This is a genomic window from Saccharothrix sp. BKS2, assembly GCF_047689505.1.
Lineage (GTDB): Bacteria > Actinomycetota > Actinomycetes > Mycobacteriales > Pseudonocardiaceae > Actinosynnema > Actinosynnema lopnurensis.
In genome coordinates this window covers 1-228,202 of sequence record NZ_JAUQOL010000002.1, presented here as the reverse complement: position 1 = coordinate 228,202, position 228,202 = coordinate 1, and the positions used below count along the sequence as shown (strand labels likewise).

222 protein-coding genes, 1 tRNA gene and 2 pseudogenes (1 of these 225 cut by a window edge) are annotated in these 228,202 nt (G+C 72.4%); 139 read left to right on the top strand and 86 right to left on the bottom strand.

The window, feature by feature from the left end:
* From Q5530_RS03700 to Q5530_RS03690, 3 genes are all read left to right on the top strand, one after another.
* Positions 1-1,488, top strand: partial view of a PhoX family protein gene (locus tag Q5530_RS03700; RefSeq protein WP_415360725.1) — the 3' portion only. The gene continues 522 nt to the left of window position 1, outside the view; only the last 1,488 of its 2,010 coding nucleotides appear in the window; the start codon falls outside the window, past its left edge; the stop codon is at positions 1,486-1,488.
* Between the two features lie 135 nt (positions 1,489-1,623).
* Entirely contained in the window at positions 1,624-3,717 is a 2,094-nt protein-coding gene (locus Q5530_RS03695) for a PhoX family protein (RefSeq protein ID WP_415360724.1), read from the top strand.
* A 103-nt stretch (positions 3,718-3,820) separates the two neighbouring features.
* Entirely contained in the window at positions 3,821-4,507 is a 687-nt protein-coding gene (locus tag Q5530_RS03690; RefSeq protein WP_415360722.1) for an SDR family oxidoreductase, read from the top strand.
* 138 nt (positions 4,508-4,645) lie between these two features.
* Here the strand turns inward: Q5530_RS03690 and Q5530_RS03685 are convergent, their stop codons facing one another.
* Positions 4,646-5,947, bottom strand: coding sequence for an amidohydrolase family protein (locus Q5530_RS03685; protein ID WP_415360721.1), 1,302 nt, complete (start codon positions 5,945-5,947; stop codon positions 4,646-4,648).
* 180 nt (positions 5,948-6,127) lie between these two features.
* On the opposite strand from Q5530_RS03685, the gene Q5530_RS03680 reads away from it, so the two are divergent.
* Entirely contained in the window at positions 6,128-7,117 is a 990-nt protein-coding gene (locus tag Q5530_RS03680) for a hypothetical protein (protein WP_415360720.1), read from the top strand.
* A gap of 36 nt (positions 7,118-7,153) precedes the next feature.
* Here the strand turns inward: Q5530_RS03680 and Q5530_RS03675 are convergent, their stop codons facing one another.
* From Q5530_RS03675 to Q5530_RS03660, 4 genes are all read right to left on the bottom strand, one after another.
* The gene (locus tag Q5530_RS03675) at positions 7,154-8,317 is read right to left on the bottom strand and encodes a sensor histidine kinase (RefSeq protein ID WP_415360719.1); all 1,164 of its coding nucleotides are present in this window, start codon (positions 8,315-8,317) and stop codon (positions 7,154-7,156) included.
* 273 nt (positions 8,318-8,590) lie between these two features.
* On the bottom strand, positions 8,591-9,724 hold the full coding sequence (locus tag Q5530_RS03670; protein ID WP_415360718.1) for a nitric oxide synthase oxygenase: 1,134 nt from the start codon (positions 9,722-9,724) through the stop codon (positions 8,591-8,593).
* A gap of 145 nt (positions 9,725-9,869) precedes the next feature.
* A complete protein-coding gene (gene trmB, locus Q5530_RS03665) occupies positions 9,870-10,511 on the bottom strand; it encodes a tRNA (guanosine(46)-N7)-methyltransferase TrmB (RefSeq protein WP_415361167.1) in 642 nt (213 codons plus the stop codon).
* 93 nt (positions 10,512-10,604) lie between these two features.
* The gene (locus Q5530_RS03660; protein WP_380643468.1) at positions 10,605-11,186 is read right to left on the bottom strand and encodes a hypothetical protein; all 582 of its coding nucleotides are present in this window, start codon (positions 11,184-11,186) and stop codon (positions 10,605-10,607) included.
* A 254-nt stretch (positions 11,187-11,440) separates the two neighbouring features.
* Here Q5530_RS03660 and Q5530_RS03655 point away from each other — a divergent pair, with 254 nt between their 5' ends.
* The gene (locus Q5530_RS03655) at positions 11,441-12,649 is read left to right on the top strand and encodes a S8 family serine peptidase (protein WP_415360716.1); all 1,209 of its coding nucleotides are present in this window, start codon (positions 11,441-11,443) and stop codon (positions 12,647-12,649) included.
* A 30-nt stretch (positions 12,650-12,679) separates the two neighbouring features.
* Here Q5530_RS03655 and Q5530_RS03650 read toward each other — a convergent pair whose 3' ends face one another.
* From Q5530_RS03650 to Q5530_RS03635, 4 genes are all read right to left on the bottom strand, one after another.
* Positions 12,680-13,579 carry an ABC transporter ATP-binding protein gene (locus Q5530_RS03650; RefSeq protein ID WP_415360715.1) on the bottom strand — a complete coding sequence of 300 codons (900 nt, stop codon included), beginning with the start codon at positions 13,577-13,579 and terminating at the stop codon, positions 12,680-12,682.
* A gap of 130 nt (positions 13,580-13,709) precedes the next feature.
* On the bottom strand, positions 13,710-14,471 hold the full coding sequence (locus tag Q5530_RS03645) for a hypothetical protein (protein WP_415360713.1): 762 nt from the start codon (positions 14,469-14,471) through the stop codon (positions 13,710-13,712).
* Positions 14,468-15,400, bottom strand: a complete 933-nt coding sequence (locus Q5530_RS03640) for an ABC transporter ATP-binding protein (RefSeq protein ID WP_415360712.1) — start codon at positions 15,398-15,400, stop codon at positions 14,468-14,470. Before Q5530_RS03640 ends, Q5530_RS03645 begins: the two co-directional genes overlap by 4 nt.
* Positions 15,401-15,814: 414 nt before the next feature.
* Positions 15,815-16,606: an HAD family hydrolase gene (locus Q5530_RS03635; protein ID WP_415360710.1), complete on the bottom strand. Its 792-nt coding sequence runs from the start codon at positions 16,604-16,606 to the stop codon at positions 15,815-15,817.
* Between the two features lie 49 nt (positions 16,607-16,655).
* Between Q5530_RS03635 and Q5530_RS03630 the strand changes: the two genes are divergently transcribed.
* The gene (locus Q5530_RS03630) at positions 16,656-17,225 is read left to right on the top strand and encodes a TetR/AcrR family transcriptional regulator (RefSeq protein ID WP_415360708.1); all 570 of its coding nucleotides are present in this window, start codon (positions 16,656-16,658) and stop codon (positions 17,223-17,225) included.
* On the top strand, positions 17,222-18,139 hold the full coding sequence (locus tag Q5530_RS03625) for an SDR family oxidoreductase (protein ID WP_415360706.1): 918 nt from the start codon (positions 17,222-17,224) through the stop codon (positions 18,137-18,139). The genes Q5530_RS03630 and Q5530_RS03625 overlap by 4 nt, the downstream gene beginning before the upstream one ends.
* 22 nt (positions 18,140-18,161) lie before the next feature.
* On the opposite strand, the gene Q5530_RS03620 is transcribed toward Q5530_RS03625, so the two are convergent.
* From Q5530_RS03620 to Q5530_RS03610, 3 genes are all read right to left on the bottom strand, one after another.
* On the bottom strand, positions 18,162-18,818 hold the full coding sequence (locus Q5530_RS03620; RefSeq protein WP_380642373.1) for a response regulator: 657 nt from the start codon (positions 18,816-18,818) through the stop codon (positions 18,162-18,164).
* Between the two features lie 9 nt (positions 18,819-18,827).
* The gene (locus Q5530_RS03615) at positions 18,828-19,991 is read right to left on the bottom strand and encodes a sensor histidine kinase (RefSeq protein ID WP_415361166.1); all 1,164 of its coding nucleotides are present in this window, start codon (positions 19,989-19,991) and stop codon (positions 18,828-18,830) included.
* 120 nt (positions 19,992-20,111) lie between these two features.
* Complete coding sequence (locus tag Q5530_RS03610) at positions 20,112-20,663, bottom strand: hypothetical protein (RefSeq protein WP_415360704.1); 552 nt, start codon at positions 20,661-20,663, stop codon at positions 20,112-20,114.
* Between the two features lie 86 nt (positions 20,664-20,749).
* Here Q5530_RS03610 and Q5530_RS03605 point away from each other — a divergent pair, with 86 nt between their 5' ends.
* The 6 genes from Q5530_RS03605 (at position 20,750) to Q5530_RS03580 (ending at position 28,246) form a co-directional block, all read left to right on the top strand.
* Positions 20,750-22,267 (top strand): dynamin family protein, encoded by a 1,518-nt coding sequence (locus tag Q5530_RS03605; RefSeq protein WP_415360702.1) that lies wholly within the window; start codon positions 20,750-20,752, stop codon positions 22,265-22,267.
* Entirely contained in the window at positions 22,240-22,647 is a 408-nt protein-coding gene (locus Q5530_RS03600) for a nucleotide exchange factor GrpE (protein WP_380642450.1), read from the top strand. The genes Q5530_RS03605 and Q5530_RS03600 overlap by 28 nt, the downstream gene beginning before the upstream one ends.
* Positions 22,644-24,461, top strand: coding sequence for a dynamin family protein (locus Q5530_RS03595; RefSeq protein ID WP_415360700.1), 1,818 nt, complete (start codon positions 22,644-22,646; stop codon positions 24,459-24,461). Before Q5530_RS03600 ends, Q5530_RS03595 begins: the two co-directional genes overlap by 4 nt.
* Before the next feature lie 96 nt (positions 24,462-24,557).
* Positions 24,558-25,235, top strand: a complete 678-nt coding sequence (locus Q5530_RS03590; protein ID WP_415360699.1) for a hypothetical protein — start codon at positions 24,558-24,560, stop codon at positions 25,233-25,235.
* Positions 25,236-25,844: 609 nt separating this feature from the next.
* Positions 25,845-27,656: a phosphoenolpyruvate carboxykinase (GTP) gene (locus tag Q5530_RS03585; protein ID WP_415360698.1), complete on the top strand. Its 1,812-nt coding sequence runs from the start codon at positions 25,845-25,847 to the stop codon at positions 27,654-27,656.
* Positions 27,657-27,793: 137 nt separating this feature from the next.
* Entirely contained in the window at positions 27,794-28,246 is a 453-nt protein-coding gene (locus tag Q5530_RS03580) for a hypothetical protein (RefSeq protein ID WP_415360696.1), read from the top strand.
* A gap of 83 nt (positions 28,247-28,329) precedes the next feature.
* On the opposite strand, the gene Q5530_RS03575 is transcribed toward Q5530_RS03580, so the two are convergent.
* From Q5530_RS03575 to Q5530_RS03565, 3 genes are all read right to left on the bottom strand, one after another.
* Positions 28,330-29,160, bottom strand: coding sequence for a septum formation family protein (locus tag Q5530_RS03575; protein WP_415360695.1), 831 nt, complete (start codon positions 29,158-29,160; stop codon positions 28,330-28,332).
* Between the two features lie 4 nt (positions 29,161-29,164).
* Positions 29,165-30,424, bottom strand: a complete 1,260-nt coding sequence (locus tag Q5530_RS03570) for a hypothetical protein (protein ID WP_415360693.1) — start codon at positions 30,422-30,424, stop codon at positions 29,165-29,167.
* A gap of 136 nt (positions 30,425-30,560) precedes the next feature.
* The gene (locus tag Q5530_RS03565; protein ID WP_415360691.1) at positions 30,561-31,334 is read right to left on the bottom strand and encodes a LamB/YcsF family protein; all 774 of its coding nucleotides are present in this window, start codon (positions 31,332-31,334) and stop codon (positions 30,561-30,563) included.
* Positions 31,335-31,446: 112 nt separating this feature from the next.
* On the opposite strand from Q5530_RS03565, the gene Q5530_RS03560 reads away from it, so the two are divergent.
* From Q5530_RS03560 to mctP, 3 genes are all read left to right on the top strand, one after another.
* Positions 31,447-32,145, top strand: coding sequence for a GntR family transcriptional regulator (locus Q5530_RS03560; RefSeq protein WP_415360690.1), 699 nt, complete (start codon positions 31,447-31,449; stop codon positions 32,143-32,145).
* Between the two features lie 124 nt (positions 32,146-32,269).
* Entirely contained in the window at positions 32,270-32,536 is a 267-nt protein-coding gene (locus tag Q5530_RS03555) for a DUF3311 domain-containing protein (RefSeq protein WP_415360689.1), read from the top strand.
* 2 nt (positions 32,537-32,538) lie between these two features.
* On the top strand, positions 32,539-34,173 hold the full coding sequence (mctP, locus tag Q5530_RS03550) for a monocarboxylate uptake permease MctP (RefSeq protein ID WP_415360687.1): 1,635 nt from the start codon (positions 32,539-32,541) through the stop codon (positions 34,171-34,173).
* A 120-nt stretch (positions 34,174-34,293) separates the two neighbouring features.
* Here the strand turns inward: mctP and Q5530_RS03545 are convergent, their stop codons facing one another.
* From Q5530_RS03545 to Q5530_RS03520, 6 genes are all read right to left on the bottom strand, one after another.
* Positions 34,294-35,199 (bottom strand): ROK family protein, encoded by a 906-nt coding sequence (locus Q5530_RS03545; RefSeq protein WP_415360686.1) that lies wholly within the window; start codon positions 35,197-35,199, stop codon positions 34,294-34,296.
* Between the two features lie 65 nt (positions 35,200-35,264).
* Entirely contained in the window at positions 35,265-37,454 is a 2,190-nt protein-coding gene (locus tag Q5530_RS03540; protein ID WP_415360684.1) for a hypothetical protein, read from the bottom strand.
* Between the two features lie 39 nt (positions 37,455-37,493).
* On the bottom strand, positions 37,494-38,261 hold the full coding sequence (locus Q5530_RS03535; RefSeq protein ID WP_415360683.1) for an amino acid ABC transporter ATP-binding protein: 768 nt from the start codon (positions 38,259-38,261) through the stop codon (positions 37,494-37,496).
* A gap of 4 nt (positions 38,262-38,265) precedes the next feature.
* Complete coding sequence (locus Q5530_RS03530) at positions 38,266-39,078, bottom strand: amino acid ABC transporter permease (protein WP_415360681.1); 813 nt, start codon at positions 39,076-39,078, stop codon at positions 38,266-38,268.
* Positions 39,079-39,152: 74 nt separating this feature from the next.
* Positions 39,153-39,971: a transporter substrate-binding domain-containing protein gene (locus tag Q5530_RS03525; protein ID WP_415360679.1), complete on the bottom strand. Its 819-nt coding sequence runs from the start codon at positions 39,969-39,971 to the stop codon at positions 39,153-39,155.
* A 156-nt stretch (positions 39,972-40,127) separates the two neighbouring features.
* Positions 40,128-42,809, bottom strand: a complete 2,682-nt coding sequence (locus Q5530_RS03520) for an MGH1-like glycoside hydrolase domain-containing protein (protein ID WP_415360677.1) — start codon at positions 42,807-42,809, stop codon at positions 40,128-40,130.
* A 225-nt stretch (positions 42,810-43,034) separates the two neighbouring features.
* Here Q5530_RS03520 and Q5530_RS03515 point away from each other — a divergent pair, with 225 nt between their 5' ends.
* Positions 43,035-43,520 (top strand): HIT family protein, encoded by a 486-nt coding sequence (locus Q5530_RS03515; RefSeq protein ID WP_415360676.1) that lies wholly within the window; start codon positions 43,035-43,037, stop codon positions 43,518-43,520.
* Between the two features lie 20 nt (positions 43,521-43,540).
* Here the strand turns inward: Q5530_RS03515 and Q5530_RS03510 are convergent, their stop codons facing one another.
* The gene (locus tag Q5530_RS03510) at positions 43,541-44,983 is read right to left on the bottom strand and encodes a M20/M25/M40 family metallo-hydrolase (protein WP_415360674.1); all 1,443 of its coding nucleotides are present in this window, start codon (positions 44,981-44,983) and stop codon (positions 43,541-43,543) included.
* 434 nt (positions 44,984-45,417) lie between these two features.
* On the opposite strand from Q5530_RS03510, the gene pdhA reads away from it, so the two are divergent.
* The 3 genes from pdhA to Q5530_RS03495 are packed head-to-tail and all read left to right on the top strand — an operon-like array spanning position 45,418 to position 49,077.
* Positions 45,418-46,611 carry a pyruvate dehydrogenase (acetyl-transferring) E1 component subunit alpha gene (gene pdhA, locus Q5530_RS03505; protein WP_415360672.1) on the top strand — a complete coding sequence of 398 codons (1,194 nt, stop codon included), beginning with the start codon at positions 45,418-45,420 and terminating at the stop codon, positions 46,609-46,611.
* A complete protein-coding gene (locus tag Q5530_RS03500; protein ID WP_415360671.1) occupies positions 46,611-47,639 on the top strand; it encodes an alpha-ketoacid dehydrogenase subunit beta in 1,029 nt (342 codons plus the stop codon). The genes pdhA and Q5530_RS03500 overlap by 1 nt, the downstream gene beginning before the upstream one ends.
* A 10-nt stretch (positions 47,640-47,649) precedes the next feature.
* Positions 47,650-49,077 carry a dihydrolipoamide acetyltransferase family protein gene (locus Q5530_RS03495; protein ID WP_415360670.1) on the top strand — a complete coding sequence of 476 codons (1,428 nt, stop codon included), beginning with the start codon at positions 47,650-47,652 and terminating at the stop codon, positions 49,075-49,077.
* Between the two features lie 42 nt (positions 49,078-49,119).
* Here Q5530_RS03495 and Q5530_RS03490 read toward each other — a convergent pair whose 3' ends face one another.
* Positions 49,120-49,743: a hypothetical protein gene (locus tag Q5530_RS03490; protein ID WP_415360668.1), complete on the bottom strand. Its 624-nt coding sequence runs from the start codon at positions 49,741-49,743 to the stop codon at positions 49,120-49,122.
* Between the two features lie 146 nt (positions 49,744-49,889).
* On the opposite strand from Q5530_RS03490, the gene Q5530_RS03485 reads away from it, so the two are divergent.
* Positions 49,890-50,792: a MerR family transcriptional regulator gene (locus Q5530_RS03485; RefSeq protein ID WP_415360667.1), complete on the top strand. Its 903-nt coding sequence runs from the start codon at positions 49,890-49,892 to the stop codon at positions 50,790-50,792.
* Positions 50,793-50,880: 88 nt separating this feature from the next.
* Here the strand turns inward: Q5530_RS03485 and Q5530_RS03480 are convergent, their stop codons facing one another.
* A complete protein-coding gene (locus tag Q5530_RS03480) occupies positions 50,881-52,095 on the bottom strand; it encodes an acyl-CoA dehydrogenase family protein (RefSeq protein WP_415360665.1) in 1,215 nt (404 codons plus the stop codon).
* 6 nt (positions 52,096-52,101) lie between these two features.
* A complete protein-coding gene (locus Q5530_RS03475) occupies positions 52,102-52,743 on the bottom strand; it encodes an SCP2 sterol-binding domain-containing protein (protein WP_415360663.1) in 642 nt (213 codons plus the stop codon).
* A gap of 100 nt (positions 52,744-52,843) precedes the next feature.
* On the opposite strand from Q5530_RS03475, the gene Q5530_RS03470 reads away from it, so the two are divergent.
* The gene (locus tag Q5530_RS03470; RefSeq protein ID WP_380642426.1) at positions 52,844-53,518 is read left to right on the top strand and encodes a TetR/AcrR family transcriptional regulator; all 675 of its coding nucleotides are present in this window, start codon (positions 52,844-52,846) and stop codon (positions 53,516-53,518) included.
* Positions 53,519-53,553: 35 nt separating this feature from the next.
* On the opposite strand, the gene Q5530_RS03465 is transcribed toward Q5530_RS03470, so the two are convergent.
* The gene (locus Q5530_RS03465; RefSeq protein WP_415360661.1) at positions 53,554-54,480 is read right to left on the bottom strand and encodes an alpha/beta hydrolase; all 927 of its coding nucleotides are present in this window, start codon (positions 54,478-54,480) and stop codon (positions 53,554-53,556) included.
* Positions 54,481-54,609: 129 nt separating this feature from the next.
* Between Q5530_RS03465 and Q5530_RS03460 the strand changes: the two genes are divergently transcribed.
* A complete protein-coding gene (locus Q5530_RS03460) occupies positions 54,610-55,041 on the top strand; it encodes a MarR family winged helix-turn-helix transcriptional regulator (protein ID WP_415360660.1) in 432 nt (143 codons plus the stop codon).
* Here the strand turns inward: Q5530_RS03460 and Q5530_RS03455 are convergent.
* Both Q5530_RS03455 and Q5530_RS03450 read right to left on the bottom strand, forming a co-directional pair.
* A complete protein-coding gene (locus Q5530_RS03455) occupies positions 55,031-55,876 on the bottom strand; it encodes a MaoC family dehydratase (protein WP_415361165.1) in 846 nt (281 codons plus the stop codon). The two genes, Q5530_RS03460 and Q5530_RS03455, sit on opposite strands and share 11 nt — an antisense overlap.
* Positions 55,876-57,210, bottom strand: a complete 1,335-nt coding sequence (locus Q5530_RS03450; RefSeq protein WP_415360658.1) for a 3-oxoacyl-ACP reductase — start codon at positions 57,208-57,210, stop codon at positions 55,876-55,878. Before Q5530_RS03450 ends, Q5530_RS03455 begins: the two co-directional genes overlap by 1 nt.
* An 88-nt stretch (positions 57,211-57,298) precedes the next feature.
* Between Q5530_RS03450 and Q5530_RS03445 the strand changes: the two genes are divergently transcribed.
* On the top strand, positions 57,299-58,567 hold the full coding sequence (locus tag Q5530_RS03445; RefSeq protein WP_415360656.1) for an acetyl-CoA C-acetyltransferase: 1,269 nt from the start codon (positions 57,299-57,301) through the stop codon (positions 58,565-58,567).
* A gap of 64 nt (positions 58,568-58,631) precedes the next feature.
* Positions 58,632-59,735 carry an OmpA family protein gene (locus Q5530_RS03440; RefSeq protein WP_415360655.1) on the top strand — a complete coding sequence of 368 codons (1,104 nt, stop codon included), beginning with the start codon at positions 58,632-58,634 and terminating at the stop codon, positions 59,733-59,735.
* A gap of 13 nt (positions 59,736-59,748) precedes the next feature.
* Here the strand turns inward: Q5530_RS03440 and Q5530_RS03435 are convergent, their stop codons facing one another.
* Entirely contained in the window at positions 59,749-60,372 is a 624-nt protein-coding gene (locus Q5530_RS03435; RefSeq protein ID WP_415360654.1) for an SIMPL domain-containing protein, read from the bottom strand.
* A gap of 364 nt (positions 60,373-60,736) precedes the next feature.
* Between Q5530_RS03435 and Q5530_RS03430 the strand changes: the two genes are divergently transcribed.
* Together Q5530_RS03430 and Q5530_RS03425 are read left to right on the top strand one after the other, a co-directional pair.
* Complete coding sequence (locus tag Q5530_RS03430; RefSeq protein ID WP_380642440.1) at positions 60,737-60,883, top strand: hypothetical protein; 147 nt, start codon at positions 60,737-60,739, stop codon at positions 60,881-60,883.
* A gap of 430 nt (positions 60,884-61,313) precedes the next feature.
* Entirely contained in the window at positions 61,314-61,685 is a 372-nt protein-coding gene (locus Q5530_RS03425) for an NTP pyrophosphohydrolase (protein ID WP_415360652.1), read from the top strand.
* A 173-nt stretch (positions 61,686-61,858) separates the two neighbouring features.
* Here the strand turns inward: Q5530_RS03425 and Q5530_RS03420 are convergent, their stop codons facing one another.
* The gene (locus tag Q5530_RS03420; RefSeq protein ID WP_415360650.1) at positions 61,859-62,125 is read right to left on the bottom strand and encodes a type II toxin-antitoxin system RelE family toxin; all 267 of its coding nucleotides are present in this window, start codon (positions 62,123-62,125) and stop codon (positions 61,859-61,861) included.
* Positions 62,126-62,128: 3 nt separating this feature from the next.
* Positions 62,129-62,380, bottom strand: a complete 252-nt coding sequence (locus Q5530_RS03415; protein WP_415360648.1) for a type II toxin-antitoxin system Phd/YefM family antitoxin — start codon at positions 62,378-62,380, stop codon at positions 62,129-62,131.
* A gap of 114 nt (positions 62,381-62,494) precedes the next feature.
* On the opposite strand from Q5530_RS03415, the gene Q5530_RS03410 reads away from it, so the two are divergent.
* From Q5530_RS03410 to Q5530_RS03395, 4 genes are all read left to right on the top strand, one after another.
* Positions 62,495-64,333, top strand: a complete 1,839-nt coding sequence (locus Q5530_RS03410; protein WP_415360646.1) for an NHL domain-containing thioredoxin family protein — start codon at positions 62,495-62,497, stop codon at positions 64,331-64,333.
* 9 nt (positions 64,334-64,342) lie between these two features.
* Positions 64,343-64,663 carry a GroES family chaperonin gene (locus Q5530_RS03405; protein WP_380642446.1) on the top strand — a complete coding sequence of 107 codons (321 nt, stop codon included), beginning with the start codon at positions 64,343-64,345 and terminating at the stop codon, positions 64,661-64,663.
* 820 nt (positions 64,664-65,483) lie between these two features.
* Positions 65,484-67,205 (top strand): VanW family protein, encoded by a 1,722-nt coding sequence (locus tag Q5530_RS03400; RefSeq protein ID WP_415361164.1) that lies wholly within the window; start codon positions 65,484-65,486, stop codon positions 67,203-67,205.
* A gap of 106 nt (positions 67,206-67,311) precedes the next feature.
* Positions 67,312-68,058: a DUF1206 domain-containing protein gene (locus tag Q5530_RS03395; protein ID WP_415360644.1), complete on the top strand. Its 747-nt coding sequence runs from the start codon at positions 67,312-67,314 to the stop codon at positions 68,056-68,058.
* Between the two features lie 190 nt (positions 68,059-68,248).
* Here the strand turns inward: Q5530_RS03395 and Q5530_RS03390 are convergent, their stop codons facing one another.
* Complete coding sequence (locus Q5530_RS03390) at positions 68,249-70,087, bottom strand: acyl-CoA dehydrogenase (protein WP_415360643.1); 1,839 nt, start codon at positions 70,085-70,087, stop codon at positions 68,249-68,251.
* A 117-nt stretch (positions 70,088-70,204) separates the two neighbouring features.
* Positions 70,205-70,855 carry a response regulator transcription factor gene (locus Q5530_RS03385; RefSeq protein WP_380637682.1) on the bottom strand — a complete coding sequence of 217 codons (651 nt, stop codon included), beginning with the start codon at positions 70,853-70,855 and terminating at the stop codon, positions 70,205-70,207.
* A gap of 293 nt (positions 70,856-71,148) precedes the next feature.
* Between Q5530_RS03385 and Q5530_RS03380 the strand changes: the two genes are divergently transcribed.
* The 4 genes from Q5530_RS03380 (at position 71,149) to Q5530_RS03365 (ending at position 74,552) form a co-directional block, all read left to right on the top strand.
* Positions 71,149-72,663, top strand: a complete 1,515-nt coding sequence (locus Q5530_RS03380) for a sodium:solute symporter family protein (protein WP_380637681.1) — start codon at positions 71,149-71,151, stop codon at positions 72,661-72,663.
* 99 nt (positions 72,664-72,762) lie between these two features.
* On the top strand, positions 72,763-73,215 hold the full coding sequence (locus Q5530_RS03375) for a MarR family winged helix-turn-helix transcriptional regulator (RefSeq protein ID WP_415360640.1): 453 nt from the start codon (positions 72,763-72,765) through the stop codon (positions 73,213-73,215).
* Positions 73,212-73,601: a DUF5313 family protein gene (locus Q5530_RS03370; RefSeq protein ID WP_415360639.1), complete on the top strand. Its 390-nt coding sequence runs from the start codon at positions 73,212-73,214 to the stop codon at positions 73,599-73,601. The genes Q5530_RS03375 and Q5530_RS03370 overlap by 4 nt, the downstream gene beginning before the upstream one ends.
* A 21-nt stretch (positions 73,602-73,622) precedes the next feature.
* Positions 73,623-74,552: a phosphotransferase enzyme family protein gene (locus tag Q5530_RS03365; protein WP_415360638.1), complete on the top strand. Its 930-nt coding sequence runs from the start codon at positions 73,623-73,625 to the stop codon at positions 74,550-74,552.
* Here Q5530_RS03365 and Q5530_RS03360 read toward each other — a convergent pair.
* Complete coding sequence (locus Q5530_RS03360; protein ID WP_415360636.1) at positions 74,546-74,926, bottom strand: hypothetical protein; 381 nt, start codon at positions 74,924-74,926, stop codon at positions 74,546-74,548. The genes Q5530_RS03365 and Q5530_RS03360 overlap by 7 nt on opposite strands.
* Before the next feature lie 477 nt (positions 74,927-75,403).
* Between Q5530_RS03360 and Q5530_RS03355 the strand changes: the two genes are divergently transcribed.
* Positions 75,404-75,787 (top strand): hypothetical protein, encoded by a 384-nt coding sequence (locus Q5530_RS03355; RefSeq protein WP_415360634.1) that lies wholly within the window; start codon positions 75,404-75,406, stop codon positions 75,785-75,787.
* A 293-nt stretch (positions 75,788-76,080) separates the two neighbouring features.
* Here Q5530_RS03355 and Q5530_RS03350 read toward each other — a convergent pair whose 3' ends face one another.
* A complete protein-coding gene (locus tag Q5530_RS03350; protein WP_415360633.1) occupies positions 76,081-76,461 on the bottom strand; it encodes a hypothetical protein in 381 nt (126 codons plus the stop codon).
* Positions 76,462-76,471: 10 nt separating this feature from the next.
* The gene (locus Q5530_RS03345) at positions 76,472-77,257 is read right to left on the bottom strand and encodes an EndoU domain-containing protein (protein ID WP_415360632.1); all 786 of its coding nucleotides are present in this window, start codon (positions 77,255-77,257) and stop codon (positions 76,472-76,474) included.
* 1,219 nt (positions 77,258-78,476) lie between these two features.
* Between Q5530_RS03345 and fxsT the strand changes: the two genes are divergently transcribed.
* The gene (gene fxsT, locus Q5530_RS03340; RefSeq protein WP_415360631.1) at positions 78,477-80,987 is read left to right on the top strand and encodes an FxSxx-COOH system tetratricopeptide repeat protein; all 2,511 of its coding nucleotides are present in this window, start codon (positions 78,477-78,479) and stop codon (positions 80,985-80,987) included.
* A 684-nt stretch (positions 80,988-81,671) separates the two neighbouring features.
* On the opposite strand, the gene Q5530_RS03335 is transcribed toward fxsT, so the two are convergent.
* Positions 81,672-83,201 carry a hypothetical protein gene (locus Q5530_RS03335; RefSeq protein ID WP_415360630.1) on the bottom strand — a complete coding sequence of 510 codons (1,530 nt, stop codon included), beginning with the start codon at positions 83,199-83,201 and terminating at the stop codon, positions 81,672-81,674.
* A gap of 808 nt (positions 83,202-84,009) precedes the next feature.
* A complete protein-coding gene (locus Q5530_RS03330) occupies positions 84,010-84,177 on the bottom strand; it encodes a YegP family protein (protein ID WP_415360629.1) in 168 nt (55 codons plus the stop codon).
* 785 nt (positions 84,178-84,962) lie between these two features.
* Between Q5530_RS03330 and Q5530_RS03325 the strand changes: the two genes are divergently transcribed.
* Positions 84,963-85,610, top strand: coding sequence for an HAD family hydrolase (locus tag Q5530_RS03325; protein WP_415360628.1), 648 nt, complete (start codon positions 84,963-84,965; stop codon positions 85,608-85,610).
* A 25-nt stretch (positions 85,611-85,635) separates the two neighbouring features.
* Here Q5530_RS03325 and Q5530_RS03320 read toward each other — a convergent pair whose 3' ends face one another.
* Positions 85,636-86,946, bottom strand: coding sequence for a helix-turn-helix domain-containing protein (locus Q5530_RS03320; protein ID WP_415360627.1), 1,311 nt, complete (start codon positions 86,944-86,946; stop codon positions 85,636-85,638).
* Positions 86,947-87,264: 318 nt separating this feature from the next.
* Here Q5530_RS03320 and Q5530_RS03315 point away from each other — a divergent pair, with 318 nt between their 5' ends.
* Together Q5530_RS03315 and Q5530_RS03310 are read left to right on the top strand one after the other, a co-directional pair.
* Positions 87,265-87,564 carry a hypothetical protein gene (locus Q5530_RS03315; protein WP_415360626.1) on the top strand — a complete coding sequence of 100 codons (300 nt, stop codon included), beginning with the start codon at positions 87,265-87,267 and terminating at the stop codon, positions 87,562-87,564.
* Positions 87,561-87,923 carry a hypothetical protein gene (locus Q5530_RS03310; RefSeq protein WP_415360625.1) on the top strand — a complete coding sequence of 121 codons (363 nt, stop codon included), beginning with the start codon at positions 87,561-87,563 and terminating at the stop codon, positions 87,921-87,923. The genes Q5530_RS03315 and Q5530_RS03310 overlap by 4 nt, the downstream gene beginning before the upstream one ends.
* 123 nt (positions 87,924-88,046) lie before the next feature.
* Here the strand turns inward: Q5530_RS03310 and Q5530_RS03305 are convergent, their stop codons facing one another.
* Positions 88,047-88,445 (bottom strand): GntR family transcriptional regulator, encoded by a 399-nt coding sequence (locus Q5530_RS03305; RefSeq protein WP_415360624.1) that lies wholly within the window; start codon positions 88,443-88,445, stop codon positions 88,047-88,049.
* Between the two features lie 132 nt (positions 88,446-88,577).
* Here Q5530_RS03305 and Q5530_RS03300 point away from each other — a divergent pair, with 132 nt between their 5' ends.
* The 9 genes from Q5530_RS03300 (at position 88,578) to Q5530_RS03260 (ending at position 95,488) form a co-directional block, all read left to right on the top strand.
* Positions 88,578-88,970, top strand: coding sequence for a hypothetical protein (locus Q5530_RS03300; RefSeq protein WP_415360623.1), 393 nt, complete (start codon positions 88,578-88,580; stop codon positions 88,968-88,970).
* A gap of 264 nt (positions 88,971-89,234) precedes the next feature.
* Positions 89,235-89,432, top strand: coding sequence for a hypothetical protein (locus Q5530_RS03295; protein ID WP_415360622.1), 198 nt, complete (start codon positions 89,235-89,237; stop codon positions 89,430-89,432).
* Between the two features lie 292 nt (positions 89,433-89,724).
* Positions 89,725-91,107: an FtsK/SpoIIIE domain-containing protein gene (locus Q5530_RS03290; protein ID WP_415360621.1), complete on the top strand. Its 1,383-nt coding sequence runs from the start codon at positions 89,725-89,727 to the stop codon at positions 91,105-91,107.
* 46 nt (positions 91,108-91,153) lie between these two features.
* Positions 91,154-91,606 (top strand): hypothetical protein, encoded by a 453-nt coding sequence (locus Q5530_RS03285; protein WP_415360620.1) that lies wholly within the window; start codon positions 91,154-91,156, stop codon positions 91,604-91,606.
* Positions 91,607-91,612: 6 nt separating this feature from the next.
* Positions 91,613-91,843 carry a transcriptional regulator gene (locus Q5530_RS03280; RefSeq protein WP_415360619.1) on the top strand — a complete coding sequence of 77 codons (231 nt, stop codon included), beginning with the start codon at positions 91,613-91,615 and terminating at the stop codon, positions 91,841-91,843.
* A 13-nt stretch (positions 91,844-91,856) separates the two neighbouring features.
* Positions 91,857-92,624 (top strand): hypothetical protein, encoded by a 768-nt coding sequence (locus Q5530_RS03275; protein WP_415360618.1) that lies wholly within the window; start codon positions 91,857-91,859, stop codon positions 92,622-92,624.
* Positions 92,625-92,646: 22 nt separating this feature from the next.
* Entirely contained in the window at positions 92,647-93,990 is a 1,344-nt protein-coding gene (locus Q5530_RS03270) for a replication initiator (RefSeq protein ID WP_415360616.1), read from the top strand.
* Positions 93,987-94,208 (top strand): helix-turn-helix domain-containing protein, encoded by a 222-nt coding sequence (locus Q5530_RS03265; protein ID WP_415360614.1) that lies wholly within the window; start codon positions 93,987-93,989, stop codon positions 94,206-94,208. Before Q5530_RS03270 ends, Q5530_RS03265 begins: the two co-directional genes overlap by 4 nt.
* A complete protein-coding gene (locus Q5530_RS03260) occupies positions 94,208-95,488 on the top strand; it encodes a tyrosine-type recombinase/integrase (RefSeq protein ID WP_415360613.1) in 1,281 nt (426 codons plus the stop codon). Before Q5530_RS03265 ends, Q5530_RS03260 begins: the two co-directional genes overlap by 1 nt.
* A 94-nt stretch (positions 95,489-95,582) precedes the next feature.
* On the opposite strand, the gene Q5530_RS03255 is transcribed toward Q5530_RS03260, so the two are convergent.
* Positions 95,583-95,653, bottom strand: a tRNA-Gly gene (locus Q5530_RS03255).
* A gap of 72 nt (positions 95,654-95,725) precedes the next feature.
* Here Q5530_RS03255 and dcd point away from each other — a divergent pair.
* Positions 95,726-96,307: a dCTP deaminase gene (dcd, locus tag Q5530_RS03250; protein WP_415360612.1), complete on the top strand. Its 582-nt coding sequence runs from the start codon at positions 95,726-95,728 to the stop codon at positions 96,305-96,307.
* Positions 96,308-96,356: 49 nt separating this feature from the next.
* On the opposite strand, the gene Q5530_RS03245 is transcribed toward dcd, so the two are convergent.
* Positions 96,357-97,346 (bottom strand): cation diffusion facilitator family transporter, encoded by a 990-nt coding sequence (locus tag Q5530_RS03245; protein WP_415360610.1) that lies wholly within the window; start codon positions 97,344-97,346, stop codon positions 96,357-96,359.
* A 124-nt stretch (positions 97,347-97,470) separates the two neighbouring features.
* Here Q5530_RS03245 and Q5530_RS03240 point away from each other — a divergent pair, with 124 nt between their 5' ends.
* Both Q5530_RS03240 and Q5530_RS03235 read left to right on the top strand, forming a co-directional pair.
* The gene (locus tag Q5530_RS03240) at positions 97,471-98,739 is read left to right on the top strand and encodes an LPXTG cell wall anchor domain-containing protein (protein WP_415360609.1); all 1,269 of its coding nucleotides are present in this window, start codon (positions 97,471-97,473) and stop codon (positions 98,737-98,739) included.
* A gap of 37 nt (positions 98,740-98,776) precedes the next feature.
* Positions 98,777-99,160, top strand: a complete 384-nt coding sequence (locus Q5530_RS03235; RefSeq protein WP_415360608.1) for a phage holin family protein — start codon at positions 98,777-98,779, stop codon at positions 99,158-99,160.
* Between the two features lie 80 nt (positions 99,161-99,240).
* On the opposite strand, the gene Q5530_RS03230 is transcribed toward Q5530_RS03235, so the two are convergent.
* Entirely contained in the window at positions 99,241-101,523 is a 2,283-nt protein-coding gene (locus tag Q5530_RS03230; RefSeq protein WP_380637668.1) for a (Fe-S)-binding protein, read from the bottom strand.
* A 141-nt stretch (positions 101,524-101,664) separates the two neighbouring features.
* Between Q5530_RS03230 and Q5530_RS03225 the strand changes: the two genes are divergently transcribed.
* The 8 genes from Q5530_RS03225 (at position 101,665) to Q5530_RS03190 (ending at position 108,476) form a co-directional block, all read left to right on the top strand.
* The gene (locus Q5530_RS03225) at positions 101,665-102,000 is read left to right on the top strand and encodes a DMT family transporter (protein WP_415360606.1); all 336 of its coding nucleotides are present in this window, start codon (positions 101,665-101,667) and stop codon (positions 101,998-102,000) included.
* The gene (locus Q5530_RS03220) at positions 101,993-102,541 is read left to right on the top strand and encodes a TetR/AcrR family transcriptional regulator (RefSeq protein WP_415360604.1); all 549 of its coding nucleotides are present in this window, start codon (positions 101,993-101,995) and stop codon (positions 102,539-102,541) included. The genes Q5530_RS03225 and Q5530_RS03220 overlap by 8 nt, the downstream gene beginning before the upstream one ends.
* Before the next feature lie 23 nt (positions 102,542-102,564).
* Positions 102,565-103,146, top strand: a complete 582-nt coding sequence (locus Q5530_RS03215; RefSeq protein WP_415360602.1) for a hypothetical protein — start codon at positions 102,565-102,567, stop codon at positions 103,144-103,146.
* A 115-nt stretch (positions 103,147-103,261) separates the two neighbouring features.
* On the top strand, positions 103,262-104,047 hold the full coding sequence (locus Q5530_RS03210) for a DUF4097 family beta strand repeat-containing protein (protein WP_415360600.1): 786 nt from the start codon (positions 103,262-103,264) through the stop codon (positions 104,045-104,047).
* A gap of 244 nt (positions 104,048-104,291) precedes the next feature.
* Positions 104,292-106,145, top strand: coding sequence for a molecular chaperone DnaK (gene dnaK / locus Q5530_RS03205; RefSeq protein WP_380637663.1), 1,854 nt, complete (start codon positions 104,292-104,294; stop codon positions 106,143-106,145).
* A complete protein-coding gene (grpE, locus tag Q5530_RS03200; protein WP_415360599.1) occupies positions 106,142-106,861 on the top strand; it encodes a nucleotide exchange factor GrpE in 720 nt (239 codons plus the stop codon). Before dnaK ends, grpE begins: the two co-directional genes overlap by 4 nt.
* 20 nt (positions 106,862-106,881) lie before the next feature.
* The gene (dnaJ, locus tag Q5530_RS03195; RefSeq protein WP_415360597.1) at positions 106,882-108,045 is read left to right on the top strand and encodes a molecular chaperone DnaJ; all 1,164 of its coding nucleotides are present in this window, start codon (positions 106,882-106,884) and stop codon (positions 108,043-108,045) included.
* A 2-nt stretch (positions 108,046-108,047) separates the two neighbouring features.
* Entirely contained in the window at positions 108,048-108,476 is a 429-nt protein-coding gene (locus Q5530_RS03190; protein ID WP_380637660.1) for a heat shock protein transcriptional repressor HspR, read from the top strand.
* An 802-nt stretch (positions 108,477-109,278) separates the two neighbouring features.
* Here Q5530_RS03190 and Q5530_RS03185 read toward each other — a convergent pair.
* Positions 109,279-110,382 (bottom strand): FAD-binding oxidoreductase, encoded by a 1,104-nt coding sequence (locus tag Q5530_RS03185; RefSeq protein ID WP_415360595.1) that lies wholly within the window; start codon positions 110,380-110,382, stop codon positions 109,279-109,281.
* 910 nt (positions 110,383-111,292) lie between these two features.
* Positions 111,293-111,673, bottom strand: coding sequence for a VOC family protein (locus Q5530_RS03180; RefSeq protein ID WP_415360594.1), 381 nt, complete (start codon positions 111,671-111,673; stop codon positions 111,293-111,295).
* Between the two features lie 185 nt (positions 111,674-111,858).
* Between Q5530_RS03180 and clpB the strand changes: the two genes are divergently transcribed.
* The 7 genes from clpB (at position 111,859) to Q5530_RS03145 (ending at position 120,389) form a co-directional block, all read left to right on the top strand.
* Positions 111,859-114,441: an ATP-dependent chaperone ClpB gene (gene clpB, locus Q5530_RS03175; RefSeq protein ID WP_415360593.1), complete on the top strand. Its 2,583-nt coding sequence runs from the start codon at positions 111,859-111,861 to the stop codon at positions 114,439-114,441.
* 235 nt (positions 114,442-114,676) lie between these two features.
* The gene (locus Q5530_RS03170; RefSeq protein WP_380637656.1) at positions 114,677-115,372 is read left to right on the top strand and encodes a hypothetical protein; all 696 of its coding nucleotides are present in this window, start codon (positions 114,677-114,679) and stop codon (positions 115,370-115,372) included.
* Positions 115,369-116,148: an SDR family NAD(P)-dependent oxidoreductase gene (locus tag Q5530_RS03165; RefSeq protein WP_380637655.1), complete on the top strand. Its 780-nt coding sequence runs from the start codon at positions 115,369-115,371 to the stop codon at positions 116,146-116,148. The genes Q5530_RS03170 and Q5530_RS03165 overlap by 4 nt, the downstream gene beginning before the upstream one ends.
* Before the next feature lie 68 nt (positions 116,149-116,216).
* Positions 116,217-116,570: a hypothetical protein gene (locus Q5530_RS03160; protein ID WP_415360591.1), complete on the top strand. Its 354-nt coding sequence runs from the start codon at positions 116,217-116,219 to the stop codon at positions 116,568-116,570.
* On the top strand, positions 116,567-117,457 hold the full coding sequence (locus Q5530_RS03155; RefSeq protein ID WP_415360589.1) for a WXG100 family type VII secretion target: 891 nt from the start codon (positions 116,567-116,569) through the stop codon (positions 117,455-117,457). Before Q5530_RS03160 ends, Q5530_RS03155 begins: the two co-directional genes overlap by 4 nt.
* Positions 117,454-117,879: a hypothetical protein gene (locus Q5530_RS03150; RefSeq protein WP_415360588.1), complete on the top strand. Its 426-nt coding sequence runs from the start codon at positions 117,454-117,456 to the stop codon at positions 117,877-117,879. The genes Q5530_RS03155 and Q5530_RS03150 overlap by 4 nt, the downstream gene beginning before the upstream one ends.
* Positions 117,880-118,166: 287 nt before the next feature.
* On the top strand, positions 118,167-120,389 hold the full coding sequence (locus Q5530_RS03145; protein WP_415360587.1) for a restriction endonuclease: 2,223 nt from the start codon (positions 118,167-118,169) through the stop codon (positions 120,387-120,389).
* A gap of 41 nt (positions 120,390-120,430) precedes the next feature.
* Here the strand turns inward: Q5530_RS03145 and Q5530_RS03140 are convergent, their stop codons facing one another.
* Positions 120,431-121,000 (bottom strand): hypothetical protein, encoded by a 570-nt coding sequence (locus Q5530_RS03140; RefSeq protein ID WP_415360586.1) that lies wholly within the window; start codon positions 120,998-121,000, stop codon positions 120,431-120,433.
* Between the two features lie 77 nt (positions 121,001-121,077).
* Here Q5530_RS03140 and pyrE point away from each other — a divergent pair, with 77 nt between their 5' ends.
* The 5 genes from pyrE to Q5530_RS03115 all read left to right on the top strand — a co-directional run bounded on the left by pyrE (position 121,078) and on the right by Q5530_RS03115 (position 124,717).
* Positions 121,078-121,632, top strand: coding sequence for an orotate phosphoribosyltransferase (gene pyrE, locus Q5530_RS03135; RefSeq protein ID WP_380637688.1), 555 nt, complete (start codon positions 121,078-121,080; stop codon positions 121,630-121,632).
* A 1-nt stretch (position 121,633) separates the two neighbouring features.
* Complete coding sequence (locus Q5530_RS03130) at positions 121,634-122,323, top strand: hypothetical protein (protein WP_380637650.1); 690 nt, start codon at positions 121,634-121,636, stop codon at positions 122,321-122,323.
* 76 nt (positions 122,324-122,399) lie between these two features.
* Entirely contained in the window at positions 122,400-122,786 is a 387-nt protein-coding gene (locus tag Q5530_RS03125; RefSeq protein ID WP_380637649.1) for a DUF2784 domain-containing protein, read from the top strand.
* Positions 122,787-122,844: 58 nt separating this feature from the next.
* Complete coding sequence (locus tag Q5530_RS03120; protein ID WP_415360585.1) at positions 122,845-123,567, top strand: TrmH family RNA methyltransferase; 723 nt, start codon at positions 122,845-122,847, stop codon at positions 123,565-123,567.
* A gap of 13 nt (positions 123,568-123,580) precedes the next feature.
* Positions 123,581-124,717, top strand: coding sequence for a glycoside hydrolase family 76 protein (locus Q5530_RS03115; protein WP_415360584.1), 1,137 nt, complete (start codon positions 123,581-123,583; stop codon positions 124,715-124,717).
* A 220-nt stretch (positions 124,718-124,937) separates the two neighbouring features.
* Here the strand turns inward: Q5530_RS03115 and Q5530_RS03110 are convergent, their stop codons facing one another.
* Positions 124,938-125,897: a LacI family DNA-binding transcriptional regulator gene (locus tag Q5530_RS03110; RefSeq protein WP_415360583.1), complete on the bottom strand. Its 960-nt coding sequence runs from the start codon at positions 125,895-125,897 to the stop codon at positions 124,938-124,940.
* Between the two features lie 76 nt (positions 125,898-125,973).
* On the opposite strand from Q5530_RS03110, the gene Q5530_RS03105 reads away from it, so the two are divergent.
* Positions 125,974-126,804, top strand: coding sequence for a PfkB family carbohydrate kinase (locus Q5530_RS03105; RefSeq protein ID WP_415360582.1), 831 nt, complete (start codon positions 125,974-125,976; stop codon positions 126,802-126,804).
* Entirely contained in the window at positions 126,786-127,421 is a 636-nt protein-coding gene (locus Q5530_RS03100) for a nucleoside/nucleotide kinase family protein (protein WP_415360581.1), read from the top strand. The genes Q5530_RS03105 and Q5530_RS03100 overlap by 19 nt, the downstream gene beginning before the upstream one ends.
* Here the strand turns inward: Q5530_RS03100 and Q5530_RS03095 are convergent.
* Positions 127,418-128,083 carry a DedA family protein gene (locus tag Q5530_RS03095; protein ID WP_380637643.1) on the bottom strand — a complete coding sequence of 222 codons (666 nt, stop codon included), beginning with the start codon at positions 128,081-128,083 and terminating at the stop codon, positions 127,418-127,420. The genes Q5530_RS03100 and Q5530_RS03095 overlap by 4 nt on opposite strands.
* A gap of 265 nt (positions 128,084-128,348) precedes the next feature.
* Here Q5530_RS03095 and Q5530_RS03090 point away from each other — a divergent pair, with 265 nt between their 5' ends.
* Positions 128,349-129,725: an FAD-binding oxidoreductase gene (locus Q5530_RS03090; RefSeq protein WP_415360580.1), complete on the top strand. Its 1,377-nt coding sequence runs from the start codon at positions 128,349-128,351 to the stop codon at positions 129,723-129,725.
* Positions 129,726-129,744: 19 nt separating this feature from the next.
* Here Q5530_RS03090 and Q5530_RS03085 read toward each other — a convergent pair whose 3' ends face one another.
* The 5 genes from Q5530_RS03085 to Q5530_RS03065 form a co-directional block, all read right to left on the bottom strand.
* Positions 129,745-130,515, bottom strand: coding sequence for a DedA family protein (locus Q5530_RS03085; RefSeq protein ID WP_415360578.1), 771 nt, complete (start codon positions 130,513-130,515; stop codon positions 129,745-129,747).
* A gap of 48 nt (positions 130,516-130,563) precedes the next feature.
* The gene (locus Q5530_RS03080) at positions 130,564-130,989 is read right to left on the bottom strand and encodes a hypothetical protein (protein WP_415360577.1); all 426 of its coding nucleotides are present in this window, start codon (positions 130,987-130,989) and stop codon (positions 130,564-130,566) included.
* 4 nt (positions 130,990-130,993) lie between these two features.
* Complete coding sequence (nagA, locus tag Q5530_RS03075; protein WP_415360576.1) at positions 130,994-132,151, bottom strand: N-acetylglucosamine-6-phosphate deacetylase; 1,158 nt, start codon at positions 132,149-132,151, stop codon at positions 130,994-130,996.
* A complete protein-coding gene (locus Q5530_RS03070; RefSeq protein ID WP_415360574.1) occupies positions 132,148-133,041 on the bottom strand; it encodes an ROK family protein in 894 nt (297 codons plus the stop codon). The genes nagA and Q5530_RS03070 overlap by 4 nt, the downstream gene beginning before the upstream one ends.
* Before the next feature lie 275 nt (positions 133,042-133,316).
* A complete protein-coding gene (locus tag Q5530_RS03065; RefSeq protein ID WP_380637637.1) occupies positions 133,317-133,895 on the bottom strand; it encodes a SigE family RNA polymerase sigma factor in 579 nt (192 codons plus the stop codon).
* A 65-nt stretch (positions 133,896-133,960) separates the two neighbouring features.
* Between Q5530_RS03065 and Q5530_RS03060 the strand changes: the two genes are divergently transcribed.
* A complete protein-coding gene (locus Q5530_RS03060) occupies positions 133,961-134,239 on the top strand; it encodes a YciI family protein (RefSeq protein WP_415360572.1) in 279 nt (92 codons plus the stop codon).
* Here Q5530_RS03060 and Q5530_RS03055 read toward each other — a convergent pair.
* Positions 134,236-135,090 carry an SDR family oxidoreductase gene (locus Q5530_RS03055; protein ID WP_415360570.1) on the bottom strand — a complete coding sequence of 285 codons (855 nt, stop codon included), beginning with the start codon at positions 135,088-135,090 and terminating at the stop codon, positions 134,236-134,238. The two genes, Q5530_RS03060 and Q5530_RS03055, sit on opposite strands and share 4 nt — an antisense overlap.
* Positions 135,091-135,155: 65 nt before the next feature.
* Positions 135,156-136,079 carry an aldo/keto reductase gene (locus Q5530_RS03050; RefSeq protein ID WP_415360568.1) on the bottom strand — a complete coding sequence of 308 codons (924 nt, stop codon included), beginning with the start codon at positions 136,077-136,079 and terminating at the stop codon, positions 135,156-135,158.
* 92 nt (positions 136,080-136,171) lie between these two features.
* On the opposite strand from Q5530_RS03050, the gene Q5530_RS03045 reads away from it, so the two are divergent.
* Positions 136,172-136,993 (top strand): LLM class F420-dependent oxidoreductase, encoded by an 822-nt coding sequence (locus Q5530_RS03045; RefSeq protein WP_415360566.1) that lies wholly within the window; start codon positions 136,172-136,174, stop codon positions 136,991-136,993.
* Positions 136,994-137,041: 48 nt separating this feature from the next.
* Here Q5530_RS03045 and Q5530_RS03040 read toward each other — a convergent pair whose 3' ends face one another.
* Positions 137,042-137,326, bottom strand: a complete 285-nt coding sequence (locus tag Q5530_RS03040; protein WP_415360565.1) for a DUF427 domain-containing protein — start codon at positions 137,324-137,326, stop codon at positions 137,042-137,044.
* A gap of 93 nt (positions 137,327-137,419) precedes the next feature.
* Here Q5530_RS03040 and fbaA point away from each other — a divergent pair, with 93 nt between their 5' ends.
* Positions 137,420-138,454, top strand: coding sequence for a class II fructose-bisphosphate aldolase (gene fbaA, locus Q5530_RS03035; protein ID WP_380637631.1), 1,035 nt, complete (start codon positions 137,420-137,422; stop codon positions 138,452-138,454).
* A gap of 54 nt (positions 138,455-138,508) precedes the next feature.
* On the opposite strand, the gene Q5530_RS03030 is transcribed toward fbaA, so the two are convergent.
* Positions 138,509-139,675: a serine hydrolase domain-containing protein gene (locus Q5530_RS03030; protein ID WP_415360563.1), complete on the bottom strand. Its 1,167-nt coding sequence runs from the start codon at positions 139,673-139,675 to the stop codon at positions 138,509-138,511.
* Between the two features lie 68 nt (positions 139,676-139,743).
* A complete protein-coding gene (locus Q5530_RS03025; protein WP_415360561.1) occupies positions 139,744-140,862 on the bottom strand; it encodes a hypothetical protein in 1,119 nt (372 codons plus the stop codon).
* A 323-nt stretch (positions 140,863-141,185) separates the two neighbouring features.
* Between Q5530_RS03025 and Q5530_RS03020 the strand changes: the two genes are divergently transcribed.
* A complete protein-coding gene (locus Q5530_RS03020) occupies positions 141,186-141,596 on the top strand; it encodes a DUF3151 domain-containing protein (protein WP_380637628.1) in 411 nt (136 codons plus the stop codon).
* A 5-nt stretch (positions 141,597-141,601) separates the two neighbouring features.
* The gene (locus Q5530_RS03015) at positions 141,602-142,711 is read left to right on the top strand and encodes an FUSC family protein (protein ID WP_415360560.1); all 1,110 of its coding nucleotides are present in this window, start codon (positions 141,602-141,604) and stop codon (positions 142,709-142,711) included.
* Here the strand turns inward: Q5530_RS03015 and Q5530_RS03010 are convergent.
* The 3 genes from Q5530_RS03010 to Q5530_RS03000 form a co-directional block, all read right to left on the bottom strand.
* Positions 142,692-142,940 carry a hypothetical protein gene (locus Q5530_RS03010; protein ID WP_380637626.1) on the bottom strand — a complete coding sequence of 83 codons (249 nt, stop codon included), beginning with the start codon at positions 142,938-142,940 and terminating at the stop codon, positions 142,692-142,694. The genes Q5530_RS03015 and Q5530_RS03010 overlap by 20 nt on opposite strands.
* 6 nt (positions 142,941-142,946) lie before the next feature.
* Positions 142,947-143,588: an HNH endonuclease family protein gene (locus Q5530_RS03005; protein ID WP_415360559.1), complete on the bottom strand. Its 642-nt coding sequence runs from the start codon at positions 143,586-143,588 to the stop codon at positions 142,947-142,949.
* A 108-nt stretch (positions 143,589-143,696) separates the two neighbouring features.
* On the bottom strand, positions 143,697-144,374 hold the full coding sequence (locus Q5530_RS03000; RefSeq protein ID WP_415360558.1) for a hypothetical protein: 678 nt from the start codon (positions 144,372-144,374) through the stop codon (positions 143,697-143,699).
* 71 nt (positions 144,375-144,445) lie between these two features.
* Between Q5530_RS03000 and Q5530_RS02995 the strand changes: the two genes are divergently transcribed.
* The 5 genes from Q5530_RS02995 to Q5530_RS02975 all read left to right on the top strand — a co-directional run bounded on the left by Q5530_RS02995 (position 144,446) and on the right by Q5530_RS02975 (position 149,557).
* A complete protein-coding gene (locus Q5530_RS02995; RefSeq protein ID WP_415360556.1) occupies positions 144,446-145,738 on the top strand; it encodes an adenylosuccinate synthase in 1,293 nt (430 codons plus the stop codon).
* Between the two features lie 154 nt (positions 145,739-145,892).
* Positions 145,893-146,717, top strand: coding sequence for an ABC transporter permease (locus Q5530_RS02990; protein WP_380637622.1), 825 nt, complete (start codon positions 145,893-145,895; stop codon positions 146,715-146,717).
* An 11-nt stretch (positions 146,718-146,728) separates the two neighbouring features.
* Positions 146,729-147,463 (top strand): ABC transporter ATP-binding protein, encoded by a 735-nt coding sequence (locus tag Q5530_RS02985; RefSeq protein WP_415360555.1) that lies wholly within the window; start codon positions 146,729-146,731, stop codon positions 147,461-147,463.
* Positions 147,447-148,403, top strand: coding sequence for an ABC transporter substrate-binding protein (locus Q5530_RS02980; RefSeq protein WP_415360554.1), 957 nt, complete (start codon positions 147,447-147,449; stop codon positions 148,401-148,403). Before Q5530_RS02985 ends, Q5530_RS02980 begins: the two co-directional genes overlap by 17 nt.
* The gene (locus tag Q5530_RS02975) at positions 148,400-149,557 is read left to right on the top strand and encodes an LLM class flavin-dependent oxidoreductase (protein ID WP_415360553.1); all 1,158 of its coding nucleotides are present in this window, start codon (positions 148,400-148,402) and stop codon (positions 149,555-149,557) included. Before Q5530_RS02980 ends, Q5530_RS02975 begins: the two co-directional genes overlap by 4 nt.
* 55 nt (positions 149,558-149,612) lie before the next feature.
* Here the strand turns inward: Q5530_RS02975 and Q5530_RS02970 are convergent, their stop codons facing one another.
* Entirely contained in the window at positions 149,613-150,815 is a 1,203-nt protein-coding gene (locus tag Q5530_RS02970; protein WP_415360552.1) for a helix-turn-helix domain-containing protein, read from the bottom strand.
* Between the two features lie 175 nt (positions 150,816-150,990).
* Here Q5530_RS02970 and Q5530_RS02965 point away from each other — a divergent pair, with 175 nt between their 5' ends.
* Positions 150,991-151,896 carry a helix-turn-helix domain-containing protein gene (locus tag Q5530_RS02965; RefSeq protein WP_415360550.1) on the top strand — a complete coding sequence of 302 codons (906 nt, stop codon included), beginning with the start codon at positions 150,991-150,993 and terminating at the stop codon, positions 151,894-151,896.
* A gap of 63 nt (positions 151,897-151,959) precedes the next feature.
* Here Q5530_RS02965 and Q5530_RS02960 read toward each other — a convergent pair whose 3' ends face one another.
* Both Q5530_RS02960 and Q5530_RS02955 read right to left on the bottom strand, forming a co-directional pair.
* Positions 151,960-153,066: a glycerophosphodiester phosphodiesterase gene (locus Q5530_RS02960; RefSeq protein WP_415360549.1), complete on the bottom strand. Its 1,107-nt coding sequence runs from the start codon at positions 153,064-153,066 to the stop codon at positions 151,960-151,962.
* A 123-nt stretch (positions 153,067-153,189) separates the two neighbouring features.
* Complete coding sequence (locus Q5530_RS02955) at positions 153,190-154,743, bottom strand: Na+/H+ antiporter (protein ID WP_380637615.1); 1,554 nt, start codon at positions 154,741-154,743, stop codon at positions 153,190-153,192.
* A 28-nt stretch (positions 154,744-154,771) separates the two neighbouring features.
* Here Q5530_RS02955 and Q5530_RS02950 point away from each other — a divergent pair, with 28 nt between their 5' ends.
* From Q5530_RS02950 to Q5530_RS02910, 9 genes are all read left to right on the top strand, one after another.
* The gene (locus Q5530_RS02950; RefSeq protein WP_415360547.1) at positions 154,772-155,032 is read left to right on the top strand and encodes a UBP-type zinc finger domain-containing protein; all 261 of its coding nucleotides are present in this window, start codon (positions 154,772-154,774) and stop codon (positions 155,030-155,032) included.
* A gap of 96 nt (positions 155,033-155,128) precedes the next feature.
* Positions 155,129-157,129, top strand: a complete 2,001-nt coding sequence (locus tag Q5530_RS02945) for a TRAP transporter permease (protein ID WP_415360546.1) — start codon at positions 155,129-155,131, stop codon at positions 157,127-157,129.
* On the top strand, positions 157,122-158,114 hold the full coding sequence (locus Q5530_RS02940; RefSeq protein ID WP_415360544.1) for a TAXI family TRAP transporter solute-binding subunit: 993 nt from the start codon (positions 157,122-157,124) through the stop codon (positions 158,112-158,114). The genes Q5530_RS02945 and Q5530_RS02940 overlap by 8 nt, the downstream gene beginning before the upstream one ends.
* A 28-nt stretch (positions 158,115-158,142) precedes the next feature.
* Positions 158,143-159,399, top strand: coding sequence for a phosphoribosylamine--glycine ligase (gene purD, locus Q5530_RS02935; RefSeq protein WP_415360543.1), 1,257 nt, complete (start codon positions 158,143-158,145; stop codon positions 159,397-159,399).
* A gap of 224 nt (positions 159,400-159,623) precedes the next feature.
* Positions 159,624-160,076: a hypothetical protein gene (locus Q5530_RS02930; protein ID WP_415360541.1), complete on the top strand. Its 453-nt coding sequence runs from the start codon at positions 159,624-159,626 to the stop codon at positions 160,074-160,076.
* 13 nt (positions 160,077-160,089) lie between these two features.
* A complete protein-coding gene (locus Q5530_RS02925) occupies positions 160,090-160,668 on the top strand; it encodes a DUF3558 domain-containing protein (protein WP_415360540.1) in 579 nt (192 codons plus the stop codon).
* A 9-nt stretch (positions 160,669-160,677) separates the two neighbouring features.
* Positions 160,678-161,991, top strand: coding sequence for a PPE domain-containing protein (locus tag Q5530_RS02920; protein ID WP_415360539.1), 1,314 nt, complete (start codon positions 160,678-160,680; stop codon positions 161,989-161,991).
* A gap of 1 nt (position 161,992) precedes the next feature.
* Positions 161,993-162,757, top strand: a complete 765-nt coding sequence (locus tag Q5530_RS02915) for an ESX secretion-associated protein EspG (RefSeq protein WP_415360538.1) — start codon at positions 161,993-161,995, stop codon at positions 162,755-162,757.
* Between the two features lie 294 nt (positions 162,758-163,051).
* Positions 163,052-163,597 (top strand): ESX secretion-associated protein EspG, encoded by a 546-nt coding sequence (locus tag Q5530_RS02910; RefSeq protein ID WP_415360537.1) that lies wholly within the window; start codon positions 163,052-163,054, stop codon positions 163,595-163,597.
* Positions 163,598-163,955: 358 nt separating this feature from the next.
* Here Q5530_RS02910 and Q5530_RS02905 read toward each other — a convergent pair.
* A pseudogene (locus Q5530_RS02905) lies at positions 163,956-164,972 on the bottom strand (IS5 family transposase).
* Positions 164,973-165,364: 392 nt separating this feature from the next.
* Between Q5530_RS02905 and Q5530_RS02900 the strand changes: the two are divergent.
* From Q5530_RS02900 to Q5530_RS02890, 3 genes are all read left to right on the top strand, one after another.
* A complete protein-coding gene (locus Q5530_RS02900) occupies positions 165,365-166,519 on the top strand; it encodes a pyridoxal phosphate-dependent aminotransferase (protein ID WP_415360535.1) in 1,155 nt (384 codons plus the stop codon).
* An 80-nt stretch (positions 166,520-166,599) separates the two neighbouring features.
* Positions 166,600-166,779 (top strand): hypothetical protein, encoded by a 180-nt coding sequence (locus Q5530_RS02895; protein ID WP_415360534.1) that lies wholly within the window; start codon positions 166,600-166,602, stop codon positions 166,777-166,779.
* Positions 166,780-166,845: 66 nt separating this feature from the next.
* On the top strand, positions 166,846-167,589 hold the full coding sequence (locus Q5530_RS02890; protein ID WP_415360533.1) for a potassium channel family protein: 744 nt from the start codon (positions 166,846-166,848) through the stop codon (positions 167,587-167,589).
* On the opposite strand, the gene Q5530_RS02885 is transcribed toward Q5530_RS02890, so the two are convergent.
* Together Q5530_RS02885 and Q5530_RS02880 are read right to left on the bottom strand one after the other, a co-directional pair.
* Positions 167,566-168,141, bottom strand: coding sequence for an HAD family hydrolase (locus Q5530_RS02885; protein WP_415360532.1), 576 nt, complete (start codon positions 168,139-168,141; stop codon positions 167,566-167,568). The genes Q5530_RS02890 and Q5530_RS02885 overlap by 24 nt on opposite strands.
* A gap of 1 nt (position 168,142) precedes the next feature.
* Positions 168,143-169,162 carry a threonine aldolase family protein gene (locus tag Q5530_RS02880; RefSeq protein ID WP_415360530.1) on the bottom strand — a complete coding sequence of 340 codons (1,020 nt, stop codon included), beginning with the start codon at positions 169,160-169,162 and terminating at the stop codon, positions 168,143-168,145.
* A 153-nt stretch (positions 169,163-169,315) separates the two neighbouring features.
* Here Q5530_RS02880 and Q5530_RS02875 point away from each other — a divergent pair, with 153 nt between their 5' ends.
* The 7 genes from Q5530_RS02875 (at position 169,316) to purB (ending at position 174,459) form a co-directional block, all read left to right on the top strand.
* A complete protein-coding gene (locus Q5530_RS02875) occupies positions 169,316-169,834 on the top strand; it encodes a SigE family RNA polymerase sigma factor (RefSeq protein ID WP_415360529.1) in 519 nt (172 codons plus the stop codon).
* Between the two features lie 17 nt (positions 169,835-169,851).
* Entirely contained in the window at positions 169,852-170,598 is a 747-nt protein-coding gene (locus Q5530_RS02870) for a hypothetical protein (RefSeq protein ID WP_415360528.1), read from the top strand.
* A 40-nt stretch (positions 170,599-170,638) separates the two neighbouring features.
* Entirely contained in the window at positions 170,639-170,971 is a 333-nt protein-coding gene (locus Q5530_RS02865; protein ID WP_415360527.1) for a DMT family transporter, read from the top strand.
* Positions 170,972-170,984: 13 nt separating this feature from the next.
* Complete coding sequence (locus tag Q5530_RS02860) at positions 170,985-171,569, top strand: TetR/AcrR family transcriptional regulator (protein WP_380637596.1); 585 nt, start codon at positions 170,985-170,987, stop codon at positions 171,567-171,569.
* 45 nt (positions 171,570-171,614) lie between these two features.
* Positions 171,615-172,145, top strand: a complete 531-nt coding sequence (locus Q5530_RS02855; protein ID WP_415360526.1) for an RNA polymerase sigma factor — start codon at positions 171,615-171,617, stop codon at positions 172,143-172,145.
* Positions 172,142-172,948, top strand: coding sequence for a hypothetical protein (locus Q5530_RS02850; protein WP_415360524.1), 807 nt, complete (start codon positions 172,142-172,144; stop codon positions 172,946-172,948). Before Q5530_RS02855 ends, Q5530_RS02850 begins: the two co-directional genes overlap by 4 nt.
* A gap of 77 nt (positions 172,949-173,025) precedes the next feature.
* Entirely contained in the window at positions 173,026-174,459 is a 1,434-nt protein-coding gene (gene purB, locus Q5530_RS02845) for an adenylosuccinate lyase (RefSeq protein WP_415360522.1), read from the top strand.
* A gap of 37 nt (positions 174,460-174,496) precedes the next feature.
* On the opposite strand, the gene Q5530_RS02840 is transcribed toward purB, so the two are convergent.
* From Q5530_RS02840 to Q5530_RS02825, 4 genes are all read right to left on the bottom strand, one after another.
* On the bottom strand, positions 174,497-174,934 hold the full coding sequence (locus tag Q5530_RS02840) for a hypothetical protein (RefSeq protein WP_415360520.1): 438 nt from the start codon (positions 174,932-174,934) through the stop codon (positions 174,497-174,499).
* 230 nt (positions 174,935-175,164) lie between these two features.
* Positions 175,165-175,932: an amino acid ABC transporter ATP-binding protein gene (locus tag Q5530_RS02835; RefSeq protein ID WP_415360519.1), complete on the bottom strand. Its 768-nt coding sequence runs from the start codon at positions 175,930-175,932 to the stop codon at positions 175,165-175,167.
* Entirely contained in the window at positions 175,929-176,759 is an 831-nt protein-coding gene (locus tag Q5530_RS02830) for an amino acid ABC transporter permease (RefSeq protein WP_415360517.1), read from the bottom strand. The genes Q5530_RS02835 and Q5530_RS02830 overlap by 4 nt, the downstream gene beginning before the upstream one ends.
* Positions 176,756-177,607, bottom strand: a complete 852-nt coding sequence (locus Q5530_RS02825) for an ABC transporter substrate-binding protein (protein WP_415360516.1) — start codon at positions 177,605-177,607, stop codon at positions 176,756-176,758. The genes Q5530_RS02830 and Q5530_RS02825 overlap by 4 nt, the downstream gene beginning before the upstream one ends.
* A 62-nt stretch (positions 177,608-177,669) precedes the next feature.
* Here Q5530_RS02825 and Q5530_RS02820 point away from each other — a divergent pair, with 62 nt between their 5' ends.
* Together Q5530_RS02820 and Q5530_RS02815 are read left to right on the top strand one after the other, a co-directional pair.
* Positions 177,670-178,563 carry a phosphoribosylaminoimidazolesuccinocarboxamide synthase gene (locus Q5530_RS02820; RefSeq protein ID WP_415360515.1) on the top strand — a complete coding sequence of 298 codons (894 nt, stop codon included), beginning with the start codon at positions 177,670-177,672 and terminating at the stop codon, positions 178,561-178,563.
* Positions 178,564-178,669: 106 nt separating this feature from the next.
* On the top strand, positions 178,670-179,380 hold the full coding sequence (locus tag Q5530_RS02815; RefSeq protein WP_415360514.1) for a DUF2334 domain-containing protein: 711 nt from the start codon (positions 178,670-178,672) through the stop codon (positions 179,378-179,380).
* Here Q5530_RS02815 and Q5530_RS02810 read toward each other — a convergent pair.
* Both Q5530_RS02810 and Q5530_RS02805 read right to left on the bottom strand, forming a co-directional pair.
* Positions 179,302-179,913: an MBL fold metallo-hydrolase gene (locus tag Q5530_RS02810; protein WP_415360513.1), complete on the bottom strand. Its 612-nt coding sequence runs from the start codon at positions 179,911-179,913 to the stop codon at positions 179,302-179,304. The genes Q5530_RS02815 and Q5530_RS02810 overlap by 79 nt on opposite strands.
* A 37-nt stretch (positions 179,914-179,950) precedes the next feature.
* On the bottom strand, positions 179,951-180,919 hold the full coding sequence (locus Q5530_RS02805; protein WP_415360512.1) for an NAD-dependent epimerase/dehydratase family protein: 969 nt from the start codon (positions 180,917-180,919) through the stop codon (positions 179,951-179,953).
* A gap of 125 nt (positions 180,920-181,044) precedes the next feature.
* Here Q5530_RS02805 and Q5530_RS02800 point away from each other — a divergent pair, with 125 nt between their 5' ends.
* From Q5530_RS02800 to purL, 4 genes are all read left to right on the top strand, one after another.
* Positions 181,045-181,572, top strand: a complete 528-nt coding sequence (locus Q5530_RS02800) for a hypothetical protein (protein ID WP_415360511.1) — start codon at positions 181,045-181,047, stop codon at positions 181,570-181,572.
* A 235-nt stretch (positions 181,573-181,807) separates the two neighbouring features.
* Complete coding sequence (purS, locus tag Q5530_RS02795) at positions 181,808-182,047, top strand: phosphoribosylformylglycinamidine synthase subunit PurS (protein WP_033428368.1); 240 nt, start codon at positions 181,808-181,810, stop codon at positions 182,045-182,047.
* Positions 182,044-182,766 carry a phosphoribosylformylglycinamidine synthase subunit PurQ gene (purQ, locus tag Q5530_RS02790; protein WP_415360508.1) on the top strand — a complete coding sequence of 241 codons (723 nt, stop codon included), beginning with the start codon at positions 182,044-182,046 and terminating at the stop codon, positions 182,764-182,766. Before purS ends, purQ begins: the two co-directional genes overlap by 4 nt.
* The gene (purL, locus tag Q5530_RS02785; protein ID WP_415360505.1) at positions 182,766-185,027 is read left to right on the top strand and encodes a phosphoribosylformylglycinamidine synthase subunit PurL; all 2,262 of its coding nucleotides are present in this window, start codon (positions 182,766-182,768) and stop codon (positions 185,025-185,027) included. Before purQ ends, purL begins: the two co-directional genes overlap by 1 nt.
* A 47-nt stretch (positions 185,028-185,074) precedes the next feature.
* Here the strand turns inward: purL and Q5530_RS02780 are convergent, their stop codons facing one another.
* Both Q5530_RS02780 and Q5530_RS02775 read right to left on the bottom strand, forming a co-directional pair.
* Complete coding sequence (locus Q5530_RS02780; protein WP_415360504.1) at positions 185,075-185,881, bottom strand: lysozyme; 807 nt, start codon at positions 185,879-185,881, stop codon at positions 185,075-185,077.
* Between the two features lie 237 nt (positions 185,882-186,118).
* Positions 186,119-186,964, bottom strand: coding sequence for an aldo/keto reductase (locus Q5530_RS02775; RefSeq protein ID WP_415360503.1), 846 nt, complete (start codon positions 186,962-186,964; stop codon positions 186,119-186,121).
* A gap of 106 nt (positions 186,965-187,070) precedes the next feature.
* Here Q5530_RS02775 and Q5530_RS02770 point away from each other — a divergent pair, with 106 nt between their 5' ends.
* Complete coding sequence (locus tag Q5530_RS02770) at positions 187,071-187,952, top strand: LysR family transcriptional regulator (protein WP_415360502.1); 882 nt, start codon at positions 187,071-187,073, stop codon at positions 187,950-187,952.
* Here Q5530_RS02770 and Q5530_RS02765 read toward each other — a convergent pair.
* Both Q5530_RS02765 and Q5530_RS02760 read right to left on the bottom strand, forming a co-directional pair.
* Entirely contained in the window at positions 187,899-188,885 is a 987-nt protein-coding gene (locus Q5530_RS02765; protein WP_415360501.1) for a pentapeptide repeat-containing protein, read from the bottom strand. The genes Q5530_RS02770 and Q5530_RS02765 overlap by 54 nt on opposite strands.
* Entirely contained in the window at positions 188,885-189,982 is a 1,098-nt protein-coding gene (locus tag Q5530_RS02760; protein WP_415360499.1) for a pentapeptide repeat-containing protein, read from the bottom strand. Before Q5530_RS02760 ends, Q5530_RS02765 begins: the two co-directional genes overlap by 1 nt.
* Positions 189,983-190,127: 145 nt before the next feature.
* Here Q5530_RS02760 and Q5530_RS02755 point away from each other — a divergent pair, with 145 nt between their 5' ends.
* The 9 genes from Q5530_RS02755 to Q5530_RS02715 all read left to right on the top strand — a co-directional run bounded on the left by Q5530_RS02755 (position 190,128) and on the right by Q5530_RS02715 (position 199,349).
* Positions 190,128-190,949, top strand: coding sequence for an SAM-dependent methyltransferase (locus Q5530_RS02755; protein ID WP_415360498.1), 822 nt, complete (start codon positions 190,128-190,130; stop codon positions 190,947-190,949).
* Between the two features lie 106 nt (positions 190,950-191,055).
* Positions 191,056-193,218, top strand: a complete 2,163-nt coding sequence (locus Q5530_RS02750; RefSeq protein WP_415360496.1) for a putative bifunctional diguanylate cyclase/phosphodiesterase — start codon at positions 191,056-191,058, stop codon at positions 193,216-193,218.
* Between the two features lie 71 nt (positions 193,219-193,289).
* On the top strand, positions 193,290-195,203 hold the full coding sequence (locus Q5530_RS02745; protein WP_415360495.1) for a glycoside hydrolase family 15 protein: 1,914 nt from the start codon (positions 193,290-193,292) through the stop codon (positions 195,201-195,203).
* A gap of 51 nt (positions 195,204-195,254) precedes the next feature.
* Positions 195,255-195,848 carry a DUF3558 domain-containing protein gene (locus tag Q5530_RS02740; RefSeq protein WP_415360493.1) on the top strand — a complete coding sequence of 198 codons (594 nt, stop codon included), beginning with the start codon at positions 195,255-195,257 and terminating at the stop codon, positions 195,846-195,848.
* 106 nt (positions 195,849-195,954) lie between these two features.
* The gene (locus Q5530_RS02735) at positions 195,955-196,344 is read left to right on the top strand and encodes a transcriptional regulator (protein ID WP_415360492.1); all 390 of its coding nucleotides are present in this window, start codon (positions 195,955-195,957) and stop codon (positions 196,342-196,344) included.
* Between the two features lie 35 nt (positions 196,345-196,379).
* On the top strand, positions 196,380-197,726 hold the full coding sequence (locus Q5530_RS02730) for a PPE domain-containing protein (protein ID WP_415360491.1): 1,347 nt from the start codon (positions 196,380-196,382) through the stop codon (positions 197,724-197,726).
* A gap of 76 nt (positions 197,727-197,802) precedes the next feature.
* Complete coding sequence (locus Q5530_RS02725; RefSeq protein WP_415360490.1) at positions 197,803-198,621, top strand: ESX secretion-associated protein EspG; 819 nt, start codon at positions 197,803-197,805, stop codon at positions 198,619-198,621.
* 9 nt (positions 198,622-198,630) lie between these two features.
* Positions 198,631-199,011, top strand: a complete 381-nt coding sequence (locus Q5530_RS02720; RefSeq protein ID WP_415360489.1) for a sterol carrier family protein — start codon at positions 198,631-198,633, stop codon at positions 199,009-199,011.
* A gap of 14 nt (positions 199,012-199,025) precedes the next feature.
* Positions 199,026-199,349 (top strand): hypothetical protein, encoded by a 324-nt coding sequence (locus tag Q5530_RS02715; protein WP_415360487.1) that lies wholly within the window; start codon positions 199,026-199,028, stop codon positions 199,347-199,349.
* A gap of 12 nt (positions 199,350-199,361) precedes the next feature.
* Here Q5530_RS02715 and Q5530_RS02710 read toward each other — a convergent pair whose 3' ends face one another.
* Together Q5530_RS02710 and Q5530_RS02705 are read right to left on the bottom strand one after the other, a co-directional pair.
* A complete protein-coding gene (locus tag Q5530_RS02710) occupies positions 199,362-201,356 on the bottom strand; it encodes an alpha/beta hydrolase (protein ID WP_415360486.1) in 1,995 nt (664 codons plus the stop codon).
* Positions 201,353-201,658 (bottom strand): hypothetical protein, encoded by a 306-nt coding sequence (locus Q5530_RS02705; RefSeq protein ID WP_415360485.1) that lies wholly within the window; start codon positions 201,656-201,658, stop codon positions 201,353-201,355. The genes Q5530_RS02710 and Q5530_RS02705 overlap by 4 nt, the downstream gene beginning before the upstream one ends.
* A gap of 570 nt (positions 201,659-202,228) precedes the next feature.
* Here Q5530_RS02705 and Q5530_RS02700 point away from each other — a divergent pair.
* The 6 genes from Q5530_RS02700 to arfB all read left to right on the top strand — a co-directional run bounded on the left by Q5530_RS02700 (position 202,229) and on the right by arfB (position 207,757).
* Positions 202,229-202,960, top strand: coding sequence for a maleylpyruvate isomerase N-terminal domain-containing protein (locus Q5530_RS02700; protein ID WP_415360484.1), 732 nt, complete (start codon positions 202,229-202,231; stop codon positions 202,958-202,960).
* A gap of 116 nt (positions 202,961-203,076) precedes the next feature.
* Complete coding sequence (gene purF, locus Q5530_RS02695) at positions 203,077-204,609, top strand: amidophosphoribosyltransferase (RefSeq protein WP_380637564.1); 1,533 nt, start codon at positions 203,077-203,079, stop codon at positions 204,607-204,609.
* 65 nt (positions 204,610-204,674) lie between these two features.
* A complete protein-coding gene (gene purM, locus Q5530_RS02690; RefSeq protein ID WP_415360483.1) occupies positions 204,675-205,757 on the top strand; it encodes a phosphoribosylformylglycinamidine cyclo-ligase in 1,083 nt (360 codons plus the stop codon).
* Between the two features lie 165 nt (positions 205,758-205,922).
* The gene (locus tag Q5530_RS02685; RefSeq protein ID WP_415361163.1) at positions 205,923-206,453 is read left to right on the top strand and encodes a SigE family RNA polymerase sigma factor; all 531 of its coding nucleotides are present in this window, start codon (positions 205,923-205,925) and stop codon (positions 206,451-206,453) included.
* On the top strand, positions 206,450-207,316 hold the full coding sequence (locus Q5530_RS02680; protein ID WP_415360482.1) for a hypothetical protein: 867 nt from the start codon (positions 206,450-206,452) through the stop codon (positions 207,314-207,316). Before Q5530_RS02685 ends, Q5530_RS02680 begins: the two co-directional genes overlap by 4 nt.
* A gap of 9 nt (positions 207,317-207,325) precedes the next feature.
* Positions 207,326-207,757: an alternative ribosome rescue aminoacyl-tRNA hydrolase ArfB gene (arfB, locus tag Q5530_RS02675; protein ID WP_415360480.1), complete on the top strand. Its 432-nt coding sequence runs from the start codon at positions 207,326-207,328 to the stop codon at positions 207,755-207,757.
* A 232-nt stretch (positions 207,758-207,989) separates the two neighbouring features.
* On the opposite strand, the gene Q5530_RS02670 is transcribed toward arfB, so the two are convergent.
* On the bottom strand, positions 207,990-208,451 hold the full coding sequence (locus Q5530_RS02670; protein ID WP_415360479.1) for a hypothetical protein: 462 nt from the start codon (positions 208,449-208,451) through the stop codon (positions 207,990-207,992).
* Between the two features lie 473 nt (positions 208,452-208,924).
* Between Q5530_RS02670 and Q5530_RS02665 the strand changes: the two are divergent.
* A pseudogene (locus Q5530_RS02665) lies at positions 208,925-209,533 on the top strand (class I SAM-dependent methyltransferase); the annotation flags it as partial.
* A gap of 107 nt (positions 209,534-209,640) precedes the next feature.
* Here the strand turns inward: Q5530_RS02665 and Q5530_RS02660 are convergent.
* Together Q5530_RS02660 and Q5530_RS02655 are read right to left on the bottom strand one after the other, a co-directional pair.
* Positions 209,641-210,303 carry a response regulator gene (locus Q5530_RS02660; RefSeq protein WP_415360478.1) on the bottom strand — a complete coding sequence of 221 codons (663 nt, stop codon included), beginning with the start codon at positions 210,301-210,303 and terminating at the stop codon, positions 209,641-209,643.
* Between the two features lie 26 nt (positions 210,304-210,329).
* Complete coding sequence (locus Q5530_RS02655) at positions 210,330-211,892, bottom strand: ATP-binding protein (RefSeq protein ID WP_415360476.1); 1,563 nt, start codon at positions 211,890-211,892, stop codon at positions 210,330-210,332.
* A gap of 113 nt (positions 211,893-212,005) precedes the next feature.
* Here Q5530_RS02655 and Q5530_RS02650 point away from each other — a divergent pair, with 113 nt between their 5' ends.
* From Q5530_RS02650 to Q5530_RS02640, 3 genes are read left to right on the top strand one after another with little or no spacing between them, the layout of a single operon-like run.
* The gene (locus Q5530_RS02650; RefSeq protein ID WP_415360474.1) at positions 212,006-212,989 is read left to right on the top strand and encodes a Bug family tripartite tricarboxylate transporter substrate binding protein; all 984 of its coding nucleotides are present in this window, start codon (positions 212,006-212,008) and stop codon (positions 212,987-212,989) included.
* The gene (locus Q5530_RS02645) at positions 212,986-213,498 is read left to right on the top strand and encodes a tripartite tricarboxylate transporter TctB family protein (protein WP_380637557.1); all 513 of its coding nucleotides are present in this window, start codon (positions 212,986-212,988) and stop codon (positions 213,496-213,498) included. Before Q5530_RS02650 ends, Q5530_RS02645 begins: the two co-directional genes overlap by 4 nt.
* A gap of 23 nt (positions 213,499-213,521) precedes the next feature.
* Positions 213,522-215,033 (top strand): tripartite tricarboxylate transporter permease, encoded by a 1,512-nt coding sequence (locus tag Q5530_RS02640; RefSeq protein WP_415361162.1) that lies wholly within the window; start codon positions 213,522-213,524, stop codon positions 215,031-215,033.
* 180 nt (positions 215,034-215,213) lie between these two features.
* Here the strand turns inward: Q5530_RS02640 and Q5530_RS02635 are convergent, their stop codons facing one another.
* The gene (locus tag Q5530_RS02635) at positions 215,214-216,203 is read right to left on the bottom strand and encodes a LacI family DNA-binding transcriptional regulator (RefSeq protein ID WP_415360472.1); all 990 of its coding nucleotides are present in this window, start codon (positions 216,201-216,203) and stop codon (positions 215,214-215,216) included.
* A gap of 136 nt (positions 216,204-216,339) precedes the next feature.
* Here Q5530_RS02635 and Q5530_RS02630 point away from each other — a divergent pair, with 136 nt between their 5' ends.
* The 8 genes from Q5530_RS02630 to iolD are packed head-to-tail and all read left to right on the top strand — an operon-like array spanning position 216,340 to position 224,842.
* Positions 216,340-217,368 (top strand): Gfo/Idh/MocA family oxidoreductase, encoded by a 1,029-nt coding sequence (locus Q5530_RS02630; RefSeq protein WP_415360470.1) that lies wholly within the window; start codon positions 216,340-216,342, stop codon positions 217,366-217,368.
* Positions 217,365-218,345 carry a TIM barrel protein gene (locus tag Q5530_RS02625; RefSeq protein ID WP_415360469.1) on the top strand — a complete coding sequence of 327 codons (981 nt, stop codon included), beginning with the start codon at positions 217,365-217,367 and terminating at the stop codon, positions 218,343-218,345. Before Q5530_RS02630 ends, Q5530_RS02625 begins: the two co-directional genes overlap by 4 nt.
* Positions 218,342-219,340 (top strand): sugar ABC transporter substrate-binding protein, encoded by a 999-nt coding sequence (locus tag Q5530_RS02620; RefSeq protein ID WP_415360468.1) that lies wholly within the window; start codon positions 218,342-218,344, stop codon positions 219,338-219,340. The genes Q5530_RS02625 and Q5530_RS02620 overlap by 4 nt, the downstream gene beginning before the upstream one ends.
* Positions 219,340-220,377 carry an ABC transporter permease gene (locus Q5530_RS02615; RefSeq protein WP_415360467.1) on the top strand — a complete coding sequence of 346 codons (1,038 nt, stop codon included), beginning with the start codon at positions 219,340-219,342 and terminating at the stop codon, positions 220,375-220,377. Before Q5530_RS02620 ends, Q5530_RS02615 begins: the two co-directional genes overlap by 1 nt.
* Positions 220,374-221,153 (top strand): ATP-binding cassette domain-containing protein, encoded by a 780-nt coding sequence (locus tag Q5530_RS02610; RefSeq protein ID WP_415360466.1) that lies wholly within the window; start codon positions 220,374-220,376, stop codon positions 221,151-221,153. The genes Q5530_RS02615 and Q5530_RS02610 overlap by 4 nt, the downstream gene beginning before the upstream one ends.
* Complete coding sequence (gene iolC, locus Q5530_RS02605) at positions 221,150-222,079, top strand: 5-dehydro-2-deoxygluconokinase (protein ID WP_415360464.1); 930 nt, start codon at positions 221,150-221,152, stop codon at positions 222,077-222,079. Before Q5530_RS02610 ends, iolC begins: the two co-directional genes overlap by 4 nt.
* A 31-nt stretch (positions 222,080-222,110) precedes the next feature.
* Positions 222,111-223,001, top strand: coding sequence for a 5-deoxy-glucuronate isomerase (gene iolB, locus Q5530_RS02600; protein WP_415360463.1), 891 nt, complete (start codon positions 222,111-222,113; stop codon positions 222,999-223,001).
* Positions 222,998-224,842, top strand: coding sequence for a 3D-(3,5/4)-trihydroxycyclohexane-1,2-dione acylhydrolase (decyclizing) (iolD, locus tag Q5530_RS02595; RefSeq protein ID WP_415360462.1), 1,845 nt, complete (start codon positions 222,998-223,000; stop codon positions 224,840-224,842). The genes iolB and iolD overlap by 4 nt, the downstream gene beginning before the upstream one ends.
* On the opposite strand, the gene Q5530_RS02590 is transcribed toward iolD, so the two are convergent.
* From Q5530_RS02590 to Q5530_RS02580, 3 genes are read right to left on the bottom strand one after another with little or no spacing between them, the layout of a single operon-like run.
* The gene (locus Q5530_RS02590; protein WP_415360460.1) at positions 224,833-226,845 is read right to left on the bottom strand and encodes a tetratricopeptide repeat protein; all 2,013 of its coding nucleotides are present in this window, start codon (positions 226,843-226,845) and stop codon (positions 224,833-224,835) included. The two genes, iolD and Q5530_RS02590, sit on opposite strands and share 10 nt — an antisense overlap.
* On the bottom strand, positions 226,842-227,192 hold the full coding sequence (locus tag Q5530_RS02585; RefSeq protein WP_380637546.1) for a hypothetical protein: 351 nt from the start codon (positions 227,190-227,192) through the stop codon (positions 226,842-226,844). Before Q5530_RS02585 ends, Q5530_RS02590 begins: the two co-directional genes overlap by 4 nt.
* Positions 227,189-228,007 carry a hypothetical protein gene (locus Q5530_RS02580; protein WP_415360458.1) on the bottom strand — a complete coding sequence of 273 codons (819 nt, stop codon included), beginning with the start codon at positions 228,005-228,007 and terminating at the stop codon, positions 227,189-227,191. Before Q5530_RS02580 ends, Q5530_RS02585 begins: the two co-directional genes overlap by 4 nt.
* Positions 228,008-228,202 lie beyond the last annotated feature (195 nt).

Sequence of the window (228,202 nt, the reverse complement as noted above, 5' to 3'; positions counted from 1 at the left end):
GAGGACCCGACCCGCGAGCAGGTCGAGATCGCCTGGGCCGCGCACGGCCTGTCCGTGCTCCGGGTCGACCAGGACGGCGACGGCCGCCTCACCCCGGCCTTCTCCGACCGGAACCGCCGGATCACCGCCACCACGCCGTTCCTGCTCACCGGCCCGGCCGCGGGCTCCGACCTGCTCAAGACCTCCGCCGACCCGACCGGCACGCGCGTCCTGGGCACGCTGAACAACTGCGCGGGCGGCGTCACGCCGTGGGGCACGATCCTGTCCGGCGAGGAGAACTTCCACCAGTACTTCGCCAACGCCGACGAGCTGGACGACCCCCGCCTGGCCCGCTACGGCGTCACCGGCGCCGCCACCGCCCGCAAGTGGGAGCGGTTCGACCCGCGCTTCGACCTCGCCCGGGAGCCGAACGAGGCCAACCGGTTCGGCTACGTCGTCGAGCTCGACCCGCACGACCCCGACTCCACCCCGGTCAAGCACACCGCCCTCGGCCGCTTCAAGCACGAGTGCGCCAACGTCCGCGTGGCGCGCGACGGCCGCGTGGTCGCCTACTCGGGTGACGACGAGCGCTTCGAGTACATCTACAAGTTCGTCTCCACCGGCAAGCTCCGCAGGGGCGACAGCCGGTCCGCGCGCCGCCACAACATGACCCTGCTCGACGACGGCACGCTGTACGTGGCCCGCTTCACCGGCGACAGCCCGGCGAGCGAGGTCGACGGCTCCGGCGAGCTCCCGGCCGACGGCCGCTTCGACGGGCACGGCGAGTGGGTGCCGCTGGCCGCCGGCGACCGCTCCTTCGTGCCGGGCATGACCGCCGAGGAGGTCTACGTCTTCACGCGCCTGGCCGCGGACCGGGTCGGCGCGACCAAGATGGACCGCCCCGAGGACATCCAGACCCACCCGCACACCGGTGTCGTCTACTGCGCGCTGAGCAACAACGTCGACCGCGGCGAGGAGGGCAGAAAAGAGGGCGCCACCGAGCCGAACCCGCGCGTGCGGAACAAGCACGGCCAGGTCCTGGAGCTGACCGACCGGGGCGGCGACCCGCTGTCGGCGGTGTTCTCCTGGAACCTCATGCTGGTGTGCGGCGACCCGGACTCGCCCGACACGTACTTCGCGGGCTACGACAAGTCCCGCGTCTCCCCGATCTCCAGCCCCGACAACGTGGCGTTCGACCGGCACGGCCACCTGTGGATCTCCAGCGACTCCGACGGCGCGCTCAAGGGCTACAACGACGGCCTGTACGCGGTGCCGGTGTCCGGGAGCGAGCGCGGCCACCTCAAGGCGTTCCTCACCGTACCGCGCGGCGCGGAGACGTGCGGGCCGGTGATCGGCGAGCGCGTGGTCACGGTGTGCGTGCAGCACCCCGGCGAGGTCGACGGCGCGTCGGCCGACGCGCCGGCGTCGCACTGGCCGGACGGCGGCGACTCCCAACCACGGCCGTCGGTGGTCGCGGTGTGGCGCCCGGGGCGCCGCATCGGGGAGTGACACGTGCCGTGACCAGCCGGTTCCGGTCGGTGGTACCGCCAGGTGTTCGTCCCGCGTTCACCTCGAAGCCCGCTGTCGGTGGACTTGCGCTCCTACGGTCGCCCGGTTCCCACTGAAGCGATCCCGGAGGTCCGCGTGTCCTCATCCACCGATCGGGGCCGGCGCCTGTTGCCCCTGCTGCCCAACCACCCCCTGGGTAGGTCGGCGGTGACCTGCAAGTTCCGCTGCGGTGACGCGTGTGCCCACGAGGCGCCCAACACCTCCGACAACACCTACTTCGGTGACGTCGTCGGCGAGGTCGTGCGCCGCCGCGGCCTGCTCAAGGCCGGCGCGGTGCTGGCCGTCGCGGGCGCCGGCGCGGGCCTGGTCGGCACCGGCACGGCCGCCGCCGCGCCGCGCGTCGACCGCGACCGCGACATCGACGTCGACCTGGGCGGCGGCCGGCGCAAGGACGGCCTGAACTTCACCGCCGTCGCGCCCAACACCGAGGACCGCGTGGTCGTCCCCGACGGCTACGAGCAGTCGGTGGTCATCCGCTGGGGCGACCCGGTGCTGCCCGGCGCGCCGAAGTTCGACTTCGACCGGCAGACCGCCGCCGCGCAGGCCGGGCAGTTCGGCTACAACAACGACTTCTGCGGCCTGGTGCCCCTCGGCTGGGGCGACCGCTGGCTCATGGTCAGCAACCACGAGTACACCACCGAGGAGTTCATGTTCAAGGGGTGGCGGGCGGACGCCACCACCCGTGAGCAGGTCGAGATCGCGTGGGCCGCGCACGGCATGTCGGTCGTGCTCGTCGAGCGCGACCGCCGCAGCGGCAGGCTCGTGGCCAAGGTGGACCGCCAGTACAACCGGCGCGTCACGGTCAAGTCCGAGTTCCGGCTCACCGGCCCGGCCGCGGGCTCCGACCTGCTCAAGACCTCCGCCGACCCGACCGGCACGCGCGTCCTGGGCACGCTGAACAACTGCGCGGGCGGCGTGACCCCGTGGGGCACGATCCTGTCCGGCGAGGAGAACTTCAACCAGTACTTCGCCAACGCGGGTTCGGTCACCGACCCGGTGGCCAAGCAGCGCCTGTTCCGCTACGGCCTGTCCGGTGGCGCGTCCCAGCGGCGCTGGGAGGAGTTCGACGAGCGCTTCGACGTGGCCCGGGAGCCCAACGAGGTCAACCGGTTCGGCTGGGTCGTCGAGATCGACCCGCTCGACCCCGGCTCGACGCCGGTCAAGCACACCGCGCTCGGCCGCTTCAAGCACGAGGGCGCGAACGTGATCATCGCCCGCGACGGCCGCGTGGTCGCGTACATGGGCGACGACGAGCGCTTCGACTACATGTACAAGTTCGTCTCCGACGAGCGGTACAAGCCGGGCAGCAGCAAGCACGCCCGCGAGCACAACAGGAAGCTGCTCGACCGGGGCACCCTCTACGTGGCGAAGTTCAAGGGCGACAGCCCGGCCGCCGAGTTCGACGGCTCCGGCAGGCTGCCGTCCGACGGCGAGTTCGACGGCACCGGCGAGTGGATCCCGCTGGCCTCGGGCAACCGCTCGTTCGTGCCCGGCTTCACCGCCGAGGAGGTCTACGTCTTCACGCGCCTGGCCGCGGACGCGGTCGGCCCGACCAAGATGGACCGCCCCGAGGACGTCGAGCCGAACCCGCGCAACCGCCGCGTCTACGCCGCGCTCACCAACAACACCGACCGGGGCAAGGCGGGCAAGGAGGGCGCCACCGAGCCCAACCCGCGCGTGGGCAACCGGCACGGCCACGTGCTGGAGCTGGAGGAGCGCCGCGGCGACAACACCGCGACCGCGTTCTCCTGGAAGCTGCTGCTGGTCTGCGGCGACCCGAACTCCGCCGACACCTACTTCGGCGGCTACGACAAGTCGCAGGTCTCGCCGATCTCGTGCCCGGACAACGTGGCGTTCGACTCGCGCGGCAACCTCTGGATCTCCACCGACGGCAACGCCCTCGGCTCCAACGACGGCCTGTTCGCCATCCCGGTGGAGGGTCGCTACCGCGGCCGGGTCAAGCAGTTCCTCACCGTGCCGCGCGGCGCGGAGACCTGCGGCCCGGTCGTCGAGGACGACTTCGTGCTCGTCTCGGTCCAGCACCCGGGCGAGGTCGACGGCGCCTCGGCCGACACCCCGCTGTCCCACTGGCCGGACGGCGGCGCGACCCAGCCGCGCCCGGCCGTCGTGGCGGCGTGGAAGAAGGACAAGGGCCGCATCTGCGGCTGATCCCGGGAGGGGGGCTCGCGCCACCGCGAGCCCTTCACCCACCCCGCGTCGTCCCCCGGTCCTCCCGGTGGGGCGGCGCGGAACCACGGGTTAGGGTCCTCCCATGACCCGACCCGTTGCCCTGGTCACCGGCGCGTCGCGCGGCATCGGCGCGGCGACCGCGCGCGCCCTCGCCCCCACGCACGACCTCCTGCTGGGCGGTCGGGACGGGGCCGCGCTGGCCGGGCTGGCCGGGTCGCTGGGCTCGGCCACCCCCTGGCCGGTCGACCTGACCGACACCGGGGCGCTCGCCGCCGCCGTGTCCGGCCTGGACCGCCTCGACGTCCTGGTGCACAGCGCGGGCATCGCCGAGCTGGGCCCCCTCGCCGAGGCCGACGCCGACACCTGGCGCCGCACCCTCGACGTCAACGTGGTCGCCGTCGCCGAGCTGACCCGCCTCGTGCTGCCGCTCCTGCGCGCGAGCCGCGGCCACGTCGTGCTGGTCAACTCCGGCGCGGGCCTGCGCGCCAACCCCGGCTGGGGCGTCTACGCCGCGAGCAAGTTCGCCCTCCGCGCCTTCGCCGACGCCCTGCGCGCCGAGGAGGAGGACCTGCGCGTCACCTCCGTGCACCCCGGCCGCGTCGACACCGACATGCAGCGCGGCGTCCGCGCCCAGGAGTCCGGCGACTACCAGCCGAACCTGTACCTGAGCGCGGACTCCGTCGCGCGGGCCGTGGCGGGCGCGGTCACCGCGACCGACGACGCCCACGTCACCGAGATCGTGCTGCGGCCCCGGCCACGACCGGCCTGAGCGGTGTTGGCCTGAGCGGGGCCGGACTCGGCTGGGCCGGACTCGGCTGGGCCGGACTCGGCTGGGCCGGACTCGGCTGGGTCGAACTCGGCGGGGCCGGCCTCGGCGGCCCAGGCCGCCTCCGGTTCCGGCCACCGCTCACCGCAGCCGCGCGGCCACCTCCCGCACCCCGGCCTGCGCCTCGCGCCGGTCCACCCGGGTCGTCTCGCCGTCGGCCACGACCCGCTCACCCGCGACCCACACGTCCTTGACCCGCCGCGTCCCGGACGCCCACACGAGGTTCGCCAGCACCTGCTCGTCCGGCGCGTCCAGCCCGGTGGCGAACGCCGGGTCGTCCACGTCCACGTGCACCACGTCCGCCCACCGACCGGGCTCCAGCGCGCCCAGGTCGTCCCGGCCCAGCGCCGCCGCGCCGCCCCGGGTGGCCAGCAGCAGCGCGTCGGCCGCCCGCACCGCGGTCGCGTCCCGCGAGGTCACCCGCGCCAGCAGCGCCGCCAGCCTGGCCTCCTCGAACAGGTCCAGGTCGTCGTTGGACGCGGGCCCGTCCGTGCCCAGCCCGACCTTCACACCCGCGTCGACGTACGACCGGATCGGCGCGATCCCGGACGCGAGCTTGGTGTTCGACCCGGGGCAGTGCGCCACGCCCACGCCGTGCCGCGCGTAGATCAGCACGTCCTCCGGGGACAGGTGCACCGAGTGCGCCGAGAGCACCCGCCCGCCCAGCACGCCCGCCCGCTCCAGCAGCCGGGGCACGGAACCGTGCGACTCGCGCTGCGCCAGGTCCTCCTCCACCGACTCGGCGACGTGCACCTGCACCAGCGCCCCGCGGTCCCGCGCCAGGCCGGCCACCTCGCCCAGGGCCTCCGGCGACAGGGTGTACGCCGAGTGCGGCCCGTAGCTCAGCTCGACCCGCTCGTGGGGCCCGAACCGCAGCCCGTCCGCGTCGATCCACCGGGTGATCCCGTCCGCCATCGGCCGCCACGGCACCCCCGGCAGGTCCATGATCGCCGCGCCGAACAGCACCCGCGACCCGGCCGCCAGCACCGCGTCGACCAGCTGCTCGCCGTGGAAGTACATCTCCGCGCTGGTGGTGACGCCGTTGCGCAGCATCTCCACCGCGCCGAGCAGCATCCCGGCCCGGACGTCCGACGGCACCATCTTCGCCTCGGCCGGCCACATGGCCTCGCGCAGCCAGCGCAGCAGCGGCAGGTCGCCGCCGAGCCCGCGCAGCACCACCATCGGGCTGTGCGCGTGGGCGTTGACCAGGCCGGGCAGCAGGATGCCGCTCAGCTCGCGGACCTCGCCGTCGAACGCGGGCGCCCCGGCCGCCGGGCCGACGTGCGCGACGCGGCCGTCGACGACGTCGACCACCGCGTCGCGCAGGACGGAGCAGGAGGGATCGCAGGGCAGGACCACCGGGGCGTGCAGGCGCAGCGACATGGTCCGAATCCTGCCGCACCCGACCGGGTGTCACCCGGACCGATAACCCGAAGAGCTGGTTTGACCCGCTCGACGGGTGCGGTCCACCGGTCCGCCCGTAGCCTGCCGAACGGAAGGCGGCGCTGGTCGGGAGGAGCGACGGTGGCTGGTGGCAGTGGGAACCGACGAGGTCAGCGAGCGGTGGCCGCACTGCGGTCCGAGACCGATTTCACCGATCCGGGGCTGTCCCGCGACCGCCGCCGGCTCGCGCTGTACCTGCTGGTGCACCTCGCGGACGAGCACGGTCGGATGACCGGCGCGTACCAGCGGGTGCTCGAGCGGGCGGCGGGCGACCCGGGGCACTGGGCCCACGGCCGGTCGCCGGGCGCGGTGCGGGCCGAGGTGGCGCGCTGGATCGGCGCGGGGGCCCGCCAGGACTGCCGGCCGCCGTGGGACCGGATCGCGGACCTGGTCGAGGTCGCGGTGGAGCCCGGGAGCGTGCCCGAGGTGCTGGCCGTGGCCCGCCACCTGCACTTCCTCGCCACCGGGGAGCCGGTGCCCGAGGGCGAGCCGCTGAAGTGCCCGGACTGGGCGGCGGCCGACCACGTCACCACGACGCTGATCGGCGGCCCGGAGTGGGCGCGGCGGCACCGCCTGACCGAGGGGGCCGGGCCGCGGGTGAGGTCCCGGGCGGCCAAGCCCAAGGCGCCCGCGGTTCCGCTCCAGGCGGGCCAGGCGCCCCGGGCCCCGATGCTCGACCTCCAGGAGCCCGAGACCGGGAATCCCGTCACACGTCTGCCCGAACCCCGCGCCGCCGAACCCCGCGCCGCCGAACCCCAGGCCGCAGCTGTCCAGCTCATCGCTGCCGAGGCCGTCCCCGGGATCGCCGCCCTCACCCACCCCAAGCAGGAGCAGAGCGCCTACGAGCTGCTGTGGTCGGTGGTCCGGGTCCACCGGGAGATGGAGGAGCGCCACCTGGCGCACATCACCGCCCTGGAGGAGGAGGTGCTGGCCCTGCGCGCGGAGAACGCCCGCCTGACCGGCGACGTCACCTCGTGGCTCGGCTCCTACCGCCCGGACATCCCGGCCCAGCGCCGCCGCGCCGTCGCGAGCCGCCACCTGGCGCTGGAGGACCCCTCGCAGGCGTTCACCTACCCGCTGCCGGCGGAACTCCCGAACCCGCGCGCCTGAGGGAACCGCGCCTCACCCACCGGGAGGAACCGCGCCTCACCCACCGATCGGCAGGGAGGCCCGCACCTCCCAGCCGCCACCCGCGCGCGGGCCCGCCCCGAACTCCCCGCCCAGCAGCTCGACCCGCTCCCTCATCCCGATCAGCCCGTACCCACCCGACCCGCCGACCGGCGCGGCCCGGCGCTCCCGCCCGTCGTCGGCCACGACCACGTGCACCTGCCCGTCCGCCACGGTCACCGACACGTCCACCCGCGACACGCCCCCGGCGTGCTTGCGGCTGTTGGTCAGCGACTCCTGCACCAGCCGCAGCACCGAGCGGCCCAGCGACGGCGGCACCGCCACCGGCAGGTCGAGGCGCAGCCGCACCGGCTGGTCGGACTCCGCCACCACGCCGCGCACGTCGTCGGCCAGGTCGCTGGTCGCGGCCGGTGCCGGGGCGTCGGCCTCGGCGCCGCGCAGCGTCCCGACCAGCCTGCGCATCGCGGTCAGCGCCTCGTTGCCGCTGTGCACGATGATCGGCAGCACCTCCTGGGCCGCGGCGGGCACGGCCTGCGCCGCCTGCGCGTGCACCACGATCCCGGTCACGTAGTGCGCCACCACGTCGTGCAGCTCGCGCGCCAGCGCCATCCGCTCGGCGTGCTGGGCCGCCGCCACCTCGGCCCGCACCGCGGTCGACCGCTCGCGGTCGCGGGCCCGGAAGTACAGCCCGGTGCCCACCGACAGCGCCAGCAGCACCCCGCCGCCGAACAGCTGCTGCCACAGCTCGGGCCGGTAGTCGGGCCACTCCGCCGCCCAGTAGCTCGGGCGCACCCACAGCGTCGCCGCGGACACCGCGACCAGCACCACCACCGAGACCACCGCCCGCACCGGGGACGCCTGCCGCACCGCGACGGCGATGATCGCCATCACCGCCGCCGTCTCGGAGATCACCAGGCCGCTGACCACGGGCACGCCCGCCGCGGCGCCGGCGACCAGCAGCACCACCGAGCTCGCCGCCACCGCGGTCGCGGCGGCGAGCGCGGCGTCGAACGGCCGCCGGGGCGCGAGCACGGCGAGCACGGCCACCACGACCGACCCGGGCGCCTGCCACCAGGAGCCCTGCTCGCTGAACAGCTCGCTCGCGAGGAAGAAGACCAGGGCGCAGGCGAGGGGCCACTGGCGGCGGAGCAGCGCGCGCCCCCCGAGGTCAGTGCTCTCCACGACGAATCACCGTAAGACCTCCGGACGGATGCCGCGTCCTACCCCGGTCGGGTGGCCCATCGGTCGCCAGGCTGACCCGAACGCCCGGGGATACACACCAGTGGCCGATGTCGGATGACGAAACCCGGGGTGACCCTGGAGGCAGTCGGGGAACGGAGGACGCGATGTTCGGAGTGGTGGTCACCTGGGCGGGCGCCGTGGTGGGCCTGCTGGTGCTGGTGTTGATGGCGTTGTCGGGCGTGTTGATCGACTCGCAGCGGTAGGGGGTCCCGTTCAGGTCCCCGCGTGGCGGCGCAGCAGCTCGGCCAGGCGCCCGGGGTACTGGGGCCGGGTCGTCTCGACGGGGTGGGGCGAGAAGCGCGCCGGACCGCCGGCCCGGGCGCGCCGGGCGGCGCCCGGGTCGAGCCGGAACGCGGGCCGGTTGCCGGCCGGCCGCTGGCGCGAGCGCAGCCACGACAGCCGGTGCAGCGACTCGGCGTGGTGGTCGGTGATGGTGACCTGCGCCAGGTCGAACGAGTGCAGCACGGCCCGGTTCAGCTCCACCACGGCGCGGTCGCGCCACAGCGAGCGCTCGGTGCTCGTGTCGAGGCCCATCGCCTCGGCGACCTCGCGGGCCGCGCCGTGGGCGTGCTCGTCGGCCAGGCTGCGGGCGCCGATCTCGGAGCCGACGAACCACGAGTTGAACGGCGCGGCGGGGTAGTGGACGCCGCCGATGGACAGCCGCATGTTCGCGATCACCGGCACGGCGTGCCAGCGCAGGCCCAGCCGCCCGAACCAGGGCAGCTCGGGGTGCTCCAGGCGCACCTCGTGCACGACGTCCGGCGGGACGGTGAACAGCTGCGCGCCCTCGTGCGCGGTCTCCACCACCAGCGGCAGCACGTCGAAGCGGCCGCGCGCCTCGGGCGGCTGCCAGCCCATGCCCCGCACGGCGTCGGTGAACGCGGCGTAGCGGCGGTCGCCCAGCCAGCGGTCGGGCCCGTCCGGGTAGCCCGCGTACCGGATGAGCTGCTCGTTCCAGATGCACGGGCCGGGCGCGGTCGGGCCGTCCGGGGCGAACACGGTGATCAGCGGGCGGATCTCGCCGCCGTTGCCGGCCAGGCGCAGGTGCTCGACGCACTCGCCCGCCACGGCGGCGGCGTTGCGGAACCCGCGCAGGTCGCGGACCTTGAGCCGCCGCCACGGCACGCCGCTGGTGCACCAGCCGCTGTCGCGCAGGGCGATCCGCGCGCCGTAGGACAACTCCTCGGGGGTGTGGCGGTAGGTGCCCGTCCCGGCCACCTCGTTGCGCACCCGGCTCAGGCGCGGGCCGACCGGACCCGCCTCGGGGTGGGCGACGTGGAACATGCGGAGGAAGCCCTCCGCGGCGTCCAGGTCGAACGTTATCGGTTCGTTGTCCACTGCGGTCACGGGCGGCAACCGTAGTTGCGGGAGCGCCTTACTCGTCACTGCCGGACGGGGCACAACGGGTGATCAACAAAATTCGCACCATCGAGTGACGAAACGACCCGCAGTGCCCACCTCGGCGGAAAGGGGGCGCACCTTGATGCCACGGTCAGGTGAGTTCGACCCGCTCGAACATCAGGTCGTGGCTGATCCGGTCCTCCTCGACGGCCCGCTGCTCGAACTTCGTGACCGGTCGCCAGTCGGGCCGGGGCGCCCACCTGTCGAACCGGTTGCGCAGCAGCGGCTCGGCCGAGCACACCTCCAGCATCTGCTCGGCGTACTCCTCCCAGTCCGTGGCCAGGTGCAGCGTGCCGCCCGGCCGCAGGCGCGTGGCCACCAGGCGCACGAACTCCGGCTGGACCAGCCGCCGCTTGTGGTGCTTCTTCTTGGGCCACGGGTCGGGGAAGAAGATCCGCACCCCGGCGAGCGAGCCGGGCTCCACGTGGTCGGTGAGCAGGTCGACGGCGTCGCCGCGCAGCACCCGCAGGTTCTCCACCCCGAGGGCCTCGGCGCGCAGCAGGAGCTGCGCCAGGCCGGGCTTGTAGACCTCGACGGCGACGTAGTTGAGCTCGGGAGCGGCGGCGACCAGCTGCGAGGTCGTCTCGCCCATCCCGGAGCCGATCTCCAGCAGCAGCGGCGCCTCCCGGTCGAACCACTCGTCGAACCGCACGGGACCGGCCGGGAGCGCTTTGACCTCGCGGCCCCAACGCTCCCAGTGGCGGTCCCATGCGCGCTGCTGCCCCACCGTCATCCGCTCCCCGCGCTGCACGTAGCTCACGACGGATCGGTGGTGGGGCGGTCGCTGGTGGCTGGACGTCACGGGCGTACAGCCTATGGCGGTGCGTTAAGCGATGTTCTCCAGGTCCTCGATCTGCTCGCGCAGCTCGCCCGGGGTGAACTCGATGGGTTGGCGCTGACCGGGGCCCCGGTGCGCGGGGAGCAGGTCCACGAAACCGGGGTGCCGGTCGGTGAACTGCACGGTGGTCGGCTCGGCGGGCCCGTAGACGCCGCTCTCGGACGGCACGAACTCCCAGTAGCCGACCTCGCCCTCGGATGCCCAGGGCACGAACACCCAGCCCGGCCTGGTGGCCAGCAGCCGGGTCACCTCGTCCTCGACGGCGAACGCCGCCGCGCGCGAGGCGATCTTGCCGCGGTCGAGCGCCCGCAACCACCAGGGTGCCGGGGCCTGGGGGCCGACCGCGCGGAACAACGTGAGCACCTGCTGCTCGTCGGCCCGGTGGATCCAGGCTCGACGGCTCTGGGCCGGGGAGTCGGCGATGCCGTCCCCTCCCGCGGCCTCGATCGCGTGCGACCATTCCAACGCCATCATCGGTTCGACGCGAAGGGCGTGGTCGCGCTGCCGTGGCAACTTCTTCGACCCGGTGGCCGAGGAGTCGGCGTTCAGGTCGGGATCAAGCACCGTCACGGGTTCACCTCCGGAGGGTTCCTTGACGGGGGGCACGAATTCGCGTGCGGGCGAGATGCCCACCTCACGATTCGCTGCTTTCCATCTGACCGGGTTCAGAAGATTTTGTCATGGCCCTGTGCCGGAGTTCACGACGTTTTAACGAACGTCTTACTCCAGTCGTCCCAGCCCGGAACTGTGAAACATGACCGACATGGAATATTTGTGACATCGAGCACAGGGGGAATTGCGTGGTGGGGAGAGCGGTTCCGGTCGTGACCGCGGTGGTCGCGCTGCTGCTGACCGCGCCGGTGGCCGGCCACGCCACCGGACCCGGGCAGGGGGTCCGGGCGCAGACGATCCGCGAGCAGCAGTGGCACCTGGAGGCGTTGGGCGTGCCCGAGGCGCACGCCACGACGCGCGGCGAGGGCGTGGTGGTCGCGGTCGTCGACTCGGGCGTGGACGCCACGCGGCCCGACCTGGCCGGGGCGCTGCTGCCGGGCGCCGGCTTCGGCTCCGCGAGCGGCACCGACGGCACGCGGGACGGCGACGGCCACGGCACCGCGATGGCCGCGCTGATCGGCGGCCGGGGCGTCGACGGCGGCGTGCTCGGTGTCGCGCCGGCCGCGCGGATCCTGCCGGTCTCGGTCGGCGCGGACGGCGAGAAGTTCACCACCACGTCCGTGGCCGAGGGCGTGACCTGGGCCGTCGACCAGGGGGCCGACGTGGTCAACCTGTCCCTGACCTCGGCCGCCACGCTGACCCCCGACCTGCTGCGCGCGGTGAACCACGCGTTCGACCGGGACGTCGTGGTGGTCGCCGGCACGGGCAACGACGGCCAGGAGCACGTGGGCGCGCCCGCCAACATCAAGGGCGTGGTCGCGGTGTCCGGCACGGTGCGCGGCAACGGCCCGTGGCCGGAGTCGAACACCGGCCCGGAGACCGTGCTCGCCGCGCCCGCGGAGGACGTCGTCACGGCTATCACGCTGGACGCCTCCGCCACCGGGTTCGCCCAGGTCGACGGCACCAGCGCGGCGACGGCCCTGGTCTCCGGGGCCGCGGCGCTGGTCCGCGCCCACCACCCCGACCTCGACGCGGGCAACGTGGTCAACCGCCTGATCGCCACGGCCACCGACCTCCAGGCGCCGGGCCGCGACGGCGCGACCGGCTTCGGCCTGGTCAACCCGGTCGCCGCGCTGACCGCCGAGGTGCCCCCGGTGGACCACAACCCCCTGGCCCCGCCCCCGCCGCCACCCCCGACGACGACCACCGCGCCCCCGCCGCCGGTCGAGGCGCTGCCGACCGCCCCGGGGGGCGACGACCGCCTCCCGCTGGTCGCCGGCGGGCTCGGCGCGGCCGCCGTCCTGGTGGCCGCGCTCGCCCTCGTCCGGGCGCGCCGGAACAGAATCCGCCGGGCGCCGGTCCCGGTCGTCACCGAAATCCCGCCGCCGGACGACGACTTCTGGCGCACCGACCGCTGGTGACAAAAGGCCGACGCTATTCCGCGGTACCGCCTATTGGGCGGCGTGGTATTCCACTGATTCCTTGGTCAGCTGCATGAACGCCTGTTCGAGCGAGCCCAGCCGGGGGCTCAGCTCGTGCAGGGTGATGCCGTTCGCGGCGGCCAGCTCGCCGATGGCCGCGGATTCCACCCCGTGCACCACGAGCGCGTCGGCGTCCGCCTCCACGCGCCCCCGCTCGTCCAGCAGGGCCCTCAGCCGGTCCAGCTGGGGCGAGCGGACGCGGACGGCGCCCTCGGTGGCCTCCTGGATGAACTGCTCGGTGCCGGTCTGCGCGATGAGCCTGCCGCGCCCGATGACCACCAGGTCCTGCGCCGTCTGGGCCATCTCCGACAGCAGGTGGCTGGACACGAACACGGTCCGCCCCTCGGCGGCGAGCCGGTGCATGAACCGGCGGATCCAGAGGATGCCCTCGGGGTCGAGGCCGTTGACCGGCTCGTCGAACAGCAGCACCTCCGGGTCGCCGAGCAGCGTGCCCGCGATGCCGAGCCGCTGGGACATGCCCAGCGAGAAGGTGCCCGCGCGCCGGTTGGCGACCTCGGTCAGGCCGACCGCGTCCAGCACCTCGTCGACGCGGGCGACCGGGATGTCGTTCGACCTGGCCAGCCACCTGAGGTGGGCGCGCGCGGAGCGGTTGGGGTGCACCCACTTGGCGTCGAGCAGCGCGCCGACCACGCGCAGCGGGTGGCGCAGCGCCCGGTAGTCCTGCCCGTTCACGGTGACGCGGCCCCGGGTGGGGCGGTCCAGGCCGATGACCATGCGCATGGTGGTGGACTTGCCCGCGCCGTTCGGTCCGAGGAAGCCGGTGACCCGGCCCGGTGCGACGGTGAACGACAGGTCGTCCACCGCCACGGTCTTCCCGTAGCGCTTGGTGAGGCCGGTCGCTTCGATCACGACTTCTCCCGTCCGGTCGAGGAACGCCGAGAGCGGGTTCGGGCCACCTCCCCGAAGGTGGCCCGAACCCGCCTTTCCCTACCCCCGATCATCCGCGCGACCGACCCCCTCGGCACGGCCGCGCGTCCCCCTACGCGTCCCGCCGCTTCACGACCACCAGCGAGATCACGTACACCGCGAGGGCGATGGCGGCGAAGTACGCCAGCGATCCCCACGGGCTCAGTTCCCCCACGGTCGGCGGGCCGGCCCCCTCCGGGAGGGCGCTCAGGTCCGGGTCGCCCATGACGAACTTGTTGGCCACGGTGAACGGCATCCACTTCTGGATGTCGTCACCGACGTTCGGGATGAACCCGACGACGCTCTCCACCACCAGCGCGAACACCAGGATGATCGACACCGCGCCCGCGGTCTGCCGCACCAGCGCGCCCACGCCCAGCGCGAGCAGCGCGCCCGCCCCGTACACCAGGCCGACGCCCGCCACGTGCCGCCAGTCGTTGGCCGTGGTCAGCGCGAGCTCCGAGGTGTTGTCGGCCAGCAGCCAGCTCAGGCCCCACGAGCCGAACGCGGCGGCCAGGCCGACGAGGGTGGACAGCAGCACCACCACGACGGCCTTGGCGACCATCGGCGAGGTGCGGTCGGGCACCGCCTGGAACGTCGACTTGATCGTGCCGAAGCGGTACTCGGTGGTCACCGCCAGCGCGGCCATCACCATGATCACGTACAGGCCGAACGAGTGGGTGAACACCGAGGCCAGCACCGGCATCGGCGAGTCGCCCCAGTTGGCCGCGATGATCGCGGTGACGCCCACGGTCAGGCCGAAGGCGAGGAGCATGCACCACCACGGCGAGCGGGTGGAGAAGAGCTTGATGCGTTCAACGGCGAGCAGAGTCATCGCGCGGTCACTTCCCCGGTCTCGACGAGTTCGGCGTGGTACTCCACGGAATCGCCGGTGAGCTGCATGAATGCCTGTTCCAGCGAACCGCGCTGCGGGCTCAACTCGTGCAGCACCACGCCGCCCGACGCCGCGATGTCCCCGATCTGGTCGCTGCTTGCACCCGACACGGTGAGCGCGCCGTCCTCGCCGTCGCGGACGGTGAAGCCCTTGTCCACGAGCATCGCGCCCAGCTTGTCGGCGTGCGGGCTGCGCACCCGCACGCTGTTCTCGGTGGCCTCCTGGATGAACCGCTCGGTGCTGGTCTGCGAGATCAGCCTGCCGCGCCCGATGACCACCAGGTCCTGGGCGGTCACCGCCATCTCCGACAGCAGGTGGCTCGACACCAGCACGGTGCGCCCCTCGGCGGCCAGGTTCTGCATGAACCGGCGGATCCAGAGGATGCCCTCGGGGTCGAGGCCGTTGACCGGCTCGTCGAACAGCAGCACCTTCGGGTCGCCCAGCAGGGCGCCCGCGATGCCGAGCCGCTGCGACATGCCCAGCGAGAACCCCCCGGCGCGGCGCTTGGCGACCTTGGTCAGGCCGACCATGTCGATCACGTCGTCCACCCGGCGGGCCGGCAGGCCGTTGGACTTGGCCAGCCACTCCAGGTGGGCCTTCGCGGAGCGGTTCGGGTGCACCCACTTGGCGTCCAGCAGCGCGCCGACGGTCCGCAGCGGACGGTCGAGGCTCGCGTAGGGCTTGCCGTCGATGAGCACCTTGCCGGCGGTCGGCCGGTCGAGGCCGAGCATCATCCGCATGGTGGTGGACTTGCCCGCGCCGTTCGGACCGAGGAAGCCGGTGACCCTACCCGGCGCGACGGTGAACGACAGGTCGTCCACCGCCACGGTCTTCCCGTAGCGCTTGGTGAGGCCGATAGCCTCGATCATGGTTTCTCCCCTGGACCGCACATCCCCCGTGTTCGGTCATACCCTGCCCGGCAGGAGGGGGTCGGCACATCGGTCTGTAGTTGACTCGTGGGTGCGACTTCAGTCTTATCGTCTTCGCTACCTCGGTCGTAGTAATCCGTGATCACCCTGAGTCGTCCCTGCCCTTCCCCCCACCTCCCCTCAGGGTTACGAAACCATCGCGAGTCGTACGTTCAGGCCCACCGTGTCGTACGTCCAGGACCCCCGAGTTCAACGTTCGCGACCCCGGGACCGGGGCCGGCACCCCGGGGCAGGCGGGGTTCGGCAGGGGGCCGGCACCCCGGGCAGCCGGGGTTCGGCAGGGCCGTCCAGTGTTCGGCAGGGCCGGCCGGGGTTCGGCAGGGTCCGCCCCCGAGGTCTGCCCCCGGGACCCGCTCAAGCCGCGAAGTACCGGTCCAGCACCGCCGCCGCGCCGTCCTCCAGCACGGTCGTCGTCACCGCGTCCGCCGCCTCCCGCACGGCCACCGGCGCCTGCCCCATCGCCACGCCGTGGGCCGCCCACCGCAGCATCGCCACGTCGTTGTCGCCGTCCCCGATGGCCAGGGTGTCCGCGGCCGGCACCCCCAGCGCGGCCCGCAGCTCCTCCAGCGCCGCGCCCTTGGTCACCCCGGGCGGCGTCAGCGTCAGCCACGGCTCGGTGTGGTCCACCGAGCTGGTCACCCCCGGCAGCTCCACGTCCACCAGCCGCAGCCGCAGCTCCTCCGGCGTCCGCCCCACCCACCGCACGACCAGCCGCGACGTCGGCTCGGCCACCAGCTCCGCGAACGGGACCTCCCGCACCTCGCCCCACAGGTCGCCGTCCGGGAACCGCCCGAACGACAGGTTCCCCACCCCGGTGAGCTCGGCCGCGAACACCGCGCCCGGCAGCAGCGCCCGCAACCGCTCCACCGACGGCCCCGGGTCGAACGCCACCTTCCGCACCACCGCCCGCGCCGCCGCGTCCCACCACACCGCGCCGTTCGAGCAGATCGCCGTGCCGACCAGGCCCAGGTCCTCGGCCACGGGCCGGGCGCCGATGAGGCTGCGGCCGGTGGAGAGCACCACGTGGGCGCCGTGGTCGACGGCCCGCCGGATCGCCGCGCGCACCGCGGGGGCCACGTCCTCGCGCCCCACCGGGGTGATCGTGCCGTCGATGTCCAGGGCGATGAGGCGGGGTCTCCAGGTCATCGCCACACCCTAGGCGCGAGCCATTACTGAACCGTGGTTCAATAACCCCGTGCCCCGACCCAGGACGATCACGGACGAGCGCCTGCTCGCCGCGACCGCGCAGGTCATCGGCCGCCGGGGACCCGGCTTCACGCTCGCCGACGTCGCCGCGGCGGCCGAGGTCTCGGTGGGCACGGTGGCGCAGCGCTTCGGCTCCAAGAGCGGCCTGCTCCAGGCCCTGACCCGGCGCACCAGCGCCGAGCAGGTGGCCCGGATGCGCGCCGCGGCCGACGTGCCGGACCCGGTCGAGGGCCTGCGCGCCGCGCTGCTGACCTGGTTCGAGGGCATGAGCGACCCGAACGAGGCGCAGAACCACCTGGCGCAGCTCGGGGTGGACCTGATCGACCCGGAGCTGCGGGCGCTGCTCGCCGACCTGTACGAGGCGACCGGGCGGACCGTGCTGGAGCTGACCCGCCGGGCCGACCTGCCGCGCGCGCCGTCCCCGGAACGCGCGGCCAGGGTGCTCACGGGCCTGCTCTACGGGGTGTCGATGGACTGGTCGGTCCGGCCGCGCGGCGCGCTGGCGGACCGGCTGCGGGAAGACGTGGACGCGGTGCTGGACGCGTGGAAGGGGAGATGACGGCAGTGGAGCTGAAGGGGAAGGTCGCCGCGGTGACGGGGGCGACGCGCGGCGCGGGCCGGGCGATCGCGGTCGAGCTGGGCGCGGCGGGCGCGACGGTGTTCGTCGGCGGCCGGTCGACGCGGGAGCGCAGGTCGCCGATCGGCCGCGACGAGACGATCGAGGAGACGGCCGAGCTGGTCACGGCGGCCGGCGGGCGCGGCATCGCGGTGCGCTGCGACTTCACCGTGCCCGAGGACGTGGACGCGTTCCGCGCCCGGGTCGAGGCCGAGGGCGACGGGCGGCTGGACGTCCTGGTGGACGACGTGTGGGGCGGTGAGGCGGACACCGAGTTCCGCGTGTTCTGGGAGCAGGACCTGGACAAGCAGCTGCGGCTGTGGCGCAACAGCGTGCAGGCCCACCTGGTCACCCTGCACCGCCTGCTGCCGCTGCTGGTCCGCCGGCCGGGCGGCCTGCTGGTCGAGGTCACCGACGGCGACAGCGACGAGTTCTACTCGGGGTCCCTGGCCTACGACTCGGTGAAGGTGGCGATCCGCCGCTTCGGCACCGTGATGGCCAAGGAGCTGGAGCCGCACGGCTGCACGTCGGTCGCGGTCACGCCGGGCTTCCTGCGGTCGGAGCAGATGCTGGAGCACTTCGGCGTCACCGAGGAGAACTGGCGCGACGCGATCGCCGAGGACCCGCACTACGCGATGGCGGAGTCGCCGCACTACGTGGGCCGCGGCATCGCCGCGCTCGCGGCCGACCCGGACCGGCACCGCCACAACGGCAGGGCGCTCGCGTCGTGGACCCTCATGCGCGAGTACGGCTTCACCGACCTGGACGGCTCGCGGCCGGACTGGGGCCGCTGGTACGAGGAGGTCTTCAAGGCGGGCGTCGACCCGACCTCGGTGGACGCCGCGAAGTACCGCTGACCGGGTGCCCGGCCCGGCGGCCTCACACGTCGCCGGGCCGGACCAGCCCCGTCTCGTACGCCAGCACCACGGCCTGCACGCGGTCCCGCAGCTCCAGCTTCGCCAGGATGCGCCCCACGTGCGTCTTCACCGTCGCCTCGGACAGGAACAGCTTCCGCGCGATCTCGGTGTTCGACAGGCCCTTGGCGATCAGCACCAGCACCTCGCGCTCGCGCTCGGTCAGCGCCTCCAGCACCGACGCGTCCCGCAGCTCGCCACCGCCCTCGCCGAGGAACCGGCTCAGCAGCCGCTTGGTCACCGAAGGCGAGACCACCGCGTCCCCGCTGGCCACCGCGCGCAGCGCCGACAGCAGGTCACCCGGCGGGGTGTCCTTGAGCAGGAACCCGGACGCCCCGTTGCGCAGCGCCGACAGCGCGTACTCGTCCAGGTCGAACGTGGTCATCACGAGCACCTTCGCGGTGCCCGCCTCCACGATCCGCTTGGTCGCCTCCACCCCGTCGAGCACGGGCATCCGGACGTCCATCAGCACCACGTCGGGCTGGAGCGAGGCCGCGAGGTGCACGGCGTCCAGGCCGTCACCGGCCTCGCCCACCACCTCGATGTCGTCTTGGGCGCCGAGCACCATCCGGAAGCCCATCCGCATGAGCTCCTGGTCGTCGACGAGCAGTACCCGGATCACCGGACCACCCTATGACGGCGCCAGGGGGAGCACGGCCCGGACCCGCCACCCGCCGCCGGGGTTGGGGCCCGCGTCCAGCGTGCCGCCCAGCACGCCGGCGCGCTCGCGCATCCCGATCAGACCGTTCCCCCCGGATACCGCGACCAGGTCGTGGGGCGTGCCGAACCCGTCGTCGGCCACCTCCACGGCCAGCTGGTCGCCCGTCCGGGTCACGCGGACCACCGCCGACGCGCCGGACCCAGCGTGCTTGAGCGTGTTGGTCAGCGCCTCCTGCACGATCCGGTACAGGCCCAGCCCGAGGCCCGCGGGCAGCGCGCCCAGGTCGTCCGCGACCTCCAGGCGCACCGGCAGCCCGGCCGCCCGGCAGTTCTCGGCCAGCTCCTCCAGGTCGTTCGCGCCCGGCTGCGGCACCCACTGCGTGCCCGACCCGTCCTCCGACCGCAGCACGCCCAGCAGCCGCCGCAGCTCGGTCAGCGCCTGCCGCCCGGTGTCGGCGATGGTCCGCACCGCCGCCTCGGCCAGCTCGGGGTTGCCGCGGATCGCGTAGCCCGCGCCGTCGGCCTGCACCACCATCACGCTCACCGCGTGCGCCACCACGTCGTGCAGCTCGCGCGCGATCCGGGACCGCTCCTCGCCGACCGCGATCCGGGCCTGCTGGTCGCGCTCGGTCTCCAGCAGCCGCAGCCGCTGCTCCAGCTCCGAGTGGTAGGCCCGCCGCGCGCCGACGAACTCGCCCAGCGCCCAGCTGAACCCGAACACGACCGCGACGACGAACAGCACGAACACGACCTCGGGGCCCGCGTTGACCCGCCAGAACGCCCAGATGAGCGAACCGAGCGCCAACCAGACCGCGTACAGCAGGCCCTGCCGCCGCCCCGCGTAGGCCACGACCGTGTAGAGCGCCACGGCCAGCGCGAAGTCCGAGGCCCGCACCGGCACGCCGGTGTCCAGGTCGCCGTGGGTGACCAGCTGGAGCGCGCCGCCGGCCAGGATGACGTAGGCCGACCCCAGCGGGTGCCGCCGGCGGAACACGACCGGCACCACCATGAGCAGGCCGACCAGGAGCATCGTGCCCGGCGACACGAAGTCCGAGGCGGCGACCACGGTGCCCAGGTCCATGACGAACAGCAACCCGGCGATCAGGGAGTCCCCGAACGCCGGGTGCGCTCGCATCCACAGGCTCAGCCGCCGCACGCGACCAGGTTAGGCAGCCGGGGCCCCGTCGCGCGTCGCGCCACGGGTTGACCCGGACTAGTCCTCCGGTCGGAGTTCCCGACCGGAGGGCGACCACCCCTAGCGGATCGTCCTGACCTGCGTCGGGTCGACCTGCTGCTCGGCGGTCGGTGCGGGCTGCTCCACCCGCGGCTGCGGCGCCGCGGGGGTCGCCGTCGGCGCGGTGGCCGCCGGCGAGGTGGTGGTCGGGTGGGCCAGCGGCTCCACCCGGGTCTGCGCCGGCACGCGCTGCTGCTGCTGCTGCTCGAACTGCCGGTGGTCCTCGGCCATCTCGTCCGCGAGCTGCTGCTGGATCTGCCGGTCGCGGATGCGGCCCAGGATGACCATGGTCACCGCGTGCACCGCCGCGAGCACCAGCAGCATGATGCCCAGCCTCGCCACGACGTCCTTGACCGGGTCGCCGGTGCTCACCGTGATCATCGACACCAGCGCCAGCAGACCCAGCACCACCAGGTGAAAGAGCACGGTTGCGAGGCGGGTCATCGACCTGGCCGCCTCCGGGTCGCCGTACGCGCGGTTCATGTAACCCTTGCCGCTGCGGTAGATGAGCTGGCCGTCGATGAGCACCAGCACCACGCCGAGCAGCAGGAACGCAGCGTAACCCTGTTCCATGACGTGACCTCCCTCGTCGCTGGCGGAAATACCCCCGAATCGCCGTGCACAAACTGGACTTCACCCGCGCGTGGCACGATTCGGGCGTGACGACGCAGGCCCAGCCGCTCGCCGGACCGCTCTCGGCGGCCGTGGCGACCCTGTGCGCCGGGTTGCGACCGCAGGTCTCGCCGGCCACGGCCGCCGGCTTCGGCGAGGTGCTGCGCCGGCTGTCGGCCCCGCTCCAGGTCGCGGTGGCCGGCCGGATCAAGTCGGGCAAGTCGACGCTGGTCAACGCGCTCATCGGCCGCCGGGTCGCGCCGACCGACGTGGGTGAGTGCACGCGCCTGGTCACCCGCTTCCAGTACGGCACCGTGGACCGCGTCGAGGTGGTGTTCACGGACGGCCGCAAGCAGGTGCTGCCGTTCGGGCCGGACGGGTCGATCCCGCGCGACCTGGGCGTGGACGTCGACCGCGTCTCGCACGTGGAGGCGTACCTGACCAACGCGGTGCTGCGGGACCTCACCGTGATCGACACCCCCGGCCTGGGCTCCCTGGACGCCGCCTCGGTGGCCCGGACCGAGGCGCTGCTCGGCGGCGAGCTCGACCCGGTGTCGCGCAACGCGGTCGCGGGCGCGGAGGCCGTGCTGTACGTGGTCACCCAGGGCGTGCGCGCCGACGACCAGCAGGCGCTGGCCGCGTTCACCGCCGCCACCGCGGGCCGCGAGGCGGGCCCGGTGAACGCGATCGCCGTGCTCAACAAGGCCGACACGATCGCCGCGGAGACCGTGTCTGGCTCGGCCGGCGACACGTGGCGGGCGGCCGTGCTGCTCGCCGAGCGCCAGGCGCTCACCCTCAAGCCCCGGGTCGCGGACGTGCTGCCGGTGATCGGCCTGGTCGCCGAGTCCACCGAGACCGGCGGCTTCACCTCGGCCGACGCGGACGCGCTGCGCGGGCTCGCCGGGCTGGACGCCGCCACCCGCGAGACCATGCTGATCTCGGCGGACCTGTTCACCTCCTGGGAGTGCGCCGTCCCGGTCGGCGTCCGCACCCGCCTGCTGGAGAAGCTGGACCTCTACGGCGTCCGCAAGGCCCTGGAGGTCCTGGACGCGGAGCCCGGCATCACCGCGGGCGCGCTGCGGCGCCGGCTGCTCGACGCCTCCGGCCTGGACGGGGTGCGCGCCAAGCTGAACGCGGTGTTCCGCTCACGCGCCGACGGCATCAAGGCCGCCGCCGCGCTGGCGTCGGTGACCGCGCTGGCCGCCGCGTCCGGCGACCCGAACGAGCGGCAGCGCGTGCACAACGCCATCGAGGTGCTGCTGGCCAAGCCCGAGGCGCACCAGCTGCGGCTGCTGGAGGCGTTGACGCTGGTGTCCTCCGGCGCCGTGGCGATGCCCGACGACCTGCTGGAGGAGGTGCTGCGGTTCGGCAGCTCCCCGGACGTGGCCGAGCAGCTGGGCCTGCCCGGCCGGCCGGCGCAGGAGCTGATCGCGCACGCGCTGGAGCGGGCCGGCTGGTGGCGGTCCTTCGCCTCGTTCGGCGCCACGCCCGCGCAGAGCCGCGTGGCGCACGTGGTGCACCGGGCGTACTTCCTGATCTGGCAACAACTGCGGGGGCGGCGGTGACGGGATCGGTACCGGGCGGCGGAACGGAACCGGGGGCGGCGGCGTCCGAAGCCGGTGTGAACAGCACCATCGCCGATGAGCTGCTGGACCAGGCGTTGGCCGAGCGGCGCGCGTTGGTGCAGCTCTGCCTGTACGCGCTGGACCGGGCCCGCAGCTCCGGCATCGTCGAGCGGATCGAGGAGGGCCTGGCCGGGATCGGCGTGACGGCGCTGCGCCCCGACGGCGAGCGCTTCGACCCCGCGCGGCACGAGGCAGGCGGCACCCTGCCCACGGACGACGCGTCGCTGGCCGGCGTGGTCGCGGAGACCGAGGTGGTCGGCTTCGTCGACCGGGGCCGCACGCTGCGCGCGCCCGTCGTCACCGTCTACACGACCCGATGACCGGCCTCCCGCAGACCGTCCGGCAGACCAGGGAGAGGCTGACGACCCTGGTCCGCTCGCTGGACCCCGCCGCCGCGTCGTTCGTGGAGACCCGCCGCGGCGGGCCCGCCTCGGTGGTGGTCGTCGGCGAGACCAACCGCGGCAAGAGCTCCCTGGTCAACGCCCTGCTGGCGACGCCGGGCCTGTCCCCGGTCGACGCGGAGGTGGCGACCGCGGCGTACCTGGTGTTCCGGCACGGCCCGGAGTGGGCGGCGCGCGCCTGCTACGCCGGGTCGATGTCGCCGGTGCCGTTCGACCGGGCCGAGCTGCCGCGCTGGGTGTCCGCCGCGCACGACCTGCCCGAGGGGATGCTGCCGCCCCGGTACGTCGAGGTGGAGGCCCCGATCCCGCTGCTGGAGCGGCTGTCCGTGGTCGACACCCCCGGCGTCGGCGGCCTGGACGCCGCGCACGGCGAGCTGGCCGCCGAGGCCGCCGCCGACGCGACCGCGCTGCTGTTCGTGGTCGACGCCTCGGCCCCGTTCACGCGGGGCGAGCTGGACTTCCTGCGCGCGCTCGGTGAGCGCGTGGAGACCGTGGTGTTCGCGCTGGCCAAGGTCGACCAGTACCGGGGCTGGCAGCAGGTGCTGGAGGCGGACCGGGCGCTGCTGGCCGAGCACGCCCCGAGGTTCCGCGACGCGCGGTTCCACCCGGTGTCCTCGCGGGTGTTCGAGCTGGCCGCGAACGCGCCGAACCCGGACGCGGCGGCGATGCTGCGGGAGCGCTCGGGCGTCGGCGCGTTGCAGGAGGCGTTGCAGGAGCTGGTGGTCGGGCGGGCGGCGATGCTCGGCGAGGCCAACGGGCTGCGCGCGCTGGCCACCGTGCTGGACGAGCTGGTCGCCCGCACCGAGGCCGACAAGCGCGCCCTGTCCTCCGGCGAGGAGGAGGCGGAGGCGCTGCGCGCCCGGCGCGACGAGCTGAACTCGCAGCGCCGCTCGTCCACGCGCAGCTGGCAGGTGCGGTTGCGCGGCGAGGTGCAGCGGGCCCGCGTGGAGGGCGCGCACGAGGTGAGCCGGCAGGTCCGGGACGTGCAGACGTGGTTCCGCACGGCCATCGACTCGGCCTCGCGGGAGCGGCTGGCGTTGCTGCCGCAGCAGGTGGACGCGGCGCTCCAGCTGGTGTCCGGGCGGATCAGCGCGGGGTTGGGCGCGCGGCTGGCGCGGGTGGCGGACGCGGCGCTGGCGGACCTGTTCTCGCCCGAGGAGCTGGCCGTGATCCGGGGCCAGTTCGCGCGCGGCGCGACCCCGCCGGTGGTGCTGCGCCCGCCGGAGAAGCGCGTGCCGACCGCCGAGGACAAGCTGCTGGTGTTCATGGGCGTGTCCGGCGGGCTGGGCGCGGGCAGGCTGGCGACGCTGCCGCTGGCCGGGCTGGGCGTGGCGGCGCTGAACCCGGTGGTGCTGCCGGTGACGATCGTGCTGGGCCTGGGCGCGGGCTGGTGGATGGCGCGCACGCGCAAGCACTCGGCCGACAAGCAGCACCTCAAGCAGTGGCTGTCCGACGCCATCGCCGACGCGCGGTCCACCGTGGACCAGCTGGTGGCCGAGCAGCTGATCGAGGCGGAGCAGCAGCTGTCGCTGGCGCTGGACGACGCGCTGGGCCGGCGGGTCGACGCGATCGAGGCCGAGCTGCGCGAGGTCGACAGGGCGCTGCGGATGAGCGCGGGCGAGCGGACCCGGGCGTTGCAGGCGGTGACCAGGCGGCTGGCCGAGCTGACCGCGGGGCGCGCCAAGGTCGACGAGCTGCTGGCGCGGATCAGGGCGGTGCGCGACCGCGCGTGACCGGGTGCCCGCGCTGCGCGCCGGGAGCTTCCGGGCGGAACCGAACCGGCATAACGTGAGTCGTACCGGGCACACGCGAACGGGAGGGTGGACACGGTGTACATCGACGAGACGGGCACGACCGACGGCGAGCTGAAGGTCACGGTCGGCGACGAGGAGTACACCGCCGAGGCCAACTACGACCTCGACCAGGACGGGGTCGAGGAGAGCGCCGTGGTCGAGACCGACGAGGGCGGCCACCTGGCGTTCACCGACACCGACGGCGACGGCGAAGCCGACCTGATGACCAGCTTCGACGCCGAGGGCGAGGTCACCGCCCAGGCCGAGTTCGACGAGGACTCCGGCGACTGGGTGGCCGTGGACCCGGCCGACGATCGCGACCAGCGCACCAACACCAACGACGGCCGGTCGATCGTGGTGGACGTGGAGGACGGCGCGGACCAGAACATCGGCCCGGCCACCGAGGACACCGACGGCGACGGCCGCGCCGACACCGCCGTGGTCACCGACGAGGAGGGTGACACCTGGCTGTTCACCGACTCCGACGGTGACGGCCGGGCGGACCTGGCCACCGAGATCACCCGGGACGGCGAGGTCACCGTCACGCGGCACACCGGTGAGGACGAGTGGACCGAGGTCGAGCACGGCCGCATCGGCGAGGACGGCAAGTACTCGCCCGACAGCGACGGGTTGTGGGGCGGGGACGGGCGGGTGACGGTGTCGGGCGTGGTGCGCATCGACTCCGTGACCGGGCAGTGGATCAGCCCGAACTGAGCGGCGGCCGCACCGCGACCCCCACCACGGCCCGGCGGCGGCGGAGCCCGACTCCCCGAGCCCGGTAGCGCACGTCACCGAACCCCCTGCCCGCAGCCCTCGTCCGGCCGCGCGCAGGGGTTCCCGGCGTGCGCGCGACGACCCGTCACCCCAGGTCGGAGCCGACTTGATCGAACACCCGCCCCCACCGCCGCACCGCCCCGGAACCGTTCCCGCCCACATTTCTGGAACGGTCGAGAAATCCGGGCATTTCGTCAAGTCGACATCGAGGAAAATTCGCGTACCTGAACCGGGAGCGGTACCGGGCGTAACCTGGTCGACACCTCGGCCCTGTGGTGATCGACGCACCGCCGCGCCCTTGCATTACGTCAACTAAAGCCCAGGTCACATGAGCTTTTTAAGGTGATCGGGTGCTGAATCGATTACAGGATCGGTTTTGTGAGCCAGCCGACAGGTCGGATGTGCGTTACCGGTGATTAACCCGGCTAACCTCCGTCTATCCCTTAAACGGCACGCCCTCCACCGGGCGGGCGGAGCCATTCCCGAGGACGTCCCACCCGGACATCGACGTCCACCGTGGGCTGGCGATCGGCTAGGAGACGAGACGAGATGACGGCAGTGACCATTCCCGGTCTCGACCAGGCACCCACCGACCACCCGCGCCTGCTGTCCTGGGTGCACGAGGTCGCCGAGCTCACCTGTCCCGACCAGGTCGTGTGGGCGGACGGTTCCCAGGACGAGTGGGACCGCCTCACTGCCAAGCTCGTGGACGCGGGCACCTTCGTCCCGCTGAAGAAGAAGCCCAACTCCTTCTGGGCGGCCAGCGACCCGACCGACGTGGCCCGCGTCGAGGAGCGCACGTTCATCTGCTCGGTGGACCCGCAGGACGCGGGCCCGACGAACAACTGGATGGACCCCGCCGAGATGAAGGGGGTCATGACCGAGCTCTACCGGGGCTCGATGCGCGGTCGCACGATGTACGTGATCCCGTTCTGCATGGGCCCGCTCGACGCGGAGAAGCCGATGCTGGGCGTGGAGATCACCGACTCCGAGTACGTCGTCGTCTCGATGCACATCATGACCCGCATGGGCACGAAGGCGCTGAACCGATTTGGCCACGACGCCGACTTCGTGCAGGCGCTGCACTCGATCGGCGCGCCGCTGGAGCCGGGCCAGGACGACGTGCCGTGGCCGTGCAACGAGACGAAGTACATCACCCAGTTCCCCGAAGAGCGGATGATCTGGTCCTACGGCTCGGGCTACGGCGGCAACGCGCTGCTGGGCAAGAAGTGCTACTCGCTGCGCATCGCCTCGGTGATGGCGCGCGACGAGGGCTGGCTGGCCGAGCACATGCTGATCCTCAAGCTCACCTCGCCGGAGCGGAAGACCTACTACGTCGCGGCCGCGTTCCCCAGCGCCTGCGGCAAGACCAACCTGGCCATGCTGGAGCCGACCATCCCCGGCTGGAAGGTCGAGACCCTGGGCGACGACATCGCCTGGATGCGGTTCGGCGAGGACGGCCGGCTGTATGCGGTGAACCCGGAGAACGGCTTCTTCGGCGTCGCGCCCGGCACCGACTACCACACCAACCCCAACGCGATGCGCACCATCGAGAAGGGGAACTCGCTGTTCACCAACGTCGCGCTGACCGACGACGGCGACGTGTGGTGGGAGGGCATGGGCGAGCCGCCCGCGCACCTGACCTCGTGGAAGAAGCAGGACTGGACGCCGGGCGGCGAGGAGCTGTCCTCGCACCCGAACTCGCGCTACTGCACGCCGATCGAGCAGTGCGACATCAAGGCCCCCGAGTGGGACGACCCGAAGGGCGTGCCGATCTCGGCGATCTTCTTCGGCGGCCGGCGCGCCACCACGATCCCGCTGATCACCGAGTCCCGCGACTGGCAGCACGGCGTGTTCATGGGCGCCACGCTGTCCAGCGAGACGACCGCGGCGGCCGCCGGCAAGGTCGGCGTGGTGCGCCGCGACCCGATGGCGATGCTGCCGTTCATCGGCTACCACGCGGGCGACTACTTCCAGCACTGGATCGACACCGGCAAGTCGGCCGACGCGGACAAGCTGCCGAAGATCTTCTACGTCAACTGGTTCCGCCGCGGTGAGGACAAGCGGTTCCTGTGGCCGGGCTTCGGCGAGAACTCGCGCGTGCTGAAGTGGGCCGTCGAGCGGATCGAGGGCAGGGCCGCCGCCGTGGAGACGCCGATCGGCCACGTGCCGACCGCCGAGGCGCTCGACCTGGCGGGCCTGGACGCGGCGCCCGGCGACGTCGAGGCGGCGCTGGAGTTCGACGCCGACGAGTGGCGGGCCGAGATCCCGATGATCGAGGAGTGGTTCGCCAAGATCGGCGAGAAGGTGCCGACCTCGCTGCGCGACGAGCTGGAGGCGCTGAAGCTCCGGCTCGGCTGATCCTCCCCCGAACCACCGCGGCGAACGTTCCCGCGGTTCAAGGGACCCGGTGGCCAACGGCGCCCACCGGGTCCCTTTTTTCGTCACCGCGGGTGATTTCCGGCTCGTTCGGGGAGGCTCTGGCGTACCAAGGAAGGGTGACGCAGCGGGAGGACTTCCTCGGCGGCCTGCACTTCGACGGGCCGCGAGAGGCACGCCCCGGACCCGATCCGGGCATCGTGCGCTATTACCCGGTTGAACCGGGGCGGGAGCGGGTAGTGCTGGGGTGGCACCTCGGTGGGGCTCTGCTCGGGGTGGTGGCCGCGGGGTTCGCGGCGTTCGCGTGGGGCTACGGGATCGACCAGCTGGACGAGGTGCGGGCACGCGGTCTGGTGGCGCTGGGGCTCGCGGGCCTGCTGGTGGGTCTGGTGTGCGCGGGGAAGCTGTCCCCAGCCGCTCCCCTGACCGCGGGGATCACCGCAATCACCTGTTCGGTGGTGTACGAACTCGGGTTCGTCACCCTTTTGCCGGTGCTCAGGGGCGTGTTCGACAGCGGAGCGTCGATCTTCGCGGGGGTCCTGCTCGTCGTGTCCGCGTTCCGCCGGCGATAGTTGTCCACAGGTTGTGGACAGAGCTGTGCACAGCCTGTGGGTGGTGTGCACAACCCGGCCTGTGGACAACTCGGCCGGTCCGGTCAGGCGGGCAGGGGGTTGCGCCCGAGGCCCCACAGGCGACCGGTGAACGGGCGGGTCGCCTCGGCGAAGCAGATGACCGAGGTGTAGCCCTCGGACCAGGCGAGGCTGCCGAACGAGCGCCACGAGGCGAACACGTCGTCGCGCGGCGCGCCCACGTAGGCGGTCACGGCCCGTGAGCAGTGGTCGGCCGCCTTCTGCCTGACCTGGTCGAGTGACGGCGCGGGGTCCCGGGGGCCGCCGACGGCCAGCACGCCGGGCACGGCCTCGGCGCGGTGCGCCTGGTCGCAACCGGTGAGCCCGGCGTCCTCGTCCACGCCCGGCGAGCCGGTCGCGCACAGCTGGAGGGTGCTGAAGCCGGCCGCCGCCAGGACGCCCCGGACGGTGCCGGTGCGCCGCACCCGCGTGCCGTCCGGCGCGACCTCGACCACCGCGCACACCAGCCAGCGGTCGCCGCGCGCCCAGCCGTCGCGGCTCGGCCAGAACGCCCGCGCCTGGAGCCGGGTGGCGTCGTGGTCGGCGCTGCCGACGTAGGCCGTCAGCGCGGTCCGGCACGCCGGGACGGCGGCGCGGCGCAGGTCGCGCTCCTCCGGGTAGGCCGTGCCCAGCTCCGGCAGCTGCCCGACCTCGGTGACCTCGGCCTCGTGCGGCGCGGCGCAGTCGAGCACCTCCACGCCGGTGTCGGTGCACCCGCCCGCCTGCGGCAGCTCCCGCGGCGAGGGGGTGAGCGAGGGGCGGACCACCTCGGCGTCCGGCGTGCCCCCGACCCGGGCGGTGCAGGCGGCGAGCGACAGCACGGCCACCGCCACGACCGCCGCCCGCCGTCTCCTCACCCGGTCAGGTTACTGACACCAGGGCGACCACCTGATCGGCGATGGCCCGGCGCTCCCGCTCGAACGCCGCGTCGGTCAGCGCGGTCGGGTCGGCCGGCTGGCCCAGCTCGGGCGTGTGCAGGTGACCGCCCGCGACGGTGGTCGCGCCCAGGCCGAGGCGCAGCCGGTTCGCCCGGTACACCGACTCGTTGGACAGGTAGTCGCCGCCACCGCCCGACGCCGCCGCCGCGCCCGGCGTCGGCTCGTCCTCGCGGCAGTCCACCGGACCCGCGCCGGGCGGGGAACCGGGCCGCCACTCGCAGAACGAGCGGTTGAACAGCACCGGGTACGGCGCGGTGCCCGCGTTGACGAGCCGGTCGACCGGCAGCGTCGTCTCGATGAACTCGTGCGCGGGCTGCGGCCACCCGGCGGCGTCCGGCACCGGGCCGAACTCGCCGACGTCGTTGTTGTCCTGGAACCCGCCGCGCCAGCGGGCGGCCCACCGCTCCACGTCGAACCGGCCGGGCCGCCCCTGGCTGACCGTCACGAACGCGTGCGGCGCCTGGTCCGCCGCGGTGCCGAAGAACCGCTCCACGATCCCCTGGTCGAACGACCCCCAGAGCACCGGCAGCACGGCGGCCTGGAGGACCACCCGGCCCCGCGGGGTGTCCACGACCAGGCCGTCCAGCCGGAGCGCCGCCGCACCGGACGGGTTGCTGCGCCGCACGGACGTGCCGAACAGCTGGAACGGGTCGAACCCGGTCACCGCGACCCGCCGGACCCCGGCGCCGAACCGGGCGTCGGTGATGCCGCGCGACGCCCGGTCGAACCGGTCGACCAGCTCGGCGCGCTCGGCGGCGGTGAGGGTGAAGGGCGGCTGCCACTGCCGGAGCGCCCGGGTGGCCTGGAGGCGGGCCCAGTACAGGGGCCGGTCGTCGTAGGCGTCCCAGGTCTGCGGCGTCCGGGCCCGCTGCACGGCGGCCCGCCACAGGTTCGTGCCGGCGCCGTCGGCGAGCTGCCGCGCGGCGGCGCGGGTGGTGGTCGCGCAGAGCCGGGTGGTGAAGAGGGTGACGTCGTCGTCGAAGCCGCCGAGCCGGGTCAGCTCGGGGCCGACCGCGGGGCCCTCGGGGGTGAGCCGGTCGTCCAGGCGCTGCTCCTCCACCGTGGTGGGCGCGTTCGGGTCGAGGCACGGGGCGGACTGCGCGTGGGCGGTGGGCGCGAGGACCGCGGCGAGCAGGGACAGGCCGAGGGCCAGCGGGAGTGCGGTGCGGAGTTCTCTGATCACCCCTTCGATGCTCTCGACCGGCGGCGCGGGGAGGAACCCCCGATCAGCCCTGAAAATTCGGGCACCCCGGGTTCGGCGGCTCACCGGTTCGGGCGACCGGCCGGCCACACTCCCGGCCGACCACACTCCCGGCCGGTCACGCGCTCACCCGGTCCGCCCCGCCCGCGAACGGCCCCAGCGGCACCCCGACCCCGGTCAGCGCCTCGCGCACGGCCCGCGCGAGACCCACCGCCCCCGGGGTGTCGCCGTGCACGCAGATCGAGTCCGCCCGGATCCGCAGCAGCCGCCCGTCCACCGCCCGCACCTGCCCGTCCACGGCCAGCGCCACGCACCGCGCCGCCACCTCGCGCGGGTCGTGCAGCACCGCGCCGGGCCGCCGCCGGTCCACCAGCGCGCCCCGCGACGTGTACGCCCGGTCGGCGAACGCCTCGTGGCGCACCGGCAGCCCCGCCACCTCGGCCCGCTTCAACCACACCGCGCCGGGCGGGCCGAGCACGGGCAGCGCCGGGTCGTACGCGCGCACCGCGTCCACCACCGCGTCGGCCTGCGCCTCGTGCTCGACCAGGGCGTTGTAGAGGGCGCCGTGCGGTTTGACGTAGGCCACGCGGGTGCCGGCGGCGCGGGCGCACGCGTCCAGGCCACCCAGCTGGTAGAGCACCTCGGCGGTGAGCGTGCCGGCCTCCACGTCCACGAACCGCCTGCCGAAGCCGTTGAGGTCGCGGTAGCCCACGTGCGCGCCGACGGCCACCCCGCGCGCCGCCGCCCACCCGCAGGTCCGCCGCATCGTCTCCGGGTCGCCCGCGTGGAAGCCGCACGCGACGTTGGCGCTGGTCACGATGTCGAGCAGGGCCCGGTCGTCGCCCAGCGACCAGCGGCCGAAGCCCTCACCCAGGTCCGCGTTGAGATCCACGGCCAGCCCCCTCTCGTCGCCCCCGTCCAGTGTGGGGATTGTTCAACAATCCTGCAATACTCCATGTGATTCGTCCGAGGAGGGAGTTGTTCAACGAGTAGACTCGACCGCCATGACGACCGTCGAGTCCGACGACTGGCTCAGCAACCTGGCCAAGGAGCGGGCCGACCTCGACCGGTCCACCACCGCCGAGCGGGTCGCGGACAAGCTGCGCGACAGCGTCCTCGCCGGCCACATCAAGCCCGGCAGGCAGCTCAACGAGAAGGCGCTCGGCGAGGCCCTCCGGGTCTCCCGCAACACGCTGCGCGAGGCGTTCCGCCTGCTCACCCACGAGCGCCTGCTCGTGCACGAGTACAGCAGGGGCGTGTTCGTGCGCGTCCCCGAGGTGGCCGACATCCGCGACCTCTACGCCGCCCGCCGCGTCATCGAGACCGGCGCCGTCCGCCACTGGGACCGCGCCCCCGAGGCCGCCCGGCAGGCCGTCCGCGACGCCGTCGCCCTGGGCGTCGGCCGGCGCGAGCGCGACGACTGGTCCGGCGTCGGCACCGCGAACGTCCGGTTCCACCAGGCCGTCACCGCCCTCGCCGGCAGCTCCCGCCTCGACGAGGAGATGCGCCGGCTGCTGGCCGAGCTGCGCCTCGCGTTCGTGGTCATGGGCGACTCGCGCGTGTTCTACGAGGACTACCTGACCCTCAACGAGGAGATGCTGGCGCACCTCGACGCCGGTCAAGTCCCGGAGGCGGAACGGGCCATGCTCCGTTACCTCGACCGCGCCGAGGAGCACCTGGCGACCGGATTGCGCGACAGCTGACGGGGGCATGGTCACGATCCAGCTACGTCACCCGTAGGTAACCCACTCGACATGGTGACTGCGATCCCCCTCCCGGCCTAGCATCGCGCGACACCGTGTCACCAGGGCCGTACGGAGGGCGCACATGCCGTCTGCTCGAAAATCCAGCCTCCGCTGGAGCAACTGGAACCTGCTGCTGCTCATCCCGCTGCTCATGCTCGTCACACCGTGGTTCAACTCCGACGAGCCGCGGCTGCTGGGGTTGCCGTTCTTCTACTGGTACCAGTTCGCCTGGGTCCCGGTCGGTGTCCTCTGCGTCGGCCTGGTCTACCTGAAGACCAAGGACGAACCGGTGGTCAAGGGCAAGCCCGACCTGCTCGGCGTGGACGACCTGGACGAGGGGGCGAAGTAGAGGTGCAGTGGGTCGAGTTGGCGGTCTTCACCGCCCTGTTCCTGTTGGTCACCGTGCTCGGTTTCCTCGCGGCGAGGTGGCAGGCCGGCAGCACGCTGGACCACCTCGACGAGTGGGGCCTCGGCGGGCGGAAGTTCGGTTCCTGGATCACCTGGTTCCTGGTGGGCGGTGACCTCTACACCGCTTACACGTTCGTGGCCGTGCCCGCGCTGGTCTTCGGCGCCGGCGCCACGGGCTTCTTCGCCCTGCCTTACACGGTCGTGCTGTACCCGATCGTGTTCCTGCCGCTGGTGCGCATGTGGTCGGTGTCCCGCGTGCACGGCTACGTGACGCCCGCCGACTTCGTCCGCGGCCGGTACGGCTCGCACTGGCTGGCGCTGATCATCGCGATCACCGGCATCGTCGCGACCATGCCCTACATCGCGCTCCAGCTCGTCGGCCTGGAGGCCGTGCTGCGCACGATGGGCCTCAACGGCTCCGGCCTCCTCGGCCACCTGCCGCTGTTCATCGCGTTCGTGATCCTCGCGCTCTACACCTACCAGTCCGGGCTCCGGGCACCCGCGCTGATCGCGTTCGTCAAGGACACCCTGATCTACATCGTCATCCTGGTCGCGGTGATCTACCTGCCCGGCAAGTTCGGTGGGTGGGGCGCGATCGTCGACAGCGCGCAGGCCAAGTTCGACGCGTCGCCCGCCCCGAGCGACGGCGTCCTGCTCAACGCCAACAACCAGCTCCAGTACGCGACCCTCGCGCTGGGCTCGGCGCTGGCGCTGTTCCTCTACCCGCACTCGCTGACCGGCATCCTGGCCTCGCGCGGGCGCAACGTGATCAAGCGGAACATGGTCGCGCTGCCCGCGTACTCGCTGCTGCTGGGCCTGCTCGCGCTGCTCGGCTTCGTCGCGATCAGCGCCGGCGTCAAGCCCATCACCAACCAGGCCACCGGCCGCCCCGACACGAACACCATCGTGCCGGTGCTGTTCGACATGGAGTTCCCGGACTGGTTCGCGGGCGTCGCCTTCGCGGCGATCGCCATCGGCGCCCTGGTGCCCGCCGCGATCATGTCCATCGCGGCGGCGAACCTGTGGACGCGCAACATCTACAAGGAGTACCTGAAGAAGGACGCGACGCCCGCGCAGGAGGCCAAGCAGGCCAAGCTGGCGTCGCTGGTGGTGAAGTTCGGCGCGGTCGCGTTCATCGTGTTCATCGACCCGCAGTTCTCCATCGACCTCCAGCTCATCGGCGGCGTGATGATCCTCCAGACGCTGCCCGCCGTGGCGATCGCGCTGTACACGCGGTGGTTCCACCTGTGGGGCCTCATCGCCGGCTGGGTCGCCGGCATGGGCTACGGCATGTGGCTGCTCTACAACATCGGCAACCCGGCGGTCGGCAAGGCGCACTTCGCCGGGTCGGCGCTGCCGCTGGGCAAGCTGTCGCTGTTCGGCTGGCACCCGTTCGGCGGGTCGACGGTGCAGATCTACGTCGGCGCGGTGGCGGTCGTGGCGAACCTGCTGGTCGCCGTCGTGGTCACGCTGATCGCGCGGAAGGCCCGGCTGTTCAACGGCACGGACGAGACCGCCGGCGAGGACTACCACGTGGACGAGGACAGCGACCGCGTGAAGCCCGTGGCCGCGCACTGACCTGGTCCCGGGTCCGGTCTCCGGTCCGATCCCCGGCCTGGTCCCGGGTCCGGTCTTCGGCCCGGTCCCGGTCCCGGCCCCCGGCCCCGGCGCTCCCCGCGCCGGGGCCGGGGCGCGTTTTCAGGCCCCCAGGACGAGCGCGGCCGCCCCGACCAGCCCGGCCCGCTCGTCCAGCTCGGCCCGCTCCACCCGGAACCCGTCCAGGTAGGACAGTCCACAGTGCTCGGCGACGGTGCGCCGGACCGGGTCGAGCAGCAGCTCCCCGGCCCGCGCCACCCCGCCGCCGACCACCGCGAGGTCGAGGTCCACCACCGCGGCCGTGGCCGCGATCGCCAGCCCCACCGCCCGCCCGGCCCGCTCGAACGCGGCCCGGGGGATCTCCTCACCGGCCCCGGCCGCCGCCGCGAGCAGCGCCGCGTCCGCGTCGTCGGGCGCCAACCAGCCCTGCCGCCGCGCCCAGTCCACCATCCGGGGCCCGCCCGCGACCGTCTCCGCGCACCCGCGCCCACCGCACGCGCAGGGCTCGCCGCCCGGTTCGACCACCACGTGCCCGAGGTGCCCGGCGTTCCCGGTGCGCCCGCCGAACGCCCGCCCGCCCAGCACCAGCCCGCCGCCGACCCCGGTGCTCACCACCAGCCCGACCATGAACCGGCTGCCCCGGCCCGCGCCGAGCCAGTGCTCGCCCAGCGCCATGCACGGCCCGTCGCCCGCCAGCTCCACCGGCACGCCGGGCAGCAGGTCGGCGACGCGGTCGCGCAGCGGGAAGCCGCGCCACGCCGGGACGTTGATCGGCCCGACCGTCCCGGCCGCCGTGTCCACCGGCCCCGCGCAGGCGATGCCGACGCCCGCCACGCCCTCGCCGCGCAGCACCTGCTCGACCACGTCCACCACGGCGGCCCACGTCCGCTCGGCGCTCGCGCGCGGGGTGCCCACGCGCGCCGCGCGCAGCACCGCGCCGCTCCGGTCGACGAGCGCGCCGGCGATCTTGGTGCCGCCGACGTCCAGGGCCAGCACCAGGTCCGTCACGCGGATCAGACTAGGTCACGCCGCGCCCGCCCCCGGCGGACGACCGACGCCCACCCGATCCCGGCTCACCGCTTCAGCACCCGCGTCAGGCCGGCTGCCACCGTGGTCGCCAGCACCCACCCCAGCACGATCAGCCCCGACGCGATCCACTGCGACGCCCCCGGCGTCTGCCACCGGTTCTTGTTCCCGAAGTCCACGATCGGCACCACCAGGTCGATGGTGAACAGCCACGGGTTCCACGGCAGGTGGTCCTGCTCGTTGATCTCGTCCAGCGGCGGCCCCGCCGCGAACCACGCGCTGCCCAGCAGCCACGCCACCACCAGCCACCCGACCGCCCGCGCCGGCCGGTACCCGTACCCCACCATCGCCCGCTGCGCCCAGCTCCACACCAGCACGAGCGGCCGCCGCCAGCCGCGGCCCTCGGCCACCGCCCGGTACCTCAGCCGCTGCTTCTCCACCAGCACCGCCGACGCGTGCTCGTCGTTGCCGCTCGCCCTCAGCATCTCCGCGAACTGGTCGTAGGGCCCCGGCCGGTACGTGCGCCGCATGGCCTGGCTCAGCCACCGCAGCCGCCGGGCCACCTCCTGGTCGTCGCGCAGGTCGATGGGGCGCCGCAGCGAGTCGTACCGGAACTCCTCCAGGTCGATCCGCCCGGTCGCGCCCCAGAAGTTCTCGTTGTCGTCCAGCGACGTGCAGCGCACCTGCCGCAGCGTCACGTCGCCGCGCGGCGGGGTGATCGGCGTGACCACCAGCTCCTGCACCTGCATCCCCAGCACGTTCAGCGCGTGCGCGTCGAGCTTGTCGCCGAGCACCGCCCCGGCGAACGTCGCCATCCGCCCGACCTGCGCCCGCCGCGCCCGCACCCCGCCGTGGGCCACGAACTCCTTCTCGCCGCGCGCGCAGATCAGGTCGCGCCCGATCACCGCCCCGCCGACGTCCAGGGACGGCTTCCCGGCGGGCTGGTGCCGGTACCGGCCGGGCCGGGTGAGGCGGCTGCCGCGCAGGTCGAGGTTGGCGCCGACGTGGACGCCGCGCAGCTCCAGCCCGCCGGTGACCTCGACCTGGCGCGCGTTCAGGTTGCTGCCGACGCGCGACCGGTTGCCCAGCACCGCGTCGGCCCGGGGGTTGTCCAGGGTGGACCCGTCCAGGACCAGGCTGCCCTTGGCCTGGAGGTCCACCATCCGCAGCTGACCGCGCACCCGCGCCTGCCGCCCGATGATGTCCCCGCCGACCTGCGCGCCGTCCAGGTGCAGCGCGCGCCCGTACCCGGTGGGTTCGGCGACGTCGGTCCGCAGCGCCCGCCCGTAGCCGGTCGGGTCGTCCGCCTCCGGGCCGCCCGCGTCGAACACCCCGCCGGACAGCGACAGCGTGCCGCCGAGCGCGGCGTTGACCATCCGCACCGTCCCCGTGCTGCTGAACCCCCGGTCGAGCTGCACGTCGCCGTCCACGGTGAGGCGGTCGAACACCAGGGTGGCGTTGGGGTCGGAGTGCGGGTCGAGCGCGTCGTCGTCGGCCCGGCCGTCGGTCGCCACCGCCCCGCGCAGCGTCAGCGCCGAGGACACCCGGGCGCCCGCGAGCAGCACGGTGCCGCGGAACCGGCAGTCGGCCATCAGCAGGTTCCCGCCCACGTGCAGCCCGGTGCCGTTGACCGAGTGCCCCCGCGGGTTGTCCAGCTCCCCGCCGCTGAGGTTGCAGTACCCGCCGACGCGCCCGCCCGCCAGGCGCAGCTCGCCCGAGACCCGCACGCGCTGCGCCAGCAGCCCGCCCGCGAGCTTCAGCCGGTCGGCGTGGAACGCGATGCCGTCCGGCGCGGCGCCGCCCGACGCGCGCAGCACCGCGTCCCGCAGCGACAGCGACCCGGCGACGTCCGCGTCCACCAGGTCCACCAGGCCCTCGACGGTGCTGCCGGCCAGCGAGACCTCGTTCGCGCAGGACAGGTTGCGCCCCATCAGGCCGGGCAGCCGGCAGCCCTCGAACCCGATGCCCGCGAGCTTGCCCTGCCGCAGGTCCGGCGGCGCCTCGAACCGGCACCGCACGAACTCCAGCAGGTACGGGAACTCCACCGCCCGCAGGTCCAGCTGCCCGGTCAGGTACCGGTCGGCCACCCGCACCACCGGCGGCATCCCCGCCCGCCGGCGCGGCAGCCGCCACGCACCCTCCTGCTCCCCGACCCCGCGCAGCACCTCGGCCGCCGACAGGCGGGAGGAGCGCGGCGGGTCGGGGTCGAACACGTCCAGCCGCGCCCCCTCGCCCATGTGATCGACAATGGGGGTTGCGCGGGTGCCCGCGCAAGGTCAGGGAGCGGTCGGTCCCTGGTGGGTCGGGTTGAGCACGCGGGCCAGGAACGATCGGGTCCGCTCGTGCTGCGGCGCCCCGATGACCTGCTCGGCCGGGCCCTCCTCGACCAGGTACCCGCCGTCCATGAACAGCACCCGGTCGGCCACCTCGCGGGCGAACTGCATCTCGTGCGTCACCACGAGCATGGTCATGCCCTCGTCCGCGAGCTGCCGCATCACGCCGAGCACGTCGCCGACCAGTTCGGGGTCGAGCGCCGAGGTCGGCTCGTCGAACAGCATCACGTCCGGGTCCATCGACAGCGCCCGCGCGATCGCCACGCGCTGCTGCTGGCCGCCGGACAGCTGCGCCGGCATGGCGTTGACCTTCTCCGACAGCCCGACGCGCGCGAGGTTGCGCAGCGCGACCTCCTCGGCCTGCTTGGCGTCCCGCTTGAGCACCTTGCGCTGCGCCACGGTCAGGTTGTTCAGCACGCTGAGGTGCGAGAACAGGTTGAAGCCCTGGAACACCATGCCGATGCGGGTGCGGGCGGCGTCGATGTCCGCGTCCGGGTCGGTCAGCTCGACCCCGTCCACCACGATCTTGCCCGCGGTGGGCTCCTCCAGCAGGTTCACGCAGCGCAGCAGGGTGGACTTGCCCGAGCCGGACGGCCCGATGACGCACACCACCTCACCGCGCTCGACCCGCACGTCGATGCCCTTGAGCACCTCCAGCGGGCCGAAGGACTTCTTCAGCCCGGTGATCTCCACCGCGATCTCGGAGCTCACTTCCTCACACCTCCGTCGATGCGGGTGTCTTGATCTTCTTGCCGCCCGTGCGGCGCTCCAGGTGCCGCGACAGGTGGCCCAGCGGCAGGGTGATGATCAGGTAGCACAGGCCCGCGACCAGGATGGGCGTCAGCGTCGGGTTCTGGCTCAGCGTCTCGCGGCCGAACTTCGTCAGCTCGTACTCGGCCCTGGTCAGACCCACCACGCTGATCAGCGAGGAGTCCTTGGTGAGCAGGATCAGCTCGTTGGTCAGCGGCGGCAGGACGATGCGGAACGCCTGCGGGATCACCACGGTGACCGTGGTCCGGAACGGGGACATGCCGAGCGACCTGGCCGCCTCGATCTGCCCCTTGGGCACGGCCTGGATGCCCGCGCGGATCGTCTCGGCGATGTAGGCGCCGCCCGCGAGGCCCAGCGCCACGCCCGCCTTGGACGCGGTGTCGAAGGCGATGCCGAACGCCAGCGGCACCGCGGTGTCGATCGCGATGAACACCAGCAGCGCGGGCACCCCGCGGAAGAACTCGATGTAGATGGTGGCGAGCCAGCGGTAGGGCGCCACCGACGACAGCTTCATCAGGGCCAGCACCAGGCCCAGCGCCAGGGCGATGGCGAAGCCGAACGCCGTGTAGAGCAGCGTGTTCTTGAACGCCACCGTCAGGATGCCCGGGAACATCTCCCGGGCGGTGTCGACGTCGAAGAACGACCGGCGCAGCTCGCCCCAGTCGGCGATGAACGCCAGCAGGAGCGCGACCACGAGCAACAGGACGTACTGCGCGCGGCGGGAGAGCGTCGACCTCCGCCGCTTGGACATGGCCATGAGGGATCTCCTCCGGGAAGCGGGGACAACGAGAGGGGCCGGTGCCCGACGGCACCGGCCCCGGGGTCAGCCGGTTACTTCGACTCCGGCTTCTTGCCGAACCACTTCTCGTAGATGCGGTCGTACTCGCCGCTCTCCTTGGCCTTCTTCAGCACGTCGTTGACCTTGGTCTGGAGGGCGGTGTTGCCCTTCTTCATGCCGATGCCGTACTGCTCGTCGGTGGCGAACTCGGCGGTCACCTCGGTGTCCGGGAACTCCTTGGCGTAGTCGAGCATCACGCCGTTGTCGTTGATCGCCGCGTCCACCGCGCCGGTCCGCACCGCGGTCGTCAGCAGCGGCAGGTCCTCGTACTCGACGACCTCGTAGCCGTTGGCCTCGGCGTTCGCCCGCCCGTACTCCTCGCCCGTGGTGTCCTGCTGGACGCCCAGGCGCTTGCCCTTGAGGGCCGGCAGGTCCGCGATGCCGGAGTCCTTCTTGACCAGCAGCACCTGGCTGGCGTCGAAGTACGGGTCGGAGAAGTCGATCGCCTTCTTGCGGTCCTCGTTGATGGTCATGCCGGCGGCGGCGAGGTCGCAGTCGCTGGTGCTGAACACCGAGCCCGAGGTGATGTTGTCGAACGGCGTGTCGAAGATCTCCTGCGTGACGCCCAGGTCCTTGGCCACCAGGTCGACCAGGTCCACGTCGAAGCCGACGGTCTTGTCGCCCTCGGTGTACTGGAACGGCTTGTAGGACAGGTGGGTGCAGGTGATCAGCTTGCCGTCCTGGACCAGGTCGATGGTCGAGCCGTCCCCCTGCGAGCCGGTGTCCACTCTGGTGGCGCACGCCGTCATCGTCGCCGCGAGGGCGAGCACGGGGAACAGGGCAAGCGCGGCGTGCCGGGTACGACGGGCCACGGCGTCACTCCTCGTAACTGTGTCGGTAGAGTGTTCGGCATACTGCCACTTGGGTGACACCAGGGACAGCACGTGCGTGTTACGGACCTTCGGTTCCCGGCTTTCCTGTGTCACAGGTGGCGAAAGACCGCAAAATATGCGGCCATTTGGGTTAAGTCACACAATTGGTGCACTCGCCGCGCCGGTTTGGCGACTGTCCGTCAGCAGCGAGGCGACCAGCGCGGTCCACCCCGTTTGGTGGGTCGCGCCCAGTCCCTCGCCCGTGTCGCCGTCGAAGTACTCGCTGAAGGTGACGTGGTCCCGCCACAGCGGCGAGTCGGTCGACTCGATCCGCTTGCCGTCCGCCGGGCGGCGGCCGTCGTGGTCGGGCAGGAACAGCGACACCAGGCGGCTGACCAGCTCGTCCGCCGCCCGACCGGCGGTGACGAAGCGGGTCGAGCGGGTGGGGAGTTCCACGTGGAACCTTCCGCCGTGGAACTCCTCGACCGTGCGCAGGGCCTCCACGAGCAGCGCGTTCGTCGGGAACCACACCGGGCCGCGCCAGTTCGAGTTGCCGCCGAACATCGGCGTGCGCGACTCGCCCGGCTCGTAGCCGATCCGGTGGTCCTGGTCGGCGACCTGGACCTCCAGGCCCTCGCGGTGCGCCGCGGACAGGCTGCGGATGCCGTGCGGCGACAGGAACTCGCCCTCGTCGAACATCCGGGTCAGCACGCGCCGCAGCTTGCGCTCGTCCAGCAGGCTCAGCAGCGCCCGGCCGTCGTGGCGGGTGACGAACTGGCGCAGCTCGGGGCGCCGCGCCAGGCAGTGCTCCAGGCGGCGCACGAACCCCGGCAGCTCCTCGAACACCCACGGCTCCAGCACCGCGCACGCCAGCACCGGGATCAGCCCGACCATCGACCGCACCCGCACCGGCTTGGACTCCACCGTGCCGTCCGGCAGCCGCCGCGACACCACGTCGTAGCAGAAGCCGTCCGTCTCGTCCCAGAGCCCGCGGCGGCCCGAACCGAACTGGGTGGACGCCTCGGCGATGCTCATGAAGTGCTCCACGAACTTCGTGGCCACGTCCTCGTACGACTCGTCGTGCCGCGCCAGCTCCAGGGCCATCTGCATCAGGTGCAGGCTGTAGGCCGCCATCCACGACGTGGCGTCGGACTGCTCCAGCCGCCACTGGCCGAGCATCGGCTCCGACCGGTTCACCGGGCCGATGTTGTCCATGCCGAGGAAGCCGCCCTCGAACAGGTAGCTGCCGTCGGCGTCCTTGCGGTTGACCCACCAGGAGAAGTTCAGCAGCAGCTTGTGGAAGACCTTGGCCAGGAACCTCCGGTCCCCGACCTCCTCGGACCGGTACACCTGGAGCGCCGCCCACGCGTGCACCGGCGGGTTGACGTCGCCGAACTCCCACTCGTAGGCGGGCAGCTGCCCGTTCGGGTGCATCAGCCACTCCCGGCACAGCAGGAGCAGCTGCTCCTTGGCGAACGCCGGGTCGACCCGGGCCAGCGGCACGGTGTGGAACGCGAGGTCCCAGGCCGCGAACCAGGGGTACTCCCACTCGTCCGGCATGGAGATCACGTCGGCCACGTCGAAGTGCCGCCAGTGGGCGTTGCGGGCGTGCGGGTTGCGCCGGGACTGGGGCGCGGCGGGCTGCGCCGGGTCGCCGGCCAGCCACTCGGCGGCGCGGAAGCGGTAGTGCTGCTTGGTCCACATCAGGCCCGCGAGCGCGCGCCGCACCACCGCGGCCCGCTTGGGGTCGAGGTCGGTGCGGTGGAACTCGTCGGCCTCCTGCTCGCGCTGGTCGAGCGTGTCCTGGAAGCTCGGGCCGAACGCGTCGAGGTGGCCGTCGTCCTGGACCAGCCGCAGCCGCACGGTCACCGACTCGCCGGGCTCGACCGGGTCGAACGAGTACCAGGCGGCCACCTTGGTGCCCGGTTCGCCCGCCTCGTCCGGGCCGATCACCCGGCACGCCCGGCTGTCGCGGCCCACCACGTACCGGTCGATGCCGTCCTTGGTGTAGCGGGTGGGGTTGGCCTGCTTGCCGAACAGCTCGACCTCGTTGGTCTCGTTGTCCGTGACCAGCAGCGTCGGCGTGCCCTCGACGTGCAGCGTGTAGCGGCCCAGCGCGCCGTGCTCGGCGGTGATCCGGCGCCAGCCGTCGGTGGTGCGCGCGACCAGGGAGGGCTTGCGGTCGTCCCGGCCCCACGCCCAGGTGTTGCGGAACCAGAACTGCGGCAGCAGGTGCAGCGGGGCCGGGTCCGGGCCGTGGTTGGTGGCGGTCAGCTCGACGCAGATGTCGGTCGGGCCCGCCTTCGCGTAGGTGACCGCGACGTCGAAGAACCGGTTCTCGTCGAGCGCGCCGGTGTCGGACAGCTCGGGCTCGCGGTCGGTGCGGCTGGCCAGCCGGGCGCTCTCGCGCAGCTCGGCGTAGGGGAACTCACCCTGCGGGTAGCGGTAGACGACCCGCATCCAGGAGTGCGTGGGCGTGCCGTCGGTCACCCACCAGTGCTCCTTGGCGTCCTCGCCGTGGTTGCCCTCGTTGTTGGTCAGGCCGAAGTACCGCTCCTTGAGGATCGGGTCCCGGCCGTTCCAGAGCGCGACCGCCAGGTTGAGGAACCCGTGCACGTCGCAGATGCCCGCGATGCCGTCCTCGCCCCAGCGGTAGGCGCGGGAGCGGGCGTGGTCGAACGGGAAGGACCGCCAGGCGTCACCGCCCGCCGAGTAGTCCTCCCGGACCGTGCCCCACTGGCGTCCTGCGAGGTAGGGGCCCCAGAAGCGCCAGGGAGCGGTGGGGGAGTCGGACCCCGCCAGTCGCGCCCGCTCCGCCTGCCGGTTGAGCTCGTTCACTGGGCCAGTGTGCGGCATCGGTTCAGTAAAGCGGTTACCGGTGAGTTAGGTCATTGCCGTGAAAGGTGTTGCGAACACCGTTTTCATCACTCTCCGTGTTGGCCGGCCCGGCGCTGGGCCATCCGGGGCGCGGTGCGCGCTCCACCGCAGGTCGGGCGCGGCTCCGGCCGCGAATCCGGCCGCGGGTCTCGATCTCGTGGGCGGTCCCACCCGAAGATGGGGCGCATGACCCAGCAGGACACGACCTGGCGGCGGGACCGGATCGGTTCGGCGCTGCGCGGGGACAACCCCACCGTCCTCGCCCGCCTCGAAGCCGGCTTCGCCGTGGTCGGGGACGCCCAGTTCCTCCCCGGCTACTGCGTGCTGCTCGCCGAAGACCCGCGCGTCGGCCGGCTCACCGACCTGCCCCGGCCCCGCCGCCTGCGGTTCCTCGCCGACGTCGACCTGCTGGCCGAGGCCGTCGAGGTGGTGTGCGGGCGGCGCGACCCGGGGTTCCGCCGGGTCGACGTCGAGATCCTCGGCAACGCCGTCCCGCACCTGCACGCCCACGTCCGCGCCCGCTACGGCTGGGAGCCCGCCGAGCGCGTGGACGACCCCGTCCACCTCTACCCGCCGGAGGTCTGGGCGGACCCGGCCACCGCGCTCGGCCCGCGGCACGACGAGCTCCGCGGCGACCTCACCGCGGAGCTCGACCGCCTCCAGAAGCTCTAGGTCCCCGGCGTTCCGGGGTTCTAGCGCTTGGCGTGCGCGTCCAGCACCACCGACACGGCCTCGGTGATCCGCGTCGCGTGCGCCAGGTGCAGCCACTCGTCGGGCACGTGGCAGTTCGAGTCCGGCCCCACCGCACCCGTGACCAGGAACTGCGCCTCCGGGTACGCCTCGTGCAGCAGCCCCATGAACGGGATCGACCCGCCCAGCGAGACGGTCCGCCAGGGCGCGTCGAACACCTCCTCGCCGACCACGTCCAGCGTCCCGCGCAGCCACGGCGCGAGCTCCGGGGCGTTCCAGCCGTCCGCGTGCTCCACGCGCGACAGCTCGACGGTCGCCCCGTAGGGCACGTCGGTGGTCAGCGCCCGCTCGACCGCGCGCAGCGCCGCGCCGGAGTCGGCCGTCGGCGGCAGGCGGAAGCTCAGCACCAGCGTGGTGAACGGCCGCAGCACGTTGCCCGCGTCGTCCGGCTGGGGCAGGCCCGCCGCGCCGGTCACCGACAGCGTCGGCCGCCACCCGGCGTTCAGCGCCAGCTCGACCTCGTCGTCGGTCACCGGGCGCGTCCCGCCCGCCCACGGCACCGGCTCCACCAGCATCCCGGGCGCGCTGGCCACCGCCTCGCGCACCTCGGCCACCCGGTTCGCGGGGACGTCCACGTGCGTCTCGCGCACCAGCACCTCGCCGGTGGCGGAGTCCTCCAGCCGGTCCAGCAGCTGCCGGGCGATGCGGAACGACGACGGCACGATGCCGCTCGACATGCCCGAGTGCAGGCCGCTCTCCAGCACCCGCACGGTCATCGTGACCTGCGCCAACCCGCGCAGCGAGGTGGTCAGCCACATGCGGTCGTAGTCGTTGCCGCCCGAGTCCAGGCACACCACCAGCGAGACCCGGCCCAGCCGGGGCCGCAGGTGGTCCAGGTAGGCGGGCAGGTCCGGGCTGCCGGACTCCTCGCCGGTCTCCAGCAGCACCACGCAGCGCGCGTGCGAGCCGCCCGAGCGCCGCACGCCCTCGATCGCCGCGATGGCGGCGTAGCCCGAGTAGCCGTCGTCGGCCGCGCCGCGCCCGTAGAGGCGGCCCTCGCGCACCACCGGCGTCCACGGCCCGAGCCCCTCGGACCAGCCGCCCACCGGCGGCTGCTTGTCCAGGTGCCCGTACATCAGCACGGTGTCGGTGTCGGTGTCGGTGCCGGTCGGCGTCCCGGCCGGGTCGGCGGTGCCGGGCACGTCCACCAGCAGCAGCGGGGTGCGCCCGGCCAGCTGGACGACCTCGACGGTCGCGCCGGGCAGCTCGCGGTCGGCGAGCCAGGCGCGCACGTGCTCGATCGCGGCGGCCAGGTGGCCGTGCGACTCCCACGCGGGGTCGAAGGCCGGGGAGATCGCGGGTACGGCGACCAGGTCGGACAGGCTGGGGAGGATGTCGCCCTCCCAGAGCTCGCGCACGGTACGGGTCAACGCTGAACGGTCCACCACCCGATCCTGTCACGCCCGACCGCCGTTTCGGTTGGTGGAAACACCCCGTGCCCCCGATGGTCGGTAGTCCACCCGTCCATCGGACGCGGACATGGGTGTTCCCCACGCGGACCGGGTCCCGCAGTGGTGCCCCGTTCTGGTTAACGAACGGTAACCAGGACAACGCTGTCCGTTGACCGGACGTGCTGCTCGGACGGCCGAAGATTGGCCTTCCTACCGTTACCGCACGTCAGGAGCTTGGGCATCCCGTAACGAAGTGGGACGGGGCTCACCAACCCGGGTGAGGCCATGTCAGGATGTGGATGAGAACACCGTCAGCGCCGACGGTTGCCCGACCCCCGACACCCAGGGGGCGACGGCGACTGGCGGTGCCGCCGCGCACGGTTGCCACAAGCGACCCGGGCGGCCTCGTAGACGAGGAGACAAGGCGCATGTCGTCCCCCGAAGAATGGACGCACCCCGGGCCGGACGTCCCGCCCGCCACCGGTGCGACACCGACCCCGGAACAGGTGATCGCCGGCTTGCGAGCGACAGACGAGGGCGGCGCCGACCTGGTGCAGCTGCTCACGCCGGAGGGCGAGCGGGTCGAGCACCCGGACTTCGACATCGACGTGACGGCCGAGGAGCTGCGCGGCCTGTACCGGGACATGGTGCTGGTCCGCCGCGTCGACCGCGAGGCCAACGCGCTCCAGCGCAAGGGCCAGCTCGGCATCTGGGTCCCCCTGCTCGGGCAGGAGGCCGCGCAGATCGGCTCGGGCCGCGCGATGCGACCGTCCGACATGGCGTTCCCCAGCTACCGCGAGCACGGCGTGGCCTGGTGCCGCGGCATCAAGCCGACCGACCTGCTCGGCATCTTCCGGGGCACCGACCACGGCACGTGGGACCCGCTGGAGCACCGCTTCCACCCTTACACGATCGTGATCGGCAACCAGGTCCTCAACGCCGCCGGCTACGCCATGGGCCAGAAGTTCGACGGCGCCGTCGGCGACTCCGACGGCGAGGCCACCGTCTGCTACTTCGGCGACGGCGCCACCAGCCAGGGCGACGTGCACGAGGGCTTCGTGTGGGCCGCGGTCTACGACGCGCCGCTGGTGTTCTTCTGCCAGAACAACCAGTGGGCCATCTCCGAGCCGACCGAGCGCCAGTCCCGCCTCCCGCTCTACCAGCGGGCCCGCGGCTACGGCTTCCCCGGCATCCGGGTCGACGGCAACGACGTGCTGGCCACCCTCGCGGTCACCCGCTGGGCGCTGGAGGAGTGCCGCCAGGGCAACGGCCCCGTGCTGATCGAGGCGTTCACCTACCGGATGGACGCCCACACCACCTCCGACGACCCCTCCCGCTACCGGCTGTCCGACGAGCTGGAGCTGTGGAAGCTCAAGGACCCGATCGAGCGGGTCAAGGTGCACCTGGTCAAGCAGCAGTGGGCCGACCAGGCGTTCTTCGAGTCGATCGAGCGCGAGGCCGACGAGGTCGCGGTCGAACTGCGCGACTACTGCGTCTCCCTGCCCGACCCACCGGCCGGGCGGATCTTCAGCGAGGTCTACGCCGAGGGCAACCCCGTCCTCGAAGCGCAGCGCGACGAGTTCCTGGCCTACCACGCCGGGTTCGCGGGAGGTGACCACTGATGGCCGCTCCGACCATGGACCGCCGCGCCGCCGACACCGGCGCGCCCGCCGCGGTGCAGACGCTGACCATCGCCAAGGCCCTGAACAACGGCCTGCGCGCGTCGATGGAGGCCGACCCCAAGGTCATCGTGATGGGTGAGGACGTCGGCAAGCTCGGCGGCGTCTTCCGCATCACCGACGGACTCCAGAAGGACTTCGGCGAGCAGCGCGTGCTGGACACGCCGCTGGCCGAGTCGGGCATCATCGGCACCGCGGTCGGCCTGGCCATCCGCGGCTACCGGCCGGTGTGCGAGATCCAGTTCGACGGCTTCGTCTTCCCCGGCTTCGACCAGATCGTCAGCCAGGTCGCCAAGCTGCACTACCGCACCCAGGGCCGCGTCAAGCTGCCCATGGTCATCCGCATCCCGTTCGGCGGTGGCATCGGCGCGGTCGAGCACCACTCCGAGTCGCCCGAGTCGTACTTCGCGCACACCGCCGGCCTGAAGGTCGTGGCGTGCTCGAACCCGGCCGACGCGTACTGGATGATCCAGCAGGCCGTCGACTGCGACGACCCGGTGATCTTCTTCGAGCCCAAGCGCCGCTACTACGAGAAGGGCCAGGTCGACACCACCGCCGAGCCGGCCCCGCTGTTCACCTCCCGCACCCTGCGCACCGGCACCGACGTGACCCTGGTGGCCTACGGCCCGATGGTGCGCACCTCGCTCGACGCCGCCGCGGCGGCCGCGGAGGAGGGGAGGTCGCTGGAGGTCATCGACCTGCGCACGCTGTCCCCGCTGGACCTGGCGCCGGTGTACGAGTCGGTGCGGCGCACCGGCCGGCTGGTCGTGGTGTCCGAGGCGCCCAGCGAGGCGTCCCTGTCCTCGGAGCTGGCGGCCAGGGTGCAGCAGGAGTGCTTCTACTCGCTCCAGGCCCCCGTGCTGCGCGTGACCGGGTTCGACACCCCCTACCCGCCGTCGAAGCTGGAGGAGGAGTTCCTCCCGGACCTCGACCGGGTGCTGCACGCCGTCGACCGCTCGCTGGCCTGGTAAGGGGATCGCTGTGCCGCAGTTCAAGCAGTTCCCCCTGCCCGACACGGCCGAGGGGCTGACCGAGGCCGAGATCCTCACCTGGCACGTGCGGCCGGGTGACGAGGTCAAGGTCAACCAGGTCATCTGCGAGATCGAGACCGCCAAGGCCGCCGTCGAGCTGCCGTGCCCGTGGGACGGCGTGGTGACCGAGCTGCTGGCCGAGGTGGGCCAGACGGTCGAGGTCGGCTCGCCGATCATCACCATCGACCTGGACCCGGCGGGCGCCGCCGCGCCCGCCGCCGCACCGGCCGGGTCGAACGGCAAGATCGCCGAGGAGACGGCGGACGGCCGGGTCGCCAACCTGGTGGGTTACGGGCCCAAGTCGGGGGCGGCCAAGCGCCGCCCGCGCAAGGGCGGCACCGCCGTGGCCCCGCCCGTGCCCGCCGTCGCGCCGCCGGTTGTCGCGCCGCCGCCGGTCGCCGCGCCGCCGGTCGCGCCCACCCCGGTCGTCCGGACCCCGGCCGTTCCCGCCCCGGCGTCTTCCCCGGCCCCCGTCCCGGCCCCCACCCCCGCCTCCGCTCCGGCTCGCGGCGGCTACGTGCCGCTGGCCAAGCCGCCGGTGCGGAAGCTGGCGAAGGACCTGGGCGTGGACCTGTACGCGCTGTCGGGCTCGGGTCCGGGCGGCGTGATCACCAGGGAGGACGTCGAGCAGGCCACCGCCCCGGCCCCCGAAGCCGTCCCCGGCCTCGCCCCCGCCGGCTCGCGGGAACGCCGCGTGCCGATCAAGGGCGTCCGCCGGGCCACGGCCCAGGCGATGGTGGACAGCGCGTTCACCGCACCGCACGTCACGGAGTTCCTGACCGTGGACGTGACGCCGATGATGGAGCTGCGGGCGCGCCTGAAGAACGCGCCGGAGTTCCGGGACGTCAAGCTCACACCGCTGGCGTTCGCGGCGAAGGCCGTGGTCCTGGCCGTGCGCCGCACGCCCGACGTCAACGCGACGTGGGACGGGGCGGCGCAGGAGATCGTCTACAAGGACTACGTCCACCTCGGCATCGCCGCCGCCACCCCGCGCGGCCTGGTGGTGCCGAAGGTCCGCGACGCCGACGGCATGTCGCTGCGCGAGCTGGCGGTGTCCCTGGAGGACCTCGCCACGACCGCCCGCGAGGGCAGGACCACGCCCGCCGACATGGTGGGCGGCACCATCACCATCACCAACGTCGGCGTCTTCGGCGTCGACACCGGCACGCCGATCATCAACCCGGGCGAGGTGGCGATCCTGGCCTTCGGCGCCATCCGCGACATGCCGTGGGTGGTGGACGGCCAGGTCGTGCCGCGCAAGGTGTGCCAGCTGGCGCTCAGCTTCGACCACCGCGTGGTCGACGGCCAGCAGGGCTCGCGGTTCCTCGCGGACGTCGGCGCGCTCCTCGCCGACCCCGGTGTGGCGCTGACGTACTGAGCCCGTCGGGGGCCGCTCGACCCGAGCGGCCCCCGACGCGCGTCAGCTCACCGACGCGTTGAGGGCCTCCATGCGCCGGTTCTGCCCGGCGGTGCCCATCAGCGCCACGGAACCGGGCGGCGCGCACCGCACGACCTGCCAGCCGAAGTCCTCCACGTGACCCCGGCCGCAGGTCGTGGCGAGCGGCGCGCCGATCCCCACCGCCTCCAGCTGGAGGTGCAACCCGGTGCTGCCGACCGTCGCGGTGCCGCCGTCGGGAACGCAGATCTGGTCCAGCCAGCCCACGTCGCCGACGTGGGCCTGGGCGCAGATCCCGCCGGTGCCGGAGGAGGACACGGCCAGCGCCTCGATCCGGCGGTGCTGCCCCGTGGTGCCGACCAGCGCCATCGTGCCGTCGGCGCCGCAGGCCCACCCCTGCCAGCCCACGTCGGCCAGGTGCGCGTTGAGGCAGATGGTTCTGGCCTCCTGCGCGCCTGGTCCGACCTCGGGTGCCGCCACCCGGACGGACGAGTTGGTCGTCGGCGCGGCGCCTCCGCCGACGACGACCGCGGTGGTCACCGGTCCCGCGGTGGTGCCGGCCGGCGCGGCGTTGGCCGGCGCGGCCGACACGGCCAACGTCGTGAGCAGCGTCGCGATCAGCGCGGCGGTTCGGTGCTTGGTGTACAAGACGGACTCCTTGCGATCGACGGGATGTTCCTCAACCGTGGCACTGCGGGCCCGGTGGACGCCTCGGCTGCCCGGGCACACTTCGCTGAGCCGTTCGAGGTCAATCGGGTTGAAGTTCCAGTGACTGGAGAGTTCAGGGTGTCCCCGTGACGCACTACTCGATCGGCGACCTGGCGCGGATGACCGGCCTGTCCACGCGGACGATCCGGTTCTACTCCGACTCCGGCCTCATCCCCGTGGCGGGGCGGACGGTCGGCGGCTTCCGCACCTACGACGTCGACGGGCTGGCGCGGCTCAAGCTCGTGAGGACCCTGCGCGACCTGGGCGTCGACCTGCCCACCGCGCGACGGGTGCTGGCGAGCGAGGTGTCCGTGGCCGAGGTGGCCCGGGCGCACGCGGAAGCCATCGACGCGCAGATGCGCACGCTCCGGCTGCGCCGGGCCGTGCTGCGGGTCGTGGCGCGGAACGGGGAGGTGGAGATGGTGCACGAGTTGGCGCGGCTGTCGGAGCAGGAGAGGCAGGCGGTCCTGGACGACTTCTTCGAGGAGGTGTTCGGCGGGCTGGACCTGGAGCCCGGCTTCGAGCAGGGCATGAGGTCCGTCCGGGTAGAGCTGCCCGACGACCCCGCGCCCGAGCAGCTGGAGGCGTGGATCGAGCTGGCGAACCTGGTGCGGGACCCGGACTTCCGCGCGTCGATCAGGAGGATGTCGGTCCGCCACCAGGAGCTGAGGGCGGAGGGCGCCGACATGTCCGGCCCGGCGCCGGAGCAGCAGGAGGCGTTCCGGTACGCGATGGCCCAGGCACGCGAGGCGATGACCGCGGGTGTCTCCCCGGGCTCTCCCGAGGCCGCCGCGATCGTGCGGCGCGTCAACGAGAAGTGGTCGACCGTCCTGGACGTCCCGGTGGGCCGGGAGTTGGCGCGGCGGCTGGAGGAGTTCGGCGACCCGAGGGCCGAGCGGTACTGGGCGCTGATCGCGAAGATCAACGGCTGGCCGGCGGTCCCGGACACGACGGCCGAGCGGGCCTGGTTGGCGGAGGCGATGCGGTAGCCGTCCGGAAAGCGGTGGGCGGGGTCTTCCGCGTCCCGAAGACCCCGTCCCGCTCCCAGACGGCCTGACGACGGCCTGAGGCGATCAACTACCGAATCGTCATCCCGGAGATGGCCCGTGAAATGACCAAACGCTGGATTTCGCTGGTCCCCTCGAAGATGGTGAAGATCTTCGCGTCCCGGTGCATCCGCTCCACCGGGTGCTCCCGCGTGTACCCGGCCCCACCCAGCACCTGGATCGCCCGCTCCGTGACCCACACCGAGACCTCACCGGCCTTCAGCTTGGACATCGACCCCTCACCCGCCGTGAACGGGACGTTGTTGCGGCCCATCCACGCGGCCCGCCACACGAGCAGCCGCGCGGCGTCGATCTCCATCCTCATGTTCGCCAAGTCGAACGCGATCGACTGGTTCTCGATGATCTTCCGCCCGAACGCCTCGCGGTCCTTCGCGTACTCCAGCGCGTACTCGTAGGCCGCCCGCGCCACGCCCACCGCCATGGCCCCCACCGTGGGACGCGTGGTCTCGAACGTCGCCATCGCCGCCTGGCCACCGGCTCGCTGACCCTCGCGGGCTCGGGCCAGCCGCGCCTCCAGCCGCTCCTTGCCGCCCAGCAGGCAGCGACCCGGCACGCGCACGTCGTCGAGGAACACGTCCGCCGTGTGCGACGCGCGCATCCCGTGCTTCTTGATCTTGCCCGGCGAGGACAGCCCCGGCGTGCCGGGCGGGATGACGAAACCGGCCTGCCCCCGCGCGCCCAGCGCCGGGTCGACCACGGCCGTCACCACGTGGACGTTGGCGATGCCGCCGTTGGTGGCCCACGCCTTCTGGCCGTTGAGCACCCACTCGTCGGAAGCCTCGTCGTACACCGCCCGCGTCCGGTAGCCCGCCACGTCGGAGCCCGCCTGCGGCTCGGACGCGCAGAACGCGGCCAGCTTCGGCTCGTCCTCCGTGCCGAAGCACTCGGGCACCCACTCGGCCAGCTGCTCGGGCTCGCCGGACGCGAAGATGCCCGCCGCGGCCAACCCCGTGCCCATCAGCGCCAGCGCGATCCCGGCGTCACCCCAGAACAGCTCCTCGGTGGCGATCGGCAGCGACAGCCCGATCGGGTCGGCGAACCACGTGGCCAGCGACTCGAACCCGTACAGGCCGATCTTGGCGGCCTCCTGGATCACCGGCCACGGCGTCTCCTCGCGCTCGTCCCACTCGGAGGCCGCCGGTCGGATCACGTCCTTGGCGAAACCGTGCACCCAGTCGCGCAGGTCGACCTGGTCCTCGTTCAGCTCAAGCGAAAAACCGCCCATGTCCCCTCACGCCTTCGGGATGTTGAACAAGCTCATGAAACCGGCCGCGAAGCCCAGGTCGCCCTTGACCTTCAGCTTGCCGGTCATGAACAGCACCGGGGCCGACGCGTTGCCGGTCGCGAGCTTCAAGAACTCCACCGGTCCCAACGTCACCGAGGCCCTGGGGTCACGGGTCGCGGACTTGTTGATCACGCACGCGGCGTTCTCGATGATCACCTCGTACAGGTCCTCGGGCGACCCGCCGGTGAGGTGGAAGTGCACCACGGCCCGCGTCGCGCCGGCCCGGTCGCCGCGGAAGTGGGCCTCCATCCGCCGGAACACCTCGTCGAGCACGCGCGTGCGCAGGCCGGGACGGGACGTGACCGCCTCGACCTGGTCCTTGGACGCGCGGGAGATGATGCGCGCGAAGTTCTGTGGGTCCATCCGCGCCAGGTCCAGGGCGGCGCCGCCGTCGGCCAGCGCGCCGAGCGCGTCCAGCAGGTCGGCGAACTCGTCGCGGCCGAGCTTCTGGGGGTCGATGGCGCGCGCGATGACGTCGATGTCGACGTCCCGGAGCGCCGGGTCGTCCGGGTCGACCTGCTGGAGCGTCGAGATCAGCTCCCGCGGGCTGAGCTTGGCGATCGCCTCGGTGGAGAGGTCGATGGTCATGGGTGGCACCTCCGCTACCTACTAAGCGGTAAGCCTACTGGCCAGTAGGTAGGGGGGCAAGCACTTCGGAGTAACCTTGCCGCAGTCTTCAGGGGGTGTGATGCACGCTGAGCAACCGGTACGCGCCGGCCGGGCGAAGAGGCTGCCCCGCGCGGTGCGCGAACGGCAGATCATGGACGCGGCCGTGGACGTCTTCTCGCGCCTGGGTTTCCACGCCGCGTCCATGGACGAGATCTCCGAGGTCGCGGGCATCTCCAAGCCCATGCTGTACGCGTACCTGGGCTCGAAGGAAGAGCTGTTCGCCACGTGCATCCGCCGCGAGGCCACCCGCATGATGGAGGCCATCGCCCACGGCGTCGAGGCCGAGTCCCCGCCGGACGTGCAGCTGTGGAGCGGGCTGCGCGCGTTCTTCGGCTTCGTCGGCGAGAACCGCGCCGGCTGGCAGGTCCTGCACCGGCAGGCGTCCTCGCAGGGCGGGCCGTTCGCCCGGGAACTGGCCGACATGCGCGGCCGGGCGATCAGCCTGGTGGCCGCGCTGCTGGTGCACTCCGCCGACTTCGCGAACGTGCCGCGGGCCGGCGACAAGGAGGCCGAGTCGCTGGCCGCGGCACTGGTGGGGGCGGGCGAGTCGCTGGCGGACTGGTGGCTCGACAACCCCGAGGAGCCGGCCGGCGTCGTCGCCGCCCGGCTCATGAACCTGGTCTGGATGGGTTTCGGGGACCTGGTGGCGGGCGACGTGTGGCACCCGCCGTCACGGCGGACGACGGCCGGCTAGTCCGAGCCGGCTGGTCCCGGGCCGGACCGGGCCGGTCAAGCCAGGGCGTCCTTCAGCACCGCGACGGCCTGGGCGATGGCTGCCCCGGCGGCGTGGGTCTCGCGCAGCGCGTTGAGCATCACGAAGTCGTGGATCACACCCTGGTAGCGGACCGCGGTGACCGGCACGCCCGCCTCGCGCAGCTTGGCGGCGTACGCCTCGCCCTCGTCGCGCAGCACGTCGGCCTCGGCGGTGATCACCAGCGCCGGCGGCAGGTCGCGCAGCTGGTCCACGGACGCCCGCAGCGGCGAGGCGGTGATCGCGGCCCGCTCCTCCGCCGAGGTCGTGTACTGGTCCCAGAACCACTGCATCGCGTCGCGGCGCAGGAAGTAGCCCTCGGCGAACTCGTGGTACGACGGCGTGTCGAAGGCCGCGTCGGTCACCGGGTAGAACAGCACCTGCTGCACGAAGCGCACGTCGCCGCGCTCCTTGGCCAGCAGGGTCAGCGCGATCGACATGTTCCCGCCGACCGAGTCGCCCGCCACCGCGAGGCGCGAGGCGTCGAGGCCCTTCGCGGCGCCCTCGGTGGTGATCCACCGCGCCACGGCGTAGCTCTCCTCGATCGCGGTCGGGTACTGGGCCTCCGGGGAGAGGCTGTAGTCGGGGAACACCACGGCCGCGCCGGTGCCGACGGCCAGTTCGCGGACCAGGCGGTCGTGGGTGTGGGCGTTGCCGAACACCCAGCCGGCGCCGTGGACGTAGAGGACCACGGGCAGCGTGCCGGTGGCGCCGAGCGGGCGCACGATCCGGACGGGCACCTCGCCGACGGTCACCCGCTCCTCGTCGACCTCGGGCTTGACCACCTCGCCCGACTGCACCTCGTCCACGGCCTTGCGGCCGTCGACCGGGCCCAGGTCGAACAGGTACGGCGGGTTGGCGGTCGCGGCGGCGAACGCGGCGGCGGCGGGCTCCAGGAAGGTCATCTCGGGCTCCTTGTCCCTCGTTGCGGGCTGACGGTCAAAAACATAGCTTGCACTTAGATTGTGCACAATCTAAGTGGGTGCTGGTGTACCGTGGGCTCCCTCACAAGGGGCACCCGGAGGAGGAACGTCGTGCGGGACTTCAGCCTGGAGCTGGACGACCAGCTCTGCTTCGCGCTCTACGCCGCCTCGCGGGCGGTCACCGCGCGGTACCGCCCGCTGCTGGACGAGCTGGGCCTGACCTACCCGCAGTACCTGGTGCTGCTGGTGCTGTGGGAGCGCGGCTCGGTCCCGGTCAAGGACCTCGGGACCGCGCTCCAGCTCGACTACGGCACGCTCTCGCCCCTGCTCAAGCGGCTGGAGGCCAACGGCCTGGTGCGGCGCGAACGCCGCGCCGAGGACGAGCGCTCGGTGCGCGTCGTGCTCACCGCGCAGGGCGAGGAGCTGCGGGAACGCGCCAAGGACGTGCCGCCCGCGATGGGCGCGGCCATGGACCTCGACCCCGAGCGGACCGCCCTGCTCCGCGACCTGCTGCGCACCCTGGTCGCCAACGTCAGCCGCTGATCACGCCCTCCAGGTGCGGCTTGCGCGACCACAGCGCGAACCGCCAACCGCTCCCGGTCGGGGTGGTCGAGAAGCCCACCCGGCCGGGCAGGGCGAGCGGGGCCTTGAACCGCACGTCCACCTCGCACGCGTCCGGCAGCCGGCCCTCGAACGCCGCCACGCACCGGGCCTTCGACCACATCCCGTGCGCGATGGCCCGGGGGAAGCCGAACGCCCTCGCGGTGAGCGCGTGCAGGTGGATGGGGTTGCGGTCGCCCGACACCTCGGCGTAGCGCCGCCCGGTGTCGGCCGGCACCCACCACACCGCGGTGGGCTCCGGCGCCCCGGCCCGCTCGCCGCCGGTCCGCCCGCCGCCGCCCTGCCCGCCGCCCCGCTCACCCCCGGACCCGCCGCCGACACCCCCGTCCCGCCGCAGGTAGGTCGACACGTCGACCCACACCTCCTCACCGTCCACGGCGGCCGTGGTCACCACGTCGAACTGCCGCCCGCGCTCGTGCGGCCGCAGGTCCACCGCCTCCACGCGCAGCGACAGCGGCTCGCCCACCAGCAGCGGCCGGGTCCGGGTGATCCGGTTGGCGACGTGCACCAGGCCGGGCAGCGGGAACGGGAACCCGGGCCCGGTCATCAGCGCGACCTGGAGCGGGAACCCGAGCACGTGCGGGTAGGTGATCGGCAGCTCGTCGCGCACGCCGAACCCGCATACCCGGCCGTAGCGGGCCAGGTGCCCCGGGTCCACGACCACCTCGGCGGCCGGCGAGGTCCCGGGCAGCTCGGAGCCGCGCCGGGTGAACCCGGTCAGCGCCGCCTTCGCGTACAGCCACGTCAGGTTCGCCATCACGCGCCCAGCAGGCTCTGCCCGCAGACCCGCACGACGTTGCCGTTCACGCCGGCCGACGCGGGGTGCGCGAACCACGCGATCGCCTCGGCCACGTCGACCGGCAGCCCGCCCTGCGACACGCTGTTCATGCGCCGCCCGGCCTCGCGGATCACCAGCGGCACCGCGGCGGTCATCCTCGTCTCGATGAACCCGGGCGCCACCGCGTTGACCGTGGCGCGGCCCGCGACCTCGGTGGACAGGGCGTCGACCAGGCCGATCACGCCCGCCTTGGTGGTGGCGTAGTTGGTCTGGCCGACGTTGCCCGCGATGCCCGCGATGGACGACACGCCGATGATCCGGCCGTTGGCCCGCAGGGCGTCCGCGGCCAGCAGCGCCTCGGTCACCCGCACCGGTGCGGCGAGGTTCACCGCCACCACCGCGTCCCACCGGTCCGCGTTCATCCGGCCGAGCGTCCGGTCCCGGGTGATGCCCGCGTTGTGCACCACGACGTCCGCGCCGCCGTGCCGCTGCACGAGGTGCTCGACCAGCCGCCCCGGCGCGTCGGCCGCGGTGACGTCGAGCTGGAGCGCCGTCCCGCCGACCCGGTTGGCCACCCCCGACAGCTCCTCGCCCTGCGCGGGCACGTCCAGGCACACCACGTGCGCCCCGTCGCGCCCCAGCACCTCGGCGATCGCCGCGCCGATGCCGCGCGCCGAGCCGGTGACCAGCGCGACCTTGCCCGCCAGCGGCCTGTCCCAGTCCGCCGGGACCTCGACCTCGGCCGGGTCGACCCGGATCACCTGGCCGGACACGTACGCCGACCGCCCGGACAGCAGGAACCGCAGGGTCGACTCGATCGCGTCCTCGGCGCCGGGCGCGACGTGCACCAGCTGCGCCGTGCCGCCGCGCTTGAGCTCCTTGCCGACCGACCGGGTGAACCCCTCCAGGGCGCGCTGCGCGATCCGCGACACCGCCGACTCGGGCGGCGTGCCCAGGACGACCACGCGCCCGGACGGGCCGAGCGACCTGATCACCGGGTGGAAGAACCCGTGCAGCTCGCGCAGCCGCTCGACCGAGTCGATGCCGGACGCGTCGAACACGAGCGCGGCGTACCGGCCCGCGCCCGCGCCCGAGCCGGCCTCCGGCCCCGCCTCCACCACCCGCGCGCCCATCGACCCCAGCGCCGAGCGGACGGGTTCCACGAGCCGCCCGCCGCCGCCGAGCAGCACGGGGCCGTCGAGCGGGGGTTGGCCGGGGACGTGGCGGCGCAGCGGGTGCGGGTGGGGCAGGCCCAGCCTGCCCACGACGAACCGCCCGAACCCGGAGTTGGCGAACGACTGGTACCGATCCATGCGGACATTCCACCCCCTACTCGTTGGTAAGTCTACTGATCAGTAGGTAAGATCCGGGCAGCACCCGCCCACACCCCCGGAGGACGACATGGCGCGCGTAGCGATCCTCGGCGGCAACCGCATCCCCTTCGCCCGCTCCAATGGCCCCTACGCCGCGGCGTCCAACCAGGACATGCTCACCGCCGTGCTCGACGGCCTGGTCAGCCGCTTCGGGCTGCGGGGCGCGCGGCTCGGCGAGGTCGTCGCGGGCGCGGTGCTCAAGCACAGCCGCGACTTCAACCTGGTCCGCGAGGCCGTGCTGGGCAGCGGGCTGGCCGCCGAGACGCCCGCGCACGACGTGCAGCAGGCGTGCGGCACCGGCCTCCAGGCGGTGATCGCGGTGGCCAACAAGATCGCCCTCGGGCAGATCGAGGTCGGCATCGCGGGCGGCGTCGACACCACCAGCGACGCGCCGATCGCGGTGAACGAGGACCTGCGCGCCGTGCTGCTGGAGTTCAACCGGGCGCGCACCGCGGGCGCCCGCCTCCGGGCCGCGCTCAAGCTGCGCCCCCGGCACGTCGTGCCCGAGGTCCCGCGCAACGGCGAGCCGCGCACCGGCCTGTCCATGGGCGAGCACGCCGCCGTCACCGCGCGCGAATGGGGGATCACCCGGGAGGAGCAGGACGAGCTGGCCGCGGCCAGCCACCGCAACCTCGCCGCCGCCTACGACCGGGGCTTCTTCGACGACCTGGTGACCCCCTTCCAGGGGCTGACCCGCGACCAGAACCTGCGGCCGGACTCCAGCGCGGAGAAGCTGGCCCGGCTCAAGCCGGTGTTCGGCCGCGGCGAGGGCGCCACCATGACCGCGGGCAACTCCACGCCGCTCACCGACGGCGCGTCCGCGGTCCTGCTGGCCTCCGAGGAGTGGGCCGAGGCCCGGCGCCTGCCCGTGCTCGCCTACCTGACGTTCAGCGAAACCGCCGCCGTGGACTACGTGCACGGCGGCGAGGGCCTGCTCATGGCCCCCGCGTACGCGGTGCCGAGGATGCTCGACCGCGCCGGGCTCACCCTCCAGGACTTCGACTTCTACGAGGTCCACGAGGCGTTCGCGTCCCAGGTGCTGGCCACGCTCAAGGCGTGGGAGGACGCGGACTTCTGCAAGGGGAGGCTGGGCCTGGACGCGCCGCTGGGCGCGATCGACCGGTCGAAGCTCAACGTCACCGGCTCGTCGCTGGCCGCCGGGCACCCGTTCGCGGCGACCGGCGGGCGGATCGTGGCCACGCTGGCGAAGCTCCTGGCCGAGCGCGGCAGCGGGCGTGGGCTCATCTCGATCTGTGCGGCGGGTGGTCAGGGCGTTACGGCGATCGTGGAGCGATAACCCGAACGTTACGCCAATAGAGTGATGCAGGTAACACTGAGCGTTCCGCCGTCGCTGGACAGTCATGGACCACTCACGGCTCTTCGCCGCGGTCGTGCTCGTGGCGGCGACCTGTGCTGCCTGCGGCGGGGACTCCGGCGACACCACCACCGTGCGCATCGGGGTGACCGCCTCGGCCAACGAGCCGCGCGTCGAGCTGACCAGGACCGTGGCCGAGCGGCTGACCACGGCGTTCGAGGACGGTCAGACGCGCCTCGTCGTCTACCGCGACGGCGAGGCGGCGGGCGGCGCCCACTCCGACGAGGTCGTCTCGGCCGACTCGGACGACGGGCTCGACGCGGCCGGCCGGGTGGCCCGGCTCAACGGGCAGCTCGCCCGGATCGGCGGCTCCGGCTCCGCGCTGGACCCGCTGTCCGTGCTCGCCGACATGGCCTCCGCCGAGGGCCCCGCCCTGCTCGTGCTGCACAGCAGCGGGCTCCAGACCACCGACCCGCTCGACCTGACCAGGCTCGGCCTGGACCTCGACGTGGCCGCGCTGGTCGACGCGGTGCCGGACGACGCGCTGCCCGACCTCGCGGACAAGGAGGTCGTGTTCTCCGGCCTCGGCCAGGTCAACGGCGCGCAGCGGCCGCTGCCGCCGGGCGCGCAGGCGGCGCTGGTGCGGCTGTGGCTGGGCATCTGCGAGCGGTTCGGCGCGGCGAGCTGCACCCACGACCCGGACCCGGTGCCGCCGGGCGGGCCGGTCACCCGGGTCGAGGTGCCGACCGTGGACATCGGGGAGGTGCAGCACCAGGACGCGCTGGTGAGCATCCCCAGCTCGGTGCTGTTCGAGGCGGGCGGCGTCGAGCCGGCGCCGGGGGCCCGCGAGGTGCTGCGGGAGGTGGCCCAGAGGTTCGACGGCCGCACCACCGGGCGGGTCATCGTCCGCACGGCCACCGCGGACTCGGCCGAGGCCGCGCTCGACCTGACCCGGCGCCGCGGCGAGCGCGTGGCGGCGGAGCTGGTGGACCTCGGCGTGAGCCGGTCGGCGCTGACCGAGGTCGTCGGGGCCGGGTTCGGCGCGCCGCTGGCCGTGGACCTGGACTCCTCGGGCGACCTGGTCCCCGACGCGGCCGCGCGCAACCGGTCCGTGGTGGTGGAGCTGGCGCGGCCGGGTTCCAACAGCTAGCGGGCCGGGGAGGTCAGTCCAGCAGCGACCAGGTGGCGGTGCAGCGGATCGTGACGGTGATCTGCTGCGCCTCCAGGTTGAGCCGCCCCACCTCCGGTGCGGCGCCGGGCGAGCCACCGCCGTAGGCGGCCATCATGCGCGACGAGTCGCCCGCCCACGTCTCGGCGTCGCCGTCGGCGAGCCGGTGCAGCGGACCCAGCCGCGCGCCCAGGGCCTGGACGTAGCCCTCGGCCCGGCGGCGCGCGTCCACCACGGCCTCGCGCTGCGCCTCGCGGACGGCCTCCGAGTCGTCGGCGAGCTGCCAGTTCGGGCCGCCCAGCCAGCTCGGCTCGGCGGTCACCAGCGCGGCCAGCAGGTCGTCGAGCCGGGCGAGGTCGTCGACGCGCACCACGTAGTTCTGCGTGGCGCGGCTGCCGGACCGCCGCTTGCCGTCCCAGTTGTCGTGCACGTGGAGCTGCCGCGAGCGGACCTCGACGCCCGGCCCGGTCAGCGCCGCCTCCACGCCGGTGATCCGCGCGGTCAGCGCGTTCACCGCCTCGTCGCGGGTCGAGCCCGTCGTCTCGAAGCCCACCTGCACCTCTGCGCGGTCGGCGGTCCGCTCGACCCTGCCGACGCCCTTGGTCACCACTTCGGCCACGAGGCCACGCTACCGCCGATGACGTTCGACGGGGCCGCGCAGCTCGATCACCTGTTGACCGGTGGTCCGCCTTCGGACGCGCCGACAGCGGTTTGTCCCGGGACGCGCCGACGGCGTGCGGGAGCGGACCCGCCGCGCCCTCGTCCGTCCCCGGTCCCCGGCGGTCGGAGCGTCCGCCGGACAGTCGAAGGCGCATCCGGTACAGGAGGTGTCTGCCACGCGAATCGTCGGCATCTATGCGGTTGCGACCGGTGATTCATCGGCATGTGCGGTACCTCACCGGAAAATCGGGTGCGCTTCCACCCCTGAAGGGTGCATACTTGAGGCACACCACCAAGAGATGTCTGAGAGGGATGAACCCCCGATGAACTTCACTGCGAAGCTCCGCGCTCGTCGTGTCGAGGCTCGCAACCGCAAGGCTGTCGCCCGAGCGATCGACATGGCGCCGACCCCGTCGATGCGCCACGAGCTGATGGCGATCGCCCAGTCCCAGGTGACCGGCCTCCGCTGAGGTCAGGCCCTCGACGCCTCCACCGGCCCGCGCGACGGCCGCCCGATCGACACCGGGCGCACGCCCCGCCGCTCGCGCGCCGGTGGAAGGGGAACGACGAAGCCCTGCCGCACCTCCCGCGCGGCAGGGCTTCGCCACATCAGAAAAGTGATCTCCGTCACACCCGATAGCGGATGTAACAGTCCACGATCGTGTCCCGATGTTCCTGATGACCCCGCGGTGCTGTCGGACCCCCGACCTGGCAGCACCGCGGGGTTTCCCGTGTCCCGGCTACTCGGCCGTGGCCGAGCCGTTCCAGGTGTCATCCGTTCTGCGGGCACGCCTGATCGTCACTGCTTCCCCCTGGTTGTTCTGCTTGTCCCCCATGGACAACTCCATCGTGCCACCGGGGTACGACAGTTTCTTGAGCGTTTGCTGAGAGCATGAACCGGTGAGGCTCCCGCTCCTGGTCGTCGACGCGGCCAACGTCGTCGGCTCCGTCCCCGACGGCTGGTGGCGCGACCGAGCCGGCGCCACCACCCGGGTGAGGGACAACCTCCTGGGCGTGGTCGACCCGGGCCTCCCGACCTTCCCCGGCCCGCTGGAGATCGTCCTCGTGGTCGAGGGCAGGGCCCGCGGCGTCGAGTCGGTCCCGGGCGTCCGGGTGGTCGCCGCCGGCGGGTCGGGCGACGACGAGATCGTGGCGGTGGTCCGAGCCGAGGGCGCCGACCGCCCCTGCGCGGTGGTCACCGCGGACCGCGCGTTGCGCGAGCGGGTGACGGCGCTGGGCGCGGAGGTGCTGGGTCCCCGCTCGGTCCGGTGATCTCGCGTTCCGCTCCCGCCGCCGTGCCCGTGTCCGAGTCCCCGAGTCGGTCGGGCGCGGGTGGTTCAAGACGGGTGGCCGCGAACTCGCCGACCTGCGCGGCAAGCTCGTGCCGCTCGACTTCCGGACCGCCTACCGCCGGTAGGTCAACTCCCGCTCGTCGGTGGCCGCACTCACGCTTTCCGGTACACCTCGCGTCGATGCGCCACCCGCACGACCGTCACGAGCACCTTGGTGTCTTCGACCTGGTAGACCACCCGGTGGTCGCCGATCCGGATGCGCATCACGCCTGCCGGTTGACCCGTGAGCGCTCGGCACCCCGGCGGGCGTGGATCGGTTCCCAGGGCCGTCACCGCCAGGGCGATCCTGCGTCCGGTCTGCCTGTCCAGCTCGCGGAGCTCCCGCAGGGCGGAAGTCGTCCACTCGATCTCGTACGGCACGGGTCAGGCGTCACCGAACTCGGCGAGCACGTCGCGGTGGGGAACCCGTGGTTCGGCAGAGGCGAGCGCCTCCCGTGCCGCGGCGAGATCGGCTTCGTCCTCGGCCGCTTCGAGCCGCCGGAGGTCGTCGATCGAGACGACCGCGGCCACCGGTCGACCGTGCCTCGTCAGCACCGCTCGTTCGTGTGCGTGCTCGACCCTGGAGACGACCTCGCCGAGCTGGTCCCTCGCCACGCTGATCGGCATCTCACTCATTCCCCAAATTGTACAAAATGGGGATAACCTGGGCAAGGTCGAGCCGCGCTCGAACCGCTGCCCGCATCGTGGACACCGGAACAGACCGGCCTCGACGTCGTGTTGACTCCGGACGTGACGACCGCTCCACGCCGCCGTGCCCGTGTCCGCGCCCCCGAGCTCGTCGGGCGCGAGTGGTTCAACACGGGTGACCGCGAACTCAAGCTCGCCGACCTGCGCGGCAAGCTCGTGCTGCTCGACTTCTGGACCTTCTGCTGCATCAACTGCCTGCACGTGCTGGACGAGCTGCGCCCGCTGGAGGCCGAGTTCCCCGACGTCCTGGTGACGATCGGCGTGCACTCCCCCAAGTTCGTCCACGAGGCCGAGCGCGCCGCCGTCGCCGCGGCCGTCGAGCGGTACGCCGTCGAGCACCCCGTGCTCAACGACCCCGAGCTCACCACCTGGCAGAACTACGCGGTGAAGGCGTGGCCGACCCTCGTCCTGGTCGACCCGGAGGGCTACGTCGTCCACGTCGCGGCCGGTGAGGGCCACCTCGACGCGCTGCGCCAGGTCGTCTCCGAGGTCGTCGCCGAGCACGAGGCCAGGGGCACCCTCCACCGCGGCGACGGCCCGTACGTCGCGCCGCCGCCCGCCGCGACCGAGCTGCGCTTCCCGGCCAAGGCCCTGCTCACCCCGCGCGGCACCCTGCTGGTCAGCGACTCCGCCCACCACCGCCTGGTCGAGCTGGACGCCGACGGCGAGACCGTCCTGCGCCGCTTCGGCACGGGCGAGCGCGGCCGCCGCGACGGGCCGGACCCCACCTTCTCCGAGCCCGCCGGCCTCGCGCTGCTGCCCGCCGGGGTCGCCGAGCGGGTCGGCTACCACGTCGTCGTCGCGGACACGGTCAACCACCTGCTGCGCGGCCTGGACCTCGACACCGGCGAGGTCACCACCGTCGCCGGCACGGGCGAGCAGTGGCGCGACGGCGCGACCGACGGCCCTGCCGACGGGATCGCGCTGACCAGCCCGTGGGACGTGGCCTGGTGGGAACCGGCCGGCGGCGTGGTCGTGGCACTGGCCGGGAACCACACGCTCGGGCTGTTCACGCCGCTGGAGGGCCGCCTCGAACGCCTCGCCGGCACCACCGTCGAGGGCCTGCACGACGGGCCCGCGGCGGAGGCGTTCTTCGCCCAGACCTCGGGCCTGGCCGCGGCCGGCGACCGGCTGTGGCTGGTCGACTCGGAGACCTCCGCCCTGCGCTGGCTGGACGCCGACCGCACCGTGCACACCGCCGTGGGCAAGGGCCTGTTCGCCTTCGGCCACCGCGACGGCGACGCCGAGCAGGCCCTGCTCCAGCACCCGCTGGGCGTGACCGCCCTGCCGAACGGCCAGGTCGTCGTCGCCGACACCTACAACGGCGCCCTCCGCCGCTACGACCCGGCCACCGGCGAGGTCTCCACCCTGGCCACCGACATCGCCGAGCCGTCCGACGCGGTCCTGGTCGACGGCGAGCTGGTCGTGGTGGCCTCCGCCGCCCACCGCCTGGAGCGCCCGATCGCCCCCGGCGCCCGGCTCAGCGTCAGCGGCGACGCCCACGAGGTCCGCCGCCCGCCGTCCGTGGTCGGTCCCGGGGTCCTGGAGCTGGCCGTCGTGTTCACCCCGCCCACCGGCCAGAAGCTGGACGACCGGTACGGCCCGTCCACCCGCCTGGAGGTCACCAGCTCCCCGCCCGGCCTGCTGGCGGGCGGCGCGGGCGTCGGCACGGACCTGGTGCGCGAGCTGCGCGTGGCCGAGGGCTTCACCGAGGGCGTGCTGCACGTCGTCGCGCAGGCCGCGAGCTGCACGGACGACCCGGCGGTCGAGCACCCGGTGTGCCGGCTGGCCCGCCAGGACTGGGGCGTGCCGATCCGGGTCGAAAAGGACGGACCGGACCGCCTACCCCTCATGATGGGTGGCCTCGACGAGTCCATCTAGACTCTGCGGGTGGCCGATGTCAAGCTCGAGATCCAGATGCTGCACGACCGCGTGATGGTGCGGATCTCGCCGGAGGACGGCGAACGCCGCAGCAGCGGTGGCATCGTGATCCCGGCGACCGCCCAGATGGCCAAGCGCCTGGCCTGGGGCGATGTGATGGGGGTCGGCACCAACGTGCGGCACGTCAAGGTCGGTGACCGCGTGCTGTTCAACCCGGAGGAGCAGTTCGAGGTCGAGGTGCAGGGGCAGACCTACCTCGTGATGAGGGAGCGGGACGTCCACGCCACCGCCACCGAGCGGACGGACCAGGGAACCGGGCTTTACCTGTGAACTGCCCGAACGTGATCGTCGCGTGACGGCGGTCGGGTAAGCAGTCCCAGGACCTTGCGGAGAGGCAAGAGGGGGAGCGGTGCCGGAGAACCAGCGACCGGAGTACGACGCTGAGCGGACCAAGGCGATGGAGCCGGTCCGCCCGTCGGGCACCGCTTCGGAGCGCACGACGCAGATCGCCGCGTCGTCCGTCCAGGAGGCCGGGTGGCCCCAGGCCGAGTGGCCGCAGGAGGAGCCGGACACCGAGGCGGGAGCCGGCTCCGACGCCAACGCGACCGTCCGGAACGTCACGCCGCCCGGACCGCCGGCCAACGGCGCCGCGCCGGCCGGACCGCGGCCCAACGGCAAGGCCAACGGCCCGGCCAACGGTCAGGCCACCGCCAAGGCCGGCGGCCAGGGGATCGAGGCCACGCAGGTGATGCAGCCGGCGGTGGACGTGACGCGCGCCCTGTCGGGTGAGCAGAACCGCCAGGCCGAGCAGAACCGCCCCGCCGACGCCACGCAGGTCGTCCCCTCCGACGCGACCCGGGCGCTCCCGGCCGACGCCACGCGCGCGCTGCCCGTCGACGCCGCCCGCGCCACGTCCGCGCCCCAGCCCCAACCCACGCCCCAGCCCCAACCCACGCCCCAGCCACACCCCGCGCCGTCCGCCGACGCGACCCGCGCCATGGCCCCGCCGCCCCCGCCCGCCGAGCAGACCCGGGCCATCCACACCCCGCCCGGCGGCTTCGCCCGCGGCCCGTCCCCGTCCGAGGCCACCACGGTGTTCAGCACCCCGGTGTCCGTGCCGGAGCCCGAGGCCACCGTGCACGGCCCCGTCATGGTCGACGAGGGCGCCGAGGCCGACGAGGCGGGCGCCCGCCGCCGCGGCAAGCGCAGGATCGCCCTGGTCGCCGCCTCCGTGCTGGGCGTGCTGGTCGCCCTCTACGGCCTGGACATCCTCATCTCCAGCGGCAACGTGCCGCGCGGCGTGAGCGTCGCGGGCGTGGACGTCGGTGGCATGAGCCGCACCGAGGCCGAGGAGAAGCTGCGCGCCGAGATCGGCCCCCGCCTGGCCGCGCCGGTCAAGGCGCGCGCCGGCGACGTGGACGCCGAGCTGGACCCGCAGGCGGCCGGCCTGGAGCTGGACTGGGCCGCGACGCTGGACCGCGCGGGCAGCCAGCCGCTGTCCCCGGTCACGCGCGTCACCTCGTTCTTCACCTCCCACGAGGTCGGCTTCGCCACCCGCAGCGACGAGGCCAAGCTGACCGCCGCGGTCGAGGGCCTGCGCGGCACGACCGACCGCGAGCCCGCCGAGGGCGCCGTCCGCTTCGAGGGCGCCACCCCGGTGGCCGTCGAGCCGAAGCAGGGCCAGAAGCTGGACGCGCCGGGCTCCGTGGGCGCGCTGCTCGCCGGCTGGGCGGACGGCGGCACGGTCGAGCTGCCGGTGGCCACCACCCCGGTCAAGACGACCAGGGAGGGCGTGGAGCGGGCGGTGGCCGAGGTCGCCCGGCCCGCCACGGCCGCGCCGCTGATCATCAAGGGCGAGGGCAAGGACGCCACGCTCACGCCCGAGCAGCTGGCCACCGTGCTGGTGTTCGAGCCCGCCGACGACGGCGGCCTGACCGCGAAGGTCGACAACGGCAAGGTCGTCGAGCACGCCGGCCCGCAGCTGAAGGAGACCGAGAAGGAGGGCAAGGACGCCGAGATCGTGTTCGAGGGCGGCCGACCGACGGTGAAGGAGTCGGTGGACGGCCTCGGCATCGACTGGGAGAAGTCCCTGCCCCCGATGCTCGACGTGCTCAAGCGCGAGGACGAGCGCGTGCTCAAGGCCGAGTACAAGCACACGCCCGCGAAGGTGACCACCGAGCAGGCCAACAAGATGGGCATCAAGGAGGTCATCGGCGAGTTCCAGACCGGTGGCTTCGCGGCCGACTCGGGCACGAACATCCGCGTGGTGGCGCAGAAGGTCAACGGCGCGATCGTGAAGCCGGGCGAGACCTTCAGCCTCAACGGCTTCACCGGTCCGCGCGGCCGGGCCCAGGGCTACGTCGACGCGGGCATCATCGAGAACGGCATCCCCGGCCGCGCGGTCGGCGGCGGCATCTCGCAGTTCGCCACGACGCTCTACAACGCCTCGTACTACGCGGGCATGAAGGACGCGGGCCACAAGGAGCACAGCTACTGGATCTCGCGGTACCCGGCGGGGCGCGAGGCCACGGTGTTCATGGACAACGCGGGCAACAGCCTGATCGACATCAAGTTCACCAACCCCGACCAGACCGGGGTGGCGATCCAGACGATCTGGACGCCGTCGTCGATCAAGATCGTGCTGTGGGGCACCAAGAACTACGACGTGACCGGGTCGACCAGCGAGCGGTTCAACTTCACCGAGCCGCAGGAGCGCAAGGTGACGACGAAGCCGTGCAGCCCGAGCAACGGCGCGCAGGGCTTCTCGGTGACCGACACCCGGACCATCACCGACCGCCGCAGCGGCCAGTCCCGCAGCGAGTCCCGCACGGTCCGCTACGACCCCTCGCACAAGATCATCTGCGAGGGTTGACGCCCGCTGATTCGCGGTAGCCACGATTGGGTATCACCCGATCGTGGCTACCAGCGCGAGTGAGGTGCGGAGACATCCCGCGGTGCAGGTCCTAGGACGTGCCGGGATGGTGTGCTACGGGGTCGTACACGTGCTCTTGGCGGCGTTGACGGCGCAGGTCGTGCTCGGCGACAGCGGTGAGCGGACCGACCAGAAGGGTGCCGTCGCCGAGATCGCCAAGACCTCGTTCGGCCCGGTGCTGCTGTGGGTGCTCGCGATCGGCCTGTTCGCGTTCGCGCTGTGGCAGGTGACGCTGGCGATCTCCGGCTACACCTGGGACACGGAGAAGCGGAAGCGGATCTACCACCGCTTCGGCTCGGCGGGCCGCGCGATCACCGGCGTGGCGATCGGCGTCGCCGCGGTGAACTACGCCGTCGGCTCGTCCCAGAGCAGCTCCACCGAGCAGTCCCAGACCTGGACCGCGCGGCTGCTGTCCGTGCCGTTCGGGCAGGTGCTGGTCGGAGTGGTGGCGCTGGCGATCATCGTGCTGGGCGCGCTGGTCATGCGCAAGGGCGTGAAGAGGTCCTTCGAGAAGGACCTCGACATGTCCCAGCTGCCGCCGGGCAGCCGCCAGTGGGTGGAGCGCCTCGGCCGCATCGGCTGGATCGGCAAGGGCCTGGCGTACGCGCTGATCGGCGTCCTGGTCGGGCTGGCGGCGATCAACGCCGACCCGTCGCGGTCGGGCGGCATGGACAAGGCGCTGCACACGCTCGCCGCCCAGCCCTACGGCGTCTTCGTGCTGGCCGTCATCGCCGTGGGCTTCCTCGGCTTCGGCGTCTACTGCTTCGCCGCCGCCAAGGCCCACAAGGGCTGACCCGGCGCGGGCCGAACCCGCGCGAGTCGAACACCCAGGACCACCGTGTCGAACGTTCGGAACACCTGAGTTCGACGTTCGGGACGCGCGGGCCCCACGGCCCGCGACGCGAAAGGCGGCGCCCCTCCGTCCTCCGGGGGCGCCGCCTTTCCGCTCGTCCGGGTGAGCTCCCGGGCCGGTCCCGTCCGGGTCAGAACGCGGACTCGGCCACGTCCATCAGCGAGTTGTCGGTGGTCTCGGCGATCTTGCGGCGCGCGGTCAGCTCCGGCAGCACGTTCCGGGCGAAGAACGACGCCACCGCGACCTTGCCCTCGTAGAACGCCTTGTCCCGGGCCGACGGTGCGCCCGCCAGCGCGGTCAGCGCGACCTCGGCCTGGCGCAGCAGCAGCCAGCCCACCAGCACGTCACCCGCGGTCAGCAGCAGGCGGACGGTGTTCTGGCCGACCTTGTAGAGGTTGCGCACGTCCTCCTGCGAGCTGGTCAGGAACCCGACCATGGCGCCGAGCAGGCCCTGGAGGTCCTCCAGCGCCTGCTTGAGCAGGGCGCGCTCCTCCTTGAGCCGGCCGTTGCCGCCCTCGTTGTCCAGGAACGCCTGGATCTCGCCGCTGAGGAAGCCCAGCGCCTGGCCCTTGTCGCGGATGATCTTGCGGAAGAAGAAGTCCAGCGACTGGATGGCAGTGGTGCCCTCGTACAGCGAGTCGATCTTGGAGTCCCGGATGTACTGCTCGATCGGGTACTCCTGGAGGAAGCCGGAGCCGCCGAGCGTCTGGAGCGACTGCGCCAGCTGCTCGTAGGCCCGCTCCGAGCCGACGCCCTTGACGATCGGCAGCAGCAGGTCGTTGACCTTCTCCGCCAGCTCCGCGTCGGGGCCGCCCAGGGCGATCCGGTCCTGCTGGGTCGCGGTGTAGAGGTAGACCGCGCGCAGGCCCTCGGCGTACGCCTTCTGGAGCATCAGGCTGCGGCGCACGTCCGGGTGGTTGGTGATGGTGACGCGCGGCGCGGTCTTGTCGGTCATCCGGGTCAGGTCGGCGCTCTGCACCCGCTCCTTGGCGTAGGCCAGGGCGTTGAGGTAGCCGGTCGACAGGGTGCCGATGGCCTTGGTGCCGACCATCATGCGGGCGTACTCGATGACCTGGAACATCTGCGCGATGCCGTCGTGCACCTCGCCCAGCAGCCAGCCCTTGGCGGGCACGCCGTGCTGGCCGAAGGTCAGCTCGCACGTGGTGGAGACCTTCAGGCCCATCTTGTGCTCGACGTTGGTGACGAAGGCGCCGTTGCGCTCACCGGTCGACTCGCCGGTCTCGGGGTCGAAGTGCCACTTCGGGACCAGGAACAGGGACAGGCCCTTGGTGCCCGGCCTGGCCTCGATGCCGGGGCCCTCGGGGCGGGCCAGCACCATGTGCACGATGTTCTCGGTCATGTCCTGGTCGGCCGAGGTGATGAACCTCTTCACCCCGTCGAGGTGCCAGCTGCCGTCCTCCTGCCGGACGGCCTTGGTGCGGCCGGCGCCCACGTCGGAGCCGGCGTCCGGCTCGGTGAGCACCATGGTGGCGCCCCAGCCGCGCTCGATCATCAGCTCGGCCCAGCGCTGCTGCCGCTCGGTGCCGTTGCGGTGCACGATCGAGGCGAAGCTCGGGCCCGCCAGGTACATGAAGACGGCGGGGTTCGACCCGAGGATCAGCTCGGCCGCGGCCCACCGCACCGACGGCGGGGTGCCGTAGCCACCCAGCTCGTCCGGCAGGAACAGGCGGTACCACTCGCCGTCCCAGAGCGCCTTGTAGGACTTCTTGAAGGACTCCGGCAGCGTGGCCGAGTGGGTCTTCGGGTCGAAGACGGGCGGGTTGCGGTCGGCGTCGGCGAAGGACTCCGCCAGCGGGCCGACCGCCAGGTTGTTGAGCTCGGCAAGCACGCCGCGCGCGGTGTCCTCGTCGGACTGCTCGAACGGCCCCGTGCCGAGGTGGTCCTGCACGTTGAAGACCTCGAAGAGGTTGAATTCGAGGTCCCGGACGTTGCTCTTGTAGTGACCCATCTCGTCGCTCACTCCATGCTGGTCGGGGCGGTCCCCTACTGACCGGTAACAACAGGGTATTACCTGTCAGTAACCTCGGCAAGGCCGACCGGTGTGGTGTGGCGAACCGAACGGCGTTCAGGCCCGCGCCTGCGGCCCCCCGGTCAGCAGCCCCGCCTGGTAGGCCAGCGACACCGCGTGCGTCCGGTCCCGCGCCCGCAGCTTGCGCAGGATGTTCTTCACGTGCGTGCGCACCGTCTCCACCGAGACGTACAGCTCGCCGGCCACCGCCTGGTTCTCCAGCCCGTCCGCGATCAGCTGGAGCACCTCGTACTCCCGCCGCGACAGGGAGCGCCGCGAGCCCGCCTCCGCGGCGGGCGTGAACCCGGCCGCCAGCGGCGCCAGGGTCGGGTCCAGGTACATCCGGTCGGTGTGGGCCCGCACGATCGCCTGCACCACCTCGCCGACCTCCCCGGCCCGCGGCACCAGGCCGCGCACGCCCGCGGACAGGGCGACCCGCACGTACTTCGCCGTCCGGTGCGGCTCCCGGACCAGCGAGACCACCGCCAGCGCCGGGTCGTTGCCGGTCAGCAGGGTCGCCAGCTGGCCCTGCGGGTCCAGCACCGAGTCGATCAGCAGCACGTCCGGCCGCAGGCGCTCGTGCAGCCGGACGGCCGAGTTCGGCTGCCCGGTCGAGCCCAGCCAGTGCAGCCCGGGGGTCCGCCGCACCACCGCCGCCAACCCTTCCCGGAGCAGGGGCACGGGGTCGACGAGCGCCACGCCGGGCACGGGGGCACGTCGTTCACCGCCGCCCGTCGGGGGACGCACGTCGACACCGGTTCTCATGACCATGCGACAACGACGCCGATCGGGCATGACGTGGTTTCCTCGAAAAACTTTCCGTATCTGTCGGTCATGTACGTGAACAAGAGTCACAAGTGTGACTCAATGACCGCGGATGACCTTCCGCACCGGGCAACACCCTCGTAAGACCTACGTCACACAACCCATGTGGGACGCCGCGCACCGCCGCCCGTAGTTCCGGCGCAGCCACCCCTGGGCCGAGCACTAGTGGAGGCCGCATGGACACCCTCGACTGGGTCGTCGTCGGTGGGTACTTCTTCGTGATGGTGGCCATCGGCTACTGGTCACGCGGGCGGGTCAAGAACATCGCCGACTTCTTCACCGCGGGTGGCCGGATGCCGTGGTGGCTGTCCGGCATCTCGCACCACATGTCCGGCTACAGCGCCGTCATGTTCGTCGCGTTCGCCGCCGAGGCGTACCGGCTGGGCCTGACCGTCTACATCTGGTGGGCGCTGACGATCGGCCTGGGCGTCGGGATCGGCGCGTTCCTCTGGGCCGGCGCCTGGAACCGGCTGCGGTCCAAGCACGGGGTGAAGTCGCCGCTGGAGTACCTGGCGCAGCGCTACAACGTGCCGACGCAGCAGATCATGGCGTGGTCGGGCGCGGCCCTGAAGGTGGTGGACATCGCCGCCAAGTGGGTCGCGGTGGCGCTGCTGCTCCAGGGCTTCGCGGGCGTGCCGATCTGGATCGGCATCGCCCTCACCGGCGTGGTGACCATGGTCTACTCGGTGCTCGGCGGCCTGTGGGCCGACGCGCTGACCGACTTCGGCCAGTTCGTCATCCAGGGCCTCGCGGGCATCGTCATGTTCGTCGCGGTCGCCTCGCACTTCGGCGGCATCGACTTCATGTGGACGATGTGGGACCAGCTGCCCGAGTCGCACTCCGACCCGCTGTCCGGCCAGTACACGCTGATCTTCTTCATGGCGCTGTTCCTGATCAAGACGCTGGAGTACAACGGCGGCATGTGGAACCTGGCGCAGCGCTACATGGCCGCGCCGTCCGGGGCCGCGGCCAGGCGGTCCGCGCTGCTGTCCAGCGTGCTGTGGCTGGTCTGGCCGCTGGTGCTGTTCTTCCCGATGTGGGCCGCGCCGCTGATCGTGCCGGGCATGGAGGGCAACGCCGAGCAGGCGTACGTCGAGATGGGCAAGGCCATGCTGCCCGCGGGCATGGTGGGCCTGGTGCTGGCGGGCTTCTTCTCGCACACCATGGCCATGGTGTCCTCGGACGCCAACGTGATCTCCGCGGTGATCACCCGCGACATGCTGCCGAGGCTGTGGAAGGGCGTGACGCGCCTGGGGGAGGCGGCGCAGCTGCGGCTGGCGCGGATCACCACGTTCGCGTTCATCGGGTTGAGCATGACGATCGCGTTGACCGCGGACACGAAGGGCTTCGTGCTCAAGGTGGTGATCGCCCTGGTGGCGGCCACGATGGGCCCGATCGCGATCCCGCTGATGCTCGGCCTGCTGCCGTGGTTCCGCCGGGTCGGGCCGACCGCGGCGATCTCCTCCACGGTGGGCGGGTTGTCCACCTGGGCGGTGCTGTACGTGCTCCAGCAGAACAAGGTCGAGTTCGTCACCCAGGCGGTGATCGTGTCCTGGCCGCTGCTGGTGTCGCTGGTGCTCTACCTGCTGATCGGCCTGGTGATCAAGCCGGAGCCGTCGGCCGAGCGCGACGCGCTGATCGACTCCCTGCGCTCCGACGACGAGGACGAGCGGGTGCCCGCGCGCACCTGACCCGGGCCCCTTCCCGCCGTGCGGCCGCGGTCGTGCGGCGGGGAGGGGTGTCCCCTCTCACGCGGGGGAACGGCGGCCGGTCAGGTAGTGTGTGTACTAATGGTTAGTACGCAAAGTGTTGACGACCCGCTGGACCTGGACCGCCAGGTCTGCTTCGCGCTGGCCGTGGCCTCCCGGAACGTGATCGCGCTCTACCGGCCGCTGCTGGAGCCGATGGGGCTCACCCACCCCCAGTACCTGGTGATGCTCGCCCTGTGGGGCGAGGCGCCGCTGTCGGTGAAGGAGCTCAGCCGGAAGCTCGCCCTGGAGCCCGCCACGCTGTCGCCGCTGCTCAAACGGCTGGAGGCGGTCGGGTACGTGTCCCGGTCGCGGGACACCGCCGACGAGCGGCAGCTGGCCGTGGTGCTGACGCCGGCCGGGGCGGCGCTGCGCGAGCGGGCGTTGGAGATTCCTCCCGCGGTCGTGGCGCGGCTCGGCATGTCCCTGGAGGAGCTCCAGGGCCTGCACGCGGTGCTGACGCGGGTCATCGCGGCTTCGGAGCGTGATCGGTGAAACCTTCCTGGGCGTTGCGCTTCTGGTACCTGCTGGGCGGTCGACTGCCCCAGCGCTACCGCGAGTGGGTGTTCCACCAGGCGACCAGGCCGTCGTGGCTGGCCTGGTTCACCGCGCGGATGTTCCTCCAGGTGCTGCCGCTGACGATCGTCATCGCGCTGGCGCTCGTGCTCGGCCTGGGCGCGCCGTGGCCGCTGGCCATCGCGTGCGGCTCGCTGGGCCTCGTGGTCGGCGTGTACTTCGGCGTGTCCTACGCGATCGAGAGCACCGACCACCGGATGACGAAGTACGGCTACCCGCGCGGCGCGGCGGCGGCGGTGCGCAACGAGCGGAAGAAGCAGGACCAGGAGCGGTACGAGCGCGTGTGGCGCTCGCCTGGGGCCTGACCCCGGCCTAACGTCGTCGTCGTGGAAGCGGTGGCGGCGGCGTTCGGCCTGGGTGGCGCGATCTCGTGGGAGCCGGTGACGGGCGGGCGCTCGCACCTGGTGTGGCGGCTGCGCACGACGCGCGGCGAGTGGGCGGTGAAGCGGCTCAACCGGTCCCGCGAGGACTGGTGGCTGCGCGACCACGTGGTGTCGGCCGAGGTGCAGCTGGAGGCGTGGGAGCGCGGCCTGCCCATGCCGCGGCCGGTGCACCCGCTGACCCCGGCCGCGCCCCTGCTGGCGGACGTCGGCGAGCACAGCTACGTGGCGCACGAGTGGTGCGGGGGCCGGCCGTTGGCGGGCGACGTCACCGAGTGGGTCGGCCGGACGCTGGCGGCCCTGCACGACCTGCCCGCCCGCGGGACCCCCGGGTGGGCCCCGCACCCGGTGGCGGAGTGGCTGACGTGGCTGGACGAGGCGCCGGGCCCGTTCACCGACCGGGTCCGCGCCCACCTGCCGGACATCGCGCGGGCCGTCGCCGCGGGCGCGGACACCGCCGGCCTGACCCCGGTCGGCAGCCACCGGGACGTCAAGCCGGACAACGTGCTGGTGACCGCCCGCGGCCCGCTGCTGCTGGACTGGGACGGCGCGGGACCCGAGTACGCGGAGTGGGAGCTGACCCGCGCGGCGGTGCACTTCAGCGGCCGGGGCGAGGACCGCGCGGCGTTCACCAGGGTGATCTCCTCGTACCAGGCCGTCACCGGCAGGCGGCCCCCGGCGGACCCGTCGGCGTTCGCGGGCCTGCTCCAGGTGTACCTGGGCGGCGCGGCGTGGATGGTGTGGCGGGCCCTGGGCCACCGCCCCGTGACCGACGCCGAACGCGCCGCCGCGGGCCCGCACGCGCTGGAGCTGCTGGCCGACCTGCGGGTGGCGCTGGGTCGCCTGGACGAGTGGGTGGACTGGCTGGGTCAGTGAGGCACGACCACCACCTGGTGCTCGTCCTCGTAGACGACCCGGCCGGGGTCGGTGGAGCGGACGGTTTCGCAGGCGACGCCGTGGGCGGCGAGGATCTCCAGGTAGCCGTCGACGCGCTCGACGAGGTGCGCGGCGGTGTCGGCCTTGAACCAGGCCACCGCACCGGGGTTGACGGTCGGGTCGAACACGGTCGGGTCGACGTGCGAGGGCGTGGTGTAGGCGGCGTCGTACCAGGCGTTGTTGGTCCGCCGGAAGCGCTCCTGCTCCGCGGTCAGCACGCCGTCCCGGGCGAGGCGGTTGACCAGCCAGAACACGCCGGGGAAGAAGCCGTCCTCGTGGCGGGTTTTCCCCTGGAAGCGCACGTAGGTCGTCACCGCGCCGATCCTCCCGCACCGGGGGCCGGAGCTGCCATCGACGGCCATGCGGACGACGCTGGTCCTGGTGCTGCTCCTGGCGGCGGGGTGCACGGCCGGGCCGCTGGCGCCCGGGGTGGAGTCGTCGGTGCGGCAGCAACCGGCCGCCGGCGCCCGAAGGTGCCGGACGACCCGCTGGCGGAGTACCGGGACGTCGACTTCTGCCTCGACGGGGCGAGACCGCCTACCTCAGTGGGTGCGAGGAGCCGGAAGACCTCACCCACGGCCGGAGGTTCTGGCTGCCCCTCACCGCCGACCGGGCGCTGGAGATCCACGTCGAGGTGCGGCACCGGGGCGAGTACGCGGCCCCGCCCGAGGCGGTCGAGGCCGGGTGCGATCTGCTGGCGGGCTTCGTCGAGGCGGCGAAGCCCCTGCTGACCGACCTGCCGCGCTTCCCGGGGCACCGCGCTCCTGCGCCACGACCCGTGCGAGGCGGCGATGCCGAAGTTCGTCGAGCTCGTGCCGAACGGCGAGGTGAGGCGGGGCGACAACCGCATGGACCTCGGCTCGTGCCTGGTGGAGGGGCCGGAGGGGGTTGCGTACGTGGAGTACCAGCAGTCGTCGGGTGACGACAGCTTCGGTGCGGAGAAGATCCCGGTGGGGCGGCAGCAGCTGTACTGGTCGCACACGGCGGTGACCGCGGACTTCCCGGCGGGCGAGCAGCAGTGCGGGTACGCCTGGACACACGCCCCCCTGCCGGACGTGGAACTCCTGCCGGCCGAGCACGTGATCCGAGTCCTGGCGACGGTGGGCGACCTGGATGCCGCCTGCATGGCGGCCGAGGGGTTGGCGGAGCAGGTGATGGCGGCGCTGGACGGTTGAGCGGGTGGGGCCTGATCACGCCGGCCCGGTGTTGAGCACGGAGCGCCTTGAGCGTCGCGTGGTGCGGATTCGGCGGCCCTCCGCCTTGAGGAGGCGGAGGAACTCCTGGCGCGGTTCGTGGTGGCGGACGCGGTAGCGGACACGTCCGGTGACCGGGTCGGGTATGGCGAGCACGTGCACGACGCCGTGCCGGCAGTCGCAGGTGGATCCTGCGCGATGAGGCGAGCCGTCCGGGTGAAGAAAAACAATCGTAGGTTACCCGTCTCCCACCTGCGAGGAGCGACACCGGCGGTCTACTGCGGGGCAGGGCGCGACCATTCTCGACCAGGTCCGTTGAAAGGTGCCTGTGATTCAGCCGTGTACAGCTCCACCAGCTCGACGAATTCGGCATGGCTGAGCTGGGCTTGACGGAGGTCGTACAGATTTTTGATCTCCACTTCACCCGGAGTGGTCGTCACCTTGACGTAGTCGCCGCTCCAGCGCGGTACGCGTCCAGCGGCTTCCTCTTCTGTCGCCCGTTCCGGGTTGCGGGCGAACTCGACGGCTTCCAGTATGAAGCGCAGGGGGAGATCTTCGAACATCTCGGCGATTATTGATGCCTCCTTGTCGGGAAGCACTTGGACCTCGTTGACGTCATCGTCATCGTCATCGATCCGGCGCATGATGACCTTCATGGTTGCACCCTCAATTCTTCTTCTTTATTTTCTTCTGAACCGGCCATGCTGTGGAGACGTCTTCGAACACGGCGTCATCCGATTCCGTTCCTCGCGTTGCAAAACCCATGATCGTGATGCCCCGGTAGGTTCCTGCCCACTTTGTCGTCGGGTCACTCGGCTGGAAACCTGGCAGTGGCATGCGCCTACGGTTCTCGAATGCGCTGCGAACCGCATGTCGTACTTCCGGCGGCTTCCAGTCCGCCGGAAAAAGGCTGGTATTCGCCTTGATGTATTCGGCTCCGCCGATGACCGCTGTAACATCCGCTCTCCAAACGCCGAACTTGTCGGGCTCCGTCTCGTTCGAGAGAATATTTCCGGTGCTCGGGTCGTGGAAGTGATACCCGGTGAACTGCGCTCTCCCGTCCGCATCCTTTTCGAGCTCGCCGAAAAACAGGTGGGTGGTCAGTCGTTTTGGAAATGGGAGGTTGGGTACCGTCCAGGGGGTGGTGCCGGGGGGAATTTTGTATACAGGTCTGCCGTCAGCTTCGAAGCCGATCAAAGCTCTTATCGCGGACTTCGTGCACTCGACTCCCGAGGAAATCGTCGTGCAGAGGTGTTCACAATCGTCGATTGCGGCTTGGAGAATGCCTCGCAATTCTTCGGTGTCACTTCGGCAGCTGCCTTCGAATGCGATCGCGAGGAGCGCGGCGGAGTCGCGTAAATCGTCGTATACGGATTTAAGCAGGGCTTCGGTGGTGCTTGCCTTCGTCAGGGCCGCGCGGCACTGGGTCACCACCTGCTCCAGCGAAGCCATGCGAGTGATCATGACACTGCGCAACTGTCAAATGCAATGTCGATCACCTGATTGAACTACAGGTATTCCTCGGGTCGAGGCGGACGGGGGTTTGACGCGGAGATCGGAGAAATCTTGGTGCATCCGAGATCGTCGAACCGCCCATCCACCAGGAGTTCCGTCTGTCTTCCGGACGCCCGTGTCTTCACAGGCAAGGGGGGACAACCCTCCGCGCCGGAGCAACTTCGGACACGGCCGCTCGCACCGGCCATGCCCGAGCGGTGGAGGTGGCTGCCGCCGGACGACGACGGCGCGGCCGCTGCCCTGGTCCCGGCAGGCCGGTTGCATGGTGAGGGCCTGCATCCGGAAACGACGAAGGCCCAGGTCAACCGACCTGGGCCTTCGCCATGGATGAGCGGGTGACGGGAATCGAACCCGCCTCTACAGCTTGGGAACCCGATCTTATGGCCCTGGTGGAGGCTCTGACCTGCGCTCGGCTGCCGTCAGCGTGACCCCATGCTGACCGCCATTGACCAGGGCTTATTGCACGCAGATTGCACGGGTGGAATCGTCCTGAGTGGCATCGTGTGGAGCCCGATGACTGCGCCGATCGGGCGGTCTGCCGGCGTGGGCGCAGCCGTTCGCGCTGGTCCTCGGCTGGCGTTCCACGCCTGTTCCGCAAGCCCTGGGTTTACTGCGCCCTCACGGGGCAGCTGCTGGGCGTACGTCGGAGTGTTCAAGTGGCGGGAGTCCCCGTGCGGCTCTGTGCTGGGCGCAGAGCTTGAGCAAGCCATGACTGCGGCTCGATTCAGTACAGCCAGCACCACTCCAACGAAGCCTCAGCATGAAAAGTTGATGCCTGAACCTGCGGGTTGTGGATCTTAATTTGCCTATGGTTACCATCGTTCTTTGATGACCGATTCTGGCTGTATCTTTTCGGAAATTGAATAGCCACTGTGGGTTATCAGTTACGGTCGCCTGCGGCTACTATCGAATGGTAACTCCGATCTTTGGTACCGGCGACTGGTTGGCCCGTGGATTCTTGAGAAGGATTCGACGGATTATTTCGTAAGTCTCCGGATTGCAGTTTATATTCTGTCTTTCCCGGTGTTTCGTCTCCTGTTCCATGTGGGTTATCTGGGTGGCCCCTTGATTAACCAGGTCGGGTGGATCTGTAGGTGTAGCCGCAAAACTGCGGGTCGGTGTCGTGGTTCTTGAGGTATGGGTTGGCGGTTGCAGCATGCGTGCTACGGCTGCCAGCCTGTTGTGCAGAGGCGGGGTGGGTATGGGGTCACCGGGTGAGGTGCCGGGGCGGGTAGAGCAATCCGGTCAGGCGTCGGCGAGTGGCACGGTGTTCCAGGCTGGTCGCGATGTTCACTACTACGTGCCGTCGGCTAGGTCACTGACCGGAAAGGCGTGGCGGCTGCCTGCCCGGAATCCACATTTCACCGGCCGTGAGGAGTTGCTGACGCGACTGCACTTGGCGGTGAACGAGTCGGGGACGGTGGCGGTGCATTCGCTGCTGGGGTTGGGCGGGGTAGGCAAGTCGCAGGCAGCGGTGGAGTATGCGCACCGGTACGCGGCGGACTTCGACATCGTGTGGTGGATCCCGGCCGAACAACCCGCCCTGATCCCCGATCACCTGGCCGAACTGGGCCTCGTCCTGGGGTTGGTTGGACCGACAGACCTAGTGGCGATGGCTGGGGTGGTGCTGAGTGCGTTGCGGCACCGAGGCCGGTGGTTGGTGGTGTTCGACAATGCGGAGGACCTCGCCGCGTTGTGGCCGTACTTGCCGTCCGGTGACGGTCAGGTGCTGATCACCACACGGCGCGGCGGGTTTGGAGCGGTGGGCGCGGTGATCGACGTGGATGTGCTGGACCGCGCGGAGAGCATCGCACTGCTGCACAGCCGCATACCCGGTGTGCCGACCGACGCTGCGGAGGTGTTGGCGGAGTTGGTGGGCGACCTACCGTTGGCGATCGAGCAGGCGGCGGCCTACCTGGAGAGCACCCGACTACCGATTGGCAATTACCTAGATTTGCTACGTACCCAAACCTCTCGGATGCTGCCTCGCGGCCGGGTAGCCGGGCGGGGTGAGACTCTGGCGACGCTGTGGGACCTGTCGCTGACAGCGCTGGCTGACCAGAACGTCGCGGCGGTACAACTGGTGGAGATCCTGGCATGGCTGGCCCCAGAACCCGTCCCTCTGGACCTGTTCACCACCCACCCAGAAGAATTGCCTGAGCCACTGGCGACCGTGGTCACGGATCCGGTTGAACTCGTGGACACCGTTGGCGCGCTAGCCGACTGGTATCTGATTCGCCGCATTGGTAGCGAAGTGACCATCGCTCACCGATTGCTCCAGCAGTCTCTGCGAGTTCATCCCGACCGGCACCGAAAATCATCACTCGGCGTCGTAGCACAACGCCTGTTGCGGGCAGATTTGCCCGGAGATATCATGACCGCGCCAGAGAACTGGCCCCGGTGGCGGGCACTACTCCCCCACGTCTTGGCCCTCCACGACGACCTCACGCACAACCACACCACCGCCACACATGACACTGCATGGCTACTTGGCCGCGCCGCAACTTACCTCCAGACCCACGGCCGCCCAGACCTAGCCCTTCCTCTGTTTGAGCGTGCTTTGGCCATTGATGAAGCTGTCTATGGGTCCGACCACCCCGCCGTCGCATCCAACCTGGAGAACCTCGGCCTCGCGTTGCGCGACCTAGGACGCCCTGCCGAAGCTCGACCTTTGTTTGAGCGTGCTCTGGCTATTGATGAAGCTGTCTATGGGTCCGACCACCCCGCCGTCGCATCCAACCTGGACAGCCTTGGCGGTGCACTGCGCGCTTTGGGTCTCCTTGTCGAAGCTCGACCTTTGTTTGAGCGTGCTCTGGCTATCTATGAAGCCGTCTATGGGCCCGACCACCCCGCCGTCGCAGTTCGCCTGAACAACCTCGGCCTCGTGTTGCGGCATCTGGGTCGTCCCGGCGAGGCGCAATCCCTGTACGAGCGTGCCCTGGTCATCACCGAAGCTGTCTACGGACCCAACCACCCTGATGTCGCGATCCGCCTAAACAATCTTGGAGGCGTGTTGCGGCATCTGGGTCGTCCCGGCGAGGCGCAATCCCTGTACGAGCGTGCCCTGGTCATCACCGAAGCTGCCTATGGGCCCAATCATCCAACCGTCGCGATCCGCCTAAACAATCTTGGAGGCGCGTTGCGTGCTTTGGGTCGTCCTGGCGAAGCTCAAACCTTGTTTGAGCGTGCTTTGGCCATTGATGAAGGCGTCTATGGGCCTAATCATCCTGACATTGCAACCGATCTTAATAATCTTGGAGGAACGTTGCATGATCTGGGTCATCCGGACGAAGCTCGCTCTCTGTACGAGCGTGCTTTGGCCATTGATGAAGGCGTCTATGGGCCTAATCATCCTGACATTGCAACCGATCTTAATAATCTTGGAGGCGCGTTGCGTTCTTTGGGGCGTCCTGATGAGGCACGACCCTTATTCGAGCGTGCTCTGGCTATCACAGAAGCCGCCTACGGGCCCAGTCACCCCACGGTCGCGATCCGCCTGAATAACCTTGCCTTCGTGCTATCTGACCTCGGAGAGCTGAACGAAGCTGAACAACTTTACCGTCGCTCTCTCACGATTCGCACCAATACGCTGGGCGCGGACCACCCAAGCACCCTTGCCAGCCGCGAAAACCTGACCTCACTACCGAAAAATCAGCAAGCTGACTAACCCGATCTTGCAGCCTGGTAGGGGCTCTGACCTAGGCTCGACTGTTGTCAGCGTGTCCCCATGCTGACCGCCGTTGACCAGGGCTTACTGCACGCAGATTGTACGGTCGACATCGTCCTGAGTGTCATTGTGTGGAGCCTGATCACTGCGCCGATCAGGCGATCTGTCGGCGTGGGCGCTGGCCGTTCGCGCCGTCCCTCGGCTGGTGTTTCATGCCTGTTCCGCAAGCTCTTGACTCTGGCCCTCATGGGCCGCTACCGGGTGTACGGCGTAGCGTTGAGGCGGCGTCGGAAGTCCTCATGCAGCCCTGTGCTGTGCGCGGAGCTTGGGCAAGGCGGGTGACTGTGGCTCGGCCTGGTGCGACCAGCACAGCCCCAACGAAGCCTCAGCATGAAGGAACTGATCCCTGAGCTTGCGGGTTGTGGATCTTCCCCTATCGTCGCTTGTGACTGCCTCTATCGCCTGCCACTAACTGCAAAGTTTCCAGTTGCAAACGATCTTCGCGGGCCAACCTGTGCAGTCCTCTGTCGTCATTTACCGGGGGTAACCGGGTGCTTGATGTAGACGCAAGGTGCGATGCATGCCCGGGCAGTCCACCTGAAGTCAGATCCGCGTCGGAGCCCTCTATGTCTTGACTCACAGAGCAGCACCGAACGACAGATTAATCCAAAAATGTAATTTGACCTAGGCGGGGTCCTGACTCGGAGGGACTGACAGGTTACCGAGGGAAATTTCAGCACCGTACCCTTCGTCGGGTACGAAGTTTATCTTCTGCTCGCCATCCACTTCTACGATCGGCTCATTCGGATCAACTTGTCCGACTTGTACGTAAAAGGTGAATGTTCCTAGATCTAGTTCATGTCCAGAAATGTGCGCTTTATATCCGACTCTCGGAACGATTGCGAGTGAGCTTTTTGGGGAAGATCTAAATCCTGCCAACGTTTCGTTGATATCCCCTGTTACACCGAACACGATCGGCCCTTCACCGACTCGTACACGTTCACCGCGGAGAAGCTTAACGGCACGCCGCAACTCTTGGATGTCGTCCGCAGTCCACTCATGAGGGACTGCGAACGCTTCTCCTCCGGCACGCTGCACCAGTTCGAGGTCCTCGATTAGCTCAGTCAACTCGTCCATGAACGGCTTCTCGGGCGGAAAATCGAGTCCTTCAACGAGTATTTCACCGTTGACAGAAATGGCCAACTTATTTGGTGCCACTGCATTCTGCATGAAACGTGCGACTGGAAGAATGTGGCCGGGAAGCAGGTCGGGCACTTCGCCGTACTTAAGCGTTACACCCAACTTCAGGTTGATCTCATCAATCCGAAATATGGCTGATACAATTCCGGTATTGTCACTACCGGTTAGGGCTTGACCAAGGCGGCCGCGAGTCCTTCTGTCCATCTGGATGGGAAGGGCGGCCATCTGGCGACCATCCGACGACTTTGCGAGTAACTTTACGTTCGCCTGAACGACCTCGTGATGCGCTGCACTAATATGAACCTCACCGCTACTGAATCTCCCTCCTATGCCGTGCGGGGCATCCAGTTCAAAATCGACAACCGGCACAACTGCGTCTTCTCCCCAATCAAGGGCTGCTCGAAATTTCTCCAGAATGCCCGCTTGTGTATCCGCTTCGTTAATCGATACGGTGAACCTTCCTGTAATTGGCGAATCTCTCTCTGCGTTGAGGTACTTCGGTTTCAGGGACGTTCCTACGACCTTCCCGTCTTGAATAAGAAGGTCAACAGAGTAGAACGGATTGGAATTGTTAATCTTTGCGGAAAGATCTTCAATGCGTCCTGTTGCCGCTGGCAAACCATCGATTAGTGCGTCTTGCTCTTGGCGCATCTCCCGCAATAGCTCGATGTAGCGATCGGCCTCGCCCATGAAGTGGATCACTATGGATGGGTGCTCGGCCAACTTTGCTTCAAGCCAGGCGCCAGCATTCCAATCGATAGGAAACGGATAGTCCCTCTGAAGAGATAGGAACCATTCAAGCTCTTCCGGAGTTGGATCCATCGGTGTCACCAGGTGCCAGTAGTCGGGCTGCAGCGCAGCTGCTTTAATCAGACTCCGGGTGATCTGTCCGTGCCTTCCCCCCCTATCCGACAAGCGACCCAAGAAGTACTTTGATTGCCAGATCTCAAGCCGATCGGCAGCATAAAGCTGATGATCTCTTCCGCCATCGCCTCCGCTTCCGTCAATCCGCATGGAACTCGGATACAGAGTGCTAATCAGCGTGCTAACGATTTTTTCAAATCTGTCTCCGGAGCCGACTTCTCGCCAGTCAATTCCATCTCGCATACGACTCTCCACTACAGCTTTAAGGTGTGCTTAGATCTAACATCATGGCGTAAGCCCGCGCATGGCATACTTACTATGGAGAGTTGGGCTGTTGCACTGGGCCTTGCCATCCTTGAGGCATGTGGCTGTCCTCGTGGAGGTCGGTAGGATGGCGTGAAACCTGTTCCCGCTGGCTCGCGAGCTGTCGGCAGCTCCTGGTCATCTAGTTGGCCTGCTGGTCCGATGAGGACATGATCTTTGGCATTCGGCCGCTGTCACGCTCGCTCGGGCCCGGCCCTACCTCCCCTCGCCGGGCGCGGGTGGGTGGCCGGAGACCGGGTCCCGTCCGCTTGCCCCGAGCGACACAAAGACGGGGACGGAGATGGCTAGCGAGTGGGGACAGCACAGTGCGGCCGAGCGGCCCCGTTAGGGTCCGCGGTAGCTCCGGACCTTTAAACTCTGTATTAGGGCGAGGCCGCCGCCATCGCTTGCCGTGCTCTGTGTATACCATTTCTCACCTGCAACTATGCGACAGGAGGCTAAGTTTCCTGCGTCGTCCATGACGGTCATTTGCTCTCGTTTGCAGGGTAAAACGTGGAGACGATCTTGATGGCTAGGCTTCGGCAGGCTGCCAGGGGCAGCAATGACCAAATCGCTGTGGGCATCTACCCTAAGAGGGGCCCCGTCGTCCGAGCTGTTGGCAGCACCTCGGAAGGCGGGGCCCCTGGGTGGGCTCCTACTCCTCGATGCGACTACCGCCAGCCTGGTTGATGATCGTCTGTGCAGCGCTGCGCGCATCTGACTTGTTCACGTAGGTCTCGCTGTGCGCGAGGGTCGCACCGTTGCTGGCGACGATCCTGAAGAACCACTGGTTCGACGTCGACCGAAGGATCTTGAAAACCATCTTGCGCTCCCTTCAAGCTGGCCACGCCTTGTAACCAGCCTCTGGACCATAAGTGTGAGCTGGCCCTCAAGGGTTGCGCAAGTACTTCGAACGAGTGTTTGCCACAAGATGTAGACCTCTCTACATGTAGCGAACACTACATGTTGTAGATCGAGACATGCTCGCAGTCCCTCTGACCTGGGATTACAGCCATGTCGTTCACCCGGTTATAGGTACGCCTACGGGGCTTGCTAGTCGAGACCCGCATGGAAATCCACCCGATCAGGTGACACTCGGAGATCATGAAGAGGGTTCGTGTCATCCCGCCGACCTGGCTCGCCCCAACCACACGTGTCAAGGGGGCACCTCGCGAGTCTGGATGGTTGGGCTGGGTCTGTCCCCTTGACGCGTGTGGTTGCCCTCGTGGAGGTCGGCGGGATGACACGCACCCGGCCCACGCTGGTAGCCGAACCGGCGGTGCCGTCCCCGTCATCCTGCTGGCCTGCCACGCGGCGAGCGCATCTTCTGATTCCTTGCGGTCGCCTTCGGGGGTCGCTGGCCGTTCCTCGCCGACGCGGGGACCGGCGCCCTTCCTCGCGCGGCACGCCTGCGGGCCGAAGGTCCGCTTAGGCGTGCCGCCCTGCAGGGGCGTCGGTCCTTCGGCGTCGGCCTGGCACCAACGGCCAGCGGCCCCCGGAGGGGGCCGCCTTGATGAAGAAAAGAAACTCTGAACACCGAGGTCGTACCGGGCCTCCACGTACCGGGGGCCTATCGCGCACTGAGTGCTGATGGCGTAGGAGTAGGGCATGGTGACGGCGGTGGTGTTCGACGTTGGCGAGACGTTGCTGGACGACTCTCGGGAGTGGGGCGCATGGGCCGACTGGATCGGCGTGTCACGACACACCTTCTCCACGGTGTTGGGCGCGGTTACGGCGGCAGGTCGGGACAACGCTGAGACATTCCAGTACTTCCGGCCCGGCTTCGACGTTGCTCACGAGCGGCGGTTGCGGGAGGAGGCCGGGGTGGGTGAGCGCATCGAGGAGAGCGACTTGTACCCGGACGTGCGGACCGGCCTGGCGCGGCTTCGCGAACTGGGGCTGTGGGTCGGTGTCGCGGGCAACCAGACCGTTCGCACCGCCGAGCTGCTGCGTGAGTTGAACCTGCCGGTGAACGGGTTGGCGACGTCGGGTGAATGGGAGGTGGCCAAGCCCGCGCCGGGCTTCTTCGAACGGGTCGTGGCCATGACGCCCGCGACGAACGCCGCAGACGTGCTTTACGTCGGTGACCACCGGGACAACGACGTCGTTGCGGCGAAGGCTATTGGCCTGCGCACGGCGTTGATCCGGCGTGGACCGTGGGGCTACCTGTGGGCTGACGATCCATTGGTGCGGCGCGATGCCGATTGGGTGATCAACTCCCTACATGACCTGCCCACGCTGCTGTCGACCTCTTGAGTCGACCACGAGGTATGACGCTGCTTCAGCGAGCGCCCGCCCATGCGGCGAGGTCGAGCAGACCGGAGCTGAGTGAGGGGTGGGTGCGCAGCATTACCGACAGGGCTTGGCGTACCTGTGGGTGGGCGCGGGTGTGTTCGGGGGCTGCTTGGCGGGCGCTCTGCAAGCACAGGTAGGCGTCTTCGTGGTGGCCGAGGTCGAGTTGGGCTCGGGCGAGGTCGATGTAGTAGTGCGAGCGGCGTTCGGCGGGTAGCTCCTGTGGTGGTCGCCAGGTGGCGGCTCGTTGGATGCCTGCCGGGTCGCGGAGTTCGGCGGCTACGGCCAGCTCGTGGATGCGCAGGGAGGCGGGACCGAACGCGGTGCCGTGGTAGACGCCTTCGGGGGTGGCTTGGACGGCGTAGCGGGCGGTGAGCAGGTGGTCGGCTGCGATGTCGGCCTTGCCCGCTCGGGCGGCTACGACCGCGGCGCGCATGTGCAGTGCGCCGAACGCCGCTGCGGTCGGGGCCTGCCTCAGGGCTCGGGTGGGGATCTGGTCGGCGGCCAGGTCCAGGGCGCGGGCGGCGGTGTGGAGGTCGCCGCTGGCGAAGAACGTCTCCGTGCGCACGTAGGCCACCGCTGCGGGCAACAGCGGGTCCTCGGAGTCCCGGGCCGTGATGCGCATGAGGTCGATCAGGCGGGCCGACAGGTCGAAGTAGCGGAACTTGTAGGCCACCCCATCGGCGGCGCGCAGGGCCAAGGTCAGCAGGGTCGCGGCCTGGCGGCGGTCGTCTGCGGTCAGAAGCTGGCGGGCGCGGCCCAGTTCGCCCAGCAGGCCGGGTAGATGGCGCACGAGTTCGCGGTAGCGCGCTTCGAGGCGGTGTTCGTTCATCAGAGCGACGGCGGCGCGCAGTTCACCAAGGCTTCTCGTGGGGCCGTCCTCGGGCAGATCAAGGATGTCGAGTGCTCGGCGTAGGCGCGGGATGGCCACTTGGACGATGTCCAGCTCTTGCGAGCCGAAGGCCGCCGGGGCCTGGTCGACCGGCGCCCAGGTCGGTCGGGGCGAGTAGACGGGGGCCGGGTCGGTGGTGCGGTTCGCGTAGAGGTCGTGGACGTCGTGGACCTCCCGCACGCCGCCGCTGAACCACCGCAGGTGCCGGGGTACGTGGAGGGCGTCGCACCAGCGTTCGAGGCGTTCCAGGTCGGTGACCGGGCGGCGGGTGCGCTCGACTTCGCTGACCCGCCCTTGAGTCAGGTCGAGCCACGCCGCGAGGGTGGTCTGTGAGACCGTGGGACTCTGGGCTTGGCGGTAGGCGCGGAAGACACGGCCGATGTGGCGAGACTCGAACGCCTCGCGCAAGTCGGCACGTGCCCAGAACTCGGGCGGCAACTCCGGGGCGCGGAGTGTAGAGGCTGCGGCGCACTTTCCACACTGGGTGCCCCGGTTGTCACCGGCGAGCCAGGTGTCACACGTGCGGCAGAGCCGCCGAGACGTCGCCACTCCCCCGCTCACCCCCTGCTCATGCTGCGTCTACTTCGGAGTGTAACCCGCCGGTCACAGCCCTGACCTGCGGATAGTGGTAGTGCCGTTAATCCCAATAGCCATTCGTATGGGACCGAACTTCCTTACGCGTGAATCTGGTTCGGCAAGGACCAGGTGTACACGGAGGTGAGTTCGATGGGGCTGTACGTGCTTCTCCAGCCGGAGGAGGACACGGGTGCGGTGCTGGTGGAACGGGCACAGGGGCATCCGTCCTTGGTGATCTCGTCCGGTGACGCGCGGTTGACGGTGCAGATCGCCGGTCGTGAGGACGGCGCGCGGTTGGCGATCGACTTCGCGCGGCAGCTCGCGGCGGAGGCGACGGCGTTCGCGGACCGGTGCGAGGCGTTGACCAGGCTCGCGCCCGTGGACTTCGAAGCGTTGACGGCGATCGTCGGCACCACGCCGGACGAGGTGGCCGAGGCGGTGAACCGATGAGCGGCGTTGGTGTCGGTGAGTTGCCGCCGTTGTGCGATGAGGCGATGTTCCGGGCTCTGGGTGACTGCCTGGCCGAGATGGGTGCACCGCGGTTGTTCGCGGTGGTGCAGGAACACGGCGAGCGCGTCAACGCTCGCGTGGTGGCCTACGGGATGGCATTCGAGGACAGGGTGATGATGTCGGCCACCGACGACAAGGGATTCCTGTTCACCCTGGCTGGCATCGAGAGCGCCGTGCGCTTCTACCACCACGAGGACCACGGGCTCCGCGCCCGCGTGGTGTGGCTGAGCATGATCGAAAACGCCCAAGAGGAGGGCGAACAAACACGCACGCTCGAAGCAGTGCAGATCGCGGCGTAACGGACGATGTAAGCGAAACGGTCGAGATCGGGGGCGTGATGCCGGAGGAAGGTGGTGAGGTGGACGAGGACATGCCGGAGCTGCGCGGCATGTTCGCCCACCTGCTGACGCGGTTGGATGACCTCAGCGGTCGTTTGAGTCGGGTTGAGGAGCATCTTTCGCGGCACCGAACACCTCGGCCTCAACAGCCGTCAAGCGCAGACCGAGGTCGTCCAACGCGCTGTTGATCCGTTCGAACATCTGCCGAAGCTCATGCGGGGTGGGGATTTCCTCCCCCGCATGAGCTTCCGGCTTTTTCACGACGATCGTCCCCTCGCCCTGGCGAGAGATGACCAGTCCTTCGTTGCGCAGCACGTCAAGTGCCTTCTGCAACGTCATCACGGCGCGGCCGTACTTGGCTTGCAGCTCGGTGAGCGAGTCGAGCTTGTCTCCGACCTGGACCTCGTCGGAAGCGATGTGGCGGCGCAGGTCGTCAGCGATCTGTTGATAGGCCGGTCTGGGATCCGTCGGGTCGAGGGCCATACACGAACTGTAGCGGCAGAGCTAGCAATGCTGGAAGTCACTCGAATGGACTAGTGCCTCTATCAACTCTACTAGCTATGTTGGTAGTCATGACAGGCGACAACGGGTCGCCCCTGAGCAAGGAGATTCAGCGTGGCGCTTCAGGATCTGCCGGTCGTACTGAACGGCTACCGGTTGATGATCACGGAGGCTCCCGCGGCGAAGATGCGGGAGGCGGAGGACGGCTCGGTGTCGCCGGTGGTGGACCGGGCGTCCGGTGAGGTGCAGTACGTGGTGACCCTGTTCGCCAAGCCGGTGGCGGTGGAGGGTCGGCGTGCGGGCAAGGGTGAGGAGATCCGCGTGAACCTGCCTGGTGACCCCGGCGAGGGGTTCGAGGAAGGCATGTACGTGGAGCTGGTCAACGTCGTGGTGAACACCTACGAGATCCCGGACCGGGTGGACCCGCGCAAGATCGCCTCGGCGGGTCTGTGGTTCAAGGCGGCGGGGTTGAAGCCGGTGGCGCGTCCGGTGCGCAGCGCGGCCTGACCGCCTCACCGGTTCGGATCTTTCTCTAGCGGGTTCTTCTAAGCCGTTTTCGTGGGCTGTTTGTTCTTTGTCAATTCCACAGTGGGTAGAGCCATGCCTGAATCCGGCGCGCTTGTGTGGTGCGCCGGGGTTTTCGGCGGCCTCGGAATCGTTCGCGGGTCCGGGGTTCGCCTTGGTTTCCGATTCGAGGGGAGGTGATGCATGTCGAGCGCCAACAGGAGAGCTGAGGAGCGGTACGCACAGTTGGTCCACGCGATCGATTTCGTGACCGAGCAGTTCGGGCCGTTGGAGAAGCTGATCGCGAGGATGCGGGAGAACCCGGCTCCGCCTGGGTCGTGGCGGGTCACGCCGCCGGATGAGTTGCGGAAGCTGCTGGTCGCGGTGCGGCGGAACCTGACCGTGGTGAAGGACCGGGCGGCCCGGTACGAGACGGAGTTGAAGACCCGGGAGTGGAAGGTGTGATGTCACAGCAATTGGTCACGGCCTTGGAGTGCCTGGACAAGGCCATGCGGCAACTGCGGCGGGCGACGGTGGACATCCCGTATCGGCGGGAGGGGTTCAAGGGCGACCACAACGCGTTTGTGCGGTCAGTTGCGGTGTTGCGGACCGCGTTGTCCTACTCGCGTTCGCAGCTCGAACCGGCGTCGGTTCGGCGTCGTCGGCAAGGTAAGCCGCGTATGTAGTTCTGTCGGTTCAGGCGGCGGTCGGTCACCTCGGGGTGGTCGGCCGCCGTCTCTCTTTGTGAGGGGTGTCAATGGAGAGGTCGCCTTCGGGCGGTTCCCGGCGTTCGGTCGGGTGGGAGTTCCGTACCGCGCGGTGGCTGGTTCGCCATCCCGGTGCGGTGGTCAGTCCGGGTGGGGTCGGGGCCTCGGTGGTCGAGTTCGGGCCGGAGGTGACCGGCGGTGTCCTCGGCGGCCTGGCCGTGGGTGCGGCGGCCTGGTACCGGGCGCACCCGAACAGCTTCGACACGTGGGCGGCACCGGTGTTGCGGGCCTGGCGGCGCAGGTGGACCGGCGCATACACCGGTCGACGCTGGGGGAACCTGATGGGTTCGTGCGGATTGACTACGGTGCACCACCGGACCGGGGAAGTGCTGGTGCCGCGCGTGCTGAGGGTCCGCTCGTGGTCGTCCTCGATCGACGTGGTGCGGGTGCGCCTGGTGCCCGGCCAGGCGCTACGGGCGTTCGCGAAGGTGCTGCCGGAGTTGGCGGCGACGCTGAAGGCCGAGCGGGTCGCGGTCGAGCAGGCCCGGCCCGGTGAGGTCGCGGTAATCGTGCAGTGGCGCGAGCCGTTCACCTCGGTCATCCCCGCGCCCGCGATGCCGGAGTCCTCCGACGCCGTCGACCTGCGGTCGCTGTGCCTGGGTGAGACGGAGCTGGGCGGGCCATGGCGTGAGCCGCTGATCGGCACTCACCATCTGACGGCGGGTGCGACGGGTGCGGGCAAGAACTCGGTGGTCATGGCGAAGCTGCGGGCGGTCGCGCCGATGATCCGGGACGGGCTGGTCCGGCCGTGGGTGTGTGATCCGAAGCTGTTCGAGTTCGTCGCGCTCAAACCGATCCTGGATGGCCGGTACGCGGACAACCCGGAGGACTGCGCGGAGTTGATCCAGCGGTTCCTGGTGAACATGGAGCGCAAGCAGAAGCGCTTGCAACGCCTGGGGAAGCGCTCGGGTTCGGTGTCCCGTGAGCATCCGGTGGACTGGCTGATCCTGGACGAAGTCGGCTTCCTGATGGCCTACCAGTCCGACTACGCCCACGAGATCACCAACGCCTGCGCCGTCATCTCCTCCATGGGCCGAGCGACCAACGACGTGTTGGACGTCTACGTGCAGGAGCCGTCCAAGGACGTGCTGCCGATCCGGGACCTGATCCCGCACCGGGTGTGCCTGCGCGTCACCTCGGAGCGGCATCCGGACATGGTCTTGGGCGAGGGTGCCCGGGAGCGCGGCGCGATCGCGGACGAGATCGGGGCGGAGGAGTCGACCGCCGGTATCGGCTACCGGGCCGACCCGCGTTCCCGCACCCCGCGCCGAGTCCGCGCCGCCTACACCAGCGACCGGGACATCACCGAGCTGGTCGAGTTCATCAAGGCCGGTCCGGCCGACCCCGGCGCGGGCCTGCGCGCCGTCGCCTGACCCCCCCTCACTTCTCACTTCGTGTCTCACTTCCTGGAGCTTTGCCATGCCCAATTCCTTGGACCGCATCATCCGAACCCTGCGCTCCCTCATGCGCTCCACCGGCCTGCCCCGACCGGACCGGCTGATCGTCTCCACCCGGTCCGGCTCGATCCACGCCGAGTTCACCAGCGGCACCGCCCCCGACCGGCTCGCCGCACTGCTGCTGTGGCTGACCCGCCTCGACGGCGTCACGCTGACCTGGACCCTGCGAACCGACCAGGTGCTAACCGTGGCGGCCACCGCCCGCAACCACGCAGGACTGGTCTTCGGCCTGACCGCCTCGGCCGCCCTGTCCGACCTCGGCGCGGTGCCGGCGGGCGAGTCCGCGGTAAACCTCGGGCCGTTCCGCCTGGTTCCGATGGTGGTCGAGCCGGTGACCTTCGAGGAAGTGGCCCGCCTGGTTCACCTCGGCCGCGCCCTGGCCGCACGTCGGGCCCGCACGGTGCGAGCCGCGTAACCGGCCATGGCGAAAACGATCAGGCTCCGCGCCGAGCAGTTCCGCAAAGCCGCCCGCCTGGCTGGCTACCGGTCCGACTACGCCCTGGCCAACGCCATGGAAGTCGAACGCTCCACCGTCCACCGAGTCCTCAAAGGCGATCTCCAACCCGGCCCCGCCTTCATCGGCGGCGCACTGACCGCCCTGGCACCCATGCAGTTCGAAGACCTCTTCGAGGTCATCCCCGTCCGCCTATGAAGGGGAGCCTCCGTTGTCCGAGCGCAACACCGACGATCAGCACGAGACCCGGGCCGTGCGGCGGCTTCGCGCACGCCTGGCCGAATCCCACCAACTGCACGACCTGACCTCCGACCCGCTGTTGCACGCGGTGCGCCTGGAACGCTTCCGCGTCTCGGTCACCCGGTCCATGTGGTTCTTCCTCGCCCTCGGGCTCGGATTCACCACCACCGGCGTGCACGAGTTCCTGGCCGGCCGCCTGACACCGGGCGACGGGCTGTGGTGGGGCGCGTGGCTGGTCGAACCCGCCCTGGCCGGCATCCTCGTCACCCTGCTGCGCTGGGAAGCCGAAATGCTCTCCCAGGGCCTGACCGTCGACGCCGCCCCTGTCGTGTGGCTCAAACGACTCCTGCTCGGCGCCACCCTGATCACCAACGTCTGGTCCGCCCTGCGCCCGCCCTCCGGCCGGGTCGAGTACGGCGTGGTCTTCCTCCACCTCGTCGTACCCCTGGTGGTGTTCCTCATCGCGGAAGTCATGCCGGTCATCCAGCACCGCTGCAACACCGCCCGCGACCGCGTCATGGCCGTTGCGGCTCCCGTTCCGGCGGCGGTGCCCTCGGCGGCTTCCAACGCGCCTCGTCCGGCGCTCAAGCTTCCCGCTCACCTGCAAGCCGTGCTTGGCACCAAAGCCGCCGAAGTGCGACAGCAGGGCCGCGCCGTCACCCCGGCCGACGTGCAAGCCGCCGTGAACGTCCCCGATGCCTTCGCGGCGCAGCTCGCGGACCAGCTCAACGCCGCCTGACCACCCACTGAAAGGAAGCCACTTGGTCCTCACGCTCGAAGACCGCATCACCGACCGGGTCCGACAGGCCGACTACCGGGACTGGCGCGACAAGGTCACCGCCATCGGCGGATGCGCCGCCCCCATCCGCCTCACCGGAGCCTGGCAACTCCACACCCCCGACTCCACGCGCGTCCTGGCCCATCTCGGCGGGGATGTGATGGTGCCCTGCGGCAACCGCCGCGCCACCGTGTGCCAAGCCTGCTCCGACCGCTACGCCGCCGACGCCTTCCACCTCATGCGGGCGGGCCTGTCCGGTGGCAGCAAGGGTGTCCCCGAATCGGTCGCGGACAAGCCGCGCGTGTTCGCCACCCTGACCGCCCCGTCCTTCGGCCCGGTTCACAACCGGCCCACCACCCGAAGTGGCAAGGCGCGGCCGTGCACAGGGTGCGGGGCCTTTCACCACCCCGACGACCCGCGCATCGGCACCCCCGTTGACCCGGACGGCTATGACTACGTGGGCGCGGTGCTCTGGCAGGCCCACGCCGGCAAGCTCTGGCACCGCTTCACCATCACCCTGCGCCGCCACCTGGCCCGGTCGGCGGGCCTGACCGTGCGAGCGTTCAAGGATCACGCGCGCGTCTCCTACGCCAAAGTGGCCGAGTACCAGCGACGCGGACTGGTCCACTTCCACGCCGTCATCCGCCTCGACGGACCCGACGGCCCCCACGACCCGGCGCCCGCCTGGGCCACCACCGACCTCCTCGACCAGGCGATTCACAACGCCGCTCGCACGGTGTTGATCGAGTCCCACCGGCCGGACGGGACCGTGCTCGATCTCGTCTGGGGGAAACAGGTCGACGTGCGCCCCATCCGAGCCGCCTCGGCGCACCAGGTCGAACAGGACGGCGTGCTCAGTGACGGCAAGCTCGCCGCCTACGTCGCCAAATACGCCATCAAAGGCACCGGCGCACGCGACACCCCGGACAGGCCGATCCGCTCGCAGTTCGACATCGACCACCTGCGGATCTCCGACCACCACCGACGCATGATCCAAACCGCGTGGGACCTCGGTGACCTGGGCTTCTACGCGGAGCTGAACCTTCGGAAGTGGGCTCACATGCTCGGCTTCCGAGGCCACTTCCTCACCAAGTCCAAGTACTACTCGACCACCTTCAAGCGCATCCGCGAGGACCGCCGCGCCTACTGCGCTGCCGAAGTCCTCGACCGGCTCGGCCTCGAAGCCGACCAGGTGATCGTCGTCAACGACTGGGCTTATGCGAACTCCGGCTACGCCAACGACGCCGAACGCGAACTGGCCTCCGGCATAGCCGAACGGCTCCGCGCACAACGCCAACGCCAGTACATAGAGGAGGACGCAGCATGACCGCTCGTGAGCACTACTCGGTGACCGAAGCTGCCGACTACCTCGGCACGTCGGTCCGCTTCATCCGCCGCCTGGTCGCAGACCGGCGCGTGACCTTCTACAAGGTGGGGCGGCACGTCCGGTTCAAACGGGCCGACCTGGAAGCATTCGTGCAGGCGGGCAAGGTGGAGGCGATCACCGTCGAGTCGGTCCAGCGCGACCTGTGGCGGGTGGCCTGATGGCGGGCAGGGCGGGCCGACGCAGGTTCGGCAACGTGCGCAAGCTGCCCTCGGGCCGCTACCAGGCGAGCTACCTCGGGCCGGACGACAAGCGGCACCCGGCCCCGGAGACCTTCGCCACCCAGCGGGACGCGGACAGGTGGCTGGTGCAGGTCGAAAGCGCCATCGCGCGCCGCGAGTGGACCAACCCCGATCGGGCGAGGGTGCAGCTCAACAACTACGCGGAAGCCTGGATCAGGGAGCGGCCGAAGTTGCGTCCACGCACGGTCCAGCTCTACGGGTGGCTGCTGGGGAAGTACATCGCGCCCCACCTCGGCGCGGTCCGGCTCGGCAACCTGGACACGCCGATGATCCGGAGGTGGCGGGCCGACCTGCTGCGTGACGGCGTGTCCGAGACGATGGCGGCCAAGGCGTACCGGCTGCTGCGGGCGGTCCTGATGACGGCCGCGAACGAGGACCGGATCATCCCGCGCAACCCGTGCCAGGTGGCGGGGGCGGGCACGGAGAGTCCCGACGAACGGCCGGTGCTCACCGTGGCGCAGGTGTTCGACCTGGCATCCCGGATGGCTGACCCCCGTTACCGCGTGTTCGTGCTGCTCGCGGCGTTCTGCACCCTCCGGTGGGGTGAGATCACCGCACTCAAGCGCGAGGACGTCGCACCCGATGGGAGTTGGGTGCGGGTGGTCGGCGCGTTCGTGGAGCTGCCCGGCCGTGGCCTGGTCTACGGACCGCCCAAGTCGCGGGCGGGGAAGCGCCGGGTGACCGTGCCCCTGACGATCCGGCGGGACCTCCTTGACCACCTCGACCGGTTCACGGACTCGGCCCCCGACGCCTGGGTGTTCACGGGCAAGCGCGGCAACCCGTTGCGCCGGGGTGACTTCAACCCCCGCTCCGGGTGGAAGGCCGCGGTGAAGGCCATCGGTGTCCCTCACCTGCGCTTCCACGACCTGCGGCACACCGGGAACACCCTGGCCGCGCGGACCAAGGTCAGCACCCGGGACCTGATGGCCCGCATGGGTCACGACAGCCCGCGTGCCGCGCTGATCTACCAGCACGCGACCAGCGAGGCGGACCGCGAGCTGGCGGCGGGCCTCGACGGGCTGATCGCCAGGGAGCGCGTGACCGGCCCGGCGGGGGAGAAGGCGGCGGTGTGGGAAGACCTCACCGAGGAACAGCGGGAGGTCGTGCGGCAGCTCGCGGCGGCCATGCCCGAGCGGTGGAGGTGGCTGCTGCCGGATGACGACGACGGCGCGACCGGAGCACTGGTGCCCGCCGGCTAATTGCACGTGGATTGCACGGTGAGCCCGGAGCCCGAACACGACGAAGGCCCAGGCTGGCCAGCGAACCGGCTCTCACCTGGGCCTTCGTCGTCCGAGCGGGTGACGGGAATCGAACCCGCCTCTACAGCTTGGGAAGCTGTCGTTCTACCAATGAACTACACCCGCGCGCCGTGCTCGCCACGATCATACACAGACCCGCCTGCCGCACCGCACCGGTCGGCCACCTAGGCTGCACCCGTGTTGTTGAGCGACCGCGATCTGCGCAAGGAAGTCGACTCCGGCCGCCTGGTCCTGGAGCCCTTCGACGACGTCATGGTGCAACCCTCCAGCATCGACGTGCGCCTGGACCGCTTCTTCCGCGTCTTCAACAACACCCGCTACACCCACATCGACCCCGCCGTCCAGCAGGACGACCTCACGACGCTCGTCGAGACCGTCGACGACGAGCCCTTCGTCCTGCACCCCGGCGAGTTCGTGCTCGGCTCCACGTTCGAGCTGGTCACCCTGCCCGACGACCTGGCGGGCCGGCTGGAGGGCAAGTCCTCGCTGGGCCGCCTCGGCCTGCTCACCCACTCCACGGCCGGCTTCATCGACCCCGGCTTCTCCGGCCACATCACGCTGGAGCTGTCCAACGTCGCCAACCTGCCGATCACCCTGCACCCCGGCATGAAGATCGGCCAGCTGTGCCTGTTCCAGCTCAGCAGCGCGGCCGAGTTCCCGTACGGCTCGCGGGAAGCGGGTTCCCGCTACCAGGGCCAGCGCGGTCCCACGCCGTCCCGCGCGTACCTCAACTTCCACCGCACCGACACCAAGCGCTGAGCACCGGGCGCTGAACACCGGGCGCTGAGCACCGGGCGACGCAACCGGCCTACAACCGCACGTCGCCGTACCGGGCCAGCACGCGCGCCCGCAGCGCCTGGTCGGTCCGCGGCACCGGCTCCAGGAACACCTCGTCCAGCTCGGGGTGCGCCTGCCGCAGCTCGTCGTCGATCCGCACGCACGCCCGCTCCAGCTCGGCCACCCCCAGCGCGTCGTCGAAGTCGAGCCGCGCGCACAGCAGCACCCGGTCCGTGCCCACCGCCATGGTCAGCAGGTCCACCACCTGCTCCACCTCGGGCACGTCGCGCAGCTCCGCCCACACCGCCCGCACCAGGTGGGGGTCCGCCTGCCGCCCGATCAGCAACCCCCGGTTGGTCGAGGCGAGCGTGAACGCGACGACCGCCAGCAGCACGCCGATCAGCAGCGACGCCACCCCGTCCCACAGCGACGACCCGGTGAGGTGGTGCAGCCCGATCCCGCCGAACGCCAGCAGCAGCCCGACCAGCGCCGCCGAGTCCTCCAGCAGCACCGTCTTCACCGTCGGGTCGTCCGACACCCGCAGGAACTCCAGGAACGACCGCTCCTCCTCCCGCGCCCCCCGCCGCACCTGCCGCACGGCCTGCGCCCACGACACCGACTCCAGCGCGAACGCGATCGCCAGCACCACGTAGCCGACCACCGGGCTGGTCTGCTCCTCCGGCGCCCCGAACACGGTCCGGAACCCCTCGTAGAACGCGAACACCGCGCCCGACACGAAGATCGACACGGCGGCGAGCAGCGACCAGAAGTACCGCTCCTTGCCGTACCCGAACGGGTGCTTGCGGTCGGCTGCCCGGCCGGACCGGCGCAGCGCGGTCAGCAGCAGGCCCTCGGTGAAGGTGTCGGCGACCGAGTGCGCGGCCTCCGACATCATCGCGGCCGACCCGGTGATCACACCCGCGACGGCCTTCATGATCGCGATGGCCAGGTTCACCGCGAGGGCCAGCAGCACGGTCAGCGTGCTCTCCCCGCCGCCGCTCTTCTCGGACCGCTCAGGCATGCTGACGACGTTAAGCCGGTCGGCGGTGATCCGCCCGTCGCGGGGTGTGACGCAGGTCTCGAAACGATCATGCCCCACCCCACGACGACGAGGTGACGAATTCGATCTTCTGGGGGAGTTCCGGGTGCGGAACCTGAGCAGGGCGGCCGCCGCGTGCGCGGCCTTCACGGCGTTGGCGGCGGGCACCGTCCCGGCCGCCGCGCAGGACGGCGGCACCGTCGTCATCGAGGGCCTGGTGTGGTTCGACCGGAACGCCGACGGCAAGCGCGACGCGGGTGAGCAGCCGCTGGCCAACGGCCGCGCGATCCGCGTCTCCGACGCCGCCACCAGGCAGGACATCGGCGTGTTCCGCACGGACGCCCGGGGCCGCTACCGGGCCGAGGTGCCCGACGTGCCGGTCATGGTCTACAACCCCAACGCCGACGTGTTCCGGCCGACCACGAAGGCGCCGCCGCAGCCGGTCGTCGGCGGCGGCACGGTCGACTTCGGCCTGCGCGGCGCGGACGTGCCGGTGCTGTGCCGGGTCGAGGGCGGCGCCGGGACCACGCCGCCGAGCGGCTGCCCGGTGCGCGTCACCGGCGGCCCGCTGGACGTCGACCGGTCGGCGGAGCCCGCCGTGGGCGGCGACTCCTCCTTCCAGGACCTGCCGGCGGGCCGGTACACGATCACCGCGGGCGCCCTGTTCGGCCACGGCCTGGCGCTGGTGCGGCCGACCGGCGGGGACCGGGTCGACTGGGTCACCTACACCCGGGAGATCGAGGTCGACCACACCCTGGTCGGGCCCCGGGTGGAGCTCGCCTACGGCGCGGCCAGGGGCGACATGTCCTACGCGCTGCGCCTGGAGCCGGGCCGGGACCGCTACGCCGTCGGCGACGAGTTCGAGGCCGTCGTCTCGGTCACGAACGGGGGCACCGCGCCGGAGCGGGCGGTGTTCGCGCTCGGCGAGCCGTCCGACCGGCAGGCGGAGAGGGTCGCGATCGGCGACAACGTCACCGCCGACGCGAACGGGTACGCGCTGGAGGACCGCCTGCTGCCCGGCGCGACCGCCGAGGTGCGCTTCACGCTGCGCGTCAAGGCGCCGTTCTCCGCGGTCGACGTGGTCGGCGCGCACGTGAACGAGCTGCGGGACGCGGACTCGTCGAACAACGCCGCCCGCGTGCCGGTGCTCATCGGCGACGGCGCGTCCACCACGTCGACCACCGCGCCCACCGCCACGCCCACCGCCACGACCGCGCCCAGCACCACCGGTTCCGCGACGGTCCCGGTGGCGGGCGACGGCGGTGACCTGGCGGACACGGGCGCGGCCCCGCTCCCGCTGTTCGCGCTCGGCGGCCTGCTGCTCGGCGGCGGGGCGTTGGCCCTGGTGGCGGCGCGCAGGCGTCGCCGCGCCTGACCCGTTCGGCGCAGCGCCACCGCTAGCCTGCTGCGGCATGGGCATTCTCGTGCACGTGCTGCTGACGGCGGTGGCGGTCTGGGTCGCCACGCTCGTCCCGGGCATCGACCTGGACCAGGGCGCCTCGGCGCCCGCGAAGATCGGCACGCTGATCGGCGTCGCGCTGCTGTTCGGCCTGGTGAACGCGGTGGTCAAGCCGTTGGTGAAGTTCTTCGGCTGCCTGTTCTACGTGGTCACGCTCGGCCTGATCGGGCTGGTGGTGAACGCCCTGCTGTTCTGGCTCACCGGTTGGCTGGCCGGCGAGCTGGGCCTGCCGTTCGAGGTGAGCGGCTTCTGGGCCGCGTTCTTCGGGGCGATCATCGTGGCGCTGACGGGCTGGGTGCTGAACCTCGTCTACGACCGCGCCACCGACGACCGCTGACCCGGCGGAGCCCCCTCCACCCGCGCGGGTGGAGGGGGCTCCGCCGTCGGAACCACCGGGGCCACCGGGTCACCGGACGATCAGTTCGCCGGCGACGAGGGCTCCTTGTCCTCGTCCGGCAGCGGGGTGCCGGTGGGCGCCTCGTCCGTCGGCACGTCCTGCGCCTCGGGCTCCCTGCCGCGCCGCACCGCGGTCAGCAGCAGCTGCGCCACGTCCACGACCTCGACGTGCGCACCGGCCACGCCCTCGTTCTGCCGGGCGGTCACGCCGTCGGTGAGCATCACCCGGCAGAACGGGCAGCCGGTGGCGATCTTCGACGGCGCGGTGCCCAGCGCCTCGTCCACGCGGTCGACGTTGATGCGCTTGCCGATCCGCTCCTCCATCCACATGCGGGCGCCGCCGGCACCGCAGCACATGGACCGCTCGGCGTTGCGGGGCATCTCGCGCAGCGTCGCGCCCGACGCGCCGACCAGCTCGCGCGGCGCCTCGTAGACCTTGTTGTGCCGGCCCAGGTAGCACGGGTCGTGGTAGGTGACGTCCTCGGCGATCTCGGCCACCGGCACCAGCCGCCGCTCCCGCACCAGGCGGTTGAGCAGCTGCGTGTGGTGCACGACCTCGTACTGGCCGCCGACCTGCGGGTACTCGTTGGCCAGTGTGTTGAAGCAGTGCGCGCACGTCACGACGATCTTGCGCTGCCCCGGCTCGCGCCCGTCGAACACGGTGTTGAGCACCTCGACGTTCTGCTGCGCCAGCATCTGGAACAGGAACTCGTTGCCCGCGCGCCGCGCCGGGTCGCCGGAGCACGACTCCTCCGGCCCGAGCACCGTGTACTTGACGCCCGCCGTGTGCAGCAGCTCGGCCACGGCCCGCGTGGTCTTCTTCGCCCGGTCCTCGAACGCGCCCGCGCAGCCGACCCAGAACAGGTACTCGGTGTCGCCCAGCTCGCCGTCGAACACCGGCACGTCGAAGTCCAGGCCCTCGGCCCAGGCCAGCCGGTCCCGGGAGTTCTGGCCCCACGGGTTGCCCTTGTTCTCCAGGTTCTTGAACATGCCGCCCAGCTCGGACGGGAAGTTCGACTCGATCAGCACCTGGTAGCGGCGCATGTCGACGATGTGGTCGACGTGCTCGATGTCCACCGGGCACTGCTCGACGCACGCGCCGCAGGTGGTGCAGGACCACAGCACCTCGGGGTCGATGACGCCCAGCTCGTCCGGGCCGCCGACCAGCGGGCGCTCGGACTCGGCCATCGCCAGCACGTCGACGGTCTCCAGGCGCTTCTTGTAGTCCTCGTACTTGTCCTCGACCAGGCCGACCTCGTCGCCTGCCATGTCGCGGCTGCCGCCGGCCAGCAGGTACGGGGCCTTGGCGAACGCGTGGTCGCGCAGCTGGGTGATCACCAGCTTGGGTGACAGCGGCTTGCCGGTGTTCCACGCCGGGCACTGGGACTGGCAGCGACCGCACTCGGTGCAGGTGCTGAAGTCCAGCCAGCCCTTCCAGGTGAAGTCCTCGACCTTGCCGACGCCGAAGGTGTCCTTGTCGGGGTCGGCTTCCTCCAGGTCGAGGACCTGGCCGCCGCTCATCATCGGCCTGAGCGCGCCGAGCGCGACGCCGCCGTCGTCCTCGCGCTTGAAGTAGATGTTGAAGAACGCGCTGAACCGGTGCCAGGCGATGCCCATGGTCAGGTTCTTGCCGACCACGATCAGCCAGACCATCGCGGACAGCAGCTTGATCGCCGCCATGACGGACACCCAGTCGGGACTGGTGGGCAGGATCGTCGACAGCGGCCCGGTGACGAAGGACGACCACAGCGGCGGGTCCTCCAGGCCGGCGGCCTGCTTGAACGCCTTCACGCCGAGGATGCCCAGGCCCTCGACGATGACGACGGCCTCGACGAAGTAGGCGGACTTGAAGCTGGAGCCGGCGAACCGGGACAGCCGGTCGGCGCGGCGCGGGTGGTTGAGCTGGCGGATGACCGCGAGCGCGACGCCGCCGGCGACGGTGCCGAGGCCGAGCAGCTCGATCAGCAGCGACCACGCGGACCAGGTGCCGATGACCGGCCAGTGGAAGCCCGGGTCGAAGACCTCGCCGTACGCCTCGAACAGCACCGCGGAGCCGATGAGGAAGCCCCACATCACCATCCAGTGCCAGGGGCCGACCTTCCGGAACTTCATCATCCGGGTGTGCGCGACGAACTCGACGAGCAGGGTTTTCAGGCGCGGCCAGAACGGCCCGGCGCGCGTCGGGTCCGGTTGGCCGAGGCGGACGATCCTGATCATCCGCAGGACACCCGCGACGAACAGGCCCCAGGCGTACACGCTGACGGCGACGCCGATGGCGCCGAGGGTGAGCTGGAGGGCTCCCATTGTGGTGGCGGCCTTTCTCGTCCGTCTCTCTTGGCTCGGCAGCCTACGCCCGCTTACTGGCCAGTAACCACTTGAGCGTGGCAGATCGCATATCCCCGGACAAAATAGTGGAACAGCTGTTCAACTTTCTGGGGGTCGTTCATGTTCGTCTACCTGGTCCTGGCCGTCGCGATCGTCGCCGAGGTGGCCGCCACGGTCTCGCTGAAGCTGTCCGAGGGGTTCAGCAGGCTGGTTCCCTCGATCGTGGTGGTCGTGGGCTACCTGGTCGCGTTCACCGCGCTGGGCAAGGTCCTCCAACTGGGCATGCCCATCGGCGTGGCATACGCGATCTGGTGCGCGTTCGGCGTCGCGGCGGTGGCGGGCGTGGGCGTGGTGCTGTTCAAGGAACCCCTCAACGCGACCATGGTCGTCGGCCTGCTGCTGGTGATCGCCGGCGTGGTCGCCATCGAGCTGGGCGGCAATGCCGGCGATGCCTGACCCGACCACCTCCCGCGCGGACGGCCGCCGCCGGCGCGGCGAGCAGCGGCGGCGGGTGATCCTGGAGGCCGTGCTGCGGGTCGTGGAGCGGGACGGCGCGGCGGGGGTGAGCCACCGGTCGGTGGCGCGCGAGGCGGGCGTGCCGCCCACGTCGGCCACCTACTACTACGCGACGCTGGACGACCTGCTGATCGCCACGCTCACCTGGTCGGCCGACGAGACGGCGGCGGGGTTCCGCGCCCTGGACCCGGCGCCCGCGGCGGTGGCCGGGTTCCTCGCGGACGCGGTGGGCCCGCACCGGGGCCGGACGCTGGCCGGGTACGAGCTGTACCTGCTCGCCGCGCGCCGCCCCGGGCTGAGGCCGGCGGCGCGGCGGTGGTTCGAGGGACTGGAGGACCAGGCCGGGGCGCGGGACCCGGTGGTGCTGCGGGCGCTGCTCGCGGGGCTCGACGGGCTGCTGATCCAGGGCCTGATCGCGGACCGCCCCCCGACTGCGGGGGAACTGGAACCGGTCGTGTCCTTCCTGATGCGCGGTCGGTGACCTCCGCGCGGGACACTGGGTCCATGGGGTTCGCCGGTCGGGAGTCGTGGCAGGTGTCGCACGGGACGAGCCGGGCGGTCACCACCGCCCTGTTCCTGCGCGACACCCTCGCGCTCTCGGTCGACACCGTCCCGGAGCTGCCCGGCCTGGACCCCGGGGTGCCCGTGGTGGTCCCCGCGGGCGTCGACCGCGCGGCCGCGGCCGAGGAGTGGCTGGGCTGGTGGGCCGACGTGCTCGACCACGCCCGCGCCGGGTCGCCGCCGGACGACTCCCCGGACGTGCCGGACGACCCCTCGGGCACGTCGCTGCGCGTGCGCCCGGCGCTGCGCGCCGCGGTCCTGGCCCTGCGGCCGGCCGCGGCCGACCACCACCGGCGCACCGCCGCCTCCCCCCAGACCCTGCCGATCGGCGAGGTGGTGCGGGGCGTCGAGCACCGGCTGGGCCGCCACGTGCGCCCGTTCCGCCTGGTGATCACCGAGGTCCCGGTGCGGGGCCCGGTGTGGGAGCGCACGACCGCCGCGCACGTGATCGCCTCCCGGCACTTCCTCGGCGACCCCGCCCTCTCCGCCCCGGCCCTGCGCGCCGCGGTCGAGGCCCTCGCCTGAGCCGCCGGGGGTAGGGACAACCCCCATGCCGGGTCGGGGGCCTTCCCGATGGGGCCCGACCCGCCCACCGCCTAGCTTGGGCACAACGACGTGAACGCCTGAGGGGGCGACTGTGGTGGGCAAGCGGATCGGGTTGGCGGCCGTCGCGGCGGTGACCGCGGCGGTGGCGCTCACGTCCTGCGTGCGGCTGGTGGAGCACGGCTTCGAGGACCGGCACACCGTCGGCGAGCGGATCACCGAGGTCCGGCTCCGGAACGGTTCCGGCGACATCGTCGTCCGCGGCCGCGCGGGCGCCGACTCGACCGAGGTCCGGCGCCGGCTCCAGTACCCGAAGAACGCCGCAGCGCCCTCCGGGGTCTCCCACCGGGTGGAGGGCACGACCCTGGTCCTCGACGGCTGCGGCCACCGGTGCACGGTCGACTACGAGGTCACCGTGCCGTCCGAGGACGTCCGGGTGGTCGGCGAGAGCGAGTCGGGCGACGTCCGCTTCGAGGACGTGGCCGCGGTGGAGGTCGAGATCGGCTCGGGCGACGCGGTGATCAGGGGGGTCTCCGGCGAGGTCCGCATCGGCGACGACTCGGGCGACGTCGAGGTGGCCGACGTGGGCGGCGGGTTCACCGGCCGGCTCGGCTCGGGCAACGCGTCCCTGTCCGGGATGCGCGGCGCGGTGACCCTCGACAGCCGGTCCGGCGACGTGCACGTCCGGCTGGACGCGGCGACCTCGGTCCGCGCCGTGGCGGGCAGCGGCAACGTCGTCGTCCAGGTCCCGCGCGTCCCCTACCGGGTCGACGTGGGGACCGACAGCGGCGAGCTGGAGGTGGGCGTTCCCGACGACCCGGGCGCGCCGGTCGAGCTGTACCTGCGCGCGAGCAGCGGCGACGTGGACGTCCTCGCGGCCTGAGCCGACCTCCGTCCCACCCGTGCCCCCGGCGTGCGCCGGGGGCACTTGCGCGTTCCGGAGCGGTGGGGAATTCCCCCTGACGGGTGGTCCGGATCACGTCCCGCCGGGAACACGCGGGCCCTCCCGCTCGTTGCAAGGAGCAGAAAGGTTGAGTCGGTTGGACTCAAGTCCGGGTAAGCCGGCAAACTTGAGCCAGTGCCGCTCAATGCGGGGCTTCCACACACGCACTACCAGGAGGAATCCAATGGCGCGAGCGGTCGGCATCGACCTGGGGACGACCAACTCCGTCGTCGCGGTTCTCGAGGGTGGCGAGCCGACGGTGATCGCCAACTCCGAGGGCTCGCGGACCACCCCGTCCATCGTGGCCTTCGCCAAGAACGGCGAGGTGCTCACCGGGCAGCCCGCCAAGAACCAGGCCGTGACCAACGTCGACCGGACCATCCGGTCGGTCAAGAGGCACATCGGCACCAACTGGTCCACCGGCATCGACGGCAAGGACTACACGCCGCAGGAGATCAGCGCGCGCGTGCTCATGAAGCTCAAGCGCGACGCCGAGGCGTACCTGGGCGAGGAGATCACCGACGCGGTGATCACCGTCCCCGCCTACTTCGAGGACGCGCAGCGCCAGGCCACCAAGGAGGCCGGCCAGATCGCGGGCCTCAACGTGCTGCGCATCGTCAACGAGCCCACCTCCGCCGCCCTGGCCTACGGCCTCGACAAGGGCGAGAAGGAGCAGACCATCCTGGTCTTCGACCTCGGTGGCGGCACGTTCGACGTCTCGCTGCTGGAGCTCGGCGACGGCGTGGTCGAGGTCCGCGCGACCTCCGGCGACAACCACCTCGGCGGCGACGACTGGGACCAGCGCATCGTCGACTGGCTGGTCGAGCGCTTCAAGCAGAGCAACGGCATCGACCTGACCAAGGACAAGATGGCGTTGCAGCGCATCCGCGAGGCCGCCGAGAAGGCCAAGATCGAGCTCTCCAGCTCCTCCCAGGCCACCATCAACCTGCCCTACATCACCGTCGACGGCGACAAGAACCCGCTGTTCCTCGACGAGACGCTGTCCCGGGCCGAGTTCCAGCGCATCACCAACGACCTGCTGGAGCGCACCCGCGCCCCGTTCAACAACGTGATCAAGGACGCCGGCATCAGCGTCGGCGACATCCACCACGTCGTGCTCGTCGGCGGCTCGACCCGGATGCCCGCCGTGGCCGAACTGGTCAAGGAGCTCACCGGCGGCCGCGAGCCCAACAAGGGCGTGAACCCGGACGAGGTCGTCGCCGTCGGCGCCGCCCTCCAGGCCGGTGTCCTCAAGGGCGAGGTCAAGGACGTCCTGCTGCTCGACGTCACCCCGCTGTCCCTGGGCATCGAGACCAAGGGCGGCGTGATGACCAAGCTCATCGAGCGCAACACCACCATCCCCACCAAGCGCTCCGAGATCTTCACCACGGCCGACGACAACCAGCCGTCCGTGCAGATCCAGGTCTTCCAGGGCGAGCGCGACTTCGCCTCGGACAACAAGAAGCTCGGCATGTTCGAGCTCACCGGCCTCCCTCCGGCCCCGCGCGGCGTCCCCCAGATCGAGGTCACCTTCGACATCGACGCCAACGGCATCGTCCACGTCTCCGCCAAGGACATGGGCACCGGCAAGGAGCAGCGGATGACCATCACCGGTGGCTCCGCCCTGCCGAAGGACGACATCGACCGCATGATCAAGGACGCCGAGGCGCACGCGGAGGAGGACAAGCGCCGCCGCGACGAAGCCGAGGTCCGCAACCAGGCCGAGACCCTCGTCTACCAGACCGAGAAGGTCGTCAAGGAGAACGAGGACAAGATCCCGGCCGAGGTCAAGGACAAGGTCAAGGCCGCCATCGACGAGACCAACGAGGCCCTCAAGGGCACCGACATCGCCAAGGTCCGGGCCGCGGTGGAGAAGCTCGCCACCGAGTCGCAGGCCATCGGACAGTCCCTGTACGCCAACGCCGCGCCGACCGCCGACGCGGGCCCGGGTGCCGCCGGCGGGGCCGCCGCGGGCGACGCGCCCAAGGCCGACGACGTGGTCGACGCCGAGATCGTGGACGAGGACGACAAGAAGTGACCCAGCCCGAAGAGCCCCAGGTGGTCGTCACCGACCGCAGGCGCATCGACCCCGAGACCGGAGAGGTGCGCGCCACCCCGCCCGGGGACGGCGCGCCGGAGAACGGCGACACCGAGGTCGAAGCACCCGCGTCGGAGCCGCAGCAGTCGCCGGAGCAGCAGTCGTCGGAGGAGTCGTCCGGGCAGTCGTCGGAGGGCGGCAAGCACGCCGCCCCCGACCTGCCCGACGAGGGCACGGCCGTCGCCGAGGACCCCGCCGTCGAGCTGAAGGCCCAGCTCGACGAGCGGACCGCCGACCTCCAGCGGCTCACCGCCGAGTACGCCAACTACCGCAAGCGCGTCGAGCGCGACCGGGAACTGGTCATCAGCACCGCCAAGTCCCAGGTCGCGGGCGAACTGCTCGGCGTCCTCGACGACGTCGAGCGCGCCGAGGCCCACGGCGACCTCACCGGCGCGTTCAAGGCCGTGGCCGACAAGCTGGTCACCACCCTCCGCGGTCTCGGCCTGGAACCCTTCGGGCACGAGGGCGAGGAGTTCGACCCGTCCGTCCACGAGGCCGTGCAGCACAGCACGTCCCCCGAGGTCGGCGGACCCACGGTCACGGCCGTGCTCCGCCGCGGTTACCGCTACGGCGAACGGGTCCTGCGACCCGCGCTGGTCGGCGTCACCGACCACGAGCCGGAGCCGGCCGCCGCGGAGCCGGCCGAGGGCAGCTGAGGAAAGGGAGGTGATGTCCGGTGAGTGCTAGGGACTGGATCGAGAAGGACTTCTACCGCGAGCTGGGCGTCTCCTCCGACGCCTCGGCCGACGAGATCAAGAAGGCGTACCGGAAGCTGGCCCGGGAGCTGCACCCCGACGCCAACCCCGGCGACGCCAAGGCCGAAGCCCGCTTCAAGGCCGTCTCCGAGGCGTACGGCATCCTGTCCGATGCCGCCAAGCGCAAGCAGTACGACGAAGCCCGCCGCCTCTTCGCCGGGGGCGGCGGCTTCCCCGGCGGCTTCGGCACCGGGGGCACCGGCGGTTTCGACGTCGGCGACCTGTTCGGCCGCGCCCAGCAGACCGGCGGCATGGGTGGCCTGGGCGACATCCTCGGCGGCCTGTTCAACCGCCGGGGGGGCACCACCGCCTCCGCCACCCGGCCCCGCCGCGGCGACGACGTCGAAACCGACGTGCGGATCGACTTCACCGAAGCCGTCCGCGGCGCCACCGTCCCCCTGAGGCTGTCCAGCCCGTCGGCCTGCGGCACCTGCGCGGGCTCCGGCGCGAGACCCGGCACCACCCCCCGCACCTGCACCAACTGCGGCGGCGCCGGACTCGTCACCCGCAGCCAGGGCGCGTTCGCCTTCTCCGAACCGTGCACCGACTGCCGCGGCACCGGCCGCATCGTCGACGACCCGTGCCCGGAGTGCGGCGGCGACGGCGTCAGCACCAAGACGCGCACGCTCACCATCCGCATCCCCTCGGGCGTCGACGACGGCCAGCGCATCAGGCTCGCCGGCCAGGGCGAACCCGGGCGCAACAACGGACCCGCCGGAGACCTGTACGTGCGGGTCCACGTCAACCCGCACCCCGTGTTCGGGCGGTCCGGCAACGACCTGACCCTCACCGCGCCGGTCACCTTCCCCGAACTGGCCCTGGGCACCACGTTGACCGTGCCCACCCTGGACGGCAAGGTGACGTTGAGGGTCCCCGCGGGCACCGCCAGCGGCCGGGTGCTGCGGGCCAAGGGCAAGGGCATCGCCAAGCGCGACGGCCAGGTCGGCGACCTGCTCATCACGCTCCTGGTGCAGGTGCCGGACAACATGGACGCCGCGGCACGCGAGGCGTTGGAGAAGTACGCGGCGGTGACCACCCACCACGACCCCCGCGCCGAACTCAACGCCCTGGTGGAGAAGAGGTAGGTGTGAGCTTCCCGTTCCCGCCCGGCACCGACGAGGACACCCCGTTCTTCGTGATCTCGGTGGCGGCGCAGCTGTCCGGTCTGCACGCGCAGACGCTCCGGTCGTACGACCGGATGGGGCTGGTGTCGCCAGGACGCACGTCCGGGGGCGGGCGCCGGTACTCGATGCGCGACATCGTGCTGCTGCGCGAGGTGCAGCGGTTGTCGCAGGAAGAAGGCGTCAACCTCGCGGGGGTCAAGCGGATCATCGAGCTGGAGAACGAGGTCGGCGCCCTGCGCGCCAGGGTCCACCAGCTGACCGAGGAACTGGCCTCCGCCATGGCGGCGGCCGAGCAGGCGGCCGCGTCGGTGCACGCCTCCTACCGGCGTGACCTGGTGCCGGTGCGGCACGAGACCGCGCTGGTGGTGTGGCGGCCGGGGCCCAAGCGCTGAAATCCCGGGGATACACGATGGGGTGACTGATGTACGGAAACACCGTTACCGACCATCGGTTGCACATGAGGAACCCCGCGACCACCCCGCATCCCCAAAACCCACCCGACGGCCCGGCCACCCCACAGCCGGGCCGTCGGCCTTTCCAGGACCCGGCCTCAGCCCTCCACGATCCGACCTCGGGCCAGCCCCAGCCCTCCACGACCCGACCCGACCCGACCCGACCCGACCTCAGGCCAGTCCCCGAGCCCGGCCCAGGCCAGCCCCCGGCCTCAGCCCTCAGCGCCGACTCCGGTCTGGGCCCGGCCCCTCGGCCCGATCCAGCCCGCCCGATCCAGCCCGGCCTGACCCGACCCACCCCGGCTTCAGGCGAGCCCCTGGTCTCGGCTCAGCCCGACCTCCGCCGCCAAGATGCCGCTGCCCGCGTTCGCCCAAGCGCTCGGCGCGTCACGCCTGACGGGGATCGCCGCGGTGGTCCTGGGGCCGGTGCCCTGGTCGACAGGCTGGCCGCCGAAGCGGGGGATGTCGGCCCCGAGTGGCGGAGCTGATCAGCTCGGCGTGAGGCTGGCGGTCGGCCTCCTGCGCTCAGCCTCCAGCGGTCGGCCTTCGGGTGGCCGACCCGGTATGGCCGACCCGGTATGGCCGACCCGGTATGGCCGACCCGGTATGGCCGACTCCAGGTGGCCAACCCGGTGTGCGGGCGCTGATCAGCCTGGGTGCGGCTGCCGACCAACCCCGGCGCGGGAGTGCGGACCGGGGTGCGGCTGGTTCGGCTCGGAAGCGGCGTGGCGTGAGGGGTGGCTCAGTCCAGGGTGAAGGGGTCGTACTTGATCCGGTCCAGCGGGGTGCCCGCCACCAGCATCCGGGACACCGTGGCCCGGATCATCGACGGCGAGCCGCAGACCAGCACGTCGCGGTCCTGCCACGCGCCGTAGCGGGTGACGACGTCGGCCAGGGTGCCCTGCTCGACGCCGCGGGCGCCCGGGTCCGACTCCAGCACCGGCACGACGGTCAGCCACGGGTTCGTCATCGCGAACCGCTGGAGGTTGTCCAGGTCGTACAGGTCCTCGCGGGTCCGACCGCCCATGAACAGGTGGACGCGGGGGTTCTCGCCCCACTGCGCCATCTCGTCGATGATCGCGTGCATCGGCGCGACCCCGGTGCCGCCGGCGACCATGAGCACGTCGCGCCCGGACCTGCGGTCCACGCTGAGCCGACCCATCGGGGGGCCGATCCGCCACACGTCACCGGCCTGGGTGTGCCCGACGATCGAGCGGCTCACCCACCCGCCCTCGACCGAGCGGATGTGGAACTCGATGATGCCGTCCGCGCGGGGCGCGTTGGCGGGCGAGTAGTACCGCCACAGCCGGGCCCGCTGGGGCGTTTCGACGCTCACGTACTGGCCCGCGCGGTACCCGACCGGGTGATCCGGCTGCAACCGGATCACGGCCAGGTCCCAGCTCACCCGTTGGTGTTCCAGCACGGTCGCGTGCCAGTACGCCGGACCGTCGTCGGCCGCGGCGGCCTCCTGCATGGAGCGGGCCATGATCGTGTAAGCCTCGGCCCACGCGAGCTCGACCTTCGGCGTCCACGCGGGGCCCGCGAACTTCTTGATCGCCGCCAGCAGCGCCGTGCCGACCGACTCGTAGTGCACGTTGACCACGCCGAACTTGCGGTGGTCGCGCCCGAGCTGGCGGAGGAACGGGATCAGGTCGTCCGGCCGGTCCACCATCTGCACCACGTGCACGAGGGCGCGCAGCAGCCGGCTGCGCTGGACCTCCATGTTCACCGGGAACATCTCGCGCGTGGCCGGGGCCAGGCTGAACAGCATTCCGTAGAAGAACTTGGCGACCTCGTCGGAGCGCGGCTCCACCACCGCGAAGCTCTCCCGGATCATCCGCACCATGGCGGTGACCCCGGGGGGAGGTTCTCGGTGTGGCGGGCTCGGGAGGGGGCTCAACACAGCGTTCGCAGTCATGGTCCGGGCGCAGTCTCCACGTTTCTGGCGGCGCCAGCAAGGCGCTACGTCCTCGTCAAGCTTCCATCCCCGACGAGGGGACATTAACCCGTCAACTGCCTGGTTGACTCCTTGATGCCACCTTCGAGTGCTAAGCGGTCACGGACGGTCGCGGGTCGCTCCGGCCAACGGGTGGATACTCCTCTATACATATACCGAAATCGAGGCTTGTGTCCCACCCCCATGCGTACGAGCGGCTGTGTGGATCGGGGAGCGGTCCGGGTCCCCGGCGGGGCGCACCCGCCCAACCCGGGGGCTGAGTCCGCCGAACCCGGGGAAGAAGCCCACCGAGGACCGGGGGGCGGGCGAGGAGCGGAGCCACGTCGAGACGCCCGATTTGCCTCTGCCCGGACAGGGGCGCACGCTGGTCCTGCGAGCGGCCGTGCCGGGCACCCGGCCCGGAGCACCGGACCGAGCACCGGGTCGGGTGACGGCTGGAACCGCATTGTTGCGGTCATCCGCACCGGCCTGTGGATGCGCACCAGCGGATTGTGGACAACTCCCGCCCCCTGTGGACAACTATTTAAGACATGTGGGTGACCTGTGCCGACGTCCCGGTCGAGACCGGGTCGACACCGCGCCAGGGCCGCGCCAGACCCGGGTCAGGCTCGCGCGGGGCCGCATCGGAGCGGGAGCCGCGCCGGATCCGGGAGCCGCGACGGCACGGGCAGCGACGACGGCACGGGGGTGACGTCCGACGGCGAGGGTGCGGGAGGGGGCTGCGCGAGGACGTGGCGGAACCGGAGGACGGGACGAGACCGCGCCCGCGAAGCCGTGTCGCCCCGCCCCCCAAACCTCGTCAGCCCCGCGCGGCCCGCTCCGCCGCACTGCGCTCCACGCAGAACTCGTTGCCCTCCGGATCGGCCAGCACCACCCACCCGGTCCCGTCCGCCCGCCGCCGGTCGTCGACCAGCCTCGCACCCACCTCGAGCAGCCGCTCGACCTCCGCGTCACGCGTCGTCCCGGGCCGCAGGTCGAGGTGCACCCGGTTCTTGACCACCTTCGGGTCGGGCACCTGGATGAACAGCAGCCCCGGACCGGACGGCAGCTCGATGTACACCTCGGGATCCCCGGGGTGGTCGTCGTCGGCCCGGGGCCGGCCGGTGACCAGGCTCCAGAACCCGGCCAGTTCGTAGGCGTCCCGGCAGTCGAACGTGATGTGGTTGACGAGAGAGGTCATGCGGCGATCCTCACGGGTCCCCGCTCGGGGGGCACCCGGATTTTTTCACCCACCCCGGTACCGCGTGGCCCATGCCACGGCACTCGCGTAGGTTGAGCGGAACAGGCTCAACTTTTCTGACGTTGACCAGGGTGACGGCCGGTGCCGCACGCCGGTCCACGCACGTTCGCCGACCGAGGTGAGGAATGGACGCTTTCAACCCGACCACGAAGACGCAGCAGGCCGTGTCGGCCGCCGTGCAGGCGGCGACCATCGCGGGCAACCCGGACGTCACCTCCGTTCACCTCCTCGGCGCCCTCCTGGCCCAGGGCGACGGCCTGGCCGCGCCCCTCCTCGGCGCCGTCGGCGCGGACGCCAAGCAGGTCCACAAGGAGCTGGACCAGCTGTCCCGCTCGCTGCCCGCGGCGACCGGCTCGTCCGTGTCCGCCCCCCAGTTCTCCCGCGACGCCGCCCGCGTGCTCGGCCGCGCCCAGGAGCTCGCCACCGAGATGGGCGACGAGTACGTCTCCACCGAGCACCTGCTGGTCGGCCTCGCCCAGCACGGCGGCCAGGTGACCGACCTGCTCAAGCGGCACGGCGCGAACCCGGAAGCCCTCAAGGAGGCGTTCGGCAAGGTCCGCGGCTCGGCCCGGGTCACCAGCCCGGACCCCGAGGGCACCTACCAGGCCCTGGAGAAGTACGGCGTCGACCTGACCGAACGCGCCCGCAGGGGCGTGCTGGACCCGGTCATCGGCCGGGACACCGAGATCCGCCGCGTCGTCCAGGTGCTGTCCCGCCGCACCAAGAACAACCCCGTGCTGATCGGCGAACCCGGCGTCGGCAAGACCGCGATCGTCGAGGGCCTGGCCCAGCGCGTGATCGCCGGCGACGTGCCCGAGTCGCTCAAGGGCAAGCGCGTGGTCGCGCTCGACCTGGGCGCCATGGTCGCGGGCGCGAAGTACCGCGGTGAGTTCGAGGAGCGCCTGAAGGCCGTGCTGAAGGAGATCACCGACTCCGCCGGCCAGGTCATCACGTTCATCGACGAACTCCACACGATCGTGGGGGCCGGCGCGGGCGGCGACTCCGCCATGGACGCGGGCAACATGATCAAGCCCATGCTGGCGCGCGGCGAGCTGCGCATGGTCGGCGCGACCACCCTGGACGAGTACCGCGAGCGCATCGAGAAGGACCCGGCGCTGGAGCGCCGCTTCCAGCAGGTCTTCGTGGGCGAGCCCTCGGTCGAGGACACCATCGGCATCCTGCGCGGCCTCAAGGACCGCTACGAGGTGCACCACGGCGTGCGCATCACCGACGCCGCCCTGGTCGCCGCCGCCACCATGTCCGACCGCTACATCACCGCCCGCTTCCTGCCGGACAAGGCGATCGACCTGGTCGACGAGTCCGCGTCCCGCCTGCGCATGGAGATCGACTCGCGCCCCGTCGAGATCGACGTGGTCGAGCGCGCCGTGCGGCGGCTGGAGATCGAGGAGATGGCGCTGGCCAAGGAGTCGGACCCGGCCTCGCTGGAGCGGCTGGCCGCGCTGCGCGCCGAACTGGCGGAGAAGCGCGAGGAGCTGGCCGCGCTGACCGCCCGCTGGCAGAACGAGAAGAACGCCATCGAGAAGGTCCGCGACCTCAAGGAGCAGCTGGAGCAGCTGCGCGGCGAGTCGGAGCGGGCCGAGCGCGACGGCGACCTGGGCCGGGCCGCCGAGCTGCGCTACGGCCGCATCCCGGCCCTGGAGAAGGAGCTGGAGGAGGCCACCCGCACCACGCAGGACGCCGCGGTGATGCTCAAGGAGGAGGTCGGCGCGGACGACGTGGCCGACGTGGTCTCCGCCTGGACGGGCATCCCGGCCGGCCGGCTGCTGGAGGGCGAGACGGCGAAGCTGCTGCGCATGGAGGACGAGCTGGCCCGGCGCGTGGTCGGCCAGTCCGAGGCCGTGCGCGTGGTGTCGGACGCGGTCCGGCGCACCCGCGCGGGCGTGGCCGACCCGGACCGGCCCACCGGCTCGTTCCTGTTCCTCGGCCCGACCGGCGTCGGCAAGACCGAGCTGGCCAAGGCGCTGGCGGAGTTCCTGTTCGACGACGAGCGGGCGATGATCCGCATCGACATGAGCGAGTACTCCGAGAAGCACTCGGTGGCCCGCCTGGTCGGCGCGCCCCCCGGCTACGTCGGCTACGACCAGGGCGGCCAGCTCACCGAGTCGGTCCGCCGCCGCCCGTACAGCGTGGTGCTGCTCGACGAGGTCGAGAAGGCGCACCCGGACGTGTTCGACGTGCTGCTCCAGGTCCTCGACGACGGCAGGCTCACCGACGGCCAGGGCCGCACGGTGGACTTCCGCAACACCATCCTGGTGCTGACCTCGAACCTCGGCTCGCACGTCATCGCGGACGCCTCGCTGGACGACCGGCAGCGGCGGGACGCGATCATGACCGTGGTCCGCGGCCACTTCAAGCCGGAGTTCCTCAACCGGCTCGACGACGTGGTGGTGTTCCGGGCCCTGGCCACCGAGGAGCTGACCTCGATCGTGGACATCCAGGTCGACCGCCTCGGGCGGCGGCTGGCCCAGCGGCGGCTGACCCTGGAGGTCACGCCGGCCGCCCGCGACTGGCTCGCGCTCAACGGCTTCGACCCGCTCTACGGGGCCCGGCCGCTGCGCAGGCTGGTGCAGTCGGCCATCGGCGACCAGCTGGCGAGGGAGCTGCTGGCCGGCGAGGTCCGCGACGGGGACGCGGTGAAGGTCGACGTGCTCGACGACCAGTCCGGGCTGATCGTCGGGCGGGGCTGAGGTCGCGGGCTGAGGTCGCGAGCTGAGGTCGCGGGCGGGGGTCGGTCGGCACAGGCCGACCCCCGACCGGAGCCGGCCCTCAACCGGATGGCCCCGGTCCCACTGGGTCCGGGATCACCGATTGTGTCGATCTGGGCACCCCGACCTGCGCCTTCGGGTAACGGCTTGATCCGAACGCGCGAACCGCGCCACCGGTGATCTTCGATTGTTCCCCCGCGCCCGCTACTCTCGCACCGTGGGTATCCCGGCGTGGGTCTGGTTCACCGTCGCCGCCGTCGCGGGCGTCGCGGGGTTCGCCCTGCTCGCCACCGACCGGGCGCAACGAACCGCGCGTAACCGCGAGCGCCGCCGCTGGGCGGCGCTGCGCGGCTGGCAGTTCGAGGAGACCGACCACGTGCTGCCCACCCGCTGGGAGAGTGGCGCGATCGCCTACTACGGCGCGGGCGTGGCCAAGGACGTGGTGGCGGGCTCGACGTTCACCGCGGACGGCCGCCGGCAGGTCTACGTGCTCGACCACGAGACGAGCGGCAAGGTGAACTCGGTGCTGGTGGGCGTGCGCTGCCGGCGCGCGCTGCCGGTGGTCGTGGAGCTGTGGCTGCCCAGCGTGCCGTTCCAGCGCGACCAGATGCCCGACCTGCTCGGACCGGTCGGCTCGCGGTACGCGTTCGTCAGCGAGCTGCCCGCCGCGCGCAAGCTCATCACCCCCGACCTGGTGGACGCCGCCGAGGAGATCGGCGCGGACGTCACCGTCGTGTGGCTGGAGGACGACTGGGTGCTGGCCGCCGCGCCGCCCGGTTCCACCCCGGCCCGCCTGGAGCGGCTGCTGCGCGACCTGGGCGAGCTGGCCGACGTGGTCGACCCGTTCGACGCGGACGACGAAGCCGACGTCGGCGCCGAGGTCCACCGCCCGCAGTTCGGGCGCAAGCCGTGACCCCGCCGATCGCCCTCGTCACCGGCGCGTCCTCGGGCATCGGGGCCGCGTTCGCCCGCAGGCTCGCCGCGGAGGGCCACGACCTGGTGCTGGTCGCCCGCGCGGTGGACCGGCTGGAGGAGCTGGCCGCCAAGCTGCGCAACGCGCACGGCATCACCGCCGAGGTGCTGCCCGCCGACCTGTCCACCGCGGGGGGTCGGGCGGCCGTCGCGGACTTCCTGGCCGCGCGCGAGGTGGACCTGCTGGTCAACAATGCGGGCTTCGCGCTGGCGAGCGAGTTCGTCACCGCCGACCCGGCGGCGCTGGAGTCCCAGTTGGACGTGAACGTGACCAGCGTGCTGCGCCTGACCCGCGCGGCGCTGCCGGGCATGATCGCGCGCGGTCGCGGCGCGGTGGTGAACGTGGCCAGCGTCGCCGGTTTCCTGCCCGGCCGCGGCACCACCTACAGCGCCGACAAGGCGTGGGTGATCTCGTTCTCCGAGGGCATGTCCATGGCCACCGCGGGCACGGGCGTGCAGGTGATGGCGCTGTGCCCGGGTTTCGTGCGCACCGAGTTCCACCAGCGCGCCGGCATCGACATGTCGAAGACGCCCGCCCTGCTGTACCTGGACGCGGACCACGTGGTGCACGACGCCCTGGCCGACCTGCGGGCCGGCAAGCAGCTGTCCATCCCGGGCACCCAGTACAAGACCATCACGCTGTTCGCGAGGCTCGCGCCGCGGGCCCTGGTCCGGCGGATCGCCTCGCGCGTCGCGGGTGGCCGGGGACGCACGTAGGTCCGCGGGAACCCGACGCCCGTCCCGCCCGTCCGAGTCCACCAGTTGGCTCGAGGAGGGGACGGTCGATGGGCGAGGAGTTCGAGGTGGAGCCGCCGGGGTTGCGCGGCTACGCCGAGTTGCTGACCCGCAACGCGCAGCACTTCCAGGTGATCAGGGAGCACGCGGTCGTCAAGGGCGGTGACACCTCCGGGTTCACCGGCCTGCTCTCGCTGCTCCAGCCGGTCGTCACCGGTGTCGCGGGCCTGTACGGCGAGACCCTGGACTTCGCCCACCGGATGATGGTCCGGGAGGCCGAGGGCCTGACCGGGGCCGCCGACACCTACCAGCGGGGCGAGGAGCTGGTGCTGAGCCGCGTCGACCGGGTGCTGGCGCAGCTGGCCGACGTCGCCGAGGCGCCCACCGTCGGGGGTGGGCGGTGACCGCGTACGCCGACGTCGAGGACCCGGCGGTCGCGCTGGGCGCCGCGGCCGAGGACCGCCCCGGACGGCAGTCCACCCGGGAGCTGATCGAGAAGGCCGGCTGGAAGATCCAGGGCGTCAACTGGATCTACGAGAAGGTCACCGGGGAGAACCTGGTCGAGTCGCTGATCAACCCGCTGCTCGGCGACTTCGAGAAGATCGACGAGAACGCCAACGCCTGGGACCGGGTCGCCAAGGCGCTGGACTCCGTGCGGCACAACGTGGACGCGGGCGTCGGTCAGCTCTCGCCGCACTGGGACGGCGACGCGGCGCAGGCGTTCGAGCTGCGCATGAGCACCATGTGGGTCGTCGCGATCGAGGCCGACTCGCAGGTCGCGCGGATCATCGGCAACCAGTTCCGGTCGACCGCCTCCACCTGCCGCACGGCGTGCGGGCTCGCTTTGACGCTGCTGGACATGCTCGTCGGCAAGCTCATGGAAGCCGCGATGACCGCGTGGATCCCGGTCGTCGGCTGGGGGCGCGCGGTGTGGATGGTCTACGACGCCGTCCAGATCGCCGACGCCATCCGCAAGATCATCATCTCCATCCAGACGCTCATCGAGGGCGTCCAGGGCATGGTCGACGGCATCGTCGCCATGGGCACCGCGCTGACCAAGCTGAAGGACGTGCGCGACGTCGACGACCTCCTCGACGTGCTGGACGCCTACCAGGACGGCAGGGAGAAGTACGACAACGGCGCGGCGGCCGCGAAGTCCGGCGGCATCGGCATCGCGATGGGCGGCTACGGGCTCGGCAAGGCCGGCCACTCGGCCCACGGCCGCTACCAGACCCCGCCGCCGACCACGCCCGCCCCGGTGGGCGCCGGCTCCGGCGGGGGTGGGCAGTGACCTTCCCGTACGACAGGGCGCGGTTGGACGCGCTGGTCGCCGACGTGGACGCGCGGCTGGCCACCGTGGAGGAGACCGCGCGGGCGGCGAGCCGGGTGCGGATGCGGTCCCCCGGGCTCGGCGCCGCCGACCTGGCGGCGATCTCGCGCTTCGCGAACTCGCCCGGCGCGCCGCGCGAGCTGAAGGACCTGGCGCGGCGGGTCGACGCGGGCGAGCTGTCCTGGCGGGACGTCGCCTCGGGGCGGGCCGCGGACGACGAGGGCGTGCAGCGGGCGCTGCGGACCGGGGTGCCGGACCTCCGGCGCGCCTACGCGGCGATCCGGGAGGGCGAAGACCCGGAGGACGTGGTGGAGGCGGGACGTCCGCGCGTGGTCGGCGACGACGAGGACGGGCCGAGCCGGTTCACCGAGGACGCCTGGTAGGTCGGGATCGGCGGTTCGGAGCCGGGGTCCGGCAGCCGGCCGGACCTGCCGGCCGGCTGCGGTGTGGCTGGGTTGTCCACGGGGGCGGTCGGCGCGGCGGTTCCGTCGGTGGTGCGTGGAAGGATCGAATGCGGGGGTTCCTGGTCAGAGGACCCTGCTCGGTGTTCGGTACGGCCATCGTCACGCCGTCATAATGACTGCACAAGAAGTAACGCCGTGGCATGTCACGTCGAATACCCGGTTACCTGCAGTCGATTGTCGCGGATGGGTCCGCGCTAGGAGCACTCGTGATCGGTCCCGCTCCCGTGGAGCAGTTTCCCGAGGTCAAGGCGTGGGCCGTCAGGGCGAGCGCGGCTCCCTGGATTCCCGGCAGCCCAACTGAGATGCTCGACAACCTCTTCGCGCTGTTGAAGGAGGTCGAGGCCGGTGGTCCTCTCGACCAACCGTTCTCCTGGCCTTTTGGTGGGGAGGTCGCTTCGATTCGCGACGCCTTGCGGGCGTTGGGCTCCTCCGGTCTGATCGTCAGAGATGGCGCGCACCCCGGGGGCAGGCTCACCGAAGCCGGGCGGAACGTCCTGCGATCGCGGGATGGAGCGGTGCTCATGGCGACGATCCACGCCAACATCAGGTTCATCGGTGAGGCCCTGGCAGACCTGGGTGACGGACTCACGCACACCGAGTTGAACGAGGTCGCCAAGCGGTACGGGTTGCGGTGGAACTCCTTGGACCAGGTACGCCGTCGTGTGTACTGGCTTCGGGCGACAGGACTGGTCGACTACTGGTCCAACGGGAAGGCCGTGCCCAACGACCTGGGCCGTGCGTTCCTGCGTGGGGTGACCGTGGTGACTCCCGGCGAACTGATGGTCAACCCCGCTTCCTCCGACCTGGAAGTCGACCTGCCGGATCCGCCTGAACTGCTGGCCGCGCGCCTGGAAGCGCTCGGGCAGGACGCATTGCGCGTTCGGAATCGCGTGTTCGGGTACATCGCCGGCGGCACGAACCTGTCCACGATCCGCGTTCTGGTCGATGCGGCGTCACCCCGCATCGCCCGGAAGGACTTCGTCAAGCTGTGTGTTGATCACTGCGTCGTAGCGGAGTCGTCGGCGGAACAGACGCTGCTCACCTTCCGCGCGCTGGGGCTGCTGGAGCAGGTGGGACCCGACTCCTTCGCCGCCACACCACTCGCCCTGGACGTGTTGAGTTCCGAAGAGGATGTCGACTTCATCCGTTTCCTGCATCTCAACGTCGCGCTTATGGGGGAGGTGCTGGACGCCCTGGGTGGTGGAGCCACCGCCGGCGAGGTGACGCGTTCGCTCGCCGACCGGTACCCGAGGATCGGCTTGTCGAAAGACGAGATCGCGCGTCGGATCGCTTTCCTGGCGGAAGCGGGGATGATCGAACGCGTCGGCTTGGTCGTCAGGCAGACACCCCTGGGTCATGCGCTGTGCTCGTCGCTGAGGCTCATGGGACCTGAGGAAGACGACCGCCCGGGACAACTCCCCGAGCAGGAATCGACGGGCCGGCGGGAGCGGTTCCGGGCTTTGGGCGCCGAACTCGTGGAAGCCTCGGTGGACAGCGCGAATTACCGGCGCTTCGAGAGGGCGATCGCGGACGCCTTCGCGGAACTGGGCCTGGGCGTGGAGAGCGGGGGCGGTCCCAGCAAGACGGATGTGATCGTCGATGTGTGGCAGTCCCCGACCCGGCGTGTGCGCGTGGCCGTCGAGGCGAAGACCGACGGTGGCGGGACGGTCACCGAACAGGACGTCAAGTTCGAGGCGTTGGAGGAGCACCGCATACGGCATGACGCCGCCGTGACGGTGTTGATCGGGCCCGATTTCAGCACGCGGTTGCGCCAGTGGGCCAACAACAAGAACGTGGTGATGTTGACGGCGCACCAGTTGGCGGGCATGTTGGCGAGACAAGCGGAGACGCCGCTGTTCCCGTACGAACTGGCGACGCTTCTCGTGGACAGGGACCGCAACGCCCTGGATTCCACTTGGCGCATGGCACGACGTCGGCAGAGCGTGGTGGCGCACGTCCTCGACATCATGTGGAAGAGCGGGAACGACCCCGTCGAGATCGACTACAGCGCCGGCGCGCTGGGCGTGCGAGACATCTGGCGGGAGAGCAAGGGACTGTTGGACCTGCCGATGGAAAAGGCGGAGATCGAGGAAGCCCTGGCCTTCCTCTCCTCACCCTTCATCGCGGGTGTCGCTCCTCATCGCAGTGACCATGTGGCTACGGCGCCGCCCAGCTTGGTCGCCGCGAGGCTCAGGACGCTCGCTGATCTGATCGACGGCGGTGCGAAGCCGACTCGGGCTGATGAGCCGTCGATCGAGGTTCCTGCGCCGGTCCAGAGCGAAACACGCGGCTCGGACCATGGCCGGAAGTCGGTCGACGCGGCTGCTGTGCGGGCCTGGGCGGTGCGGCAAGGACGACCGATCAGTCAACGAGGGCGGCTGTCCGAGCAGCTGATCAAGGAGTACCTGGAGGCCGAAGGCTTGGAGTAGGGGCGCCGCGCGGCCCGGCCCGGCCCCGGCCCGGCCCCGGCTCAGGCCGGGGTCGGGAAGTCGAAGCCGCCGCTGCCCGTGTGGTTCGTGCCCGCGCCCCGGACCACGTCGTAGGCCACGGCGGTGGCGATGGCCAGTGAGCGCAGGGGTTCCGGTGTGCCGGGGCGCAGGCGGAGCACGTCCCGGCGCACCCGCTTCCCGTCGCGCTCGGCGATCGCGCCCGCGCCGAAGCTCGCGACCTCGTGGAACAGCGCCACCCGCTGCCCCGCCGGGTCCAGCAGGGCGTACGCGCCGCGGCCCTCCAGGCGCACCGCGCCGAGCGGGGCGCCGTCCGGGCCCGCGACCCGGGTCGGCGGCCGCCAGCGGCCCTTGTCGATCAGCAGCAGCGGCTGCCCGCGGTGGGCCAGCGCCAGGGCGAACCCCGTCCGGCCGGAGAAGCCGGTCAGGCGCAGCAGCCTGCGCAGCGGACCCAGCAGCCCCCGGTCGGTCACCGTGGCCAGCGGCTCGCCGCCCTCCGCGTGGACCCGGACCTCGTACCGGGAGCCGAACAGGTGGCGGCCCACGCCCCAGGGCTGCTCGATGACCAGGGTGTCGACGCCGGGGAGGATCACGGTGCGCAGCCTACGGCGGGTCGTGGTGTGTCGGGGCGCGACGGTGTATGACAGTCTTGGCACCCGTGCGAACCGATGTGGTGCTGGACCCCGACGCCAAGGCCGAGCTGGCGCGGTTGGTGGGCGAGTTGGCCGTCGTGCACGGCAAGGTCACGCTGTCCTCGGGCGCCGAGGCCGACTACTACGTCGACCTGCGCCGGGCGACGCTGCACCACGCGGCCGCGCCGCTGATCGGCAGGCTGCTGCGGCAGCTCACCGCGGACTGGGACTTCGCCGCGGCGGGCGGGCTCACGCTCGGCGCCGATCCCGTGGCCTGCGCGATGATGCACTCCGCCGCGGCCTCGGGCGAGGTGCTCGACGCGTTCGTGGTGCGCAAGGCCGGTAAGCAGCACGGGATGCAGCGCCAGGTCGAGGGCTTCGACGTCGCCGGGCGGCGCGTGCTCGCGGTCGAGGACACCTCCACCACCGGCGGCAGCGTGCTGACCGCCGTGGAGGTGCTGCGCGCGCACGACGCCACCGTGGTCGGCGTGGCGACCGTCGTGGACCGCGGCACGGGCGCGCGCGAGGCCGTCGAGGCCGCCGGTCTGCCCTACCGCTACCTGCTCGACCTCGCGGACCTGGGTCTGGACTGACGTGGTCTCCCTGGTCCTGCTCCTGGTGGTCGTGGCGATCCTCGGTGTCGGGGTCGCCGTGGGGTTGTCGCGCCGGAAGCGGAACCCGTTCACGGACCAGGGGTTCGTGACCGACTGGGAACAGCGGATGCGCGCGCTGGAGGCGTCCCTGGGGTGGCGGTTCGTCGCCGAGGACCAGGGCTTCCAGGAGCGCGTGCCGCAGATCGGGCGGATGCTGGAGTCCGACCGCAGCCGGGTGAAGTTCCAGCTCGTCGGGCACTGGCGCGGGGCGCCCGTGCTGGCGGTCGAGGTGGTGCTGCGCACCGACAACGCGGTGACCGCCGGGTACCGCGCCTACTCGGTCGTGGTGGTGCCGCGGCCGATGCCGGGCCCCTGGGTGCTGATCAGCCCGCGCAGCGACACCGCGTGGAGCCTGTTCGAGCAGTTCACGGCCACCGGCGACCCGGTGTTCGACGCCCGCTACGAGGTGCGCCGCAAGAACCCGGCGTTCGCCTCCGCCCTGCTCGGCTCCGGCCTAGCGCAGGCGCTGCTGCACGACCCGCGGGCCAACGGCGTGGCGATCGCCTTCGACGAGCACACCCTGGCCGCCGCCGTGCCGGGGCCGCTGGTGGGCGCGCCGCTGTCGGTGCTGGCCGACCTGCTGCTGGACGTGGCGGGCAACGTGCCGTGGCAGGCGCTGCCCCGGGGCTGACCGACGACGATCGATAACCGACAATTCCCCGACACGTGATCGTCAACGGGCTTACCCTGGGTGCAGGGAGGTCCCTATGGTCGCGCACGCGTTAGCCGAGTTGGTCATGGTGGTGCACTTCGGGGTCCTGGGTTTCCTGGTGGTGGGCGGTTTCCTGGCCTGGCGCCGGCCCGGGGTCCTCTACTTCCACGCGGCCATGGCCACGTGGGGGCTCCTCGTCGTGCTGTTCCCCATCCCCTGCCCGCTGACCTGGCTGGAGAACACCTTCCGCGCCGCCGCCGGGCAGGAGCCCCTCGCCGTGGGCTTCATCGACACCTACATCGACGGCGTGCTCTACCCGGACTCCGCGGCGCGCCTGGTGCAGGTGCTGGTGGCGCTGGTCGTGCTGGGCTCCTGGGTCGGCTTCTACCTCCGGCGGCGCGCCGAGCAGCGCACGTCGCGCGGCGCCGAGGTCTGCCGCTGACCCGACCCGTCACTACCATGGCCCGGGTCCGTTCGGGGGTGTCGGAGCCGGGGGTGTCGTGGTCGGGGGTGTGGTGGTCGGGCAGGTCGTCCTGGAGGGTTTCCACGCGGTCAAGCACGCGCTGCGGTTCGGCGCGCGGGTGCGGTCCGTGGTGGTGCTGGACCGGGACGGGGCGCTGGGGCTCGCGCGGTCCCACGCGCCCGACCTGGTGGGCGAGTTCGAGCGGCGGGCCGAGGTCGTCGGCGCGGACGAGTTCGTGCGGCGGGTCGGGCGGACGCACCCCACGGGGGTCGCGGGGATCGCCGAACGCCCGGCGGAGCCGGTGGACCACGTGCCGCCCGCGCCGCTGGTGCTGCTGGACAACCCGCGCAACCTGGGCAACCTGGGCGCGGTGATCCGGGTCGCCGCGGGGCTGGGCGCCGGGGGCGTGGCGTCGCTGGGCGACGTCGACCCGTGGCACCCGAACGTGCTGCGCGGCAGCGCCGGCCTGCACTTCGCGCTGCCGGTGCGGCGGCTGGGCGGCGTGGACGAGGTCGTCGGGCGCGTCGTGGCCTTCGACGCCGGCGGAGTGGACCTGCGGGACCGGCGCATCCCGGACGACGCCGTGCTGGCCTTCGGGTCCGAGCGCCACGGGCTGTCCGACGCGGTGCGGGCGCGGGCCGACCTGGTGGTGTCCCTGCCGATGCGGCCACGGGTGTCGAGCTACAACCTCACCACGAGCGTGGCCATGGCCCTCTACCACTGGGACCTGTTCCGGCGAGCTTCTCGACCGGTTCAGTAGGCACCCTGGGCACGTGACCACACCGAAGCCCCTCGCCGCGCGCGCCGGTGTCGCGGAGCGTGCCGTCGAGTCCCGGCACCTGCGCCGCGTCTGGGGGCTGCCGGGCACCGCGCTCGGCGCGGTCTCGTGGCCCGCCGGTCCGGGCGACCGCCTGCACGTCCGGTTCAACTACTGGTGGCAGGCGCACCTGCTGGACTGCGTGCTCGACGCCCAGCTCCGGTCGCCGCGCGAGGCCCGCGTGGCGCTGGTGCGGCGGCTCGTGCGCGGCATCCGCGTGCGCAACCTGGTCGGGTGGACCAACGACTACTACGACGACATCGCGTGGCTGGGCCTGGCGCTGCTGCGCGCCCAGCACGAGGTCGGGGTGGCCAGACCCGGTGTCGTCGCGACGATCGCCCGGCACCTCCGCGACGCCTGGACCGACCACGGCGGCGGCGGCATCTGGTGGAAGCGGCACGACGACTTCAAGAACGTGCCCGCCAACGGCCCGGCGGCGATCTTCTTCGCCCGCCTGGGCACACCGGCCGACCTCGGGCGGGCCCGGTCCACCGTGGACTGGGTGGACGGGTGCCTGCGCGACGGGGAGACCGGGCTGCTGTGGGACGGGCTGCACGTCCACCCCGACGGGTCGGTGCGGGAGGTGGAGAAGAACTTCTACACCTACTGCCAGGGCGTGGTGCTCGGCGCGTGCGTGGAGCTCGGCGGCGCGTACGGCGACAAGGCCGCGCGGATCGTCGACGCCGTGGCCGAGCACCTGGCGGTCGACGGCGTGCTGCGCGGGCACGGCGGCGGTGACGGCGGGCTGTTCGGCGGCATCCTCGCCCGGTACCTCGCGCAGGCGGCGCTGCGGCTGGACCGGCCGCAGGCGGCGCGGGCGGCCGACCTGGTGTTCTCCTCGGCCGAGGCGGTGTGGGCGAACCGGGCCGCGGTGGTCGGCGGGCCGCTGTTCGGTCCGGAGTGGAGCGAGCCCGCGTGCCCGCCCGAGGGGGACGCGGCGCCGGGGCACCGGTGGGGGTGGGGGCAAGAGCGGGAGCGAGGGCGGGGGTGGGCGCGGCCGGAGCGGGACCTGTCCGTGCAGTTGGGCGGGTGGATGGCGGTGGAGGCCGCCGCGTTGTTGGAGCGCAACGGGATGGCGCCGGGGCGGCGGTGAGCCGGGTCCGGGAGGTCGGGGTCCGGTGGCCGGGGTCCGGTGGCGGGGGTCCGGTGGCGGGGCCCGAGGTGTGGGTCCGGTGGCCAGGTCGCGGGGGTCAGGGCCCGGTGACCGGGTCCGGCGGGCCCGAGGTCAGGCGAGCGGTGGGTCTCGTCGGGCCCTCAGCCCCAGCCCCAGTCCTCAGCCCCAGTCCTCAGCCCCAGCCCTCGGCCCTCGGCCCTCAGCCGTGGCACCCGCACGACCCGCGGTGCCGCAGCGTCGGCGGCAGCCGGATCGTCTGGGGCGTCCGGTCCGGGTCCTCGATGCGCGCCAGCAGCAGCCGCACCGCGGTCCGGCCGATCTCCTCCACCGGCTGCGCCATCGTGGTCAGCGGCGGGTCGACCAGTTCGGACCACTCGACCTCGTCGTAGGTCACCAGGGCCAGGTCCGAGCCGACCCGCACGCCGTTCGCGCGGGCGGTGCGCAGCACGTCCACCAGCACGTGGTGGTCGCTCACCACCACCCCGCTCACCTGCCCGAGCAGCGGCTCCAGGGACGTCCGCACCAGCGCCTCGTCCCACGCCAGCCCGGCCCGGCCGAGGCCCAGGCGGTAGCCGAGCACGCGCTCGTCGGTGGTGGCCAGCCCCGGGGTGCCGGACACCAGGCCGATCCGCCGGTGCCCCAGGTCCGCCAGGTGCCGCACCAGGGTGGACGTGGCCTGCACGTTCTCCGGGCCGACCTGGTCGGTGTCCTGCGCCACGGTGAGCCGGTCCACCAGCACCGTCGGCACGCCGAGCCGGCGCAGCTCGGGCAGCGCCGCCGAGCCGGACGTGGGCGTGAGCAGCACCCCGTCCACCCGCCGGGACCGCAGCATCCGGACGGCGGCCTGCTCGCTCTCCGCGTCGCCCCGGGTGTTGATCAGCACCAGGGTGTGCCCGGCGCGGGTCGCCTCGCTCTCGATCGCCGCGATCAGCTCGGCGAAGTACGGGTGCGACACGAGCGACACCGCGAGCCCCAGGGACTTCGTGCCGCCGGTGACCAGCGACCGGGCGATGGCGTCGCCGGTGTACCCGGTCTCCTCGATCGCCTTCAGCACCCGGTCCCTGGTGTCCGGCGCGACCGGCCTGGTCTCGTTGATCACGTGTGAGACCGTGGTGATGGAGACGCCGGCGAGACCGGCGACCTCCCGCATGGTGACCATGGAGCCGTCCCCGTCTGAGCTGCGCAAGCGATTGCGTGCCGAACAGTACCTGGTAGGAGGTCGGAACGTGGTTTCCGTGCTCTGTGTCGGCCTGACCACCGTGGACGTCAGCCAGTCGGTGGCCGAATTCCCCCTGCCCGGTGAGAAGGTGCAGTCACTGGGGGTCCACCTGGCACCGGGCGGTCCGGCGGCGAACGCGGCCCGCGCGGTGGCCGCGCTGGGGCACCGGGCGGTGCTGCTGACCGCCCTGGGCGGCGAGCTGGGCGCGTTCGCCCGGGAGCGGCTGCGGCCGGTGGAGGTGCGCTCGGTCGGGGCGGGCGGCCCGGCGCTGAGCATGGTCGCGGTCCGGGAGCGCGACGGCGAGCGGACCGTGGTCTCGCGCAACGCGGAGGGGTTCGCGGTGGAGGTCGCCGACGGGCTGGTGGAGGCGGAGGTGGCCGGGGCGGACGTGGTGCTGGTGGACGGTCACCTGGGTCCGCTGGCGCTGGCGGCGGCCCGCCTGGCGAAGCGGCGCGGCGTGCCCGTGGTGCTCGACGCGGGGAGCTGGAAGCCTGTGCTCGACGACCTGCTGCCGCTGGTGGACGTCGCGGCGTGCTCGGAGGGCTTCGGGATGGCGGAGCGCGAGGTGCACGACCGGGGTGTGCCGCTGGTGATCCGGACGCACGGCCCGCGCCCCGTCACCTGGTCGCGCGGTGGTGCCACCGGCTCGCACCCTGTACCTGTTGTCGAGGTGCGCGACACCAACGGCGCGGGCGACGTGTGGCACGGCGCGCTGGCGGTGGCGGTCGCCCGGGGCGAGGAACCGGCCGACGCCGTCCGCTGGGCCAACGAGGTCGCCGCGGTGCGCGTGCGCAACACCGCGTGGGACTGGGTGGAGGAGCTGGGACGGTGGCGGGACAGTCGGTGAGGTTCGACGAGCTGGTCGACCGGGCCCGAGCGCTGGTGGACACCGGCGAGCGCAGGCTGCTCGGCATCGGCGGGGCGCCGGGCTCGGGCAAGTCGACGCTGGCGCGGCGGCTGGTGGACGCGCTCGGCGCGGACGCCGTGCTGGTCGAGATGGACGGGTTCCACCTCGCCCAGCGCGAGTTGGAGCGCCTGGGCATCGCCGACCGCAAGGGCGCGCCGGACACGTTCGACATCCCCGGTTACGCCGACCTGCTCGCCAGGCTCAAGGCGTGCGGGCCGGACGTCGTCTACGCGCCGGAGTTCCGCCGCGAGATCGAGGAGCCGGTGGCGTGCGCGGTGCGGGTCGACCCGGCCGTGCCGCTGGTCGTCACCGAGGGCAACTACCTGCTGATGCAGTACGACAAGTGGAAGCGCGTGCGGGTCGTGCTCGACGAGGCGTGGTTCCTGATGATCGACGAGGACCTGCGCGTGGCGCGGCTGATCGACCGGCACGTCCGCTACGGGCGGTCGGTCGAGGACGCGCGGGAACGCGTGCTGCACGGCACCGACCACGTCAACGCGCTCATGGTGAACGCGTCGAAGTCGTCCGCGGACCTGCTGATCACCGAGGTGGTCTAGCGGGCCACGATCTCCTCGTCCTCCACCGGCTTCTTCATCTCCTGCCGGTAGCGGTGCAGGCCGAAGGCCGTGCCGAAGACGAAGAACGCGACGCTCGCCACGACCGCGACCGTCTCCAGCCACGGCACGGAGGCCAGCAGGCCCGCGCCGTAGTAGCCGGCCAGCACCAGGGTCGGCACCCAGGCGATCGCGCCGATCGTGGTGGCCAGCATGAACCGCTTCGGGTCCATGCGCGCCGCGCCCGCGATCATCGGGGCCAGCGTGCGGACCCACGGTATCCAGCGGGCCAGCACGATCGCCCAGAAGCCGCGGCGGTCGAGGAAGTCGCGGGCCTTGGCCAGGTTCTCCTTGTTGAGCACCTTGCCGCCGCGCCGGGCCAGCAACCTCGTGCCGGTGTGCCGGCCGATGTAGTAGCCGATCTGGTTGCCGACGACGGCCACCACCAGCGCGACCACGGACAGCAGCCAGGCGGACAGCTCGCTGTCGTGCGAGGCGAGCACCACGCCGGCGGCGAACAGCAGCGAGTCGCCGGGCAGGAACAGGCCGAAGATGAACGCGCACTCGAAGAAGATGAAGCTCAGCGTGATGAGCCACACGGCCGTGGGACCTGCGGAATCAAGCGAGCCGAGTGCGATCGTTTCGGACGATGCGGACAACACCACGTGTGCAGCCTACGTGGGAGCGCGGCGAGGTCCGGAGGACTCCGGGAGAACGGCTCGCCGAAAAGTCCGCGCCGGGTGGGACGGGGTGGGTGCGGGGACGGGATCGGGGACCGGCGCGGGGCGGCGCGGGACCGGGCCCGGCGCGGGCTGGGGCGGGGCGGCGGGGCCGGCGCGGGATCGGGGTGGGGACCCGGGACCCGGGGCCGGGGAGTGGTCGACCGGGCACGCACTGGAGTCGGCGGGTGAAGCGGGTTAGCGTGGGCGGATGGGGTCGTTGCTGGCCGAGCTCCGCGCCGCCGTCGGCGTCGACGGCGTGCTGACCGATGTCGACGTCACCGCGGCCTACCAGCGGGACATGATGCCGCTCGCCCCGTTCGGGACGCCGCTGGCCGTCGTGCTGCCGACCTCCGCGGAGCAGGTCCGGGACGTGGTCCGGGCGTGCGGGCGGTCCGGCACCCCGATCGTGCCGCGCGGGGCCGGCAGCGGGCTGTCGGGGGCGGCGAACGCGGTCGAGGGCTGCGTGGTGCTGGCCATGACGAAGATGAACGCCATCCTGGAGGTGGACCCGGACAACCGGCTGGCCGTGGTCGAGCCCGGGGTGGTCAACCTGGACCTGCGCGGCGCGGTGGAGAAGCACGGGCTGTTCTACCCACCGGACCCCTCCAGCTACGACTGGTGCACCATCGGCGGCAACCTGGCCACCAACGCGGGCGGGCTGTGCTGCGTGAAGTACGGCGTGACCACCGACTCCGTGCTGGGCCTGGAGGTGGTGCTCGCCGACGGCGAGCTGCTGCGCACCGGGCGCCGGACCGTCAAGGGCGTCGCCGGGTACGACCTGACCAGGCTGTTCGTCGGCAGCGAGGGCACGTTGGGGGTCATCACCCGGGCGACCCTGGCGCTGCGGCCGCTGCCGCAGGCCCCGGCCACGCTGGTGGCCGCGTTCGACGGCCCGGCGGCGGCCGGCGCGGCGGTCAGCCGGGTGGTGGCCGAGGGCGTGGTGCCGTCGCTGATGGAGATCATGGACCGCACCTCCGTCGAGGCCGTGGAGCGGTTCCTGCGCACCGACCTGGGCGCGGGCGGCGCGCTGCTGCTGTGCCAGTCGGACTCGGGCGGGGAGGCGGCCCGGCAGGAGCTGGCGGCCGTCGAGCAGGCGTGCGCGGCGGCCGGGGCCGACCTGGTCTACGCGACCGAGGACCTGTCGGAGGGGCGCGACCTGCTGGCCGCGCGCCGGGCCGTGCTGCCCGCGCTGGAGGTCTACGGGGCGTGGCTGACCGACGACGTGTGCGTGCCGCGGACCAGGATCGCCGACCTGATTGCCGGGTGCGAGCGGATCAGCGGCGAGGCGGGGCTGCGGATCGCCGTGGTCGGGCACGCCGGCGACGGCAACATGCACCCCACGATCGTCTACGACCCGTCCTCGGCGGACGAGTTCGCGCGGGCGCGGCGGGCGTTCGACGAGATCCTGGGCCTGGGGCTGGCGCTCGGCGGGACGGTGACCGGCGAGCACGGCATCGGGAAGGTCAAGCGGGAGTGGCTGGCGCGCGAGATCGGGCCGGTGGGCCTGCGGGTGCACCGGGAGATCAAGCGGGCGCTGGACCCGGGGAACCTGTTCAACCCCGGGTCCATGTTCGAGCTGGGCTGACGGAGCCGCCCGCGGACCCTCAGTCCAGGCGCTTCATCCGCTGGGTGACGGCGTTGTCGTCCACCAGGTCGTCGACCAGGTCGTCCACCCGCTCGATGACCTGGGTGATGTCCTGCGCCTCCTGCGCCAGCAGGGACTTCTTCTCGCGGCGGGCCTTGATCACCTCGATGATGATCGGCACGACCGAGAGCAGGACGATCAGGATCAGCATCATCTCGATGTTCTCCCGCACGAACGGGATCTGGCCGAGGAAGTAGCCGAGGACCGTGAGGCCCGCGGCCCAGGCGATGCCGCCGATGAAGGAGTACGTGAAGTACTTGCGCTGGTCCATGCGGCCCACGCCCGCCATGGCGGTGATGAACGTGCGCACGATGGGCACGAACCGGGCCAGGACGATCGCGCGCGCGCCGTACTTCTCGAAGAACTCCTCCGTCTTGTCGACGTACTCCTTCTTGAAGATCTTCGACTCGGGCTTGCTGAACAGGGCGGGGCCCGCGCGGTAGCCGATGTAGTAGCCGACCACGTTGCCGAGCATCGCGCACGCCGTGAGCAGCACGCACACCAACCACAGCGGGTAGTCCAGCAGACCGGTGGCCACGAACATGCCCGCGGTGAACAGGAGGGAGTCGCCGGGCAGGAAGAAGCCGACCAGGAGGCCGCACTCGGCGAAGATGATGAAGCAGAGGCCGACCAGCATGTAGGGCCCGAGTCCTGAGAGCAGGACCTGCGGGTCAAGCCAGTCCGGGCCGAGGGCAATCGTGGAGGTGGGCGCGACCGTCACGGCCCTCACGGTACAGGTCCCACCGGGGAGGGCCGCTCACCCACACCTGAGCGGTGCTCACCACAGCGTCATCACGGCCACGACCGTGCCGGCGGCCAGGCCCAGCAGGACGGCGAGGACCAGCAGCCAGGCCGTGCCGGCGGGACCGGTGGGGCCCGGCGGACGGTTCCGGGCCCAGGACCGGGCCCGGGCACCGCGCCGACCGCCGGACGGGGCGCCGACCGGTGACCCGTCGGCCGAGGACCGACCGGCCGAGGACCGATCCGCCGACAGGTCCGCCGTCAACCGGTTCGCCGCCGACAGGTCCGCCGCCAACCGGTCACCCGCCGGCTCTCCCGATCCCGGCCCCTGCTCCCGCTCCCGTCCCTGCTCCCGCTCCTGCCCCCGCGGCTCGGCCGCCACGGCGAGGAGCTTGTGCGCGCCGGAGCTGGTGACCTGGGCGCGCAGGGCTTCGGCCACCAGCTTCTCGGGGTCGTCGGGCACGGGGTCAGTCTTTCACCCACGCGCCCCGGCTCATCACCTCGCGCGGCTTGAGGTCGGCGTCCAGGACGACGATGTCGGCGCTGAGGCCCGCGGCCAGCCGGCCGGTGCGGTCCTCCAGCCCGAGCAGCCGCGCCGGTCGGGTCGAGGTGGCGTGCACCGCCTCGTCGACGGTCAGGCCGCACGAGGTGACGGCGTTGCGGAAGGCCACGTCCATGGTGAGCGTGCTGCCCGCCAGGGCCGCGCCGCCCGCGAGCGTGGGCACGCCGTCCACCACGCGGACCTCCAGGCCGCCCACGTCGTAGACGCCGTCGCCCACGCCGGCGGCCGCGATGGCGTCGGTGACCAGCACGGTCCGGCCCCGGCCGGCGTGCCGCGCGGCCAGCCGGACGGCGGTCGGGTGCAGGTGCACCAGGTCGCAGATCAGCTCGACGGTGACGCGCTCGTCGTCGAGCAGCGCGCCGATCGGGCCCGGTTCGCGGTGGTGCAGCGGCCTCATGCCGTTGAACAGGTGCGTGGCGACGCTCGCGCCCGCCTCGACCGCCGGGCGGATCTGCGCCTCGGTGGCGTCCGTGTGGCCGATGGCGGCCAGGACATCGTTGTCGACGAGGTGGCGGACCGCGTCCACGCCGTGGTCGAGCTCCGGCGCGATGGTGATCATCTTGACCGCGCCGTCGCCCGCCCCGAGCAGCCGGTCGATCGACCGGCGGTCCGGCGGGCACAGGATGGCGGGGTCGTGGGCGCCGCAGCGGGCGGCGGAGAGGAAGGGCCCCTCCAGGTGGATGCCCGCCAGGAGGCCGTCGCGGACCAGGTCGGAGAGCGCCCGGACCTGGTCGGCCAGCTCCGGGATCGGGCGGGAGACCAGGCTCGCCAGGAGCGTGGTCGTGCCGTGCTTGCGGTGCGCGTTGGCCGCTTTGACCACCCGGTCCGGGTCGGCGCTGGTGAACGCCTCACCCCCGCCACCGTGGCAGTGGATGTCCACGAAGCCCGGGACCACCCAGCCGCCGCCCAGCTCGGTCGTCGGGCCGTCCGGCGGCGCCCCCTCGCCGACGGCCGCGATCAGGCCGTCGCGCACCGCGACCCAGCCCCGGTCGAGCACCCCCTCGGGCGTGACGACCCGACCACCGGTCAGGGTCACGTCCACGGGTCCACCCCACGTGCTCATGTCTCCTCCAGCATGTTGATGGCCAGCAGCGCGGCGCCGAGGCACCCGGCCTCGTCGCCCAACGCGGCCAGCCGCAGTTCCGGGCGCCGCTGGAACGTGACCAGCTCATCCAGTCTTCGGGTGAGCGGATCGGTCAGCAGCGGTCCCGCCAGCGCCAGGCCGCCGCCCAGCACCACCGCTTCCGGGCCCAGCAGGGCCGCCACCAGCAGGATGCCCTTAGCCAGGGCGTCCACCGCCTCGTGCCAGGTGATCGCCGCGTCCGGGTCGCCCGCCCGGAGGCGCGCCGCGACCTCCGCCGCGCCGCTGACCCGCGTGTTCGCGCGTTCGCCGTAGCGGCGGGCGATGGCCGCGCTGCCGGCTCGCGCCTCGACGCAACCTGTTTGGCCGCAGCCGCACGGGTCGGGGTGGCCCACGTCGACGTGGCCGATCTCGCCCGGGGCGTCGATGACGCGGTGGTCGACGACCAGGGCGGCGGCGATGCCGGTGCCGATCGGCATGATCACCGCGTTGCGCAGGTCCCGGGCGTTGCCCAGGCGCAGCTCGGCCAGGCCGCCCGCGCGGACGTCGTGGCCGAAGGCGACCCGGGCGCCGGTGGCGGCCTCGAGGTTCTTGGTGAACGGGTAGTCGCGCCAGCCCAGGTTCGCGGAGTAGACGCCGGTGCCGGTCGGCTCGTCGACGATGCCCGGGACGACGAGGCCGACCGCGTCCACCGGGTGCGGGCAGGCCGCGCGCAGGTCGGCGACCAGGGCGGCGACGTCCTCGACCACGGCGTCCCCGGTGGGACGGGTCGGTCGGCGGCGCTGCGCGAGGGTGGTGGGCGGTCGGCCGGGCCCGGCGTCGCCGGCGCCGCTGATCAGGGCGGCTTTGGTTTCGGTCCCGCCTACGTCCACCGCGATTACGTGTCTGGTGCGCGCCACGAGGACCGATACTGCGGCATGTGACCGCCATTGGTCTATACCAAGTGCCGGATTGGGTTGGTTTGGGCACGTCGACAAGACGGTTGGACCCCGCGAGTCGAACACCCGGGCCCACCGTGTCGAACACTCGGGACAGGTGAGTTCCACACTCGAACCCCGCGAGTCGTACGTCCAGGCCGCGCGAGTCGTACGTTCAGACCGCGCGAGTCGTACGTTCAGGCCCCGCGAGTTCAGCGTTCAGCGCGTCGTCAGCGGTTGGCCATGATCTTCTGCAGGGCGTCCAGGGCCCGGCTGGCGGTGCTCTTCACGGTGCCCTTGGAGATGCCGGTGGCCTCGGCGATCTCGGCCTCGGAGAGGTCGCCGTAGTAGCGCAGGACCAGCACCTCGCGCTGGCGCGGCGGCAGCTGGGACAGGGCCGCGACCACGGCCTGGTGCTCGGCGGTGAGCATGGCGAGGCTCTCCGCCGACCGGGCGTTGGCCACGTGCGGCGGGGTGTAGTCGCGGGCGGTCTTGCGGCGGCGCAGGACGCTGCGGGAGCCGTTGACCACGGCGGTGCGCAGGTAGCCGACGGCGGCCTGGGCGTCGCGCAGGTTGGCCCAGTGGCGGTGCAGGCCGGTGAACGCCTCCTGGACCACGTCCTCGGCCGTGGCCGGCTCGTCGACCAGCAGGAGGGCCAGGCGCACCAGGCGCATGCGGTGCTGCCGGTAGAGGTCCTCCAGGGTCAGCGGGCCGCTGGGGGCCGGGGCCTTGCTGTCCTGGATGCGCAGGTTCGTCAGGGTGTCCTGCACGCGTGCGACGCCGCCGCTGTTCTGATCCGGACCGACCACGGGGATGACGTTACCCGGTGGAGGGGTAGCTTCGGCGCGGCGTTGGACATACGGAGGTGGGTCGCGTGGCTCGGTTCGCGGTCGAGTGGGTGTTCGGCGAGGACCAGGAGGGTCGGCTGGCGGTCCGGCCGGCGCACCGCGAGTACCTGGCGGAACTCGCGGAGCGGGGCGTGCTGCTCGCGTCGGGGCCCTGGGTGGACCAGTCCGGGGCGCTGCTGGTCTACGAGGTGGCGGACGAGGCCGCGCTGCGCGAGGTGCTGGCCGCCGACCCGTACACGCGCGCCGGCGTGGTGGCCGGGACGCGCGTGCACGAGTGGCAGACCGTCACGGGCGCCTGGCTCTAGGGCTTCCCCGCCGCGGTCCCACCCGGTCCCACCAGGCCGGACAGGTCGTTCGCGGCCATCTCCCGGTCGGCGGCGGGCACGAGTCCGCGCGCCTGCCGCTCCACGATCCGGGGTGCGAGCGCGCGGACCAGCTTGAGGGCACCCACCCAGGAGGGCACGTGGACGGCCCTGGCGCGGCGGGTGATGCCCCTGACCACGGCCTTGCCCACGGCGGAGACCGGGTACTTCTTGCTCGCCAGGCCGGGCATGCCGGCGCGCAGCGGACCGAACACCGGGTGCTCGTCGGCGCTGTTCACCATGTCCGTGGAGATCCACGAGAAGTAGGCGGTGCCGACGTCCACGCCCAGGTGGCGGACCTCCGCGCGCAGGCTGTCGGCGAACGCCTCGCAGCCCGCCTTGGCAGCCGAGTAGGCGGCGTTGCCGGGGATGTGCACGATCGCGGCCAGCGACGACACGACCAGGCAGTAGCCGCGGCTCGCGATCAGGTGCGGCAGGCAGGTGCGGACCGTGCGCCACACGCCCAGCAGGTTGACCTCGATGACGCGTTCGAACGCCGCCGGGTCCATGGAGCGGATGAAGCCGGTGGCGGCGACGCCCGCGTTGGCCACCAGGACGTCGATGCCGCCGTAGTGGTCCACGACCTCGCCGACGGCGCGTTCGAGGGCCGCCCGATCGGTGACGTCCGCTTCCCACGCCCGGCCGCCGCACTCGGCGGCCACCTGCCGCAGCTGCTCGCCCTCCAGGCCGACGAGGGCCAGCCGGGCGCCCTCCCGCGCGAGCCTGCGGGCCGTTTCGGCGCCGATGCCCCTGGCCGCGCCGGTGATCAGGACAACCTTGCCCGCAACGTCCACGGTGACCTCCTCAGGGCTGGGGAGGTCACCGTAACGCAACTTACCGCCAGTAAGCTACTGGTCGGTTAAATTGAACTCAGGGTCTCGACCTCCTCGGCGCCCAGGCGCAGCGCCAGGGCCGGGAGCAGGGCCTTGAGCTGCTCCTCCGTCCTCGCGCTGGCGATGGGCGCGGCCACGGTCGGCTGCGCGGCGAGCCAGGCCAGGGCCACCGCCGCCTGGGTGGTGCCGTGCGCCTCGGAGATCTCGTCGAGGGCCCCGAGGAGCCGCAGCCCGCGCTCGTCGAGGTACTGGGAGGCGGCCCTCGCGCGGACGCTGTCGACCTCCACGCCCTCGCGGTACTTGCCGGTCAGGAAGCCCTTGGCCAGGCCCCAGTACGGGGCGGTGGCCAGCCCGTGGGCCTGGACCGCCTCGCGGAGTTCGCCCTCGTAGGAGCGGTCCACGAGGTTGTAGGGCTGCTGGAGCGCGACGAACGGGGCGAGGTTCTCGCGCTCGGCCGTCGCCAGGGCCGAGGTGAGGCGCTCGGCGGTGTAGTTGGACGCGGCGACGTACCGGACCTTGCCCTTGCGGACCAGCGCGTCGAACGCGGCCAGGGTCTCCGCCTGGTCGGTGCCCGGGTCGTCCCGGTGGGCGTAGTACAGGTCGATGTGGTCCACGCCCAGGCGGCGCAGCGAGTCCTCGGCGGCGCGCTCGATCGTGTCCGCCCGCAGGTTGTCCAGGCCGTCGAGCATCCCCACCTTGGTGGCCACGACCACGTCGTCCCGGTTGCCGCGCCGGGCCAGCCACCGGCCGATGACCGCCTCGGACTCGCCGCCGGTGTGGCCCTCCGCCCACGCCGAGTAGGCGTCGGCCGTGTCGATGAAGTCGCCGCCGGCCTCGGTGAAGCCGTCCAGCACCGCGAACGAGGTCTCCTCGTCGGCGGTCCAGCCGAAGACGTTGCCGCCCAGGCACAGGGGCGCCACGTCCAGGTCGCTGGTTCCCAGTTTCGTCATGCGGCGAACGTAACTCCGGGACGCGGTCGGCGCCGATCGGAGCAGGCAGGACTAAATCGAGCGGTCCGGTGGTTGCTCCGACGGGAGGCGAGATGGCTGTTGAGTTGGGGCTTTGGGGCGTGTGGGGCCGGGCGGACCAGTGGGTCGGCCGGGGCGAGGACGCCGCCGAGCTGGAAGAACTCGGGTACGGGGCCCTGTGGCTGGGCGGGTCGCCCGACGGGACCGCGATCGGGACCGCGGGCGAGCTGCTGGGCGCCACCGGGCGGATCGCGGTGGCGACCGGGATCCTGAACGTGTGGACCACGCCCGCCGCCGAGGTGAACGAGGGCTACCGGGCGCTGGCCTGGACCGACCGGTTCCTGGTCGGCATCGGGGCCGGTCACCGGGAGGTGGTGGGCGAGGCGTACCACAGCCCGTACCGGAAGCTGCTGCACTACCTGGACGAGCTGGACGTGCCCCGGGACCGGCTGGCGCTGGCCGCCCTCGGGCCGCGGGTGCTCGCGCTGGCGGCGGCGCGGACGAGCGTCGCCCACCCCTACCTGGTGACGCCCGAGTACACGGCCGGCGCGCGCGAGGTCGTGGGGCGCGGGGTGCTCCTGGCCCCCGAGCAGCACGTGGTGCTGGAGGAGGACCCGACGCGGGCCCGCGAGCTGGCCCGGGAGGGGCTGTCGCTCTACCTCGGGCTGCCCAACTACACCCGGAACTGGCTGCGGCACGGGTTCACCGAGGACGACCTCGCGGGTGGCGGCAGCGATCGGCTGGTCGACGCCCTGGTGGCCTGGGGTTCACTCGACCGTGTCGTGCGGCGGGTGCGCGAGCACCACGAGGCGGGCGCCGACCACGTGGCGTTGCAGGTGGTCGGCGCCGCTGACCTCCGGGCCGCGCACCGGGAGCTCGCGGCCGCCCTGTTCTAGTCGGACACCTTCTGGTCGGACACCTTCTGGTCGGACACCTCGGACTTCCTAGTCGGACACCTCGACGCCGCGCCAGAAGGCGACGTGGCCCTTGATCTCGGCCGCGGCCGCCTTCGGCTCGGCGTAGTACCACGCGGCGTCGGGGTTGTCCCGGCCGTCCACGTGCAGGGTGTAGTAGTTCGCCGTGCCCTTCCACGGGCAGACCGTCGTCATGTCCGACGGCCTGAGGTACTGCTCGCGGACGGACTCCAGGGGGAAGTAGTGGTTCCCCTCCACGATCCGGGTTTCGTCGCTCTCGGCGATGACCTCGCCGTTCCACCGTGCGGTCGCCATGACCCCACTATGCCGGTGATCAACTGCGGCCGGCGGGGGTAGCCGTAGGATGCTGCCGACACCGCGTTCCGGGCACCCGAGGAGGACCCACCGATGCCCATCGCAACCCCCGAGGTCTACGCCGAGATGCTCGACCGCGCGAAGGCGAACGAGTTCGCCTACCCCGCGATCAACGTCACCTCGTCCGAGACCCTCAACGCGGCCCTGCGCGGATTCGCGGAGGCCGAGAGCGACGGGATCATCCAGGTCTCGACCGGTGGTGCCGAGTTCGCCTCGGGCACCAAGGTCAAGGACATGGTGACCGGCGCGGTTGCGCTGGCGGAGTTCGCGCACGTCGTCGCCGAGAAGTACCCGGTGAACATCGCGCTGCACACCGACCACTGCCCCAAGGACAAGCTGGACGGCTACGTCCGCCCGCTGGTCGCGATCAGCCAGGAGCGGGTGGACCGGGGCCTCAACCCCCTGTTCCAGTCGCACATGTGGGACGGCTCGGCCGTGCCGCTGGACGAGAACCTGAAGATCGCCTCCGAGCTGCTCGACCTCACCGCCAAGGCCAGGATCATCCTGGAGATCGAGGTCGGCGTGGTGGGTGGCGAGGAGGACGGCGTCGCCCACGAGATCAACGAGAAGCTCTACACCTCGCCCGAGGACTACCTCAGGACGGTGGACGCGCTGGGCGCCGGCGAGAAGGGCCGCTACCTGGTGGCGGCGACCTTCGGCAACGTGCACGGCGTGTACAAGCCGGGCAACGTGAAGCTGCGCCCCGAGATCCTCAAGCAGGGCCAGGACGTGGTGGCCGAGAAGCTGGGCCTGCCGGCCGGCTCGAAGCCGTTCGACCTGGTGTTCCACGGCGGCTCCGGCTCGCTGCTGGAGGAGATCCACGAGGCGCTGACCTACGGCGTCATCAAGATGAACATCGACACGGACACGCAGTACGCGTTCACCCGTCCGATCGTGGGTCACTTCTTCCAGAACTACGACGGCGTGCTGAAGGTGGACGGCGAGGTCGGCAACAAGAAGGCTTACGACCCGCGGTCCTACCTCAAGGCCGCCGAGCAGGGCATGGCCGCCCGCATCGCCCAGGCGTGCGAGCACCTGAAGTCCTCCGGCCGCATGATCGCCGGCTGACCACCGCGGCACGTCGAAGGCCCCCTCCGGGTGTTCCCGGAGGGGGCCTTCGCGCTACCGGCCGTACATGCGGCAGACGGCCGCGTCCACCAGGGCCCGCTGGGCCTCGGCGGCCTCGGGGCGCGCCAGGTCGTAGGTGGTGGTCAGCAGCACGGTGACCGCGCGGGCGCCGGTCGGGTCGGTGTAGTGGTGGCTGCGGTAGCCGGGGAAGCCGCCGGAGTGGCCCCAGACCGTGCCGCACGGGGAGTGGACCTCCACCGCGCCCAGGCCGTAGCCGTGGCCGTCCCCCCGGGGCACGGAGGCGCGCAGCTCGGCCAGGTGGCCCGCCGGGAGCAGGCGGCCGGACATCAGCGCCCGCAGGAAGCGCTGCCAGTCGCGCGCGGTGGACACCAGCCCGCCCGCCGCCCACGCCTGGTGCAGGTCGATGCCCGTGACGTCCACGTGGTCGTGGCGGCGCGGCCCGGCGAACCCGTCGCCGACGGGCGTGCCCGGCGGGAACAGCGGCGCCAGGTGCTCGGGGTCCGGCTCGTAGCCGTGGGCGTGCCGGCCGGCGAAGCGGGCGTCGCGGGGCAGGTAGGTGTCGCGCAGGCCGAGCGGCCGGGTGATCCGGTCCACCACGAGGCTCTCGTAGGACCGGCCGGTCGCGCTCTCCAGCACCAGGCCGGCCAGGGTGTAGTTGGTGTTGCTGTAGTCCCAGCGCGCGCCCGGCGCGAACAGCGGCGGGTGGTCGAACGCCACGGCCAGCAGGTCGGCGGGCGTCCACGGGTCGGTGGTCCGGCCGGTCAGCAGGGGCAGCGCGCGGACGTCGTCCAGGTAGTCGAACAGGCCGCTGGTCTGGTTGAGCAGCATCCGCGTGGTGATGGCGCCGCCGTTCGGCACGGTGCCGGGCAGCCACCGCTCGACCGGGGCGTCGAGGTCGAGCACCCCCTCGGCGTCGAGCTGGAGGGCGAGGGTCGCGGTGACCGTCTTGGTGTTGGAGGCCATCCGGAACTCGTCGCCGGCGCGCAGGTGGTGGTCGGCGCGGGTCCAGCCGGCCTGCCGGACCAGCTCGGTTACCCGGCGGCCGTCGTCCACGCGGACGACGACGCCCGGGATGCCCGCGGCCAGCGCCCGCCCGACCTCGTCGTGGAGGCCGGCGGGCGCGGCGGCGCCGGCGGTGGCCGTGCCGGCCACCAGGACGGCGGCCACCAGCGCGGTAATCAGGGACGCGGCTCTGCGCATCGGGTGCTCCCCCCTGAGGATCTTCGGTGTCGCCGTCGATCCTCGGGGGGAGAGCCGCACGGGCGGGATCAGGCGGCCACCAGGGTTTCCCGGGGGGTTCTCCTCACCACCAGGCGGTCGACGGCCAACCACAGCACGGCCAGCACCAGGAACGCCGCGACGGCCGACGGGTAGGAGATCGGCGGCGCCGCGTCGACCGACTGCTGGGCCCAGATCCCGCCGTAGCCCAGGCCGGTGACGGCCGCCGCGCCGACCACGGCGGCCAGCGGCGCGGGCAGCCGGCCCAGGTGGGCGGCGTCCACGGCCAGGCCGATGAGCAGCAGGAACAGCGGCACGGCGGACAGCGGGAAGTCCGCGCCCGCGAGCAGCGGCCAGATCAGGCAGCGGTAGGCGACGTAGCCGCCCGCCACGGCGGTCGCGGCCCAGCGCCGGTCCAGCGTGCGGCGGGCCAGGACGAGCACCAGGGCGGCCGCCACCAGCCCCCACACCGGGTACACCCAGTCCGCGATGGGCAGCGAGAACTGCACCACGGACTGCCGGTCGACCGGGCGGCCGATCTGGTCCGCCGCGAACTGGAGCAGGATCGGCTCGGCGTACGGATCGCCGCGGTCCCACGAGGCGATCTCCAGCACCCCGTACTCCTGGTGCTGGTTCGGGAACCAGGCGTTCTCCAGGAAGAAGAACCACAGCGCGGCCAGGCCCGGGACGCGCCACCGGTCCGCCGGGTAGTGCTGCCGCCAGCCCCTGATCGCGCCCGCGAGCATGATCGCCGTGCCCAGGTAGAGCAGGGCGTGCGAGCCGCTCCACGAGGTGATGTCCAGGCCGTTGACCCGGTGGTTGATCAGGTCGATCGGCAGTGCGATGAGGAACACACCGGTGCCCCACTGCATCAGGCGCAGGGCTTTGCGGTCCGCCCCGTAGCCCGTGTAGGTGTGGAAGAGCGTCAGCCCGACCACGAGCGCCGTGCCCAGCGTGTTGATCATGTGCGGCGGGGCCAGCTCGTCCCGCAGCCACTTGAAGTGCCAGGCCACGTCCCACGACGAGCCGAGCAGCTTGAGCAGCAGGCCCGCCAGCCACAGCCGGTACAGCACCGCGGCCAGGTCGGTCGGCGTCTCCCGACCGGGCTCACCGCGTTCCCAGTACAGGTCGCGGTAGTGCGCGACCCGGTCCACAACCCCCGTTTTCACCCGCCCATGATGCTGCCCGGTCCGGGCCACCGGAAGGGTGCTGTCCCCCGGTCTTTCCCGACCACCCCTTAGGGGACGGTCCGTGACCAGGGAATTCCGCACCGTTTTCGCCTCGCCGGGTGACGGTCGTTGCTCCGGGTGGCCGAAGGGTGCAGGGTGCGGGGCTGAGAGTCCGCTGAGAACCAGGCTGAGAACCAGGCTGAGAACCGGGCCGAGAACCAGGGAGTGTCGGATGGGCAAGAAGGTCGTGGCCGGCGTCGTCGTCTCCGCCATGGTGCTGGCACTGCTCGCGGCCGCCGCGTCGGTCTTCCTATCCTGACCGCATGGAAAACCTGTTCGGTGGTCCCGAACCCACGTTGCTGCCCGAACGGCCCGAGGCGCAGGCCGCGGCCGAGGCGGGCACTGACCCCGGCAAGATCGTGCGCGCCTACCCCGACTTCAGCGAGGCGTGGGCGCTGCTCGCCGAACGGGCGTTGCAGACCGGCGACCCGGTCGCGGGCTACGCCTACGCGCGCACCGGCTACCACCGCGGGTTGGACCAGCTGCGTCGGTCGGGCTGGCGCGGGCACGGCCCGGTCCCGTGGTCGCACCGCCCCAACCAGGGCTTCCTGCGCGCGCTGGCCGCGCTGGCCCGCGCCGCCGACGAGATCGGCGAGACCGAGGAGCACCAGCGCTGCCGGCAGTTCCTCGCCGACAGCGACCCCTCGGCGCCCGCCGCGCTCGGCCTGAGCTGACGCGCGTGGTCGAGGTGCGCGCCGAGGTGGCGCGCAGGCTCCAGCGGTGGCGGAGCACGGCCCTGCCGATCACGCAGGCCGGGCTCGCCGCCGGGTTGTCGTGGCTGGTGGCCACCGACGTGGTGGGTCACGCGCACCCGTTCTTCGCGCCGATCGCCGCGGTCGTCTGCCTGGGCGTGTCGCTCGGGCAGCGGCTGCGGCGGGTGGTGGAGCTGGTCGTCGGCGTCTCGGTCGGGGTCGGCGTCGGCGACGTGCTGATCTCCCTCATCGGCTCCGGGCCGTGGCAGATCGCGCTGGTGGTGGCGCTGGCGATGTCCTCGGCGGTGCTGCTGGACGGCGGCGCGGTGATCGCGTTGCAGGCCGGGTCGTCGGCGGTGCTGGTGGCGACCCTGCTGCCGCCCAGCGCGGGCGGCGGGCTGGACCGCATGGTGGACGCGCTGATCGGCGGCCTGGTCGGGCTCGCGGTGACCGCGCTGCTGCCCGCGAACCCGCTGACCGTGGCGCACCGGCAGGCGCGGGTGGTGTTCGGCGAGCTGGCCGCCGGGCTGCGGGGCGTGGCCGCGGCGGTGGCCGAGCGGGACGCCGCGCGGGCGGCCGGCGTGCTCGCGCGGCTGCGGGACAGCCAGGAGGCGATGGACGAGTTCCGCTCCGCGCTGCGGACCGGCGGCGAGATCGCCACCATCGCCCCGATCCGCTGGCGCAGCAGGCACGACCTGCGCCGCTACGAGACGGCCGCGGTGCCGCTGGACTACGCGCTGCGCAACACGCGCGTGCTCACCCGGCGGGCGCTGGCGGCCCTGCGCGACGGCGAGCGGGTGCCGGAGGTGCTGCCCGACGTGCTGCGGCAGTACGCGGCGGCGGCGGACCTGCTGCGCACCGAGCTGGGCCGCGGCGAGGAGCCGGAGCGGGCGCGGAGCGCCGTGTGCGAGGCGGCGCGGGCGACCACGGGGCAGCTGGGCGGCGAGGGCTTCTCCACCCGGGTGGTGCTGGCGCAGGTGCGGTCGGTGGCCGTGGACCTGCTCCAGGCCACGGGCCTGTCGCGGGCCGAGGCGGCGGAGTCGCTGCCGCCCCTGACCCGCGGGGGCGGCGGCGAGGTCACCCCTCCGGCCGGTTGAGCACGCCGAGCAGCACCCGGTGCACGGCGTCGAGGTCGCGCGGGTCGGCCAGCCGGCACGACGCGCCGGTGACGGCGTACCACTCCTCCGCGCCCTCGTAGCGCACCAGGGCGCGCAGCACGCCCTTGTCCAGCGTGGTGCGCAGCTCCAGGTCGCCGGTCACCACGCCGACCTCGTCGGTCATCACGCCGCCTGGTCCGGCCACGAAGGGGGAGGAGCGGTCAGCCATCGGTCATCAGCACCTTCCGAGCATGGTCTGCAACGCTGACTTCTCCGCGGAGTTCACCGTCAAACCCCAGCGGTACTTGGTGCGCGTCCACATCTTGGCGTAGGTGCACCAGTAGGAGGTCGACGGCGGCTTCCACTGCGCCGGGTCCTGGTCGCCCTTGGCCTGGTTGACGTTGTCGGTGACGGCGATGAGCTGCGGCCCGGCCAGGTCGTTGGCGAACTGCTCGCGCCGGGCCGTGGTCCAGCCCGACGCGCCCGAGCGCCACGCCTCGGCCAGCGGCACGACGTGGTCGATGTCCACGTCGGCCGCGGCGCTCCAGGTCGCGCCGTCGTACGGGCTGTACCAGCGGCCGGACGTGGCGGCGCAGGACGAGTCGGTGACCACGTTCGTGCCGTCGCGCTTGAGCACCTGCTCCCGGGTGTTGCAGGCGCCCGAGACGGTGCTCCAGTGCGGGAACTTGTCCCGCGAGTAACCGGAGGAGGACCCCTCGGAGGCCACCGCGAGCGCGTTCAGCTCCGCCTGGGCGGTGCCGGTGCTCGGGATGCCCGGCGGGGTCGCCAGGGCGGGGGTGGCCAGGCTCAGGGTCAGCGCACCAGCCAGGAGCAGGGAGGCAGTCGAGAATCGCGCGGTCTTGATAACCGTTGACATAATTCCGACCTTCCTAGTTGGAAGCTGTCGGAACCACCCTGGTGCTGTTCTCCTGCCGCCACAACGCTTCCGGGTGACACTCCTGTGTCGCGGGGGGAAATTCCTCCGTCACTGCACCCCGCGCACCAGGCGCAGGTCCTCCGTGTGGCGGTACCAGGTCCACTTGCCCATCGGGCGCGGGTGCGGCACCCCGTCCGAGGTCACCTCCACCGGCAGGCAGCCCAGCTGGAACGCGCGCGCCGGCGTCGTGGTCACGCGGCGGCCGAGCAGCCGCTTGCTGATCACGTGCACGAGCAGGCCGGGTCCGCCATCCGGGTCCGGGGTCACCTCGATCCGGCTCGCCTGGCCGCGCAGCACCACCGTGTCGTCGCCGTAGCCGACCCCGCGCACCGGACCCAGCGAGCCCCGGCCCACGAGCACGCCCCCCACGTCGTCGCGCACCAGCGACACCCGGTCGGCGTCACCCGACAGGGCGAGGTCGAGCGCGCGGCCCGGGTCGGTGGGCAGGCCCCACAGCTCGGCCACCGCCGACCGCCGGTCCACCGGCACGTAGCCCACGGGCACCTCGGTGAGCCGCTCGGCGCGCAGCAGCCGCAGCGCCACGGCGCTGAGGTCGGCGTCCGTGCCGTGCACCACGAGACGTCCGTCACCCAGTTCGGCCAGCACCGGGTCGACCTCGTCCCGACCCGGCCTGGACGCTACCCGGCGAACCTCGAACCGATCACCGTCGGTGACCGCCGGCGACTGCGTGTTTCCGCAGGCCAACACGATTCCGCGCACCTTCATCTCCTGGACTACGCTCGACCACCGGCATTCGCTCTTGCCAACACCGTCCGTTCGACCTCTTGGAGTTTCACATGCCGGCCGTAGTGCTGATCGGCGCCCAGTGGGGCGATGAGGGCAAGGGCAAGGCGACCGACCTGCTCGGCGACCGCGTCCAGTGGGTGGTCCGCTACCAGGGCGGCAACAACGCCGGCCACACGGTGGTGCTGCCCGACGGGCAGAAGTTCGCCCTGCACCTCATCCCCTCCGGCATCCTCACCCCCGGTGTGACCAGCGTCATCGGCAACGGCGTCGTGGTCGACCCGGGCGTGCTGCTGGAGGAGGTGGCCGGGCTGGACGAGCAGGGCGTGGACACCAGCCGGCTGATCATCTCCGCCGACGCGCACCTGATCATGCCCTACCACGTGGCCATCGATAAGGTCACCGAGCGGTACCTGGGCAAGGCGAAGATCGGCACCACCGGCCGCGGCATCGGTCCGTGCTACCAGGACAAGATCGCCCGCGTCGGCGTCCGCGCCCAGGACCTGCTCGACGAGAAGATCCTGCGGCAGAAGGTCGAGGCCGCGCTGGACTTCAAGAACCAGGTGCTGGTCAAGGTCTACAACCGCAAGGCGCTCGACGCCGGCCAGGTCGTGGACAGCGTGCTGGAGCACGGCTCGAAGTTCTCCGACCGGATCGCCGACACCCGGCTGCTGCTCAACCAGGCGCTGGACCGCGGCGAGACCGTGCTGCTGGAGGGCTCCCAGGGCACCCTGCTCGACGTGGACCACGGCACCTACCCGTTCGTCACCTCGTCCAACCCGACCTCGGGCGGCGCCTCGGCGGGCTCGGGCATCGGGCCGACGAAGATCACCACGGTGATCGGCATCCTCAAGGCGTACACCACGCGCGTGGGCTCCGGTCCGTTCCCGACCGAGCTGAACGACGACATGGGCGAGCTCCTGCGCAAGACCGGCGGCGAGTTCGGCGTGACCACCGGCCGCTCGCGGCGCACCGGCTGGTTCGACGCGGTGATCGCCCGCTACGCGGCCCGGGTCAACGGCATCACCGACTACTTCCTCACCAAGCTGGACGTGCTGTCCGGCCTGGAGAAGGTGCCGGTGTGCGTGGGCTACACCATCGACGGCACGCGGGTCGACGAGATGCCGATGACGCAGACCGACGTGCACCACGCCGTGCCGGTGTACGAGGAGCTGCCGGGCTGGTTCGAGGACATCAGCCACTGCCGCACCTTCGAGGAGCTGCCCGCCAACGCCCGCGCCTACGTCGAGCACCTGGAGCGGATCTCCGGCGCCCGGATGTCGGCCATCGGCGTCGGCCCGGGTCGTGACCAGACGATCGTCCGGCACGACATGCTGGCCGGCTGAAATCTTTTCCCAGTACCTCCGGAGCCGACGCAATCGGTTCCGGAGGTATTTTCACGATTCGGGACGCGTTGACTTCTCCCGCCCGTCACCGAAAACTCGGACTCGCTGATCAGCGCGTTGTCGTCCGTGTTTCCGGTTCCGCTGGGAGAAATCCGTGTCGGTTTCCACCGCGGGTGTTGTCACGCGTCCAGAACCCGCATCCGCGGCGCGAACACCCGTTGTCAGAAAAAGAAGACCACCCGATCTGCGCCGCTGGCTCAGCCCTCTCGGCCTGCTCGTGCTGTGGCAGGTCGCCGGCAGCACCGGCGTGCTGCCCGAGGACAAGCTCGCCTCGCCGCTGACCGTGTTCGCCTCCGCCTACGAGCTGGTGCTCGACGGGCAGCTGGTGGACGCGTTCCTGGTCTCGCTCGGCCGGGTCGCGATCGGCTTCCTCATCGGCGGGGTCGTCGGCTCCGCGCTGGGCCTGGTGTCCGGCCTGTCCCGGTGGGGCGAGCGGCTGTTCGACCCGCCGGTGCAGATGCTGCGCACGCTGCCGCACCTGGGCCTGGTCCCGCTGTTCATCCTGTGGTTCGGCATCGGTGAGGAGCCGAAGCTGGCGCTGGTCGCGGCGGGCGTGGCGTTCCCGCTGTACCTGAACCTGCACGCGGGCATCCGGCAGACCGACCCGGCGCTGCTCGACGCCGCCCGCGTGCTCGGCTACAGCCGGTTCGAGCGGGTCGTCCACGTCGTGCTGCCGTCCGCCGTGCCGCAGACGCTGGTGGGCCTGCGGATCGCGCTGGGCGCGGCGTGGCTGTCGCTGATCGTCGGTGAGCAGGTCAACGCCGACGCGGGCATCGGCTACCTGATCAACAACGCCCGCGAGTTCCTGCGCACGGACGTCGTGGTGGTGGGCCTGCTGGTCTACGCGCTGCTCGGGCTGACCACGGACGCGCTGGTGCGCGCGCTGGAGAGGAGGGTGCTGCGGTGGCGGGCCCGATGAGGACGAGCGCGGTGAGGACGAGCGCGGTGAAGACCGGCGCGGTGACGACCAGCGCGGTGAGCATCCGGGGGCTGGTCAAGGAGTTCGGGCCGCGGCGCGTGCTCGACGGCCTGGACCTGGAGGTGGCGCCCGGCGAGTTCGTGGCGCTGCTGGGGCGCAGCGGCTGCGGGAAGTCCACGCTGCTGCGGGTCCTGGCGGGGCTCGACCCGGACGCCGAGGGGACGTTCTCGGTGCCGGCCAAGGTGTCCGTCGCGTTCCAGCAGCCGCGGCTGCTGCCGTGGCGGAAGGTGTGGCGCAACATCTCGCTGGGGCTGCGGGACGTGGACGGCCGGGCGGTGGCGGAGCGGGCGCTGGCCGAGGTGCGGCTGGCCGACCACGCCGACGCGTGGCCGCTGACCCTGTCCGGCGGCGAGGCGCAGCGCGTGTCGCTGGCGCGGGCGCTGGTGCGCGAACCGGAGCTGCTGCTGCTCGACGAGCCGTTCGGCGCGCTGGACGCGCTGACCCGCTCCGCGATGCACCGGCTGGTGGAGCAGCTGTGGCGGGAGCACCGGCCCGCCGTGCTGTTCGTGACGCACGACGTGGACGAGGCCCTGCTGCTGGCCGACCGCGTCGTGGTGCTCGACCGGGGCCGGATCGTGGCCGAGCACCACGTGGACCTGCCGCGACCGCGGCGCCGCGCGTCCCTCGCGGACCGGCGCGTGGAGATCCTCTCCGACCTGGGGGTGAACGATGCGGAAGCTGCTTAGCGCCCTGACCGCGGCGGTCCTGGTGCTGACCGGGTGCGGCGGCGGTCCCGACGCGTCCTCGGACGGGGAGGTCGTGCTCAGGGTCGGTGACCAGAAGGGCGGCGCGAAGTCGCTGCTCACCGCCGCCGGCCTGCTCGACGACTTCCCGTACGAGATCGAGTGGTCGACGTTCAGCTCCGGCCCGCCGCTGCTGGAGGCCGCGTCCGCGGGTGCGATCGACCTCGGCGGGGTCGGCAACACGCCGCCGATCTTCGCCGCCGCCGCGAACGCCCGGATCGCGGCCGTCTACTCGGCTCAGGGCAGCGTGGAGGGCGACGCGCTCCTGGTGCCCGCCGACTCGCCGCTCAAGTCCGCGGGCGAGCTCAGGGGCCGGAGCATCGCGGTGGCCAAGGGCAGCTCCGCCCACGGCCAGGTGCTGCTGACCCTCGCCTCCGAGGGCCTGACCACCAAGGACGTGACGCTGAACTTCCTCCAGCCCTCCGACGCCTACTCGGCGTTCACCCAGGGGCGCGTCGACGCCTGGGCCGTGTGGGACCCCTACACCTCGCAGGCGGAGCTGGAGGCGGACGCGCGCGTGCTCACCGACGGGAGCGGCAAGTCCAACGGCTACACGTTCCAGGTGGCCGGGCGCGCGGCGCTGGCCGACCCGGGCAAGGAGGCCGCGATCAAGGAGTACGTGAAGCGGTACGCGCAGGCCCAGCGGTGGGCCGACACGCACCGCGAGGAGTGGGCCGCGACGTGGGCCGCCGAGACCGGGCTGGAGGTCGAGGTGGCGCGCCGGGCCGTCGAGCGCGGCGGTGACCTGCCGGTGCCGCTCGACGACGCGGTGGTCGCCTCCGAGCAGGAACTGGCCGACGCGTTCACCGCGGACGGCGCGCTGCCCGGCAGGGTGGTCTTCAAGGACTTCGTGGACACCCGTTTCCGGGGAGAGCTGTCATGAGCGTCGTGCTGCACTGGTTCCTGCCCACCTCCGGCGACGGGCGGACGGTCGTGGAGCGCTTCCACGCCAACCGCTCGCTGGGCGCGTCCGCCGCCCGCGACCCCGACATCGACTACCTGGCCCAGGTCGCGCAGGCCGCCGAGCGCAACGGCTTCGAGGGCGTGCTCACGCCCACCGGCACGTGGTGCGAGGACGCCTGGCTGACCACGGCGGCGCTGGTCGCCCGGACCACGACGCTGAAGTTCCTGGTCGCGTTCCGGCCCGGGGTGATCTCGCCGACCCTGGCCGCCCAGATGGCGGCCACCTACCAGCGGCTCTCCCGGGGCAGGCTGCTGCTCAACGTGGTGACCGGCGGCGACGAGGTGGAGCAGCGCCGGTTCGGCGACTGGCTCGACCACGACCAGCGGTACGCGCGCACCGACGAGTTCCTGCACGTGGTGCGGGCCGTGTGGAGCGGGACGCCGCTCGACTTCGAGGGCGCGCACTACCGGGTCGAGGGCGCCACCCTGATGGGCGTGCCGGACCCGGTGCCGCCCATCTACTTCGGCGGCTCGTCCGACGCGGCCCTGCCGGTCGCGGCCCGGCGCGCGGACGTCTACCTGACGTGGGGCGAACCCCCGGCGCAGGTGGCCGAGAAGATCCACCGGGTGCGGGAGCTGGCGGGCGACCGCCCGATCCGCTTCGGCGTCCGGCTCCACACCATCAGCCGCGACACCTCCGCCGAGGCGTGGCGGGAGGCCGAGAAGCTGCTGGAGGCGCTCGACCCGGTCCAGGTGGCGCGGGCGCAGGAGCAGCTGGGTGCCTCGCAGTCGGTGGGGCAGCAGCGGATGGTCGCCCTGCACGGCGGGGACCTGTCGAGGGGCGTGCGCGGGCTGGAGGTGCACCCCGGGCTGTGGGCGGGGATCGGCCTGGTGCGCGGCGGCGCGGGCACGGCGCTGGTCGGCAGCCACTCGGAGGTGGCCGACCTGATCGAGGAGTACCACGCGGTGGGGGTGGACGAGTTCGTGCTGTCCGGCTACCCGCACCTGGAGGAGGCGTTCTGGTTCGGCGAGGGCGTGCGGCCGATCCTGGCGCGGCGCGGTCTGCTGCGCGTGCCGGGGGCGGAGGTCGAGGTGCCGGCGGCGCGGGGGGCGGTGGCGGTCGAGGGTTCCTGAGGCGGGGTCGGGGCGCCCGGACCGGGCGCGCCGGTCCGGGCGCCCCGGTCCGGTGTCAGACCTTGACGCCTGCCCAGCGGGCGAATCCGGCCAGGGAGTCGGTGGCGCGCCGGTCGGCGGCGGCGATGGCGTGCAGGGTTTCGCGGACGGCCGGGTGGTACCGGGTCTGCTGGGGTGAGACGGCGCGGGCGGTGTGCAGGGATTGGAGCGCCTTCTCGCGGTTGCCGTGCAGGACCCAGGCGCGGGCCACGTCGATGTGGTGGTGGCCGATCCTGGTCGCGTCCTCCCCGAGGTCGTCCAGGGGCAGGTGCGTCCTCTCGGCGCGGGCGACGGCGGTGGTGCCGTCCAGCATCTCCACCGGCACCGCGACGGAGTGGATCTCCACGTTGGCGCGGTTGGAGGCGAACTGGAAGTAGGGGGCCACCGGCACGCCCCGGGAGACGATGTCGCGGGCCTCGTCGACGTGCGAGTCCGCGTCCCGGCCATTGCCCCGGCGCGCCTCGAAGATGGCCTGGCGCAGGTGGAGCTGGGCGACGACGGACAACGCCTCGGGGGTGCCCTGCTCCCCGGCCAGCGCCAGGGCGCGGTCGACGTTGCGCATCCCGAGGTCGTAGTCACCCCGGAAGAGTTGCAGGGTCGACCGGCTGAACCGCGCGACCGCGACCCGCAGCGGATCGCCGGACCGCCGGGCCGCGTGGCCCATCCGGTCCCGGGCCAGCGCGGTCAGGTCGAGGTAGCCGAACAGGTAGGTGGCCGCCGCCACGAGGCTGTAGGCGTCGTGCAGGAGGGTGTGGGCCTCCTCGGTGGCGGTGGTGCCGGATGCCTCGTCCAGGTTGGCGTACAGGTGCTGGAGCAGCAGCGGCAGGCGTTCGGTCATGAGGGTGTAGCGGCTCCTGCGGCGCAGTGCCTCGCCCTCGTCGAGCGCCGCGCGCAACCGGGCGGTGTCCCACACCGGTCCGTCGAGCCGGGGGTCCTCGTAGGAGTCGAGGGCGCGGCGCAGTTCCGGGATTCCGGCGCGGTCCTGGCCGGTGTCGACCGTCAGCTCCTCGTAGGGCTGTCCCGTCAACGCCGTCACCTCGACGCCGAGCGCCTTGGCGCAGGCGGCGATGAACGCGGGTGACGCCGGTGCGTGCCCCGCCTCCACCTTCTTCACCAGGCTCATGCTCACGTGCGCCGCCGTGGCGAGCTGGTGCTGCTTGAGCCCCAGCAGTTTCCGCAACGCGGCGACCCTCTGCCCGACTCCGGTAGCGTCGTCCACGATCCGGCTCCTCACCTCGGCTGCCGTTCTCGAGGGTCCCACCCACGCCCCGGTGGTCCCCATCCCCTGATCAGGCTTGAACTTGCTTTGATCCTCGGGCCGTCAAAGGATGGCCACTCTCCACGCACTGTAATCGAGTGGATACGTTGCGTGCGCGCAACAGTGGAGGGCGACCATGGACGTCGGCGAGGACGAGTGGAAGTCGCAGCGGGCGAGCACCGCGTACAGCCGGTGGCTGGGTGAGGAGCTGCGGCAGCTGCGCGGCGCGCGCAAACCGGCCGCGATCGCGGCCCGGCTGGGGTGGAGCATCTCCAGGCTGGCGAAGCTGGAGAACGGGAGCCGGGGCACGGCCGACGTCGAGCTGGGCGCGCTGCTGGGCCTCTACGGCGCCGACGCCGCCACCCGGGAGCGGCTGGTCCGGATGTCGCGCGACCCCCGCCCGGACGGCTTCGTGTGCGTGCACGCCGACCGCCCCGCCGACGACGTCCTGCCGCTGGTCCTGCACGAGCGGCTGGCCGTGGCGATCTCCCACTACAGCCCGCTGGTGGTGCCCGCGCCCCTCCAGTCCGAGGACTACGCGCGGGCGGTGCTGGCCGGCCGGCGGCAGGCGGGGGCGCCGGAGGCGACCCTGACCGCCCGCATCGACCGCCGGTCCCGGGTCGAGGGCACGCCGGCGGAGTTCTTCGTGGACGAGTGGACGCTCACCCCGCGCGGCCACGACCCGGGTGTCCTGGCCGACCAGGTGATGTACCTGCGCCTGGTGGCCAACGCGCCGACCACCTCGGTGCGGGTGGTCCCGGCGGGGTCGGCCGTGGCGCCGGCCGTCGACCACCCGTTCTCGATCTTCACCCTGGAGCGGCCCCTCCGGTCCGTGGTGTGCGTCGAGATGCACGCGGTGACCGGCTTCGTCGAGCGCGACAGCGGGGTGGAGACCTACGCCCGCCTGCGCGACCTCCTGGCCGGGGCGGCGCTGTCGCCGGAGGGGTCGCGGCGGTTCCTGGAGGAGGTGTCGGACTGGTACGAGCGCGGCGGCACCACCCCCTGGCCGGGCGCCGCCGTGCTCGGCCGGCCGGCCGCGTAGGGCTCTCGCGGGAGCTGACGGAGGGCCCTGGACCGGGCCCTCCGCCGCGAGCCGCCGGGGCCGTCAGCCGTTGCGGGCCTCCACGGCCGTGTCCGGGTTGTCGGCGAACACCCCGTCCAGGCCGGTGGCGTAGAACCTGGCGTACTCCTCCAGCGCCCGCCCGTAGGCGGCCGGGTCGGTGGAGGTGCGCAGGTCGGCGGGCAGGAAGGTGTTCTCGTTGCGGAACGTCCACGAGTGCACGGTCAGGCCGCGCACGTGGGCGTCGCGGACCAGCGTGGTGGGCTGCCCGAGGTTGCCCGCCGCGTCGCGCGGGATGATCAGCGGCTTCTCCACGCCGATGCCCGACGCGTAGGCGCGGAGGTCGCGCAGGCCGTCGGGCGTGACCAGGTCGCGGTAGGTGCGCTTGTCACCCGCCTTGACGAAGTCGTACGGCGCGCCGGAGGCGCTGACCAGCTGCACCAGCGGCACCCGCAGCCGCGACTTGAGCCACTTCAGGTTCGCCACCTCGAACGACTGCACGTACACCCGGGCGCCGTGCCGGTTGAGGCCCTTGCGGTTGAGCACGTCCACCAGCCGCGGCTCCAGCGGCAGGCCGATCTCCTGGAAGTAGGTGGGGTGCTTGGTCTCCGGGTAGATCCCGATCTCGCGCCCCAGCTCGCGGGACAGCCGCCGCGACAGGTCGATGACCTCCTCGAAGGTCGGCACCTCGAACCGGCCGTTGTAGAGGGTGTTGCGCGCCCGGACGTCCGGGATGCGCTCGACCGCCCGCAGCGTCTTCAGCTCGGCCAGCGTGAAGTCCTCGGTGAACCAGCCGGTCAGCGGCGCGCCGTCGATGACCTTCGTGGTCCGGCGCGCGGCGAACTCCGGCCGCGACGCCACGTCCGTGGTGCCGCCGATCTCGTTCTCGTGCCGCGCGACCAGCTTGCCGTCCCTGGTGGCCACCAGGTCGGGCTCGACGTAGTCCGCGCCCATCCGGGCGGCCAGCTCGTACGCGGCCAGCGTGTGCTCCGGCCGGTACCCCGACGCGCCCCGGTGGCCGATCACCAGCGGCCCCTTGCGGGCGTGCGGCACGCGGTCGTCACCGCTCGCCGCGCCCCACGGGAGCGCCACCGCCAACCCGGCCACCGCCACGACGGCGAGCGCCGCCCCGACGATCCTCGTCCGCACCATCGCCGACCTCCTGTCAAGGTTCCAGACGCGCGGCAGCCTCGTCGCGCACCGCGACGCCCCGATCACCGTAGGGTGAAGCGCAGGCCACGTCACGGTGAACACGTCACGGTGACCACCGCCCGTTCACTCCCGGGCCAGGGCGGCTTCCTCCAGGTCCAGCTCGCGCAGCACCCGCGCCAGCACCTCGTCGTCGATGCGACCCTGGTCCCGCGCCTCCACGAACACCGAGCGCTCGGCGTCGAGCATGGTGCGCCGCAGCCGCCGGAACGAGGCGGCCGGCGACTCGTCCTCCTGCCGCCCCAACCGCTCCCACGCCGCGTTGCCGCGGTGCTCGGCCATCAGCCGCAGCCGGTGCACGACGTGCTCGGGCGCGTTGTCGCCGGAGTCCACCACCTGGTCGAGCCGCTGCACCGCGGCCGCCGCGGCGGCGTGCTGCACCTGCGCCTCGGCCAGCGCGTCGGCCCGCGCCTCGTCGCCGCGGTGCCCCAGCTTCCGGATCACCAGCGGCAGCGTCATGCCCTGGAGGAGCAGCGTGCCCACGGTGACCACGAACGCGCAGAACACGATCACGTCCCGGCCGGGCAGGTCCAGCGGCAGCGCGGCGGCGGCGGCCAGCGACACCACGCCCCGCATCCCCGCCCACGAGATGACCGTGACGCCCCGCCAGCCCGGCGCCTCCTCCCGCTCGCGGATCCGCCGGAACAGCCACCGGGGCAGGTAGGCCGCCGGGTACATCCACGCGAACCGCACCAGGATCGTCGCCAGCAGCACCGCGCCCGAGGCCCACACCAGCGCCGGCGTGAGGTCCACCGCGTCCACGACCGTCTTGAGCTGCAACCCGATCAGGGCGAACACGAACGACTCCAGCAGCACGTCCACCGACCGCCACACGGCCGTGTCCTGGAGGCGCGTGTAGTACGAGGTGCTCGGCGCGTGGTGCCCGATGTAGAGCCCGGCCACCACCACCGCCAGCACGCCGGACGCGTGCAGCTCCTCGGCGAACAGGTACGCGCCGAACGGCACGAGCATCCCCAGCGAGCTCTCCATCACGCCGTCGTCCAGCCGGGCCCGCAGCCACCGCACGCCCACGCCGATCGCCAGGCCGACCAGCACGCCGCCGCCCGCGCTGACCGCGAACGTGCCCGCGCCGCCCGCCCAGCTGGCGGTGGCGCCCGCCGCGGCGGCCACCGCGACCTTGTACGCGGTCAGCGCGGTCGCGTCGTTGATCAGGCTCTCGCCGGTGAGCAGGGTCATGGTGCGGCGCGGCAGGTTCAGCCGCCGCCCGACCGCCACCGCCGCCACCGCGTCCGGCGGCGCGATCACCGCGCCCAGCACCATGGCCGACCACAGCGGCAGCTCCGGCAGCACGAGGTGCGCCACCCAGCCGACCGCGACCGTGGTGGCCAGCACCAGGCCCACCGAGAGCAGCCCGATCGGCCGCAGGTTGGCCCGGATGTTGTGGTACGAGCTGTCCAGCGCCGCCGAGTACAGCAGCGGCGGCAGCACCAGGACCAGGATCAGCTCCGGTTCCAGGGTGAACGCCGGCAGGCCCGGGATGAACGACACCGCCAGGCCGACGCCCACCAGCACCAGCGGGGCCGACCACCCGAGCCTCCGGGCGGCCGCGGTGACGATCAGCGAGCCCACGAGCAACATCAGCAGTTCCGGTCCGTGCATGGCGCAATCTTGCGTGATGATGGTCGGCATGACCTGCCCCCACGTCGAAGAGCTGCCCGCATCGGTCGAACCCGACAACCCCGACGGGTGCGCCGACTGCCTCGCCGTAGACGAGCACAACTGGGCCCACCTGCGGATCTGCCTGTCGTGCGGGCACGTGGCGTGCTGCGACTCCAGCCCGCGCCGCCACGCCTCCGCGCACTTCCACGCCGACGCGCACCCGGTCATGCGCTCGTTCGAGCCGGGTGAGGACTGGCGGTGGTGCTACGTCGACAACCGGGTCGTGTGAGGCGTCTTTACAGTCCCTTTAGCCGGTCGGCCTATGGCTGTGACCCGCGACACAAGTAACTTCGGGAGCGCCTGAGACCAAGCGCGGCACGAAGGGGTGCGCGTGTCGACCAAGACGCAGACCGGGGAAACGCCCGACATCGACGGGTTGCTGGCCGAGTACGACGAGGAACGCCCCTCGCGCTCGCTCTCCCGCCGGTGGGAGCTGGGCGTGTGGGCGGCGGGGCTCGCCGTCTCGCTGCTGGTGCTCAAGCAGGTGTTCTGGCCGTTCGCCAAGGGCGGCCAGTTCTACCTGGTCGTCTTCCTGGCGGTGACGCTGCCGCTGGTGTTCCTCTGCTACCGGCCGCGCGGGCGGCGCGGGGAGCCGGACGACCCGGGCGTGGTGGACCTGCTCCTGGCCGGCGCCGCGTTCGCGGTGGCCGCCTACCCGCTGTTCGGCGGGTTCGACGCGTTCCTGGACCGGCAGGGGCAGCTGACCCCGGTGGACGTGCTCGCCGGGACCGTGCTGCTGGTGCTGGTCCTGGAGGCGTGCCGGCGGACCACCGGCTGGGTGCTCCCGGTGGTGTGCGCGGCGTTCGTCGCGTTCGCCTACTACGGCGGCTACCTGCCGCCGTCCTGGGACATCTCGCACGCCGGCGTGGACTTCGGCCAGATCATCAACGGCTTCTACAACGACGCCTCCGGGTTCTACGGGACGCCGCTGGACGTCGCCGCCACCTACATCGTGCTGTTCACCATCTACGGCGCGGTGCTCAACGCCTCCGGCGCGGGCGCGTTCTTCGTGGACATCAGCTTCGCCGCGTTCCGCCGGTCCCGCACCGCGCCCGGCCGCACGGCCGCCACCGCCGGGTTCCTGCTCGGCACCGTGTCCGGCTCCGGCACCGCCACCACCGTGTCGCTGGGCGCGGTGACGTGGCCGATGCTGAAGAAGGCCGGCTACCCGAGGGAGAACGCGGGCGGGCTGCTCGCCGCCTCGGGCATCGGGGCGATCCTGTCGCCGCCGACCCTGGGCGCGGCGGCGTTCATCATCGCCGAGTTCCTGGAGACCTCCTACCTCCAGGTGCTGGTCTGGGCGATCCTGCCGACCCTGCTGTACTACCTGGGCATCGCGCTGGCCGTGGAGATGGACGCGCGGCGGTTCGGCGCGAAGCCCGTGGACGTCGACGTACCCAGCCCGTGGGCGCTGCTCAAGCGCGGCGGCTACCACTTCCTGTCGCTCGCGGTGATCGTGGTGTTCCTCGCGCTGGACATCCCGGTGTACTCGGCGGTCGTCTACGCCACCGGCGTCGCGGCGCTGTTCGCGCTGATCGCGCGGCGGGGCGACGTGCGCGGGTGGGCGCGGGCGCTGCTGGACTCGCTGTCCACCGGGGTCCGCTCGGCGTTGCCGGTGATCGCGGTGTGCGCGGCGGCGGGCGTGATCACCTCGACGATCACCAAGACCGGGCTGGGCCTGGTGCTGGCCTCGACGCTGGTGGACGTGGCGCGGGCGATCTCGTCGGACCCCACCGCGGTGCTGGTCGTCACGGCGGTGCTGGCGGCGGTCGCGGTGGGCGTGCTCGGGCTCGCGGTGCCGGTCACCGCCTCGTTCATCATCGCCTGGGTGGTGATCGGGCCCGCGCTCATCGAGTTGGGCGTGGCGCGCGAGGAGGCGGCCATGTTCATCTTCTACTACGCGGTGCTGTCGGAGGTGACGCCGCCGACCGCGCTGGCCGCCGTCGCCGCGGCCGCGATCACCGGCGGTGACGTCATGAAGACCATGTGGCGGACGTGGAAGTACACGCTGCCCGCGTTCCTCGTGCCGCTCGCGTTCGTGCTCACCGACAACGGCGCGGGCCTGCTGCTGCGGACGTCCCTCCTCGACTCCCTGTGGGTGTTCGCGGTGTCCGCGCTCGGCGTGGCCGCGCTGGCGGTGCTCACGGGCGGGTGGCTGTTCGGTCCGGCGAGGTGGCCCGAGCGGGCGCTGTGCGCGCCCGCCGCCGCGGCCCTGCTCTACCTGCAACCGGTGACCGTCGCGGTCGGCCTCGGGTTCCTGGCCGCCGCGGTGGCGGTGCACCTCGTCCTGCGCAAGACCTCGGGAAAGGAACAGCAACATGCGTAGCTGGGCGCTGAAGGTCGCCGCCGGAGGGCTGGCGATCGGCCTGGTCGCCGCCGGGTGCGGCGGCAAGAGGACCCCCGACGCCGCCGCGCCCCCGGGCGGCGGGGCCGCCTGCGAGGCGGCGGACGGCCGGATCACCATCGCCACCGGCAACTCCGGCGGCGTGTACTACGTCGTCGGCGGCGGCCTGGCCAAGCTGATCAGCGACAACACCAAGCTCAAGGCCACCGCCGCGGAGACCGGCGCGTCCGTGCAGAACATCCAGCAGCTGGTCGCGAACGACTACGACGTGGCGTTCTCGCTGGCCGACACGGCGGCCGACGCGGTGGCGGGCAAGGGCGCGTTCGACGGGAAGCCGCAGGACGTCAAGGCGCTGACCAGGCTGTACCCGAACTACACGCAGGTGCTGGTGCGCGCCGACTCCGGGATCGAGTCGATCGCCGACATGCGCGGCAAGCGGATCTCCACCGGCTCGCCCAAGTCCGGCACCGAGGTCATCGCCCACCGCCTGCTCACCGCCGCCGGGCTGAACCCGGAGACCGACGTCCAGGCGCAGCGGCTCGACCTGGCCAAGACCGCGGACGGCATGAAGGACGGCAGCCTCGACGGCCTGGTGTGGAGCGGTGGCCTGCCGACCGCGCAGATCACCGACATCACCACGTCGCTGGAGGACCAGGTGAGGTTCATCGACATCACGCCGCAGCTCGACGCGCTCAAGCAGGTCAACGAGGTCTACGACCGGGGCGTCATCCCGGCCGCCACCTACGGGCAGCCGGCCGACGTGCCGACGGTCGTGGTGCCGAACGTGCTGCTGGTGCGGTCGGACTTCCCCGAGGGCGACGCGTGCGCGGTCACCAGGCTGATCTTCGACCGGAAGGCCGAGCTGGAGGCGGTGCACCCGGCGGCGAAGGGCATCGCCCGCGAGGAGGCCGCGAACACCGACCCGGTGCCCCTGCACCCCGGCTCGAAGGATGCCCTGGGCGGGTGACCGGGCCGGTCATCTAGGCTGCCCCACCGTGCGTGTCCTGGTCATCGGGTCTGGCGCCCGTGAACATGCCCTAGTCCTAGCGCTGTCGCGGGACCCCTCGGTGATCGCGCTGGCGTGCGCCCCCGGCAACGCGGGCATCGCCGGCGTGGCGGAGACCTACGGGGTCGACGTCACCGACGCCGCGGCCGTCGCCGCGCTGGCCGAGGAGTGGAACGCCGACCTGGTCGTGGTCGGGCCGGAGCAGCCCCTGGTGGCGGGTGCGGCGGACGCCGTGCGCGCGGCCGGGATCCCCTGCTTCGGCCCGTCCGCCGGGGCGGCCCGGATCGAGGGCTCCAAGGCGTTCGCCAAGGACGTCATGACGGCGGCGGGCGTGCCGACGGCGGCGTCCGAGGTGGTCGACAACCCGGCCCGGCTCGACGCGGCCCTGGCCCGCTTCGGCCCCACGTGGGTGGTGAAGGACGACGGGCTGGCCGCGGGCAAGGGCGTGGTCGTGACCGCCGACCGGGCGGTGGCGCGGGCCCACGCCATGACGCTGCTCGACCACGGCCACCCGGTGCTGCTGGAGACCTTCCTCGACGGCCCCGAGGTGTCGCTGTTCTGCCTGGTGGACGGCGCGTCCGTGGTGGCGCTGCTGCCCGCGCAGGACTTCAAGCGCGTCGGCGACGGGGACTCCGGCCCCAACACCGGCGGGATGGGCGCGTACTCGCCGCTGCCCTGGGCCCCCGAGGGCCTGGTGGACACCATCGTGGCGACCTGCGTGCAGCCGGTCGTGGACGAGTTGGCGCGGCGCGGCACCCCGTTCACCGGCCTGCTGTACGCGGGCTTGGCCCTGACCTCCACCGGGCCGCAGGTGATCGAGTTCAACTGCCGCTTCGGCGACCCGGAGACGCAGGCCGTGCTGGCCCTGCTGCGCACCCCGCCGGCGGCCCTGTTCCACGCCGCCGCCACCGGCGCCCTGGCCTCCGCGCCCGCGCTGGAGTGGGCCGAGGGCTACGCGGTGACGGTCGTCATCGCCGCCGAGGGCTACCCCGGCCTGCCCCGCACGGGTGACGTGGTGGGTGGCGGCGAGGCGGAGGGCGTGCTGCACGCGGGCACCCGCCGACGCGAGGACGGCGCCGTCGTCTCGGTCGGCGGGAGGGTCCTGTCGGTGGTCGGCACGGGCCCCACCCTGGACGCCGCCCGCGACGACACCTACCGGCGGGTGGCGGGTGTCCACCTCACCGGGTCGCACCACCGCACCGACATCGCTTTGCGCGCGGCCAAGGGGGAGATCGAGGTTCCGTAGGTCGGTGGTCGGTGGTTGCCGGTTGCCGGTTGCCGGTCGGCGGTGGGGTTCGGCGTGGCCGGCCCCACCGCGGCCGTTGTCGGTGTCGGTGGCGGTGGCGAACTGTCGGCCGGGGCGGAACCGCTCCTGGCGCGGCTTCGTCCAACTTCAGATCCGGCACACGCGGCCGTTGGTAGCCTCGGACCGGGACCGATTCGTCACCGACCGTACGGGGGTTGGACGTCGTGGCAGAGGAGAGCGGCCTGCTGGGAGCTGTCGCCGGCATAGGTGGCGTCATCGGCAAGGCGGTCGGTGACGTGTTCGCGGCGGAGAAGCGGCTGGGTGACGCGATGGCCTCGGGCCCCGGCTCCGGCCAGAGGTTCGAGGTGACCGAGGAAACGGTCCTGCGGGCCGGCAAGCTCATTCGCGAGCAGGTGCAGAACCTCCAGATCGCCCTGGAAGACGCGCTCATCACCCTGAGCGTCAAGCTGAACAACCCGGATGAGCTCAACGACGAGATCGCCGCGGCGTGGAACTCGCGGCTGGTGGACGGTCCGATGTCCTACGCCGGGCAGGTCGAGCAGTACATCGCCAGCCTCAACGGTCTCGTCGAACAGCTTCGCGGCGCCGCACAGCAGTACGAGTTCACCGAGGACGAGGTAAAGGCTGCGCTGGGAGCCGTCGGTGCGTCTGATTAGCATCATGATCCCGGTGGCGGCCGTGCTCGCGGTCGTCGCCGGGTGCACGTCCGGAGAAGGCGGCAACCCGAAGCCGGAGACCCCCGCCGCGTCCGACCTGCCGACGAGCACCTCTCCCGGCCCCACGTCCTCGCCGGACTCGCGGCCCCGGGAGATCACGTTGGACGGGATCGACCCGTGCGCCACCCTCACCGAGGCGCAGCGGGGGCAGTTGAAGATCGACGAGGCGCGTTCCACGCCGCTCGACGTGCTGAACACCGGAAGTCCGCCGCCCACTTGCCGTTACCGGTCCAACGGCCAGAGCTTGTACAGCTACAACGTCGCGCTCGTCACCGACGCGGGTGTCGAGCACTGGGAAGGCGGCAACAACCTCGACGTGGATCCCAAGACCGTCGGTGGTTTTCCGGCTTACCAGTTGAAATTGACCGGTACCTCGGAAGGTTATTGTTCCTATACCGTCGATGTGTCGGACGGCCAACAGGCGTACGTCCAGTTCTTCCCGATCGGTGACGGTTTCACACAGGACCAGATGTGCCAGAACGCCGCCGAGGGCGCCGAACTGGTGCTCGCGACTTTGCAAACGCTGAAGTGAGGGGGAGTTGTGACCGGCTTCAGGCAGCTCAGGGACTTCCGGTTCCAGGGGTACGACAACCCGGCGCTCGCCGCGCTGGTGCAGCGTTTTTCCCAGGGTGACGCGGCGCAGCAGTTCAGCAACGCCTCCCACGCGCTGCGGAAGCTCGCGGCCACCCTGGAGGACACCGACCAGACGCTGCGCGACGAACTGCGCAAGCTCGGCATCGAGTGGCAGGGCGCGGCCGGGGACAACGCCGGGCAGGCGGTGACGGTGTCGGCCGACGTCGCCACTTCTGGGACCGAGGCCGCCCAGCACAACTCCAAGGCGACGGCGGTGCAGGGGGCCACCTACAGCCAGACCCGCAACGGGATGCCCGAGCCGCACGCGTTGCGCGGGGACACCGAGACGAACTTCGTGGACGACGTCGGCGGGTTCTTCGGGTACGAGACCGACCACGCGGCGGAGGTCAAGGCCACCCAGGCCGCGCGCGAGCAGACCATCCGGGGGTTGGAGCAGTACACCGACGCCAGTCGGGACGCGCTCAACCAGTACCAGGGGATGAACCGGCCGCCGCAGTTCGACGTGACGGCCTCGTCCGGGGTGGGGACGCCCGTCGCGTCCGTGGCGCAGCCCGGTGGCGGGGTTCCCGGGGTTCCCGGGTCGGTTCCCGGTGGGCTGCCCGGCGGGGCGTCGGGGCTGGTACCCCCCGGTGGTTCGGTCGGGTTGCCCGGACAGCTGCCTGGGCAACTGCCCGGTCAGGTGCCCGGCCAGTTCCCGGGGCAGTTGCCAGGTGGTGGGACGACCACGATCGGGCCGCCCGTGCCCGGCGTCGGCGGGACGAACACGCACGCCGCCGCGATCGGCAAGCCCGGTGGGTCGAACCTCGGGTTGGGGCTCGGGTTGGGGCTCGCCGGCGGTGCGGCGCTGGGCGCCATCGCGGCCGGTGCCCGTGCGTCCCGGGTCGAGCGCGGCTCGGCGGGTGCGGTGCCGCCCGGTGGCAAGGCGCCCGAGGGGACCGGTGGCAAGGGCGCCGGTGCCGGTGCGGGCGGTGCGGGCGGTGCGGGCAAGGGCGTGGCGCCCGGCGTGCTGACCGGCAAGCCCGGTGTGTCGGCGACGATCGGTGCGATCGACCCCGACGAGCGGGCGCACGGGCGTGGCGGTGCGGCGGGCAAGGCCGGTGCCGGGGCGTCGATGATGCAGCCCGCCGCGTCCGCGAAGGGCGGGCCGGAGGAGGAGGACGCCGAGCACGTCCGCAAGTACGGCGTGGACTCCGACGACGTGTTCGGTGACGAGCGGATGGTCGTGCAGTCGGTCATCGGCGACGAGCCCGAGCGGAAGTGACGTGGGAACGGTCGTCCTGTCGACGCTGGAGTTCGACGTCGCGTGGGAAGGGGAGCGGCTGACCCGGCGGAACGTCGCGCTCGACGTGCCCAGCCCCGGTGTCACGCACACCGAGCGCGCGGTGTTCGTCGAGCAAGCCCGGGGGTCGCTCTCCGAGCGCGGCCTGGCGGTGAACGGGCGGCTGGTCCCCGAGTTGGCCGACGCGTTCGCGCTGCTGGCCAACCCGCAGGTGTCGATCGACATCTGGATCTGGGTCGACGGTCGGAAGATCAAGGGCCTCGCGGCGTCCGCCGGCGACGAGGCGGTGCTCGCCGTCGTCGACGGTGACGAGGTGTGGCTGATCGACGCCCGCGCCGGCGCGTTGGCCGAGGCGGCGGTGTCGGTGGCCGGTGAGATGCCCGCCGGGTACGGGCGGTCCATCAGCCTGCCCAACGACCTGCTGCGCAAAGCGTCCGAAGAGGCCGGGAAGGACGCGGAGAAGCTGGTGCTGTCGTTGGAGCGGCACGGGTTGCCGCTCCACGAGGCGCAGGAACTGGCCGGCATGTGCGACGGCATGAGCACCCGCGGCCAGTTCGGCGTCGAACGCGCCCGCCACAGCGGACCGCCAGTGCGGGCCGGGCGCGTGGTGGCGTGGCACGACACCCCGTCCGGCCGCTACCTGCACCAGGTGCGGCCCAGTTCGGACGGGCGCAGCTGGAGCACCATCACCCCGATCGACAACGCCCGGTTGGCCGGCTGTGTCTGGGAACTGGTGCAGGAGACCTGACCCGATCGGGCCGGGTTGGGCCGGATCCGGCCCAGGGCCTAGGGCTCTGGCGACCGGCATTTGGTCAACCGAGGGTGGGGGCCGGTCGGTCGGCTGGTCCGGGGCCTTGACCGGACTGGGGCGTTGGTCGATGGGGAACGTTGGCCTGCCTGGTCAGGGGCTTGTGGCAGGCCCTGCGGAACTGCTTCGGAGGTCCGGGCACGCGGGTGGAACCCGGGCGGCCTTCGCCACGTCAGTTCGGTGCGGGCCTGGGGGGCCGGAGCAATGCCCGCCGTCATCCGGGAGTGACGCTTCGTGCCCAACGCGACGCTCAGCGCTACCGCTTTCCGCACCGCCTGGGAACACCTCGAACTCGGTGCGATGCCGATCGTCCTGCACGTCCAGGACGAGCCCGCCCCGTGGAGCCACCTGACCGCGCGGGGACTGGCCCGCGGCGGTGAGCTGGACCCGTGGCTCGGTGCGGCGTTCAAGTTGCTCGCCTACCCGCCCCGCTCGGCCGACCTGAGGCTGGGGATCGGACGCGCGGCGGTGCGGGCACTGGCCGCCTCGACCGGTGCCGGCTCGCTGCTGGCCGTGCTGACCGCGGACCTGCTCACGGTCCGCGAGCTGGAGGCCGATCTCGCCACCGCCCTGGTCGCCCTGCTGCCCGCCATGCCGGACGGCAGGGTCGGCGCACCGGAGCTGCGCGGCCAGTTCGGCGCGGCCACGATCGACCGGACCGGCAGGCGGCAGCGTGCGGCGGACGTGGTCGAGTTCCACGGGTTCGTCGACGCCGACGTGCTGCGTGCGCGGATCAACGCCCTGTTCACCCGCTTCGCCGAGCCCTCGGAGGAGAGATGAGGGACGGGAGTGCCTCAGGTGGAGGGAGCTGAGCCCTGAGGTGAGGGTGGAAACCCTTGGGTTAGGAAGGAGCGGGAGTCCTTCTGTGGGGTGGAAGCCACCTGGTGGAGAGGGGTCGGCGGTGGCCGTCGCGAGCCAGGTGGATCTCGGTCGTGGGTCCGCTGCGGGAGCGGCCGATGGCATGAGCACCTGGCTCGCTGTGCCTGCGGCATGATCTGACCACCCCGTGTGGGACATGGGCGTGTTCGTGCGGCGGGCTCCGGCGGCGGGCTGGTCGTGCCTGCGGGTCGCGACCCAAGATCAAAACAGATTGACCACACCTGCTTTGAGGAGCCCTAGGAGCTGTTTGGGGTTTGGATCATGTGGTTGGGGTCAGGGTCTTCAGCCGCATGATCGCTCCTCGTAGGTGCAGTCCGGCCTCGTAGCTTTGTGGTGTCTTGTCGTAGCGGGTGGCCAGGCCGCGCCATGTCTTGATCTTCTGGAAGCAGTGTTCGACGGTGTTGCGCTGCCGGTAGCGCGCGGGATCGAACGACACGGGCCGCCCTTCCGTGGAGCCCTTTTTCTTCCGGTTGACCTGCTGGTCGACTTTTCCGGGATCACGGCCGTGATCCCAGGGCGGCGCAGGTAGGACCGGTTGGCCTTCGAGGAGTACGCCTTGTCCGCGGCCACCGCGTCCGGACGGGTGCGGGGCCGGCCGGGCCGGGAACCCGGATCCGGTCGAGCACCGTCCGGAATTGCGGGCTGTCCCCGGCCTGGCCGGGCGTGAGCACGAACACCAACGGCAACCCGGCGGCGTCGACCGCGGCGTGGACCTTGCTGCTCAGCCCGCCCCGGGACCGGCCGAGCCCGGCCGCCGCAGCCCGCGCCTTCCGACGCCGCCGAAGGGCGGCACGGTCCCCACCGGCCGACGTGCCCGCACCGGCCTTAGCCGGCGCGGACCGCGACGCACCACCCGCAGCACGCTCTGTTGTGTGGGCAACGGAGCCCCTTTTTCCTCGGTCAGCGCCTGTTCCAGCGCGTCGAAGGTCTCCCCGGCGACCGCCAGCCCGGCCGATTCGTGATGCGCCCGCACAATCGTGGAGTCCACGCCGACCAGTTCCAGGTCGACCTGCCCGCGAGAGGCGGCCGACGCGCTCAGCGCGTCCATCAACGTCTGGAACACCCCCGCCCTGGCCCAGGCGTTGAACCGGGAGTAGACGGTCGACCAGGGCCCGTACCGTTCCGGGACGTCACGCCAGCCCGACCCGGTGCGGAACCGCCACAGGATGCCGTTGAACTGCTCCCGCACCCGCCGCGGCAACGGCCCCGTGGCCGCCACCGGCACATGCGGCTCGATCAACGCCCACTCGGCATCGGTCAGGTCACAACGCGCCACAACCGTGTTCTACCAGCCCCACCAGCACATCACCGAGACCACCTAGATCCGAACCCCAAACAGCTCCTAGTGGAGGGTGGCCTGGTGTAAGGGCGGCCTGGTGGGGAGTGGCCTGTTGGAGGGAGCCGCCGGTTGGAGCGGCTGGCCGGTGGAGGGGTCGGCCGGTGGAGCGGCCCACCGAGAGAGCAGGCCGGCCGGTGGGGCAGGCTGGCCGGTGGGACAAGCTGGCCGGTGAGGCAAGCCAGCCCGGTGGGGCAGGCCAGCCGGGAGAGGGAGGCTCCCGGTGGGAGGCGGCCCTTGGCGGTGGCGGGAGGGGGTGGTGTGGGCGGCGGGGCGGTGGGTGGTGCAGACGGCGGGGCGGTGTGCGGGATGGGGCGGGTTAGCCTGGCCCCATGTTGGGTGTTGCCGCTCGTGCTGATGTGCCTCCTTTCCACGTCATGGAGGTGTTGTCGGCCGCTGCTCGGCGGCAGCGGGTTCGGGGGGACGTCGTGTCGTTGGCGGCCGGGCAGCCGTCGAGTCCCGCGCCGGCGCCCGTGCTGGAGGCCGCGCAGCGGGCGTTGCGGGAGCAGCCCCTCGGGTACACCGAGCAGCTCGGCATCGTCGAGCTGCGCGAAGCGCTGGCAGGGCACTACGGCAGGCAGTACGGCCTGGACGTCTCGGCCGACGACGTCGTGGTGACCACCGGGTCGTCCGGGGCGTTCCTGCTCGCGTTCCTCGCTTCCTTCGAGGCCGGTGACCGGGTCGCGCTGGCCCGGCCCGGCTACCCGGCCTACCGCAACATCCTGCGCGCGCTGGGGTGCGATGTGGTCGAGTTGCCGTGCGGGCCCGAGACCCGCTTCCAGCCCACGGTGGAGGTGTTGGAGGCCGCGGGACCGCTCAGCGGGCTGGTGGTGGCCAGTCCCGCCAACCCCACCGGCACGGTGCTCGCGCCCGCCGAGCTGGCCGGGCTCGTCGAGTGGTGCGGTGACCGCGGGGTGCGGCTGGTCAGCGATGAGATCTACCACGGCATCAGCTACGGCACCCCCCTCGCCTGCGCGTGGGAGACCTCACGGGACACCATCGTCGTCAACTCCTTCTCCAAGTCGTTCGCCATGACCGGGTGGCGGTTGGGGTGGATGCTGCTGCCGCCGGACCTGCGCCGGGCGGTGGACCGGCTCACCGGCAACTTCACGCTCTGCCCGCCCGCCCTGGCCCAGCACGCGGCCGTCGCCGCGTTCGAGCCCGAGTCGTACGCGCAGACCGAACGCCTGGTCGAGGGGTACCGCCTCAACCGCGACGTCCTGCTCAGGGGCCTGGCCGACCTGGGCATCGACCGGGTGGCCCCCGCCGACGGCGCCTTTTACGCCTACGCCGACGTCTCGCACCTCACCGGCGACTCGATGGACTTCTGCCGCCGCCTGCTCGACGACACCGGGGTCGCGATCGTGCCCGGCATCGACTTCGACCCCGTGCGCGGGCACGAGTTCATCCGGTTGTCCTTCGCCGGGGCCGCCCACGACATCGAGGAGGCTCTCCGGCGGATCGGGGTGTGGTTGTCGTCTTCATGATGACAGTTTTACGCGGGGAGGTGGCCCGGGGGCCAGGAAAATCGGGCGGGAACGCTGGATCGGGTGACATCGTGGATCCCATGGTTCGCATAATCCTGCTGCTGCTGGCCGCCTGGGTCCTGCTGGGCGTGGTCGGCTCGATCGTCGAGGGCGTCCTCTGGTTGGTCCTCGTCGGCGGGGCGCTGTTCCTCGGCGTCGCCGCGTACGGCGCGATCAAGACGCACAAGCGCCCCAAGGGCATCAAGGGGCCCAAGCCCTAGCCGCACCGGGAACACCGGGAGCGCCGGGCACTAGGAAAACCGGGGTCCGGCGCTCACCATGGGGCGGTGTTCCAGACCGATGAACGCCGCCTCGACCAGTGGGAACGCCGCGTCGAGTGGCCGCTGACGTGCCTGGCCGCGCTGTTCCTGGCCGCCTACGCCTGGCAGGTCCTCGACGACCGCTCCACCCCCGGCCTGCACGGCGTGCTGGAGGCCGTCCTCCGGGCGGTGTGGCTCGTGTTCGCGGTGGACTACGCGGTCCGCCTCAAGCTGGCCGTCGACAAGCGCCGGTTCTTCACCGCCCACCTGTTCGACCTGGTCGCGGTGCTGCTGCCGGCCGTCCGCCAGCTCCGCGTGCTGCGCCTGCTCACCGTCCTCAAGCTGCTCAACCGCCGGTTCGCGGGCCGGGTCCGGCAGCGCGTCGGGGTGTACGTAGCGGGCGTCACGGTGCTGGTCGGCGCGTGCGCCTCGCTGGCCGTGCTGGACGCCGAACGTCACCACCCCGACGCCACCATCACCACTTTCGGTGACGCCGCGTGGTGGACGCTCACCACGATCTCCACCGTCGGTTACGGCGACCGCTACCCCGTCACCTGGGAGGGACGACTGGTCGCCGCCCTGCTGATGGTCGGCGGCATCGCTCTGCTCGGCGTCATCACCGGCACCATCGCGTCCTGGCTGGTGGAGCGGCTGAGCGGGGTCGAGGGGTCGGTCGCCGAGGCCGAGCGGGCGACGCTGGCCGAGCTCCGCCTGGTCAAGGCGGAGCTGGCCGCGCTGCGCGCCGAGCTAGAGCACCGTCCGGGCGTGTGAGCTGCCGCTCCACAGCACGCCCCGCAGCCCCGCCGCGTTCGCGCCGTCCACGTTGACCTGCCGGTCGTCGAAGAACACGCAGTCCGCCGGGTCCGCCCCGAGCCGCTGCGCCAGCGCCGCGAAGATCCGCGGGTCCGGCTTGGCCACGCCCAGGTCGCCGGAGAACACCAGGTGCCGGAAGTGCCTGGCCCAGGGCTCGCGCTCGGCCACCCGCGCGAACGGCACCGGCGCGTTGGACAGCAGCGCCAGCGGCACCCCGGCCGTCGCCAGCTCCTCGATGAGCTCCACCGCGCCGGGATCCGGCAGCAGCCACCCGCGCACGTCCACGTCGGTGAGCAGGCGCGCCAGCTCCTCGTCCACCTCCACGCCCACCGCCGCGCCGACGGCCCGCCAGTACTCCAGGTCGGGCTGCCCGCGGTCGTAGTCGTCGCGCGCCGTCCAGTACCCGCGCTCGAAGTCCGCCAGGGGCACGCCGAGCAGGTCGGCCAGCTCCGGCAGCGCCCCGGTCGGCCGCGAGATCACCTCGCCGTAGTCGAACACCACCCAGCGCACGTCAGCTCACCGATCCGATCCGGCGCAGCGCCTCGGCCACGTCCTCGTCCCCAACGTCACGGTGTGTCACGAAGCGCACCTTGCCTCCCATCGGTCCGGCGAACACGCCCAGGTGACGCAGACCGTTCAGCGTCACCTCCAGGTCCGGCACGCCGGCCAGCACGATGTTGGTCTCCGGCTCGTCCACCTGCCACCCGAGCTCGGCCAGGCCGGCGGCCAGGACCTTGGCGTTGGCGTGGTCCCGGGCCAGGTCGTCGACGCGCCCGAGCGCGACCAGGCCCGCCGCGGCCAGCACTCCGCCCTGCCGGACGCCGCCGCCGAGCATCTTGCGCACCCGCCGCGCCTCGGCCACGAACGTCGTCGTCCCGGCCACCACCGACCCGACCGGCGCGCCCAGCCCCTTCGACAGGCACACCTGCACCGTGTCCACGCCGACCGCCAGAGCCGCGGGCGGCAGCCCGAGCGCCACGGCCGCGTTCCACAGCCGGGCGCCGTCCAGGTGCACCCTCAGCCCGGTCTCCTTGGCCGCCGACACCAGCAGCGCGTGCTGGTCCGGCTGGGTCACCGAGCCGCCCGCCGAGTTGTGCGTGTTCTCCAGGCACAGCAGCGCCGTGCGCAGCGTGTAGTACGGCCCGGACACGCCCGCCGCCGCGCGCACCGCGTCCGCGGACACCCGTCCGGGGCCCTCATCGCACTCGATCGGGTGGGGCATGCCGCCCGCGAGCCACGCGGCCGTGCCCAGCTCGCTGTCCAGCACGTGCGCGCCGCGCGGGGCCAGGAACCGGTCGCCCGGTCGCAGGTGCGTGATCAGCGCGATCAGGTTGCCCATCGACCCCGAGGGCACCCACAGCGCCGCGTCCACGCCCAGCAGCTCCGCGACGCGGTCCTCCAGCAACCGCATCGTGGGGTCGTGGTCGAGCACGTCGTCGGCGACCTCGGCGCCCGCCATCGCGAGTCTCATGGCCTCGTCCGGCTGGGTGACGGTGTCGGAGCGGAAGTCCAGGGGTGCGTACTCGGTCACGAACGGATCACATCACACCGGGCAAGACCTGACCCGGTCGCGTCGGCGGTACCACGATGGGGGGTGACGCAGGTCTCGTCGGACCGGCGTGCAACCGTTGTCCGCACCGGTTCCGTCCGGTAGGTGCAAGCACGACGAGCGGAGAGAGTCCGCGTGGATCAGCACGACGAGCAGGAGTTCGCGGAGTACTTCGCCGCTCGCCGGGAGGCCGTGCGCCGAACGGCGTTCCTGCTGTGCGGTGACTGGCACCGGGCGGACGACTTCGCGCAGACCGCGTTCGTCGCGTTGCACCGCAGGTGGCGCAAGGTCCGGGACAAGGGAGCCCTGGACGCCTACGTCCGCCGGAGCCTGGTGCGCGCGGTGATCGACGAGTCGCGCCGGCCGTGGCGGCGGGAGCGCTTCGTGGACCAGGTCCCGGAGACGCCCACCGGCGACGGCGAGGTGGCGGACTCGGTGGCCACGCGCGAAGCCCTGGTCGCGGGCTTGAAGCGGGTGCCGCCGCGGCAGCGCGCGGTGCTCGTGCTCAGGTTCCTGGAGGGCCTGGACGTCGCCGCGGCCGCGGCGGCGCTCGGGTGCTCCGAGGGGACCGTGAAGAGCCAGACCTCCCGGGGTCTGGAGGCCCTGCGCACGGCGCTGGGCGACACGATCGACGACTTGCGGCCCGCGTCGTGAGCAGGGGGTGGAGGTAGGTGGACGAGCAGCAGTTGGCGGAGCTGTTCCGCGACGCCGCGCGCGACGCGCCGCCCGCGTCCTTCGACGTCACGGGCGTGCGGTCGGCGTCGGCCCGGGCGACCGCGCGGCGGCGGTCCGCGCTGGCGCTCGGCTCCAGCCTCGTCGTCGTGCTCGCGCTCGGCGGGGTGGTCGTGAACACCGCGTCGCCGGAGTCGTCGAGCGACACCGCCGCGGTGGGTTCCGCCGAGGGCGCGTCGTCCCCTAACGTCAGCACCTTCGGCGTCCCGGAGTTGGCGCCGGACGAAGCGTCACCGGACCGCAACGGCGGCCTGCCGCCCAAGAGCATCCCCGAGGACCCGCCCACGCAGGGGGGCGAGCTCTCGGGGAGTGCCGACCGCTCGACGGTCGGAAGCGCCCCGAAGGGGTGCGAAGAGGTGGACCGGGAGCTCGCCGTCGCCCTCGCCGACGAGCTCCCGGTCGCCCGCGGCCTCACCCCCGCGCCCGCCGCGGCGAGCTGTCCGCCGGGTGCCCGGGGCGCGAGCTACCTGCTGCGCGACGGCGCCGTGACCGGCACGGTGTCGGTGGTGCTCACCCCGCCCGGCGAGCTGCCGCCGTCCTTCGACGAGAACACGCTGTCGGAGACCGCGAGCGCGTCCGGCGGCGGGGAGCTGCACGTGCTCAGCCGGCCGGCGGAGGGCTCGGCGGTCGTGCCCTTCGCCACCCAGCTGCCCGGCCTGGCGCAACAGCTGGCGAGTCGCTTCTGAGGCACCCCCGCTTTTGGTACGCTGGTACCAGAATCTGGAGGTGGTCGGGGTGGCGTGGTTCGTGCTCATCGTGTCCGGTTTCTTCGAGGCCGCGTGGGCGGTGTCGCTGAAGCTGTCGAACGGTTTCACCCGACCGTGGTGGGTGCTGTCGTTCGCGGTCACCGCGCTGATCAGCTTCGCCGGCCTCGCCTGGGCGATGAAGCAGCTGCCCGCCGGGCCCGCGTACGCGGCGTGGACCGGCATCGGCGCCGCGCTCACCGCCGTCGTCGGCATGGTCTGGCTGGGTGACGGCGTCTCGACGCTGAAGCTGGTCTCGCTCGGTCTGATCGTCAGCGGTGTCATCGGCCTCAACCTGGCCGGTGGCGGGCACTAGTACCTTTTCAGCAATGACAGCCGCAACCCCGAAGGGTGAACGCCGGCGCCAGGCGCTGGTCGAAGCCGCCGCCGCGCTGCTGGTGTCGGGCGGGTTCGACGCGGTCCGGCACCGCGCCGTGGCCGAGCGCGCGGGCCTGCCGCTGGCGTCCACCACCTACTACTTCGACTCGCTGGACGAGCTGGTCACGGCCGCGCTGGAGTTCCACGGCACGGCCGAGCTGGCCTACGGCAAGGCCCGCCTGGCCGAGCTGGAGCCCGACGAGTGCGGCGGCGACGCGTTCGTGGACCTGGTGCTGGACCTGCTGCTCGGGCCCGTCGGCGAGGGCGACGCGGAGGCGGTGCTGCTGCGCTACGAGCGCCTGGTCGCCACCGGGCGGCGGCCCTACCTGCGGCCGCTGATGCGCGAGCTGTCCGGCGAGCTGCACGCCCTGCTGCTCGACATCTTCGCCAAGGCCGGGAACCCGGTCGGCCGGGAACGCGTCGAGGAGCTGATCGCCCTCGTCGACGGCGCCGTGGTCAACGCCCTGATCGAGGTCAGCCCGGATCCCCGCGCGGCCGCCCGCCGGATGCTCGCGAAAGCCATGCAACCCCGCTGACCCCTCACCGCGTTCTAAAGAGCGGAGGGTGGGGAAGGGGATCAGATGCGAGAGGCCGACGAGCAGGGCTTTCGCGAGTTCGCGGTGCGGCAGGCCGCCGCGCTGAGGCGCACCGCGTACCTGTTCTGCGGCGACTGGCACATGGCCGAGGACCTGATGCAGGCGAGCCTGCTCAAGCTCTACCAGGCGTGGCACCGGATCGAGTGGCAGGACAGCGCGTCCGCGTACGCCCGCAAGGTGCTGCTGCGCACGTGGCTGGACGAGAAGCGCAGGCCGTGGCGGCGGGCGGAGCAGCGCGACGGCGAGGTGCCCGACGTGGCGGACGCGGCGGCCGACCCGGAGCGGTCGGGCGAGCAGCTGTGGGCGCGCGACCTCGTGCACGCGGCGCTGCTGCGGGTGCCGCCGCGGCAGCGGGCCGTGCTCGTGCTGCGGTACTTCGAGGACCTGCCGGTGAACGAGGTGGCGGTGCTGATGGGGTGCTCCGAGGGCACGGTCAAGAGCCAGACGGCGCGGGGGCTCGTGGCGCTGCGCACCGCCGTCGAGCGGCTGGAGCGGGGGGCGGTGGTCGCGTCGTGAGCGAGGCGGAGCTGCGGGAGGGCCTGCGGGCCGCGGTCGGGGACGAGCCGCCGCTGCACTTCGACCCCGACGAGCTGATCCGCCGCGGTCGCCACGAGCGCAAGCGGCGGCGCGCCCTGATCGCGGTGGGCGTGGCCACGCTCGCCCTGACCGGGACGGTGCTGTCCCTGCCCGGCCTGCTCGCGGCGCGGCCGGGGGCCGGTCCGCCGGGGATCGACGCGGCGGCGGCGCCGGTGCTGACGACCACGGCGGAGCCGGCGGTGACCGCCCCGACGCCCGCGCCGCTGTCCGCGTCGCAGGCCCCGCCCCCGGTCACCCGCCTGGCCGCCGCGTCACCCGCGGACCTGAGACTGCTGGCGGACTACGCGTCCCAGCGGGTCGTCGGGGTGGTGCCGACCGCGAAGGTCCTGCGGGCCGAGTTCGCCGGGCCCCGTGACCAGGAGCGGCCCGGGTACGTGACCGGGTACGTGCAGTTCGTCGACGAGCAGGGGGTGAGCAGGGTGACCGCGCAGCTCAGCGCGCCGCCGCTGCTGGTGACGCGGAAGCGGTTCTGCGCCGACTTCGAGTGCGCGGAGGCGCGCACGCTGACGGACGGCAGCCACCTGGAGTTCGCCACGCTGGTCGAGCCGGACGGCAGGCGGGTCACCTACTCGGTCGCACACTTCCGCACCGATGGCTCGGTGGTGCAGATGAGCGCCTACAACAACGACCCCGTGGACGGCAGCCGGGTGCGTGGAACGGTGTCGCTGAACGGCGACCAGCTCGCGAAGCTCGCCACCGACCCGGGTTTCAGCGGGTGGTGAGGGCAGGGGCGGGGCGGTGACGGCGGGGTGCCCGGCCCGCCGACCGGTCGCCCCCGGCCGCGAAATATGCTGGTCACGTGACGGTCAAGCCCCGCATCGCCAATGTCCTCGCCGGTCGCTACGCCTCCACCGAGCTGGTCACCCTGTGGTCCGCCGAGCACAAGATCGTGCTGGAGCGGCAGCTGTGGCTCGCGGTGCTGCGGGCGCAGGCCGAGCTGGGCGTCGACGTGCCCGCGCAGGCCGTGGCGGACTACGAGCGGGTGGTCGACCAGGTCGACCTGGCGTCCATCGCCGAGCGCGAGCGCGTCACCCGGCACGACGTGAAGGCGCGCATCGAGGAGTTCAACGCCCTCGCCGGCCACGAGCACGTGCACAAGGGCATGACCTCCCGCGACCTCACCGAGAACGTCGAGCAGCTCCAGGTGCTGCGCTCCCTGGAGCACGTGCGCGGCAAGACCGCCGCCGTCCTCGCCCGGCTCGCGCGCCGCGCCGCCGAGCACGCCGACCTGGTCGTGGCGGGCCGCTCGCACAACGTCGCCGCCCAGGCCACCACCCTCGGCAAGCGCTTCGCCACCGCCGCCGACGAGGTGCTGGTGGCCTTCCGTCGGCTGGACGAGCTGATCGCGCGCTACCCGCTGCGCGGCGTCAAGGGCCCGGTCGGCACCGCCCAGGACATGCTCGACCTGCTCGGCGGCGACCGGGACAAGCTCGTCGGGCTGGAGCGCGCCGTCGCCGGGCACCTGGGCTTCGAGCGGGTGCTGACCAGCGTCGGCCAGGTCTACCCGCGCTCGCTCGACTTCGACGTGGTGTCGTGCCTGGTGCAGCTGGCGGCGGGTCCGTCCTCGCTGGCCAGGACCATCCGGCTGATGGCGGGCCACGAGCTGGTCACCGAGGGCTTCAAGCCCGGCCAGGTGGGCTCCAGCGCGATGCCGCACAAGATGAACACCCGGTCGTGCGAGCGGGTCAACGGCTTCGCGGTCATCCTGCGCGGCCACCTGTCGATGGTCGGCGAACTGGCCGGCGACCAGTGGAACGAGGGCGACGTGTCGTGCTCGGTGGTGCGCCGGGTCGCGCTGCCGGACGCGTTCTTCGCGCTGGACGGGCTGCTGGAGACGTTCCTCACCGTGCTCGACGAGTTCGGCGCCTACCCGGCGGTGGTGGCGCGCGAACTGGACCGCTACCTGCCGTTCCTGGCCACGACGAAGGTGCTGATGGCGGCGGTGCGGGCGGGCGTGGGCCGGGAGACCGCGCACGAGGCGATCAAGGAGCACGCGGTGGCCGTGGCGCTGGCGATGCGCGAGGAGGGGAAGGCCGAGAACGACCTGCTGGACCGCCTGGCCGCCGACCCGCGCCTGCCGCTGGACCGGGCGGCCCTGGACGGCCTGCTGGCCGACCGGCTGTCGTTCACCGGGGTGGCGGAGCAGCAGGTCGCCGAGGTGGTGCGGCAGGTGGAGGACGTGCTGACCGCGTACCCGGCCGCGGTGGGCTACGCGCCGGAGCCGATCCTCTGACCTGCGGTTCCCGGGCGGAACCCGACGAATCCCCTGGTCAGTCCGCCCTCTCCCACCGCAGCCAACCGCGGCGCCCGTGCTGGCACACCAGCGGCTTTCCGGTGGGGTCCACCGCGGCCGCCCCCCGCTCGTCGCAGGGGAAGCCCTCGAACGCCACCTCGTCGAGTTCCGGCGGTGCCGTGGTCGGCACGGTCGTCGGCTCGGGCGGCGGCGCCGGCTGGACCGGCGCGGGAGCGGGGGGTGGCGGGGGTGGCGGCTCGGTCGTGGCCGCGACCGTGGTCGGCGGCGTCGTGACCCGCGGCCGGACGGAGATGCTCGCCACCGCCGGCACGGAGGTCGCGGGCGCGGAGCTGGCGGTCGTCGGCACGACGACCGGCTCCGGCGCCGCCGTCGGCTTGCCGCACGCCCCCGTGAGCAGCAGGGCGAGCGCGCCGGTCGCCGCGGCGGGGGCGGTGAGGGCCTTCCGGTGAACCACGTCGAGAAGGGTAGGCGGCTCCCGGCCGGTAGCCCAAGTGGCCTCTCGCGATCGGCCCGACGACGCACACCCTCTGTGGTCCTGACGACGCGCACGCGCGGTGGTTCCGATGACGCGCACCCCTGGTGGTCCTGACGACGCGCACCCCTGGTGGTCCCGATGACGCACACGCGCGGTGGTCCCGACGACGCACCCTCCGGTGGTCCCGACGACGCGCACCCCCGGTGCCCCTACAGCCTGCCCGCGTCGATGATCCGCTTCAGGAACTGCCGCGTGCGCGGGTGCCGAGGCTCCCCCAGCACCTGCTCGGGCGGCCCGGACTCGACGACCCCGCCGGCGTCCAGGAACACCACCCGGTCGGCGACCTGGCGCGCGAAACCCATCTCGTGGGTGGCCATCAGGATGGTCCGCCCCTGCGCCGCCAGCTCCCTGACCAGCTGCAACACCTCGCCCACCAGCTCCGGGTCCAGCGCGCTGGTGATCTCGTCCAGCAGCAGCAGCCGGGGCGAGTACGCCAGCGCCCGCGCGATCGCGACCCGCTGCTGCTGCCCGCCGGACAGCCGCTCGGGGTAGCTGCCCGCCCGGTCGGCCAGCCCGACCCGCGCCAGCAGCTCGCGGCCCCGCCGCTCGGCGTCGGCCCTCGGCACGCCGTGCACCACGCGCGGTGCCAGGGTGACGTTGTCCAGCACGCTCATGTGCGGGAACAGGTTGAACGCCTGGAACACGACGCCCATGCCGCGCCGGGCCACGTCGGCGTCCACCCTCGGGTCGGACACGTCCACGCCGTCGAGCAGCACCTGGCCGTCGTCCAGCTCCTCCAGCAGGTTCACGCACCGCAGCAGGGTCGACTTGCCCGAACCCGACGACCCGATCAGCGCGACCACCTCGTGCTCGTGCACGTCCAGGTCGATCCCGTCGAGCACCGCGCGGTCCCCGTAGCGCTTGACCAGCCCGCGCACGGAGAGCACCGGGCCGGGCGTCGGCGCCCCGGGGGTCACCGGTCGCCCCGGCGGCGGTCCACCCGCCTGCCGACGGCGTCGGCGAACCGCGCCGTGGGCACCGCGAGCAGCACGAACAGCAGCCCCGCCACCACGTACGGGGTGAAGTTGAACGCCCGCGACTGCTCGATCTGCGCCGCCCGCACCGCGTCCACCGCGCCCAGCACGGAGATCAGCCCGCAGTCCTTCTGCAGCGCCACGAAGTCGTTCAGCAGTGCCGGCATGACCCGCCGCACCGCCTGCGGCAGCACCACCAGCCGCAGCGTCTTGCGCGGGCCCAGGCCCAGCGACCGGGCCGCCGCCACCTGCGACGGGTGGACCGACTCGATCCCGGCGCGGAACACCTCGGCCACGTAGGCGGTGTAGGCGAGCACCAGGGCCACCCCGCCGAGCACCACGTGGTCGTTGGGCACGCCGGTCAGCCGCAGCGCGGGAAGCCCGAACCCGACCAGGTACAGCAGGATGATCAGCGGCAGGCCGCGGAACAGGTCCACGTACACCGTGGCCAGCACCCGCAGCGGGAACCACACGGGGCCGCGCAGCGTGCGCAGCGCCGCCACGACCAGCGCCAGCACCAGGATCGCCGCGCCGCACACCACCAGCACCCGGAGGTTGAGCCACAGCCCCTCCAGGATCGCGGGCAGCGACCGCCACGCGGTCTCCGGGTCGAAGAACGACCGCTGCACGCGCGGCCAGCCCGGCGCCCCGGTCACGGTCACCCACGCGACCCCCGCGAACACCGCCGTCGACAGCAGCGCGACCAGGGTGGAGCGCCGAGCGCGGGAACGCCGGTAGGCGAGGCGTTCCCGCTGGAGCTCGCTGATCACCTCAGCTCGGGCGCCGTGCCCGCGGACGCCAGCCACTCCCGCTCGATCTCGGCCAGCGTGCCGTCGGCCCGCAGGTTCTCCACCGCCGTGGACACGCACGCGGTCAGCGGGCTGCCCTTGTCCAGCACGATGCCGAACTGCTCGGGCTTGCCGTCGCCGGGCGGGACCTGGCCGACGATCACCCCGTCCTCCAGCTCCGCGGAGGTGATGAAGAACGCCGTCGGCAGGTCCACCACCAGCGCGTCGACCTGCCCGGCGCGCAGCGCGGCCTTGGCGTCGTCGTTGGTGTTGTAGACCGCCACGTCCTGCTCGGGCTGGAGCCGCTGCGCCGCGTCGAGGCTGGTGGTGCCGACCTGCGCGCCGATCTTCACCGACTTCAGCTCCGCGAGCGTCTTCACCGACGCCGCCTTCGACGACTCCAGCGTGATCACGGCCTGGTCCACGTCGTAGTACGGCGCGGAGAAGTCGACGGCCTGCTTGCGCTCCTCCGTGATGGAGAACTCGGTGAGGTTCGCGTCGTAGGTCTTCCTGCCCGGCTGGATGGCGGCGTTGAACGGCACCCGCGTCCACACCACGTCCTCGCGGGCGTAGCCGAGCTCCTCGGCCAGGGCGTAGGCGGTCGCGGACTCGAAGCCCTTGCCGTTGGTGGGGTCGTCGTCCACGAACCACGGCTCGTACACGGGCTGGTCCGTGCCGAACGTGATCTTGCCCGCGGTCAGCGTCGCCAGGTTCTCCTTCGTGCAGTCCACGCCGTCGACCTGGTTGGAGGGCTGCGTGGTCTCGTCGGCGGGGGCGCAGGCGACGGCGAGGGCGGCGATCACGCTGAGCATCAGTCCGGGTGCGCGCATGGGGGGCATCTTGCCGCAGGCGGGAAGGGGGGCCCACGGAGCGGGACAAGTAGGCTTCGGCCGTGCCCAAGCTCGACGACTACCGGTTGGTCGCCACCGGCAAGGTCCGCCAGGTCCACCAGGTGGACGACGACCTGCTGCTGTTCGTGGCGTCGGACCGGATCTCCGCCTACGACCACGTGCTCGTCACCGAGATCCCCGACAAGGGGCGGGTGCTGACCGCGATGAGCGTGTTCTGGTTCGAGCGGTTCGCGGACCTGGTGCCGAACCACCTCGTGGCGTGGGACGACCCGCGCGTCCCCGACGAGGTGCGCGGCCGGGCGCTGCTGGTGCGCAGGCTGGACATGGTGCAGGTGGAGTGCGTGGCGCGCGGCTACCTGACCGGGTCGGGCATGGCCGAGTACCGGCAGGGCGGCTCGGTGTGCGGCGTGGAGCTGCCCGCCGGGCTGGTCGAGGCGTCCGAGCTGGTGCCGCCGATCTTCACCCCGGCGACGAAGGCGCAGGTCGGGGAGCACGACGAGAACGTGTCGTTCGCCGAGGTGGAGGCGCGCGTCGGGGCGGAGCTGGCCGGTCGGCTGCGGGACGCGACGCTGGCCGTGTACGGCGCGGCGCGGGAGTTCGCGCGGACGCGCGGGGTGGTCCTGGCGGACACGAAGTTCGAGTTCGGCCTGGACGCCTCGGGCGCGCTGGTGCTCGGGGACGAGGTGCTGACCCCCGACTCGTCGCGCTACTGGCCCGCGGACTCCTACGAGCCGGGGCGCGTGCAGCCGTCGTTCGACAAGCAGTACGTCCGGGACTGGCTGACCTCGCCGGAGTCCGGTTGGGACCGCGCGTCCGACACCCCGCCGCCCCCGCTGCCCGACGACGTGGTCGCCGCCACCCGCGCCCGCTACGTCGAGGCGTACGAGCGGATCACCGGGCTGTCGTTCGCGGACTGGCCGTCGCCCGGGAGGTGACCGGGGCGGTGACCCGGGCGGCCACCGGGCACAGTTCGCCGGATCCGCACCGGGGCGTCACCTGGCGGACGGGCGGACGACACGCCGGTGCGGCGCACTGGTCCCCGTGCGCACCCACCTCGTGGTCTCGCTGTCCGGCATCGGGCCCAGCACGCTCGCCCGGTGCGCCGACCTGGCCGACCGGCTCGACCGGCGGCACGTGCCGCTGTCGCTGCTGCTGGCGCCTGGCCGGGCGCCCGGACCGGCCCTGACCTGGGTCCGCGACCGCGTCGCCGCCGGTGACGCGCTCCTGCTGCACGGCTTCGACCACGCGCCCGACCCGGCGCACCGGGCCGGGGTGGGGCGCAGGCGCGCCGAGTTCGCCGCGCTGTCCGCCCACGAGGCGGGCCTGCGGCTGGTGGCCGCCCGGACCGCGCTGGCCCGGCTCGGCCTGCACACGGACCTGTTCGCGCCGCCGGACTGGCTCGCCTCGCCCGGCACGCTGGTCGCGTTGGGCAGGCACCGGTTCGCGGTGTGCGCGGACCTGGCGGGCGTGCACGACCTGCGCACCGGCGACGTGCGGCCCGGTCGGGTGCGCATGGTCGGCGGGCACCGGGGCCGGCCGCTCGGCGCCGGCCGGGCGGCGCGGCGCGGCGGGCTGGTGCGGCTGGGCGTGGACGCGGCGTCGCTCGACCGGCTGGGACCGGCGCTGCTGGCGGCCGTGGACCTGGTCCTGCGCCACGGCGCCGCGCCCGTCACCTACAGCTCGATCCCCTCGCCCCGGGTGGGCACGACCACCTCGACGCCCGCCGGCGCGGTGCCGGTCAGGACCCGGTAGTAGACCCCGGTCCGGGCCAGGAGCGCCTCGTGCACCGGCACGGCCTTGCGCGGCGACACCGCGGCCAGGAAGTCCGCCGCGTCGGACACCTTCATCCACGGCGCGGCGGTCGGCAGCGCCAGCACGTCCACGCGCTGCGCGGGCACGGTCAGCGAGTCGCCCGGGTGGTAGAACGCGCCGTGGTCGACCAGGTAGCCGACGTTCGCGGGCACCGGCAGGTCCCGGTGGATCACCTCGTGCGGCGCGTCCAGGACGTGGACGGTCGAGCCGGCGACCTCCAGCACGTCACCGGGCGCGACCCGGGTGGCGCCGTCGAGGTCGAACGGCGCGAACAGCGGGGCGCCCGGGTTGGCCGCGCGCAGGCCGGGCAGCCGGTCGGCGTCCAGGTGGTCGGGGTGCTCGTGCGTGACCAGGATCGCGTCGAGCCCGGTGACCTGCTCGAAACCGCTGGAGAACGTGCCCGGGTCGAACAGCAGCCGCGCGCCGCCGGTGCCGACGAGCAGGCAGGAATGTCCGAAGTGGACGATGTGCATGGCGGGTGCTCCTCTCGCCCCACCGTTCTACACCGGCTCAGCCGACCGCGCGCAGCAGCTCCTCCTCGACCCGCGGGGGCAGCCCGGCCCGCCGCTCGCGGTCGAGGCCCAGCTCGCGCTCGTGGGCGAGGGTGTCGCGCGCGGTCTCCGAGGTGGGCCGGGTGCGCAGCCCGGCGGCCAGCGCCGGGCCCGCGTCGCGGAACATCAGCGCCCGGTGGGTGGCGGGCAGCCACAGGGGCAGCGAGCGCGGGCCCGCCCACGGCGCGACCTCGTGCCGCCGGAGGACCTCCTCGGGCACGCGCGCCAGCTCGGTGCCCGGCGGCGCGACCGCGCCCGCGATCTCGCCGAGGACCAGCGCGAGCGGGACGGCCGGGCCGATGGCGTCGTAGGTGCCGGTGACGCGCTGCTCGGCCGCGTCCACGACCCAGGCGGCCAGGTCGCGGACGTCGACGTGCTGGGCGGGCTGGTCGGTCGCGTCCGGGACCGCCACGCGACCGCCCCGGGACAGGCGGTTGGGCCAGTAGCCGAAGCGGTCGCTCCGGTCGCCGGGGCCGGTGATCAGGCCCGCGCGGACGATGAACGCCCGGTCGCCGCGCGCGTCGCGGACGGCGTTCTCGCTGGCCACCTTGATCGCGCCGTAGCGGTCGGGCGACCGGGGCGCCCCGGCGTCGTCCTCCAGCGGGTCGAGCGTGCGGGTGCCGGGGGTGGTGTGGTCGGCGTAGACGGAGCAGCTGGAGATGAACGTCCAGTGGTCCGCGCCGACGGACCGCAGGGCGTCGCGGACCCAGGTGACGGACATGGTCGCCACGTCGACCACGGCGTCGAAGTGCTCGCCGGACAGGGGGCCCAGGCCCGCGTCGCGGTCGACCGGCACGTGGACGGCGCCGTCGGGCGCGGAGCCGGACTCGCCGCGCGCCGCGCACACCACCTCGTGGCCGCGCCGCACCGCCTCGGCCGCCGTCGCCCTGCCGAGGAAGACCGTGCCGCCCAGCACCAGGATCCGCATGATCCCCACAGTAGGGCCGGGAACGGCCGGGATCCGCGGGTACGCCGATGGCGAACAGGGCGAACACACGTTCGGGTGGACTCGGTGCAGGTCGGCCTTTCGGGTGCCGATGCACGGCCGTGGCCGTGCAAGCTTTTGTCGACGAATCCCGCCGCGGGGACACCTACCTGCTCGCCGCCGCCGTGGTCGAGCTGCCCAACCTGAACCGCCTGCGAACGCAGGTGCGCGGACTGCTGCTGCCCGGTCAGCGGGAGGTGCACTTCAGGAGGGAGAACACGGCGCGCCGCAAGTTCGTCCTGGCCCGGTTGGCGGAGTTCGGCGCGCGGGTGGACATCTACCGCACCGACTGCCGTGCGAACGAGGAACGCGCCAGGCAGAAGTGCCTGATCCACCTGGTCGATGATCTGCTGGACGTCGAGGGGAGGAGGCTGGTCCTCGACACCCGCGACGAGCGGAACAAGCACGACCTGCTGACCGTCCGTACCGCGCTCGGCAAGCGCGCACGCGACTCCCACCTGCTGTACGAGCACGCCGACAGCGCGTGGGAGCCGTTGTTGTGGATCGCGGACATGGTCGTGGGGTGCTACGGCCTGGGCGGCGATTGGGCGCGTCGGACCGCGTCCATGATCGGATCGGTCCAGCGCCTCGATTAACCCCTGAAAAGGCGCGAACACGGCCGACATCCGTCCGGATGCGGACCGTGCTCACTTCCTCGGCTTACGGGCCTCGGCTGACACCAGATTACCAGGAACCTCTTTCGAACCGCCTGGTCACGATCGGGTGAACCTGGCCGAACGTGTGCCCCCCACCACGCGCCAACTTGATGAACACCCAGCTCAGGTACCCTTCCCGCGTACCGCCACCCCTCCGACCTTGGAGCAGCCTGTCGTGGCCCGAGTCGTCGTCGACGTCATGCCGAAGCCCGAAATCCTCGACCCCCAGGGACAGGCGGTGGCCAACGCGCTGCCCCGCCTCGGGTTCGACGGAATCACCAGTGTCCGCCAGGGCAAGCACTTCGAGCTGGAGGTCGCCGACGACGTCGACGACGCCACGCTCGCCAAGATCGCCGAGACGTTCCTCGCCAACCCCGTGATCGAGGACTGGGTCGTGAGGCGGGTCGAGGCATGAGGGTCGGCGTCATCACCTTCCCCGGCACGCTGGACGACGTCGACGCGGCGCGCGCGGTCCGCTACGCGGGCGGGGAGGCGGTCCCCCTCTGGCACGCCGACCGCGACCTCAGGGGCGTCGACGCGGTCATCGTGCCCGGCGGCTTCTCCTACGGCGACTACCTGCGCTGCGGCGCCATCGCCCGGTTCGCCCCGGTGATGCAGGAGGTCGTCGACGCGGCGAACAAGGGCATGCCGGTGCTCGGCATCTGCAACGGCTTCCAGATCCTGTGCGAGGCCCACCTGCTGCCCGGCGCGCTGGTCCGCAACGCCAAGCTGCACTTCGTGTGCCGCGACCAGTGGCTCAGGGTCGAGAACAACCGGACCGCCTGGTCCACCCGGTACGACGAGGGCGCCGAGATCCTCGTGCCGCTCAAGTCCGGCGAGGGCGGCTACCAGGCCGACCAGCGGACCCTCGACGAGCTGGAGGGCGAGGGCCGCGTGGTGTTCCGCTACGTCGTCGACCAGCACCGGCCGGAAGCGGCCGGTGGGGATCGCAACCGCTACGTCGGCGAGAACCCGAACGGCTCGCGCAACGACATCGCGGGCATCACCAGCGCCAACGGCCGGGTGGTCGGCCTCATGCCGCACCCCGAGCACGCGATCGACGCGCTCACCGGCCCGACCGACGACGGCCTGGGCATGTTCCTGTCCCTGGTGGACTCGGTGGTGACCGCCTGATGACCGTCGACACCGTCGCCAACGCCGAGAACACGCCCGACCAGGAGCAGCCCTACAAGGAGCTGGGCCTGAAGGACGACGAGTACGCCCGCATCAAGGAGATCCTGGGCCGCCGGCCCACCGACGCCGAGCTGGCCGTGTACTCGGTGATGTGGAGCGAGCACTGCTCCTACAAGTCGTCCAAGGTGCACCTGAAGTACTTCTCCGACACCACCACCGACGAGATGCGCGCCAAGATGCTCGCGGGCATCGGCGAGAACGCGGGCGTGGTGGACGTCGGCGACGGCTGGGCGGTCACGTTCAAGGCCGAGAGCCACAACCACCCGTCCTACGTCGAGCCCTACCAGGGCGCGGCCACGGGCGTCGGCGGCATCGTGCGCGACATCCTCGCGATGGGCGCCCGCCCGCTGGCCGTGATGGACCCGCTGCGGTTCGGCCCGGCCGACGCGCCGGACACGCGCCGCGTGCTGCCCGGGATCGTGGCCGGCGTCGGCGGCTACGGCAACTGCCTGGGCCTGCCGAACATCGGCGGCGAGGTCGTGTTCGACGCGACCTACGCGGGCAACCCGCTGGTCAACGCCCTGTGCGTGGGCGCGATGAGGGTCGAGGACCTGCACCTGGCGCACGCCTCGGGCACCGGCAACAAGGTGGTCCTGTTCGGCGCGCGCACCGGCCTCGACGGCATCGGCGGCGTGTCCGTCCTGGCCAGCGAGACCTTCGACGACACCGCGGGCAAGCGCAAGAAGCTGCCCAGCGTCCAGGTCGGCGACCCGTTCACCGAGAAGGTGCTCATCGAGTGCTGCCTGGAGCTGTTCGCCCAGCGCATCGTGGTCGGCATCCAGGACCTCGGCGGCGCGGGCCTGGCGTGCGCGACCTCGGAGCTGGCCAGCGCCGGTGACGGCGGTATGCGCGTCCACCTGGAGCGGGTGCCGCTGCGCGCCACCGGCATGACGCCGGCGGAGATCCTGTCCAGCGAGTCGCAGGAGCGCATGTGCGCGGTCGTGCGGCCCGAGGACATGGACGCGTTCATGGCGGTCTGCGCGAAGTGGGACGTCATCGCCACCGAGATCGGCGAGGTCACCGAGGGCGACCGGCTCGTCATCACCTGGCACGACGAGGTCGTGCTGGACGTCCCGCCGCGCACGGTCGCGCACGAGGGCCCGGTGTACCACCGGCCGATCGAGCGCCCGGCCGACCAGGACGCCCTCCAGGCCGACACGCCGGACCGGCTGGCCAGGCCCGCCCGGGACGAGCTGCTGGAGCTGGTCAAGACCATGGCCGCGTCGCCGAACCTGGCGTCGAGGCGGTGGGTCACCCAGCAGTACGACCGGTACGTGCGCGGCGGCACGGTGCTCGCCCAGCCGTCCGACGCGGGCATGATCCGCATCGACGAGTCGACGCACCGGGGCGTGGCCCTGGCCACCGACTGCAACGGCCGCTACACCAGGCTCGACCCGTACGCGGGCGCGCGGCTCGCGCTGGCCGAGGCGTACCGGAACGTCGCCACCTCGGGCGCCACGCCGGTCGCGGTGACCAACTGCCTGAACTTCGGCTCGCCGGAGGACCCGGCGGTGATGTGGCAGTTCGAGCAGGCCGTGAAGGGCCTCGCGGACGGCTGCGTCGAGCTGGGCATCCCGGTGACCGGCGGCAACGTCAGCTTCTACAACCAGACCGGCGCCACGGCGATCCTGCCGACGCCGGTGGTGGGCGTGCTGGGCGTGATCGACGACGTCCGCCGCCGCATCCCGACCGGGATCGGCGCGGAGGCGGGCGAGACGCTGCTGCTGCTGGGCGAGACGCGCGAGGAGTTCGGCGGCTCGGAGTGGGCGCACGTGACCCACGGCCACCTGGGCGGCCTGCCGCCGAAGGTGGACCTGGCCCGCGAGAAGCTGCTGGGCGAGGTGCTGGTGGCGGGTTCGCGCGACGGGATGCTGTCCGCCGCGCACGACCTGTCCGACGGCGGCCTGGCGCAGGCGCTGGTGGAGACCTGCCTGATCGGCGAGGTGGGCGCCCGGGTGTTCCTGGAGGGCGACCTGTTCACCGAGCTGTTCAGCGAGTCCACCGCCCGCGTGCTGGTGGCCGTGCCGCGCACGGAGGAGCTGCGGTTCACCGACATGTGCACCGCGCGCGGCCTGCCGTGGCGCAAGGTCGGCGTGGTGGACCCGGAGTCCGACGCGCTGGAGGTCCAGGACCTGGGCCGCCTGCCGCTGGCGGAGCTGCGCGAGGCGTGGGAGGGCACCCTCCCGGCGCTGTTCGACTGAGGACCGGGGTCGGCCGGGTGCCTCGCGCACCCGGCCGACCGGGTCGTTCAGCCGGTGGCCAGCGCCTGCAACCGGTCGTAGGCGCCGTTGAACTGGTTCTGGTCGATCGGCGTGGACGAGTACTGCCAGATCGTGTGGACCGGCCAGGCGAACGGCAGCGTGCCGACCGCCGACGAGTAGCGCGCCACCCACAGCGGGTTGGTGGAGCTGAAGTCCCCGCTCACGCACTGGTCCCACCAGCTGGTGGACGTGTAGATGACGGGCCAGCGGCCGGTGCGGGCGTGGTAGCGGTCGCTGAACGACTTGATCCACGCGGTCATGCTCGCCCTGGACAGCCCGTAGCAGGTCGCGCCGTACGGGTTGTACTCCATGTCCAGCGCGCCGGGCAGGGTCCGGCCGTCGCGGGACCAGCCGCCGCCGTTGTTGACGAAGTAGTCGGCCTGGGCGGCGCCGGTGGAGCGGTCGGGCAGCGCGAAGTGGTACGCGCCGCGGATCATGCCGACGTTGTACGAGCCGTTGTACTGCTGGGCGAAGTAGGGGTTGCGGTAGCCGGTGCTCTCGGTCGCCTTGACGTAGGCGAACCGCTTGCCGAGGCCCCACCAGTGGTTCCAGTCGACGTTGCCCTGGTGGCCGCTCACGTCGATGCCGTACACGACGGCCTCGGTGCCGGGGTCGGTGGGGATCACGACGCGTGCCGAACCTCCCTCGTGCTTGCGGATCTGCGAGCCCATGGCGTGGTCCTCGGTGGTGCGGTCCTCGGTGGCGGGGGCCGCCCAGGCGGTGGCGGCCGAACCGGACAGCACCAGCCCCACGCAGGTCAGCAGTGCTGTGGCGGAGCGTGCGAAGGTGTTCATCGGGACTCCTGGAGCCAGTGCAGGGGGTTGACTCGTTGGGCAGTGTGAGGCACGGCCAACCGGATCACCAGGGTTCTCGTTAATCGGTCACGAAAACGGAGCAGTCCGGGTCCGGGCCGCGTGGCGCGGCCGCCGGACCCGGACGGCTCTGGTGCGCCCGGGGTGGCTCAGATCGTCGTCCCGATCGCCTGATCCCGCCATTCGGAGGTCACCCGCCGGTGATCGCCCCGCCGGGGATCACCCGTCGAGCCGGCGCAGCTCCTCCTCGCCCAGCTCCAGGTGCACCGCGTCGGCCGAGTCGGCGATGCTCGCGGGCCGCGACGCGCCCGGGATCGGCACCACCTGCGGCGCCTTGGCGAGCATCCACGCCAGGCACACCTGCTGCGGGCTCACCCCGTGCGCCGCGCCGACCTCCGCGAACGCCGAGAACTCCTGGCCCAGCCGCCCGGCCGCGCTGATGCCGCCCAGCGGGCTCCACGGCAGGAACGCGACGTCCAGCTCCGCGCACAGCTCCAGCTCCGGCTCGCTGGAGCGGAACGCGGGCGAGAACTGGTTCTGCACGCTCGCCAGCCGCCCGCCCAGCACCTCGACGGCCTCGCGGATCTGCGCCGGGTCGAAGTTGGACACGCCCGCGAGCCGGATCTTGCCCTCGTCCAGCAGCTCGGCCAGCGCGCCGACGGACTCGGCGGTCGGCACGTCCGGGTCGGGCCGGTGGAACTGGTAGAGGTCGATGGCGTCCACCCCGAGCCGCCGCAGCGACGCCTCGCAGGCGGCCTTCAGGTACTCGGGCCTCCCGTTGAGGGCCCAGTCGCCGTCGGCGGTGCGGGTGTGGCCGCCCTTGGTGGCGACCAGGACCCCGTCCACGCCCTTGAGCGCCTCGGCGATCAGCTCCTCGTTGTGCCCGAAGTCGCTGTCGTCGGCGGAGTAGGCGTCCGCCGTGTCGATCAGGGTCACGCCCCGGTCGACGGCCGTGCGGATGGTCTCGACGGCGCGGGCCCGATCGGGCCGGCCGGCCAGCGACATGGGCATCCCGCCCAGGCCGATGGCGCTGACCTCGACCCCGCCGATGCGGCGAGTGAGCATCGTGACGTACCTCCCTGTTGGTTCCCCTCCCACCCAGCTTGGGCCGACGGCATTAAGCTGTCCAACAGAAGGACCTGATGCCATTCAGCAGTACGGGTGATGAATCGTGGAACTGCGGCAGCTGGAGTACTTCGTGGCCGTGGCCGAGGAGTGCCACTTCACCCGCGCGGCCCGGCGGATGCACGTCGCCCAATCGGGTCTGTCCGCGTCCATCCGGGCGCTGGAGGTCGAGCTGGGCGCGCCGCTGTTCGTGCGCAGCACGCGGCAGGTGGAGCTGACCCAGGCCGGGCGGGCGCTGCTGGCCGAGGCGCGCCGGGCGCTGGGCACGATCGACGCGGCGCGGGACGCGGTGGCGGCCGTCCAGGGGCTGCTGCGCGGCGAGCTGTCCGTGGGCGGCGTCCAGTGCCTGCACGGCGTGCACCTGCCGGCCGTGCTGGCGCGGTTCCACGAGCTGCACCCCGGCGTGGAGCTGCGGTTGCGGCAGGCAGGGTCGGGCGAGCTGGTGGAGCTGGTGCGCGCGGGCCGGCTGGACGTCGCGTTCGTCACGGCCGGTCACGTCGCGGATGACCTGAAGGTGTCGACCCTGTCCACCGAACCGCTGGTGTTGGCGTGCGCGCCCGAGCTGCCGTTCGCGGAGCGCGAGTCGGTGCAGCTGGCCGAGCTGGCGGGTCAGCCGTTCGTGGATTTCAACCCGGACTGGGGGACGCGCGACCAGGTGGACCGCGCCCTGGCCACCGCCGGGGTGGACCGCCGGGTCGCGGTCGAGGTCAACGACGTGCACTCGCTGCTCGACTTCGTCGGCTTCGGCCTGGGCGTGGCGCTGGTGCCCCGCTCGTTCGCGGCGAAGAAGACCCGGGCCCGGTTCGTGGAGGTGGTGGACGCGCCGGTGGCCGAGACCGCGGTGGTCACCCCGTCGGCGGTCGGCGCGGCCGCGTCAGTCCTGCTGGACATGGTCCTCGACGGCGACGGGCTTCCCGTCGCCGGTTAGCGGCCACCCGGCGGGGGTGTTGCGGAACGCGGTGCCCTCCCGCACGTCGAGGCTGCCGACCAGGCCCTCCGGCGGCAGCTCGGGGAAGTGCAGGAACGTGCCCGCGGTCGCGCCGGTGAGCGTGAGGCCCCGCTTGAAGGCGGCGTCCTGGAACGAGATGCCGCCGTGGAACCGCCCGTCCTCGAAGTCCACCCGTCCGTGGAAGGTGCCGCCGGAGAACAGGGCCGGCTGGGCGAGGGTGACCCCCCGGAACGCGGTGATGCCGTAGAACTGGGCGCGCCGGGCCACGAGCCGGCCGAACCGGCGGCCCTCCAGCCGGAAGTGCACGAGCTTGGCCCCGCTCAGGTCCAGCTGGTAGCGGGTCTCGTCCGGGTTCGAGCCCCACGGGAGCAGGTCGGTGATCAGCCGCTGCGCGGTCCGCCGGACGGTCATCTCCCGCTCCTGCTCGGCGGTGACCTCCCGGTCCTCCGCCGGCCGGTCCTCCTCCGGCTCGCGGAAGTACGCCTGGTCGGGGTCCTCGGGCTTCCTGGTCAGCGCCGGGTGCTCGAAGGGCCGCCGCAGGTAGGCGCACAGCACGTCCAGCACGGTCTGCTTGTAGCGCTGGTTGGTCTTCGCCAGGTTGGCCAGCACGTGCATCGCGCCCACCCGGACCTGGTCGGCCTCGTTGCCCAGCAGCTCCACGGCCTTGGCGAACCGCTCGTCGGCGGTCTTCTCGCTCTCCAGCTCGTGCCGGGCCTCCTCGACGCGCCGCCGCCGGTCGTTGAGCCACAGCGCGTACAGCGCCACCACCGCGCCGCCCGCCAGCGCCCCCGTCTTGATCGCCTCGGCCTTCGGCTGCCTCGGGTCGACCAGCAGCAGGGTCGCCGTGGTGGCGACCGTGACCAGCACCGCGGCGAGCACGCTCACCGCCAGCAACCACCGCCCGCGCCCCATCAGCTCCTCACCAGGCCCGTGCCCGCCTCGACCACCCAGCCGTCGGGCAGGTGGTTCTCGTGCCCGGTGGACACGTACATGCCGATCGTGCGGGCGACCGGCGGTTCGACCGGGCGCAGGTCGAGCGACCGGGTGAACCTGGTCCCCTCGAAATCTATCGACCGGGTGAACGTCGCACCCCCGAAGTCGACCGGCCCGTCGAACCGCGCCCCGGCGAACTTGGTGGGCCCGAGGAACCTCGTGCGCGAGAAGTCGACCCGCTCCCCGGCCGGCACCAGGAAGCGGCTGAACCACGCCTTGCCGTGGAAGGCCATGTCGTGCAGGTACAGGCGCCCGGTGCTGCACGAGTCGGTGAACCACGCGCTGCCGTGGACGGTCGTGTGGTGGAACGAGTTCGACTGGTGCAGGCGCGCGGCGCGCAGCATGAGGTTGTTGACCTGGCGGTGCGAGATGTCGAAGTACTCCAGGTAGGCCCGGGTCAGGTCGAGGTCGTAGCGCGGCGCGTCGGCGGCCTCGTCGTGGGGCAGCAGCTCGGTGATCAGCCGCTGGGCGGTGAGCCGGACCTCGAACTCGCGCTCGTCCTTCGCCTCGTCCCCGGCGAGGAACGGCCGCCGCAGGTAGGCGCACAGCACGTCGAGCACGGTCTGGGCGTACTCCGGGCGGGACCGCGCCAGGCCGGCCAGGGCGTGCATCGCGCCCACCCGCACCTGCTCCGCCTCGTGGCCGAGCAGTTCCACCGATCGGGCGAACCGCTCGTCGGCGACCCGCGACCGGTCGTGTTCGGCGCGGACGTTCTCCAGGACCTGCCGCTCGCTGTCCAGTTCGTGCCGCGCCTCGTCGGTCCGCCGCCGGCGGTCGTTGAGCCACAGCGCGTACAGGGCGATCACCGCGCCGCCCGCGAGCCCGCCGGTCTTGATCGCCTCGTGCTTCGGCGCGGTCGCGTCCACCGCGAACATCCACCCGGCGACCAGCGCGAACGCCCCGATCGAGCCCACCAGCGTGGGCGGCAGGAAGCTCCTGCGCCGCCGGTGCTGCACCACGAGCAGCACCACCGCCGCCACCGACACGACCGCGCCCGCGATCCACAGGTACCCCACGAGGACGTCATTCTTCCCGGTGAACGGGCTCGGCGGGACGAGATCCGGGGACGAGTGCGACAGGACGGTGTGACAACTCACCGGATTGGCCCATGATGTGGGGGTCACCACAACGGTGGGGAACCGACAGCGTCTAGGAGTGCGTGTGGACAGCGTGGAACGGCCGACCTGGGCGCCGGGCGACATCGACCTGAGCAGACCCAGCATCGCGCGGGTCTACGACTACTGGCTGGGTGGCGCCCACAACTTCGCGGTCGACCGGGCCGTGGCCGACAAGACCCTGGCCGACGCGCCGGTGATCAAGGAGGTGGTGCTCAACCACCGCGCCTTCCTGCGCAGGGCCGTGCGCTACCTGCTCGACCAGGGCGTCCGCCAGTTCCTCGACCTGGGCTCGGGCATCCCGACCGTGGGCAACGTGCACGAGATCGCCCAGGCCACCGACCCGACCGCGCGCGTGGTGTACGTGGACGTGGACCCGGTCGCGGTCGCGCACAGCCGGGCCATCCTCACCGGGAACGACCTGGTCACCGTGCTCCAGCGGGACGTGCGCAACGCGGAGTCGGTGCTCGGCGCGCCCGAGGTGCGGGGCCTGCTCGACTTCGACCGGCCGATCGGCGTGCTGATGGTCGCGCTGCTGCACTTCGTGCCGGACGACGAGGACCCGCAGGGCATCGTGGCCGCCTACCGGGACGCGATCCCGGCCGGCAGCCACCTGGCGCTCTCGCACGTCGGGTACGAGGAGGGCGACTGGGACCCGGCGTGGGACCGGGCCACCGGCACCTACAACCGGGGCGTCACCCAGCTGGTGTGGCGGCGCGGGCACGAGGTGGAGGCCCTGTTCAAGGGGTTCGACCTGGTGGAGCCGGGGGTGGCGCGGCTGCCGCTGTGGCACCCGGAGTCGCCGGACGACGTGGGCGAGGACGCCGCCAGGTTCGTCAGCTTCGGCGCGGTGGGGCGGAAGTCCTGATGGCGGCGGGGGAAGGGGCCCGCCCGGGGGAGGTGCGCCGGCGGATCTGTCGACCGCGCACCGCGAGCGGCCGTATCCTCTGCGTTGTGGCGGCAGGCCGGCGGACATGACGGAACAGGTTGACCATCGGGTGGCGGCACCAGGCCGATCGAACCTCGACCCCGCCGTCCAGGCGGGGGCCGAGTCGTTCGCCCGGACCTGGGCCACCGCGGTCATCGGCAGCAGCTACGTGCCGATGACCCGGGCCGAGGTCGCCGAACACCTCCAGGCGCTCACCGAGGTGCTGGTGCACGCGCTGCACGCCAGCCCGTTCCGCACCGCGCCCGGCTACGAGATCGGCGCGCGCCTGGTCGAGGCCCACTTCACCGGCACCGACACGCTCGGCCGCACCGTGCAGCTGCTCGGCGACGACCTGCTCGCCGAGCTGGGCGTGCCGCGCGACGAGCTGATGCGCTCCCGGCTGGCGGCGCTCCAGGGCGCGCTGTCCGCCGGGTACGCCCGCGCGCTGCGCGAGCGGACGCTGGCCGAGCAGGAGGCGATCCGCGCGGCCGTGCTGGACGCCCGCGACCAGGCCGAGGCCGCGCTGCGGGCGTCGGAGGCGCGGTTCCGGGCGATGTTCACCGAGGCCGCGATCGGCATCGGCATCGCCGACATCGAGGGCCGCATCCTGGACGTGAACCAGGCGTTGCAGGACATGCTCGGGTTCAGCGTCGAGGAGATGCGGCAGTACAACATCCGCGACCTGATGCACCCGGAGGACGGCGGCACGGTCTGGCGGCTGTACGACCAGCTCACCGCGGGTGAGTGCGACCACTACCGGGCCGAGAAGCGGTTCCGCCGGGCCGACGGCGAGCAGGTGTGGACGCACCTGACCCTGTCGCTGGTGCGCGACGACCACGGCGAGCCGCAGTACCAGGTGGCGATGATCGAGGACGTCACCGACCGCCACCTGCTCCAGAACCGGCTGCGCTACCAGGCGCTGCACGACCCGCTGACCGGCCTGCCCAACCGGGCGCTGTTCCTGGAGCGGCTGGGCCGGGTGTTCAACAACCGCCACAGCCACCGGGCCGGCCTGTGCTACCTGGACCTGGACGGGTTCAAGGTGATCAACGACAGCCTGGGCCACGACATCGGCGACCGGCTGCTGGTCGAGGTGGGCCGCCGGCTGGACCTGTCGGTGTCCGGCGAGGGCAAGCTCGTGGCGCGCATGGGCGGCGACGAGTTCGTGATCCTGGTCGAGGGCTCGCGGGACACCCAGGACATCATCGCGGTGGCCGACCGCGTGCTGCGGGAGCTGGAGTCCCCGATCCGCATCGGCGGGCACGAGCTGACCGTGTCGGCGTCGATCGGCATCGTCGAGCGCGCCCTGTCCGGCACCACCGCGGCCGACCTGATGCGGGACGCGGACATCACGCTGTACTGGGCGAAGGCGGACGGCAAGTCGCGCTGGGCGCTGTACGACCCGGAGCGCAACGCCAAGGAGGTCGCCCGCTTCACCCTGTCCGCGACCATGCCGGCGGCGCTGGAGCGCGACGAGTTCTACGTGGACTACCAGCCGCTGGTGCGGTTGGAGGACAGCACGATCGTGGGCGTGGAGGCGCTGGTCCGCTGGCAGCACCCGGAGTTCGGGCGGTTGGCGCCGGACCGGTTCATCGAGCTGGCCGAGGAGACCGGCCTGATCGTGCCGCTGGGCCGGTGGGTGCTGCGCAAGGCGTGCGAGCAGGCGCGCCGCTGGTTCGAGGCGTTCGGCGACTCCGCGCCGTTCGTGTCGGTCAACCTGGCGGTGCGGCAGTCGCGCGACCCCGAGCTGGTGCGGGACGTGAAGCGGATCCTGGACGAGTGCGCGCTGCCGCCGCACCACCTCCAGCTGGAGCTGACCGAGAGCGCCATCATGGGCACCGCGGACGAGCCGCTGGAGGCGCTGCGGGCGCTGTCGGACATGGGCGTGCGGATCGCGATCGACGACTTCGGCACCGGGTACTCGAACCTGGCGTACCTCAAGCACCTGCCCGTGCACGAGCTGAAGATCGCGGGCTCGTTCATGGAGGGGCTGCGGGCGGCGGACGAGGAGGACGCGGTGGACGCCCAGATCGTCTCCACGCTGGTCCAGCTGGCCCACGCGCTCCAGCTCGGCGTCACCGCGGAGGGCGTGGAGACCCCGGCCCAGGCCAAGCGCCTGCACCGGATCGGCTGCGACACGGGCCAGGGCTGGTTCTTCGCCAAGCCGATGAAGCCCGAGGAGATCGAGGAGCTGCTCGGGCGCAGCTGACCGCCGCCGCGGTTGATCGTCCTGTGTGGACTGTTGTTTGACATGGCCCGCCGCGGTGCACCCAACAGGGCATGACGCCCCCCTTGGTCGCGGTGCTGCTGGCGAGCGCGTTGACCGTCCCCGGTCCCCCGGCGACCTACATGCCCGCCGACAAGCAGGGGTTCGGCACGGCCCGCCAGTCCGAGAGCCCGGTGTGGTTCACCCTCGGCCGCGACGGGCTGAACGAGGTCTTCTACCCCGACCTGAGCACCCCGGCGACCCGGGAGCTCACGCTCGTGGTCGACGGCCGCGCCGCGGCGAACGCCCGCACCGAGCCGATCGGCAGGCTGCGCTACCGCCAGGTGTTCCGCGGTCCCGGCTGGCAGGCCCGCCTCACCTACACCACCGACCCGTCCCGGGCGACCGTCCTGGTCGACGTGGAGTTCTCGGGCCGGCCGGCGGACGTGCGGGTGGTCTTCGACCCGAACCTGTCCCGCGACGGCGACGACGACACCGCCGTGGACCAGCCGGACGCGCTGGTGGCGCGCGACCAGCGGGCCGCGAGCGCCCTGGTCGCCGACCACGGGATCACGCCCGTCAGCGCCACCACCGGCAACGTCGTCCAGACCGGTGAGCTGCGGTTGAGGGGCGGCCGCACCACGCTGGCCCTGGGCTTCGGCGGTACCCCCGAGCAGGCCCTGACCACCGCGCGCTCCTCCCTGGTCGAGGGCTTCCCCCGGCACGCCCGCCGCTACGACCGGGGCTGGGAGGACTACCTGGGGTCGCTGGAGCGCCCGCGCGCCGCCGACCGCGACCTCTACGAGACGTCGATGGCGGTGCTGGCCGCGACCGAGGACAAGCGCAACCCGGGCGCGTTCGTCGCCTCGCCGAGCTTCCCGTGGGCGTTCGGCTTCGACCGCGAGATCGCCCCCGAGTTCGGCTCCTACGCCCTGGTGTGGCCGCGCGACCAGTACCAGGTGGCCAGCGCCCTGCTCGCGGCCGGCGACACCCGGGCCGCGCACCGCGCCCTGGACTTCATGCTCGACGTGCAGCAGCAGCCCGACGGCCACCTGCCGCAGAACACGCGCGTCACCGGCGAGCCGCACTGGACCAACGTCCAGCAGGACGAGCAGGCCGCGCCGATGCTGCTGGCGTGGCTGCTCGGCCGCACCGACCGGGACACCCTCGACGGCCTCGTGCGCGCCGCCGAGTTCATGATCGCCCAGCCGGACGCGCCGTTCACCCAGCAGGAGCGCTGGGAGAACCAGAGCGGGTACTCGCCCGGCACCATCGCCGCCGAGATCGCCGGCCTGGTGTGCCTGGCCGACCTGCTCGGCCGGGTGGGCGACCCGCGCGCCGCCCGGTACCTCGGGATCGCCGACGGCTGGGAGGCCCGGGTCGAGGAGTGGACGGTCACCCGCACCGGCCCGTTCTCCGACCGGCCCTACTACCTGCGGCTCACCAAGGACGGGCAGCCCGACCGGGGCACCACCTACAACCCCGGCGACAACCACCCGACCGAGATCGACCAGCGCGCCGCCGTGGACCCGAGCTTCCTCGAACTGGTGCGCCTGGGCGTCCGGTCGCACGACGACCCGGTGGTGCGCGACACCGTGCGGGTGGTCGACGAGCAGCTCAAGCGCGGCCGGTTCTGGCACCGCTACAACGGCGACGGCTACGGCGAGCGCGCCGACGGCGGCCCCTGGAACCTCGGCCACGGCCGCACCTACGGCCGCACGTGGCCGATCTTCGCCGGCGAGCGCGGCGAGTACGAGCTGCTGGCCGGCGACCAGGGCGCCGCGCGCCGCCGCCTGGCCGACATCGCGTCCGCCGCCAACCCGGGCCGGATGCTGCCCGAGCAGGTGTGGCTGGGTCGCGGCACCACCTCGGCCACCCCGCTGGCCTGGACGCACGCCCAGTACGTGCGCCTGGCGTGGTCGATCGAGGCGGGCGCGCCGGTCGAGCGGCCCGCCGTGGTGGCCTGCCGCTACGCGGAGCGCTGCTGACCCGGCCCGTTCGCGCCGTCGGGCGCGGGCACGTCCGATACGTTGGGGCCCATGCCTGGGCTCCCGCGCCGCGCCGTGCCGCTCCTCGCCGCCCTGGCCCTGCTCACGGGCTGCTCCGAGACCACCGGCGGGTCCGCCACCGCGGGTGACCGGGGTCCCGGGCGTTCCGCCGCCGCGTCGAGCGAGCCGACCTCCGCGTCCCGGGCCCCGGCCCGCCCGAGGACGATCGACGTCGGGGGTGTCGACCCGTGCACCGCGCTGACCGACGCGCAGCGCGCGCGGTTCGGTGCCGGCCGCCCGCCCCGCGCGGGCACCGCCACCGTCTACGACTCCCCGACCTGCGACTTCTTCCGCGAGGACCGCACGTGGGGCTTCCGCGTGACGACCGTGACCACCACCGGCATCTCCTGGTACACCGACGGCGGCTTCGCCGTGGAGCCGGAGCGCCTGGAGGTCGGCGGCTTCCCGGCGGTGCTCGGCCGCGCCCCCGGCGACGACCAGGTGTGCTTCCTGGGCGTCGACGTCTCCGACGGGCAGATGATCGACGTTCAGGTGTCGAGCTTCGAGGGCACCCCCGTGGACGAGCTGTGCCGGCTCGCACCGCAGATCGCGGGGGCCGTGGTCGAGACGCTGGGTAACCGGTAGCGATAGTCGGTTCGCAGGCGGAACCACTCACCCGTGTGATGCATCAGAGCTAAAGTCATCCCGAATGCGCACGGTGGGGTGTGCGTGGTGCCGAGGAGGGTGTGTCGTGTTCATCGACGGCGGTGGCGGTGGTGGTTCCGCGCAGACCACGCCGGACTACAGCGGGACGCAGCAGAAGCTCAGCATCGAGCCGTCCGCGATCCCCGGCGCCCGGCAGGTCTTCGCCAACGCGCTGGAGGCGCTGGACGCCCAGCTGCGGGACGCCCAGGGCGCGCTGCACGCGCGCAACTGGGCGGGCGACCCGGTCAGCCGGGAGACCGCCGAGAAGTTCAACCAGGACACTTTCGAGTCGGGCGACTCGGCCGCGCTGAACGCCATCCTCGCCTACCGCGAGCAGCTCAGGGGCGTGGTGGAGCAGCTCACCACGATCGAGGCGGACTACCGCCGGGTCGAGGGCGACAACGCCGCGTCCTGGGGACGCGTCGGCAACGACTGACATGACGACCAACGCACCCGAGGGGGGCGAGCACCATGGGTGACCACCGCTGGCGCGGTTACGCACACCCCGATCTGTACCGCATGATCAACGAGGGTCCCGGCGTGGCGGCCTCCCGGCCCATCGAGGACAAGTGGAAGGCGCTGTCCGAGACCCTGGCCGAGATCGACACGTCCATCCACGACGGACTGGCGAAGCTCGGCGCGGTCTGGGAGGGCTCCAGCGCGAACGCGGCCCAGGCGGCGCTCTCGCCGCTGGGCGAGTGGGCCTCCGACGCGCAGCGCGCCTCGGACGTGATGAAGTCCTCCGCGCAGCTCCAGGGCGAGTACATCGTGGACGCGCGCAAGGAGATGCCCGAGCCGGTCCCGGTGACCACCGAGGCGCCGTCCACCGGTGACAAGATCCTCGGCGCGCTGACCGGACCGGTCGGGATGATGCACGTCATCCAGCAGCAGCAGGACCACGAGCGGCAGGAAGCGGCGCAGGACAACGCCGAGGCCAAGGCCGTCGAGGTGATGAACAGCTACCAGTCCAGCAGCGAGTGGAACAGCAGCACGCTGGGCGAGTTCGTGCCGCCGCCGCAGGTCGTCATCGACACCCCGCCGCCCGCCGGCGCCGGCCAGTACAACAGCTACACCGTGGCCCAGAGCGCCGGGCAGCCCTGGACCACGCCCGGTGGCGGCGGCGGTGGCGGCACCACCACGCCGTCGTGGGCCCCGCCGAGCGGCTCGCCCGTGCCGCAGCCCGGCCTGCTGCCCGGCAACAACGGCACCACGAACCCGTCGTGGGCCCCGCCGGGCAACCCCACGCCGACCCCGCAGCCGGTGCCGCCCCCGCCGGTCGCGGTCAGGCCGCCCGTGGGCCCGCCCCCGATGTGGACGCCGCCGCTGCCCCCGCGCACCGGCCCGGTCCCGCCGAGGGGTCCCGGTGGCCCGGGTGGTCCCGGCGCCCGGCCGAACCTGCCGCCCGGCGCGCGGGTGCCCGGTGGTCCTGGTGGCCCCGGTGTGCCCGGTGGTCCCGGTGCGCGCGGCGGGATGCCCGGTGTGCCCGGCGGTCCGGGGATGCCCGGCGGTCCGGGTGCGCACGGTGGCGTTCCCGGTGGCCCCAACCCGGCCGGTGCCGGTCCGCGCGGCCCGGTGGCCGGTGGTCCGGGCGGGTTCGGTCCCGGTGGTTTCGGCCCGGGTGGTCCCGGTGCCGCCGGTGGTCCGGGTCGTCCCGGTGGCGCGGGCGCGGGCATGGCCGGTGGCGCCGCGGGCGCCCGGCCCGGCGAGGGCGAGGAGGACCAGGAGCACAAGCTGGCCGACTACCTGGTCGAGACCGACGACGTGTTCGGCGACGACCGGCTCGTCGCACCGCCCGTGATCGGGGAAGTGCCGCAGTAGCCAGTGAGCGGAGCGCGGGCCCGCGCCGTCCCGGACGGCGCGGGCCCGCGCCCGGCTCCGAGGACCGGGGGTTGGCGTGACGTATTTCGGGGGGCCGGCGGATCGGGAGCCCATCACGCTCTCGGCCGAGGAGTTCGACGTGCTGTGGGAACGCCTGGACCTGGGGCAGGTGCCGCTGGTCATCAAGGTGCCCTCGCCGGGCCGGACGCACCGGGAGCGGGCCGAGGTGGAGCGGCGCGCGTGGCACGGCATCGGCGCCCGCGGGCTCGGCGGGCCCAGCGGCCTGGCGCCGGAGCTGCACCACCTGCTGCGGCAGTTCTCCCGGCCGGAGCGCGAGGTCGACGGCCGGGTCTGGATCGGCCGCAGCGTGCGCGTGCTGGCCGTGGCCAACGGCGACGACGGCGCGGTGGCCACCCTCGACGACAACCGGCTGGCGTTCCGGCGCGCGGCGGGCTCCGGCCTGGCCTCGGCGGTGCTGGGCGCGCTGCCCGCGCACCCCGCCGGCACCGGTCACTCCGTCACCATGCCGAGCGCCGACCTGGAGGCGGCGGTGAAGCGGTCCGACGGCTCGCCCCGGTCGCTGGAGAACTCGCTGCGCCAGCACGGCGTGCGCCAGGAGGACGCGACCACGCTGGTCAAGATGTTCACCGGGCTCGTGCACACCGGCAACTTCGGCGCCGCGGCCCGCGACAAGTACGGCAAGCGGTGCCGGCCCGACCGCGTGGTGGCGTTCTTCGACACCGAGGAGGGGCGCTACCTCCAGCAGCGGCGCGCGTCCAACGGGACGGAGCCGTGGAGCACGTTCACCCCGACCGACGCCCGGCGGCTCACCCACCACGTGGAGGAGCTGCTGGCCGAGGCGGTGCACTCCGCCGGCCTGCGCGTCGGGCGCTAACCTCGGCCCGTGCCGTCGAAACCCGTCGACCCGCGCGAGGCGCGCGCCGCGGTCGAGGCCGTGCTGCCCTGGCTGACGGGCGAGGGCGTCGACCAGCCGGCGCGCCCGGTGCTCGCGGCGGCCGTCCGGTTGAGCCTGCGGACCCTGGAGCAGGCCGCGCCGGGCCGCAGCGTCGAGGTGCGGGTGCCGCCGTTCGCCGCCGTGCAGTGCGTGGCCGGGCCCCGGCACACCCGCGGCACACCGCCCAACGTGGTCGAGACCGACCCGCGCACGTGGCTGGAGCTGGCCGTGGGCCGGTTGGGCTGGGACGAGGCCGTGGCCGACGGTCGGGTCACCGCGTCCGGCAGCCGGGCGGATCTGTCGACCGCCCTCCCGGTGCTGCGCTTCTAGCTAAGCTCGACGGCGTGAAGGCGCTCAAGGCGTGTGCCGCCGTCCTCGTGGTCGGAGCCGTGCTCGCCGGTTGCGGCAGCGACTGGTCGGGGGAGCTGCGGCTCAAGGTCGTCCGCATCGTCGAGACGAACGACGACGCACCCACGCGGGTCGGCATGGAGCTGGACGGGGACCAGCCCGACGCGCCCCACACCGGCACCTACGGCGCGGACCTGGACCAGCTGCCCGAGGGCGTCGCCGTCGGGGACGTGGTGATCTGCACCGTCACCAAGACCGACGAGAACGGCCTGGACGGCGTCGACCCGAAGTACGACGTCGGGCCCTGCCGAGCCGCCTAGAACCAGGACCGCCTAGAACCAGGACCCCACGGTCCGGTCCCACACGTCGCCCGCGCCCTCCACGACGTCGCGGCCGAACTCGACCACGTCGCCGACCCCGCCGACCACCACGTCCGCCGTGTCGCTGACCAGCTCCTTGCCGGTGTTCAGCAGGCCGGTGCCGGCCTCGGACCAGTTGCCGTTCCACGCCTCGCGGCCGGCGCCGTAGAGGCCGGTGCCGACGTCCATGCCCAGGTCCGCGACGCCCGCGGCGGTGCCCGTGACGATGTCGACCGCCGGGCCCACCACCGGGACGTTCGAGTACGGGCCCGAGGGACCCAGCGGGTCGTCGTACCACGCCTGCCCGGTCACTGAGGCGCCCTCGCCGGTCGCGATGCGGGCCAGGTTCCGCACCGACTCCGAGTTCGGCGTGTAGTACTCGGAGTGCGCGCCGTGGATCATCGTCGAGTCGGTGGTGCCGAACGTCCGCGCGCCGAACGCGTCGTCGTACGGGCCGGTCGACGAGCCGTCCTCGGTGAACCAGGTCGAGCTGGTGCCTTGCACGACCGGGTCGTGCTCGGTCGCGCCGACGTACACGTGGCCCTCGCCCACCGACAGCTGGCCGACGTGCGAGGCGCCCACCCCGGGCGAGCCGACGAACGCGATGTCGTCGGCGGCCAGGCCGTTCATGCCCGCGTAGCCCACGGTCGTGGAGCCGTAGGAGTGGCCGATCACGGTCAGGTGCTGGCGGTTGCCCGCGGCCTCGGCGGCCGCGCGGTAGCCGTTGACGTCGGCGACCAGGTTCGCGCCGCCCTCGCGGGCCTGCGCCGGGTTGTCCACCTCGCCGATCGCCCAGCCCGGGGCGTCGTAGCCGAGCCACTGGATGGTGGCGTTGCCCTCCGCACCCATGGCCTGGCGCAGGTTGCCCGCCTGGCTGACCGAGAAGCCGTCCAGCGTCGACCCGGTGCCGGGGACGGCCACGGCGAGGTTGCGGGCCGTGTCCGGGTCGCCGTAGGCGAGGGCCGTCGCGCCGTCGCCGCGCGGGCCGTACGGGTCCCACGCCAGCACGCGGACGTCCGCCTTGCCCTCGGCGTTCAGCCAGCCCTGGTCCTGCGAGAACACCTCGGCCTCGGCGATGCTCTGCTGGACCTTCGCGGCGTTCTCCGCCTTGGCCGCGGCCTCCTGCCGCTGCTCCACCATCTGCGCGTACTGCGGGTCGTTGAGCAGCCGAGTCAGGTCGCCGGAGTCCTTCGGGTCCAGCCCCAGCTCGCGGGCCCGCTCGGTCATCCGCGAGTCGAGCTGGTCGCGCTCGGCGGAGAAGCGCCGGAGGTCGTCGTCGATGCGCAGCCGGTTGGCCTGGTCGAGGACGCCCGAGGGCAGGCCGCGCAGCCGGCCCAGTTCCTGGAACCGGGTGCGCATCAGCTCATCCTGCTGCTCCTTGCCCAGCGACTTCCACCAGGCGGCGACCTGGCGCGGGTCGGTGCCCGGCGCGGGCACGGCGGCGGTGGTGCGCAGGGCCGTCGCGGTGGCGTTCCAGCCGGGGTCCTGGGCCGCGGTCTCGGCGAAGCCGGGGCGGACCTGGCCGAGGGCTCGGGCGTAGCTGCGCAGGACGCGCTCGTAGCTGTTCTTGACGTTGGTGAGCTGCTCGTTGACGCGGTTGGCCAGGTCGCGGGTCTGGGCCTCGTCCAGCGCGGGGGAGCGGCCGCGCCAGAAGTCGATCAGCTGGTCGGCGCTGCCGCGCATCTGACCGTAGGCGCGGGAGGTGGCCTGGACGACGTCCGCGCCGGCGGCCAGGCGCTCACCGGAGAGGGTCGCGGACCGGGCGGACAGGTCGGCGCGGCCCTGGAAGCCGGCGGCGGCGTCGCCCCGCCAGGTGGAGGTCGCGGTGGAGCCGCCGGCCGTGACCGACTCACCCGCGCGGCCCACCGCGCTCCTGGCGCCGGTGATGGGGTCGGCCGCGGCGGCGACGCGGCCCGCGTCGCCCGTGGCCAGCCGGGCGTACAGGGCCTCGGGGTCGGTGTAGCTCACGCCAGGCCCCCCTCGATGCCGCGGAAGGCGGTGTGCGAGTCGTCGTCGGCGCGCTGGTAGGCGTCGGCGTTCTCGTTGAGCCCGTCGCCGGCGTCGCGGTACCAGGCGCTGCCGCGCCGCAGGTCGTCGGACTGCTCGCCTGACCACCTGGTCAGGGCGTCGACGAACTCGGCGGCCGCGGGGACCTGGCCCAGCGCGTCGGCCTCCAGCCTGAGCATGGAGATCAGCTCCGCGCCGTCCGCCGCCGCGTCCGAGCCCTCGTGGAACTGCTTGGACGCCGCGCGCAACTGCTCTGGTTGCACACCGAACACGGTTGTCCACCCTTCGTGCCGCCGGGCCGCTGGGAGTGCGACGCACCGTCATCTTCTCCGGTTCCCCGTGCGTTGCGAACGGGTCGGGTCGCGGTACCTGCGGGTCTCCTCCCGGCGCGTGCCCGGCCCTCGCAAGATCACCCGTACGTGATCTTGCCTGATTCGAACAAGCGTTCGAACATGGACTCATGACCTCATCACCGGCTTTCCGCTCCCCGTCCTCTTCCTCCTCGCTCCCGCGCTTCCGGCTCCCCCGGTTCCCGGACTTCCGCTTCCTGCGCTTCTGCTTCCTGCGCCTGCGCTCCCGGCTGCTGCGCTCCTCGCCCCTTCCTCCCGCACCCCTCTGCTCGTCGGCTCCCCACTGCCTGCCCCCGCCCCCGCCTTCCGCACCTCCTCCCTCCCCCTCCCCGCGCTCTCCTCTCCTCCGTTCTCCCTCCCCTTTCCCCTCTCCCTCCCCTTCCCCTCCGGCCGGCCGGAACCTCTGGTCGCTCCTCCCACTCCAACCCCCGGGCAGGTGCGGCACGATGACCGCTACTTGCGAACCGAGCGGGGAGGCTGCACGTGCCAGGAGGGTGGACCACCCAGCGGTGGACCGGGGTCTTCACCGAGCAGGCGGCGATGTTCCGGGCGGCGGTCGGCAAGGCCGATCCCGCGGCCCCGGTGCCCAGCTGCCCGGGGTGGACCTTCACCGAACTGACCCTGCACGTCGGGCGGTTCCTCGAAACGTCGCTGGAGTACCTGCGCACCGGCAGCACCGTCCGGCTCCGGCTGCCCCCGCCGCCCACCGGGGTCGCCCCGGTCGAGTACCTCGACACCCAGCTGGCCAAGGCCGCCGAGATCCTGCCCTCCGTCCCGGGCAACCGGGCCGCGTGGACGTTCTCGCCCGCCGCGCCGGACCTGGCGTGGGTGTGGCACCGCCGCCTCGCCCACGAGCTGGACCTGCGCCGGTGGGACGCCCAGGCCGCGCTGCGGGAGCTGGTGGTCGGCGACGCCGACTTCGCGGTCGACGGCATCGACGAGGCGCTGACCACCCTGCTCGCCGCGAAGTACGCCACCGACGTGCCCCCGACCACCGAGGGCACCGCGCTCGTCCAGCTCACCGACGTGCCGGAGGCCCGGGTCGTGACCTTCGCGCCCGGTCAGGTCCCCGAGGTGCGGGCGGCGTGGCCCGGCGAGGAGGCCGACCTCCGGGTGACCGGCGAGGCGCAGATCGTCCACTACGGCCTGTGGGGGCGGCTGCCGGTCGAGCACACCGGCGACGAGCGGGTCTGGTTCGCGCTGAAGCTCGACTGAGGGCGCCGACCAGGGGTGCGTTTCGTCACGTCCCGGGATTTGCCAGGGGCTGGTACCACCACCCGACAGCCTTACACTCGTTGGTGCAGCCCGACCTCGTCGCTAGGGAGCACTCGGTGGTCACCGACCAGTCCGCAACCGGCCGAACCGACCACGCAGAACAGGAAGAACGCGAACCCCGCGAAGAATGCGGTGTGTTCGGCGTCTGGGCCCCGGGCGAAGAGGTCGCGAAGATGACCTACTACGGCCTGTACGCCCTCCAGCACCGCGGCCAGGAGGCGGCCGGCATCTCCGTCGGCGACGGCAGCCAGGTGGTGGTCTTCAAGGACCTCGGCCTGGTTAGCCAGGTGTTCGACGAGCAGGTGCTGTCCAGCCTGCACGGCTACGTCGCCGTCGGCCACTGCCGCTACTCGACCACGGGCTCCACGACGTGGGAGAACGCGCAGCCGACGTTCCGCACCACGGCCACCGGCTCCGGCCTGTCGCTCGGCCACAACGGCAACCTGGTGAACACCGCCGAGCTGCTGGTGAAGGCCCGGGACGCGGGCGTCGACACCAAGCGCGGCGCGACCACCGACTCCGACCTGGTGTGCGGCCTGCTGGCCGCCCACGCCGCCGACATCGGCATCGAGCAGGCGGCCATGGAGCTGCTGCCGACGCTGCGCGGCGCGTTCTGCCTGGTGTTCTCCGACGAGTCGACGCTGTACGCGGCCCGCGACCCGCAGGGCGTGCGCCCGCTGGTGCTCGGCCGGCTGGAGCGCGGCTGGGTCGTGGCGAGCGAGACGGCGGCGCTGGACATCGTGGGCGCGTCGTTCGTGCGCGAGGTCGAGCCGGGCGAGCTGATCGCGATCGACGAGAACGGCCTGCGGTCCAGCCGGTTCGCCAACCCCGAGCCCAAGGGCTGCATCTTCGAGTACGTCTACCTGGCCCGCCCGGACACCACCATCGCCGGCCGCTCGGTGCACGCCACCCGCGTCGAGATCGGCCGCCGGCTCGCGGTGGAGCACCCGGTCGAGGCCGACCTGGTCATCCCCGTGCCCGAGTCCGGCACGCCCGCCGCCATCGGGTACGCCCAGGCCAGCGGCATCCCGTACGGATCGGGCCTGGTCAAGAACGCCTACGTCGGCCGCACCTTCATCCAGCCGTCGCAGACGATCCGCCAGCTGGGCATCAGGCTGAAGCTGAACCCGCTGCGCGACGTCATCCGCGGCAAGCGCTTGGTGGTCGTGGACGACTCGATCGTGCGCGGCAACACGCAGCGCGCCCTGGTCCGGATGCTGCGCGAGGCCGGCGCGGTCGAGGTGCACGTGCGGATCGCGTCGCCGCCGGTGAAGTGGCCGTGCTTCTACGGCATCGACTTCGCCTCCCGCGCCGAGCTGATCGCCAACGGCCTGGACAACGACGGCATCCGCCGGTCGGTCGGCGCCGACAGCCTGGGCTACGTGTCGCTGGAGCAGCTCGTCGCCGCCAGCGAGCAGCCGAAGACCCGCCTGTGCACGGCGTGCTTCGACGGCGACTACCCGATCCCGCTGCCCGAGGACGCGCTGATCGGCAAGCACCTGCTGGAGGGCATCCGGGGCGTCTCGGGCTCGGCCACCCCCGTGCTGCCGAACGGGTACGGTGCCGAGGACGCCCTGCAACGGCCCTGACACGCGGACCGGTGGGGACGACGAGCAGGAGCACGGGCCCCGGAGAAAGCCGGATGCCCCGGACCATGGAGCACAGTGACGTGACGGACAGCGCCAAGGCGACCTACGCCGCAGCTGGGGTAAGCATCGAAGCCGGCGACGAGGCGGTGGAGAAGCTCAAGCCGTGGGCGGCGAAGGCGCAGCGTCCCGAGGTGCTCGGCGGCATCGGCGGCTTCGCGGGCCTGTTCCAGCTCAAGCTGGACCGCTGGAAGGAGCCGGTGCTCGCCTCCTCGACCGACGGCGTCGGCACGAAGATCGCGGTCGCGCAGGCGATGGACAAGCACGACACCATCGGCGTCGACCTGGTCGCCATGGTCGTGGACGACCTGGTGGTCTGCGGCGCCGAGCCGCTGTTCATGCAGGACTACATCGCCATCGGCAAGGTCGTGCCGGACAAGGTCGCGGCCCTGGTCAAGGGCATCTCGGAGGGCTGCGTGCAGGCGGGCTGCGCGCTGCTGGGCGGCGAGACCGCCGAGCACCCCGGCCTGATGGGCGCGAACGACTACGACATCTCCGGCACGGGCGTCGGCGTGGTCGAGGCGTCCGCCATGCTCGGACCGGACCGGGTGCGCACCGGCGACGTGGTCATCGCCATGGGATCCTCCGGCCTGCACTCCAACGGGTACTCGCTGGCCAGGCACGTGCTGCTGGAGATCGCCCGGATGCCGCTGGAGGGCCACGTCGAGGAGTTCGGCCGCACCCTCGGCGAGGAGCTGCTGGAGCCGACCCGCATCTACGCCAAGGACTGCCTGGCCCTCGCCGCCGAAGCGGAGGTCCGGACGTTCGCCCACGTCACCGGCGGCGGCCTGACCGCCAACCTGGCCCGCGTGCTGCCGCCGGGCGTGCGCGCCGACCTCAACCGGGGCACCTGGACCCCGGCGCCCGTGTTCGCCCTGATCGCCCAGCGCGGCCGGGTCGAGCGCGAGGAGATGGAGAAGACGTTCAACATGGGCATCGGCATGGTCGCCGTGGTCGCCCCCGAGGACGTCGACCGGTCGCTGGCCGTGCTGACCGCCCGCCACGTCCCGGCGTGGGTCCTGGGCGAGATCGTCCCCGCCGACGGCCCCACCGCCACCGCCACCCTGACGGGCGACCACCCGAGGTTCTGACGAAAGGGCGGACCACTCGATCGGGTGGTCTCCGGCCCGAAGACGTACGGAAACACCGTTACCGTCATCGGTTGAAAAAATAAATCGGAGCCCCTCAACCCGACCCTCGTCCCGGAGCAACCCCCGAGGTCGCCGCGCCGTACCAAGCGGCGACCGAGGAGGTACCTGGTGGACCGGGAAAGTGAGTTCGGCGAGTACGTCGACGCCCGCGCACTGGTGATGCGGCGAACCGCCTACCTGCTGTGCGGCGACTGGCACCGCGCCGAAGACCTGGTGCAGACGGCGTTGACCAAGCTCTACGTCGCCTGGCCCAGGCTCCGGCGCGACGGCGCGGTGGACGCCTACGCGCGCAAGGTGCTGGTGCGCACGGCGATCGACGAGTCCCGACTCGCCTTCCGCCGCCGCGAGACGGTGGTCGACACGGTCCCGGACCGCCCGACCCCCGAGTCCGGGTCCGCCTGGTCCGCGCCGGCCCTGCCCACCGGGTCCGCGGACCTCGACGTGCGCCGCGCCCTGGCGGCCCTCCCTCCGGGCCGGCGGGCCGTCGTGGTGCTGCGCTACTGGGAGGACCTGAGCGTCACCGAGACCGCCCGCCTCCTCGGGCGCACCGAAGGCACCGTGAAGAGCCAGGCGGCCAAGGGCTTGGCCGCGCTGCGCACCCTTCTCGGCCACGACGTCCTGGAGGAGCAGCGATGACCGACATCAAGCAGGCCCTGGCCGCGGCGTTCGACGACGAGCCGCCGCTGACCATCGACCGCGCGGCGATCCTGCGGACCGGTCGCCGCAGGGCGGCCTTCCGCCGCGGCTACATCGCGGTCACCGTGCTGGCCACCGCCGCGGTCGTGTGCGTCCCGGCCGTGCTCGGGTCCGGCGGGGGAGGCGGGAGTGCGCAGGTCGGGGGCGTTCCGCCCTCCGGGGCGCCGCTGCCGACGGCGCCGAGCACGTCGGTGACGGCGAGCGCGCCCGCCGCCACCACCGTCACCGGCGCCCCGGTGTCCACCGGTCCGTCCACGACCTGGGTGACCAGCTCGCCGGGCTTCGCGACCAGCACGTCGGTCACCGCGCCCGCGCCCCCCGTGTCACCGACCGCGCGGCGTGCGTCCGAGCTGACGCAGCTGCTGGCCTCGTCCGGCGCGATCCCGGCGGGCGCGCGGTTCCAGCCGTACCCGGGTTACCCGACGGGGCCGTGGGAGTTCGCGGTCGACGAGGGTGGGTACGAGGCCGTCGCCGACGTGACCACCGCCGCGGGGCGCGGCCGGGTGATGGTCAGCCTCGGCGGTGGCGAGGCGCCGAAGTGCGACCCCGCGTTCAACACCCCCAGGTCGACCTGTGAGAACCGGGTGGTCGAGGGTCACTCGATCGTGGTGCGGGTGACGACGAGCAACGACGTCCAGCCCGTCACGTTCGTCGCGGTCTGCACGAGCAAGTCGGACGGCACCCTGGTCGAGGCGACCGCCATGAACGGCGACCCCGGCAAGACCGGCATCACGGGCGCCAACCCGCCGCTCAACGCCGAGCAGCTGGCAAAGATCGCGACACTGCCGGGGTTGACCTTCTAACCTGTAAGGGTGACGGAGGACCTGGTCGTGACGCGGACGCTGGTGGTGCCGGCGGCCGAGTTGAGCGAGCGGTTCTCACGGTCCTCGGGTCCCGGCGGCCAGGGCGTGAACACGGCGGACAGCCGGGTCGAGCTGTCGTTCGACCTGGTCGGCTCGCCGTCGGTGCCAGGGTGGTTGCGCGGCCGCATGATCGCGCGCCTGGAGAAGCGCCTGGTGGACGGCGTGCTGACGGTCGTCGCGAGCGAGCACCGGGCCCAGTTGCAGAACCGCGCGGCCGCCCGCGAGCGCCTGGCCCGGATCCTGCGCGAAGCCGCCGCGGCCCCGCCGCCGGTTCGCCGCGCGACCAAGCCGACCAAGGGGTCGCAGGAACGCCGGATCGCGGAGAAGAAGCGCCGGGCCCGGACGAAGCAGGGCCGTCGCGGCGACGGCGGGTGGGACTGAGGCCCACGCTGACCGGTGCTGACCGGTGCTGACCGGTGCTGACCGGTGCTGACCGGTGCTGACCGGTGTCGCCTGATGCCACCTGGTGCTGGCCGGTGTCGACCGGTGCTGTCAGTGCTGGCCGCTGCTGTCGCCGCCAACTGGTGTCGCCTGACGCCGACCGCTGCCGTCGGTGCTGGCCGGCATCGTCGGTGCCGGCTGGCATCGCGCGGGGGGAGCGGCAGACCCGTGCCTATGCCTCCCGGGTGAATGGGCTCGCCGGGGCCAGCGGGGTGAGCCAAGCCCGCAGCACCTGGGGCGAAGCGGCGGCGGACCGGCGTGCCACCACCTCGCCGTGGTCCAGCGCTACCAGCGGGGCGGCCCGGTTCGGGAACGGCAACGGGTACAAGATCAACTCGTCCGGGATCACGCCCGCCGGTGATACCGGGAAGTGGGACCTGAGCAGTTCGAGCGACAGCTCGGTCGGCTCCGTCCCGGCCAGGTCGTCGGGGATCGCCATCACCAGCAGCGCGACCTCGGTGGCGACCTCGCCGCCCGGGTGGAGCCGCGTGTACATGTGCTCGCCGAGGATGCCGTGCAGCGGGTAGGTGGCCGCGAAGAACCGACCCGGCCGCGTTCCGCCGAGGCGGGGTTCCGGCAGGGCTGCGGTGAGGAAGTGGGCCGTGCCGGCCGGTGGGCTCGGCAAGGTGGTCATGGGGCGGGTGGTCACGGGGTGAGCGACTGCGGTCGCGTTAGCGGGGTGGGCGGTCGTGGAGTGGGTGGTCATCGGAGGGGCCTCCGGTTCCGAACATCGGGTGTCGTGACATCGGGTGTCGTGGTCCTCGCCGGCCACTCGCTCACCGAAGGCGGGAAACCGGCCGGCGTGCCGCGAGCACGCCACCTCGGCGCGGGAATCGACATCCCGCACCCGGCCGGGACCGACCGCGCACCGTGTCCCGCACCCTCACCGGGCGCGGACGGCGTCACGTCGTCCCGGAGCGGAACCACCGGGGCGGGATCGCCACGTGCTCGGCGCCCGTTCGGCGAAGGCGGCCCGGTGTCAACACCCACGGTAGGTCGGCCCCGGGGGCATCGCACCTCGGGCCGGCCGCCTTCCCCCTGGCCCGATCCGACGACCCCGATCGGGCACTAACCTCACCTTCCGTGACCGAGCCGGATTTCCTGACCATGGCCCGCACCGCCTACGACACCGTCGCCGCCGACTACGCCGACCTCCTGCGCGACAGCCTCGCCACCCCCGCCGGTACGGCCGACCGCGCGGTCCTGCGCATGTTCGCCGACCTGGTCGACGGCCCGGTGGCGGACGTCGGCTGCGGTCCCGGGCGGATCACCGGGCACCTGCGCTCGCTCGGCGTCGACGCGTTCGGCGTGGACCTGTCGCCGGGGATGGTGGCCGTTGCCCGGCGCGAGCACCCGGACCTGCGGTTCGAGGTGGGTTCGATGCTGGACCTGGACCTGCCGGACGCCTCGCTCGGCGGCGTGCTGGCCTGGTACTCGGTGATCCACGTCCCCTGGGACTCTCACCCGACCGTGTTCGCGGAGTTCCACCGCGTCCTCGCGCCGGGCGGTCTGCTGCTGCTCGCCTTCCACGTCGGCGACGCCGTGCGGCGGTTGGAGCACGCCTACGGGCACGACATCGCGCTGGACGCCTACCGGCTCCGGCCCGAGCGGGTGCTGGAGCAGCTCGCCGCCGCCGGGTTCGCGCCGCACACCCGCCTGGACCGCGAGCCGGTCGGGGTGGAGAAGACGCGGCAGGGCTACCTGATCGTGCGCAAGACCGACCCCACCACCAGGCCCGACCACGTCACCAGGCCCGACCACGTCACCAGGCCCGACCACGCCACCAGGCCCGGCCGAGAGGACCGCCGGTCCACCCCCGAAGCTCAACCCCGCCACACGTAGAGCCGCTCCGGCCGCCCGGCACCCCCGTACTTCAGCCGCACCTCCGCACGCCCCGTGCCCACGAAGTGCTCCAGGTAGCGCCGGGCGGACACCCTCGCCAGCTCGGTCACCGCCGCGCACTCGCTCGCGGACACCCCGTCCGGCCGCTCCCGCAGCACCCCCTCCACCAGGTCCGCGGTCTGCGTGCTCAACCCCTTGGGCAGCGCCCGCCGCGGCCGCGCGCCGAACACCTCGTCCACGTCCGCCTGCCCCGCCGACGCCAGCCCGCCCAGCCTCCGGTCGAGCGCGGCGAAGTGCGCGAGCTGGTCCCGCAGCGCCGCGTACTCGAACGGCTTGATCAGGTAGTGCAGCACCCCGCCGCGCATGGCGCGCCGCACCGTCTCCACGTCCGTGGCCGCGGTGATCACGATGACGTCCACGTCGTCGGCCAACCCGCGCAGCTCCCGCAGCACGGTCAGCCCGTCGAGGTCCGGCAGGTACACGTCCAGCAGCACCAGGTCCGGCCGCAGCTCGCGCACCAGCCGCAGCGCGTCCGCGCCGTTGTGCGCGACGCCGACCACCTCGAACCCGGGCGTGCGCGCCACGTACCCGCCGTGGACCTTCGCGACCATGAAATCGTCGTCCACCACGACGACCCTGATCACGCCGGCACCGCTCACCCCGGCACCGCTCACGCCCCCACCGCCACCGGCAACCGGGCGGTGAACACCGCGCCGTTCTTCCCGGTCCCCTCCTCGTTGCGCACCCGCACGGACCCGCCGCGCCGCAGGCACGTCTGCCGCGTCAGGGCCAGCCCGAGCCCCCGCTGCCCCTGCGCCGCGGCCTTGGTGGTGAACCCGTGCCGGAACACCTCCTCGGCCAGCTCCGGCGCGACCCCCGGCCCGGAGTCGCGCACCACCACCAGCACCTCCGCCCCGGACGAGCGCACCAGCACCTCCACCCACCCCTGCCCGCCCAGCGCGTCCAGCGCGTTGTCGACGAGGTTGCCGATCACCGTCACCAGGTCCGTGGACAGCGCCTCGTCGACCACGCCGAGCCCGCTCCCGGGGTCCATCCGCAGCCCGGTGCCGCGTTCGGCGGCCAGGCTGGACTTGGCGACCAGCAGCGCCGCCACGGCGGGGTCGGCGACCTTCGAGGCGACCTCGGCCCGCCACGCGCCCTGGGCGGTGTTGACGCGGCTGATGAACCCGCGCACCTCGTCGTACTCGCCCAGCTCGACCAGGCCGGCGATGGTGTGCAGGCGGTTGCTGAACTCGTGGGCCTGCGCCCGCAGCGTGTCGGTGGCGTGCCGGGTGGCGTCGAGCTCGTCGCGCAGCGTCATCAGCTCGGTGCGGTCGCGCAGCGTGACGACGGCGCCGTGGACGTCCAGCGGCATCCGGTTGAGCGTCAGCACCCGGCCGCCGGCCAGCGCGAGCTGGTCCTGGCCGGTGGCGCGCCCGGTGAGCACGTCGCGCAGCCGCTCGTCGAGCTCCAGCGCGTCCACGGCCCGGCCGACCGCGTCGGCGGGCAGCGCCAGCAGGGTCCGCGCGTGGTCGTTGACCAGCGTGACCCGGTGCTGCGGGTCGAGCGCGACGACGCCCTCCTTGATGCCGTGCAGCAGTGCCTCCCGGTACTCCACGAGCGCGGTGATCTCGTGCGGTTCCAACCCGAGCGTCTGGTTCTTCACCCGGCGCGCGAGCAGCAGCGACCCGGCCACGCCGATGACCAGCGCGACGCCGAGCAGCCGCAGCGCGTTGTCGGGCGAGTCCAGCACACCCTCCCAGAAGCCGGGCGCCCGCTGCCCGGCGGCGACCAGCCCGATCACCCGGCCGTCGTCGCCGATCACCGGGACGTGCGCGACGGTCGCGCCGGCCAGCTCGCCCACCCACGACCGGCCGGCGGGGGCGGTGCTGCCGCCGAGGTCGAGCGGTTCGCCGACCTGGCCGGGGTCCGGGGAGGTCAGGACCTCGCGCGCCGGGTCGGTGATGATCACGTAGCTGGCCCCGGACAGGCTGCGGGCGCTCTCCGCGAACGGCGGCAGCGCGTAGTGCCGCAGCGGGTCGGCCAGCGACGCGCGCACGCCGGCGGTCGCGGCCACGTCCTCGGCCACGGAGAGCATCCGGCGTCCCTCGGTCGTGCGGAAGTTGTTCCCCGCCTGGACGACGGACAGCACACCGACCGCGCACAGCAGCGCCACGACGACCACCAGTTGCCACACGAGCAGCTGACGGGCGAGCGATCCGCGGCCTCCCATCGCCAACCTCCGTGACCACAAAGAACAAAAGAACCCTTAGGGGCGCAAGCGGGACTTCCCTGTTTACACGAGTGCAACATGTCCAACCACGCGGCAGAGAGGCGGGGATCACAGTGCGGATCAGGAACTGGCCGGCGGTCGTCGGCGCCCTGGCGGTCGTCGTCCTGGTGCCGCCGCTGCTGACCTCCGGCGCGGAGAGCGGCACGGCGTCGCTGCGCGGGCTGCGGGTGCTGGTGCCGAACGCGCCGGGCGGCGGCTACGACGTGACCGCGCGCACCGCGGCCAAGGCCCTGGAGGACACCGACCTGATCCGCAACGTCGAGGTGTTCAACCTGCCGGGCGCGGGCGGCACGGTCGGCCTGGGCCGCACGGTCAGCGAGCGCGGCAACGGCAAGCTGGTCATGTCGATGGGCCTGGGCGTGGTGGGCAGCGTCTACACGAACAAGGCGCCGTCCTCGCTGCTGGACACCACGCCGATCGCCAAGCTCATCGAGGAGCCGGACATCGTGGTGGTCGGCGTGGACTCGCCGTACCGGACGCTGGCCGAGCTGGTCGCGGCGTGGAAGGCGGCGCCGGGCGCGGTGACGGTCGGCGGCGGCTCGTCGCCGGGCGGGCCGGACCACCTGGCGCCGATGCTGGTGGCCAAGGCCGTCGGCCTGGACCCGCGGTCGGTCAACTACGTGGCGTTCGACGGCGGCGGCGAGCTGCTGGCGTCCGTGCTGGGCGGCAAGGTCGCGTTCGGCGTGTCGGGCATCGGCGAGTACCGGGACCAGATCGAGGCCGGGCAGCTGCGGGTGCTGGCGGTGACCAGCGGCGACCGGCTGCCCGGCGTGGACGCCCCCACGCTGCGGGAGTCCGGTGTGGACGTCGAGTTCACCAACTGGCGCGGCGTCGTCGCGCCGCCGGGCATCGCGGACACCGACCGGGCCCGGCTGGTGGACCTGTTCACCGACCTGCACGGCACGGCGCAGTGGCGCGAGGCGGTGGCCCGCAACGGCTGGACCGACGCGTTCGCGCCCGGCGAGGAGTTCGGCGCGTTCCTGCGCGAGGAGAACGAGCGGGTGGCGTCCGTGCTGAAGGAGCTGGGGCTGGCATGAGGGAGGTCGGGGTGGGCAAGGCGTGGTTCCGGGAGCGCTCGGAACTGGGGGTGTCCGCGGTCCTGGTGGGCCTGGGCGCGCTGGTCCTGGTCGACGCGGCGCGGATCCACACCGACTTCGCCCAGCGCGGACCGGTCGGGCCGAAGGCCGTGCCGATCGCGGTGGGCGTCGGGCTGCTGGTGGTGGCCGCGCTGCTGGCGCGCGACGTGCTGCGCGGCGGCCGCGGCGAGGCGGAGGGCGGCGAGGACGTCGACCTGGACGCGCCCGCCGACTGGCGCACCGTGCTGCTGCTGTGCGGGGCGTTCCTGGCCAACGCCGCGCTGATCGGCGTGGTGGGCTTCCCGATCTCCGGCGCCGTCCTGTTCTGGGGCGCCGCCTACGCGCTGGGCAGCCGCCACTTCACCCGTGACCCGCTGATCGCCGCCGGGCTGTCGGTGGGCACGTACCTGGTGTTCAACAACCTGCTCGGCGTTCCCCTGCCCGGCGGGCCGCTGGTGGGGGTGCTGTAGCCGTGGAATCGCTCACCAACCTCATGGGCGGGTTCGCCACCGCCCTGACGCCCACGCACCTGCTGCTCGCGGCGCTGGGCGTGCTGCTGGGCACCGCGATCGGCGTGCTGCCGGGCATCGGCCCGGCCATGGCCGTGGCGCTGCTGCTGCCGGTGACCTACGGCCTGGAACCGACCGGCGCGTTCATCATGTTCGCGGGCATCTACTACGGCGGCATGTTCGGCGGCTCGACCACGTCGATCCTGCTCAACACGCCGGGCGAGAGCGCGGCGGTGGTCGCGGCGATCGACGGCAACCCGATGGCCCGCGCGGGCCGCGGGTCGCAGGCGCTGGCGACGGCCGCGATCGGCCACTTCGTCGGCGGCGTCATCGGCACGGTGCTGCTGGTGCTGCTCGCGCCGACGGTGGCCGAGCTGGCCGTGGACATCGGCGCGCCCGACTTCTTCGCGATCATGGTGCTGGCGTTCATCGCGGTCACGTCGGTGCTCGGCGCGTCCCGCGTGCGCGGGTTCGCCTCGCTGCTCATCGGCCTGGCCATCGGCCTGGTCGGGCTGGACGAGGCGACCGGCCAGCAGCGGCTCACGTTCGGCTCGCTGCACCTGGCCGACGGCGTGGACGTGGTGGTCGTCGCGGTCGCCCTGTTCGCGGTGGGCGAGTCCCTGTGGGTCGCGGCGCACCTGCGCCGCAAGCCGCACCAGCCGATCCCGGTCGGCCGCGCGTTCCTGGGCCGCGAGGACTTCCGGCGCTCGTGGAAGCCGTGGCTGCGGGGCCCGCTGATCGGGTTCCCGTTCGGCGCGGTGCCCGCGGGCGGCGCGGAGATCCCCACCTTCCTGTCCTACGTGGCGGAGAAGCGGCTGTCCAAGCACCGCGACCAGTTCGGCAAGGGCGCGATCGAGGGCGTGGCCGGCCCGGAGGCGACGGCCAGCGCGTCCGCCGCGGGCACGCTGGTGTCGATGCTGACGCTGGGCCTGCCCACCACGGCGGTGGCCGCGGTGATGCTGGCGGCGTTCCAGCAGTACGGCATCCAGCCCGGTCCGCTGCTGTTCGAGCGGGAACCCGCGCTGGTGTGGGGGCTGATCGCGTCGCTGTTCGTCGGCCTGTGCCTGCTGCTGGTGCTGAACCTGCCGCTCGCGCCGGTCTGGGCGAAGCTGCTGCGCATCCCGCGGCCCTACCTGTACGCGGGCATCCTGTTCTTCGCCAGCGTGGGCGCGTACGCGGTCAACGCCGACATCTTCGACCTGCTGGTGATGTTCGTGATCGGCGTGCTGGGCTTCGTGATGCGCCGCTACGGGCTGCCGGTGCTGCCGGCGATCATCGCCGTCATCCTCGGCCCGGCCGCCGAGCAGCAGATGCGGCGGGCGCTCCAGCTGTCGGACGGCTCGCTGACCGGGCTGGTGAACACGCCGTTCTCGATCGCCGTGTACGCGGTGGTGGCGCTGCTGCTGGCGTGGCCGCTGGTGCGGCGGCTGATCCGGAAGCCCGCGCCGCCGGCCGGGCCCTCGGCCGAGGCGGAGCGGCCGAAGGTGGACGCCTGACCGAGCCGGGGAACCCCTGCCGCGGCACGCCCGCCGCCCGCGCTCGGCGGGCGTGCCGCTCCCCTTCCCGGCGGCCGGCTCCCTGCCGTCCTTCGGCGGCTGCCTCTCCGCCCGCCGCCCTTTCCCGGCCGCGCCCCTCCCAGCCCTTCCCGGCGGCCGGCTCCCGGCCGCCCCCCACCACTACCGCCCCGGCGGCGCGGTGGTGCTCCTGACCACCAGCGACGGGCGCAGCAGGTGCCGCACCGGCTCCTCCCGCTCGCCGCGCACCCGCTGGAGCAGGGCCTCGGCGGCGAGCCGGCCGAACTCGTTGCGCGGCTGGTCCACCGTGGTCAGCGAGACGTGCCGGAGCGCGGCCAGCGACGTGTTGTCGTAGCCGACCACCGACACGTCCCGCGGCACCCGCAGCCCCGCCTCCTCCAGCGCGGAGATCGCCCCGACCGCGTTGAAGTCGTTGCACGACACGATCGCGGTCGGCGGGTCGGCCAGCAGTTCCCGCACCGCCCGCGCGCCGGCCACGTCGGTGTACTCGCTGGTCACCACCCGCGGCGCCAGCCGGGAGGCGGCCATCGCCGCGAGGTAGCCGCGCCGGCGCGGCGCGGCCTGCGTGCCCTCCCCGCCGTCGAGGTGGGCGATCCGCCGGTGCCCCAGCGACACCAGGTGCTCCACGGCCAGCGTGATCCCGCGCTCCCCGTCGTCGTTCACCGTGTCCACCGCGGCCAGCCGGGAGGACCGCGCCACCAGCACCACCGGGGCCTGGGCCGCCGCCCGCCCGATGTCCGCCGACGGCACCACCGGCGACAGCAGCGCCAAGCCCGCCGGCCGGAACGACAGCAGGCTGGCCAGCGCCCGCCGCTCCCGCGCCGGCCTGCGCCCGCCGGTGTTGATGATCAGGTCGAAGCCCCGGTCGCGGGCCACCTCGTCGAGCCCGTCCACGACCTCCGCGAAGAACGCGTTGTGCAGGTCCGACACCATCACGCCGAGCACGTGCGAGGTGCGGCTGGCCAGCGCCCGCGCCATGGCGTGCGGCGAGTACCCCAGCTCCTCGGCCGCCTTCAGCACGGCCGCGCGCCGCTGCTCGCTCACCCTGGGTGACCCCCGCACGACCAGCGACACCAGCGCGCGGGACACGCCGGCCCGCGCGGCGACGTCCTCCATGGTGGGTCTGACCACGGGTTCCCTCCCTCGGCCCGGTCACGAGCGGGACGCGGCCTTGACACCCGTGTGACGCACGTTACATCGTTAGAGCGCTCCATCCAATAGAGCGCTCTAACGGCGGGCCGCGGCCACCAGGACGGAGAGCACCGGGATGCGCATCGGAGTTGTGGGAGTGGGCCGGATCGGCACCATGCACGCCACCAACCTGACCACCCTCGACGAGGTGGACGAGGTCCTGCTGCTCGACCCGCTGCCCGGCCGCGCGGAACGGGTGTCGGCCGCCCTGCCCGGCACGAGGTGCGTGGCCGACCTCGACACGATGCTCACCCTCGGTGACGGCGTGCTGATCGCCACCCCCACCAGCACGCACCCGGCGCTGCTGCGCGCGGCCGTCGCGGCGGGCGTGCCGGCGCTGTGCGAGAAGCCGATCGCCGCCGACCTGGACGAGATGCTCGCGCTCGTCGCCGAGGTCGAGGCGTCCGGGGTGGAGGTGCTGGTCGGGTTCCAGCGCCGCTTCGACCCGGCCGTCGCGGAGCTGCACCGGCGCGTCCGCTCCGGCGACGTCGGCGACGTCTACCTGGTCCGGGCCCTGGGCAACGACGCCCGCCCGCCCGACCCCGCCTACCTGCCCCGGTCCGGCGGCATCTTCCGCGACCTGCTCATCCACGACCTCGACGCGGTGCCGTGGCTGGTCGGCCAACCCGTGGACGAGGTCTACGCGTCGGGCTCGGTGCTGGTCGACGAGGCGTTCGCGGCCGCCGACGACGTGGACAACGCCGTGGTGGTGCTGAGGTTCGCGGGCGGCGCGCACGCCGTGCTCGCCGGCGGCCGGCACGACCCGGTCGGCTACGACCACCGCATCGAGGTGCTGGGCAGCCGCGACTGCCTGGCCGTCGGCCTCGACCCGCGCACCCCGCTGACCTCCCTGGAACCCGACGGGCCCCGGGCCGGGCCCGACGCCTACCCCGGCTTCCCGGAGCGCTTCCACCGCGCCTACCTGACCGAGGTGGCGGTGTTCGCGCGGGTGGTGGCGGGCGCGGCGGAGAACCCGTCGCCGGTGCGGGACAGCCTGGTCAGCCTCGCGCTGGCCGAGGCGTGCGAGCGGTCGCGCCGCAGCGGCGAACCCGTCCGGGTCGGGGTGCCCGCGCCGCGGCGGGCCGGCACGGGGGTGGCCGGGTGAGGATCGCCGGCGCGCCGATCTCCTGGGGGGTGTGCGAGGTCCCCGGCTGGGGCCGCGTCACCGACCCCGCGACCGTGCTGGCGGAGATGGCCGCGCTCGGCCTGCGCGCCACCGAACTCGGCCCGCCCGGCTACCTGCCCACCGACCCCGCGCGGCTCGCGACCCTCCTGGCCGGGCACGGGATGACGCTCGTGGGCGGGTTCCTGGCCGTGCCCCTGCACGCCGGCGACCGGTCCGCCGCCGACGACGCGGTGGCGCTGCTCGCCGACGCGGGCGCGGAGGTCCTGGTGCTGGCCGCCGCCACCGGCCTCGACGGCTACGACGAACGCCCGACCCTCACCGGTGGGCAGTGGCGCGAACTCGTCGACACCGCCGCCGCCATCCGGGACCGGGCCGCCGCCCGCGGGGTCCGCACCGCCCTGCACCCGCACGTCGGCACGCACGTGGAGCGCGCCGACGAGGTCGAGCGGTTCCTCGCCGACTCGGACCTGCCGCTCTGCCTGGACACCGGCCACCTGCTCATCGGCGGCGCCGACCCGGTCGACCTGGCCCGCCGCTTCCCGGGGCGGATCGGGCACGTGCACCTCAAGGACGTGCGCGCCGACCTCGCGGCCGCCGTGCGCGCCGGCGACCTGGGCTACGCGGCCGCCGTGCGGCAGGGCATGTACGTGCCGCTGGGCGAGGGCGACGTGGACGTGGCGGCCCTGGTGGCGCTCCTGCTGGCCGCCGACTACCGCGGCTGGTGCGTCCTGGAGCAGGACACCGCGCTCGGCGACGACGTCCCGGCCGACGCGCCGACCCGCGACACCGCGCGCAGCCTCGCCCACCTCGACCGCCTGGTCCCCGGACCCGCCCCCGAACCGCCCCCGGCCGGGCCACCTCCAGCCGAACCGTCCCCGACCGAACCACCCCCGACCGAACCACCCCCGACCGAACCACCCCCGACCGAACCACCCCTGACCGAAGAGGCACGATGATCTCCACCCGAACGCCCTCCCGAACGCCCGCCCGCGCGGCCCTCGCCCTCGCCGGCCTCGCCCTGCTGGCCGCGTGCAGCGGCCCCACCGCGTCCACCGACGACACCCCGACCGACGCCCGGCCCCCCACCACCGGGGACTTACGCGTCGCCGTCATCTCCCACGGCACGGCGGGCGACGCGTTCTGGAACGTCGTGAAGAACGGCGCCACCGCCGCCGGCGAGCAGCTCGGCGTGGCGGTCGACTACCACTCCGACGGCGATCCCGGCCGGCAGGCCACGCTCGTCGACAACGCGGTGTCCCAGCGGGTCGGCGGCATCGTCGTGTCCCTGGCCAACCCCGACGCGCTCAAGACCTCCGTGGAGAGGGCGGTCGCCGCGGGCATCCCGGTCATCACCATCAACTCCGGCTCCGCCCGCTCGGCCGGGTTCGGCGCGCTCGCGCACGTCGGCCAGGAGGAGGACGTGGCGGGCGAGCAGGCGGGCCGCAGGCTGCGCGAGGCCGGGAAGACCAAGCTGCTGTGCGTGATCCACGAGGCCGGCAACATCGGCCTCAACCAGCGCTGCGACGGCGCGCGGACCGGGTTCGGCGGCGCCGTCGCCACCCTCCAGGTCGACATCAACAACCCCACCGACGTCGAGTCCCGCATCAAGGGCGCGCTCCAGACCGACCCCTCCGTGGACGCCGTGCTCGCGCTCAACCCGCAGGTCGCCGTGTCGTCGGTGAACGCCGTCCGGGGCGCGTCGTCGACGGCCGCCGTCGCCACGTTCGACCTCAACGGCGACGTGACCGGCGCGATCAAGGCCGGCGACGTGCTGTTCGCCGTGGACCAGCAGCAGTACCAGCAGGGCTACCTGCCGGTCGTGATGCTCAAGCTCTACCGCGACAACGCCAACACCGTCGGCGGCGGCCGGCCCGTGCTCACCGGACCCGGGTTCGTCGACGGGGCCAACGTGGACCGCGTCGCCGAGTACGCCGAGCGCGGCACCCGCTGATGGCCGCCGCGACCGGGGAACCCCTCCTCGCCGACCGGCCCGGTCCGGCCGCCCGGGTGGTCGCGCGGCCCGAGGTCGGCGCCCTGCTCGGCGCGCTGCTGGTCTTCGCGTTCTTCTCGGTGGCGACCGAGCGGTTCCTCAGCACCGCCGGCGTGGCGACCTGGCTGGACGACGCCTCCACCCTGGGCATCATGGCCGTCGCGGTGGCGCTGCTCATGGTCGGCGGCGAGTTCGACCTGTCCGCCGGCGTGCTCACCGCGTCGACCGCCCTGGTCACCGCCGTCCTCGCCACCCGCCTCGGGTGGCACACGTGGCTCGCGCTGCTGGCGTCGCTGGCGTTCGCGCTGGCCGTCGGCGCGCTGAACGGGTGGCTGGTGACGCGCACCGGCCTGCCCAGCTTCATCGTCACCCTCGGCACGCTCCTGGCGCTCCAGGGCCTCAACCTCGGCGTCACCCGGCTGGTCACCGGCACCGTGCAGGTGTCCGGGATGCGCTCGGCCGACGGCTACGCCTCCGCCGGCTTCCTGTTCGCCTCCACGTTCCGGCTCGGCGGCGCCGCGTTCCCGGTGTCGGTCCTGTGGTGGCTGCTGGTCACGGCGGTCGCCTCGGTGGTGCTGCTGCGCACCCGGTTCGGCAACCGGGTGTTCGCGGTCGGCGGGTCCGCCGCGTCGGCGCGCGCGGTCGGCGTGCCCGTCCTCCGCACGAAGGTGCTGCTGTTCACGACGACCGCGTTCGCCGCGTGGCTCGTCGGGTCGATCAACATCCTGCGCTTCACCAGCGTGCAGGCCAACCAGGGCATCGGGCTGGAGTTCCAGTACATCATCGCCGCGGTCATCGGCGGCTGCCTGCTCACCGGCGGGTTCGGCTCCGCCGTCGGCGCCGCGCTCGGCGCGCTCATCTTCGGCATGGCGCGGCAGGGCATCGTCTACGCCAACTGGGACTCCGACTGGTTCCAGCTGTTCCTCGGCGTGATGCTGCTCGCGGCCGTGCTCGTCAACAACGCCCTGCGGCGGCGGGCGGAAAGGGTGCGGCGGTGAGTCCCCTCCTGGAGGTCCGCGGGATCGGCAAGGCGTACGGCAGCGTGGTCGCGCTGCGGGACGTGTCGGCGGTGGTGGGTGCCGGCGAGGTCACCTGCGTGCTCGGCGACAACGGCGCGGGCAAGTCGACCCTGATCAAGGTGCTGGCCGGCGTGCACCGGCACGACACCGGCGAGTACCTCGTGGACGGCGTGCCGGTGGCGTTCGCGTCCCCGCGGGAAGCGCTGGACCACGGCATCGCGACGGTCCACCAGGACCTCGCGGTCGTGCCCCTGATGAGCGTGTGGCGCAACTTCTTCCTCGGCGCCGAACCCACGATCGGCCCCGGCCCGTTCCGGTTCCTCGACCGGCGGCGGGCCCGCGACGTGACCCGGGCGGCGCTGGCCGACCTGGGCATCGAGCTGCGCGACGTGGACCGGCCGGTCGGCACCCTGTCCGGCGGCGAGCGGCAGTGCGTGGCCATCGCGCGGGCCATCCACTTCGGGGCCAGGGTGCTGATCCTCGACGAGCCGACCGCCGCCCTCGGCGTCAAGCAGGCCGGCGTGGTGCTGCGGCACGTGGCCCGCGCCCGCGACCGGGGGCTCGGGGTCGTGCTCATCACCCACAACCCCCACCACGCCTACCCGGTCGGCGACCGGTTCCTGCTGCTCAAGCGCGGCCGGGTGCTCGGCGCGCACGCCAAGGCGGAGATCACGCCGGCGGAGCTGACCCGGCAGATGGCGGGTGGGACGGAGCTGGAGGCGCTGGCCCACGAGCTGCGGGGCGTGACCGGGTGATCCCGGAGGTGCTGACCGTCGGGCGGGTCGGGGTCGACCTCTACCCGGAGCAGAGCGGCGTGCCGCTGGCGGAGGTGCGCACGTTCGCCAGGTCGCTGGGCGGCTCGGCGACGAACGTGGCCGTCGCCGCCGCCCGCCTCGGCCGGCGGTCGGCGGTGCTGACCAAGGTCGGGGCCGACGGGTTCGGCGCCTACGTGCGGTCGGCGCTGTCGCGGTTCGGGGTGTCGCCCGACTTCGTCGGCACCGCCCCCGGGCTCCGCACCCCGGTCGTGTTCTGCGCGCTGGACCCGCCGGAGGACCCGCCGCTGCTGTTCTACCGGGAACCGCTCGCGCCCGACCTGGCGCTGGAGGCGGACGACGTGCCGTGGGCGGAGGTCGAGGCCGTGCCGCTGCTGTGGGTGACCGGGACGGGGGTGGCCGCGGAGCCGGCGCGCACCACGCAGCGACTGCTGCTGGAGCGGCGGGGCCGGCGCGCGCACACGGTGCTCGACCTGGACTACCGGCCCGCGTTCTGGGCGGGGGTCGGGGAGGCGCGGCGCGAGATCGGCCGGCTGCTCGACCACGTGACGGTCGCGGTGGGCAACCGGACCGAGGTGGAGGTGGCCGTCGGGACCGCCGACCCCGCCGCGGCGGCGGACCGGCTGCTGGCGCGCGGGGTGGGGCTGGCGGTGGTGAAGATGGGCGGCGAGGGCGTCCTCCTGGCGACCGGCCGGGGCTCGTGGACCGTGCCGGCGTGCCCGGTGGAGGTGGTGTGCGGGCTGGGCTCGGGCGACGCGTTCGGCGGAGCCCTGGCCCACGGCCTGCTGGCGGGCTGGGAGCCGGTGCGGATCGCCCGCTACGCCAACGCGGCCGGCGCCCTGGTGGCGGGGCGGCTGGCGTGCGCGGACGCGATGCCCGGGGCGGACGAGATCGAGGCACTGCTGTGAACCGGGCGGGCGACGTGACGGGAGTGGGGCCATGAGCAGCGGTTGGCACCGTCCGCGGGGGACCCTGGCGGACGGGGAGGACGCGGTTCGGCTGACGCCGGGGGACGCCGGGTGGGAGCGGGTCGGGTTGCGGGTGCTGTCCCTGCGCCCCGGCGGGTCCGAGGTCCTGCGCATGGGGGAGTTCGAGGGGTTCGTGCTCCCCCTGTCGGGCGGGTGCGTGGTCGAGGTGGGCGGTGAGCGGTTCGGGCTGGTGGGGCGCGAGTCGGTCTTCACCCGGGTCACGGACTTCGCCTACGTGCCCCGGGATTCGCACGTCCGGGTGAGCACGGAGCACGGGGTCGAGGTCGCGGTGCCGATGGCCCGGTGCGAGCGCCGCCTGTCGCCGGGCTACGGGCCCGCCGAGGACGTCCCGGTGGAGGTCCGGGGCGCGGGCAACGCCACCCGCCAGGTGACCGACTTCGGCGTGCCCGGCGCCTGGGACCGCGCCGACCGCCTGATGGCCTGCGAGCTGATCACGCCCGGCGGCAACTGGTCCTCCTACCCGCCCCACCGGCACGACCACACCTGCGAGGTCGCCAACGAGGAGGTCTACTACTTCCGCATCGCCGGGCGGGACGGGGTCACCCCCTCGCGCGAGGGCTTCGGGTTCCACCGCACCTACACCGGTGACGGGGAGGTCGACGAGCACGTCCTGGTGCGCGACGGTGACGTCTTCCTCGTCCCGCGCGGCTACCACGGACCGTGCGTGGCCGCGCCCGGCTACCCGATGTACTACCTGAACGTGCTGGCGGGGTCCGGCCCGCAGCGCTCGATGGCGTTCTGCGACGACCCCGCGCACACCTGGGTCCGGGACACCTGGGCCGAGCGGGAACCCGACCCCCGCTGTCCCGTCACCAGTGCCCGGGAGGGAACGGTCCGATGAGGCTCACCACCGCGCAGGCCCTCGTCCGCTGGCTCACCGCCCAGCGCACCGAACTCGCCGACGGCACCGGCGCCCCGCTCTTCCCCGGCGTCTTCGCGATCTTCGGCCACGGCAACGTCCTCGGCCTCGGCAACGCCCTGGAGGAGTCCGACCTCCCGGTCTGGCGCGGCCACCACGAGCAGGGCATGGCCCTCGCCGCCGTCGGCGTCGCCAAGGCCACCCACCGCCGCCAGGTCGGCGTCGCCACCTCCTCGATCGGCCCCGGCGCCCTCAACATGGTCACCGCCGCCGGTGTCGCCCACGCCAACCGCCTGCCGCTGCTGCTCCTGCCCGGCGACGCGTTCGCCTCCCGCGCCCCCGACCCCGTGCTCCAGCAGGTCGAGCACCCCGGCGACCCGGGCACCACCGCCAACGACGCGTTCCGCCCGGTCAGCCGCTGGTTCGACCGCCTCACCCGCCCCGAGCAGCTGCTCGGCACCCTCCCGCACGTCGCCCGCGTCCTCACCGACCCCGCCGACTGCGGCCCGGTCACCCTCGCCCTCCCGCAGGACGTGCAGGCCGAGACCTTCGACTTCCCCGACGCCCTGTTCGCGCCGGTCGTGCACCGCCCGCGCCGCCCCCGCCCCGACACCCGCGCGCTCGCCGACGCCGCCGACGTCCTGCGCGCCGCCCGCCGACCGCTGCTGGTGCTCGGCGGCGGCGTGCGCTACTCGCGGGCCGCCGGGCGCGCGATCCGCTTCGCCGAGCGGCACGCGGTCCCGGTGGCGGAGACGACCGCCGGCCGCACCTGCGTCCCGCACGACCACCCGCTGCACGCCGGTCCGCTCGGCGTCACCGGCTCGGCCTCCGCCAACGCCCTGGCGGCCGAGGCCGACGTGGTGCTGGCCGTCGGCACGCGGCTCCAGGACTTCACCACCTGCTCGTGGACGGCCTTCGCGCCCGGCGCCCGCCTGGTCTCGCTCAACGCCGCCCGCTTCGACGCGGTCAAGCACGGCGCCCTGGAGCTGGTCGCGGACGCCGACGAGGGGCTGCGCGAGCTGACCGACGCGCTGGGCGACTGGCGCGCGGACGAGGCGTGGGCGGCCAGGGCGTCGCACGAACGGCTGAGGTGGGACGCGTACGTCGACGCGCTGCGCGCACCCACCGCCGACCTGCCGACGTACGCGCAGGTGGTGGGTGTGGTGAACGACCTGTCCGACCCGGCCGACTACGTGCTGACCGCGTCCGGCGGCCTGCCCGGCGAGCTGGTCGGCGGCTGGCGCGCGGTCGGCGAGGCGACCGTGGACGTCGAGTACGGGTTCAGCTGCATGGGCTACGAGCTGGCCGGCGCGTGGGGCGCGGCGATCGCCCGGCCGACCGGGGTGGTGACCACCCTCCTGGGTGACGGCTCGTACCTGATGCTCAACTCGGAGCTGTTCTCGGCGGCCTTCGCCGGCCACGGCTTCGTCGCGGTCGTCTGCGACAACGACGGCTACGCCGTGATCCACCGCCTCCAGACCGCCCACGGCGGCGTGGGCTTCAACAACCTCTACGACGACGTGGCCACCCGGCACACCACCCCGCCCCGGGTGGACTTCGCCGCGCACGCCGCCGCGCTGGGCTGCGCGACGTTCCGGGCGGAGAGCGTCCCCGACCTCGAAAGCGCCTACCGCGAAGCCAGGCGGACGGCGGTGACCGAACACCGCCCGGCCGTGGTGGTGATCCGCACCCACCCGGCGAAGTGGACCGAGGCGGGCGCGTGGTGGGAGGTGGGCGTGCCCGAGGTCGCGCACCGCCCGGAGATCACCGCCGCGCACGAGGGGACCCGCGCCGGCAAGGCGAAGCAGGTCCGCTACCGGTGAGCCGGCGGCCCGGGGTCGTCGAGTTCCGCGAGCCAACGCGCCACCCGGCCGGCGGACTCCCCGTCGCCGAACCCGAGGAACAGCTCCCGCGCCTCGGCCCAGTAGACCCGCGCCGAGTCGGCCATGCCCACGCGTTCGTGGACGATCCCGAGGTTGACCAGCACCCGTGCCGTTCCCGAGCGGTCACCGAGCGAGCGGAACATCTCCAGCGCCGAGAGCGACAGCGGCCGAGCCCGGGACAGGTCGCCGGTCTGGAGGGCCAAGGCTCCCAAGTTGTTCACCGTCTGCGCCTCTCCTCGCAGATCTGCCATGCGTACGTACATCTTCCGCGCCTCGTTGAAGCAGATCTCCGCATCGACGAACGTGCGTTGCCACGAGTGCAGCGTGCCCAGGTGGTTGACGGTGATCGCCTGCCACTGCTGGTCTTCGAGCATCCCGAAGATCTCCACTGCGTTGACGTAGTGCCCGGCCGCGCGACCGAACTCGTGCAGGTCGAGCGCCAGATCACCCTGGGTGATCGAGGCGGTGGCCCGACCGTGCTCATCCCCAGTGGACATGTGCAGGGCCATCGCCGCGTCGCACAGCTCGCGCGCCTCGTCGAACCGGCGCTGCTCCAGCACCTGCATAGCCAGCCGGTTGAGCAGCACGCCCTCGTCGCGCGGCCGGTCGCGGCGGCGGGCGGCGGCGACGGCGAGCCGGTAGGTCGACTCCCACTCGTCCCAGCGCGTGTGCGGGGTGACGGACCTCGACACCGCCAGTGCCAGGTCGACCGCGCGGTCATCGTCGGCCACCTCCACGGCCGCGACCAGGTTGGACCGCTCCAGGCCGATCCACTCCGGCGTGGCCGCCCGCGCCGCCGCCACGTAGTGGTCGAGCAGCCGGTCCAGCGCCGCCGCCGCGTCCGGCTCGTCGCGCACCCGGCACTCGACGGCGTAGAGGCGCAGCAGGTCGTGGAAGCGCACGCGCCCCGGACCGGCCGGTTCCAGCACGTGCCCGCGCTTGAGGGCCGCCAGCAGCGGCTTCACCCGCGACAGCGGCAGGTCGACGAGGGCGGCCGCCGCCTCCGCGCCCACCCTGGGACCGGGGTTGAGCGACAGCAGCCGGAACAGCCGCCGCTGCGGTTCGGGCAGCCGCCGGTAGGACAGGTCGAAGGCGGCCCGCACGGCGTGGTCACCGCCGTAGTCCAGCCCGTCCAGGCGTCCCACCTCGTCGTGCAGCAGCTCGACCAGGTCGGCCGCCGACAGGTCCTCGTCCTCGGCCAGCAGCACCGCCGCGATGCCCAGCGCCAGCGGCAACCGCCCGCACAGCTCCGCCAGCCGCTCGACCGGCCCGTCCAGCTCGCGCCCCGGGTCGCGGGTCCGCACGGCCGTCCGCACCAGCTCCGCCGCCTCGTCCGGCGGCAGCACGTCCACCCGCACCTGCCGGGCGCTCAGCTCGCCCAGCACGTCCCGGCTGGTGATCAGCACCCGGTGCGGTCCGGCGCCGGGCAGCAGCGGTCGGACCTGGCCCGCCGACGAGGCGTTGTCCGCCAGCACCAGGACCGGCGCGGTCCGGTTGGCCGGCACCGACCGGTAGAGGTTGGCCCGCGCCGCCTCGTCCGCCGGCACGTGCTCGGCCGGCACGCCCAGCGCGTGCAGGAACACCGCCAGCGCCTCCGCGGGTCGCACCGGGGTCTCCGAGTAACCCTGGAGGTCGAGGAACAGCACCCCGCCCGGAAAACGCGACGCCGCCCGCACCGCCAGCGCCGTCTTGCCGACGCCCGCCAACCCGGCCACGGCCGTGACCAGCACCGGAAGCTCGTCGGACAGCGCCCGGGCGAGCCGCGCCAGGTCCGCCTCGCGACCGGTGAACGCCGGTTCCGGCGGCGGCAGGCCCGCCGGCGCCACGGGCGCGGCCGATACCGCGTGCCCCGATCCCGCGGACACCGGTCCCAGGTGCACGGCGCCGATGTGCCCGGCCTGCACCACCGGACCGGTCACGGCGCCGCTGACCTCGTTGTTCATCCCCCGGCGACGTCGGCCACCGCGCGCGGCAGGCCGGGACCGACCTCGTGCAGCACCGCGCGCAGCGGCCCGGCCGCCTCCGGGCGCTGCCACAGCATGGCGTGGATCGAACCGCGCCACTCGGTGGTGAACTCGGCCCGCGCCAGCTCCAGCCGCACCCGGGGCACGGCCACCAGCCGCTGCCGCGCCGCGTCCATCCGGTCGCTGACCAGCTCGGTCAGCTGGGGTGCGAGGACCGTCGCCATCCGCACCCGCAGCTGCGCCCACAGCTCGGTGTCCGCGGCCTCGGCCAGCGCGCCCGCCGCCGCCCCCGCGAGCAGCCGCAGCGGTTCCTCGCGCACCGTCACTGCCCCTTCTCCCTCCCGCGGACGACCGGGCCGAAGCTCGACCCGCGCTGGTCGTTGCGCTCGAAGTTCTGGATGACCTCGGCGTGCTGCGTGGGCACGTGCGCGTCCCGCCCGGCCTGGACGACCGTGGAGCCGCCGGAGGCCGTGGCGTGCTGGGTCACCGACGACGGACCGGGCCCGGCGGACCCGGCGACCCCGGCGGACCCGGACCCGGCCGCCGCCGCGTCCTCCAGGCGCAGGGCGTGCGCGTCACCGCCGGGGATCCACAACCGGCCGCGACCGACGAAGTCCTTCACCCGCACCTCGACCTCGCGGAAGTCCCCGGGCCGCAGCGTCGTGTACCCGGCCGCCACCACCGACGCGTACACCACCTCGGACAGCACCACGGCCAGGTGGGCGTCGGTCTGCTCCAGGGCGGCGCGGGCCGCCGCGCTGTCCATCAGCCTGCTGACCAGCACCGCGTCCTGCCCGGGGTAGCCGTTGGCGCCCTCGGCGGTGGTGCCGAAGTGGACGGCCATGCGCATCCGCAGGTGGGCGTGCGGCACCCGGTAGGCGTTGACCGACGCCAGCTCGGCGTCCAGCGCCCGCACGTACCGGTCGACCACCAGGTGGTCCGGCGTGCCCACGGGCAGCACGGCCCACTCCTCGTCGCCCTTGGGCTGGCGCGCCCAGGTCGACCGGTCCAGGCCGGCCACCTCACCGGCCCGGTCCAGGCTGCGCACCAGCAGTTCCTGCAACTCGCGTTGGAGCCGGTCGTCGGCCGACCCGTAGCTCCTCAGGTCACAACAGACCAGCAGACTGCGCTGGAGGCTCATGGCTCGGCCTTTCGTGCGGTGCGGACGACGCGGCGGCCCGGTCGGGCGCGCACGGTCACTGTGGAGCACGGCACCGGCGCCAATACCGCACTCCTGCGGAACTGCACTTCAGATACCCGCGAACCTGCGCAGTCCGGCCAGGTCGGGCACGAGCACGTCACGCCTGAGGTGGCTGACCACGACCCCCGCTTTGCG

Coding starts and splice junctions, on each gene's coding strand:
- Q5530_RS02810 (WP_415360513.1), bottom strand. CDS start 179,913: ATGCACATCGTCCACTTCGGACATTCCTGCCTGCTCGTCGGCACCGGC.
- Q5530_RS03010 (WP_380637626.1), bottom strand. CDS start 142,940: ATGGCTGACCGCTCCTCCCCCTTCGTGGCCGGACCAGGCGGCGTGATG.
- Q5530_RS03515 (WP_415360676.1), top strand. CDS start 43,035: ATGACCCAGCAGGACACGACCTGGCGGCGGGACCGGATCGGTTCGGCG.
- dnaK (WP_380637663.1), top strand. CDS start 104,292: ATGGCGCGAGCGGTCGGCATCGACCTGGGGACGACCAACTCCGTCGTC.
- Q5530_RS03530 (WP_415360681.1), bottom strand. CDS start 39,078: ATGGCCATGTCCAAGCGGCGGAGGTCGACGCTCTCCCGCCGCGCGCAG.
- Q5530_RS03225 (WP_415360606.1), top strand. CDS start 101,665: ATGTTCGTCTACCTGGTCCTGGCCGTCGCGATCGTCGCCGAGGTGGCC.
- fxsT (WP_415360631.1), top strand. CDS start 78,477: ATGCGTGCTACGGCTGCCAGCCTGTTGTGCAGAGGCGGGGTGGGTATG.
- Q5530_RS02780 (WP_415360504.1), bottom strand. CDS start 185,881: ATGAACACCTTCGCACGCTCCGCCACAGCACTGCTGACCTGCGTGGGG.
- Q5530_RS03315 (WP_415360626.1), top strand. CDS start 87,265: ATGGGGCTGTACGTGCTTCTCCAGCCGGAGGAGGACACGGGTGCGGTG.
- Q5530_RS03470 (WP_380642426.1), top strand. CDS start 52,844: ATGCACGCTGAGCAACCGGTACGCGCCGGCCGGGCGAAGAGGCTGCCC.
- Q5530_RS03375 (WP_415360640.1), top strand. CDS start 72,763: ATGGTTAGTACGCAAAGTGTTGACGACCCGCTGGACCTGGACCGCCAG.
- Q5530_RS03265 (WP_415360614.1), top strand. CDS start 93,987: ATGACCGCTCGTGAGCACTACTCGGTGACCGAAGCTGCCGACTACCTC.
- Q5530_RS02620 (WP_415360468.1), top strand. CDS start 218,342: ATGATCTCCACCCGAACGCCCTCCCGAACGCCCGCCCGCGCGGCCCTC.
- Q5530_RS03290 (WP_415360621.1), top strand. CDS start 89,725: ATGGAGAGGTCGCCTTCGGGCGGTTCCCGGCGTTCGGTCGGGTGGGAG.
- Q5530_RS02615 (WP_415360467.1), top strand. CDS start 219,340: ATGGCCGCCGCGACCGGGGAACCCCTCCTCGCCGACCGGCCCGGTCCG.
- purL (WP_415360505.1), top strand. CDS start 182,766: ATGACCGTCGACACCGTCGCCAACGCCGAGAACACGCCCGACCAGGAG.
- Q5530_RS03325 (WP_415360628.1), top strand. CDS start 84,963: ATGGTGACGGCGGTGGTGTTCGACGTTGGCGAGACGTTGCTGGACGAC.
- Q5530_RS02825 (WP_415360516.1), bottom strand. CDS start 177,607: ATGCGCGCACCCGGACTGATGCTCAGCGTGATCGCCGCCCTCGCCGTC.
- Q5530_RS02750 (WP_415360496.1), top strand. CDS start 191,056: ATGACGGAACAGGTTGACCATCGGGTGGCGGCACCAGGCCGATCGAAC.
- Q5530_RS03475 (WP_415360663.1), bottom strand. CDS start 52,743: ATGACCATCGACCTCTCCACCGAGGCGATCGCCAAGCTCAGCCCGCGG.
- Q5530_RS03310 (WP_415360625.1), top strand. CDS start 87,561: ATGAGCGGCGTTGGTGTCGGTGAGTTGCCGCCGTTGTGCGATGAGGCG.
- Q5530_RS03305 (WP_415360624.1), bottom strand. CDS start 88,445: ATGGCCCTCGACCCGACGGATCCCAGACCGGCCTATCAACAGATCGCT.
- Q5530_RS03215 (WP_415360602.1), top strand. CDS start 102,565: ATGGGGTTCGCCGGTCGGGAGTCGTGGCAGGTGTCGCACGGGACGAGC.
- Q5530_RS03555 (WP_415360689.1), top strand. CDS start 32,270: ATGCCGTCTGCTCGAAAATCCAGCCTCCGCTGGAGCAACTGGAACCTG.
- Q5530_RS03635 (WP_415360710.1), bottom strand. CDS start 16,606: ATGACCTGGAGACCCCGCCTCATCGCCCTGGACATCGACGGCACGATC.
- Q5530_RS03285 (WP_415360620.1), top strand. CDS start 91,154: ATGCCCAATTCCTTGGACCGCATCATCCGAACCCTGCGCTCCCTCATG.
- purM (WP_415360483.1), top strand. CDS start 204,675: ATGGAGCACAGTGACGTGACGGACAGCGCCAAGGCGACCTACGCCGCA.
- Q5530_RS02805 (WP_415360512.1), bottom strand. CDS start 180,919: ATGCGGATCCTGGTGCTGGGCGGCACGGTCTTCCTCGGCAGGGCGACG.
- Q5530_RS03020 (WP_380637628.1), top strand. CDS start 141,186: ATGGAAAACCTGTTCGGTGGTCCCGAACCCACGTTGCTGCCCGAACGG.
- iolB (WP_415360463.1), top strand. CDS start 222,111: ATGAGCAGCGGTTGGCACCGTCCGCGGGGGACCCTGGCGGACGGGGAG.
- Q5530_RS03390 (WP_415360643.1), bottom strand. CDS start 70,087: ATGGGTCACTACAAGAGCAACGTCCGGGACCTCGAATTCAACCTCTTC.
- Q5530_RS02995 (WP_415360556.1), top strand. CDS start 144,446: ATGCCGGCCGTAGTGCTGATCGGCGCCCAGTGGGGCGATGAGGGCAAG.
- purQ (WP_415360508.1), top strand. CDS start 182,044: ATGAGGGTCGGCGTCATCACCTTCCCCGGCACGCTGGACGACGTCGAC.
- Q5530_RS03625 (WP_415360706.1), top strand. CDS start 17,222: ATGACGGCAGTGGAGCTGAAGGGGAAGGTCGCCGCGGTGACGGGGGCG.
- Q5530_RS03415 (WP_415360648.1), bottom strand. CDS start 62,380: ATGAGTGAGATGCCGATCAGCGTGGCGAGGGACCAGCTCGGCGAGGTC.
- Q5530_RS03450 (WP_415360658.1), bottom strand. CDS start 57,210: ATGGATCGGTACCAGTCGTTCGCCAACTCCGGGTTCGGGCGGTTCGTC.
- Q5530_RS03090 (WP_415360580.1), top strand. CDS start 128,349: ATGGGGTCGTTGCTGGCCGAGCTCCGCGCCGCCGTCGGCGTCGACGGC.
- Q5530_RS02895 (WP_415360534.1), top strand. CDS start 166,600: ATGGTTCGCATAATCCTGCTGCTGCTGGCCGCCTGGGTCCTGCTGGGC.
- Q5530_RS03595 (WP_415360700.1), top strand. CDS start 22,644: ATGACCGGCCTCCCGCAGACCGTCCGGCAGACCAGGGAGAGGCTGACG.
- Q5530_RS02580 (WP_415360458.1), bottom strand. CDS start 228,007: ATGAGCCTCCAGCGCAGTCTGCTGGTCTGTTGTGACCTGAGGAGCTAC.
- Q5530_RS03180 (WP_415360594.1), bottom strand. CDS start 111,673: ATGACCTCTCTCGTCAACCACATCACGTTCGACTGCCGGGACGCCTAC.
- Q5530_RS03380 (WP_380637681.1), top strand. CDS start 71,149: ATGGACACCCTCGACTGGGTCGTCGTCGGTGGGTACTTCTTCGTGATG.
- Q5530_RS03000 (WP_415360558.1), bottom strand. CDS start 144,374: ATGAAGGTGCGCGGAATCGTGTTGGCCTGCGGAAACACGCAGTCGCCG.
- Q5530_RS03445 (WP_415360656.1), top strand. CDS start 57,299: ATGGCGCGCGTAGCGATCCTCGGCGGCAACCGCATCCCCTTCGCCCGC.
- Q5530_RS02980 (WP_415360554.1), top strand. CDS start 147,447: ATGCGGAAGCTGCTTAGCGCCCTGACCGCGGCGGTCCTGGTGCTGACC.
- Q5530_RS03245 (WP_415360610.1), bottom strand. CDS start 97,346: ATGCCTGAGCGGTCCGAGAAGAGCGGCGGCGGGGAGAGCACGCTGACC.
- Q5530_RS02965 (WP_415360550.1), top strand. CDS start 150,991: ATGGACGTCGGCGAGGACGAGTGGAAGTCGCAGCGGGCGAGCACCGCG.
- Q5530_RS03465 (WP_415360661.1), bottom strand. CDS start 54,480: ATGACCTTCCTGGAGCCCGCCGCCGCCGCGTTCGCCGCCGCGACCGCC.
- Q5530_RS03045 (WP_415360566.1), top strand. CDS start 136,172: ATGGCTGTTGAGTTGGGGCTTTGGGGCGTGTGGGGCCGGGCGGACCAG.
- Q5530_RS02860 (WP_380637596.1), top strand. CDS start 170,985: ATGACAGCCGCAACCCCGAAGGGTGAACGCCGGCGCCAGGCGCTGGTC.
- Q5530_RS02640 (WP_415361162.1), top strand. CDS start 213,522: ATGGGCGGGTTCGCCACCGCCCTGACGCCCACGCACCTGCTGCTCGCG.
- Q5530_RS03040 (WP_415360565.1), bottom strand. CDS start 137,326: ATGGCGACCGCACGGTGGAACGGCGAGGTCATCGCCGAGAGCGACGAA.
- Q5530_RS03110 (WP_415360583.1), bottom strand. CDS start 125,897: ATGGTCACCATGCGGGAGGTCGCCGGTCTCGCCGGCGTCTCCATCACC.
- Q5530_RS03500 (WP_415360671.1), top strand. CDS start 46,611: ATGGCCGCTCCGACCATGGACCGCCGCGCCGCCGACACCGGCGCGCCC.
- Q5530_RS03560 (WP_415360690.1), top strand. CDS start 31,447: ATGACGACCGTCGAGTCCGACGACTGGCTCAGCAACCTGGCCAAGGAG.
- Q5530_RS03125 (WP_380637649.1), top strand. CDS start 122,400: ATGGTCGCGCACGCGTTAGCCGAGTTGGTCATGGTGGTGCACTTCGGG.
- Q5530_RS02645 (WP_380637557.1), top strand. CDS start 212,986: ATGAGGGAGGTCGGGGTGGGCAAGGCGTGGTTCCGGGAGCGCTCGGAA.
- Q5530_RS03030 (WP_415360563.1), bottom strand. CDS start 139,675: ATGCGCAGAGCCGCGTCCCTGATTACCGCGCTGGTGGCCGCCGTCCTG.
- Q5530_RS03280 (WP_415360619.1), top strand. CDS start 91,613: ATGGCGAAAACGATCAGGCTCCGCGCCGAGCAGTTCCGCAAAGCCGCC.
- Q5530_RS03585 (WP_415360698.1), top strand. CDS start 25,845: ATGACGGCAGTGACCATTCCCGGTCTCGACCAGGCACCCACCGACCAC.
- Q5530_RS03615 (WP_415361166.1), bottom strand. CDS start 19,991: ATGCGAGCGCACCCGGCGTTCGGGGACTCCCTGATCGCCGGGTTGCTG.
- Q5530_RS03160 (WP_415360591.1), top strand. CDS start 116,217: ATGGGCGAGGAGTTCGAGGTGGAGCCGCCGGGGTTGCGCGGCTACGCC.
- Q5530_RS03690 (WP_415360722.1), top strand. CDS start 3,821: ATGACCCGACCCGTTGCCCTGGTCACCGGCGCGTCGCGCGGCATCGGC.
- Q5530_RS02775 (WP_415360503.1), bottom strand. CDS start 186,964: ATGCTCACTCGCCGCATCGGCGGGGTCGAGGTCAGCGCCATCGGCCTG.
- Q5530_RS03540 (WP_415360684.1), bottom strand. CDS start 37,454: ATGGGCGAGGGGGCGCGGCTGGACGTGTTCGACCCCGACCCGCCGCGC.
- Q5530_RS03005 (WP_415360559.1), bottom strand. CDS start 143,588: ATGTCAACGGTTATCAAGACCGCGCGATTCTCGACTGCCTCCCTGCTC.
- clpB (WP_415360593.1), top strand. CDS start 111,859: ATGGACGCTTTCAACCCGACCACGAAGACGCAGCAGGCCGTGTCGGCC.
- Q5530_RS03395 (WP_415360644.1), top strand. CDS start 67,312: ATGGTGTGCTACGGGGTCGTACACGTGCTCTTGGCGGCGTTGACGGCG.
- Q5530_RS02955 (WP_380637615.1), bottom strand. CDS start 154,743: ATGCACGGACCGGAACTGCTGATGTTGCTCGTGGGCTCGCTGATCGTC.
- Q5530_RS03430 (WP_380642440.1), top strand. CDS start 60,737: ATGAACTTCACTGCGAAGCTCCGCGCTCGTCGTGTCGAGGCTCGCAAC.
- Q5530_RS03220 (WP_415360604.1), top strand. CDS start 101,993: ATGCCTGACCCGACCACCTCCCGCGCGGACGGCCGCCGCCGGCGCGGC.
- Q5530_RS03050 (WP_415360568.1), bottom strand. CDS start 136,079: ATGACGAAACTGGGAACCAGCGACCTGGACGTGGCGCCCCTGTGCCTG.
- Q5530_RS02680 (WP_415360482.1), top strand. CDS start 206,450: ATGACCGACATCAAGCAGGCCCTGGCCGCGGCGTTCGACGACGAGCCG.
- Q5530_RS02655 (WP_415360476.1), bottom strand. CDS start 211,892: ATGGGAGGCCGCGGATCGCTCGCCCGTCAGCTGCTCGTGTGGCAACTG.
- Q5530_RS03350 (WP_415360633.1), bottom strand. CDS start 76,461: ATGAAGGTCATCATGCGCCGGATCGATGACGATGACGATGACGTCAAC.
- Q5530_RS03440 (WP_415360655.1), top strand. CDS start 58,632: ATGGACCACTCACGGCTCTTCGCCGCGGTCGTGCTCGTGGCGGCGACC.
- Q5530_RS03330 (WP_415360629.1), bottom strand. CDS start 84,177: ATGGTTTTCAAGATCCTTCGGTCGACGTCGAACCAGTGGTTCTTCAGG.
- Q5530_RS03230 (WP_380637668.1), bottom strand. CDS start 101,523: ATGGGAGCCCTCCAGCTCACCCTCGGCGCCATCGGCGTCGCCGTCAGC.
- pdhA (WP_415360672.1), top strand. CDS start 45,418: ATGTCGTCCCCCGAAGAATGGACGCACCCCGGGCCGGACGTCCCGCCC.
- Q5530_RS02740 (WP_415360493.1), top strand. CDS start 195,255: ATGCCTGGGCTCCCGCGCCGCGCCGTGCCGCTCCTCGCCGCCCTGGCC.
- Q5530_RS03260 (WP_415360613.1), top strand. CDS start 94,208: ATGGCGGGCAGGGCGGGCCGACGCAGGTTCGGCAACGTGCGCAAGCTG.
- nagA (WP_415360576.1), bottom strand. CDS start 132,151: ATGAGCACGTGGGGTGGACCCGTGGACGTGACCCTGACCGGTGGTCGG.
- Q5530_RS02855 (WP_415360526.1), top strand. CDS start 171,615: ATGCGAGAGGCCGACGAGCAGGGCTTTCGCGAGTTCGCGGTGCGGCAG.
- fbaA (WP_380637631.1), top strand. CDS start 137,420: ATGCCCATCGCAACCCCCGAGGTCTACGCCGAGATGCTCGACCGCGCG.
- Q5530_RS02590 (WP_415360460.1), bottom strand. CDS start 226,845: ATGAACAACGAGGTCAGCGGCGCCGTGACCGGTCCGGTGGTGCAGGCC.
- Q5530_RS02940 (WP_415360544.1), top strand. CDS start 157,122: ATGCGTAGCTGGGCGCTGAAGGTCGCCGCCGGAGGGCTGGCGATCGGC.
- Q5530_RS02960 (WP_415360549.1), bottom strand. CDS start 153,066: ATGGTGCGGACGAGGATCGTCGGGGCGGCGCTCGCCGTCGTGGCGGTG.
- Q5530_RS03685 (WP_415360721.1), bottom strand. CDS start 5,947: ATGTCGCTGCGCCTGCACGCCCCGGTGGTCCTGCCCTGCGATCCCTCC.
- Q5530_RS02745 (WP_415360495.1), top strand. CDS start 193,290: ATGACGCCCCCCTTGGTCGCGGTGCTGCTGGCGAGCGCGTTGACCGTC.
- Q5530_RS02630 (WP_415360470.1), top strand. CDS start 216,340: ATGCGCATCGGAGTTGTGGGAGTGGGCCGGATCGGCACCATGCACGCC.
- Q5530_RS03185 (WP_415360595.1), bottom strand. CDS start 110,382: ATGGTGCGGATGATCCGGGAGAGCTTCGCGGTGGTGGAGCCGCGCTCC.
- Q5530_RS02730 (WP_415360491.1), top strand. CDS start 196,380: ATGGGTGACCACCGCTGGCGCGGTTACGCACACCCCGATCTGTACCGC.
- Q5530_RS03355 (WP_415360634.1), top strand. CDS start 75,404: ATGCCGAAGTTCGTCGAGCTCGTGCCGAACGGCGAGGTGAGGCGGGGC.
- trmB (WP_415361167.1), bottom strand. CDS start 10,511: ATGACGGTGGGGCAGCAGCGCGCATGGGACCGCCACTGGGAGCGTTGG.
- Q5530_RS02950 (WP_415360547.1), top strand. CDS start 154,772: ATGACCTGCCCCCACGTCGAAGAGCTGCCCGCATCGGTCGAACCCGAC.
- Q5530_RS03640 (WP_415360712.1), bottom strand. CDS start 15,400: ATGATCGAGGCTATCGGCCTCACCAAGCGCTACGGGAAGACCGTGGCG.
- Q5530_RS03345 (WP_415360632.1), bottom strand. CDS start 77,257: ATGGCTTCGCTGGAGCAGGTGGTGACCCAGTGCCGCGCGGCCCTGACG.
- Q5530_RS03645 (WP_415360713.1), bottom strand. CDS start 14,471: ATGACTCTGCTCGCCGTTGAACGCATCAAGCTCTTCTCCACCCGCTCG.
- Q5530_RS02765 (WP_415360501.1), bottom strand. CDS start 188,885: ATGGGGCGCGGGCGGTGGTTGCTGGCGGTGAGCGTGCTCGCCGCGGTG.
- Q5530_RS02900 (WP_415360535.1), top strand. CDS start 165,365: ATGTTGGGTGTTGCCGCTCGTGCTGATGTGCCTCCTTTCCACGTCATG.
- Q5530_RS03400 (WP_415361164.1), top strand. CDS start 65,484: ATGGTCGACGAGGGCGCCGAGGCCGACGAGGCGGGCGCCCGCCGCCGC.
- Q5530_RS02975 (WP_415360553.1), top strand. CDS start 148,400: ATGAGCGTCGTGCTGCACTGGTTCCTGCCCACCTCCGGCGACGGGCGG.
- Q5530_RS03235 (WP_415360608.1), top strand. CDS start 98,777: ATGGGCATTCTCGTGCACGTGCTGCTGACGGCGGTGGCGGTCTGGGTC.
- Q5530_RS03610 (WP_415360704.1), bottom strand. CDS start 20,663: ATGGAACAGGGTTACGCTGCGTTCCTGCTGCTCGGCGTGGTGCTGGTG.
- iolD (WP_415360462.1), top strand. CDS start 222,998: ATGAGGCTCACCACCGCGCAGGCCCTCGTCCGCTGGCTCACCGCCCAG.
- Q5530_RS03480 (WP_415360665.1), bottom strand. CDS start 52,095: ATGGGCGGTTTTTCGCTTGAGCTGAACGAGGACCAGGTCGACCTGCGC.
- Q5530_RS03335 (WP_415360630.1), bottom strand. CDS start 83,201: ATGCGGATTGACGGAAGCGGAGGCGATGGCGGAAGAGATCATCAGCTT.
- Q5530_RS02670 (WP_415360479.1), bottom strand. CDS start 208,451: ATGACCACCTTGCCGAGCCCACCGGCCGGCACGGCCCACTTCCTCACC.
- Q5530_RS03455 (WP_415361165.1), bottom strand. CDS start 55,876: ATGGCGAACCTGACGTGGCTGTACGCGAAGGCGGCGCTGACCGGGTTC.